Origin of the sequence: Pricia mediterranea (assembly GCF_032248455.1) — a bacterium.
Lineage (GTDB): Bacteria > Bacteroidota > Bacteroidia > Flavobacteriales > Flavobacteriaceae > Pricia > Pricia mediterranea.
This window is the reverse complement of the sequence record NZ_JAVTTP010000001.1, coordinates 1,708,527-1,939,212: the sequence shown is the minus strand read 5'-3', so window position 1 is coordinate 1,939,212 and position 230,686 is coordinate 1,708,527. Positions and strand designations below refer to the sequence as shown.

Genomic DNA, 230,686 nt, shown 5'->3' with positions numbered 1-230,686 from the left:
GCTTATTACAACAGTTCCCAAGCGTACGAGGTGCAACAGGAAACCCTGCAATCGCTGCGGAACGGGGAACTGAAACTGTTCTATGTGGCTCCCGAAAGCCTCCATCAGTTCGATGCCGTTTTTCAGGATATCCGAATCAGCCTGTTCGCTGTGGATGAGGCGCACTGTATTTCGTCGTGGGGACACGATTTTCGCCCGGCCTATACCCAATTAGGAAACCTGAAATCCCGTTTCCCCGATGTCCCGATGATGGCGCTTACCGCCACGGCGGACAAGACTACCCAAGATGATATCGTGGACCAGTTGAGTATTCCCAATGCCAACCGGCATTTGGCCTCTTTCGATCGGCCGAACTTGTTCTTAGAGGTGCGCCCCGCCCAAGACCGTATTAAAAAAATTGTCGACTTTTTAACCGAACGCCCCGATGAAAGTGGTATCATCTACTGCCTAAGCCGTAAGAACACTGAAAAAATCGCCGAACGGCTGCGGAACTCCGGCTTTCTGGCCAAAGCTTATCATGCCGGTCTGTCCTCGGAAGAGCGGTCCGCCGTGCAGGAGGATTTTATTACTGACCGGGTACCGATTATCGTGGCGACCATCGCATTCGGAATGGGTATCGACAAGAGCAATGTTCGCTTTGTGATCCATCACAACCTTCCGAAAAATGTGGAGGGCTACTATCAGGAAATCGGCCGGAGCGGGCGGGACGGCTTGCCTGCGCACGCCCTCTTGTTCTATAGCTATGGAGATATCATGCAACTGCGCCGCTTTATCGCCGAAAACGACAATGCCGAGGTCGAGTACGCTAAACTCCAACGGATGCAGCAATACGCCGAGGCCCTTAGCTGTCGACGAATCGCCCTACTGAATTATTTTGGCGAGCCGGTTTATGAGGATTGCGGAAACTGCGATATCTGCAAACGTCCGCCCCGCTATTTTGACGGGACCGTATTGACCCAGAAAATCTGTTCCGCTGTTACCCGTCTCCTAGAAAATGAGCCTATGAACATGGTGGTCGATGTACTGCGCGGTGCCCGGAACGCCCAGGTCTTTGATAAGGGGTATCAGAATATAAAGACCTATGGCGCTATAAGTGATGTGTCGTGGCTCGATTTGCAGCAATATGTCATTCAATTGCTCAATCAGGGAATTCTGGAAATCAATTTTCGGGAAGGTTCCCGAATTGCGCTTACCCCGTCGGCGAAACAAGTGCTTTTCGAGAGCAAAAAAATCCGTTTGGCCGTTTTGGAAAAGGAAAAATCCAAGTCTAAAAAAGAGCTTACGGCCAAAACAAAGCCGTCGGGGCTCTTCGAAAAGCTCCGGCTGCTGCGACAGCGACTCGCTACGGAAGCGAACGTGCCCGCCTATGTAGTCTTTAGCGATGCCAGTCTAAGGGATATGGAAGAAAAGATGCCCTACGATGAGGCCAGTTTTCTAGAAGTATCAGGAGTAGGGCAGGCCAAGCTCGAAAAATATGCCGATGTCTTCCTCAAGGAAATCAACCGTCATTAAAGGCGCTTGGGATCCAAAGACTTACCGGCTCATGGCCTATCGCACAAGCTTTTGGAAGAAGGGCATTCTGTCAAAGAAATAGCCAGAAAAAGAGGCATTGCGGAATCCACCGTGCACAGCCATTTTCTAAGGCTAGCCGAAGAGGGAAAGTCCATCGACCTGCGGCAATTTGTTTCTCAAAAGGAAATTGAAGGCCTGAACAAAGCGAAATTCGAGCTAGGAAACCCCGAGGGATTAAGACCTTATTTTGATTTTTTTGATGAAAAACTGTCCTATGAAAAAATCAAGATGGGGTTGTTTCTATTAAACAAACGATGTGTTCCTCGACGTTCCAATCGGGCTTAGGGCAAGGAAGCTTTCAAAAAGAAACCTCAAACCTTCATCTTTTGTCGAATACGCTTACCGGTTTCCGCCCCAACTTTGACATTCGGAGCTTCTGAATTTCTTTGGTCATACAAAATTCGATTTTTGGCGATACACGAAGTTTGGACCGAAATCGGTCCTTAATCTCCTGCATCAGTTGATGCGATTCGGAGGTAGCTGCGATTTTGATCCGGATTTCGTCCGTCCCGATGTCGTTGCGATAAATTTCGATGATATAATTATTTACCTCCGCGAAGTCGTTGAGCAAATTGTCCATTGCGGGAGGATACAACGTGGTGCCTTTGTACTTGACCATTTGCTTTTTACGTCCCACTACCGGTCCCAGGCGCGGCGTGTTTCTTCCGCAATCACAGGGCGAGTCATGCGCGACTACCATATCACCGGTCCTAAACCGTAACAGGGGCATGGCCTCGACGCCCAGGGTGGTGACGACTAGTTCGCCTTCGGTGCCTGCGGGAACGGGGTTTCCTTTCTCATCAAGAATTTCCGTGATGATCAGTTCAGGATGTTGATGACCGCCCTGCTGTTCCGAACATTCAGTAAACGCGGTGCTCATTTCGGTAGAGGCGTAGGTGGAATACAGTTCGATGTTCCAGGCGGATCTGATTTTTTCCGCCAGTACGTTGAGCGAGAAATCTTGATTACGGAGCGATTCCCCGATGCAAATGGCTCCCTTTATTCCCGAGGCATTAACATTGATATCATGCTGTTGGGCATATTCTATCAATTTTAGAAGAAACGAGGGTACAACGATCAAGTAGCTGGGCTTGAACTTTTGAATCGTGTCCCATTGCAGTTCCGGGATGCCGGCGCCTACCCGGATGATACCGGCCCCTAGCTTCCGGGCGCCAAGAAAATAGGCAAGCCCCGCCATAAAACGTCGGTCGATGGTGGTGGTCAGCTGTAGGATGTCGTCTTCCGTTACCCCCGCACACGCAAATGAGATGGCCTCGTTATAGGCCAACCTGTCGAGGTCGGCATCCGTCAACCCAATAGTTACAGGCTCCCCGAGTGTTCCGGAAGTGGTCACAAAATCGACGATTTTATTTTTGGGCACACATAAAAAATCGTCGTTGAATGTTTGTAGATCTTCCTTGGAGGTGGTGGGAATTCGGGATAGGCCTTCTAGTGTTTGTACGTCAGAGATGGTAATCCCGTGTTTACGGAAGATCCGACGATAATATGACGAGTTGGCGTTTAGATACTCGAAGAGTTCTCTTAGTCTTTTTTCTTGGAACGCCCTGATGCGTTCTGGGGATGCTTTTTCGATTTTTGGAAACATGTTTAAAGCTAAGATTTAATATCAGCCTGTTGCTGGCGCAATTAAGGGTCGAAAGAAAACTATACCGGTCATTTTATCGTCGTCTCAGTTTGCGAATATAGCGTTCCACTTCTTCTCTGTCGGGAACCGTTGTAATTTCTTTGCTCTCCGCCTCTATAAAAGCTCTTAGAGCCAATCGGTCGTATCCTTTTATATAGTTATATTTTCCCACTAAATAGTGGGCTTCCCAAAATTCGGGGTTGAGTAGAATGAATTCCTCTAACCTCTTTTGTTCCACATATCCGTCCGAAGAAATTGCCTGCATAATCTTGGTTCGAAGTTTTCGGTAGCGTTGGTAGTGCCGATAGGCCAAGGTACGTAAAAAAGGGTCTTCCGCAATATTCGCTTTCGGATCGGATACCGACTTTGGTGTCTGGATTGTCTCGTTCTCCTTCGGCTTTTCCGCTGTCGTTTTATTAAATTTAGTCCGGTTCGCATTCAGGTTGGTCGATATCACGATGCGATCAATCGCAACTTCCCTAAAAACCTCGTTCAAGTCGAAAGCTGTGAATTCACCCAGCTGATACGGATTGCTCGATATCCACACCTTTAATTCCTCAGGCTTAAAAACGATTCCGTGATGTGCTAAAAGTTGATTCAGGGCCTTTTCGTTGCCGTAGCCGATAGGCCGGTCGGCGAATCCTTTTTTATCCCTAAGGATATCTACCGCGATTTGTGGTGTCACCTTGGATTTTTCCTCCAACAGTTCTTCCATACGCTCGTAACGGTATTGCGAATGGCTTTCCAAGATGTGTCTTCGGTTCTTTTTATCGTTGGCATAGGCCGCACTTTGAAAGTGATTGGAACAGACCATCTGGTCGGAGTTTTCAACTTCGTACACCCCAAAATTGTTCGGAGAGATCTCGATGATCGCGGCCCGCTGGTCCTTGGCACTACCCACGAAGATGGATTCCGAGACAAAAACTTCCTTTTTTTTGGCAATGGCGATGGCCTCTTCGATGGTGGAAGCATATTGTAAAATTTCGCGGGTGACGAGTGAAATGGGAGTTTTGGCGACCAACGGGAAGTCCGATTTCCCGGCATTGATGGTCACTGTCAAGCCTTGATCGTTCATGCCTGACAGTACCCCGATAAAGCCACCCCAGGTTACGGACATAAATTTGTGCCCCACATCGGGATTGATAAAGGCGATAATCTTGTTTTTCGCAAATTCATCTCCCACATAAAAATCGAAATTACGGCCGATGATCATTTTACCATCTTCAGTTTTGTCGTCCCAGGCCGCAAAGCTCGAACAGCCAACAAGGGCCAGATCTTGAAGGGCGTGCCCGATATCATGCGCCCCGTGAAAGTACATGACCCGTTGATAAGGCTCCGCGATATAATTGAATTCATCCGAGGCATATTGGGCCAATCCGTAAATCTCGGCTTTGTATTGAGGCTCAATGTTAAGGTACATTTTACGGTTGAACCAGGCCAGAAACTTTTGGAGCAATTTCTGTTTTCTTTTGGAAGGAACGAGCGAATCGATTTTATCGACAAAAATTTCTTCCTGCCGGTTAAAGAGTTCGCGCGTAAGACTGCCTGTTTTGAGGCCGAGCTCGAGGGGGTCGCCACTCACATAGAGCTCCCATTGGCCCTGCCGGTTCTTGGTCAAAAAATTATCCTCCAAAATAAAAGTGGAGTCGTTCACTTTTGTCCGCTCTGGAATTTCGGATTCGTATTGGCTCAGGTCGGGGGTGTCGTGCAGTGATTTTTTGACGCCGCAGGAAGTTAGTAGTAGTGCCAGGGTTACCAGCAGGGGTATTATAGAAGATGTTTTCCTAATAAGCATTCTTTACTTTAGATTGCGCTCCGTCTTTTTGATCGCTAGCCGATTCTTATAGTCCAACCATTTTTGGCCCCAGTATTTTCGGGTAAAGTTATCGAAGTTTCGCATGACAACCACATTGTACAGCATATTCGCAAAACGTGCCGGATGTCTCGGCAGGGCTCGAAGGGTCATCGAAAAGCCGCCGTTGAGGTAGCGTATACTATGCCAATAGCCGCTAGGCATAAATAGTGCGTCACCGTGTTTCATCTCGGCCCGGATGCCTCGGGCGTACTGTAGGGCGGGATATTTCCTGAAATCGGGGTTGTCCATGTCGATATCCTCAAGGTTATGTATCGAAAACGGTACCCGATATAGATATTTGGTCTGTTCGGGGGAGAAAAGGGTCACGGTCTTATCGCCGTCAAAATGGAAGTGCATACTGTCGGGCAAATCGATATCGTAGTGCATAAAGACCTTTGATTCGCCACCCCCGAAAAATAGGGCGGGTAGTTTTTTAAAGAATTTCAGCCCGATATCAGGGTATTCGAAATCGTCTAAAAGCTCGGGCATTTTCTTTAGGATTTCATAGAAGAATATCCGAAGATCTGTCGGTCGGGTCTTTAAGATTTCGATGTAGTCGTAGAGCTTCATCTCTTTCTTGGGGGCGTAAACGCTTTCCTTGTCCTTGGCGGGCTCGTTGTCGTAAAGCGGCACGATCTGATCTCCCGCCCGTTGTTGGATGTAATCGAGTTTCCACTTTTCATAAGCGGGCCAGCTTTTGGTCAGGCCGGTAATCAGTACGGGCTTTTGCGGTCTGTAATAGTATTTTATAAAATCTTCCTTGGTTATGTTAGTTACCCGCTCGACCGGGGTGGTCTTGAATTTTCCCATTTTTATTCAAATTCACGTTTTTCCATCTTGGAACCCTGTATTCTTATTATCGGCTGTTCACATACCCACTCTCCCGCTTCCCGCCACAATTTTATCCAACAAATATTGAGTTCCCAAAATCTCCGAGCAGGTGACGACTCCGCTTATGGTCACGCCTAGGATACCGTGCATATTCAGGCTTTGTCCCGTAAAATATAGGTTGTCGATTTTCGTGCGGGGCGAAATAAACGATTTCAAGGGATTCTCTACGTCTTTAACGTAGCCGTACATCGAGCCCCGATGACAACCGATATAGTCGCGATAGGACAGGGGGGTCGAAGTGTGGACAGATTGGATGCACTGTCGGATATTCGGGAATTTTTTCTCAAGCTCGTTCAAAAAAACCTCTGTTTTCTTCTTTTTGAATTCTGCGTAGGTCTCGCCGCGGTCGTTTTTGTCCGCTACCGTATTAAAAGTGTTCGCCCATGGTACTACTTCCTCAAAACGCATATAGGCGATGGCGGTCAGCTGTTCGCCCCATTCGCCTTGTTTTTTGCGCACGCCCATGGACACCATATAGTTCAGGGGCCAGTTCTCTTGGGTATAATCGTGTCCGTTCCAAACAGCATCTAGGTCTTTGGAATGATAATAATTATGGTTTAAGTAGGGAAAGGATTTTGGTTTTAGCACAATATGGACGCTGAAGGCCGAAATTGTACTTTTCATTTCCTCGATACGCTGGGTAAACGATTTTCGGAACGGGGCGCCTTCCGTTAAACGTAGGGTAGTCTTTGGATCGATGTTGGATATGAACAGCTTTCCCTTAAAGGTCTTTCCCTTTTTCGTCGTCACCGATACTGCTTTTTTATCCTGCACGGCAATGTGGTTTACTTCTTGGTGCTTAAAGGCGTCACCACCGTTTTCCTTTAATCGGCGAATGAGCAATTTTGTAATCTGGCTTCCCCCATCGGCACAGCGGTAACTGCTTTCGATAAAGGAGTTGACGGAAAGGGCATGCACGTAAAAAGGAGTCTTGTCGGGTTCGCCGGCATACAATAGATTCGAGCCGGCCAATACGGCACTTAGGCGTTCGTTGTCCGTGAGGGAATCGATATATACTTTGGCGCCAAGCGCAAAAAGGTCGGAATCTTGGTGGTAGGGCTTCCCGGCCTCGAGGTTGTAGAGCGGAAACTTTTGACAGACTTCACGTAATTTGTCACAATACTTATGTATCGCTGTCGCCTCTTGGGGGAACTCCTTGATCAGGCGCTTTGCAAAATTCCCAAATCCTTGGGCATGCGGGTATTCGGTATCGTCATCGTCAAATGTGATACGGTCAAAACCGTCTTCATCGAGTTTTTTTAAGTGCAATCCGTCGAGAATGTCGAGATACTTAAAATAGCGATGGAGGTTCTGACCTTCGGAAAGTCCACCCAAATAATGCACTCCAGTATCGAAAATGGTCTTCTCGCGCACGAAGGTCTGTAGATTGCCGCCGTATTGGTTGTTTTTTTCCAGTACGCAGACCGATTTGCCCTCCCGTGCCATGATATTGGCCGCGACCAGGCCGCCCATGCCGCTGCCAATGATTACTATGTCGTAGCTCTCTTTCAATATATTTGGTGAATATCAAGATAAATTCCGTGCTTCCCAACCACTCCTTCTACTGCTCTTTTGTAATAAAGATGTGGTTTTTCAAAACCGTGAATCTGTCGTTCTTGTGTTCAACTTCAAAGCCAAGCTTAGCCGCATCTTCGACTAAAACCATCGCCTTTTTCAAAAAAATCAAGGTACCAATTTCTTGCCACTTTTCCATATCGATAGCGGACAACCCGTAATGTGCCGAGTCAATTATCAGAACCTGCGCCGACCGTTCCATAACCTCGTCAACCGTATCCGCTACTGTAATCTTACTGTAGTTATGGGTCAGATAATTGTTTCTTAAAATGGCCCTGGCCTCTTGGTCCTCCAAGAAAGTGATAATTTTCCGGTCGTTGGAATCCAAGGCCAGCAGCAGGTCCAATTGGCCGAAATCCTTTGAGATATGTGCTACCGTAGCGGCGTGGCCCACGCTATCCAAAATCTCTTTATAGGTAGAGGCATTATCCTTCACGTCTCTTCGGACTGCCTTGTACAGGGCATCCCCCTTGTGCCGGAAATTCTCCAAAATCATCGCATACCAATATTCCGGTCCTTCGATTTGGTTCCGAAGCCGTCTGAATTCCGACCTGAAATAACGACCGATTTCTTTGGCGCGTTTGGAATAGGCAATGGAAAATCGGGGGTCGTCGGGAATTATCCTGGGAAGGAATTCAAGTGTTATGCTGCCATCCCGAATTATAAAACTGTCTTTTGGCGCTACTTCGGAAGTGCCGTGGATCAAAACGGGCAGTATGTCCAGATCTAGCTGTTCCGCAAGATAGAAAGCCCCTTTGTGAAAGCGGCCGATCTTGTTGGTTGTCGAGCGGGTACCTTCGGGAAACGCGATGATAGAGAAACCTTGGGCCAACTTTTCTTTCAGGTACGCCTCTCCATCTTCGATGCCTCCTGAAACAGGATAGGCGCCGTGCAATCGGGCCGCGGGACCGACCACCTTGGAATAGTACACGTGGTCTTTGACCAGATAGATGCATTTTGGATGCAGCATGCCCATGGCCAGGATATCCAGGAAAGAAGTATGGTTGGCGATAAGCATGGCCGGTTTTTCAAAGGTCTCATCGTGTTCGTTGCTAATTTTTTTGGATATGAAGGGATTGGTGTACAGCACTGATTTCATGAACTTCGATGTCAGCCAATGTAAGTTCAATTGTTCCCGCCTGCTGGCCTTCGGATTCACTGTTAGGATAATCCAAGAATACGCCGACAGCAGCAATCCTCCCAAATCAAAATAGGCGAAGGACAAGAGGGAATGGATCAGAATCCGCGGTCGAATAGGTCTTTTTCGATTATCCCCCAGAAACAGACGGAACAACAGCGGCTGTAGGGTAAAGGCGACAAATAGGGCACATCCGATACCAATAAGCGATACCACGGAGACGGAATAAAGTACAGGGTGCTTGGCAAAGATCAGTACTCCCACTGCTGCGATGGTCGTAATGACCGAAAGTATGATCGAGGTCTTGTAAGTAGCAAGCGTCTTAATGCCCGTGCGGTATTCGGCCAGCAGACCGTTCGTCATAAAAATACTGTAATCGACGCCCAACCCGAAGATAAAACTACAGATGATAATGTTGAAGATGTTGAACTCGATGTGAAAGACCCCCATGATACCGACGGTCAAAAACCAGGTCAGGAAAATGGGAATACCAGTAATTAGGGTCAGGGTCAGGCTTCGGTAAAAGAGGAGCAAGATCAAGACTACCGCGATCAACGAATAGCCCAGCAACCGGTTGAAGTCGTTTTTTAAGTTGCCCAAAAGGCTTTCGTTAATATGTTGACGCTCGATCAGCAGCGTTTGCGGTATAGCCTCAAAGCGTTTTCGAATATCGGATACGTCGGCATCGTCCACCTTGATCATAGACGTGATAGTGGTCCCGTTTTCATCATTGACTACATAGTCGTCCACCGAAAAGGACTGGATTTCCCCGATTTCCGAGAGAGCTATGGGATCGAAATCCGTTTCTAAAAGCGAATAGAACCGGGAGAAAGTACTGGGTTTAAAGCCCAGTTCAGACCCGCTAACAATCAGGTTTTGTTTGACGGAATCGACCTTGGCGGAATCCCAAAACCGCTGCCATGCGTCGATTTTTTGGCGCTGCGCCCGGTCAGATTTGACCAAGCCGCCTATGGACCCGAAACTTACGATTTTGCCACTCTCCTTCAGTTGCTCCAGTTGACCATAGAGGCTGTCGTTGCGCTGTAGCACTTGCTGGTAATCTTGGCCGTAGGTAGAGAGGTACAGGGATTTCGAACCGATATCCGTCAGTTTCTCCAAGCGCTTTCGGGCATCCAAAAGCGCTTGGGTCTCATAGTTGAGTTTGGTGATATCTTGATCGAATACAACTTTGCCGTAGGTGAAAATTCCGGTGATAAAGAGAACGGTCAATGCGGCGATGGTCCATTTGCTTTTATGCCATTCAAAAGCTGCCCATCGGTCCAGTATTGTCTTTTTAGCGGCCGGTAACTTTTTGCCCTTATACACTTGGGGGATGAATAGCAGTGCAAAAACTGAGGCGCCCAGCACACTGATGGCCGCGAATATCCCCAGATCCTGCAGGGCCTGGGAATCCAGGAACAACAGACAAAGAAATGCGCAGGCCGTGGTCAGGCTGCTCATTAATACCGCCGGGGCTACGTCATCGTACAGTTTCCCGACATTTCGGAGGCTGTGCTCCCCAGTCCCGTTGCTATCCTTTTTCTGTTGGGATTTGGCCCCTGGGCTGCGCTCGGGATACCCTTTTTGTTTTGGGTTTGGCCTCTCGACTGGTAAGCCTAAAGATTCATTCCCGCCTGATGAGGTACGTTCGCCCGACCGAGTAAGGGCTGGATGGCTGTCGGGCCCTGCATTCCGGATATGCGTCAAGATATGTAGCCCATAATCCAACGTAATCCCCAATAATATTGCGCCTATGCCCAATGACAGGGCCGAGATCTCGTCGCGGATAAGGCTTAAAAAAGTGACGGCCAACAGTCCGCCGAAGAGCGTAGGGGCAAAGAGTATCAGCGGTAAGATCAGTTTGCGATAGAACAAAATGAGCAAAACGATAAGCAGGCTCAGCGCAATACCCACAGTGAACTTTATGTCTTGTTCGATCTGTTTGGCGTTCGAGACCGCACTAAGCGCCGCCCCGAAATACTCGCTAGTTGCTTTTGTACCGTATTTGGCGTTGAGGGCATCCTGAACGGCATACAAGGCTTCGGAAAAGGGTAGGTTTTTGTTCGTTTCACCGGAACTGAACTTCGGAGTGATAAAAAGTAGGATATTCTCTTCCTCCTCATTGAGCAGAAACCCGTCCCTAAGCTTAAAACCTTCTTCGAATCCCAACCGCCGCAACTTCTTTAGGGCAATAAAGGAAAGTCCCAACGGGTCCCTGACGATATTCTTTTTGGCAACGATACCGGTCGGCGATATCAGGGTGCGGTAGTTCTCGGCCGTAATTTTCGCAATACTGTCCTGGGATAGTTTTAGCTGGATGGCCTTATAATCGGAATCCTCCAGAAAAAGCGGAAGGTGTTCATAGACCAGATCGAGAGTTTTGGGCACATCGTCTTGTGCGACGCGACCTTGAATGTTCTTGATGAACCTACCCTGTCGGGACCTCAAACTGTCCAGAAACTCGGTGGCATACCGGGTCAGGTCTTCTACGCTGCCGGCTTCCCCCTTTCGGATGTTGACCACGATCTTATCGGTAAAGGCGATGGATCTCAGTACCTGCTGTACCCGTTGCGTCTCCTCGGTGGCGGGGATCAGGGAAGAAATATCATCGTCGAATTTGATATGACGGACGATTGTCAACAGTCCGCCTATGGTTACCAACAGGCCCACAAGGGCCAACCATCGTCGTTTGCCGATGATGCGGTAGGCACGAAAAAATAACTTATCCATTTTCGACAGCTATTTTCCGTTTGGCCATCTGGTTCAGGGCCAGATAGCCGACCAATCCCGATAGTATGGAAACGACGGTCGCCAGTACAAAACTTCCTAAAATGTATGTTTTTAACCCCTTTAGGGCCAATAGGTTGTCCGCAATATGATCCAAAGCGAAAAAATGCCTCTCTCCCAGGATCCAAGCTCCCGTTTGCACGCTGGCGTAGAGGATAAATGGGATGAACGGGGGAAGGCTGATGTTCGAAAAGGCAAAGGCGATCGGTTTATTTAATTTTAGCAAGAACGCCATTCCGAGTACCAAGAGCGTGTGTAGTCCCCAAAACGGACTCAGGCCGATGAAGAGACCCAATGCAATGGATAAGGCCTTCTTTCTGGGGGAGTCATTGCTGCCTAAGACATCCTCGGACAAGAATTTCTTCACTCCCTTTTGCTTGACCTTCCGGAAGAAATCCCTAGGCTTGATGTAAAACACCGCCATCATAACGAACATTGTGTTCAGTGCGCTAATACGCGCAAAATCAGGACCTTTTCTAAAATGGGATACGCGTTCCGTGGCGTCGTAGGAGATTCTTACGGGAACGTTCTTTACTAAGGTGCCGTTCCACGCGGCTTTTACGATGACCTCGATTTCAAATTCGAATTTCGGGGTGTACAGATTCAGTTTTTCGGTTTCCCTGAGGGGATAAAGCCGATAACCACATTGGGTATCGGTCAACCAGGTACCGGTTTCGAACCAGAACCAGAAATTCGAGAATCTGTTACCAAAACTACTGGACCCGGGCACGTCGTGCTGCTTCATATTGCGTGACCCTATGTAGAGCACGTTATCGGTTTCTTCCTGTTGTAGGGCTTCCAAAAAAACGGGAATATCCTCCGGAAAATGCTGTCCGTCAGAATCGATGCTGATGGCGAAGTCGTAACCCAGTTCGAGAGCCTCTCGAAACCCGACCTGCAACGCATGGCCTTTCCCCTTGTTTTTCGGAAAACTTACTTGATGTATTTGTGGGTAATCCCTAAGGATTTCCGCAGTGCCATCCGTAGCACCGTCATTGACTACGATGATGTTTCGGGTTTGCCGTAGCACCCCGTCCAACACCCTGCCCAAGGTGCGGGCATTGTTGTAGGTGGGCACCAGCACGCAGCATTTAAGCCGTTGCATGGTGTTTTGTACGTATGGGACAAGGGTCGGCACAGGACGTTTTTTACACGGCAAAGATAATGAACTCGTCTTGAGTTGTTCTTCTAGGTCCGATTTTCATAGTTAGCGGCCGGAAGGTAGCTTTGCCAGCCTATTTCGTTCCCGCTTCTAGATCATTCGTTTTTCGGCCTCGGTAAAGGCTTCGGACTGGGAGACATATCTCTTGACAAAGGCCTTCGCGCCTTTATCGGTCATTGAGGCACAATTTTCGAGAATAAACTGTTTGTCTGCCTCTATCTCTTTGTGGTATCCCGTAATTTTGGGCACATTTTCCTGTACGCTGAGACGGATGCACCGGATTTCTACGTTGTCAGGCTCGGTTTCTATGGCATGTTCCAAAAGCTCCCGACCCTCCTTAAATAAAGTTTTTTTGTCTTTGATGCCCTGCGCGTAATCCGCCATCATGGTGGTGACCGCTCCCCTGTAGGCTACCAAGACCGTGTTGTCGTCTTTTCCTACGCCCGTTAAAGCCTGATACAGCGCTTTGGTCGCTTCCTCGTTTTGTGAGGCTTCGCGATACTCCTCCCTGACGGTGGCGAGGTCGATGGTGTCTAAGGGGCGGTAAATGAATGCATTACCGGTTGGGTCCATTTTCGCCGACGTCGGTTCCATAGGGCCGATAAAGCCTGTCGCCCATCCTATAAAAAATAGTACCAAGGATAGTTTCATTGCGGTATTTTTATCTTGGTCATGGTTTTGGCCTAAGCTTTAGAAGAAATTTCTTAATCCTTGCCCTTATGAATCTCCATTGGCCGAAACCGTGCGTTCGATTTTAGTGCCAAGGTATCGTCGAAAGACACGCTATTTTTTACTTTTATGTTTCCTTCCTCCTGTGAGATGTGCAGGCTTACCTGTATCGTGTCGTTTTTTTCGGGATTGATAATGGCCATAAATTTTACGTTGGACACAACAGATAAAAAGAGCTCTTTTTTCAGGGCCTTTTCCGTCAATTCCTTGACCAGTTGAATGGTACAGACGCCTGGCATAATGGGATTTCCGGGGAAATGGCCCTTGAATACTTCGTGGTCCTTGTTCAGTTTCACCGAAGCAGATACCGATTCCCCGTTCGCGGTAAAGCTTTGAATGCTATATAAATTTTGTATCAACATACTATCTTCAATAAATCCCGATTAAGGTGATGGCCAATGGAAACCCGGAGTGTAAAATCTCGATTTTGCCGGCCCGATGTACTTCCGTTTCCGAAAACAGGAAAACTACTTTTTCCTTAGCGTTTTTTACCCGTACAATTTTGTCCAATTGCCCTTCCGAACGGTAAAAATAGTGTTTTTTGGATAGGATATCGGTGGCATACACCCTATTGTCATTATCGATGAATGTTTGCAACACGGGCGGCTGTTCGACAATGAGGGCCGCGAAATCCTTTTTTAGGATGCTGATCAGTATTTTGCGGTCCATTTCCTTTACAATTCGGTTTACCCTAAACCCACCGTTTTGGAAGCTGAAATCGAACAACGTGTTCCCCATTTCGGTCGTAAAAACGATGCGGTGATGGTTTATACCCAGTTTTTTCAGGATGAGCAGTCCCCCAAAGGTTTTGTCGAAGGCTTCGACCTTGGCCTTGTAAACATAATCTTTGGCCCTATCCGAAAAATAAGGATTCAGAACTTTTATTGCGATGTTCTCCACCGCTTCGAAGCCGTTTTTCTTGGGGTAAGAGGCACAGGCGATACAGGCAAAGGCGATAAGACTACTGATCAAAATCCGCATCCGATAGGGGTTGATTGGTCTTTCGATTGCTAAAGACGATCCGGGTATAATCGTCGGATGGTTCGATCATTTTCACCTCGGTCACTTCGCCCGACGGATTAAATGTCATATGAAATGCCTTGATAAACTCCGAAAATTGGGCATCCTTTGGTATGAGATGCACCAGACTATGGCCTTCTTTTTTAAAATAGGAGATATCGAATTGTTGCTCGTCGAACAGATTGCCGCGAATGCTTGCCGTTATCAGTTGACTTAGCTGTTCGAAAATCTTGTTTCCACCGATGTCCAGATCGCTTTTGTTGCCGGCGTCGTTGATATACAGTCTTTGGTCTTTGAAGATGATGGCGTAGGAAAAAGGGGTTACATATTCCCATTTGACCCTATCCGGTGCCTTGAAAGCCAATCGACCCTTCGATTCGATGTCCTCGGAGAGAAAATCGAGGTGCTTGTATTGGATGAAATCGCTGGTAATTGTCGTTGTGGTATCGGCCTGTTTTTTTACCGTCGTCCGTAGGGCCTTCGCCTCGGCAGCGGACATTGGGGTCTGGGCAAAAACTGTAGTGGAGAACAAAAGAAACAAAAGAAAGAGCGCGCCGCTCCAAAACATCTCGGGAGCGGGCACACCGCTAGAGATGGTCTTGGTTACCGGATGGTTCGAATCACTTGCGGTCGGCGGATACATACACTTCTGAATTGCTAGTCCCGACTTGGATGTGGCGGACAAGGTTGCGGGGAACTGATAAAGTATCTTAACTTTCAAGTTGCTCATAGGCCTCAATTTCCAGAAGTCTATTCGCGGGAACGGACTCTAGGTTTTTCTTCCGCAAAAATACCAATAACCGTTCCAAAACAGCGAGGGTCTTTTCACTGGTGTCATGCAAAAGGATGATATCGCCCTTAGCGACCCGCCGCGTGATTCGAAGATATATTCTATCCTCGGACCGGGGGGTAGTATCCAATGAGCGTACGCTCCATCCGACGGATAGCAGTCCCAAGCTTTTTATCGCTTTTTCGATCTGGGGATTCGTAACCCCAAAGGCCGGACGGTAGAGGTTCATTTTGAGTCCCGTTAATTGTTCAACAACGGATTTTGTAGCCAATAATTCGGACTTTACCTTCTTGGAGGTAAAAAATCCGAAGGTGCGGGAATGGGAATAGGTATGGTTTCCTATCGAATGTCCTTCTTCAAGAATTTGCTTTAAAATTTCCGGATGCCTTTCGATTTGCTTTCCGATACAGAAAAAAGTGGCTGTGGCGCCATGCTTCTTCAATAGTTTCAGGACTCTTGGCGTAAATTCCGGGTTAGGGCCGTCGTCAAAAGTAAGGGACACCCAATTCTCGCCCGTATCCGGGTTGTGGTGCAAGGATTTTAAATGGTAGTCCCATCCCACGAAAAAAGAACCCATGGCGGTTATGATCAACCAAGCGAGAACAAGTAACGCGAAAGCCCACCACGGGATTGGCACAAAAAAGGCCATAACGGCCAAGCTCGAGGTTAAAATCAGTGCCATAGGATTGATTACCCTGCGCCTCAACATTTTCGAAGTAAGGTAAAGCTGTGGTTTTCGCCACGGTATTGATTGTAGATCAGTATGGTCTCGGGAGATTTTGCATCCCCCATATTCAGGCGGACCGCTTGGGGGATGGATTGTCTTTTCAGGATTTTGTTGGCGAGCCAAAAACCGAATCCCGAGACGGTATCGTACTCACCTGATAAATGTTTGAAGTAGGTCTGGGCAGTATTTTCGAACAAGCCTTCTCTGAGTGCATCGTAGTAACCGTCGAATTCCACATCCCCGTTATAGCCGAGAACGATTACATCTATGGCATCCGGATCCATCCCGTTTTCGGATAAAAATGACGCTGTTTTTTCTGCCACCTGGTCTTCCGCCAAAGTATTGTACGTCTTGACCGCCACCAGTTCGGCATTACAAGAGTCCCGTTTTTCATTGGAAAGCGTAAAAAAATGGGCACCCTCGGAAAAGACGGCACCTTCTGTACCCGATTCTAAAAGAGACATGGTTTCTACCGGCTCTTGCTTGATGTGTCCGATCAACCGATGGGTGTCCACATGATGATCGACCAGTTCATCGACCCCGCCGACCAGAATATGCGATGCCTCCCCGATATCCAATTGCATTTTTGCATCCAACAATGCCGATTCGAAAGAGATGGCGGAATGTACGTAGGTGAAATTATGGCCTTTACAGCCTATGCCCAAAGCAATCTGGCCGGCCACGGTATTGTGGGAGGACTGGATAAAGCGCGTAGGGGTCAGAAACTGCTCGTCGTTGTTGATGATATCGCTGACGAATTTTTCCGAATCGCCGATGCAGCCCAGACCGGTGCCCACGATGATGGCATCGATTTCGTCTTCTTTCATGGCAGCTTCGGTCATTGCCGTTTTGGCGGCCACCGTGCTCATCTTGATGCCCTCCGCCATCCTTCGTGCCGCCGCAGGAGGTATATATTCCTTGTAATTGGGTGCGATGACGTTCAGCACAGTCTCGTTATGTCGAACGATTTCCTCCAGAAATAGCGCACTATCAAAGGTCTTCTGAGCGGAAACAGATCCTGTGCTGTTGATGTAAACGGGCATTACTTTGGTTTATTAATTTATAGATTTAGGAGTTTTGCCTGTGCAATTGTGGGGTTTTTAGCTTGTGCATCTACCAGAACCTTTTGTTTGAAAACTTGCATAAAGTGGACGTGTACCGGTGGGCCGGAATCCCACACCCGAATAGTTGTTTTTGCTGAGAAAATAAGCCTCGTCGGTATCAGCTACCGTAGTTAAAATAGTCAGCTCGAAATACGTTTTATTTTCTTTGTTGATCTTCATGTCTTCCTGTCACACTTCCTTAGAAAATATCAAGGTCGAACAATTGCCCCCGAATCCAAAGGAATTCGAAAGTACGTGCTGTAATGGTCTTCTGGTGACCTCGGTAACGGGGGAGAGGTCAAATTCTTTCATCGGGGTTTTATAGTTGAGGTTCGGAAAAATGGTGTTGTGTTGCAGCGCCAATATGGAATAGACCGCTTCTACCCCTCCGGCCGCGGCCAAGGTGTGCCCGGTAAAGGCTTTGGTAGAGCTGAAATCGGGAACTTTTTTGAACTTGCTGCCATTGCCTGGCCCTTTTCCGAGACCTCGCAGTTTGTCATGAAGGTGCTTGTCCCCTTTGTCGCGGCCAGCGTTGCCCCGACCGTCAGTACCGCCCTCGCCAGCATTGCCGTTAGCGTTTCCTTTCTCGCCAAAAACCCGTATCAGCGCCCGTCCCTCCGACAGATCATTGTTGGGGGTTGCCGTGCCGTGTGCGTTGACGTAGTCGATATCGGAGGCCCGAAGTCCCCCTGTTTTCAGGGCTTTTTCCATAGCAAGTACCGCGCCGTCGCCGTGTTCGGAAGAGGCCGTTTGATGGTAGGCATCGTTGGCATTGCCATAGCCAGTCACATAGCCGAGTACCGATGCATCCCTTTTTTTGACAAGCGCTTCGGACTCCAACACCAGGTAGGCCGCGGCCTCTCCCAAGTTCAGGCCTTTCCGTTCTTCGTCAAAAGGGGCACTATAGGTATCGGACAAGATCAGGAGGGTCTTAAAGCCGTTAATGGTGAATTTTGAAAGGCAGTCGGTACCGCCTACAATGGCCCGATCGAGTTGGCCGGAGCGTATCATCCGCGCCCCTAACATGATGGCATTGGCCGCCGAGGAGCAGGCGGTGCTGATCGTGGTCACAAAGCTCTCTTCGAGACCCAAATGCGCCGCTATTTTTTTTGTGGAATCGCCCGCGTGCAGGCCGGTAATATGCTGCCTTACTTCGGGCCGGTTAAAATAATCGTAGAAATACTGCTCCGATTTGTCCATTCCCCCAACGGTTGTACCAGAGATCAGCCCGGTACGCAAATCGTTGATATCCGTGATTCCTGCATGGGAGACGGCCTCTGCTGCTGCAGTGCATCCTATTAACACGGTGCGGGAAACCTCATTTTCAGCAAAGCCCAGTCGCTTTTCCAATTCGGGATTGGTATCGGCAATTTCCCCGACCATAATCTCATCCTTATGGATAGTCTCGATCTGTGATATCCTAGTAATCCCCTTATTGCCCGCAACAAGTGACGCATAGTTTTCCGCCACATTGTTTCCAATGGCGGAAATGATACCCATGCCCGTTATTGCAACTCCGTTTATCATTATTGGATTCAGGAAATTATTTTGGCTGTTTAATGAATTTTATCCAGTTTATCACTAGCGGATAGGTTACCGCAAAATGGCGGTTCGTTCGATTCGTCGGGACTAGCATTTTGTCTCCGCTCGGCATGGGCGCCCGCACTCCGATCAGCCGGACAGCCTCGTCTAAAGTCGCTGTTCGGGCACCTAGTCCAAACCCTATCGGCTACGGTGTTCCTTGATATAGCCGGCCATGGTATTCACGGATTCAAATATGGCCTTACCCTGCTTGGGGTCCGCCAATTTGATGCCGTAGTCCTTATCGAGCATCACGATCAGTTCCAGCGCGTCAATAGAATCCAGTCCCAATCCATCGCCAAATAGTGGATCGGAATCCTCGATTTCTTCGATGGCAACATCCTCCAGGTTTAGTTGTTCTATAATTTTCTCCTTCAATTCTTGTTTTAGGTCGCTCATGGGGTTGCGTATAATTTGATTAATTGTTGTTCGGTGTGCAAACGTTCTCCGGTCGGCGATACCAGATATAGAAAAGCTTCGTAGCTATCTCCATCGACATCGACCCATCCACACAGTATTTGGTCCGCCTTTCCTGTTTGCAAAAGACTTTCGGAATAATCCTTCATAAACCCCGGATTAAACGCGTCAAAGATAAAAAAACTATTCTCGGAACGCAGTTTATGCCGGATGCTAATTTCTCCGATACAGATATTGGGCAAAGTATAGACAAAAACGGCTGGACTAGGATAAAAATTGTCCGTATCGAAAATGGATTCCTGATATTTCCGATCTGTATCCAAACTCGAGGCCCGATTGGATAATATGATGGCTGTGTTTTGATTTTTACGGGATGAATTTTCTAGGGAGGGGTCGACGTGCACAGGATTGTTTTGGAACGGGTTTCCATGGGATGAATTTTCTTGAGATTGGCCCCTCGCCGAAGGAGTGCGGTCGAGCAAAAGCACTTCTGCCGCCAAAAAGGCCAGTTTGCTCAGCCGGTCCATCTTAAAGAATTTTGGATAATCGGTCTTGAAATTCCTATAGGCCAGTTTCATAAAAGGAACGAGGTCGTCCGCAGCCTCCTCGAAAAGCACGTTTCCATTTAGGGATATCCGATTGGCTTTAATATGGCAATAGCTTGATATGTAGTGCTTGCTTTCCAAAATAAATCCGAAACAGTTTTTAGGGTAATCAAAGAGAGTGTAGGGACCATTTCAGGGCCGTCCGTCTCGATTCGAGTACGTTTTCCTTCGCTGTACTTTTCACCATAGTCCCATATATCATGCCTTTCTGCAAACGAACATGGTATGGAATTCCCCCACCGGGAGGTCTTCCTCGAGGGTCAAACCCGCCTGTTCGACAAGCTCGCTGAATTCTGTGGCCTTGTACATCTTACTGTTCCCGTTGGCCAAGGCCGTGAAATATAGGGACGTGGCTTCGAGCGTAAAACGGGCGTTATCGAATTTTTGCCGATCGGTAAAGGTCTCGATGATGATGAGCTCCGTAGCGTCATCCATCGATATCACACAGGTTTTTAGGATTTTTAGGATTTCATCTTTTGAAAAACAATCCAAAAACTGGCTCATCCAAATCGTGTCGGCCCCGTTGGGAATTTCGGGATTGTCGGACAACCAGTCGATTTCCTGTCCGGATATCCGGTCCTCGAACCCGTTTTCCCTACCGTTCGCAAGGGCTTTTTTTAATTGTCCGGGCAGATCGAAAATCGTTATGTTCACTTCAGGGTCGTATTTACAGCAAAGCACGGCGAACTTGCCGGTATTGCCGCCGATGTCGAACAGCTTTTTCGGTTTATGCCGAAACACTAGCGGAAGGGCCTCTCCGAAAATCTCGTCCGAATAAAAATGGTCGAACTCGAACCATGATTTTTGGATGTGGGGCGACAGTTGCGAAAGACCCTCATAGATTGTCGGCCATGGCCCCAGTTCTTTCAGGCCACTGGGCTTGCCCGTTTTTATGGCATCGTGCAGGTGGAAGAGGCCCTGGTAGCAGACATCTTGCGTAAAGTTCAGATTGGCCTCCGTCATCTGGTTGTAGTTCAAAAAATAGCCAGTCTTGGTCAGCTCGTACCCTCCATCCACATTTTTCTCTACGATGTCGGAGCTTTCGGCGATTTCGAGCAGCACGCTCAGTCCGTATTCGCTGATGGAAAGGGCTTGGGACAGGTCTTCTATCGTTGCGCCCGTTTCGGAGCCGTTCTCAAACAGATAATCCAACACGCCCAGTTTGCGCAACGAAATCACCGCCTGGAACACAAAGGGGGCAAAAGCGATCTTTTGCGCCTCTTCCAAGGCTTCGATAGCTTTTCTCTTTTTTTTGGACATGCTGCTTGTCAATTGGTTTTGGGGTGCAAATTTAGGGATTGCGGACGGATTAGAAAACCAAAAAAAAAGGATGGCGGCAACAAACAAGTTGAGTGCGATTGTATAGCAAGTTGTTATTTCGTGCCTTTCCGCTATCTAAGGCAAGCCTCATGAAACGAGCTTTCAGAAATTTTAAAATTTACTTCGCAAAAGGCGATGTTTAAAATTTTTAATGCGAGAGCGTAGCGGTTACATACGTTCTCAATTTTTCAATTAACTTACTTCTAGATAATTAAAAAGATTTGAACGTATGAAATTACTAAAAGTACAAACGGCATTTCGTTTCGACGAAGAACTTCTTGAATTGGTAAAGGAAAAAGCAAAGGCCCAGCGCAGGAGCTTGAACAACTATATCGAAGGTTTGCTGCATAAGGATGTTGGCAGCATTCCCAACGAGGAAACCAAAAAGGCGATCGAGGAGGCTAGAAGTAGTAAGAATTTGGAGCGGATAAACGATTTGGATACTTGGGTGGCCAATTTATAGACCTGTGTACTATTTGGATTCTACCACCAAGTTCAAAAAAGACCTTAAAAAAATAAAGAGGAACCAAAAGGATTTCGGACTTGCAGTAGATGTTTTGAAGATTTTGGAAGAAAAAGGCGTTCAAGCAATCTCTGCAAAACGCAGACCACATGAGTATAAAGATAATTGGGAATGCCACATTAAACCCGACCTATTTATCATTTGGTTTCAGATCGAATCGCCCAAAATCATCAGATTAATCAGGATCGGTTCGCATTCCGATTTGTTCAAATAAAAATCAGGGTTTTCTGAAAACCGCCGCGGTATTGCTTCCCCCGAAGCCCGAGGCCGTCTTAAGAAAGGTATCCAATTTTTTTGGGGTCGTTTTTTCGATGACGTTTATCGGTCGGGAAACACCCAGGGTCTGAAAGCCCTTCGATGCGAAAAGCGTATTTCGGTGCAACGAATGCATGCCTATAATCGTCTCGATCAATCCCGATGCGCCCAAGGTATGCCCAAAATAGCCCTTGAGGCTGTTCAGAGGGGTGTTGGCCAATCCGGCTCGGTCAAAGGCGATGGCCTCCATCTCGTCGTTGTACATCGTAGCCGTGCCATGGGCGGAAATGTAGTCGATTTCCTTTGGGGATAAGCCAGTCTCCGTTAGGGTCGAGCTTATACTGCGAAACAGCCCCTCCCCGGTACGCGACGGCCCTGAAATATGGTTGGCGTCGTTACAGGATGCTCCCCCCAAAATTTCGACAGCTTCGGCGACCAGTCGATTTTTATCCTTTGTGACCAAAACGCTGGCGGCCGCCTCTCCGATATTGATACCGGAGCGGGACGCGCAATAGGGTCGGCAGGGTGCATCGCTCAGGGCCTGAAAGGAATTAAACCCCGAAATAATGAATTTTGTGACCAAGTCGCCGGCTACAACAAAAACATGGTCGAATTTTCCCTGATCGATCAAACGTTGGGCGGTAACTAGTGCCAATACCCCTGAAACACAAGCATTCGATACGATAATGGGTTCTGTTACAAAGCCGAAGTAGTGCTGTAGTGTCTGGCCTAAGACACTTAAATATGCACGCTTTTCGGGAAACGGACTCTCGCTTTCCAAGACATCGATATTGCCTTTGGTAGTAGAAAGTATCAGTCCCACTCGATCGGTCAATTCGATTTCCGGTGCCTTTAGTACCTTGTCGAGCGATACCATCAGCATCTTTTCCAAACGGGTGTGCGATGATTCGGCCTCCAATTTGCCGAAAGCGTCGTCTAGGTCCTCCTTGGGAATCATGGAAGCGTAGAACGGACGGGGCAGGATTTTCGGTTCGTCTACCAAATGCAATCCCGAAACTTCCGCGCTGATCTGATCTATCACGAAAGGGCTATCGAAACCTAGCGACGAGATGATATTGTTATGTGAAAGATAAACCTTACCCATCCAAAAGTCCCATTTTTATTTTCCATTCCCTGAAAAAAGGGGGCATTATCAGCGAAAGCTCGCCCTGTAACTCCACAAAGACCTGAACGGTTTTTCCGGTGCAGACCACAGCACCATCGGGATTCAGGATCTCGTACTTGAATACCATCTTGGCAGCGGGCGAGTCGATATAAGTCGTCTTTATCGTGGCGACGTCTCCGTATCGAAGGGGCAGTTTATGCTTGCATTTTGACGATACGATCGGGGTGGAGAAATTGTTCGCTTTTTGGTCGAGGTACGAGATACCGTGATGGCGGCCAAAAGCTTCCCGGCCATCCTCAAAAAACTGGATGTAGTTGCCGTGCCAGACGATGCCTAAAGGGTCGCACTCCGCAAAGCGTACCCTAATTTCGCTGGTATGGCTGATTTCTTCGTTCATACTGTAAAAATAATGTTTTGATGAGGTTTCTGTGGATTACAATGAGGTTAAAAATTTACACCGCGTTCTCCCGCTCATTGTAAAAGATAGCAACGCCCGTAGTCAACACAAAAAATAATAACAATAACCCGATTTCGGGAAGCAGTTCCAAAATCCCCACATTTCTTAAGAAAACATCGTAAAAGGCGTTGAGACCCCAGTTCATCGGTGAAATTTTGGAGAGTACCTGCATAAAGTCCGGCATAGCGAACACCGGCACCCAAACCCCGCCCAATGCGGCCAGAATGACCACAAATGTAGCTCCGAATGGGGCGGACTGTTCCTGTGTTTTCGCGATGGAACCCAATAGCAGCCCCAAACCTACCGCGGCCAATCCGGCAAAAAAAGCGACCAAAAAAAGTAGGGGAAGCTTGCGGGAAATTTCGAGTTTTGGAAGGTCTATCAGAGGAAACAGATAGATGCCGACCAACAGCATTAAGGCGAATTGTACAAGGGCCACCCCAAGAAACACTATGGTCTTTCCGCCGAGAAAGGTTGCATAGGATACCGGATGGGTGCGCAACCTGACGAAAGTACCTTGATTTTTTTCCTTGACCATGTTGATCGACAGGGGCAAGATGATAAAGAAAATGGCAAAGAGCGACCAAGCCGGAATATTGTGCTGGGTGGCATTTGGGATGATTTCTTTTCCTCCTCGGGATGGGGTTATTTCCTTAAAAACCAAAAAAGGTTCGGTATCAAAGATGGCTTCCGACGGATCATCGGTCAGTTCTTCTTGAAAAGCCTGATAGATGGTCCGGGTCTCGATTTTTGATACCATTTGATCGATACCGTTTTTGACCGAATTACGGAACGAAAATGGGGTCGCCGGGTCAAAATAGAGTCTGATTTCCTTGGGCTCCAATTTGGATTTCACCGACGGAATGCGATCTTCCGAGCCTCCAAACCTTTCGATAATACCGGCCACGTTATCGGCGACCTTAAGGTTTAGGTCACGCGACAGGTTCTCGGGAACGGCAATCCCCAACTGATACTTTCCCGTTCGAACCAGCTCCCGAACCGAGCTTTCGGTCGGTTGAAGCTCCACTTTGAAAAGTGATGAACTTCTAAGGTTGTCCTGAATTGTTTTTGAAACGGCGCCCCCGTCGTTATCCACCAGCAAAATGGGAATTTTTGCCTCCTTTAGGGTTTTGAAGGTGTCGTTCTGAACCAGGGTGATTGTGATGACCAGTAACAAGGGCATCAAAAAAAGGATGGCCAATCCCCCAAAGTCCCGTACCAACAATAGAAATTCCTTATATGTCGAGGCCCACAGTTTATGCATGGTCGCGCAGAGCTTTACCCGTCCGAGCCAAAAATACATCCTCTAGGTTCTTGGCGTCTTGATGTTGTGTTATTAGGGCTTTCGGGGTTCCTTTACAGACAATAGTTCCCAAATCGATAATGGCGACCCGGGTACAGAAGGCTTCCGCTTCGTTCAGGTGGTGCGAGGTATAGAGAATGGTGGTTCCCGCGGCGTTCAGTTGTGCCAAATAGTCCATGATGACGTTCTTCGATTGCACATCGACCCCGACCGTAGGCTCATCGAGGAACAGTACTTTGGGACGATGCATGATGCTGGCGATAAGATTGATACGACGTTTCATGCCGCCCGAAAAGTTGACGATTTTTTTATCGGCGAAACTTGATAGTCCCAATATCTCGATATGCTCCAGGATCTTCTTTTTTAACCGGTCACCCTTTAACCCGTACATGCTTCCAAAGTACCATAGGTTCTCATAGGCGGTCAGCGAGGGATACAGGGCATATTCTTGAGGAACGATACCGATTAGTTGTTTCAGTCGGTTTTTGTGTTCCCGGTAGTTGAGGTCGTCGATGCTGAAGGAGCCCGAAGTCGGCCTGAGCAAGGAACTCAACATGGAGATCAGGGTCGTTTTGCCTGCACCGTTTGGCCCTAACAAACCGAAAATGGCACCCGCTTTAATGGTGAGGTCCAGCTTATATACCGAATAGGCCTCGGCACCCTTATATTTCTTGGAAAGTTCGTTGACTTGAATCATGATGGTCTTCTTTCATCTTAGATCAAACCGCTTTTTTCAATTTTTTGAAAAAAACCTTTTCCCGCTCTGCGATAGCTTCCATTTGGTCGGCAATCTCATTGTATCCGTCGGTCAGGGCACTGCGGTTTTTGTAGATTCGCGAGGCATCCAAGGCGAAATCACGCCATAAATCCCCGATTTCGGTCATTTCTTTGGAGAATTTTCTGAGTTGTTCGTTTTGCAGTACCTCCGCGGCCTCTTGCAAAAACGCCGCGTAGATATAACGGAAGCCGCCGCCACCGGTGCCAATCTCTTCTTGCATACGAACAATTTGGCCCAGATAGTGGTTGGTCTTTTTTGGGCCGATTTTTTTGGGCCACTTCCGGATGTTCCGCGCTACCCATCGTATCGCCTTGACCCCGACAATCGGCACAGGGGCGGTCATGTCACGGCAGGTCTGTTTGATGCCCTTGACGATGGCCCGTTCCAGGTGTAGTTCTTCGGGAAAGACGGTGGGATAGTAAATATGGCCCTTGGGAGCGAAGGCTCCCTTGGCAAATCGGACTTTCTCAAGTTCTTTTTCGGTCAAAGAGGTCACGTCTTCCATGACAGGATCGCTAATCAGGTACCGGTCATCTTGTTTTCCATAGACCACCATGTTATGGGCATTAAAATGAAAGCGATACTCGTCGGGAAAATAAATCAGGTGGTACACTCCGACCTGTAAGCCTACCGGGTTATTTTTTCTCAGGTTTTGGTCCAGTCGGGACTTTGCCTTTTTGGGACTCTTGAATTTCTCTCGCTTTATCTTTATGCCGACGCGTTTGGCAAAACGGTTGAACACTAGCCCGGGCAGTACCCGGTAGGTAAAAACAGGGGCATGGTTCACTTTGATAAAAGGGAGATAGCTGAATAGCAGGCCCGAACCAATGCCGAAGACCATGGGTTCGCTGACCTCAAAGCCATTGTGCCGCATGAGGTTCGAGACTACACCGTTTTCGCAGTGGGCGGATTGTTTGTGGGAGAAGTCGATTTTTAGGGTTTCACTCATCGATACGTTTTAATTGTTCAATCGAAATTTCAAACACATCGGCATATTTTTGGAGGGTTTTCGACTTTAGCTTCTTGAATACCACGGGCTTAAGATGTCGTTTGACCCGCCATTGCCATAATCCCACGTAGCTGGCCAAAATAGGGATATCCATTTTGTGCAGTTCCATGTAATATTCGATCGGACTCGATTCGTTTCTCAAAAAGCGTGCTTTGGCCGCTTCTGTGCGCTCTTCGATTTCCCTGATGGCGTTGTCGAGGGCGATGGACTTCGGTTCCCATCCGGTGCTTAGCTCCGTGGTATATTCCCCGTTCTCGCCCACCGCGTACACCATGTCCTTTATGTTGGCCTTTTCAAGATTGCTTTTGTCCTGTGGTACTTCCTTCTTTTTCATTCTACCTCGTGGATCAGAAAATTGAAACTACAATCTACGATTAAATCGTCGTTTCTAAAAGTGGAGCAGCTTATGGTACAAATGCTCATGCTGCCCGTGTCGTATCGCGAGACTAAGCGAGCCTTTGTCACCAACAGCTCGTTGATCTTTGGCAGTTCGTGTATCTCCGCTTTTTTGATGGCGCTGATGTAACCTACAACCGAATTTCCAGCACCTTCCAGATCTTCATCGTCAAAATAACTTTGGCCGACGATGGCCGTACTGGCCTGGGCGGCATTTTCTATAAGACCGGTTTCCGACAGAAGGCCGCTAGAAGTCAAAAAGATGCAATCTCCCCGGATTTCAAAATGCGTGACCACCGAATCTTCGTCGAGATAGGGGGTTACAGTAGCCATCAACATCGGTTCGCGATGCGGGAGAAAGTTCTTGATATTGATGTCATAACGAGCCTGTTTCATTATTTAGTCTAAGGTTGAAATCCTGTAGTTCTATTGCAGCTACTTTAGTTGGCAGAAACATTTTAGTCTCATGTATTACTTGAAGGGTTATTGCGTTATTGGGTTTTCCGACATACCAACTAAATAACCCAATAACCATTTGCAATTCCATTGCTGTCAGAACCTATAAATTTCCAATCCATAATGGTTTAGTTTACCCATCCCCAGGGTCGACATTGAGGCACTATTTTATTGGTGGGACCCAAATTTAAAAAGCTGAAGACGCATTGAAATATAATGGTCGATCGAACTCTGATATTTCATGGGATTTTCGGTCAGCACCTCGATTCTTGGTTCTTTTGCGCCTTATACATACTGGTTTCCGATTTAGTTCTCCGTTCCCGACATGGGCTTCGCTTCACGGTGCCAAAGCCGTTTTCAACTCGCTTGAAGCCATCAACGCCCCCTCACACTCCACCTTGGCCCTAACTAAGCTGACCCCCATAATATCGTGTAGTATTTCTACCCGTGTTACCAAGGTTTCCGATACCATGGGGAGTTGAAAGATTTCCGCTTTCTTGATAGCACCGATGTAGCCCGTGGGGGCCGGCTGTCGTAACAGGTGAAATTTATAACCGGTATGCAATGCAATGGTCTGGGCCATGTTTTCAATTAAGCCCGGGGCGGAAAAGCGGCTTTTGGAGACCAGGATATGATCGGCCGTTACGGTAAAATGGGATACCACGTGGTGTTCCCCATACTCGGCCAAGGTATCGACCATGACAAAAGGACGTTTTTGAGGAATCAGGCTTTCCAGTAGGTCTCCGGAGGCGATATGATGATTCGTTCCCGCCATTAGCAAACGCTAAGATAGGCGTACATATACGAGAAACGAGCACTTTCGGGAACTTGGAAGAGGATTTTGTCCCCTTTCTTGAGCCCTCCGGACGCTATCAGCTCCTCCAACATCACATAGATTGATGCGGCTCCGATATTGCCGACGTGTTCGAGGTTCATAAACCATTTTTCCCAAGGCATCTCCACACCCTGTGCTTTCATTTCGTTATATAGACCTTGTTTGAAATAGTAAGAGGAGATATGGGGCAGATAATAATCAACATTATCGGGACCAATATTGTGTTTCTCGTAGACCTGTTTTAGACTATCGACCCCTTTTTTTAAAATGTTGGCGCCTAATAGACGGGTATCCTGTTTCATGGCGAACAGCGATTTTTTGCCCCACTGCTCCGCAGGTATTTCACTCCAGGGCGTCAGGTGACCGTCATCCTCCTTTTCTGCTCCGGCGTACATACAGGTTTCCATTTCATGGGCATACGAATACCCGTCGATCCATTCGATTTTTATGGGATGCTGCCCATTGGGTTCGCCTTCCAATAGCACGGCCCCGGCCCCGTCGGAGAGCATCCAACGTAAAAATTCCTTGTTGAATGCCAAAATCGGATTGTCATCCAGCTCTTTAAGGTGGGCGACCTCGTTAGCAAAAACATCCGCTTTCATCCAAGTAGACGTACGTTCACTGCCGGCGCAAGCGGCATTTTTGGTCTGACCCGCCTTCACGGAGAGGTACCCGTATTTGAGGGCGTTCATTCCTGAGCAACAGGCCCCGGAGGGAGAGTTGATCTCCATGTTCCGATTTTGTAAAAAACCGTGTACCATACTGGCGTGGGAAGGCAATATCTGATCGGGACTCGAGGTGCCGCAAGACAATAATTCCATGTCCTTCACCGTAAAATCACTGTCACAAAGTGCCTTGATGGCCGTAGCGGTCAGTTGGGCGTTGTTATGGGTTACGTTGCCATTTTCGTCAAGCGCGTAGTACCGGGTTTTTATCTTGTTGTTGCGCAGTACGAGACGCCTGGCTTTGGAAGCCTTGCCGTCGATTACGCCCAACCTTTGCTCCATTTGTTCATTATCGACCGGGGCGTTGGGCAAAAATTTCGCGATCCGGGTTATGTAAACGTCCTTCATCATGTACGCTTTAGAGCTACGGAAGAGTAATACTTTCTTTCCCTGTTCCGTTTTCGGGTCATGGGAAAATAAGTGAGCAAAAATACCACAAAAACTATTGGGGCTATGACCCAGATGGCAAATAACAAATAATATTTGAACAAACCAATCCATTTCAGGCGTTTGGGGTCTCCCGGACCGCCTTTCTTAATAATCAGGTTTGCCCACTTCGAAAACAGCACGTTGCCTCTTTCGTCGGTACGTACCAAGAAAGGATTTACCCGGAGGGCATCGCGCTGTAGCAAGTCGTGCTGCAAGTTCGAAAAATCGTCCGCGAGTAGGGCATCCTTAATCGGATGGCCAAATTTCACGGCATCGCCGATATCGGCATCCGACACCCCGGACTTTGGGAATATCCCGAGATAGCTATCCTTTTTTCCTGCTAGCATCCAACGTTGGATGGTGATCACACTGACATGGTTGATGTGCCGATCGACCATGGCAATGTGACCGACCAGCCGGGCATCGACCGAGGCCAGCAACCGCTTGACTTTTTCTTGAGCCTGGATCCACATGTTCCGACAGGCCACCACGGATACCACGGGGGTGTCTTTCAAAAGTTTACTCGCAAAATCCGATTTCAAAAAGGAATTTATAGGGATGGACGGGGTCAAATACCACACCTGATAGCCTAGGATTACCAAATCATATTTTTTACTGAGGATTTCCGCCCCGGGAGGATGGAAGTCGGCAGGTATCTGCAGAAAGCTCTCAGGAAACACGTCGTAAAATCGCTGCGGGTCCCAAGGGAAATCATACCGGGGGTCGGGAACGATTTCGTAATGGGAAACATTGACCGTATCGCCGCTAAGCGTACTGCTTATATTCTCCATAATCTTAGTCAACTGCCCGGTTTGGGAGTAGTGTATGATCAGTACCTCTTTCATAAAAAACTCAACCTGTTTTTTATTAATAAAATTGTTAGCCGTACAGTATCCGATGTGGCCAGCAAGCTATCTCGCATCCTGTACGACGGACTTTCAATGCACCGCAGCTTTTGCTGTGCTCGAAAGGTAAGCCGCTATTCTTTCCTGTCTTTCCAAAAGTCATAATAGTTGAACCATTGCAGGGGATATTCCTTTAGGATACCCTCCATACTTTCGCTATATTCCTGTAACAAGCCCTGTGCGTCCCGGGCCTTGAATTCGGCCGATTGGGCATAGAGTTCGTAGTGCCGTTTCGAGGCTTTCATAAAATATACGAACAGTACCGGTAGGTTCAACCGTGAGGCCAGTTGATAGGGACCCATCGGGAAATGCGCTTCTTTGCCCAAAAAATTCTCTGTCAACGTCTTCGAACCTGGCATATACCTATCTCCAGTGAATACCACCAATCCGCCTTCGTCGATAGCTTTATGGATTTCGAAGATATGCGACATGTCGTCTTTGACCACAATAAACTCCAAATGTGACTTTGCGGAAATACGCTCCATATACTCCTTTATATCTTGGTGCTCGGCGTGGGTAGTCACCATACTGATATTGGAAATATGGTAGCGATCTTCCAAGAAATAATGGGAAATCTCGAAGTTGCCTACATGGCCACTGATCAAGATGCCCCCTTTATTTTCTTTGAGCAGGTTGTCGATGTGCTCGATACCATTGTGGGCGTAGGTGAACTTTTCTCTAAGTCCAATTGAAATAGCGACCTTATCGGTCAGGGTCTGGCCGAAAGTATAATAGCTTTTATATATGTTTATAATGCTTTTAGCCCTTGAAAACCCATGTCTTTTACGGAAATAAGCATAGGTGTCGCGGTTGCTCTTCGGAGAAAACAGCGTGTAATATACGATGACCACTCGTAGAAGGGCATATGCCGCGGTTATGCCGAAATTTCGGAGAAAGAAAATATAGATTTGGTACCCCAAAAGAGTACCTCTAGATTTTCCTTCCCACTCCGTAGCCATGTTCCGGGTTTTGTAATGCGCTGCGGTCTCGATTAGCCCAACTTTCTTTCGATGAGGTCGTAGAAATTCTGAAGCGTGTGAATATTTACGAAATCCTCTCCCGTTAACTTTACCCCAAAATTGCTCTCTACCGCGACCACAAGGTCGACAAAATCGAGACTATCAAGATCAAGGGCGTCCTTAAGGTTGGCCTCAGGTACTAATGCTTCCTCTTCCACTTCGAAATCGTCGATGAGGAATGCATCAACCTTTTCAATAATATTTTCCTTGGTCATCACCATTTTCAGCTAACATTTTTTGACGATTAGAGCGGAATTCGTTCCGCCAAAGCCAAAAGAATTTGACAAAAATACGTCAATTTTTTTATCTAAAGTTTTCCTAACAAGGTTAAGTTTTGCGGAGTCTTCGTCCGGATTTTCCAGATTGATGTTCGGGGCGATAAAATCGTGCCGCATCATCAACAGGGAATAAATGACTTCACTCGCCCCGGCCATCCAGCATTCGTGGCCCGTCATTGATTTTGTCGAGCTAACGTACGGATGGTTTTGCCCAAAAACAGCGTCTATCGCCTTGGCTTCGTTCGTATCACCGACCGGAGTCGATGTGGCGTGGGCGTTGACATAATCTATGGACGAGACGGATAGGTTGGCATCGGCCAGTGCCTTTTTCATGGCTTTGGTCGGGCCTTCAACGTTGGGCGTAGAAATATGGTCCCCATTCGATGAAAATCCGTAGCCCAGAATCTCTCCCAAAATGGGTGCACCCCGCTTTAAGGCCGATTCATAGCTTTCTATGATAAGGGTAGCCCCCCCGCCACTGGGTACCAATCCGTTACGATCTCTGTCAAACGGGCGGGACGCCTTTTCGGGATGTTCCGTATTCGTCGCAAAAACCCCCAGTCCATCGAAACTGCCCATTGCAAGGGGATTGATTTCCTGTGCTCCCCCCGCGATAATGCATTCTTGCAGTCCGCTTTTGATTAAATGATAGGCCAGCCCGACGGAATGCGAACCGCTGGCGCAGGCCGCACTGACGGTCAGATTGATGCCCCGAAGTTTGAAAATTGTAGAAAGGTTCATCGTTACTGTGGAGTTCATGGCCTTAAAAATCGCCCCCGAACCCACTAAGGTGGTATCACCCTTTTCGCGCATGGTATCGACCGACTCGACCGTCGAACGGGCCGTGCTATCGTTACCGTATAGAATGCCTACTTCGTGGTCGTTCAAAAAATCCTGGTCGATCCGTGCATTTTCCAGGGCTTCGATAGTGGCCATATAGGCGTACTGAGCCTCTTCGCCCATGCTGATACGCTGCCTGCGGGATAATAAGGGTTTGAGGTTCGGGCTTTCGACCATGCCCGTAATCGGGGATCGAAATCCGAAGGCATCGCGTTCGGGATCATGGACGATTCCCGACCGGCCTTCGTAGAGCGATGTCTTAACATCCTCTAAATTCTTACCGATACAGGAATAAATGCCCGTGCCTGTGATTACTACTCTCCTCATTCTTCTCTTTAGCTAGTCGTTTGTAAATAAATATACTAAAGTTTGGGACTCTAACGAAGTTTTGGTTTTAAAATTGCCCAGCGTGGCGATATCTTGTCCCCAACGCACTTCAAGAGTGATAAAATGGATTTGAAGGTTGTCGCCTACCTGATGCTGACCCCAACCCTGATGCGGTCAGTAGTGCCTGACTGGGGACGCAGTGTGCGGCCATAGTCTTGGGTCGTCCAGGAACACATTGCCGGTTGAACGGTTTGGGTATAGCCTGAAATTAAGAATAGATCCCTCCGTTGATATTGATAACGTCTCCTGTAATGTAGCCCGATTTTTCCGAAGCTAAAAAAGATACCAAATGGGCCACTTCTTGCGCGGTTCCGAAGCGATTGGCAGGAATCATTTTTTTTAGCTCCTTTTCATCCAGATTTTGCGTCATGTCCGTTGCGATGAAGCCCGGGGCCACGGCGTTCACCGTGACGTTTCTTTTGGCCACTTCCTGTGCCAAGGCTTTGGTCGCTCCGATTACCGCACCTTTTGCCGCGGAATAGTTAGTCTGGCCGGGCGTGCCCTTCAAGCCTGAAACGGACACCATATTGACGATTCTCCCGTATTTGTTGACCAGAAGTTTTTGGATCAGATGGTTGGTTACATTGAAAAAACCGTGGAGGCTGGTATCGATGACCTTCGACCAATCTTCTGCCTTCATCCACATAAACATGCCATCTTGAGTGATACCTGCGTTATTAACGATTACTTCGATGATGGCGCCGGCATTGGTCTCTTGCCAGCTGTCCAAAGCGGATTTTACGTTGGCGGCATCGGTCACGTTAAAAGGCAAAAGCTCTCCTTGGCCGCCGGCATCATGCACAGCCTTCAGGGTTTCCTTGGCGGCCGTTTCGTTGCTGTAATAATTGATAAGGATGCGATACTCGGAGTCCTTCGCTAGTTGGATGCAGATGGCCCTTCCGATGCCCCTGGACCCGCCGGTCACCAATGCATACTTCTGTTTGCCCTTCTCTTTCATGTCCATAAATAATAATATGACTATTCGACCGATTCGAAGGGTTCCGCATTCTCGAACCACTTATCCCCCAGCAGCTTGCCGTTTTTGTCAAAATAGCCCCATCCTTTTTTGGACTTTACCCGGGCAAGACCGTTAATAAAACCCTTTTCGTTATTTCCCGCTAAAAAGGCGAAACCGGCCGTGATATCGTAATCCGTGGGAATGACCAGTTTTCCCGAGGTGTCGATAAAACCCCAGTCCCTGTCCTTGACGGGTGCCATTCCGTCGGAAAACACTTCCGCATCCCGATATTGAGGCTCGATGACCATTTTTCCGCTTTCATCGATATAGCCCCATTTTTTGCCATCGGCAACGGGAGCGAGTCCGTCGGAAAAGGCCCTGGCCTTATCGAATTGCGGCTCGATCACCCATTTTCCGCTGCTATCGACATATCCGATTTTTTTATCCCTTTCGGCGTAGGTCATCTGGGAGTCCCCGTGAAAAATCCAAACGTCGGTGGCGCCTTCGATGGGGTTAAAGCTTCCGTTGTGGATGATTCCGTAAACCCCGTTCTTTTTTCCATAGACACCGTTCGGCGACCAGGTGTTGCCGATATCCTCATATTCCGCAGGGATCACTTCTTTCCCCGAGGTATCGATCATGCCCCACAGGTCATCCCCCTTTTCGACTTTGGCATGTCCGTTTTTAATATCCTTTATAGTCCTATAAGTAGGTTCAAGCACGATTTTACCGTCCGTACCTAAAAGTCCCACTTTATCGCCCTGCCGCCAGAAGGCGACTCCATCCTCAAAATCGTATAATTTTTCTTCCGTAGCGGGAATGTAGAGCACTTGGTTGTTCTTGTCGATATATTGCCATTGGTCGTCCTTCAAGACCAAAGCGTATCCCGAATTGAAATATTTGACCTTGTCATACTGGGGTTCAATGGCCCATTCGCCGGAAGCATTGAGAAAGCCCCATTTTTTATCCTGTTCGGCTGCGGCCAGACCATCGCTAAAGGATTTGGCATCATCGAATCGGGGCTCGATAACGTAGTTGGCGGACTTGTCGATATACCCGAATTTTTTATTTTCCCGTACCAAGGCGAGGTCTTGGGCAAAAGTATTAAAAGCGGTCAAGCATACGGTTAGGAGTAAAGTGAACGTGGTTTTCATAAGTAATATTTTTTGAATTCGTTAAAGGGGAACGTACTACAACAATATAGGATACAAGATACAAAAACAGGATCAAAATATCGAAAAGAGACTATATTTAAAGCCGCGAACCTTATTTCTCTTTCGTCTCTTCTTTGCCCTCTTTTCTATTTGTTTCGGTGGTTAGTGATATAATCCTTCACCTGGTTAACATAAGGGTACATGATTTCGTCGTTTTTGAACGGGGGAACAATTGTTCGAACGGCGTCGTACATATTTCTGGTCTTGGTCGATACCTTATCTTTCACGTCTAGATATTCGATGGCCTGCACTACGGTAATCATCTCGATCGCGATGACCTCAAAAGCGTTTTCGATGACCTTTTTGGTTAGCAGGGCGGCGTTGGTGCCCATGCTCACGATATCTTGGTTGTCGTTGTTATTCGGGATGCTGTGCACGTACATCGGGTTACTCAGCGCCTGGTTTTCAGCAGCTGTCGAGGTAGCCGTGAATTGTACCCCCTGCATCCCCAGATTAAGGCCTAGCGTCCCCAAGTTCACAAAAGGGGGGAGAATACCGTTGAGATGGGGGTTGAGAAGGTAGTTCAACTGCCTTTCGGCCAGCATGCTCATTTTGGTGACCACAATTTTCAGCTTATCCATTTCAAGGGAAACATAGTCCCCATGAAAATTGCCGCCGTGATAGACGTTCTTCTTTTCCACATCCACGATGGGGTTGTCGTTGGCGGAATTGACTTCGCCGATCAAGATGCGCTCCACCTCGTTCAGGGTATCCAAAACGGGACCTAGAATTTGGGGGACGCAACGAAGGGAATAGTATTCCTGGACCTTTTCAGTAAAAACAGATACGTCGCTGTTGGTGTCTTTGTACAGGTGATGCTCCCGTTTCCGGGTGAGGGAACTGTCTTTTAGATGACTGCGCATCGAACGGGCGATTTCCCGTTGTCCGGTATGCTTTTTCGTCCGGTTCAGGTCATCCGAGAGGTGGTCGTCGTAAGCTTTGACAATTTCGTTAATGGCCGAGGAGCACGAAATCATCCATTCTAACAGCCTCCGGGTATAAATGGTGTTCACCATCCCGATACCCGTCATGACGGAAGTACCATTGATGAGTCCCAGTCCTTCGCGTAATTTTACCTTGATAGGCTCGATGCCCTCGGCCTCGAAGACGCCCTGGGTCGGTCTGCGTTCCCCTTTGTAGAATACTTCGCCTTCCCCGATCAATACCAGCGCCAAATGCGCCAATTGCACCAAGTCCCCACTAGCGCCTACTCCGCCATGTTCGTAGATAAGGGGAGTAATGTTCTTGTTGATCAGCTCGACCATGGTATCGATGACCGAGAAATGTACGCCCGAATTACCAAGGCTCAGGGTGTTCAAGCGGGCCAACATGGCCGCCTTTACGTATTTTGGGGGAATCGGATTGCCCGTGCCGGATGCATGACTACGGATAAGGTTGTATTGCAGCTGAACAATTTCGGAATCGTTGATCTTGTACTGCGTCATCGGCCCAAAGCCCGTGTTTACGCCATAGATGATTTTGTTCCTCGAAAATTCCTTTAAAAATTCGAAGCTTTTCCGGACCGTATCGGTTGCTTTTGGGTCTATGGTAACGGGTCGATTATCAAAAATGGCATCGTAAAAATCCTGAATACCTAATTTTCCCTTGATCTTTGGCATTTGCGGTTGGTTGAATCTGGGTAGCGCGGTCGGCTCCCGTGTAAGTTTCCGTTAATCTGGCGGCAAAAATAGCAATTTCAATATGCAAACTTATAACAATTACTCCACGAATGTCGTATTTTTACCTTGTATTTCAACAAGATACCCTTAGGTTTCAGGGAAAGATACAAGATGATGGAAAACGAGCAAGTAGATGTACTGATTATCGGCGCAGGGCCTTCGGGAGCGGTTTCCGCGGCTTATCTCCACAATCAGGGCTTTCAGATCAAGGTCGTGGAAAAAAGCAAATTTCCGAGGTTTGTTATCGGAGAAAGCCTTTTGCCCCGCTGTATGGAGCATTTTGAGGAAGTCGGGCTATTGGATGCCTTAAAGCAACAAAATTTCGAGGTAAAGGGAGGGGCCCGATTTATGAGGGGCGAGAAAATGTGCAATTTCGATTTCAGCAATAAATATACGGATGGATGGGATTGGACTTGGCAGGTGCCGCGGGCGGATTTTGATAAAACCTTGACGGATACCTTGGAAGGATGGGGCGTAGCTATCGCTTTTGAACAGGAAGTCGTCGCGGTGGAATTCGACGGAAGCGAATCGATCACCACTATTAAGGATGCCGAGGGCGGACTTTCGACCGTTTCTGCCAAGTTCATCGTAGATTCCAGCGGGCATGGACGGGTGCTCCCCCGATTGTTGAATCTCGATATGCCTTCCAAAATTACCAAAAACTCCTCAATTTTCACTCATGTCAAGGATGAAAAACGTCCGGAAGGGCGGGAGGGTACCATCATCACATTCGATATCGTTAGTCGGGAGACCTGGCTTTGGGTCATTCCTTTTTCCAACGGTTATACTAGTATCGGCTTCGTTGGCCCTACCGATTATCTCGAATCTTTCGAGGGCAGTACCACCGAAAAGCTTCAGGAAATGATGAAGCTATCGGATTACTATTTCGATCGTTTTGAGGGAATCGGCTACGAATTTGAACCCCGAATGCTCAAGAACATCGCCAAATCGGTCAAAAAACTTTATGGAGACGGCTTCGTACTGACCGGAAACAGTGCGGAATTTTTGGATCCCGTGTTTTCGTCCGGGGTAACTTTTGCCACCGAATCCTCTTTGACGGCCGCCAAATTGATCACCCGACAATTGAATGGTGAAACCGTCGACTGGGAGGTCGATTACACCGAACACATGAAAGCGGGGGTAGCGGTCTTCTCCACCTACGTGAAGGAATGGTACACGGGAAATCTACAGACCATTTTTTTTGACAGCAACGAAAACCCCGACATCAAGGCGCAGATTTGCTCAGTACTAGCGGGATATGTCTGGGACCGGACGAACCCATTCGTGAAGAACCATCATCGTCTGGTCAAGACCGTTGCCCGAGTGGCGGAATTGGAGAAAGGGCATTAAGGCATTAATTATGAGTAGCCTTGCAGCCGGTTTACTCTATGAAAAAAATAACAGCCGAGGTAGGAATCTGCTGAAGTACCAAGGCGTTTTAGGGCTTGCTGCGTCACTACTGCAATTTTATCGTTCGTGAATCGCTATTACGTGTTTCTAGAATGCTCTATCTCCCATGGTTTTTTGCTGGATTTTCGTTCTTGAACTGCCATAATTTGTAAGAATTGGTTCGACTGTCATATTCTCCCCACATCAAACCTGATTTATATTTGAATATGGTTTCATTATAAGGTTTTTTTCTTCTGGATGCTTTAAAATCTGATATTCTGTCAAATAGCGTAGGACGTAGGCTATCCTGGATGTGCTCAAAATCTTTATTGAATAATCCTGTCGTATAGATAGACTTATTTCCTTCAAAATAAGAGTAACTGTAAAATGTATTGTTAAAACTATTTGATGGAGAGAAACCGGATGAGGAAATCGGTCCCATAGCGGCCATTGGGGCCATGTTCCCAATTTCTTTGTTACCGCCAACTGAAATTTCGTAACCGTAAATTGTCGGATATAGGGAGATTCCGACCTTAGCTCGGTTAATTTTCCGGATGAACTTTTTTGTTTCGTCCAGTTCTCGATATCTATTGAAAATCGAACCATTGAGCACCATGGGCGAATTATTAAACTCAATTTCCTCATCCTTAAGAACAGAGTACTTTTGAATTACTACTTTGGAACGAGTATCCGTAATTTTGAATTCGAAGCCATATTTGTTTGACGCCAAAGTCAGTAGATAGGTATCGAATAAAAATGAATTTGTTTTATTCTGTTTCTTGGGCACGTTTCTAAGTGGTTTATCGAAGGTATCGGACAACGCTGAAATAGCTGATAAATTTCCTTTAGAGCCAGAGAAATAAAATCTAATCGTCTACAGCCGCAAACACCATCTGCCGGAACTTCCATCCCGTTTCATCGGAAACATCGCCTTGGGTCTGCTTCATCAAAATGCCGATAACCTGTTCTTTCGGGTCCGCAAAATATTGGGTATTAAAATAACCGCCCCAATCAAAGGTGCCGGTACTTCCGATACCCCCGGCATCCTGTCCTTCGCCAGTGACCACGCCGAAGGCCAGTCCGTAGTGCTTGAGTCCACCTCCCCACAGTCCCTTTGTCTGGTCGCTCATAATGCTTTGTACGGTGGTTCGGCTCAAGATGCGTTTTCCGTTAAGTTCGCCGTTGTTGAGGTACATTTGCAAAAAGGTCGCATAGTCTTCCGCTGTACTTGAAAGTCCCGCTCCGCCCGAGAAAAAGCGTTTGGCCCCTTTGATTGGGTAATCGGTGTCGTAAAAGGTTTTGGGATATTTCTCCCATTCTCCGGTCTCGAACCGCTGCACTGACACCAGTCGCTTGTGTTTTCCCTCGGGAAGATAGAACCAAGTGTCGTCCATACCCAAGGGTTCGAACAGGCGGGTTCTTAGAAATTCGTCGAAAGGAAGACCGGAAACCACCTCCACGAAATAGCCCAGCACATCCAAGCCTTCGCTGTAAACATAGGCGTCGCCTGGATTGTGGTGCAAGGGAAGCTTCGCCAGTTTTTTGACGCTTTCGGCGATAGCAATGTCCTCGGTCGTGAACAGATCAGTAACCCCGGCCTTGGCATAGATTTTCTGGAAACGCTGATCCCCGTCGATAACGCCATACCCTAATCCGGAAGTATGGGTAAGCAGATCTCGAATGCTTATTTGGTCCTTTGCGGGTTTCACGGTGTAGGTGGTATCGGCTTCATTGAACGTGTCGAGGATCTGTGCTTCCCCGAAATCGGGAATGTACTTTGAAATGGGGTCGTCCAATCGAAATTTCCCTTCTTCCCAGAGCATCATCACGGCGGTGGAGGTTATGGCCTTGGTCTGTGAAGCGATCCGAAAGATGGCATCCTTTTCCATTTCCTTGTTCTCTTGATTGTCAGCCATACCATAAGCCTTATGAAAGACGATTTTCCCGTTCCGTGCAATCAGGGCCACCGCGCCCGGCACCTGGTCTTCCGCTATCGCATTCTGGAGCATGACATCTATTCTATCGAGTCGTTCGGGTGACATGCCTACGCTCTCCGGCGATGCTTTCGAAAGTGGCGCCGCGGTTTGGCGGGGTTTTGTTTGGCCGGCAAGGTTTAGGGTCAAAAGGGACAGAAAGAGGATGATGGCGGTTTTTTTCATGACAAGAAATTCATGTTCGGGGACAGTAGTTGTAGGGCTTTCTTGATTTTGGATGGATGCAATTATCAAGTACCATGGAAAAACCCCGATTCTTTGAAATTAGCGTGAGACGAACCATTTTATTAGCCCATCTCAAGCCAAAGTTTATTGATCGGCGTTATTCGAATATACCGTTTTTACTTTTCCTTTGGTATCGATACACCGAATTTGCTCTATATTTTCGCTGATTCGTATGCTTCGGCTGCTTTGGGAAAGATAACCGGAACCGTAATAGAACTCCTTTTTATAGATTTCGCCGTCTTTCAGTTCGATTTCGGCAAATTGAGTGTCTGACTCCACAGTAATCCACCGGTCCGGTTCAGATGTCAATTCGGTCGTAAATAACTTCAAGTTCGCGTCATTGTTGGCGGACAAAACCTTATAGCCTCCGTTTGCACCTTTCAACAAGGCCAGACCGCTGGCATCCATCTGATTGACAAAGCCACTGGTCTCCCATGGCATATTCAAGAACGTGCCGTCGCCTTTCCCTTTTGCAAATGCGCCCAAAAAGGCATCATAACGGCCTGTAGCGGCTTCGGTCGCGTATGAATTTCCGGTAAGGAGAAGATCGAGGTTTCCATCCAGGTCGAAATCCGAGACGGTGCTGCCCTGGATTGGGGCTACCTGCAATCCTATGGGTAAATCGCGAAGCGCAAAGCTTCCGTTCCCTAGATTTTCTAAATAGCTGTTGGCGAAATTATGACTTTTGACCACATAGGTGGCTTCCAGTTCTTCAGGCAGAAAAGCCCTTTCAAATGAGGTCTCCGAGTACGACTCATAGGTTTTAAATCGGCTTCCCATGGCCCTTATCTGTCCGATAACCTCGTCCCTTGAATGTGCCAAGTGGTTCTCTCCGTCGATATAATAGCATAGTACGGGATCGATTTGTCCGTTCTTGTCATAATCTGAGGCATAGATACACAGGGGTTCTTCTGCCGAGGCGCGGTATTTGGAATTAAGTCCCAAATTTCCCAAAATATAGTCCATGTCGCCATCCCGATCGAAATCGCCGCCGTTGATGCTGTTCCACCAGCCTTCGGTCTTATTTAGTCCCGGAATGTCATCCTGAAATACCAGTTTTCCATTCTCATTGTGGTAAATGGTAATCGGCATGAATTCGCCCATGACAATCAAGTCGGTCCACCCGTCGTTGTCGTAGTCCGTCCAGAGGGCGGAGGTGACCATGGTCAGGTTTTCCCAGCCGGGTATAGAACTTCCGATGTCGGAAAACCGGGGTCGGTCCACATTCGGATCGGAAACATTTTCCAACAAGTAACTAGTGGCAGGAAGGGGGTAGGCGCCGGGCTGCACACGGCCACCCACAAATAGATCAAGATCGCCATCCTTATCAAAATCATTGGCCGTAACGCAAGATCCGCTGGCAGTGGTTTCAGGAAGCGCATCGGACAGGGCAAATCGACCGGAACCGTCGTTGAGGTACAGGCGGTCTTGATATACTTTAGGGTCGTTCGGTGCGACAACGCCCCCGCTGACCACGTAAAGGTCGTTATCTCCATCTCCATCGGCATCGAAAAAAAGGGAGCCCATATCCTCGTACTCCGGGTCGACGACCCATTTTTGGGACTCAAATTCCCCATCCGGCCTTTGCAAAAAAAGCTGTCCCGATTGACCTGCCGCACCGCCGATGAAGAAATCATCCCGTCCGTCTGCATTGACATCGGCCACCGCTATGCCCGGTCCGTTTCGGGAGTGCAAGTGGGGAAGGATGGGCTGTACCCTAAAGTCGACAAAGTCGTCTTCACGATGTCGGAAATCAGGATCCAGACTGTCCTTTAGCTCCTTGAAAAGGGTATTTTTAGGCTGATTGTTGTAGGGGAAATCGAGCAATGTACTCTCCAATTGGCGGAGGGTCAAAAGTTGGTCGGCGAAAACCCCGGTCAAAGTTTGATAACTACCGTCGGGCCATGTGACTTCAAGAGTATCGACCTTCTGATGCTGTCCCAGCCCGAAATGGATGATCGGGTCAACGCTCGATTCGTAGCCCCGGCTCAGATAATGCTGGTAGTATTGTGCGGTGTCCGCCGCGCTTAGTTTAAGCTTGGCACCGATCCCGTTGCGGTTTTGGGGTTTCCCGACCAGCTTTAAGCGTAAAAAATGATGGTCCTTGAGCCTTTCTTCCATGTTTTGATAGACAAAGGCGGGCTGGTTCACATTGTTGACGAGCAGATCGAGATCGCCGTCGTTGTCAAGGTCGGCATAGGCGGCCCCGTTCGAACAACTGGGCGTATCCAGGCCCCAACTTTCCGAAACCTTTTCGAAGGCCATACCGCCGGTATTCCGGTACGCGTAATTGGGCAGGTCTGCCTTGGGCAGTTCCGTGATCGAGGCGAGTTTTTGCCGGGTCTTGGCCTCGATATCGCCCAAGGGGTTGTTATAGATTTCCTGGTAATTGATATAGTCCAGGTTACCGAGGTCCCTCAGGAAGCCGTTCGTAACGTACAGGTCTTTACGGCCATCGTTGTCGTAGTCCGCGAACAACGCGCTCCAGCTCCAATCGGTGCTGCTTACGCCAGCCAGAAATCCGATTTCACTGAAACGGCCGCCACCTTGATTGATCTGCAGGGTATTTCGGCTGTACTGAGGGTCATATCCCGCGTCGAGCATCAGCTGAAAGCGGTCGTAGCCCGTGGGGGAGATGATTAGCTTTTGCCTCTTGTTGTCTTCCGGCCGCATATCGAGTACCATGATGTCGGGCTTCCCGTCGTTATTGATATCGGCCACGTCATTACCCATTCCTGCGTAGGAGGTGTGCTGCAGCTGTTCAGAAATTTTATCCACGAAAGTACCGTCCTTTTGGTTGATGTACAAGATGTCGTTTCCAATAAAATCATTGGAAATATAAAGGTCGGGCCAATCGTCCCCGTTAATATCGGATACGCCTACTCCAAGACCATAGCCTTCCACAAGAATTCCGGCATCCAAGGTAACGTCCGTAAATTTTCCGTTACCGTCGTTGCGGTACAGACGGTCGTTCGTAATCGAGGAGCCATCGAGCACTTTCGGGCGGCTTACGTTCACCTCGTACTCGTAGGCGGCCTGGTTGACCAAAAGATACATGTCAAGATCATTGTCTTTGTCATAATCGAAAAAAGCGGCGTGCATGCTTTGACGGGTGTCGGCAAGTCCATAGGCTTTCGCTTTTTCGGTAAAGGTATTGTCGCCGTTGTTGATATAGAGCAGGTTCGCGCGTTCCGGCTCCTTGGCACTGCCGGATACACATACATAGATATCGAGATAACCGTCCTGATCGATGTCTACCATAGTCGCTCCCGTGCCCCAACGATCATTTAACAGTCCAGCATTGTCGGTAATGTCCTCGAACTCCATATTTCCCTTGTTGCGGTACAGCCTTCCGGAGACGCTATTGCCACTGAAATACACATCGGTAAGTCCGTCATTGTCAATGTCCCCCACCGCGACGCCGGCACCTGTGTAAATGTTCATGTAATCTAGAACGTTGATACTGTCGTTCTCTTCGATGGTATTCTCAAAGGCTATACCTGTTCTTGAGGCATCGAGCCGTTGAAAGCGTTCAGATGCGTTGTGGCCGCAGCCCCCGATCAGGGCCATAGAAAACAAAAGCACGATATGTACAGTCCAACGTTTCATTGTGCTGATCTTATTTCAATTTGCTTTCCTCTTATGTCCATAACTTTTACGGATACCGCATCCGGAGGAATCGATAGGGTACGGGTCGATTGCGATAGGTAGCTCGTACCGTACGGGAACTCCGTTTTTTGCCGTCTTCCGTTCTTAAATTCTATTAAAACGGACACTTCGTTGGGTTTCATTCGATACCATTCGTTTTTTAGGGAACGGGAAAAGGTCTTCAGTTGTCCATCGTTGATACCGATGATCGTCAGTTCCTTTTCGGGGGTCACAAGGCGCACCAATCCCTTTGCATCCCCTAAGACCGAGAATCCGCTTAGCAATACGTCAACGGACTCAAAACCTCCTTTGCCGTTGCCCGCTAGCAGCCATCCGATCGAGGCATCATAGCGCCCTGAAAAGACTTCACCGCTGTAAAAATTGCCGACGGCCAGTATATCGAGGTTATTGTCACCATTGTAATCGCCGACCAGAGAACCGTACATTGGGGCTATCTGTGCGCTTCTGGGCAGTTCGGAAAGTTCGAACTGGCCGTCGCCCAAATTTTCAAGGTACGAATTGGCGAAGGTTTCGCTCTTGAAGACTTGTGCACTGGCGATTTCATCTTTGGTAAACGATTCTTCGAAGGTAGCGTTCGCGTAGTCGGAGTAGGTACGGAAGCGCCCTTTCATTGCGCTGACCTGGTCGATTAGGTCGTTGCGGGAATGGGCTATATAGTTTTTGCCGTCAATATAGCGGCACATAACCGGATCAATCTTTCCATTTTTATCGAAATCGCTGGCATAGATACAGAGAGGTTCCTCAGGGGTGGCCATATATCGGCTGTTAAGACCGAGGTTTCCTAGAATATAATCGGTGTCACCATCGTTATCAAAATCGCCGGAGTTGATGCTGTTCCACCAGCCGTGTGTGTTTTTGAGTCCCGTGCTGTCCGTTATCTCGGACAGTTTTCCACGGTCGTTGCGAAAAAATCGAATGGCCATAAATTCGCCTACGACAATAAGGTCCTGCCATGAATCATCGTTAAAATCGGTCCAAAGCGCCGCGGTGACCATTCCAAGTTCTGTAAAGGTAGCCCCTATGGGCTGATTGTCCCTTTCAAAATATATTTGGTCTTTGGTACTAAAATTTTTTAGGAGAATGCTTTTCGGGGTTAGGGGGTATTCCCCGGGCCGTACTCGACCGCCTACGAACAAATCGAGATCTCCATCCTTGTCGTAATCGGATGCCGTGACCACCGAACCGCTTTCATAAAGTTCCGGTAGTGCGGGCACCTTTTCGAATTTTCCGTATCCATCGTTCCGGTACATCCTGTCTTGGTAGGAAATGTCATCGACGGATTTTGACGTTCCGCCGCTGACCACGTAGAGGTCTTGGTCGCCGTCATTGTCCGCATCGAAGAATAGTGCGGCCATATCCTCGTGGTTGCGGTCGGTCAGCGAGTCGGCCCTAAAAGTTCCGTCTTCTTTTTGAATCATCAGGGCAGTTGACTGGTTCAACGCCCCGCCGGCAAGAAGGTCTTCGAGGCCATCGCCGTTGACATCGGCTACCGCAAGCCCGGGACCGTTACGGGAATGCATGTGTGGGAGTAAAGGTTGGATTCTATAGTCCGCAAAGTCATTTTCGGTATGTTTGAAATCCAGGCCGATACTATCCGTTTTTGCCAATAGAGTACGTTTTTGCGAGGGATTGTCAGGAATTTCGGACTTTTGGGCTTCCGAGTATTTCAGTTCCACTTCTTGGTTTACCGATAATGATTCGAGGCGCTGCACTTTTCCGTCCGGCCAAATGACTTTCGCACTATCGATTTCGGAATTTGGACCAAGACCAAAGTGTAAGACCTGTTCCATAGTGGAAAGGTAACCACGGTAAGGCGTAAAATACTTTTTTTGGAGCTGCCCTTGGTAATATAGCGCCACCTGGCTGCCCAGACCATGAAGATTGGGGGCCTTGCCCTTAAATCGGAATCGGAGATAAGCGTTTGTTAAATCGGTGGTCGTTCTGTTTTCGTAGAGGCCCGCTGGGTCGTCGACATTGTTGATGACCAGATCTAAATCACCGTCGTTGTCAAAATCGGCATAGGCTGCCCCGTTGGAGTAGGTGGGTTTTGAGAAGCCTGCTTCGTCGCTAATATCCTTAAAGCTAAGGCTGCCCTCGTTTTTATACAGAAAATTGGGCAGTTTGATGCCTGGTAGACCATTTAGTTTCTGCAGTCTTTTTTCACGGTTTGCCTCTTCGGTGCCCATGTTGAGTTCTTGGTCGCTGTAATTTATAAAGTCAAGGTTGGTGATATCTTGACGATACCCGTTGGTGACGAAAAGGTCGTTCAGGCCGTCGTTGTCGAAGTCCGCAGACAGGGGAGCCCAGCTCCATTCCGTGGCCGAAATTCCGGCCATCTGGCCGATTTCGCTGAACGACCCGTTGCCGTTATTCAATTGCAGGGTATTGCGGATATACTGGGGCTGGTATCCGTGCGAAATCGCGTTCTCAAACCGGTCATAGGTGTTGCCGGGCATGGTCAGTTTATGGCGTTTGTTGTCGGGGGGCAGCATATCGAGAACTACCACATCCATAAGCCCATCATTGTTGATGTCGGCGATATCGTTGCCCATTCCGTTCAAGGTCAGGTGCCTCATGTAATCGCCGATCTTGTTTTTAAAAGTACCGTCCCCTTGGTTGATATAAAGGATGTCGTCGGTCAGGAAATCGTTGGAGACATAGACGTCCGGCCATCCGTCGGTATTCAGGTCACAGACCTGCACGCCGAGACCGAAACCTTCGGTAAGGATGCCCGCCGATCGGGATACGTCCTCAAAGGAGCCATTGCCATTGTTGCGATACAGTCGGTCTGCGGATGGGGCGTTTCCGGTCAGGTCCCTCGGTCGTGAGGTGTTGCGGTCAAAATCGACCAGGGCATTGTTCAAGAGGTACATGTCGACGTCGCCGTCGCCATCGTAATCGAAAAAAGCGGCTTGTATCGAATAGTTTTCATCGGCCAACCCCCATTTCCCCGCTTCCTCGGAAAAGGAGAGTTTACCGTCCACAACACCTTGGTTGACGAACAGCAGATTAGCGCGGTCGTTGTCCGACGTATCGCGCGGACCGCCACGGCTGACATAGATATCGGGATAGCCATTTTGGTCGATATCCACGATAGCGACGCCATTGGACCAACCGCTGGCACCCACATGGGCCGAATCCGTAATATCCTCAAAGGTAAATCCTATCTTGCCGGTGGTACTGTCGCCCAGATTCCGATACAGGCGATTTTCAACCATGTTGCCCGTAAAGTAGACATCCTGCCAACCGTCAAGATCAAAGTCGGCCAGCGCTACTCCCGCCCCGTTGTACATGTATTCAAAATCGAGGATGGAAAGACTGTCGGCTAGATCGAGGGCGTTGACAAACCCGATGCCCGATTCATCGGGATAATGGACTTTGAACAGGGTGTCGGAACTATCCCTACAGGTAGCCGTCACCATGAGTAGGCAACAATAAAGAAACGGGTAATATCGTTTGATCGCCGGTGGATATAACATGGGTCAGTAAATTTACGAACTATCCCATAAAGAGAGAATCCAATCTAAAAAATGGATTGGATTCCCGGTAGCTCTTAAAAGACGGATTTAGACACAATTCCCGAGGTCTAATACCCTGGATTTTGTTTCAGAAGACCGTCGGAACGATCGATTTCCGTTAACGGAAACGGAAACACATTGTAATTCTCGCTCCACGCCGAACCGAAGATATCCGGGCCAATACCCCAGCGGGTAATGTCGAACCATCGGTGGGGCTCAAGGGCAAGTTCGATCCGTTTTTCTTGCCGCATGGCTTCGGTAAGGTCTCTATCCGGCGTCAGAATGGGAAGTCCCGCCCGGACTCGTATGTCATCGATTTGCTGTTTGGCAATAGCTTGGTCGCCTCCGCCTTCAATAAGTGCTTCGGCATATAACAGTTTGAGTTCGGCGAAACGGAACCAACGCTCGTTGTTGAAATCGGCTGCTTCATTGGGGGATCGGTTCGCGCCGACCGCGTTATACTCCCCCAGATATTTCTTTCCGCTGAGACCGTTGGAGGACCATTCAGGGTTATAGGGCAACTCTTGGGTCATCTGGTTCGACCAGACATAGTACATATCGCCATCTTCATAATAGGTCTCCTCCGCCCTAACATCCCCTGGTTCATAGGCATCCACTAAATCTTGAGACGGAATGAACCAGCCACGTTTACCCCCCGGCGCTCCGTTCGCGGCACCCCAATGATAGCTTCGGGTAGAGCCTTGTGAAGCCTTGAAGTTTTCGGAATGGGTGTCGTCGAAAACCCAAATATTATCGTCGGAAAATGGCCCACCAAACTGAATCTCGAAAATAGACTCCATATTGTTTTCCGTATCATAGTTGAAATTGTCGGCATAATTTGGCATCAACATATAGGGGCCATTCTCTACTACGTCGGCTAGCGCGGTTATGGCCGCCGGCCAATCCTCCTTCCACACGTTCACCTTTCCGATATACGATTTGGCGGCCCATGCCGTGGCCCTTCCACGGTCGGCACTGCCCCAGTCTTCGGGCAGACCTGCAGCAGCTGTCGCAAAATCGTCCAGTATCGACGCATAGAGCTCATCTTGTGAGGCATTGGGCAATGCAAGATTATTCAGGTCGGTGTTTATTTCCAGGGCCAAGGGCGGGGTTCCAAAGAGTTTTAAGGCCTGAAAATGGAACCAGGCCCTTAAAAACTTGGCCTCTGCCTCCAAAATTGTCTTATCCGCCTCGGTCAACTCGTTTTCGCTGTCCAGATTTGTCAAAACCAGATTGGCACGGTAGATACCCTCGTAAATTTGCGAATAGACCGCTCCATACGGAACATCGCTCGATCGAATTTGCAGTAAATCGATATCTTGGGAAACTCCGTCGGCAAGCTCTGTATCGGCCGCCGCGTCATCGGTTATTACCACAGAAATTTTCCAGAATTCCCCATTTTCGCCCAATGTTTCGGCACTGATTCCCCAGAAATCCTGAATGGAGGAATAGGAAGCGAACAGGGCACCATCAAAATCGCCTCTGGTCTTATAGAAAGAGTCTGTGGTCACCCTATCCAACGGCAATAGATTTAATTCTTTTTCCCCGCAAGAAAATAGGAATAGAATGCTTGCAAGAATCATATATTTTTTCATAATGCTATATTTTATTTTGAAGATGCTACTGGTATTATTTTAGTTAAATGTTACGGACCACCCCAACTGAATGATTCTTGGAAGGGGAGAAGCGCCGGCATCCTGACCGCTGGCCAAGGTAAAGTCTCCTTTTTGGAAACTTTGGGTACGGCCTACCTCCGGGTCGAAGCCTGAATATTTAGTAAAAGTGGCCAAATTCTGGGCACCGACGTAAAAACGCATCCGGGATACAAAACCGTCGGTCCAACTTTTCAATTTTTCCGGGGATAGACTATACCCTATCTGTATGTTCTGAATACGAAGGTAACCGGCATCCTCGATCCAGCGATCGGAAAATCGATTGTTACCGTTGGGGTCTGTTCTGGTCAAACGTGGATTTGAACTCGAATTGGTCGTTCCCTCTCCGGTCCATCGGTCAAATACCTGCGTGCTGAAGTTGTTGTTGCCAGTAAGGCTTTCTAAGCTGGTACGCGCTTGGTTATAGACTTGTTGATCCCCGACTCCGCGGAGGTTGATCGAGAAATCGAAACCGTTGTATTCACCTTGAAAGTTAAACCCATAGAAAAAACCGGGGAAAGGACTGCCCAGATACGTTCTGTCGTTGGCATCCACGACCCCATTGCCATCTACATCTACAAATCGAATATCCCCGGGTTCCGGTGTTCCGTTTACATCCGGTACGGCAGCGGCGATTTCGGTTTGGTTCTGATACAGCCCATCGGTTTTGTACCCGTAAAAGTGACCAAGGCTTTCCCCTACTACCGTTCTGTGGGTGTCGGGTCCGCCTAGACCGGTTACGATTTGGGAAATCTGGCCCAGATCGGTAACCTCGTTCTTGACTGTGGTGATGTTGGCCCCAAGACTATATTTGAAATCTCCTATCTCGTCAGCATAGTTTACAGAAAATTCAATTCCCGAGTTTTCGATTTCCCCGATATTGGCATCCACGGGCAAGAAGAACCCCGAAACATAAGGTACCGGAAGTCCTATCAAAACGTCTTCGGTGGTCTTGTGATAATAATCAGCCGTCATGTTGAGTTTTCCGCCCATAAAGGCACCGTCGATACCGATGTCCCATTGGGTACTGGTCTCCCACTTTAGGTCTTTATTGGCAAAATTCGTAGGTGCCGGGGCCATGACGGTTTCTTGACTGTCTCCAATAACGTATCTTATATTGCTTTCCAAAGCAAGAAGATAGGCAAAATTTACCCCTGTAAACTGGTTGCCCGATTGGCCCCAACCTACACGAAGCTTCAAGTCATCGACAAATCCTTCTTTGGGAAAAAAATCTTCCTGTGAAATTCGCCATCCTGCCGAAACGGAGGGGAATATATCATCACGATTGCCTTCGGCAAAGCGGGATGTAGCATCTCGGCGCATGTTAACTGTGGCCAAATATTTACCTTGAAAGTTATAGCTCAAACGGCCCAACCATCCCTGCAAGACCCAGTTGTCGGCTTCGTTCGTGCCAGAAACCGTTGAGCCTGTGCCCGCAAAGTTAAGGTTGAAAAGGTCACGCCCTTGCAACCTTACCTTGTCGAAGCGAAATTCGGTCTGTTCAAATCCAAAAATAGCGGAAAGGTTGTGATCGCTGCCGAAAGTCTTGTCATAGGATAAGGTGACAGACGGGGTCATGGTCAATTCGATCGGCCGCGAAGAAACCAACAGGGATTGTCTTGGGCTGTTTCCCGAGAAGTCTGTAGGCAATTGCAGAAAGTCTCCGGAACCTACGTTATAATCGAGTCCGAAGGAAGACCTTAGCTTTAGACCTTCGAGAATTTTCAGTTCCGCATAAAAATTACCTAAAACTTTCCGATTCTGAATAGTAGTTCTATTGACCCTTAAATCGTTTCTATATACATAATTATTGCCCCTGCCATCACCTCTGGTATCCGGGTTCTCCAAATTATAGCCGAAAGGACCATCGCCGTAAATCTTGTAATAGGGCGCGTTCAAGGCGGAATTAAAGCCTGAGAAAAAAGCGCCCTCACTTTGTACCAAACGATCGGTCTGGCTAATGAGCAAAGATTCTCCGAAACGCAATCTGTCCCCGACTTTGATATCTGAATTCGCCTTGAACGAATATCGGGTAAAACCTTGGGCGAGTTCTATGCCTTCCTGATCCAAATACCCACCGGAAATAAGATAGTTGGCATTTTCACTGCCGCCGCTTACCGTAACATTATGGTTCTGCACGAACCCGGTGCGAAAAACTGCGTCTTGCCAATCAATAAAAGGTTGGCCCCGGAATTCGGTGACGTCCCTACCTAGCTGTCCTTGGATATCGATATAGTCTTCAACGTTAAGTACATCTATTCTATCCCTTACCTGACTAAAAGAGGTATAACCGTCATAATCCACTTTCGCAGCTCCGGCCTTTCCCCTTTTTGTGGTTACGATAATTACTCCATTCGCCGCCCTGGCCCCATAAATTGCAGCAGAGGCAGCATCCTTTAAAACGTCTATCGATTCGATATCGCTCGGGTTGATGCCTGCCAAGGGATTGGAATCGGTAGTGGAGGAAGTATTTACGGTAATGTTACTGGTCTGTACTATCGGCACCCCATCGATGACCCATAGCGGGTCGTTAACTCCAGGCGTGCCGATACCTCGGATACGGACGTTTATGGGTGCGCCCGGGTCGCCACTTCTATTGGTAATGTTGACACCGGACAAGGTACCCGCGAGCACTTGATCCGGACTGGTAATCGGTTTGGATACAATTTCTTCGGCACCCAAAGAACCGACCGCTCCGGTAAGGTCTGCCTTTCGTTGTGTACCGTAACCGACCACTACCACTTCGCTAAGCGCTTCTGCATCTTCCGACATGGTAATATCGATGACCGTTCTGCCGTCGATCGGCACCTCCTGGGTCGCATAGCCGACGTACGAGAACACTAGGGTCGTGGCATCGTCTGGCGCGTCTATGGCGTAATTTCCGTCAAAATCGGAAGTGGTGCCTATGGTGGTGCCCTTGACCACCACACTGGTACCTGGTAGAGGTCCTTGCGTATCCGATATGGTTCCAGTGATGTCCTGGGCTTGCAGGGAAATCCCAAAAAATAGGGTCAGCATTAGGTGGAGACCTGTAATCTTGGATATAATTCTATACGCGAAACTATGTTTCATGATCCGATAGTTTAATTGGTTAAATAGCAAATGGAGTTCATTCTGGGGTATTAGAATATTCTGCCGCTCACCTAGAACGACGATTATGCAGACATAGGCAAATACCCAAAAATTTAGTTAAAAATAAGCAATCGCTTAACATCTGGACAAGTGTTTTTGGAGTTTTTTGATAATAGTTGTTAATGGGATGAGTCTACACTACCTTCAAATCAATGTGAAATCCAAGACCAACTTCAATTTTCGGACACTTTTCCCAACAAACTCTCCTGAAATAGATTAAAAATTCGGGTGTATTCGTCCGTCCAGCTGCTGGGTTCGACGAAGCCGTGCCGCTCGACCGGATACACGGCCATTTCCCAGTTGTGTTTGCCCAGCTCTATCAAACGCTGTGAAAGACGGACCATATCCTGAAAGTGTACGTTGTCATCGATCATTCCATGTAAGATCAACAGGTCGCCCTCCAAACCGTCGGCAAAATAGATGGGCGAACTTTTTCGATAGGCGACGCTATCGGAGACGGGAGTGTTCAATATTCTCGCCGTATAGCCGTGGTTGTAGGCCGCCCAATCGCCCACCGATCGAATCGCCGCTCCGGCCGAGAAGGTTTCGGGGGCGTTGAACATGCCCATTAGCGTAATAAATCCGCCGTACGAACCGCCGTAAATTCCGATTTTGTCCTTATCGATGCCGTGTTCGCTTACGAGGAATTCGGCCCCGTCGACTTGATCGGAGAGGTCTTTGCCTCCCATGTGACGATAGATCCCGGTACGCCAGTCGCGTCCGTAGCCCGCACTGCCGCGGTAATCGATATCCAATACGGTATATCCGTTGTCGACCAACAGGTTGTGGAACATATACTCCCTAAAGTAAGAGCTCCACCATCGGTGCGCGTTTTGCAGATAGCCGGCACCATGTACGAAAATCACCGCGGCCTTGTTCTTTACATCCGCATCCGGACGGTACATTCTCGCATGTACCTCGGCACCGTCATTGGCCTTGAAGGTGATGATTTCGGGGTCTCTCCAGTCGTATTTTTCGAATGCGCCCGAGGTCGATTCCGTAATTTGTTTGGCAGTGCCCGCCTTCTTGGAAAAAACGGGATTTTTCTTTACAAAGAGCTCGGTAGGCCTGTTGGAATACGAGAACAAAATGGCCATGTTCTTCTCATCAGGGGAAAGGGTCACCTCGTTCTTTCCGGTCTTATCGGTAAGCGGAGTCAATTTTCCGCCGTTAATTGGCATGCTGTAGAACTGACGGTCGCCGGGATGGTTTTGGTTTGCGGTAAAATACCAACGCTTTTTGTCATTGGAAATACGGGGGTCATAGATTTCGAAGTCCCCCGACGTTAGCGCCTTGGTTTTTTTGGTGTCCAAGTTCAGGGTGTACAGATGTGAATATCCCGTCTTTTCGGATTGGAACCAGATGTGCTTGTTGTCGGGCATCCAGCCCAAATCGCTTCCGCCCCAACTACTGATTCCGGGGCCGCCGATCCAGGCCTCGTCGCGCTGGTGGTCCAGATTGGTAACGCTGGCGTCCTTTAGATTGAGCAAAACGATCCATCGGTCCTTATAATCGTTCGAAACGATTTCTACGATGGCGTTCTTGCCGTCGTCGCTCCAAACAGGTGGGGATATACGGCCTATTCGATCTTCGTTTTCATAGGGTTTGTCAGGGTAGTCCTTGGTGTATTCCGGCACATAATCAAGGCCTGTCAAATTACTGAGGTCCACGGAATCTATCGTCCGGTCGGCGATATCATAGATGAACATTTGGTAGGTGTCGGGTTCGTTGCCCACCTTCGACCGGGTATCTTCATCTTCGGTATAGCCCGATTCGGTGACATAATGCGGCATGATGGTGCCCTTGTCCTCCGGCTTTTCTACGCTAAGATAGGTGACGTAATGTCCATCGGGACTTATTCGTTGGTTCTCGATTGATTTCCCGTACTTATAAATCGCAAGAGGCCGCTTCAACTCGTTGCGTTTCGATAGGGTATCGTGCCGATCTGACTTTTCCTTGCGTTCGCGCAGCACATCGAATAAAGCCAACTGGTCTTGGTAAAGCCATTCGTCTTTATCGCTTTTCTTTTCGGGTTCGTCCTTTTTGTCCGTGAAATGCGTCATTTGCGTAGTCGTTCCCGAGGTGATTTCCCAAACGTATATATCATCATCTTTTAAGTAGGCGACCTGGGTCTCGTTTCCCGTGAAATGCGGAATCCCTTCGCGCGCAGTGGTTCGGGTAATCGGGGTGATGGCGTTCGTGGCGGCATCCTTTATAAAAATATCGCCGTTTTTGGAATAGATCTTTCGGGTTCTTTCGACATTGAACGTACCTCTCGGCGCTGGCAGGTCGTATTCCGTATCGAAGTCCACTTTCGCTATTTTTTCGGAGGAAAGCGAGTAGGCGTACAAGGAGTCGCTGTACACGGCATCGGGATTCCAATCGAAATAAATGGTGTTTCCATCGGATGACCAGTGTATGTTCGAGGGAAGATGGCCGACAAAATCATTACCCTGCATGATTTGTTCTATGGTCAGCGGAGAGCTATTGCCCTCTTGTGCCGTAAGGATGCTACATCCAAATAAAAAAAAGACAAAATAGAGCAAAGGCATTTTCATAGAGGAACTAATTAGTGGTTAACAGCTAAAAGTAAGGAAAAACAGTGAAAATTTAGATCTGGTCAAGAGATGGACGTTTAATTTAAAACCGCAAGGCTAGCCCAATGGTCCCCGCCCCGATGTTCAGGTCCCAACTCGTTTTTTTATCCTTGAGGTGGGCCTGTCGCTCAGCTTCGTCATTGTATTTATTGTCATATTTACGGTCAAGGAAACGGTCGATCGATTCCACCGTGGCAACGCTTATAACGATAGAGACTACGAAATCGCTAAGCCAGTGCTGGCCGTCCCAAAGGCGGGATATTCCGGGAATAGCCCCTGCGGTGTAGATGCCCGCTTTTACCCACGGACTCTTGAACTGTTTGCCTACCGCATAGGCGGCGGTAAAAGCCGTAACCGCGTGTCCGGACGGAAACGAATGAAACCGCCGGTTCGAATTAAAGGGGTCGAAAGTGTCCTTTCCCAAGTTAGATTCAGGTCTTGCTCGCCCTACCACAGTTTTGAGCACTTGCTGCAAAAGTCCCGTAGAAGCGGTGGAAGATACTAACAATACCCCTGTACGTCTCAATTTTTCATTTTCAGTGAATAGACCGATCGAATATACCCCGGCAGCGGCTATCATTTGGTATTGCGGACTGCCGTAAAATTCCCCATAATCGCGTAACCAAGTCGGTACGCTCTCCCGATTGGCCCTGATAAACCTTGAGGTTTCATAATCGGCGGTATAGACCAGTGCGGTACCGGCGACGAATCCGCCGAATTGCATCCATTGCTTGCCCTGCCAATGAAAGGGCCTTGTATAGGAATGGCCCATGCCCTTGAAAATGTTTGCAAAGTCATATTTGAACGCGTTCCACTTGGTCTCCGGAGGGTCATTCGAAAGGCTGTCCTGTGCCAGTGTAAATGCCGAACAAAGCAATAAGAAGAGAATAGATAGGGATTTTAGCATGATACGAATATAATTGCTCCATCAAATTTACAGAACAAAAAACTCCAAAATTTGGTTGGTTTGTCCTTATTCCTTTTTCCTTTCGTTTTTATAGTCAAATCGAACATCATCCGTTTTGTGCTACAGGAATTTTGACAGCGTCTTAAAAGTAGAGGTCTTTTGCGATTCGAAAAGTGTTCGCATGGGCCTCGATGATGGTTTTTATTTCAGGGGAATAGCCTCCGCCCATACTGCATTGCACCGGTATTTTCAGCTTGTGGCAGGTTTCTAGCACAAATTGGTCCCGCTGTCGGCAGCCTTCGACGGTCATGGCGAGCGTACCCAGTTTGTCGGAGGAAATGACATCGACTCCGCAGAGGTAAAATATAAAATCAGGCTTTTCCGTGTCGATCATTCTGGGGAGGGTGTCTTTAAGGATAGATAGATATTCGGCGTCGCCGGTATCTTTATCCAATGGGACATCCAAGTCGGACTGCTCTTTTTTAAAGGGATAGTTATTGCCTCCGTGCATCGAAAAGGTAAACACGGAAGGGTCGTTCTGAAAGATTTCCGCCGTGCCGTTGCCCTGGTGTACATCGAGATCCACGATGAGAACTTTTTTTACTGCGTTTTTAGATTGCAGATAACGTGCGGCGATGGCCTGGTCGTTCAGCATGCAGAACGCCTCGCCCCGGTCGGTGTAGGCGTGGTGTGTACCTCCGGCGACGTTCATGGCGATACCGTGTTCAAGGGCAAATTCACTGGCTTTCATGGTGCCGTCGGCAATGATCCGTTCGCGCCGGACCAGGTCTTGGGTCAACGGAAAACCTATTTTTCGGGCTTCTTTAGGGGGAATCTTGAGGTTCAGCAGGTCGTAGAAGTATTCCGGATCGTGCACCGCGAGGATATGTTTGTCATTGGGAATTTCAGGTTCGAAGAAATTCTCGGGGGTACAGGTGCCTTCCAGTAACAACTGCTGGGGCAAGAGCTCGTACTTCAGCATTGGAAAGCGATGGCCTTCGGGCAACGAATGTTTATAAATAGGGTGGAAGGCAATTTTGAACATGTTTCTTTTTCGTTACTAGCACTGGAGTCCCTTCGATACAAGGTTGTTGTGACCCGTCACCCGACGCCCGTTCAAGTTCGGAATCAGGATATATTGAAAGCAAGGCATTAAATATCATTTCTTTTCTAAGGCCAACTGAATCCTTTTTCTCGGAATATCTACCGATAAAACCTTTACCATAATCTGCTGGTGCAAGTGTACGTGTTCATTGACATCCTTCACAAAGGAATCCGAAAGGTTGGAAACATGAACGAGTCCGCTTTCCTTGATGCCGATATCCACAAAACAACCGAAATTGGTGATATTGTTGACGATACCGGGCAGCGTTTGGCCCTCTCGAAGGTCGGAGATACTTCGAATGTTCTGGTCGAAAGTGAAGACCTTGGCGGTTGCCCGCCGGTCGAGTCCGGGTTTCTCGAGTTCCTCGATGATATCACGAAGGGTAGGAAGGCCGACCTTTTCTGTGCGGTAGTGCTCCAGATCGATTTGTCGCAGCTGTTTTTTATTTCCGATGAGTTCGGGAACGGGTATGCCTGCATCCTCCGCCATTCGCTGTACGATATCATAGCTTTCGGGATGTACCGCCGAATCGTCCAAGGGATTTTTTCCCTCTTTGACACGAAGAAATCCTGCTGCCTGTTCAAAGGCCTTTCCGCCCAGTCTCGGAACGTCTTTAATGCCGCCCCTATCCGCAAAAGCGCCATTTTCTGTTCTATGCGCCACTACGTTCTCCGCTAATTTGGGACCGATACCCGACACATAGCTCAGCAACGGAACACTAGCGGTGTTGACATTGACCCCGACGGAGTTGACGCAGCTCTCGACCACAGTGTCCAGCGAGGTCTGCAACTTGCCCTGGTCCACATCGTGCTGATACTGTCCCACCCCGATGGATTTAGCATCGATTTTCACCAATTCCGCCAAGGGGTCCGCCAGGCGGCGCCCGATGGATACGGCGCCTCGCACCGTGACGTCGTAATTGGGGAATTCTTCCCGGGCAATCTTGGAGGCGGAATAGATCGACGCACCCGCCTCACTCACGACGTAGACCTCGACCGGATTTTTAAAGTGCACCCGCTTTATCAAACGTTCGGTTTCCCTGGATGCGGTGCCGTTGCCGATGGCGATGGCCTCGATCTTGTAGGCATCGCAAAGCGAACTGATTTTTTTGATGGCCTCCGTACTTTTGTTTTGGGGCGCATGCGGATAAATGGTCTCGTTATGCTCCAACTCACCTTGGGCACTTATGCATACCACCTTGCAACCGGTTCGGAAGCCCGGATCGATGGCTAGAATGCGCTTTTCGCCCAAGGGGGCTCCTAATAGCAGTTGCTCCAGGTTTTTGGAGAATACCTTGATGGCCTCGTCATCTGCCTTTTCTTTGGCCGATTTCAATATTTCGTTGGATAGGGAAGGATAGAGCAACCGCTTGTAGGCGTCTTCCAACGCTAGGCGTACGTGCGGCGTACACGAATTGTTCGACTTGATAGTACGATCCGCTATTTTGGATAGGATATAGTCGTCATCGATTTCGATCTTAACTCGGAGAAAACCCTCATTTTCCGCTCGGAGTATGGCCAATAATCGATGGGACGGACAGTGTTTTAAGGCCTCGCTCCAATCGAAATAATCCCGATACTTTTGTGCTTTTTCCTCTTTTGTTTTCGATGAAACGGCTTTGGTCGTCAACATGGCCGAACGTTCCAGCTGTTTTCGAATCTGGTTCCGGATCGAGATACGCTCGTTCATCCATTCCGAGATGATATGTCGCGCCCCCTCCAAGGCTTCCTCCACGCTTTCGACCTGCGTGTTCACATATTGGGATGCCGCCTTGTCGATGTCGGTATGGTTCTGGGCCATGATGATTTTGGCCAAAGGTTCCAATCCTTTTTTCCGGGCAGTTTCCGCCTTGGTCTTGCGCTTTTTCTTAAAGGGAAGGTAAAGGTCCTCAAGGCTGTTGGCATCTTTCGAAGCTTCGATTTTTTGGCGTAACTGGTCCGTTAAGGCGCCTTGTTCCTCGATGGCCTTCAGTACGGTCGCTTTCCGTTTTTCGAGGGTTTCGAATTCGGACTTCAACCTGACGATGGTCCCGATTTGTACCTCGTCGAGATTGCCTGTTTGCTCCTTTCTATAACGCGAGATAAAGGGCACGGTACAATCCTGATCGAGGAGTTCGACCGTGCTTTTAATACTTTTTTCGGGGAGTTGGGTGTTTTTTGCGAGGTAGGATAGGAGATTCATAAAATTCAATTTATAGTTTCCCCATTTTCGACCCCATCTTCATCCGGATTCATAAAAACCAGTTTTCCGTTCGCGTTTTCCGTCATCAATATCATGCCTTCGCTTTCAGCGCCGCGCAATTTTCGTGGGGCCAGGTTCACCAAGACGGTCACCTGATTGCCGATAATTTCCTCGGCAGTAAAACTTTTTGCGATGCCTGAAACGATGGTACGGGTATCGAGGCCCGTATCCACCTTCAAGATCATGAGCTTGTCGGTCTTGGGCATGCGTTCGGCCTCGAGAATGGTGCCTACGCGTATGTCGAGTTTGGTGAAATCTTCGAAGCTGATGGTTTCTTTTTGTGGCATTAGGTTTTTATTTTCTTCGGAGTAATCTGCGTGGTCTTCGGATGCGATTTGATTCGATTTTTTGGTCGCCTTCAGCTTGTCGAGCTGTGCTTCGATTTCTTCGTCCTCGATTTTTCGGAAGAGCAGCTCGGCTTTATTGATCTGGTGGCCTGCGGGGAGCAGGGGATTGCTTTGGGCGACGAGTTGCCATGAGGTCTCGACTGCGCTCGACCTGACATTCTCGACGGAGCCAGTGCCTTGCGGGGCCGAGGTCTCGACTGCGCTCGACCTGACAAGCTTGTCATCGCCCGTTTCAAGCGGGGTCGAGGTGCCGGATTTGAGGTTCAACATAGATCTTAATTTCGCGGAGGTAAAGGGCAGGAACGGTTCGCTTAAAACGGCCAACCCCGTTGCGATCTGTAAGGCTACGAACATGATGGTCTTTACGCGCCCTTCATCTTCCTTCACTACCTTCCAAGGCTCCTCGTCGGCCAAATATTTATTGCCAAGTCGGGCCAGGTTCATCAATTCTTGGCTCGCCTCCCGAAAGCGGTAGCGTTCGAGGGAGCTGGAAATGGTTTCGGGAAACTTTCGAAGGGCCTCCAAAGTTTGGGTATCGATCTCCGAAAAATCCGAAGGTTCCGGCACCATGCCGTCGTAATATTTATGTGTCAACACGACCACCCGGTTAATGAAATTCCCGAAGATGGCGACCAGTTCATTGTTGTTGTGGGCCTGAAAATCCTTCCAGGTGAAATCGTTGTCCTTGGTTTCGGGGGCGTTGGCGGTGAGGGTGTAGCGAAGCACATCCTGCATGTCGGGGAATTCTTCTAGATACTCGTGCAGCCAGACCGCCCAATTTTTGGAGGTGGAGAGTTTATGGCCTTCTAGGTTCAAAAATTCGTTGGCGGGTACGTTGTCCGCCAAGATAAAATCTCCATGGGCTTTTAAGATCGACGGGAAAATGACACAGTGGAAGACAATATTGTCCTTTCCGATAAAATGGACCAGCTTCGTGTTTTCATCCTTCCAATACGGTTCCCAGTCCCGGCCTTCTCGTTCGGCCCATTCCTTGGTACTAGAAATATATCCGATAGGGGCGTCGAACCAGACATAGAGCACTTTTCCCTCGGCGCCTTCGACGGGTACGGGAATGCCCCAGTCGAGGTCCCGGGTCACGGCGCGTGGCTCGAGTCCGCCGTCGATCCAACTTTTGCATTGGCCGTACACGTTGGGTTTCCAGTCGTGTTTATGGTCTTCGAGAATGTATTTCCTTAAAAAATCTTCATACCGATCCAGGGGGAGGAACCAATGTCGGGTCTCCTTGGTGGTCGGTACGCTTCCGGTGAGCGTTGATTTCGGGTCGATAAGGTCGTTGGCGTTCAACGAAGAACCGCAATTTTCGCACTGGTCCCCATAAGCTTCACCGTACCCGCATTTGGGGCAGGTGCCCGTCACAAAGCGGTCGGCCAAAAATTGCTGGGCCTGTCCGTCGTAGAGTTGGGCCGTGGTCTCCTCTATAAAATCATCCTGTCCGTATAATTTTTTGAAAAAATCGGAAGCCGTCTTGTGGTGTACCTCGGCGGAGGTACGGGAATAGTTGTCGAAGGTAATCCCGAAATCCTCAAAAGAATCTTTGATGAGGTTATGATATTTGTCTATGATTTGTTGGGGGGTAACGCCTTCTGTCTTTGCCTTCATCGAGATGGCGACCCCGTGCTCGTCGCTGCCGCCCACAAAGAGCACGTCCTTGCCGGTCAGTCTAAGGTAGCGGGCATAAATATCGGCGGGTACATAAACGCCGGCCAAATGCCCGATATGAATGGGTCCGTTGGTGTAGGGTAATGCCGCGGTAATCGTGTAGCGGGAAGGTATTTTCGTATTCTCGGCCATCAAATTCGATTTTGGCCGTAAAATTACGGTTTTTTACGGGTCAAGCCATCATTACCGACTTGCTCATACTGTGATTTTGTACCCGAACCCGATAGAAATATTTTCCCGTTGCCAGATGACCGGGCATGCTTTCCCTAATGTTAATTTCGTTGGGGCCTTCACTCATAATGGCGTTTTTGACCCGGCCCACGCTTTGTCCCAAAATATTGAACAGTTCGATATCGACGTGGGCGGTAACCGGCATCTCCAAATAAATATGGGGGGTCTGCGCAGTAGGGTAGAATGGCTTGTGCACGATGTCGTTCATCTGGTCGGCATTCGGTATCACGGGTTCCGCGGCTTCGGCATTGGTCTGATCCGGAAAAGTGGGGGCTTCATCACTGTAAGCGATATCCGGAAATGCGGTGCCGCTGCAATTGAACCCTAAATCTACCGGAGCGTAGGGGTGGTCGAGCAAATGCTGTTCTACCAGTGGGATGGGCACGCAGAGCCATTCCGCCAGCACGGTGGCGTAGAGATCCCTAAAATCCATCGTATATTCGAGGTTGCCCCGCCCGTCAGGGTTGTTCAAGATAGGATGCTCCCCCACAAAGGCACTGCCTTCCAAGCCTTTTCCGAAGAAGAGGGTAGGGGCCGCCTTCCCGTGGTCGGTACCGTTAGATCCGTTTTCGAAGATACGTCGGCCGAACTCCGAAAAGGTCATGCTCAAGACGTTTCCATCTTGCTCGGTATAGCCCAGGTCTTCATAAAAATTGTCGATGGCGATGGACAGGTTGCTCATCAGCCGCTCGTGGATCAAGGGCTGGTTGCCGTGGGTGTCAAAGCCGCTCATCGAGATCATATAAACTTTTGTGCCGAGATTGCCTTTGATTAACCGGGCCAATAGGGCCAATTGACGGGCAAAGTTATTATTCTGATACTCGACCTGGTTCTGGCCACGCGCCCAAGCTTCGTGGATGACCCCCGAATATTCGTAGGTGGTATTGGCAACCCCCCTTAAAAATTTCAACTGGTCACCGTACATGCAATCGCCGAACAGGCTTTCTTCCAGACCGTAAACCACGCCCGATTCCGCGATTTCCTCGAGTTGTTCGACGTTCGAGGTCACGAAAGCGTAATTCGTTTCCTCGCCCTGAAAGACAAGGCTCCCGAACTGACCGATCTGTATGGCCGCCGGGGATGCAGGTGGGTTGATCAGGTAATCCGGATAAGACTGCTCGAAATGCCTGCCCATCCATCCCGTGTTTAGGCCGCTGAACCCCGTCGAGGTCAAATCGGTATTGGCGAACACATCCGACCCGGTAAAATGCGACATGCTTTGACCTTCGTACCCGACCCCGTGCACTGCCTTGAACTGACCTTCGGCCCATCGGGGCTCCAGCGCTTTCATATAGGAAGGTACCCCAAATTCATCGGTTAGCTTCAACACCTTGCTTTCCGGGATATAGATATTGGGACGCGCATTGGCATAATCGTCGTACTGTTCTATGGGGATGACCGTGCTCAGACCGTCGTTGCCACCGGACAGCCGAATCAATATGAGGATGTTATCCGTTTCGGAATCGGCAATGGCCGAGGTCAAGGGAGATGGGGCGGATGCAGTTAAAAAGTTACTGCCGAGCATCATCGAACCGGAGCCTGCAATGCCCAAGGCCTGCAAGAAGGATCGTCGGTTCCAGGTTTTGTGTTCCAGGTCGTGGTCTGCGTGTTCAAGGCCTTTATAGGGGCTGGTATCGTGGGTATCGCACATAATCGGAGATTATTTGAGTTGAAATTCGGGTTGTCTAGCGAGGTATTGCATCAGGTTGAATACTTGGGTCGGGGCTTCCATGGCAATGGCCAGCGTCCAAGTAGGGGTGCTTCCCCCTTCAAAGTATTGAGGTGGAATGTCGCCCCTGAAAATGGCGAACGCCTTTTCGTATTCCGGTTCGTTGAGCAATCCCTTTGGGAGTATAAAATCGATAATCCGTCGGGCTATCAGATCGGGATTGTTACTGGTGAGTCCGTCGTTCCCGGTGATCGATAGTCCCAAAGCACGGAACTGTTCGTCGTCGGCATCATAAAAATCCTGTAAAATGGTTTCTATGGTCAGCCACCTGCCGATCATAAAATTCGTATTGATCCATTGGCGGTTCCGCTGCCATCCCGCGACATCGAAAGGGTCGAACAGTCGCTGGCTCAGAAGTCCGGCATAATTGACCAAGCTGGCTACCATCGTATCGTCGTACCCAAAATCGCTTTCCTTTAGAAAATTGAAATAAAAGTCAAAGGGACTCTTGATGATTGCCCCAATGGCGTCGTCATCGAAAAAATGTTGGCTTTTAAACAGCTCTGATAGCACGGGGGCAATTTCAAAATCGTTCGCCAAAAAGGTCCTCTCCATTCCCGATATGATGGCCTGGGCGTTGCCGGCGTCGTCATTGGAATCGGGATGCACGAAGAATTCGTAGAGTTTTCCGCAGATAAAGCCCGCTATTTCGTCGGGGCGTTGTTCAAAGAGAATATCGATTACATCGTCATAGCCCCAGTTGCCGGTCTGGCCTAATATGGCCTTCACGCCATCGTCGTGCCTGTCCGCCCGAAACGTCACCGGTTCCCATCCCAGTTCTCCGCGCTCCACATACCCGGTCAGGGCCCTAGCGGTCTCGATAACATCCTGTTCGGTGTAGCCGTTTCCTTCCCCCAAGGTAAAAAGTTCATAAAGTTCCCTTCCGTAATTTTCGTTGGGATTGTTGCGGTTATTGTACACGCCATCCAAATAATACAGCATGGCATCGGTCAGACCGATTTCACTGACAAAGGTCTTGAAATTGCCCAGAGCGTTACGTTGCAGACAATTAATATAATGATAGAGGTAGGGGTTGCACTCGTAGATATCGATTTCCGTCACGAAATGGTTGCTCCAAAAGAAGCTCATCCGGTCGTACAGGTTGTTGTTCAAAAGACCCTTGGCGTAGACCAGGCTGAACTCGCTGATTTGCTCCCGAACTAGCGCCCGGCGTAGCTCATCGTCCTCGGGATAATCGCTACGGTTCCAATCGGCCCAGACCGGTGGCGGGATGGGGGATTGGTTAAGAGCCTCATTTATAAGGAAATCGACCAAGGTGCCGGCATTTTGACCGACTGCCTGATCAAGGGTCTGTGTTGAGGCACTGAACCCCAATCTTCGATAGAGGTGCGCGGCTTTGTCTCGATCAAGGGGGGTGCTATACGGGGTCAAGGGGGCCGTATTGCAATTCATGAAATACTCCATAGTTCAAGTAGGCTTGGGCCCTGCCCGTGTTTGGGAAACGGAAAAAGGGTTCAATGTTTAACGCATAATGATAGGGCATAGTATGCTACATCGACTATTTTCGACGTATGGCCGATGAATTTTTGCGGTTTCCTGGATTTGCTGTAATTGTGGATTTTATATCGTTCTCGGATGGAACGGGCGAAACCCTAAGTCAGATCTATGGGAAAACACAATGAGTTTGGGAAGGAAGGAGAGGAAATCGCTGTCAAACATTTGGTCGAAAAAGGTTACAGCATCCGCCATACCAACTATCGGTACCGCCGCGCTGAAATCGACATTATCGCCCAAAAAGAGGATGTTCTAGCCATAGTGGAGGTGCGCGCCAGGAGCGATGACCGGATCATTCCGATTGCGGCCACGATTACCCACAAGAAAATCAAACTCCTAGTTTGGGCGGCAGATCAGTATGTCACCTCTCGGAAACTACAAGATGTCGAGGTTCGGTTTGATGTGATTACAATTTTACGGAACAGTCGGGTTTTTCGGATCGAGCATCTAGAAAGTGCTTTCTATCATTTTTAGGGATTAGTTGTTTTATTTATAACAAATTGTTATTTTCGCAAAATAACATTGCGTTTCATGAGAACTATATCTTCTATAGTCGAGCAGTACATTAAAAAAAAGCCGTTCTTACAAAGCGCCCTGGCTCAGGGGATCATCAATTTGACCTCGCTGTCTCGCATCATCAATCCTGAAATTGAGAATGAATTGGGCAAAAAAGTCCGTAATGGGGCCATCGTTATGGCGTTGAAACGATTGTCGGACGATCTGGAGTTCCGTGCGACCCATAAGATCATCAAGGTATTAAAAAATATTGGCGAGATTACGGTGCGCTCATCGTTGACGGATTTCACCTTTCTCGTTTCCGAATCTGTTTTGGAAAACCAAGCCAAGCTTTTGGAAGAGGTAAACCGGAACAAAGAGGTCTTCTATACCTCGTCGCGGGGCGTGAACGAATTGAATATCGTGGTAAGCAATAGTCTTGATACCACGGTAGAAACGCTATTTGAAAAGGAGCGGTGCACCCAAAAAGCGGAAAACCTTTCTTCCATTACCGTAAAACTACCCTCGGAAAATGTCTCCGTACCGGGCATCTACTATTTTATTTTCCAGCGATTGGCCTGGGAAGGCATTGTACTCTACGAAGTGATTTCGACCACCAACGAATTTACCATATTGGTCGATGACGATCAAGTTGATGTGGCGTTCAAGACCATTAAGGATTTGAAGACCTTGTGACAAATTACACCTCTGGATTGTCTCGACGGAAAGTTGCAGCTCTTTTGCAATTTATGTCCCTTCATTTAAAAAAGTCAGAAGTTCTTTATCCGATTTGGGTTTCGCGATAATCCGTTTGTCGCTATCCAACACAAAAAAGGTCGGGGTCCGGCGGATTTCGTATAACTCGGCATAGCGATTATCCCAGTGGTCAAGGCCGAGCACGTGTACGAAACCCGGCAATTTGGCGGATTCCTTCTCCCAGCTTTTCTTTCCGTCTTCAAGGCCTATCGCTAGCACTTTTACGTCGGGGAATTTCTTCAGTTCTTCGTGCAGCGGAGGTAACTGGTGCAGACAATGCGAGCAGGTACTGCTCCAGAAAATAAGTACATAACATTCGGCCCCATCCATTTCGCTCAACCTTTTAGTGACATTATCGTCCTTCCATATAATGTCGGGGGGAATGGAGCCAATCTGCAGACGGTGTTGGATCTCCAATTGGTCGATTGTCTTTTGATTGCCAGTAACTTGGGCCAAGGGCCTCATGTAGGTGTCCAGAATGTAATCGGCCGTTACATTAAAACGGCCCGCCATCGCTGTATTGTGCAAGGAATGAAATATATGAAAGCGATATGATTCTTCCGTATCCTTGAGTTCGGAGGCGACCTTATCGACGTTCTGGCATAAGAGGTTCTCGGTCTCCTCTTGGGACCTGTTTTCATTCAAGATGGCGGTAAAGATGTAATTGGTCAGTTTGTCTTTCAAGAAAGCGGAACCCTGTAAGATGGGATCGGTCAGATCGAGATGTCGAAAATACTGATCCTTTTTGTGCTGCCAGTATATCTGACCGGTCTCGTATTCCGAGGGGATGTAGGGACGGTTGGCCGCTATAAAATTATGGGCCAACAAGCCTGCGGATTCCTTTTCATAGCCTTCTTGGACCGTTCTCAACCGCTCGCTCAAGCGTTCAAACGCATCTTTGTCGGTCTTTCCCGCTTGATAAAAGTCGATAAAAGCTTGTTTTGCGGCGTTGATTTGCCTGAAATAGGCATTGAAAATCCGGTTTTCCTTTGATGCCGTAAATGAAACGCCCTTTTCCGCATCGAATTTCAACTGAATATCCTCTTTCCCGCTGTAAATGACGTCAAAATAGAATTCCTCTTGCGGCACGGCATAGACCAACCGATAGGTGCCCGGGGCCGAATGAGCAGGAAGGGAAAGACTAAACTTGCCGTCTTTGATGGCCGTATCGGCAGTGTAGGCCTGCTCGCCCGCTTTGAGGAGGTATACAATAAGCCATCTGTAATTTTTGGCCGGCGTAAAGGTGCCGGAGATGCTATATTGGGCGGTCAGGGAAAATGTACAGAACAAGACGAACGCAAAAAGGGATCGTTTCATGACATTGCGGTTTTCTATGTAGTGCACGAATTCGTTCTTTTACCGGAAAGGTAGGGATTCTAGGGCTTAAACAGCTGGTGAAGAGCAAGCATCTCGAGAGACCGTCCCCTTTGAAAACAGAAGCTCCGCATTGGCGATGGCTTCTTTTAATCCTTGATCATGTCCTCCTCCTGCATTCGAAACGGTGCCGGCTGGCAGCAGTCTTGTGTACCGCCTACTTCAACGGTCGAGGAGCCGTACAGGGTAATATCCGATTTGACGAAATCATCGGCATCGGCCTTGTATATGTTGTCCACATATTTTTGCGGATTGCGATCGATATAGGGGAACCAAGTGCTATGGACTTGTACCATGATACGATGGCCCTTTTTGAATGTGTGCAGAATATCCTGTAAACGGAAGTCCACCTCGGTCGGCTCTCCCGGCGTAAACGGCTCCGGTTTTTCGAAGCTGTTGCGGAACCTTCCCCGGAACACCTCGGCACGGACCAGCTGTTGGTAATTTCCCATCACGATATTATCGGGATTATGCTCGTAGTTCACATGGTCGGGCGGATACACATCGATGAGCTTAACGATAAAGTCGGCATCGGAGGTGCTAAGGGCCACCTTAAGTTTGGCCATGATTTCGCCTGCCAAGGTTTTATCGGCTTCCAGGGGTTCCGTTTCAAAGGTCAGCACATCGGGCCTACGGGAGGCGTGACGCTGGTCGTCTGACATATATTTTCTTGGGGTGAACGTCAAACCCTCGGTCTGGGAGGTATAGGGAACGGGTTTTTGCGGGTCGCTGGTATATTCGAATTCGGCGCTCTCGTCTATTGGTCCTTCAAGGCTCAGCCGGCCGTTTTTGCCGAAGCCCAAGCTGACCGGCGCTATATTTTCGGGTGGCCATTGCTCGAACTTTTTCCATTCCTTGCTTCCGGTATCGAACATATAGGCCTCGGGCAGGGGGTCGATGTTTCGATCTTTTAGGTTATGGGCAAAAAAGGGCTCTTCGATATCCCTCAAAAAAAATGTCGAAATACTGTCTCCGTAATAAATGTGGTTGTGCACCGTCTTTCCTTTTTCCCTGGCCCATCCGCCGTGGTCCCAAGGTCCCATAACGATCATGTTGTCGGCTTCGGGGCTCGTCCCCTCGACGGTCTTGTAAATGTTGAGCGGACCGTACAGATCTTCGGCATCGAACCATCCGCCTACGGTCATTACGGCATGATCGATGTCCTTTAAATGGGGCAGGATGTTCCGTTTCTGCCAGAATTCATCGTAGTTGGGGTGTTCGACTATCTGTTTCCAGAAAAAATTATCGTTGTGGAAATTTTCGGTAATGTTCTTGAGCGGGCCCATCCGAAGGAAGAAATCATAGGCATCGGGAGCGGGATTTTCATATAACCGCATCAGCTTATCGGTGTACCAAGGCTCCCGGGTCAGACTGTCTTTTTGATAGCCGAATACCGGGAGGGCGGCCGTATAGCTTTGCAGATAGGCGCCCTGATGGTGAAAATCGTCGAAGAAAAAATCCGCAATCGGTGCCTGGGGCGAGGAGGCCTTGAGGGCCGGATGCGCATCGATCATCCCCGCCGCCGTATAATGACCGGGATACGAAATACCGTACATGCCGACCTTGCCGTTGTTCCCTTTAATGTTTTTTAGCATCCATTCTATGGTATCGTAGGTATCTGAACTTTCATCGATATCCTCGTTATTCTTCAGATTGTTCCCCGGGATGTTGGGCCGCATGTTGTCAAAGGTTCCTTCGGACATGTACCTTCCCCTAACATCTTGAAAGACCAAGATGTACCCGTCTTCCACTAGATATTCCGACGGATAACCTGCATATTGATAATCGGTGTAATTGGATGCATTGTAGCAGGTGCGGTTCATCAAAAAGGGATACTTTTTTGAGGTGTCCTTGGGCGTATAGACTACGGTAAACAGCTCGGCTCCATCGCGCATGGGAATGCGGTATTCCTTTAAGTCGTAGTTGCGCTCAAGTAAGAGGGTATCGACCTCTTGGGCAGGAAGGCACAGACTGATAAGCAGAAAAAATAGGAGGGTAGGGATCCGGAATTGCATAATGATAATTATTGATAGGACGAATATAGTTAAACTCTTTGTATCGATCGATACCGGAAATGGCTTTGGACGGTTCCTGAATTTTAAATGGGCCGATACTCAAAACTGGCTTTGACAATGCCGTGGTCGGCGGTGCCGGTCTTCTTGTGGTCGTCGCGGTTGAGGTGGTCGTTGGCGATTTCCATGCCTTTGTAGGCCCAGATCCCTTAGGCTTCGGTACTCTTCCAGGGCGGCCACGGTGTAGAGTCCCGTATCGGTACCCCCCCCCTTGTTCAGTCCGCTAACGAGATAACGGGGCTGCCCCGTCATGATATTGAGGGTGTTGCTCAATTGTGCGTCGTTGAGATCGCCGATTACCACTAGCGGCCGATCGGTGCCTTTCAGTTCTTCAAGAAGTCCCTTTTCGACCGCCGCGGCGCATACGATCATGTCGCCGTCATGATCGGGCGGGGTCAATAGTTCATAAGCATTCCTCATTATCCCAATAAATCGGTTTGCCGGGCAGGTTGAGGTTGTAGAGGTTGAAGGAAGCGAAACTGAGCTTTGTTCTAGGTGCCATGGCATCTCATTTAAAATCGGAATCTGAGACCCCTTCGTTCACCTTGACTTCGGTCACTTTGAAATCGAAGCTTTGCGGGCCTACAGTCTGGGCCAAGGTAAAAGGGAATTTGATTCCTGAAACCTCTTGGTAATTTCCATAATTAATGGTGCTGGTCATGGGTTGTCCGCCCATCTCGGCGATGGTCGTTTCTTGGACCTTGAGTCCGCTTTCCGCATCGTAGAAGGCGGATTTATCATCGGATAGCTTGAGCTCGTAGGCTTTTTGGCCTTCGATGGTCTCCATACCTTCAAGCGTGATAGTGTCATCCTTCAAATAATCGAGCTCGGGGAAAGGCACGGCCTCTGCCTTGATCTGTACGATTTCATCCTCGCCCAAGTCCTTTCGTTGGCCCTGCATCATCATATAGCCGGTCGAGCCGTCGAAGACCTGTTTGCTCATGGAATTTCCGCCCACCTTAATATCCTGCATATACTTTCCACCGGTCGTTTTCTTTATTTCAAGGTCGAGTTGCATGCCCTGCATTTCGGCTTCGGCCAGCATCGCGTAAGCCTCGACTTGTTCCAGTTTTTCTTTGCCCCCGATGGCTTCGATATATTTCTTTAATACTTCGGTTGCCCCAACGCCTTCGGGCACTGTCGCTGTGCCGACTTGGGGCTTTTCGCTGGGGTCTGCATTTTTATCGAAGTATTTGACGGGGACCTTCTTCCCGTTGTAGCTTATATTTTCAAGATTGGGCAATACCTCGCTGGCCTTGCCGGTAACTACGACCCGGATGTGCTCGGGCTTAATATACTTTTGTGCCGCTTCCTGTACTTCTTCGACCGTGACGGCATTGAGACGTTCGAGATAGGTCTTATAAAAATCCTCCGGCAGATTTTCGGTTTCGATGTTCAGGGCGTACCTGGCTATGGTTTGTGGATTCTCAAGGGCCATGACGAAGCGTCCGGAATACTTGGCCTTGGTGTTTTCAAGCTCCTCTTGGCTGACGGGTTCTTTGCGGATGTTCTCGATTTCCTTCAACAGCTCGACCACAGAACTATCCGTCACGGCATTGCGAACGCTGGCGACCGCCCTGAAGCGGGCCGGGGCGTATTTATCGTCGCCCAAGCGGGAGTACGATCCGTAGGTGTAGCCCTTGTCTTCCCGCAGGTTGAGGAAAAGCCTCCCCTCGCCCCCGCCACCCAATATTTCATTGGCCAGCAGTGCCGGGAGATAGTCCGGATCCTTCATTTTAAGCTCGACCAGGTTTTCTGCCGTGATCTCGGACTGCACCGCGTTCGGTACATTGACGAAGTTGATCTGGGAGTACAGGGCGTCCGAGGGACTCGAAAACTGTAAAAAGGGAGGGGTTCCTTTGGTCCACGGTGTAAAATGTTCCTCGACTAGCTCTTTTACTTTCTCAAACTTCACATCGCCAACAACAACCAGATAGGCGTTTGCAGGCAAGAACTGGTTGTCGTAAAACCTTTTCACATCTTCAAGGGTCACCTTGTTGACCGAAGTTTCGGTTGGAAATTCGCCGTAGGGATGTTTTTTGGTATACGCCAAGGCAGAGCTGACGTTCCTGGCAATCGCCTTTACGTCTTTCTCCTCGGTTTTTAGTCCGGTCAGCATTTTTTGCTTTTCCTTCTCGAACTCCTCTTGGGTAAACTCCGGATGGATGGCGGCATCGGCCATCAGTTCCAAAATCCTTGGAAAATATTTGGATAGGGCGCTGGCCGATGCCCCTTGTGATCCAAAACTGATTCGGGCACCCAGAAAATCGACCTCTTCGTTGAAATCATCTTTTGAAATGTTTTTAGAGCCTTTGCCGAGCAGACTGCCTGTCAAGGACGCAACCCCCACTTTCTCGCCTTCCGGCACCGGGGCATTGTCAATGCGCAATTGAATGGATACCCGGGGGAGTTTGTGGTTTTCGACCACTAGCACTTTCAATCCGTTTTTCATCTCAAAGGTTTGGGGATCTTCGAGGTTGATTTCCGGTGCCGGTCCGGATTCAGGCATCTGACTGCGGTCGATCTGCGCGTGGGCGCCGATGGCCAGAAAAGCGACGATCAAGGTGGTATATATTTTCTTCATATTTGAGTTTATGAGGTTATGGGTTTATTCTTTCTAACGTCTAACGTTTGTCATTGTTCCTCTCCCTCGCCGGGCAAATAATCGATGACCGCCCTTTGGTTCGGCTTGAGGTATTTGTTGGCGACCTCTTGCATTTCTTCCCGTGTGATTGAGCGGTAGATCTCGATTTCCTTGTTGATCAGTTCGGTGTCCCCGTACAGCATGTAGTAAGTCGCCAAGGAGCCGGCGATACCTTCCACGCTACTGTTGGCGTTGACGAAGCGGGACTCGAATTTGTTCTGTAATTTTTGGTAGTCTCTTTCCGAGATCAAGCTGTCGCGCACCTTGGCGATTTCCTCCTCGATTTCGGCGTTGAGGGTGTCCAACCTGGTTTCTCCCACGGGCAGCGTAAATACGAGATACATGCCGTAATCTTCCTGGGCAATGTTATAGGCTCCGACCTGTAAGGCCTGCTTTTGCTCATCGACCAGTTTTTTGTAGAGTTTTGAGCTTTTGCCATCGCTCAAATAGGCCGATATCATGTCGAGTACATAGGCGTCGCGCTCCTTGAAGCCGGGAGTTCGGTAGGCGATGATACTGGCAGGAATCTGAATGTTGGAATCGTAGGCTTTGGCGTTGATCTGGGCAGTTATGGGGTCTTCCTTGGGATAGTTTCGAACGACATCCGCTCCTTTCGGGATGGGTCCGAAATAGTCTTTAATCATCGCTTTGGTCTTAGGGATGTCGATATCTCCGGCGACGACAAGTACTGCGTTGTTCGGCACGTAATATTTTTGGCTATACGCCTTGACGTCTTCGAGGGTCGCCGCATCGAGATCTTTCATATACCCGATGTTGGGGTCTTTGTAGGGATGTTTCTTGAACAGGTTTTCGGCCACGGTAAACAACAGCTGTCCGTAAGGGGAGTTATCGTAGCGCATACGTTTTTCTTCCTTCACGACCTCGTTTTGGGTGTCGATTCCGACCTGGTCGATGATAGGATGCATCATCCGCTCCGACTCCATCCAGAGGCCCAGTTCAAGTTCGTTCGAAGGAAATACCTCGTAATAGTACGTGCGGTCCTGAGAGGTATTGGCATTGTTCTTACCTCCATGGGAGGATACGATCTTGAACCACTCACCGCGGTCGATGTTCTTGGTGCCCTCAAAAAGCAGGTGTTCAAAAAAATGGGCGAAGCCCGTACGGCCCTCGGTTCGGTCTTTGCCTCCTACATGATACATGACCGAGGTGGTCACCACCGGAGCGGTTTCGTCTTGATGGAGAATCACGTGCAGGCCGTTGTCGAGGTCGTACTCTTCATAGTCCACTTCTTGTGCCTGGGTGGCGGTTGCCATCAATAGTAGGCACAATCCCAATAGTTTATAGTTCATCTGTCTGTTTTTATGTGTTTTATCGTACTTCAAAATTTTCAGGTTCCGCTGAACGGCCCACTGGACATCGAAAATGATTCACGGGCATTACATAATGGTGTAGGCCTTCACCTTACAAGAACTTGAAGGGCAGTCCCTTCTCGGATAAATGCTTCACGAATATACTTTTTTTCAAGAAACCTCGGTTCCAAAAGTGGTTTGGACACTAATTTAATGTAATATTTTCTTAATTTTGATTAACTTTTTTAACTTACCGGACAAACAAGACAGCTATGAAAGAATTTGCCCTTCCCATCCGTTTCGGAATCGCTACCAGCGGAAGTCTGATCGCCTACTTTTTAATTTTGGCCCTTTTCGATATGCATACCAATGTATTTTTCAGCCTTTTCAACGGGGTGATCACCGGCTTTGGCATCTATGAGGCCATTAAATATTTCCGTTCGCAGGAGGGGGAGCGTTTTAATTACGGCAAAGGTTTTACGGCAGGACTGTTAACCGGGGGTATCGCAACAATAATTTTCACCCTGTTCTTCACCTTGTACTGCACCGAGCTGAATCCCGATTTCCTACAGCAGTTGATGACGACGTGGTTCCAGAGTTTTCAGGATTTCGAGGCCATAGTCTTTTTTACCGTTGCTATAATGGGCTTTGCCACCACCTTAGTGCTTACCCTATCCTTCATGCAACTGTTCAAATCGAGTCAAAACACGAAGAAAAAATCCGCTTAAATTTAGAGACACTGCTTGTGCAATACTGAATTAGCTGTATATTTGCATCCTCCTAATAAAAATCCGCCCATTTCAAATGTCGGGCAGGTTCGCTTTAGGACTAATATTTATTAAGTTAATATACACACTATGTATGCAATCGTAGAGATGGCAGGGCAGCAATTTAAAGTTGCGAAAGACCAAAAAGTGTATGTGCACCGTTTACAGACCGAGGAAGGCAAAAAGGTAACTTTTGGCAATGTACTCCTTTTGGACGACGGATCGGACATCACCATTGGCGCCCCGGCCATAGACGGAGCTTCCGTTGAGGCGAAGGTCGTCAGACACCTTCGTGGTGACAAGGTAATTGTCTTTAAAAAGAAAAGGCGAAAAGGATACCGTAAGAAAAACGGACACCGTCAATCGTTGACCGAAATCATCGTCGAAAGTATCGTTACCAAGGGCGGCAAGAAAAGTGAGGACAAAAAATCGGCTTCCACTAAGGCAGCGGAAAATACCTCCGCTTCCGACAACAAGGTAAAAGATGCGATACAGGAGCCAAAAGGAAAGTCGGCGTCTGTAGAACAGTCGGTAGCTTCGAAACCGGAAACCGAAAAAACAGCGTCCAAAAAGGAGGATGTTAAAAAGGAGGCCAAGGAGGTTAAAGACGCCGCGAAAAAAGCGTCGGACAAAAAAGACGATCTAAAGAAAATCGAAGGGATAGGTCCTAAGACCGCCGAGGCTTTGCAGGATGCGGATATGGGTACTTTCGCCAAGCTAGCAAAGGCCGATCCCGAAAAGATCAAGGAGATCCTGGCCGAGGCAAGTTCCAATCTGGCCCATCTCGATCCCGGCACTTGGCCGAAGCAGGCCCAGTTGGCCGCTGATGGCAAATGGGACGAATTGGAAAAGTGGCAAGACGAACTCGACGGCGGGAAAAAGTAAGCTGTTACAGTAGACAGTTGCAATTGGCGTAGGCGGTTGTAGTAGGCAGTTGCCGTGAATGTTGGCACCGATAGGTCAATCATCTGTCCATTTGCATATAAGGTGGACTTGCCCCGATTTTTTTCGGCGATACGGTTCAAGTCCGTACGGCAATCTATAATCAAGAATCAATAATTTTATAGCCATGGCACATAAAAAAGGAGTAGGTAGTTCAAAGAACGGAAGAGAGTCGGAATCGAAGCGCTTGGGCGTTAAGATTTTTGGCGGCCAGGCCGTTGTTGCCGGAAACATTATCGTGAGGCAGCGCGGCACCAAGCACAATCCCGGTGAGAATGTTTACGCCGGTAAAGATCACACCTTGCACGCCCGCGTTGACGGTACCGTAAAATTCGAAAAGAAAGGCGGCGGAAAGTCGTGGGTACATATCGAGCCCTTCGAGGCTTAGGATATTTTCGCCTTAAGACTTAAAAAAACCCTTTCCAATGCAGGAAAGGGTTTTTTTATGGCCGTCGGCCCGACAAGGTGAACGACTAACCTAGTACCTATAATACTCCGGCTTGAACGGTCCCTTTACTTCCACACCGATATACTCCGCCTGGTCGGGCTTGAGCTCGGTCAGTTCGGCGTCGAGGCGCGACAAATGTAGTTCCGCTACTTTTTCGTCAAGGTGCTTGGGCAGCATATAAACCTCATTATCGTATTTATCGCTGTGCTTCCACAATTCGATCTGGGCCAGGGTCTGGTTCGTAAACGAATTGCTCATCACGAAACTGGGATGACCGGTAGCGCATCCCAAATTGACCAAACGGCCTTCTGCGAGTACGATGATATCCTTGCCATCCAGGGTATACTTGTCCACTTGTGGCTTGATTTCTTCCTTGGTGTCGCCGTGGTTGTCGTTCAGCCAGGCCATATCGATCTCGTTGTCGAAGTGGCCGATATTACATACAATGGCCTTGTCTTTCATGGCCTTAAAATGTTCCGGACGGATGATATCCTTGTTTCCGGTGGTGGTAATCACGATATCGGCCTTTCCGACCACGGTTTCCAGTTTTTTGACCTCGAATCCGTCCATACAGGCCTGCAGGGCGCAGATGGGATCGATTTCCGTGACGGTTATGATGGCCCCTGCTCCCCTGAAGGATGCTGCGGTACCCTTTCCGACGTCGCCATAGCCGCAAACGACCACTTTTTTCCCGGCGAGCATGGTATCCGTGGCCCGGCGGATGGCATCCACGGCACTTTCACGGCATCCGTACTTGTTGTCGAATTTCGACTTGGTAACGGAATCGTTTACATTGATGGCGGGCATCGGCAGGGTGCCTTTTTTCATCCGTTCGTACAACCGGTGAACCCCGGTGGTGGTTTCCTCGGACAGGCCTTTGATGTCTTTCGCCATTTCAGGATACTGGTCCAGCACCATATTGGTCAGATCGCCGCCATCGTCCAAGATCATGTTCAGGGGCTTGCGCTCCTCGCCAAAGAAGAGGGTCTGCTCGATGCACCAGTTGAATTCCTCCTCGGTCATACCCTTCCAAGCGTAAACGGGAATACCTGCTGCGGCAATGGCAGCGGCGGCATGGTCTTGGGTCGAAAAGATGTTGCAGGAGCTCCAGGTCACCTCTGCGCCTAGGGCGACCAAGGTCTCGATAAGCACGGCGGTCTGGATGGTCATGTGAAGGCATCCTGCGATCCGGGCGCCCTTGAGGGGCTGCTCGTCGCCATACTCTTCCCGCAGCGACATCAGGCCGGGCATTTCAGCCTCGGCGAGCTCGATTTCCTTTCTTCCCCATTGGGCCAGTTCGATATCCCTGACTTTATAAGGTATATAATCAACTGTTTTAGTATCCATCTTCTTTTTATTTTTTACTTTCGTTATTTGTGTTCCGTTACTCCCCATTGAGGCGGGTAGCGCACTGCGGATGATTTTGACCGATAGTTTTTGGGACGAATCCCAATCGCGTCAAAGTTAATAAAATTGGAAACAACGCTATGCCCCTTTACAATACATTAACGGTAAGTCCGTCGATTACCATATACCTCTGGCAGGTAACGGAATCGGAGTCCGAATTATGGCAAGGAATCACCTTGACGCCCCACTGCCAGAGTCGCATTGAGGGTATGAAATCAGGGTTGCACCGTCGCGCCTTTCTGAGCATCCGTCATTTGATGGCCGAGGCCGGTTACGTCGATACCGACCTATATTACGACGAGGTCGGAAAGCCGCACCTGAACGACGGCAATAAGATTTCGATTACCCATTCCAACCATTTCACGGGAATCATCGTCAGTTCGGACAAGGAAGTGGGCATTGACATCGAGAAACAGCGGGATAAAATACTGCGTATCGCCCACAAGTTTACCCCAATCGAAGAATACAGCACCATCGCCAATACCGATGCGCTGATCCGAAAACTGACCATCGTTTGGGGTGCCAAGGAGTCCCTTTATAAAATTTATGCCGAACCGGGACTCAGTTTTTTGCACCATATCAATGTAAAGGACTTTTCTTTTGAGGACGACCGCACCACGGCGGGCATTCTTTATAAAGGAGATCAATCGTTTTACGAGATCGAGTTTATGGAGTTCGAGGGATTTACCTGTGTCTATGCAGTGGCTGGCGAGAGCTTAAGCTGAAACATCGAAAATACTGCCAATGGATAAGATTTGGATAATAGCGATTTTACTATTTCTTATGATCACCTTTATTGTCTGGAAACTTAGTGTGAGCCGTTTTAAAAGGGAATTTAGCGATAAAAGAAGGAAACTAACGGGCCAGCGCACTTTTTATTGGGAAGGGGTAATCGGTATCAGTATAGGATTAACATTTTTAATGCTGTTGCTTTTGAGATGGACCAATCTCTTGACCTTTTAGAATTCAACACTTAATTTAGGTTAATCAGGAATTAGAAAATTAAAAACCTTATGGAAATATCCGTAGAATTGACCTTCTCCCCCTTGCAAGATGACTTTGAGGAGCACATCATCCGTTTCATACAAAAACTGCGTGCATCGGGAGTGACGATTTTAGAAAATCCGCTTAGTACGCAAATTTACGGCGATTACGATGCCGTGATGGAGATACTCAATCAGGAAATAAAAACGGCCTTTGAGTTGATGGACAGGGGGCTGCTCTACCTTAAAATCGTAAAATCGGACCGAAGCGATTACAAACCGGACTTTTGAAGTAGGAGGGAGCAAGTAGCATATGGACGGTATTTTTGATTGGGTTTTTTCACAGTACGAGGGCATCTCGGCCCATTTGGTGGTGCTTGAAATCATAGCGGTGGTGTTCGGATTCTTAAGCGTTTGGTATTCAAAACGGGAGAACATCCTGGTTTTTCCGACGGGGATAGTCAGTACAGCCATCTTTGTGTACATCCTACTGGTATTCGGCCTCTTGGGCGATATGTTGATCAATGCCTATTACTTCTCCATGAGCATCTACGGCTGGTACGTTTGGACGCGCAAGGTCGATGAGACCCATTTTATTCCCATAACGAAAACGACATCCAAAGAAAACCGACAATCCCTGATTCTATTTATCGCTACCGTAATTTTTGTCTGTGCGGTATATCTTATCTTCGACAAGTTCAACAATTGGACGGCCTATGTCGATACCCTGACTACGGCCATCTTTTTCGTGGGCATGTGGCTGATGGCCAAAAAGAAATTGGAAAATTGGGTATACTGGATTATCGGTGATGTGATATCCATACCCTTATATTGGTATAAAGGACTTATATTTACTTCGTTGCAGTATGTTTTATTTACTATTATTGCCATCTACGGATATCTTGCATGGAAGAAAAGCTTAAACAAAAGTCCTCAGACATTATTAAAGTAGTCCTTTTCGGCCCTGAATCCACCGGGAAAACCACCTTATCGGAGCAACTGGCCCGACATTACAATACGGTGTGGGTGCCGGAATACGCCAGGGAGTACCTGCAACAAAAGTGGAACGACGAGCGCAAGACTTGTGAACCTAAGGATCTCTTGCCCATCGCCGAGGGGCAAATGCAATTGGAGAACGAACTGACAGGGAAGGCTAGCGATGTTCTAATTTGTGATACCGATCTGCTCGAGACCAAGGTGTATTCCGAGGCCTATTATGTAGGTCATTGCGACCCCGTATTGGAAAAGCATGCGCTCCAGAACACCTATGACCTTTATCTGTTGACCTATATCGATGTGCCTTGGGTAGGTGATGACCTGAGGGACAAGCCCCAAGAACGCGAAAAAATGTTTGCGTATTTCAAGGAAACCTTGGAAAAATATGATCGGAATTTTGTTATATTAAGAGGCGATAAAAAAGCCCGGTTGCGCAAGGCCGTTTTCGAAATCGATAAGCTGCTGGTCAAGGCTTGACGGAGACAAGGCCGATTGGCTATCACTCTTTCTGCTAAGAAAGCTGATGCGGAAACTGGACATGTCTTGCTGAACATTACGGTCTGCACCAACGGACATGGAACATAGATTCTTTTGCGTACGCTATTGAACTTGACACTTGAACCTGAATTTGAAAACTATGACATTGACAAAAAATGATCTTGAACTCTTATCGGAAAAAGGAATATCCGAAAGCAAGGTGAACGAGCAGATAGAGACCTTTAAGGAAGGCATTCCCTTTGTACAACTAGAAAAGGCCGTCACGGTCGGGGACGGAATACTGCAATTCGATGCCGAACAAGAAAAACAACTTATCGAGCGGTTCGACGAGACCCAAGAAGGGATGACATTGCTAAAGTTCGTTCCGGCTTCGGGTGCAGCTTCGCGTATGTTTAGGGCGCTGTTCAACTTTCTGGATGCTTACGACCCGTCCGAGGAAAGTTTGAACGACTACTTTGAACGGACCGGAGATACCGATATGAAAACCTTTAGCGAAGGCCTTACGGATTTTCCCTTTTACAGGATCGTGCAAAGTCGCATCTCGGGGAATGCATCCTCAAAAGACGAAGAGGTGTATCTTTTTGTTAAGGAAATGATGTCGGAGGATGCCCTGAACTACGGATTCTATCCAAAAGGACTCCTGCCTTTCCACAATTATGGCGACCATACCGCTACCCCTTTTGAAGAACATTTGAAAGAAGCTGCGGTCTATGCCAAAAACGACGATACCGCAAAATTGCACTTCACTATTTCCGAACAGCACGGCAAAATGTTCAACCAAGAATTTTCGAATATCAAAGAAAGGGTCTCCGCTGCGGTCAAAGCCTCTTTCGATGTGAGCTATTCCTACCAAAAACCGTCGACCGATACCATTGCCGTAGACATGAAGAACGAGCCTTTTCGCAACGAAGACGGTAGCGTACTATTCCGGCCCGGCGGCCACGGGGCCTTGATCGAGAATCTCAACGAACAGAATGCCGACATCGTTTTCATCAAAAATATAGACAATGTGACCGTGCCCAGGTTCGCCAATACGGTGGTCGATAATAAAAAGGTGTTGGCAGGGGTGCTATTAAAGGTTCAGAAAAAGGCTTTTGAATATGCCGAACTGTTGAATAAGGGGGATTTGAATTCAAATCAATTGGAAGAGATTAAAAGTTTCGTGCAGGATGAACTGAATGCACGATTTTCCGAGAAGTTGACCAGTTACAGTATCGAGCAACAAATCGATGTCCTAAGGGATAAGGTCAACCGCCCCATCCGCATTTGTGGGATGGTAAAGAACGAGGGCGAACCAGGCGGAGGTCCTTTCTGGATAAATGATCGAAAGGGGAACATCTCGTTGCAGATTATCGAATCGGCGCAAATCGATATGGATGACCCGGAGCAGGCCAATATTTTAAAGAATGCGACCCACTTCAATCCCGTGGATCTGGTATGCGGAATCAAAAATTACAGGGGTGAAAAGTACGATTTGATGAAATTCGTCGATGCGAAACAAGGTTTCATTACCGGAAAGACCAAGGAAGGTAGAGATTTAAAGGCCTTGGAGCTTCCCGGACTCTGGAACGGGGCTATGGCGTATTGGAACACCATCTTCGTCGAGGTGCCCTTGCAGACTTTTAGCCCCGTTAAAACTGTAAACGATTTGCTGAAGCCGGCCCACCAAGTGCAGTAGCCGCAGTATTTTACAGCAAACATGCTGTCATAGTCAAGAAAAGTGTGTAAATCTTACACACTTTTCTTGATTGTTACCCAGTGGTATACATGTTCAAGTTATCCTCTATTGGTCTTAAAGCAATAACAATCAGATAGTTGTATGCATATTGCAGCGCCAATGCACAGTTGGCACTGTTTTCTCTTTATATATTACGATTATCAAGCAAACGATATTCAAAACAAATAAAAATCGAATTTAACTTAAACACACGCAAAATGAAAAATTTAATGATTGTTGCAGCCCTTGCTCTAGGAACAATGACTGCAGTTGCACAAGAGACCAATTTGGAAGAAGCTGGAGACGCTGTTGAAGAAACAACTTCTAACGCTACCGAAGCTGTAGAAGAATCGGCCACTGAAACATACGATGCCGCTGAAGAAACTGCCACAGAAGCTACTGAAGCAGTGGAAGAGTCGGCCGATGATGCTACCGAGGCTGTTGAAGAATCAGCTGAGGAAGTATCCGAAGAAGTTGCTGCCCAGGATGGTTTCAACGAGATTGCTACTGAAGAAGTTCCCGAAGCAATTACTACCGCTTTAGAAGAGGCTCACCCAGGTGCTACTATCGATAAGGCTTCTATGAACGACCAAGATCAGTACAAATTGGAAGTTACTAAAGAAGATGGTGAATCAGCTGAACTGTACGCTGATGCCGATGGTAACTGGATCGAAATGTAATTCGAAAATGTACTGTCCTGTCAAGTATAATCACTTGAGAGTAAAAAGTCCCGACTGCCTAAGGCAATCGGGACTTTTTTAGTTTATCCGTGCATGACAAATTACCAGACAAAGCAAGTCCGTGATGGGAGACTGTAGTTATCTACCATTAGCTCAAGGCGAGGAAATTATTGTGAGGTAGAATCTCAAGGAAGCCGGCGGTAAAGTTCCCTCCCGGCAGCTTTATCCCTCATCGTGCCGTATATATTTTACACGGTCTAGTTGTACAAGTATACAAAATTACCCAACGCAGGATTTCAGAGATTCGATTAAATAGCTAAAAAACAAATACTTACATATTTTTTCGATTTTGGTATCATTATTTCAATACTTTTTTCAGTAAACAAATTAAAACTAGAACCATGAAAAATTTAATGATTGCCGCAGTATTGTCACTTGGAACAATGACTGCTTTCGCCCAAGAAGAGAATGTTGCCGAAGAGGCTGCAACTGCCGTTGAAGAAACTGCAACTGACGCTACTGAAGCCGCTGAAGAAACAGCTACCGAAGCCGTAGCCACGCAAGATGACTTTTCTGAGGTCGCCGCCGAAGAATTACCCGAGTCGGTAACCGCCGCAGTTTCAAAAAACTATCCTACGGCTTCCATTGATAAAGCGTATGTAAACGAAGCGAACCAGTATAAATTGGAAGTGTCTTTGGAAGACGGCACCGCTGGAACTTTGTACGCTGACGAAAATGGTAACTGGATTGAAATGTAAACAAGTTTAGTTTATTGTTTTGTATCAAGTTGGTTTGGTCAGAAAGGGGTCACAGTTGTGTGGCCCCTTTCTCTTTTTTCTTTAGTGGAGTCGGGCAGGCAAACGCTTTCGAAATCCCACGACTGGCGCATGACTGACGACAAAATGGAATGGCTGAGGAATAAAGGGTCTTTTTAAGACAAATTTAGGCGAGATACGGCTTTCTTGTGGTATTTTTACGTAGCTATGTCAATGCACCCACAGAGATTTTGAGTGTCAAAAGAAAGGGGTCCTAGTATCGATACAAGAACGCAATATGCCAAACCTTTTAATCATTGAAGACGATGCAGCATTCTGCCAGATGCTTCAGAAGTTTTTGAGTAAACGCGGCTACGAGGTGGAGACCAGCTTTACGGCCGACGATGCCAAGGAAAAATTCGGCAAGAATGATTACGACCTTATTCTAACCGATTTACGACTGCCCGATTATGACGGTTTGCAGCTATTGGGTGACATCAAGAAAGTAAACCCGAAGACGCAAGTAATTTTGATGACGGGTTATGCCGAGGTAGGCTCCGCCGTCAACGCCATGAAGAAGGGGGCATTTGACTATATTTCAAAACCCTTCACACCCGATGAGATCGTGATGATTCTTGATAATGCGCTAAAGGCCCAAGTGCCGAGGGATTCGGATTTACGGGTAACGCATATCGGGCCGACTGCAAAAAAAGAAGAGGAGGGTGCCCAGGTCAAGCCCTTACAGGATGCCACGACAAATGGCCCAAAAGAAGAAATCGCACCCCATGCTAGGGTGGTAAAGGGTAGCAGTGAGGCATCCGAAAAACTATTGGAATACATCGATTTGGTAGCACCGACCGACATGTCCGTTTTGATTACGGGAGAGAGTGGTACCGGAAAAGAGGTTACCGCCAAGGCCATTCACGATGGCAGTAAACGAAAGGCCTTCAATTTCGTAGCGGTGGACTGTGGGGCCATTCCTAAAGAATTGGCGACAAGCGAATTTTTCGGCCATATCAAAGGTAGCTTTACTGGCGCCGTAGAAGATAAAATAGGTAATTTCGAGGCGGCCCATAAGGGCACCCTGTTTTTGGACGAGGTTGGAAACCTATCCTACGAAAATCAGATTCAACTGCTTCGCGCGTTGCAAGAACGCAAAATCAAGCGCGTGGGCAGTACCAAGGAAATCGAGGTAGATGTGCGGATTATCACTGCGACCAACGAAGATTTGACCGAGGCCGTAGAAGAAGGTACTTTCCGGGAAGATCTATACCATCGGTTGAACGAATTTTCGATTCAGATTCCTTCTTTGGAAGAACGTTTTGAAGATTTGAGACTTTTCACCGAGAACTTTTTAAAAAAGGCGAATACCGCGCTCGATAAAAATGTGGAAGGTTTTTCCGATGAGGTGTGGGAGGCCTTTCAGCAGTATCGTTGGCCTGGCAACCTGCGAGAACTCCAAAACGTGATCAAAAGAGCGGTACTCTTAACGCCGAGCAACGAGGTGCAGGTTGCTGCCCTGCCCAAGGAAGTGCTACAGCCCCAAGAAAAGGCAACGGTTTCCGAAGGTTTCTCAAAAGCGGAATTTGAAAAGGACAGAATCATCAAGGCCCTGAAAAAAACGAACTTCAATAAATCTAAAGCGGCAAAATTACTTCAGGTGACCCGCAAGACCTTATACAATAAAATCCACCATTATAATCTTGATCTTTAAGTACCTAGTCCTAGGTAGACTTGGCAGCACGTTCATTTTCAAGCACCAAGGCTCATCTCGGGCTTGCCTATATTCACAATTCGTCTCCCTTGTTCCCGTAAATTTTCCTCGTAAACCCGAGTTGGTTGGCAAGTTACCGCTCCGTCGGATTTGATCAATACCATCTTACTTCGAGCCAACGGTCATGCGCTCTTCAAGTTCGGCGACAAGTACCTTCACATTTTTTTTAAGTACTTCAAGTAAACGTGATAGGGTTTTGGAGTCCATCTGCTCCGCTGTGGCATGCTCCATCTTTTCCAAGATCGAAACGGACTCCTGCACCTTCAATTGCCTGAACATCGGCAGCATTCTGTGAGCGACGTGATTGACCTGGTCGTAGTCCTTGGCGGTAACGGTATCCTCCAATAGTTGCATATTGGTTCGGGTGTCGCTCAAAAAAGTTTGCAACACTTCGAAAATAGCGTCTTCGTTTTTGCCCAGAAAGGAATGTATGATGTCGAGGCTGTACAATGTTGGGGCTGCCTGCGATTTTTCTATGGGTATCTTTTTTTTAGGTGCTTTATGGGCAGTCTTGATACCCAAGAGTTTAAGGGTCGCTATCAATTCACCCTTTGAGAAAGGTTTTTGCAGCACCCTGGTGAATCCTATGTTGGTGTAAGCTTCTGGATTCAGGTCGCGACGGCCGGTCATGGCGATAATAGGCTGATCCGTATAGTGGGCGTATTCGCCCGACCGAAGCCGCTTTAGCACCTCGAAACCGGTTACTTGCGGCATTTGAATGTCCGTGAGAACGATATCGTATGCCAAATGCGAATCTTCATCAATAGAAAGAAAATTGGTGAAGGTATGGGCGGTAATCTCCATGCTTTCTGCCAGTTCACGCAACATGTGCAGTAGGGCGGTGTCGTCGTCGATGATGAGCATGCGCAGTTTGGGTGCCATATAGGGCATTTCTTTATCCGCTTCCTGTACCGCGTCGGTAATCTTTAGCGGTAGTTGAAATGTGAAGGTGCTTCCCCCGCCCACCTTGCTTTTTAGGCCTAGGGAGCCATTAAGTAGCTCGGCCAGTTTTTTTGAAATGGTGAGTCCTAGCCCATAACCTCCGAATTTTTTTTCAGTATCGGTATCCGCCTGGGTAAACTCATTGAAAATCAGATGCTGTTTTTTCTTGGGGATACCGATTCCGGTATCCGAAACTTGAATCTTTGCCTGAAGTCTTTCCCCTTTTGTGGTATTGGCCGTGGCGGTAATCTTAATATGGCCTTCTTCTGTAAACTTGAACGCGTTTCCGACGAGGTTGGTCAATACCTGCCGGATCCTGAAGGGATCGCCTAAGACCGTTTTTTCAAATTCGGGGGCGATATCGAGTATCAACTTCAGTTTTTTGTCGGCGTAAATGGCCTGAAGGTTTTCAGCGGTTTCCTGGATGAGATGGGAGGCTATAAATGGAACTTCCTCGATATTGAGCTTTCCGGCTTCCAACTTGGAGAAATCCAACAAATCGTTAACCAGGTTTTCGATGTACTCTGAGGCGGATTTTAAACTATAAACGTATCCGGCCTGTTTTTTCGATAGATCCGTGCTCTCCAAAAGTTCCGAATAACCACTAATGGTATTCAAGGGGGTACGCAAGTCGTGGCTTACGGTAGAGATGAGCTGTTCCCTACTTTTTAAAAGCGAATCCGAAAATTTTTTTTCATTTTCCAGCTTGACGCGATAGGTCTGCACTTTCCAAAAGTCGCGGTTTATTAAAAACGAAAATATCCCGACGACGATGAATCCGATTACGGCGGCTATTCCCGCAATGCGGGTCGCTCTTTTAAGTGCGGTCTGTTTTTTGAGATTGTTTTGGTAAGTACTGGCCATGACCTCTTGCTCAAAAGCCGAAATGATATTTTGTAGCTGTTGTGAAAGCACCCGGTCGTTGCGGTTTACCTCCCGTTCTTGTAAGGCCAAAGAGCGCTGGGATCGGGAATCCTGAAGCTTGGCCCTAAGCAACATGGTCTTCGCATCCTTTAGGATGGAGTCGACATACACTGCATTTATCGAGCCATCGGCATCGGCAGGTACATTTTCACTGATAAGGGCAGCATAGTCGCGTAGCGACTTTTGAAGGGTGGGCGAGAGCTTTTTATAGTCGGGCCAGAGGTTTTCTGCAGAAAATTTTCCGAAAGATTCGTCTATCTTGTCGAATTCCTTTAAAGCCTTATCCAAGGCATTGATAGACGCATACCGTTTTTGCAGCTGTTTCAGCTTATTGTTATTCGCGACCTTCTGATCCAAAAGTCGCTGTAGGCTATCCAAAAGACTTTTTTGTTCATCGCCCTGCATCAATCGTTTCAGGGTATCGATTTCAAGTTTAACAGAATCGATTCGATTGGCGTAAGCATCAAAATCGGTACTATTGTCGCTTTGCAAGGCCAGCTTTGAAAGACTCTCGGCCTCATATAGGTTGCTGGCCAAGGTGCCCGTCCGCAATAGCTTTACGTCATTTTGGTCTGCCGTTTCGGTAGAGACGTAGGTTTTTATTTCCGTATAGACAAAATAGCTGACGGCGATTGCCAAAAGACCCAGAATCAAATAGCTCGCCACAATCTTAAAGGTGAACTTGTTCTTGGACTTTATCGACTCTTTTTCCATATGACATTTCATATATATCCTGTTAAAAGTACGGATATTAAGGAGATAGCGTATACTAAGGAACCGTTAATTGTGTTGACGGTGAACCGGGTGGGTGCCGATAAAAGGATGATAGGCGCCAAGCAGGTACTTATCGTTTTTCGCTTGCGCGGAACGAAGGTAAACAAGTTAATTTCCCTATCATTTCGCAAATGCAACCCTCAGAGGAAGGTGCATCGATTGAGAACTCCCGTCGGTAGGTGAAAGAATTTTTAGATTGGGATTTTATTATTCGATTCGGCAACCGTATCTTTGCCGTATCTCAAAAGGGGTGCCTAGCCAAATTTGGGTTGTGGATGCAGAATCGAAGTTCTCTAAACCATAATTCCAAACCCATAATTTGGTAACGCTGAGATTATACCCAATGAACCTGGGCGGGTAATGCCGCCAAGGGATGGCATGTACTGCATGCTGCTTGGAAATTCTATGTCCGATATCGGACGAAAAATCAATGTAAATTTAGAATAATAGCCCCTTTTTATTCGTAAAAAAAACTTTTACGGATGAAACAGCTTTGTTCAATTTTCAATCTATCCACTGCCACTTTCTCGGGCAGTTTACTGCGGACGATGGGCAAAAACCATCGCATTAAAACCAATTTTCTAACATTGACCTCGTTGGGATTGACCCTGGGTATGGCTGCACAGGAACAGGAAACCGACTCCCTGGAGGGCACAAAAGTGGTGCTCGACGAGGTCTTCGTACAGGCGGTCCGAGTCAATAAAAAAACACCGGTTACTTTTTCCAATCTCAAGAAAGAGGATATTGCACCTCGGAATCTTGGTCAGGATATTCCCGTGTTGCTGAACTATTTACCAGGTGTCGTGACCACGACCGATGCCGGAGCAGGGGTAGGCTATACGGGGATACGAGTGCGCGGCAGCGATGCTACCCGGGTAAACGTGACCATCAACGGGGTTCCGTATAATGACTCCGAATCGCAGGGCACATTTTGGGTGAACATGCCTGATTTTGCCTCTTCCACCGAAAGTCTGCAGCTCCAGCGGGGCGTCGGCACCTCGACCAATGGAGCCGGTGCTTTCGGTGCCAGCCTCAACCTGTTGACCGATGCGGTATCGCAAGAGGCATACGGACAGATTTCTTCATCCCTCGGCAGCTTTAACACGCTTCGGAACAATATAAAGTTCAGTACGGGCCTGTTGAACGACCACGTTGAAATTTCGGGTAGGTTGTCCCGTATTTCTTCGGATGGTTATGTCGATCGGGCCAGTTCCGACTTGGAATCCTATTTTTTGCAGGCCGCTTATTCGGATGAAAATACGTTGATAAAAGCCCTTATTTTCGGGGGAAAGGAGATTACCTACCAAGCTTGGAACGGAATCGATGCACAAACCCTGCAGGAAGACCGTACCTACAACTCCGCTGGGAAATATACCGATGAAGAAGGAAATATCCGATTCTACGATAACGAAATCGACAATTACAAGCAAGACCATGCCCAATTGCTATGGAACGAGCAACTTTCCAACGCGTGGAGCACCAACATCGCTTTTCATTTTACCCACGGTCGGGGCTACTTCGAGCAGTATAAGGAAGATAGGGACTTTACAGCATACGGACTCGAACCGTTGGTGTTCGGCGACTCCGTAGTCAACTCCACCGATTTGATACGTCGCAAGTGGCTCGACAATGATTTCTACGGAACGGTCTTTTCCGCCAATTATTCCAAAAACAATGTGGATTTGATTCTTGGCGGGGGCGCAAACCGATACGAGGGCGCACATTTTGGGGAGATTATCTGGGCACGATTTGCTTCGGATGCCGAGATACGGGACCGCTATTACGATGACGATTCTAAAAAGACGGATTTCAACTTGTACGCCAAAGTGGATTATGGACTGACCGAGAAATTAAGCCTGTACGCGGATTTACAATACAGAACGATAGGATACAAGACCCAAGGAGAGGAAACCGGTGAGGTCGACGACCAATTCGATTTCTTTAACCCCAAAGCGGGAGTGGTCTATGATTTGAATCCGAACAACAACTTTTATTTCAGTTATGCCATGGCCCATCGCGAACCCAATCGAGACGATTATAAAAATGGAAGCCCGAAATCCGAAAAACTGAACGATCTTGAATTAGGATGGCGGTATGTCTCCCCAGATTTTCAATTGAACGTCAATACCTACTATATGGGCTACAAAGATCAGTTGGTGTTAACGGGAGACATCGATGATACCGGCGATTACATTCGTGCCAATGTTGATAAAAGTTATCGGGCAGGCCTTGAAATGGATGCCAACCTGCGTCTCTGGAATAAGCTCACCATACGGCCCAACATAGCGTTCAGCACGAACAAAATCGAGGATTTTGTCCTGACCCGTGACGGAACCGTTCAGAACCTCGGGGATACCCATATCGCATTTTCGCCTGGTATCGTTGCCGGAAATGCAATTTCCTACTCCCCTTCTGAGCGTCTCGCTATTTCCCTTTTGTCGAAATATGTCGGGGAGCAATATTTGAGCAATACCGATACGGAGGCCTCAAAACTGGAGGATTATTTTGTCAATGATCTCAATCTGACCTATGAGATCATCCCTGGTAAACTGGTAAAATCCATCGAATTTTCCGCCTTGATCAATAATGTCTTCGACGTGGAATATGTATCGAACGGATACACCTATTTAGATACTTTTTCGAACCCGGGCAATTCCATGGAAGTGCAAGGGTATTACCCCCAAGCCGGAATCAATCTTTTAGTGGGGGCAACGCTGCGGTTTTGAGTGTTGACCAGTAGAAGGGATGGGGGCTACCGACTACCATTTCGTTATATTTGGACAAACATGGGATAAATGAATATAAAAAAAGAAAGCATCCGCTGGGGCATTATCGGATGTGGTGATGTTACGGAAGTGAAGAGCGGGCCCCCGTACCGGAAAACGGAAGGGTTCGAACTCGTGGCCGTCATGCGCCGCAATGTCGATAAGGCAGCGGACTATGCCAGGCGCCATGGGATATCCAGATATTATTCCGATGCCGATAAGCTGATCAATGACCCCAACGTCGATGCCGTGTACATCGCTACCCCGCCCGACAGCCACAAAGATTATGCCTTGCAGGTCGCCGCAGTAGGAAAACCCTGCTGTATCGAAAAACCTATGGCCCCCAGTTACGCTGAAAGTCTGGAAATACAGATGGCTTTCGAAGAACGGAACCTTCCGCTCTTCGTAGCCTATTACCGGCGCTCGCTACCCCGGTTCCTCAAGCTTAAGGAGTGGCTTGATTCCGACAAAATTGGGCAGGTACGGCACATCCGGTGGTTTTTGGGCAAACCGCCCAACCAAATCGATAGGAGTGGCGAATACAACTGGCGGACCGATGCCGAGGTCGCTCCCGGAGGCTATTTCGATGATCTGGCCAGCCACGGCCTCGATCTTTTCGCCTTTTACTTCGGTAATTTCGAAGAAGTGTACGGAATCGCCAAAAACCGATTGGGACTTTATTCCGCTAAGGATACGGTAACCGCGATTTGGTCGCATACTACGGGCGTTACGGGCGATGCGGCCTGGAATTTCGGCTGTGACGAACGCTTGGATAAGGTCGAGATTTTTGGCAGCAAGGGCAAGATATGCTTTTCGGTTTTTGATGGGGACGAGATCATCCTCAAAGATGGTAAAGGCACCAAAACTATGTTTATCGAACACCCCGAGCATGTGCAGCAGTACCATGTAGAGGCCCTCCGGGACGACTTGCTGGGGAATGCCGCCCACCCATCCACTGGGAAGTCCGCCTTGCACACCAGCTGGGCAATGGACAAGATTTTGGGGAATCTCTAGGGGGCATGGCAGCTTTGTCTTCCAATTTTAATTTGTTCCCAAAGTTATCCCTAAAATCCTGTTTTGGATGCCGATCCGTTTATACGAATACTCCGCCTGTCTTTTTGGTTCCAACATTATTTCTGTAAAAAAAATAATGCTGGTCAATTAGACCAAATGACGAAAGTCCTTTTTCCATCGACGGGACACTCCAATGGTCAAAGGGGCCAGGGTTAACTCCAATTTGCAGGGTAGAAACTTCCTTTTGGCACATCGTTCCGCGAGCGGTTTATCCCAGGTAAGAACACTCCATCCTTCAATTTGATACGACCACCACATTCCCATTTATTGTCGCCCGATATTCGAGCATATCGTAGTAGCGGTTGCCATCGTCGGGCCGGTTGATCAGCTGACCGGTAAAGAGGTTGTATTCATAACCCTCGCAAGAACAGTTTGCGTTCACGCCATCGAGTACTAGGGTCGAACACTCATTGGGCACATGGTTGGGGCAGCTGGCCTCGAAAGCGCGGTATTGCCCGATGCCCGACTGGATTACAAAAAAACCTTTGGTACCCACACCGGCATTGTCCACCAAAACTGCCCTGCCGATAGTTTTCAGCGGATTGTATAAGGGCAGGTTCAGGTTCATGTCGTAGCGAAACCCTATTTCCTGTAAAAACGGGTTTCGGTTACCGCGGTCATTGTCGCAGGAAAATAAGGTTGCCAACAAAATAAAAGATAGAATACGCAGCATAGTTTGTCGATGAAAGGCAAAAGTGTGCAAAAATTATGTATCTTTGCGTTAAATCCTCTCTAAAAAAGCCGGCTTTACTACGGCCTACATAGAGGATTTTTCTTTATGCATTGAACTGATCTTAGTTTACTTAAGGGAACTCTTGAAATATGTCATTCGATTTTCTTCAATCGACATAGTTCAAGTGATTTCCTACATCTGTTCGTCACATATTTAATGAAAGTATCATGAGCAAGGTATCTTATTACACAGAAGAGGGAATAAAAAAATTGAGGGATGACTTAAAGCATCTGAAGGATGTAGAGCGCCCTAAAGCTTCACGAGCCATCGGGGAGGCCCGCGATAAGGGCGATTTGTCGGAGAATGCGGAATATGATGCCGCAAAGGAAGCCCAAGGGCTGCTGGAGCTGAAGATTTCGAAAATGGAGGAAACCCTTTCAAACGCCCGAGTTATTGATGAATCGCAACTCGATACCTCAAAAGTTTTGGTGCTATCTACCGTAAAACTAAAGAACCATAACAACGGGGCCGAAATGAAATACACCCTTGTGGCTGAAAGCGAAGCGGATCTGAAATCGGGCAAGATATCGGTAAGCTCTCCCATCGGAAAGGGCCTTCTGGGCAAAAAAGTGGGGGATACTGCGGAAATCAACGTGCCGAACGGGACTTTAAAATTCGATATTCTAGAAATCACAAGATAATAATGTTTGCACCTGGCATACGTTAAACCTCGAACTTCAACCTTGAACCTTTATTATGGCAAGCATTTTTACTAAAATCATAAATGGCAAAATTCCCTGCTATAAAATTGCGGAAAACGACGAGTTTTTTGCCTTTCTGGACATCGATCCCAATACCAAGGGCCACACCCTCTGCATCCCAAAAAAGGAAGTGGACAAGATTCTTGATCTTGACGAAACGACCTATATGGGGCTTATGGCCTTTTCAAGAAAAGTGGGCCAGGCCATCGAGGCGGCCATCGATTGCAAGAGGGTAGGCATAAGCGTTATCGGACTTGAAGTGCCGCACGTACACGTGCATTTGATTCCCCTCAACGGAATGGGCGACGCCAGCTTTCAAAACAAGGTATCGATGAGCGAACAGGAATTCAAGGCCACAGCAGAGCAAATCCGGGCTAAACTTTCCATTTAGGCCGGTAGTTGTTTTGATGTCCTAAACCCTTAAACTCGTTTCTTCGGCCTTTGCTTTTCACCTAAGCTCCGTAAACCGGTGTTCAAATGAACGTGTATGCAATACTATATCCGTGGTCTAAACATAAAAACCTACAGATCAGAAAATAGCATCCCGTTTGATAAAGATATAGACGCCCGCCCCCACCACAACGATAAGCACCAACATTATAATCCAAAATAGACTCGTAAATCGCAGGGAAGCTTTTTCCGGCATCACCATTTTTTGGTAATACTCAAATGTACGCTCGATATCGTCTGTCCATTTGACGGGATATATGGTCGAGCCACAGGTATTGCATACCAGCTGATGGGTCACCTCGCCGGTTGTTCTGTGGGATAACCTCCCATACCGGTGCTTTTGAAAAAACGAAAGCGTCAGGTCTTGATTGAAACATTCCGGACAATTGTTCGTCATGTTCGCCTGTTTTATCGTAACCAGTTTTTCGTCTGCCATAACTATCTACTAAAATAAGGTAAAATTCAGTACTACTTTAAGGTATGGGTTACAAGTCAAGCTCAATCTAAATTCTTCGACCTGCACCCCAATAGCGATATCTGCATCACGGTACCTTTTTCGCTCGACGAAAGTACTTTGATTTTACCCCTGTGGTACTCTTCAATAATTCTCTTTACCAAAGACAGTCCCAATCCCCAACCTCGCTTCTTGGAAGTGACACCAGGTTCGAATATAGCCTGAAAATCACGTTTCGGAATGCCCTGGCCGGTATCGGCAACCTGTATAAGTACGTTCTTACCATTGGAAAGGATTTCGACCGTAATATCTCCTTTGCCCTTCATGGCGTCGATTCCGTTTTTCACCAGGTTTTCAATGGTCCAATGATATAATGCCCGGTTCAGTAAAACCGGCCTACTTTCTATCTGTGAGCGGAACGAAAAATTGATCAATTTCGAACTGCGGGCATTTAAATAGTCGTAGGCATCCCTGGTTTCCTTAACCACATCGTGCTCATCGAGCTTGGGCAGGGATCCGATTTTCGAGAAACGCTCCGTAATCGTTTGCAACCGGTCGATGTCCTTTTCAATTTCTTTCGTAATCTCCGGATTGATATTTTCCATTTTCAACAGCTCGTTCCAACCAAGCAACGATGAGAGGGGCGTACCGATCTGATGCGCGGTTTCCTTGGCCATTCCGGCCCAAAGCCTGTTCTGTTCCGAGGCCTTGTTCGTCTTAAAGAAAAAGAAGATAACCGCGCCGAACAAGAAAATGATGAGCAAAAGCGCTATGGGATAGTATTTTAGTTTATTGAGCACTTCCGAATTGCCGTAATAAAGGGTGGCTAGGTGCTCGCCCTGCTGCTCGATGGCTATCGGAACATTCTCCTTGCTGTATTTTTTAATCAGTTTTTGTATCTCGCTGGAACCCAGTTCCTCTTCGGAATCCATATTATTGGTTTTGGTCGAGCCATCTTTGTTGACCAGGATCATCGGGGTCGATCGATTGTTTTGAAAGACCTTGAGATGCAGGTTGCCGAGATCCGAATCTTCCGAAGACTGCTGGAATTCCGATTGCGCGGTCGCCCAGATTTCCATCTTGAGGCGTTCCTCTTCCTTGAATTTCTTAAAAAAACTATTCGTATTCCAAAGAATAAGACTAACGATAACGAAAGACGCTATCAACAAAATAATATTGGAGGATTTATTTTTAGGATTAAAATTCATCCCGTAGACGTATCTTTTGCGGCCTAGGCCATCAAGGGTTTATGCCCGGCAAAGATAACGTAAATTGGCCTAAAGTAAATTGATTTAGATGGGGTCGTCCGCAGCGATGAGGCTTTATCGACCTTTGGACCTTGGGCTCGCCACCTGTTTATTTTTTGTGATAACTTGAGGCTATTTTATTAGGTTGATCGAGGCAATACGCCTAATTTTAAAACTTCAAATTTTAGTTAACATATAATTCATAGTCATGGAAGTAGAAGGAAAAATAAAGAAGATCGACGAGACCAAGGAATACGGGAACAACGGTTTTAGAAAGCGGGAAGTTATCCTGACCACCGAAGAGCAATACCCCCAGCATCTGGCGATAGAGTTTGTGCAGGACAAGACCGACCTGTTGAACAACTACAATGTCGGCCAAAACGTAAAAATCAGCATTAACCTACGGGGCCGGGAGTGGACCAACCCCCAGGGCGAGGTTAAATATTTCAATTCCATCCAGGGTTGGCGTATCGAAAATCTTCAGGCCGCTCAGGGTGACAATGCCGCACCGCCGGTCCCGCCCGCGGAGGCCTTTACGCCCGCTGATAATTTAAATGAGGAAGATCACGACGATCTGCCGTTTTAAGTTAGCGCACGATGTACGATGAGACCTTTAAAGGCTCTCCAAACTAAAAGGTCCGCCCGATTTTAAAAATCCGGCGGGCCTTTTTTTACGCCTACTATCCGTGATTCATTAAATTTAAGGGAATTAGATTATGAGCCATAACCACGAATATCGCCCCTTGTTTTTTCTTACCGATCGTCTTCAATTTCCGTCTGTAGAAAACGCCAATTCCGAAGGTCTGCTTGCCGTAGGGGGCGACCTATCTCCCGAACGGCTAATGTTGGCCTACAAGAACGGTATCTTCCCGTGGTTCGATAGCGAATCCCCGATCATGTGGTGGAGCCCCGATCCGCGAATGGTCTTGTTTCCGCATCAGATAAAAATCTCGAAAAGTATGTGGAAGGTATTAAAAAATGGACGGTTTCGATTGACCCGGAATACTTGTTTTGAAGCCGTTATCGAACGATGCTCCCGTATCAAAAGAACGGGCCAGAAGGGTACTTGGATTACCCCCGGGATGAGGGAAGCTTACATCGAGCTCCATCGAAAAGGCCATGCCAAATCGTATGAAGTATGGGAGGGAAACCGTCTAGTGGGAGGATTGTACGGCATCGACCTCGGCCACGTCTTTTGCGGCGAAAGCATGTTCAGTGAGGTCAGCAATGCCTCAAAATTCGCATTTATAAAACTTGCCCAAGAACTGGAATCCCAAAATTACGCCTTGATCGACTGTCAGGTATATACCCGGCATCTGGCAAGTTTAGGCGCCGAGGAAATTTCAAGGAAAGAGTTTGTAGCGCTTTTAAGGAAGCAGCGATAGATGGCGCTGAACGGAAATCGGACCGTAAGACTTAGGGCGTAGGACAAATTGTTTTGCGCTAACTGTCCGTTCTGTTGAAAGAAGTCAACATTTCTAACATTTGCAGCCTATCGTTCAAGGACTTAGTCGGTAAGCGGTTGCATGATGGACAAGTATTAGCAGCTTTAAACCGTCGACATATGATCTCTTTAAACCTCGTCATATCGAAAACAGTCGATTTCGTGGTCGTTAACCATTCCCGTGGCCTGCATATGGGCGTAGATGACGGTGCTTCCGACAAATTTGAATCCTTTTTTCTTGAGGTCTTTACTCAGCGCATCGGAAATTTGCGTGGTGGCGGGGGCATCCTTATAGTTCACCACCCTGTTCTTAATGGGCTGTCCCTCCACAAACCCCCAAATATAATCGCTAAAACTGCCGAATTCTTTTTGTACGCTAAGAAAAGCTTGAGCATTGGTAACCGTGGCGCGTACCTTTAACTTGTTTCTTACAATTCCTGCATCCTGTAAGAGCGAAGCGATTTTGGTTTCATCGTAGGATGCAATTTTTTTATAGTCAAAATTGTCAAAAGCCTTTCTGAAGTTTTCCCGTTTCCGAAGGATGGTAATCCAGCTCAATCCCGCTTGAAAGGTTTCCAGTACCAAAAATTCGAAAAGGGTGGCATCGTCCCGTACGGGGACGCCCCATTCCTCGTCATGATACTTCTCGTAGAGCGCATCGCCCAGACACCAAAAACATCTTTGTTTTTTCATACGCGTTACCTAGGATGACTACGGGTGTTGGCCCAATCTGGCTATTGTTATCCCGTATGTCTATTGTAACCAAAGTTACTTATAGATTCACTGAATTCCTTTATTTTTGATCTTTTGAATCTAAAAAAAATACACTGCAATGCAGACCACGGAAAAAACTACCGAATCGCTCATCGAGGAGGCCCTATCGAAGGCCCTGTCGTATGCCGATTATCGTAAATTGGTAGCGCAATTGACAGCTGAGGGCGGATCGACCGGCCCCGAACAGACCGACGACTTGGCCAATTACACCCTTATGAACGATAGACGGATGAGGCGCTTTGATAAGACCGTCAAGGTAGATGCCGATATCCGTGCGGAGATAGCGTCCGTTTCCAGACAAATAACGCTATTGGTTTTGACCGAAAGCTGGTGTGGCGATGCCGCGCCGAGTTTGCCCGTAATGAACAAGGTAGCGGACCTCAACGATAATATATCCTTTAAAGTTTTGCTACGGGACGAGAACACCGGATTGATGAACCGATTTCTGACCAACGGGGCTATGTCGATTCCGAAGTTGATTTTCTTGGATGCCGGAGCGACCCGACCGGAGGACAAGTATATTCCCTTTGCTGTTTGGGGTCCGCGACCTCTACCGGCCGCTCAACTGGTGTTGGACCATAAGGAGCGACACGGTGAAATTTTACCCGAACTCAAAGAGGAACTCCAGCAGTGGTACAATAAGGATAAAGGGCAGACGATACTTCGGGAAATAACGGCATTACTGCCCAAACCATAAAGCCAGGATTTGTCGATTCGGACAAACTTGGTCGAGATGCGGGCCAATACCCGCTATTTTCCTTGGAAAATATAGGTGATCGTACCCTTTTGCGAGGCTCGGGCGTGCGAACTGAATCGCGCCTTGTAGGCATAGGCTATGGCATTTTCTACCAAACAGCCATTAGAGGTGTTCGAACTATTTGAGTTGTAATCGGCGTCGATAACGGTTCCGCTGCCATTTACCTCAATGTTTACTACGATTTTTCCCCCTTCGATACAGGTGTATATCGGGGGCGGTAACCGATAACCGGTACGATCGATCAACGAAAAGGAGACCGAGGTCCGGCGTTTGGCGAGGTTGTTGGTGTACTCCTGCTTTTTGGCGTCTTTCTCACCTAGACGTCGCTCGACTTGCTGACGTTTCCTTTTGAATTCCCGAATACGTTCGGAATAGTCGGCATCCGTAAAGTCGGACGGGTCGTCGTTCTCTTCCTCAGCGGCTTCGCGTTCTTCCATGAGTTCTTCGAGGGTCTTAAAATCCTCCGGATTTCCCTGACTGGCGTCCATGGCTTCGTTGTATGCCATATGACTTTCAACGGGATCTTTCTCTTGCGCTTCCTCCAGCTCTTCCTTTTGCTTTTCGAGTTCCTCGACATCATCCTGTAAGAGCATCTCCACAACATATTCGTCCATCTTTTCCTTTTTGCCCAAATGAATGTTGTACAGGGATAGGATTATGATGGACATCGAAAAAAAGGTAATCAAAAAGGACAGCTGCTTCCGGTTAAGGTTCATGACCATATAACCGAAATCGATCAGATATGTTTTAATTAATCGTTGAACTGAACGCAAAAGACATCGTTTTAGGGGTGTAAACCCAATTTAATAATAAAAAATGACATGGTTTCGCCCATTTTTTTTAAGGTCACTTTTCGTGGCTTCCCAAAGAACTACCTCGTAGGAACCCCTCGTGTTGATCTGGCTTCGATGGGCCGGACGAACCGTTTTTAAAGCGGGTGATAGATTAATCGCTGAGCAAATTATCTGTAAATGCGATGGGCCCGATGGCATTATCTACGGAGTAATCGCCGATCTTGCTTCTTCGCAGCTCCGATAAATGGCCGCCGTTGTCCAATAAATGTCCCAAATCGTGTGCCAGACTACGAATATAGGTGCCTTTGCTGCAAACTATTCTAAAATGGACGTCCGGCAGTGCTACCTTTACGATATCGAACTCCGTTACGGTCACCGTTCGTTTTTGTATCTGGACTTCCTTGCCTTCGCGGGCGTACTCGTAGAGGCGTTTTCCATCCTTTTTCAATGCCGAAAAAACAGGCGGCCGTTGTTCGATGGTTCCGGTCAATCGGGTCGCCGTCCCGCGAATCATTTCCGGGGTAATATGATCAATGGGATAGGTCTTGTCGATTTCCGTTTCCAGATCATAGGATGGGGTAGTGGCGCCCAAGGTGATCGTTCCGGTATATTCTTTCTGTAAGCCTTGTAGCTCGACGATTCTTTTGGTGAACTTGCCCGTACAGATGATAAGCAATCCCGTTGCCAAGGGGTCCAAGGTGCCGGCATGTCCGATCTTGATTTTTTTAAGTTGGAATTTCTTGCGAATGGCCCATTTGAGCTTGTTGACCGCCTGAAACGACGACCAACCAGCAGGTTTATCGATCAGTAAGATTTGGCCATTAAGGAAGTCTTCTGCGGAGAAATCAGTCAAAACACGGATTTTTTTATGCAATTACTTTATGAGCCGGATGCTATCCCCAAACCCCGTATCCTATAGCGATCAAGCCTACAATGAGGCAGTAGACGGCAAAATAAGTAAGCTTGCTGTTTCTGACCAGGCTTATCATCCAGGTACAGGCTACTAATCCGGCCAGAAACGCGGCGATAAAGCCTGCCGCCATGGCGAGATTATTATCATTGTGTAAGGTGAGCTGTCCGCCCATAATGTCCTTGGCGATTTTTCCGAAAATCAGGGGTACCACCATCAGGAACGAGAAGCGGGCCGCTTTGGACTTATCAACGCCCAACAACACAGACGTCGATATGGTCGCCCCACTGCGCGAAATGCCCGGGAGCATGGCGATCGCCTGTGAAATGCCGATTAAAAAGGCACTGCCGAAGGTCACTTTCTTGGTGGTGTTCTTGGCCCTATCGGCAAAATAGAGCAGAATGGCCGTGATGATAAGCATACGGCCTATAAAAGCGACATCGCCACCGAAAAAGCTTTCCAGTTTTTCCTCGAAAAAAAGGCCGATTAAGACGGCGGGCAGCATGGAGACGATGATTTTGGCGGAGAATTGGCTTTCCTCGTTCCATTTGAACTGAAAAAGTCCCCGTAGAATTTCCCAAACATCTTTTCTAAACACGACTATGGTGCTCAAGGCGGTGGCAAAATGGAGCACCACCGTAAAGAGCAGGCTTTGCTCGCCAACAGATTCGTCCCCCAAAATGGCTTTTCCCAATTCGAGATGTCCACTGGAGGAAACGGGCAAAAATTCGGTCAGTCCCTGAATGATACCAAGGATAATGGCGTCAAGGGTATCCAAATTCAATCTTTGTTATGCGGGTTCAACAATATGGCGTACACCTCGATGCCCAGCCCGATCAGTACAAGGGTAGGGGCCAGCCGAATCCTGCGGAAATTGTAGATTTCTTCGTTGAAAACATTAGGATCATCGGTGCCGCCGCCACCCATAAGGATAAATCCCAAAGCGATAAAGGCGATGCCGATGAACATAAAGGTGTAGTTCTTCTTCTGGAAAATAAATTCCTTCTTCGGCTGTTGGTCTGTTTTTTTGGAAGGATTTCTCTTGGCCATGCGGCAAAAATAGTTAAAAGATAAAAGCTAGGAACAATAGTAGATGAAAGTTGGCTAAGATTTATCTTTTAAGAGCCAAGTCTCTTATCTGGACCGTTGGCTTGTGATTGCGAACTTTGATTGATAAACAGTTAGTTTATGGGTTTATCGGCTTATAATAAAGTGGTTGATGGATGTGCTGTTTGGTGATAGAACCTGGCTCTGTTGCCGGATTTCTGGGTGCGGGATTAATATTTGGACCCTAGGTCAGGAGGCGGGAGTCAGGGTCGAAAAGTGATTCTTGTTCCTCCCGGAAAACTTGGAACCTGTGATTTGGTTTTTGATTCCGATTTCCTGTAGTCCCCTCCGTATTGCTTAGGAATTTGGGTCCTAGAGTATGGGATTTGGGCTTTGGAATTTGGTTTTTATTCAATAATAAAGCTCGTCCGTTCTCAGGTTTAAAAAGCGCTGTGTGGCAAAGTAGGTGCAGACCAGGGAAATCAAAATCCCCAATAAGAACACACTGCTGAACACCACGGCCAGCATTTCGAGATCTTCGAAAAGCATAAGCTCGGGGAAGGTTTCGTCCATATAAAACAGGGTAGCTCCCAATGCGAGCATGGCCATAATGGCGCCGAGCATCCCCAGTTTGACGTTCGTCCAGATAAACGGAAGCCGAATAAAGGTTTTGGTCGCCCCCACCATCTGCATGGTTTTGATTATAAATCGTTTGGAGTAGATGGATAGCCGTATCGAGCTATTGATCAGCAGAAAGGCGATAAAGGTAAAGATGCCGCTGGCGACCAAAATCCAAAAACTGATCCGTTTTACGTTTTCGCTCAACAGGCCTACTAGGGGCTTGTCATAGCTGACCTCTTCGACGTAGGATTTTTCGCTGAGGTCGGCCGCAATCAGTTCAATTTCCTCAGGGGTCACGTAGTTCGCATGAAGTTGTAGGTCGATGGAATTCTTTAAGGGATTGTAGCCTAGAAAATCCTGAAAATCCTCCCCGATTTCCGCACTGTGCTTTTCGGCGGCCTCTTCCTTTGAGACATAGGTGGCCGACTTCGTATGTTCTGCCATCGCCAGGGTCTTCCGCAGTTGGTCCGTTTCCGAATCCTTGGCCTCGTCCTTGAGGAAAATGGATACCGTTATCTGCTCCTTAAAATGGTCGGCCATCTTTTTGGTATTGATGACCAGCAGACCCAAGACCCCCAACAAAAAAAGCACCAGTCCGATACTCAGCACTACGGAAAAGTACGAGGATATCAGCTTCTGTTTTTGGTACTGTTCGAAGGATCTGCCCATTCAAGTATCACGTCACATTAAAACCTACCCTGCGCTTCATTCATCTTTCGCGGCACGGCCCAGGCTACACTATACCTCGCAAATTTAGGAAAGTAAATCGAATAAACTTATTTTTGCCGAACATCATTAGGATACAAGAAATACAGCGGTACATGCACTACGACTTTAGGAAAATAGAAGAAAAATGGCAGCAGTTTTGGGCCGATAATAAGACTTTCAAGGCCGAAAATCCTGAAGGTTCCGAGCTCGAAAAGGAGAAATTCTACGTGTTGGACATGTTCCCTTATCCCTCGGGAGCGGGACTGCACGTCGGCCATCCGTTGGGATATATCGCCAGTGACATCTACGCACGCTACAAGCGGCACAAGGGCTTTAACGTATTGCATCCTATGGGATACGATTCCTTCGGATTGCCCGCCGAACAATACGCCATCCAAACCGGACAGCATCCCCGTAATACGACGGAAATTAATATTGAGGGGTGCTTGGATGCCGATGGGAATATTCTTGAAAAATATGTCAATGAGGATGGAAGTATTAAGAACGGGGCCCTGATCGATAAGCAAGAACCGACCTCGATAGACGATGCGGATTATCGGGACAATATTATCAAGGGATACCGCCGACAGTTGGATCAATTGGGATTTTCGTTTGATTGGAACCGCGAGATCCGGACCTCGAACCCGAATTATTATAAATGGACGCAGTGGATATTTATTCAACTGTTCGATTCGTGGTACAACACGGATGCGGACCGGGCGGAACCCATCGAGGCCTTGATTGCCATTTTCGAAAAGAGCGGGAATAGCGGTGTAAGCGCCGTTTGCGATGACGATACGCCCCGGTTCTCCGCAGGGGATTGGAGAGCTTTTTCTTCCAGACAGCAACAAGAACTGCTTTTAAAATACCGGCTGACGTACCTTGCCGACGCAGATGTTAATTGGTGTCCCGCCCTGGGCACGGTACTTGCTAACGACGAGATCGTCAACGGGGTATCGGAACGCGGGGGGCATCCGGTGGTACGCAAAAAAATGACCCAGTGGATGATGCGCATCACCGCCTACGCCCAACGCCTGCTAGACGGACTGGACAAGATCGATTGGCCGCAGCCCCTTAAGGATGCGCAGCGCAATTGGATCGGAAGATCGGAAGGGGCCTCCGTGAAGTTTAGGGTCATCTCGCAGTCCACCGAGGCGGCTGCTAAGGACAATTCATCCCAGACGGATGCTTTGCCCGAATCAACTGATGGCGCATCCCAGCCTGCGGATGATTCTTCCTGGTATATCGATGTTTTTACCACCCGTCCCGATACCATTTTCGGCGCCTCTTTTATGACCTTGGCTCCTGAACATGAGTTGGTGTCCAAAATCACGACGCCCGAACAAAAGGCGGAGGTCGAGGCCTATGTCGAAGCCACTGCCAAGCGTTCCGAACGCGACCGTATGGCCGATGTCAAAACGATTACGGGTGCGTTTACCGGGGCCTATGCCGAGCATCCGTTTACCAAGGAGCCGATTCCTATCTGGATCGGGGACTACGTGCTGGCCGGCTACGGTACCGGGGCCGTGATGTCAGTGCCCTGCGGCGATCAGCGGGATTACGATTTTGCGAAGCACTTCGGCATCGACATCCCCAATATTTTTGAGGGCATCGATATTTCGGAGGAAGCCTTTGCGGACAAAGAGGGAACGGTCATCGCCAATTCGGATTTTTTAAACGGACTGCCCTATGAAAAAGCGGTGCAAAAGGCGATTGCGGAGTTGGAGCGGATCGGGCAGGGAACCGGTAAGATCAATTACCGGCTGCGCGATGCCGTTTTCAGCCGGCAGCGCTATTGGGGCGAGCCCTTCCCCGTGTACTACGTGGACGGCATGCCGCAGATGATCGATGCGAAATACCTGCCGTTGCGATTGCCGGAAGTCGATAAGTACCTTCCGACGGAAACCGGCGAGCCTCCCTTGGGCAATGCCAACGAATGGGCCTGGGACACAGGGCAGTCGGCAGTGGTCAGCAATCAGTTGATCGATCAAGAGACCGTCTTTCCCCTGGAATTGAACACCATGCCCGGATGGGCCGGCAGCTCCCAGTACTTCAACCGCTACATGGATCCGCGCAACGACGAAGAAATCTTTTCCCAAGAGGCCATCGAGTATTGGCAGGATGTGGACCTGTACATCGGCGGGAGCGAACATGCTACAGGACATTTGCTGTACAGCCGCTTTTGGCAGAAGTTTATGTTCGACAAGGGCTTGGTACCCGTGGATGAGTATGCCAAAAAGTTGATCAATCAGGGGATGATTACGGGTACTAGTGCATATAGCTTTAAAATCGCTGGATATTCTTCATTGGAAAACTCATTCCATACTATTGATTTGGATTTTCCTATATTCATTAGTGAAGGTTATTTAATCAATTCATTAAGAGCAGAAAGTAAGGATTTACAAAAAGCTGAGAACTTCCGAAACATTAAACCATCCAATGAAATATTAAAAATTATAGAAAGATTTTCTCAAAATAACACTGAAATTATTGAAGAGCTAATTCTAGCGCCGGCACGAATCGATGTTAAAATGGTGACGACTTCCGATGAACTGAACTTGAAGGATTATAGGAATAGCAATTCTGAAAACGAAAATGCCATATTTATTTTAGAAAATGGCAAAATCTGCCATAACATACCTTTAAACTGGAATAGTCAGCAAAAAATCGAGCAAGAAGGAGTTTTTATAGTTCACCGCGAAGTCGAAAAAATGTCCAAATCCAAATACAACGTCGTCAATCCCGATGACATCTGTGAGGAGTACGGGGCGGACAGCCTTCGCCTGTACGAAATGTTCCTGGGGCCATTGGAACAGTCCAAACCCTGGAACACGGCGGGCATTACCGGTGTACACGGCTTCCTAAAAAAAATGTGGAAACTGTACCATTCCGGTCCCAATGGGGATTTCAAGGTCGATGGTGCCTCCGCATCCGCAGAAAGCCTAAAAATCCTCCACAAAACCATCAAAAAAGTCGAGGAAGACATCGAGGATTTCAGTTTCAACACCACGGTCTCCACTTTTATGATCTGCGTCAACGAACTGACCTCCCAAAAGTGTACCAGCCGAGAAATTTTGGAACCCTTGGCCGTCTTGGTGTCCCCCTACGCCCCGCATATCGCCGAGGAACTGTGGGAGAAATTGGGGCATTCGGAATCTATCTCCACTGCTGCCTTCCCGAAATTCGAGGAAAGGCACTTGGTGGAGCGCAGTAAGGAATATCCGATATCCTTTAACGGCAAGACCCGGTTTACGATGGAGCTTCCCTTGGAGATGGACAAGCAGCAGATCGAAGAGGCGGTCATGGCCCACGAAAAGACCCAGCAGCAACTGGACGGGCGAACCCCTAAAAAAGTAATCGTGGTACCCGGAAGAATCGTCAATATTGTCGGGTGAAGTTCGTGATAGCTGCGTTTGCCATGAATTTTAACGAGATGGGCAGCTCCTTATGGGTTACAGATCTGCAAATGCCATTTTGTCCGAAGTCCCGATCGGCGAGGTTTTTGCTAAAGTACTGCCAAGAGGTTCCGTGGTATTCGGAAACCTGCTTATATTTAGCGTGAAAAACAGACAAACAAACAACAAAAAATAGAAAGTTATGATGGGATATTATGTGCTGATCGGTGCCATCGCCCTGGTCAGTTGGCTGGTAAGCCGAAAATTAAAAAGTAAGTTCAAGCACTATTCGAACGTACACCTACAAAACGGGATGAGCGGTGCCGAAATCGCAGAAAAGATGTTGTCGGACAATGGCATTAGAGACGTGAAGGTGGTCTCTACCGCCGGAATGTTGACCGACCACTACAACCCTAAATCCAAAACGGTAAACTTGAGCGAGGGCGTCTATAACCAGCGCAACGCCGCTGCGGCCGCCGTCGCCGCACACGAATGCGGACACGCGGTACAGCACGCACAGGCCTATGAATGGCTCACCTTGCGTTCCAAATTGGTGCCCGTGGTCAGTGTGACCTCGAGCATGTCGATGTGGGTGGTTTTCGGGGGACTCATGCTGGGTGCTGCCGCCGGAGTCGGCTTCGGCTACTGGGTAGCGGTCGCGGGCCTGATCATGATGGGCCTAGCCACATTGTTCAGTTTTATTACGCTGCCGGTCGAGTACGACGCCAGTAACAGGGCATTGGCTTGGTTAAAAAATCAGAACGTGGTTACCCCGCAAGAATACGAGGGGTCCGAAGACGCCCTAAAATGGGCCGCCCGCACCTATCTGGTCGCGGCAATCGGATCGCTGGCCACCTTGGTCTATTGGGGTTTACAGGTCTTTGGGGGTAGGGATTAAGAATCCTACGAACCGAACCAGATGTAAAACAATCCGACCTGCAAGGAGCACTAAAGATAGAGCCCATTTTGCAGGTCGGATTATTTTTTGGAATACCCTTTAGCGTTGAACGAGATGGTGGGCCGCGGGAGTTACGCCCGGTTTAAAATGATCGCGTATAAGCCTTACTATTACCGTCGTCTCCCGACTTGTTCTGGGTTACGGATGAAACCTTAGCTGGTGGTATCGTTGTCCACGGCGAGCACCTCTTGGGCATTTTCTATACTGGAATTGATCTGCTCCCGAAGAGCCTTTACTTTTTCCTCTTCCTCATCGAGCCATTCCTGTTTTTCTGGAGAGAGTTCTTTGCCTTTCATGATTTCGTCCGGAGAAAATCGGTCTCCAAAGTTTTGCATCCAATCCATCATGGCCTGGTTGGCCTCCTGCAGGTCGATGCGGGCCTCCCTATATTCTTTTCCGAGATCGGTACTGTCGTTTTCCCTTTCTTTCAGTTTTCCGACTAATTGTCCCAATTGGCCCATTTTCGGCATCACCTCATCGTGAACGGCTATGACTTCCTTCATTTGGGTGGCTTCTTTTTCCTCTTTACACGATGTGACAATAGCAGCAAAGGCTAGGGTAAGCAGTAGAATATGTTTTTTCATGGTTCTCTTTTGGTGCAAATATAGGCTAATCTATTCACGGTAGCCGGTCATGGATGCAGCGAGAATAGACAAGTTCTTCCCCATAGACTGTCCTTGTCCATAAACCGATTAAGCAACCTATTCAGTCAATTGCAGCACCTTCTCCCAGACCTCCGTACTTACCGGGATGCTTTCTTCCTGATTTTTCTTTCGGGTCTGTAAGGTACGCTCGCCCGGGTAATAGGTCCGTCCGCCCGTTTGCATGGGTTCGACATCATGGGTATAATCGATAATCTCCTGGAGCAGTTTTTCCTGTAGCCCCCTATCGCCGAACAGTTCCGGATATACACATAGGAATACTTGCGACACCCCTGCCTCGTAGTCGTTCTGTCCGATTTTATAAGTGGAATTCCCGGCGGACAGCAAGGTGGCTAGCATATCCAGGACCATCGAGAGGGCCGAGCCTTTCCAGTAACCGATCGGGAGGCCGCGTTCGTTGCCAAGAATTTCCTCGGGGTCTTTTGATAGTTCATCCTGATCGTCCCAACCCCCGGGATAGGGCAATTTTTCGCCTTTGAGCCGGTAATCGTTGATGGTGCCGAAAGCAAACTGCGAAATGGCCATGTCCAAAACAATATGGCCCTCCTTTCGGGGGATGCCCACGATAAAGGGATTGTTCCCCAAACGGCTATGCTTCCCGCCCCAAGGCGGCATGTTGGGTTGGGTGTTGGTAAAGAGAATGGAAATGCACCCCTGGTCCGCCGCCCGCCAGCTATAAGTGCCGCCCCGCATCCAGTGGTTGTTATTGCGCAGGGCAACCAGCCCCATGCCATGCTCCTTCGCCAATTCCAGCGCGCGGTCGGTGCATTGGATGGCATTGATGATGCCGGGTCCCGAACGGCCGTCCCAACGCTCGATATTCCCGAAGGATGCTATGCTCTCCGCTTCGGCATCCACCTTGATAATTCCCTTTTCCACATAATCGATGAATAGGGGTACCCGGTTAATGCCGTGGGAGTTCACCCCATCCAAGGTGGATTCGGAATAGATTCTGGCCAGTAGTTGGGCTTTATCCTCCGAAAAGGAATGTTTCTTGAAGAGGCGATAGAGCGTCTCCTGCATTTTATCAAATGGAATTTTTGTGGATTTCGGACTCATAAGACAATGAAGGTTTAATTTCGATTCGTAGGATCAAGTTAGCCATTTTTAGGCTTTATCCTAGTAATAAGATAGCTACTGATAATAATCAAAGCGCCCCCGAGGACGGTATTTAGGGTCAATTCTTCCTCCAAAATTATATAGCCCAACACCATGGCGCTGACCACTTCAAGGTACATCAATGACGAAGCGGTCGAGGCTTCCAAATGCTTCAGACCGTAGAAAAAGAGCTTAAAGACGATGATACCGATCAGAAATCCGTAAAAAATCCCTACGCCGAGTTGGTCCAACGTCGCATCGGGGACAAAAAAGAGAAACGGGATAAAGAAAAACGCGCCTACCAAGTTCTGAAAGACAATGGTCTGTTCTTTGCTATAATTGTGCGATTCGGACTTGAACATCAGCACGGTCAGGGCATATGTAATGGCAGAAAGTACGGCGGCCACCATGCCGATAACATCCGCATTTTCGAAACTGAAGTTTTTGTCGGAATAGGTGATGACCAGCCCGGCAAACGCAATCAGCAACACGCCCGCCTGTCTTGCTTTGAGCGGCCTGCTATGATGTAAGGTCTCGAGGACGAATACGAAAATGGGCCAGGAGTAGAACAGCACCACCGCATTGCCGATCGAGGTAAAGATAAAGGCCACGAGGTAGAGGTAGATACGGACTACGTTGATGGCCGAGGCCAGCAGCATCTTTTTGTAGTTGCCGGTGAATAGCGGATGTTTTTTACTGAACAGGACCGGAGCTAAAAATACGACCGGTACCATAGTCCTAAAAAAGGCGATGGCCCCGGTATTGAGGGTGGTCATATACTTTATTAGGATGCCGTTGCTCCCGGCAATCAGGGCGCAAAGGACTACGGCATAAACGGCTTTTCCCATTTGGGCATTTCGGACAAAACTACTGCTTTAATTTACTAAAAAGCCATTCGTTTCTCATTTCTCGCTGCTCGGGGAAGGTCCAATGTTGGGTCTCTTGAAAAAGGTGGAGTTCTTTTTCGGCATCGATTACATTATAGGCCGAAAATGTGGAGGCCGGTGGACAGACATTGTCGTTATAACCCCAGCTGTACCAGCCTTCCGCTTTTACCGAAGGGGCAAAATTGACTACATCATAATATTTTGAGACCTCTATTTTCACGGGTTTGTTGGTAAAGTCGTCCACGAAGATCTGGGGCCATCCACCGGCCCTCCCGTGTAAAAATCCGGTCATGTCGGAAAGCGCCGGATAAAAAGCCGCCAAATAATCGATGCGGTCGTCAAGGCTGGCCGTGATAATGGAGAGTGCCCCGCCCTGGCTTCCACCGGTGACCGCGATATCCTCCCCGTTGAAGTTATCCAGGCCGTGGAGAAAATCCACCGCCCGAACGCAGCCCAAATAGACCCGCCGGTAATACATATGATCTTTGTCATCGAGGTTGGCGATCTGATAGTCCTTCAAGGCCCCCGCCCGCAGGTCGTTGTACACCCCTTGGTCGAGGTTGACGGGAATACCGTGAATGCCGATGGTCAGCGTAACAAATCCCTTGGCCGCCTCATCGACCTCGCCGTAATACGGCCGTATGCCCGCCCCCGGCACGTGCAGGATGGCAGGGTACTTGCCCGCTTTCTTGGGGACGGATAAAATCCCATAAATTTTACCCTCGACATTGTCCATCTGCACGTGGTACACATCGACCTTGTCGGTACAGCGTTCGGGCAGCAGGGTCAGCACCGGATTTACGGGTACTTCGGCGAGCTCTTCCTTCCCTTTGTCCCAAAAAGCCTCGAAATCGGAGGGTAGCGTAGTCGTCGGTTCAATCGCGTCAGGGGCAAAACCTACGGTAGCGTAGGATGAATATTCCTTTCCATCGACCGTGACGGTGACCGTGCAGCGTAAAAAACCGGGCTCCTTAAATTTCGGTGCCTTGACCTTGGTCTTGCCGCCGAGGGATAAGGTACCCTCGTCCCAGACCTTGACCTGCCGATATCCGGGATCGGTCTCGATTTTATAGTCGATTTTGACCCCCTCGATCGGCACGTTGTTGCGCAGTACGTTGATCGAGAATTCCGCCCGCTCGCCCACGTCATACGTCCAATCCACCTCATCGGGACTCACAATGACCTCGACCAGCTGTTTACTGGGTTGGGCGTGGAGATAGAGGGTTAAAAGTAAGGCTGATAGGAGGGAGAAGTAGGGTTTGGTTTTCATTTTTTGGATGGGTTTAAAGGATGTTATGTCGTACGGGAAAACGTTTCTGATTTCAAATCGTTTCGAAAGTTAGGAAATATTGACGGCATTTTTGAGTTTTAGGATGATTCGGATGTGGATTGCAGGTTTCCCTATTAAAAATGGGTAAAAAACTGTATTTTGGTAGACTTGGCTTAGTTCATAATACAAATTGGTATTCCATGCGATTTGCATCATATAACGAACAGCACTTATAAAAATGATTATTCTAAAAAAAATGACTTCATGAGTATTCCTAAAAATATATCTGAAAAACATATTACAAGGGCGGTGGAGGAAATTAATGTTCTAGGTATTCCTAAATCAAGGCTGTCCAGGAATTATCTTCTCGATTTAAAAGGGAAACATCTACCACCTAAGTATGTAGTAAGCAAGGCCAATGAAATTGCAAATAATGCAGAATTAGACTTTGAAAAATTCAATGCCAAGGAAGCGGTTAGTTTTTTGCGAAAATTGGGGTTTGCCGTGGAAAAATATGCAAATGAGGAAAATCTAAAACAGAGATTCTTGGAATATTTAGGTCAGTTTCATAAAAATAACTCAACTTCAAAAGAGTACGTAAAAATGCTTCCGAAAATTGAAACATGGTTCAAACAAAACGGGATAGTGTCCGCTAATTACAAATTTTGGAAGAATATCGAACAAACTCCGATTATCGAAGATAAGTTGAAATCAGATTACAGGGAGAAATGGAAACTTTTAAACAAGGAAGAAAAGAACTGGTACGGAAGTCCTTGGAATAAGTGGGTCGGATTTTACAACGAGATGTTACAAGAAGATAACATTTTAGTACGGTCGGAAGTTACAAATTTTAATAAGCGTGAATTCTCTAAATCACTAGCTAATTCTGGATTGATGTATGATGAGCTGACTATCACCCGCTTTACAGCTTCACTCTTTACGAAACCCTTCGTAATCCTTACGGGCCTCTCCGGTTCGGGTAAAACGAAACTGGCTCAAGCGTTCGCGCAATGGATATGCCAAGACGATACCCAATATCGCATAGTGCCGGTAGGTGCCGATTGGACCAATCGCGAACCTTTGTTGGGCTACCCTAATGCACTGGAGTCGGAGGAATACGTCAAACCCGATAGTGATGTACTTGATTTGATTATCAGAGCCAATGAAAATAGAGAACTACCCTATTTTTTGATTCTGGATGAAATGAACTTGAGCCATGTGGAGCGCTACTTTGCTGATTTTTTAAGCGTGATGGAATCTAAGGAAAGCATTCCGCTTTACACAGATGGGTCTATCAAAAACGGAGCTCCTCCGAATTTAAATCTTCCCTCGAACCTTTTTATAATAGGCACGGTAAACATTGATGAGACGACCAATATGTTCAGTCCTAAGGTTCTTGATAGGGCCAATACTATCGAGTTTCGGGTAGTAGCCGAAGAGATGAGAAACTTTCTAAATTCAAAGACGACCGTAAATCTGGAGGTTCTTAATACCAAAGGGGCGGGCATGGCCAAGAGTTTTCTTAAGTTGGCCGAGAATAAGGAATTTGAAGGGACCGATAGCGAAATCATTAAAGATACATTAATGCGCTTTTTTGGGCAACTCAAAAAAAGCGGTGCTGAATTCGGCTATCGTAGCGCTACTGAAATTATCAGGTTGATCAATCAGCTCGCGGTGGTTGATGATGAGCTAAAAATCAATGAAAAACTTGATATTGCCATCATGCAGAAACTGCTTCCCAAATTGCACGGCTCCCGAAGAAAGCTTTGTCCTGTTCTGGAAACGTTGGGATCTTTCTGTCTGGAGTCGGATATAAATATCGTAAAAGATGTGTTTGGCAAGGATGATTTCGACTTCAATGGCCCCAATGTGCGTTACAGTCTAGCCCTTGAAAAAATAACGAGAATGCACAAGGGAGCTATTGACAACGGATTTACGAGTTTTGCAGAAGCCTAAACATGAAAACGACAGATTTTATTGCAATCGATCTGAGCACCGTTCGTCAAAGTTTAGTTCTTGAAATCGACGCTAAAGAACCAAGTACTCTTTTCGACGCAGAAGAGAGCGCGGTAGAAAACAATGAGGCGAGGTACCAGTTGATCGAAGGTCATTTTTACGACTACACCTTTAGCAATGAGAATTATATTTTCGGAGAGGTCGAAGGTCAAATCGTACATCCCCATACGCGAAGAAACCATATAGGCGTTCTCTCTCCCAATATATATGTCGGCACATTATCCCTTCCAGTAATCCTGAAAGAAACGGGGAAGATCGTTGATAATGTGGAGTTGGAAGTACAGTCCATAAAATCGGGATATCGAGATGACTATAGGGACATGCTTGAGCTAATCACCGAAAAATGTACAGATTTGTTGCTACAGGCCAACTCTCCAGTATCGCATCATTTTGAAATCGATTACGCCAAAGATAACCAGACCCGCTACCAAAAATTTGCCTTCGTAAAATCGATTATCGGGTCAAGCGAGTTTGCGGAAGCCGTGCATCGAATTGTGACGGCCCCGGTAACCAAGTGGGCCGAAATGACGGAGCGCAAAGACGTTCGCAGCGTCAGAAGATTGTCAAATTCAAATGTTAAAGAATTAATTGCGGGAAGCAACAGATTAAGTTTGCCCAAGTCTCACTTTCTGAAGAGCTATGGTTTGGATTCACTTCCAGAACGTATTGCCTCAATTCGAAAAACAGATTCCGTTGACACTGTCGAAAACCGCTTTATAAAACATGCACTTGAAACCTTCCTGAAGTTCTGTACGGATATCAATCGGGCTGCCGTTAAAGATAGCAAGTTGGATAGAGAATCCCGTTTACTGATCGGGGAACTTGAATCACAATTACATCATAGTATTTTTAGCGAAATTTCCAATCCCGATACGTTAAGGCTTAATAGTCCAGTTTTACAGAGAAAAGAAGGTTATCGCGAGGTTCTGCGTGTTTGGTTGATGTTTGATCTCGCGGCAAAACTGATTTGGACGGGCGGTGAAGATATTTATAGCGGGGGTAAAAAGGACGTGGCAACACTTTATGAATATTGGCTCTTCTTTACGTTGCTCGATTTACTTCAGTCTGTTTTTGACATTGATCCCGTCGATATTTCCGAATTGATCAAAGAAACGCCCGATGGCCTGAACCTTCAAATAAAACAAGGTAAGGATACCGCGCTTTGGGGTGTTTATGATTCGGGCTCAAGAAAATTAAATGTCCGTTTCAATTACAACCGTTCCTTTTCGGGAAAAAAATACTATCCCGATCCAGGTAGCTGGACTACAACATTACGTCCTGATTATACGCTATCTTTTTGGCCATTGGGCATTAGTGAACCTGAAGCGGAAAAACAAGAATTGATTGTGCACATCCATTTCGACGCTAAATATAAGATTGCAAATCTTAAGGATTTTGTCGAGAAAAATTTGGAGAATCGGCCTGTCGAAGAGAAGGATGAAAATCGGAAAGGGATTTATAAAAACGCGGATCTGTTGAAAATGCATGCTTATAAAGATGCTATAAGACGAACTGGCGGTGCGTACGTGTTGTATCCTGGTAATCGGCCCCTTACAAGAAAAGGATTTCATGAAATTATTCCAGGCTTGGGAGCTTTTCCTGTGCGGCCTTCGAAAATGAACAACGGCACCAGTGAACTGAAAGCATTTATTTTTGAAATTATAGAGCACTTCATCAACCGGACCTCACAGCGTGAAAAGCTGGCGTTTAGGACCTTTGATATCTATAAAGATCCACCTGAAGATGGAAATGAATTAAACGAACCCTTACCTGAAACCTATGGGCTAAATAGAAGCCTGATTCCTGATGAAACCCATGTTTTAGTTGGTTTTTATAAATCTGAGGATCACTATAAATGGATAGAAAAGAATAATATATATAATTTTAGGATGGGGACAGGATTGGGCTCGCTTCCGTTGGATACAGAAACGGTAAGCGCTAAATACCTTCTTCTTCACAAAAGAAAGGAAAAGAATTCCGGTAGTTTTTGGAAAATACTAAGTAGGGGCCCAAAAGTTTATTCTAAAAATGATCTATTAAAAAAGGGGTATCCGTCTCCTGAACAAGATAATTATTTAGTGATAAATATTGTACGCGTCTCCGAGCCCGAATTCGAAGGTGTTAGCTGGGATTTTAAGAAATTGAAAAATTATCGAACCGGTAATCTTTCCGCAGTTCCTTTTACGGCCAGCCTTTCAGAATTAATGCGATGCAAAATTACTTAAGCTGTAAACACCAGAGTAGCTATTTCCACGAAAAAATCCTTGTTATGCTGTTGATTTTAAAAACGATAATTTACCTCAATTGTGAGAATTGACAACCAATTCATGAGTCAACCTCAACAACCTTCCTATCAAAAGGCTCCAAAACCTCCAACGCCCTTTCAACACCGGTAACCCCCTCAAAAACCAACATCAACCGCAACCCCTTCCGGGTTTCTTTCTCCTTTATCTTGCAATGCTGCGGGTGTGACTGCACGAACTGTAGCACTTTGGTGAAAGTGTCGGTCTGGTAAAAGGGCGATTGTTGGTCGGCAATGAAGTAGCCGATCATCTTGCCTTTTTTCATCAGGATCTTTTCGAGTCCGATGCTATTGGCGATCCACTTGATGCGGACGGAGTTCAACAGATCTTCGGCCTGAGGGGGGAGTTCGCCGAAACGGTCGACGAGCTGGGTCTCGAATTGTTCCAGGCCTTCTTCGTTTTTGACCTGGTTAAGCTCGGTGTAGAGCATGAGACGCTCGGTGATATTATTGATATAATCGTCGGGAAAGAGGAGCTCGAAGTCGGAATCAATCTGGGTTTCCTTGACAAATACTTTTTCTTTGTGGCCCTCGACCTCATCATAAAGCTCCTTGAATTCGTTTTCCTTGAGCTCATCGATGGCCTCGGAGAGGATTTTTTGGTAGGTCTCGAAGCCGATTTCGTTGATAAAGCCGCTCTGTTCGCCTCCCAGCAGGTCGCCGGCACCGCGGATTTCCAGATCTTTCATGGCGATGTTGAAGCCGCTGCCGAGTTCGGTAAACTGTTCGAGGGCCTCTATACGCTTGCGGGCGTCGGGGGTCATGGCCTCATAGGGGGGCGTGATAAAATAGCAAAAAGCCTTTTTATTGCTACGGCCCACCCGGCCCCGCATCTGGTGCAGGTCGCTGAGGCCGAAGTTATTGGCGTTGTTGATAAAGATGGTGTTGGCGTTGGTGACATCGAGTCCGCTTTCGACAATGGTGGTCGAAACCAGCACGTCAAATTCCCCGTTCATAAAACTGAGCATCAAGTTTTCCAGTTTTTTGCCCTCCATCTGGCCGTGGCCGATTCCGACCTTGGCGTCGGGAACGAGACGTTGGATCATGCCGGCGACTTCCGTAATGTTCTCGATGCGGTTATGGATAAAGAATACCTGTCCCCCGCGCTGGATCTCGTAACTGATGGCATCGCGGACCGTTTCTTCGGAAAAGCCGATGACCCGGCTCTCGATAGGATATCGATTTGGCGGCGGGGTGTTGATGACGGACAGATCCCGTGCCGCCATCAGGCTGAACTGTAGGGTACGGGGAATGGGCGTGGCGGTCAACGTCAGTACATCCACGTTTTCCTTGATGGATTTAAGCTTGTCTTTCACCGAGACGCCGAATTTCTGTTCTTCGTCCACGATCAATAGGCCGAGGTCCTTGAATTTGACTTTTTTATTGACCAATTGGTGGGTGCCGATGATGATATCGACCTTGCCGGACGCCAGATTTTCCAAGGTAATGCGCCGCTCTTTGGCGGTTCGGAACCGGTTGAGGTAATCGACGGTCACCGGCATGTCCGAAAGGCGTTCGGAGAAGGTCCGGTGGTGTTGGAAGGCCAGGATTGTGGTCGGTACTAGCACGGCGACCTGTTTACCGTTGTCGATGGCCTTAAAGGCGGCACGGATGGCGACCTCTGTCTTTCCGAAGCCTACGTCACCACAGATTAGCCGGTCCATCGGGCGTTCACTTTCCATATCCCGCTTGACATCCTCTGTGGCCTTGCCCTGGTCGGGAGTGTCCTCATAGATAAAAGAGGCCTCGAGCTCGTTTTGCAAGTAGGTATCGGGGCCGTATTGGAAGCCTTTGTCCAACCGCCGTTTCGCATAGACCTTGATTAGGTCAAAAGCGATTTTCTTGACCCGCGTCTTGGTCTTTTGTTTTAGCTTTTTCCAAGCGGCGGAGCCGAGCTTGAAGATTTTGGGTACGGCACCGTCCTTCCCGTTGTACTTTGATATTTTGTGCAGGGAGTGGATGCTGACGTAGAGAATGTCGCGTTCGCCGTACATGAGTTTGATGGCCTCTTGTTTTCTACCCTCCACGTCGATTTTTTGGAGTCCCCCGAACTTGCCGATACCGTGGTCGATATGGGTAACGTAATCGCCGATTTCGAGTTTATTCAGTTCCTTGAGGGAAATAGCCTGCTTTTTTGCGTAGCCATTTTTCAGGTGAAATCGATGGTAGCGTTCGAAGATCTGGTGATCGGTATAGCAGACGATTTTAAGCTCGTCGTCGATAAAACCTTGATAGAGCGGCAAGACCACGGTTTGATAATGCACTTGCTGGTGGGCGTCATCGAAAATTGCCCGAAAACGTTTGGCTTGGGTCTCGCTGGCACAAAAGATGTAGTTGGTGTAGCCTTGGGCTTTGTGATCGTTGAGGTTTTCGATCAGCAGGTCGAACTTTTTGTTGAAGGAGGGCTGGGGCTTGGTGTTAAATATTATCTCGACTGCGCCTGTGGCGAGGGGAACCGAGGTGCTCGATACGGGCGTCCCGACCGTATTTGCCACGGCAGGGGATGGTTGGAAGTTTTCTTTTTCCGCTCCGGGTGTAGGTGCGGCCGCTGTGGTCATGACCTGAAAGGCATCCAACTGCTTCCGAAAGTTTTCGGAATCCGTAAAAAGCTCCTCAGGTTCGGCGTGTTTGATATTTTTGGATAATTTTCCAAAAGCAGTGACGGCCTTTTCGTAGAAATCATCCAAACGGTCATTGATATACTCCAGATTTTTAGTAAAGATCACAGTTTCGGCAGATATGTACCGTAAGAAATCTTCCCGCTTTTCCTGTATGAGCTTGTCCGCCACATTGGGGATAATGGTAATTTTTTTGACCTTGTCCGTAGACAGTTGTGTCTCCACGTCAAAGGTGCGAATGCTTTCCACCTCATCCCCGAAAAACTCGATACGGTAGGGCTCGTCGTTCGAAAAGGAAAAAACATCGACGATTCCTCCACGGACGGAAAACTCCCCGGGCTCGGTCACAAAATCTACCCGTTTAAACTTGTATTCAAAAAGCACTTCGTTGAGAAAATCCAAGGAGAGGGAATCATCCAACTTGATCTTCAGGGTGTTCTTATCCAATTCCTTTCGGGTGGTGACCTTTTCAAAAAGTGCATCGGGGTAGGTAACGACCACCGCTGGTTTCTTGCGGGAATTTATTCGGTTCAATACCTCGGCACGCAATAGCACATTGGCATTGTTGGTTTCCTCGATCTGGTATGGCCGACGATAGCTCCCCGGATAGAACAGCACATCTTTTTCACCGATCAGCTGCTCGAGGTCGTTCAAATAGTAAGCGGCTTCTTCCTTGTCATTGAAGATTAACAGGAATGGCCTGTCCGATTGTTGAAAAGCATTCGAAAGTACGAAAGAGAGCGAAGAACCTACCAGGCCTTTTAGAATATGTTGCCCGTCGGGAGTATCCCTATCCGGCCGGCCAACCTTCACTACTCCATCTTTAGAGCCGTTATTTTTGGCAATAGCCTGCCGCAGTTTCCGGGACTTGGGAGACTGTGCGTACAATTGGGCAATCGAAGTATGGGTCAAGCGTATTTTTTTGAAAGTGCAAAGATAATAAGTCCTTTTCAATGCATAGCATCCATTTTTATTGAATTTGCATTAAAGGATATTCCGAAAAAAGACCCATCTTGTCATCGGGTTACTAAACGATCAGCAACCAATTGATTAAAAAGATTTGAAATATGGAAGAGGATAAAAAGATAGGTGAAAAATTTGACGTGTTTGTCATCGGAAGCGGCATCGCGGGACAGACGGCCGCAAAGGTGTGTGTCGAGGCAGGAATGAAGGTGGCCGTTGCCGACCGGAGAGAATTTGGCGGCACCTGTGCAAATCGGGGCTGTGATCCGAAAAAGGTGTTGCTGGGTCCCACCGAAGTCTGGGACACTGCCAAACAATTGCAGGGAAAGGGACTTAAGAAACCGCCCAAGATCAATTGGGAAAAACTGCAAAAATTCAAAAGAAAATTCACTAGCGCGGTTCCCATTGAAACCGAGAAAAATCTTGAAAAACTGGGGATGACGCTCTACCACCAATCGCCGAAGTTCTTAGATGATAACACCCTATCGGTGGAAGGTAAGCGGGTACATGCCAAAAAAATTATCTTAGCTACAGGATACGAGCCTCACCAATTGCCGTTTGACGGTGCCGATCATTTAATGGAAAGCGACGATTTTCTGAAAATGAAAAAAATGCCCAAAAGTATTCTTTTTGTCGGGGCGGGCTATGTTGGAATGGAATTCGCCCACATGGCCGCCCGAGCGGGCTCGAAAGTTACGGTGATCGACACTGCCGACCGTCCTTTAGGTCCCTTTGACGAAGATCTGGTGCAAGAGCTCACGGAGTATTCAAAGAGGTTGGGTATCGAGTTTATTTTCAAGGCGGATGTCAAGTCCATCAAAAATGGCAAAAAGAACTTTAAGGTCCACTATGAAAAAGACGGACAGACAAAGAAAGTCAAGGCCAGCAAGGTGTTAAATACCGCGGGAAGGGTTCCCGCGATTTCAGGGCTCGACCTGGAGAAGGGCGGAGTAGATTATGACAAAACGGGTATCGTGGTCAACACATACCTCCAGAGCAAGAGCAATCCGAACGTTTATGCCTGTGGTGACGTGAGCGACCAAGACCTGCCGTTGACCCCGTTGTCGGGCAGGCAAGGCAATGTGGTTGGCGAGAATATTGTCAATGGCAACAAAAAGAAACTGGATACCCCCGTCATTCCTTCGGTGGTATTTACCTTACCGAACATGGCCAGCGTAGGGTATTCGGAAGAGGAAGCCAAGGCGCGGTACAAAAACGTTCTTGTGCAAGAGGGTTCGGTGCCGGATTGGTTCAACGCCAAACGGGTGAATGCTCCCGTTTATGCCTATAAAATTCTGTTGAACGAACGCACAGAGGAAATCGTAGGTGCCCATATCGTCGCTCCCGAAGCGGCGGAGACCATCAACCTGTTCACAATGGCGATCAATAACAGGCTGACCGCGGCTGATATCAAAAAGATGGTATTCACCTATCCGAGTTGGGGGAATGACATTAAATCGATGCTCTAGCGAATGAACACCGACCTTTAGATCTTCTTTGGAATTACCTAAGTACATTCAAAATCCGACCTGTCCGAATGGATATAACCACCGTTGCGGTATTTTTCTCGGCACTTTCTTTCTTTTTTTTCGGCATCGCTTGTTTTGTTGATGGCGGTATGAAATCCGAATATATCCGCTATGGTCTTTCGAGACAGCGCCCCCTTGTAGGAATACTGCAGCTTATGGGCGGGGTCGGACTGATCGCTGGCCATTGGTTTCTTCCTACCCTGGGGTTGGTTTCCGCCATTGGTCTTAGCTTGCTGATGGTATTGGGATTCGGGGTCCGCTTAAAGATCCGTGATGGTTTTTGGCAGTCTTTTCCCTCCATGGCCTATGCCATTTTGAATTTGTACCTGGCGTTGCGATTTTACAACGAAATAATATGCTAGTTGGCAAAAATCAAGTAGATACAGATGGCTAGAAACAGCAGCGCGGGAATAGATTTTTTGATAGGGTCCTTTATCTTGACATGCATCATGACCGACCCCATCAAGAGTACGCCAAGTACGGTTGCGGATGGTTTCAATAGTATGGGAAACCAAATCGCCAGAATCAGGCCGATTGCCGCAAGTACTTTTAGGGCGCCTACTAGGTAGCAACTCCAGGAAGGGAGACCGTAAACCGCAAATTCCTCCATGATATTCGACGCGTTACCGCCGCGCCATTGGGTCGGTTTGTTGTACTGTATCAACCAAACGTTTAAAATGCTGATTGCTACAATCAGCTGTAGCACAATATTGACATAATCCATATTCTTTTTCTTTTTTTGAGAAATCTACGAAAATTTACGGTAATTATTGAAAATAAGAAGCGATTGATTTGGATGGTCTGCATGTATCCTAACCGAATTCACTGAAAACGTTGTAATAATTTAAAAGCCGGATTCGTCTTTCGGTTTTGATAGCCATGGATGGCGACGATGACGAATAAAACAATACTACAGGCCAAAGCCACGTAAGCAATGACATCAATGGCATTCCGGTGTCTCACAAAAATGGCTATTAAGGCCCAGATGCCCACGGCCGCGAACTCCCGCATATTGCGTTTCCAGACCATAACCGCATTGAGTAGGGTAGCGACGATGACCATAATGATAGTCCATTCTTGATCGCCCAGCCCGAAACCGTCCCAGCCGATTTTGGTCAGATAGGCGGATATATTGGCGATGGTGGCCACGGCAATCCACCCGCTGTAGAGGCAGATGGGCCACCAGACGAAGGCGAGGATCTCGATGGGGGCGTCCCAACGTTCCATATTGGTGTTCAAAATAATCTTGATCAAGGAAAAGAGGATGCCGAGCATGATCAACACCGATACTCCGGTATAGTCATACAAGAATGCAAAGACCCAGGCCGCGTTTAGAACATTGGCAGCCGCAAACCAATAGCCGGTCTGTTCGATAAACGGACTTTCCTTTTTACTGGAAAAGGCGCGTCTGACCTGAAAAATGCCGTACGCCAAAAGTCCCAAAAAAATGAGTCCCCATATCGCGAAGGCATAGCCCGCCGGGGTGAAGAGGTTATCGTACTTCTGACTGATTTCGCCGATGGTGGTATCGTTTAGACGCAAGGCTTGGGAGACGTAGTTGACGGCGATGACCAACACGACGGATAACAGATTGATGGCGGACAGGGTTTTGTTCATGGGTTTGGATTAAGTTGATCTTCAATATTGGAATTTAAATATTTGAAAGATTGGAATTTAAATATTTGAAAGCGGATACGTAAACATCATCCACAATAAAACGGACTATCTCGAAACCCGTTTCCTCCGTTTTGATTCCTTCGTCGCTACTTTGAAAACAGCATCGTCCGCAATGGCATAAATCTCATCGTTATCTGTGGGATGCATGACATAGGTACCCGTAAATGCCCCGAATGCAGGCAATATTATCTGTTTTTCAGATTTAAAGAAGCAGGACAAACGAAGGGTTTGTCGTCCCGGACCTTGTAAGCGTACCGCGGGATGGATATGCCCCGAGAGGTTGAAAAACCCTTCCCGCTCCTCGGGATAGTGGGTCAACAAAAAACCGTCTAGCTGTATCTCGGAAGCTACACGGATACCCAGTCCCTCATACTTCAGGGGCGATAGAATATCGTGGTTTCCGGCCACGAGCACTATATCGGAAATCACGGTGGAGGTCCAATTTTCGAAAAGTTCCCATTCCTTGTTCAAGGACGAATGGAACAGGTCACCCAAAAAGACCAGGATTTCCGGTTGGAAGAAATCAATGGCCCCGTCCATCAGGTCAAAATTTCGTTGGATAGCATTTTGTGGTACTGCCGCCCCGTGTTTCCGAAAATGCGAGACCTTGCCCAAATGTACGTCGCTGATCAAGACGATGGATTTCTCTTCCCAAAATACTGCGCCGGAGGAGTGTAGGACGAAAGTTTGCTCTTCTATATCTAAGGATTGGATTTGCATCCTAGCAAAGATAAGGACTTTGAAGGTGGGGTCGGTCAAACATTCTGATGCTTGGTCGTCGGGGTATCTTATTTCCGCATCAAAATCGCCGCCATTCGCTGGATTCGGTCCTGCAGTTTTTCGCTGGACAGTTTTTCCCGGAGCCGGTCGGTAATGATCGGAAAGGAAAAAGGGGTAGGTTTTTTACAAGCTTTCCAGACGATTTCCTGCGAGGCGATGCGCTCGAGTGCCAGTTGTAGCCGACCTTCCTCAAGCTGGTGCTCGAAAGTCTCGCGGAAAGCCTGTTGGTAAAGCAGGTTGTCAGGCTCGTAATCCCTAAAGACATCGAACAGCAATTGTGAATTGCTCTGCAGGTGTTTCATCTTGATGCCTTTTTTTGGGTACCCGGTAAAGACCATCCCGCTGATGACGGCAATGTCCCGGAACTTCCTGCGGGCCATTTCGGTTGCGTTGAGGCTTTTTTGCAGGTCCTCGTGCATAAAATCGGTTGTGAAAAGGTCGTTGTCGAGTACCTGTTGCATATCGAGCTCCCTGTCGGATAGTAGCTCGAAACCGTAGTCGTTAAAAGCCAGGGAGAATGTGATCGGCGAGAGCAGGCTGATACGGTAGCTCAACAGGCTGCCCATCGCTTCGTGTACGAACCTTCCCTCGAACGGATAGACCATATGGTGGTACCCGTCCCGGGTCTTAAAGGTTTCGATCAGCAGTTCGCCGGGAGAGGGTACGATGCTTTCAAGCCGCTGTCTTTTAAAAAGATGCGATAGCGAACGTATCTCGGGGGACTGTTTTCGCTTGTCCAGCCTGGCGGTGTACAGCTCGTCACGCAACAAATGGGACATCTGGGCGGAAAGCGAAAGACGGCCACCCATCCAACTGGGTACTTTGCTGGTCTTTTTGGAGGATTTTTTGACATGTACCTGCATTTCCTTGATTCGGATGAACTCCAGATTACGGCCGGCGAAGGTGAACACGTCGCCACGGTTTAATTTGGACACAAAGAATTCTTCGATACTGCCGATATAGCCCCCCTTTTGGTACTTGACGGCCAAATTGGCATCACCTACGATCGTACCGATCTGAAAACGGTGCCGCATGGCGGTTCCCCGGTTGTTGACCTTGAATTTCCCATCATCCTCGACCTCTACTTTTTTGTATTCGTCGTAGGTCTGCAGGCTTTGGCTCCCCATCACCAAAAAATTGAGCAGCCATTGCCATTGGTCTTCCGAAATGGCCTGATAGCAAAAAGTCTGTTTAATTTCAGGGAAGATTTCTTCGGGATAAAACCCATCGGAAACCGCCAGGGTGGTCAGGTATTGTAGCAGTACATCAAAGCTGTTTAGGTAGGGAATACGGTCCTCGACCGCGTTCAGTTTGACCGCTTGTTGCAGGGCCGATGCCTCGATCAGTTCGATGGCATGGGTCGGCAAAAAATAGATAATGCTCTCCTTGCCCGGCCGGTGTCCGCTGCGCCCGGCCCTTTGCAGAAACCGGGCCACCCCCTTGGGACCTCCGATCTGTACCACGGTCTCTACGGGGGCGAAATCGACGCCGAGGTCCAGGCTAGAGGTACAGACCACCGCTTTCAGACTTTCGTTTCGGATAGCCTGCTCGACCCAAGTGCGGGTCTCTTTGTTAATACTGCCGTGGTGCATGGCGATCTCCCCGGCGTACTCCGGGTGTTTGACCAGTATTTTTTGAAACCAGATTTCGCATTGGCTGCGGGTGTTGGTAAAGAGTAGGGTAGTCTTACTGTTATTGATGATCGGAACGACGTATTCCAGCAAATGCAATCCAAGGTGGCCGCGCCAAGGGAAGGTTTCCATCTTTTCGGGAATGATACTCCTGACCGTGATTTTCTTGCTGAGGTTCGCCTTGATCATTACGGAGTTTTCAAGGGCCGCGGTAGCGGGACCCAGCAACACTTCCCGGGCCTGTTCCAGATTCCCGATGGTCGCCGAAATTCCCCAGATACGCAGGTCTTTGCAAACGGATTTTAAGCGGGACAGGGCCAGCTCCATTTGTACCCCGCGTTTGGTGCCCAACAGTTCGTGCCACTCATCGACTACGATGGCGGAGCAGTCCTTGAAAACTTTGTCGTAGCCCTTTGATGCTAAGAGCAGCTGCAGGCTTTCGGGCGTAGTGATCAATAGGTCGGGCATCTGTTTTTTCATCCGGGCCCGCTCTTTGGAGGAGGTGTCCCCCGTGCGGATGCCCACGGTCATCTGGGTTCCCAGGTCTTCGGTGACCCGCTCGGCCGATTGCCGAATTTCCTGTGAAAGTGCGCGTAGGGGGGTAATCCAGATGGCTTTGAGTCCCTTTTTGTGTTCTGTTCGGTAATCGGGATTGCTTTTGATGTAGTTCAAAACGATAGGAAACCAAAGCGCATAGGTCTTACCGCTCCCTGTCGGGGCGTTCAACAGACCGTGCTTTCCCTGTAGGAAGGCCTTCCAGGTCTGTTTCTGGAACGGGAAGGGTTTCCAGTCCTGTTGCTCAAACCAATTCCGTGCTATATCGTAAAGTTGTTCTCTTGTCATAATTGCGAGCAAAGCCTGTTTCAGCAGGCGTAGCGAAGCAATCTGCTGAACCTGCTTCTGCTGTTTATTGACCAAGAAGCGCGACCCACTTGTGCCGCAAACCTAGGTTGGTGCCACTCTGCGCATTCCGTTACTTTGAAAGCGGGCCGAGGTTCAACAGATTCCTTCGGCTTATCCGCCTTCGGAGGTAAGGCTCGGAATCAGTCGTTTTAAATCCGACAGCGTGTTGGCCTCCTCGATTTTTTTATCCTTCCGCCAGCGAAGTATTCTCGGAAAACGGGTCGCGACGCCACTTTTGTGCCTTGTCGACGGGGCTATGCCCTCAAAGGCGATTTCGAATACGTGATGCGGCGTGACACTGCGGACCGGGCCAAATCGTTCGAGGGTGTTCCTTTTTATCCAATTGTCCACTTTTCGAAACTCGGCGTCGGTAAGGCCGGAGTAGGCCTTGGCAAAAGTGACCAGCTCGCGCTCGCCGTCTTCCTTTTCGTCCCAAAGTGCAAAAGTATAGTCGGTGAACAGGTTGCTGCGCCTTCCGTGCCCGCGCATGGCGTAGGTGAGCACAGCGTCTATGGTCAGGGGGTCGACCTTCCACTTCCACCAGTCTCCTTTTTTGCGTCCGACAAGATAGGGGGAATCCTGGCGCTTGAGCATCAGGCCTTCACTTCGGACTTCCCGTGAACGTTCCCGCTCTTTAGCGGCTTCTTCCCATGAATTGAAATGGATGGTTTCGGAAAGGTGAAGTGGTATCTCGACTGCGCTGGATACAGGCATCTCGGCTGGCTGATCGTTGTTTTTGGTGCCTTTTGCCTGTTTAGGTGCGGTCTTGCTGGCGATGCTCTTGATGGTCTCACCATCTGTCTCGGAACCGACGGACTGCCGAATTCCCGAAGCAACCTTTTCGCTTGCCGGCCCTCGACCGCGCCTGTGCCGAACGGATTCGAGGTGCTCGGGGGGGCGTACTGACCTAAATAGAGTCTCTAACAATCTTCTTCGGTCAATAAAAGGGGTGTTCCTAATATCCTTACCTTCCCATTCCAACAGGTCGTACGCCTTTAAGATGACCGGTACTTTTTTCAAAAGGTTTTTAGAGACCGTCTTCCGTCCTATCCGTTTCTGGAGGTCGTTGAAAGTGCCGATCTGTTCCTTTGGGAAGGGCAATATTTCACCGTCGATGACCGTGCCGTTGGGAATTACGCCGACGAACTTTCCGAATTCCGGATATTTGTCCGTCACCAGCTCTTCCCCGCGGCTCCAGACAAAGATTTCGTCGTTTCTGAGGATGACCTGCGAACGGATACCGTCCCATTTATGTTCGGCGGACCAGTCGTTGACATCCCCTAGGTCACTCACGTCGCCCTCGATGGCATAGGCCAGATAAAAGGGATAGGGCTTGGAGAGGTAGTCGCTTTCGTTTTCCTCCAAGATCAGCTCTTGGAAGGATATTTTATTGGGATTCCAATTCCCCATCAGCTTATAGGCCAGGATATCCTCATCAATATCGGTCGCCTTTGCCAGAGCGCGGGTCATCAGTTTTTGGCTGACCCCGATTCGGAAACTACCGGTGATCAACTTGCAGAAAACAAAGCGCTCGTAGTAGTCCAGCACTTTCCAATTCTCGTAGAGATAGGCTTTTTTCTCCTCGTCGGGCTTTTTTTTGAGCGCAATCATTTCCTTGAGGAACCGGGAGAGGGATTTTTCGGTGGAGGTCTGGGTCGAGGGCACCACCAGGGCAATCGTTTCTGCCAGGTCGCCCACGATATGGTAGCTTTCCTCGAACAGCCAAAGTGGGATGTTGGCCAGTTCGGAGGCCCATTCCCGCAGCAAGGTCGTGTTCACCGGCCGTGGCGGCCGCCGATGCGATAAAATGGCAATGGTCCACACCTTGTCCGTGTCGCCCGCCACCTTAAAGTAGTCGGCGAGCGCCTGCACCTTGATCGTGGTCTTGTTAGTGCTGTCGAGCGTTTTGATAAGTCGTGCAAACTTTTTCATATCATCCAAAATTGCGGGCAATCCCGCTCCAGCGGGAGCCGCGAAGCCATCTGTCGAACCCGCACCTGGTCTCCAATCGAATCTAAGCGGGCCCCCTCGGTCCCAAAACGACGCAGCCCCTCGGCTAAGGGATAGGCCCGGCAAACTGTCAAACCATCGGCTTCCGCATTTAAATCAAATCCATGCGTACCCCGATTTCCTTCGTTGAGTCGTGACCAACCGTCTAATTTGTACCGATTGTTTCCGACTTGGCATCCGCCGTTTCCCCGTCCTCTTCCCCGTACTGTGTTTCTTCTGTACGCGCATCATACCCTTGTTCCCGAAGGTACCTTGAAAAAATATCGGAATAACCGTGGGTGCAAATGATCTTCTCCGCGCCGGTACCTTTGATACTTTCCAAGAGACCGTTCCAATCGCAGTGGTCGCTCAAGACAAAGCCCTTGTCGATGGCACGGCGGCGGCGGGCACCCCTAAAGGTCATCCACCCGCTGGCGGAAGCGGTGACGTAGGGCACCATTTTCCGGATCCAGGGACTGCCGTGGGCACTGGGAGGAGCAAGGACGATATTGCCCAACAGGTCCTCTTTTTTGGTTTCTTTCGTGATGAGCGTGGTCTCGGGGAAGTCCACCAAAGGTCGGAGTACCTCCGTCATGTTTTCAATGGCCCCATGGGTGTAGATCTTCCCGATATCGGTATCTAGGTACTTCAATAGTCGCTGGGCCTTGCCTAAGGAATATCCGAAGAGCACTGAGGTCTTTTTTTCCGCTCGGTTTTGGGCCCACCATGCGTTGATATCCTTAAAAACCTCTTGTTGAGGTATCCATTTAAAGGCAGGCAGTCCGAAGGTACATTCGGTGATGAACGTATCGCACTTCACGGGTTCATAGGGAGTTGAAATGCCATCGTCCTCCGTTTTATAATCCCCCGTAAACACCCAGACCTCGCCCTGGTGCTCCACCCTGATTTGGGAAGAGGCGACGATATGCCCGGCCGGATGCAGGCTGAATTTGACGTTGTTGATGGTGAAGGTCTCTCCCCAATTTTTTCCCGTTACGTTGATTTCGCCCAGACGGTGGGAGATGATTGGCACATTGTCGTGATGAGTAATGTATTTGCTATGGCCCCACCGGCTGTGGTCGGCGTGACCGTGGGAGATGATGGCCTTGTCCACGGGCTTCCATGGGTCGAGATATACATCGGCAGCGTGGCAATAGATGCCCTTGTCGGTGAACGCGAGCAGCGGTTTTTTCATAGCTGTGGAAAAATACGAATTTGTCGGGAAACAAAGTTGTGGCGAACCTAAAATATAAACGCTAAAAAAATTATATTTGTTTCTAATGAAAATATGACAACAAAATTATGGGGATCGTAGATTTATATACCAGCGGCGAACACCGGAGAAATCTAGCGCATTTCGCCGCACTGGCGACCTTGGCTTCGGTCGATGGGGAGCTCAGCGCGGAGGAAAAGAGACTGTTGGACAGTTTTGCGGATAAACTGGACATCACCCGCTCGGAATATGAGCAGGTGATGCGCAAGGAGAACAAATATCCGATCGATTCCCCGAACTCCTCCGAGAAACGATTGGAACGGCTTTACGATCTTTTTCGGATTATTTTTTCGGACCATACCATCGATGATCTCGAAATGGACCTGCTCAAACGCTACGCCATCGGACTGGGTTTTTCAGGTGACAATGCCGATCAGATCATCGATCGCTCCGTAGAGATTTTTACGGGGCGGATCGATTTTGAGGATTATCTATACCTGTTGAAACGCTGAGCTTATAAAAATTGAGGTGAATCGGGGGTAGCGATTTTGGTTCTTATTCCACTTTTACCGGAGGTTCTGTCAAAACTGGCGCGCCGCCCCTACGTTCAGAGGCTAGCGCAGCCGGTCGGAAAGTACTTAGCGACCGGATAGTTGATGCCCTTTTATTCGTATCGGTCCAAAAATTCCTTTAATTTCTCCACCATTTTCCGGCTACCGGAAAAGAAGGGTATCCTTTGGTGCAGTTCCGTCGGTACTACATCCAGAATTCGGCTTCCGCCTGAGATGGCGAGTCCGTTGGCCTGCTCCGCGATAAAGGCCATGGGATTGCATTCGTAGAGCAGGCGAAGTTTTCCCTCTTCGGTAATACTGCTCTTAGGGTACATATAGATACCCCCTTTGATCATGTTCCGATGGAAATCGGAGACCAGCGAACCGATGTACCTCGAGGTGTAGGGGCGGTCTTCTTCCTCTTTTTGACAATATTTGATATAATCTTTTACGCCTTGGTGAAAATGGATATAGTTACCCTCGTTTACCGTATAGATGTTGCCGGTTTCAGGAAACTGCATTTCGGGATGCGATAGATAAAACGTACCAATGGCAGGGTTGAGCGTAAAGCCATTGACGCCGTGGCCGGTGGTATAGACCAACATGGTCGAGGTGCCATAGACAATATAGCCGGCCGCTACCTGATTTTTCCCCGGCTGAAGAAAATCTTTTAGGGTGACGGGCGTGCCTACGGGGGTAATCCGTCGATATACGGAGAAAATAGTGCCGACGGATACGTTGACATCGATATTCGAGGATCCGTCGAGAGGGTCGATTAAAACGATGTATTTGTTTTGGTTGCGTTCGTCATTGCTGTTTATACTGATAAAGTCTTCTGCCTCTTCGGAGGCGATACCGCATACTATTTCGCGATTGATAAGGGCTTGAATGAACTTTTCATTGGCGAATACATCCAACTTTTTCTGTTCCTCGCCCTGAATGTTGGTTTCGCCGATCTCGCCGATAATATCGACCAATCCCGCTTTGTTGACCTCATGGTTTACGACCTTTGCAGCCAGGCGAATGGCATTGATCAGTTTGGAAAGCTCCCCGGTGGAGTAGGGAAAGGCACTCTGGTTTTCGATGATAAATTCGCCGAGGGTAAAATTCTTCTTTTGGGACATATTTAAAGTTTTAAGGCAATGGCACCAGGTTAGGGAAATCGCCAATTGTTCGCCCGCACACAAATATCGGCTATTTTGTGAAACTGTGGAATCTTCGTAATTTAGCCGTAATTTAAATTTATAACTTTGTGTTTTATTTATAACAATTATGGAATTTACTATACGCGCTGCAAAGGAAGGGGATATGCCCCAAGTTTTAAATCTAATCCAAGAATTGGCCATTTATGAAAAGGAAGGCGATTCGGTCGAAATAACCGCGGACGACTTGATCAAGGACGGTTTCGGCGAAAATAAACGCTTTCACTGCTTCGTTGGGGAAACGGACGGTAAGGTCGTCGGGATGGCCATGGTGTATACCCGATACTCTACCTGGAAAGGTACGACCTTACATTTAGAGGACTTTGTGGTCACCGAACCCATGCGGGGCAGTGGATTGGGCAGCGCGCTAATGGCGGAGACGGTCAAGTATGGAAGGGATATGGGGGCAAAGCGTATCAGCTGGGAGGTTCTGGATTGGAACGAACCTGCCATACGCTTTTATGAAGGCATTGGCGCCGATGTCATGCGCCATTGGCACGTCGTACAACTTGATGAAGAGAGTATCGCAAAATTCCTGAAGAACAAAGGATAGGAGCTGTTTACAAGAAACCTGAAATCACATTTCCATCCGTGGTCCGTCGTCGGTTTTGCCGCCGCGGCCCGTTTTGACCGGAAAGAACCCCTGAGAATCCGGAAGAAGCATCAGGAATCATGTGAATTCCGTTGTTTGTTAACAAAATCCAATGAATTTTGGTGTATTGAGGCCGAAAGGCAGGAATTTCAAAAAAGAAAATTATTCAATGAGGATTTTTAAGTTCGGCGGGGCCTCGGTCAAAGATGCCGATGGAGTGAGAAACGTAGTGGAGGTGCTTCGGGAAACGGGCTATGACAATACGCTGCTGGTGGTGTCGGCCATGGGTAAATCTACCAACGCCATGGAGGCCGTCGTAAACACATATTTTGAGGATAAGACAAAGCTATCTGCCGTACTGCTGGAAGTCATGGACTATCACAATGCCATCTTATCGGGGCTTTTCGGGAATCAAAACCATCCTATCTTTGAGAAAGTAAAGGCGCTCTATACCGAGGTGCAGGGCTTTTTGGCCTGGAACAAATCTCCCAAATACAATTTCGTCTATGATCAGGTCGTCGGCTACGGCGAATTGGTGTCCACTACGATCGTCAGTGCCTATCTGAATGAAGTAGGTATCACTAACCACTGGCTCGACGTTCGCGATTTTATTAAGACCGACGATCGTTACCGCGACGTTTCGGTGGACTGGGAAATGACCCAAGAGCGGGTATCACATGGTGTCGACACCAAGAAGTTGAACATCACCCAAGGTTTTCTGGGGAGCGATGAAAATAATTTTACGACTACCTTGGGCCGGGAGGGTTCTGACTACACCGCCGCCATCCTTGCCTATTGCCTAAATGCCGATTCCGTGACTATCTGGAAGGATGTACCGGGAGTGCTGAACGCCGACCCTAGATATTTCAATGAAACCTTACTGCTCAACAAAATATCGTATCGCGAGGCTATCGAACTTGCTTTCTATGGGGCTTCGGTCATACATCCGAAGACCCTGCAACCCCTACAGCAAAAAGAAATTCCGCTGCACGTAAAATCCTTTTTAGCTCCGAAAGGGGCCGGTACGACCGTAGGCAAATGCATGGGGATAGAACCCAAGGTACCCTGTTTTATCCTAAAGCAAAATCAGGTATTGATGAAGCTGTCCTCCCTTGATTTTTCGTTTATCGTCGAAGATAGTATCAGTGCCCTTTTTAAATTGTTCCACGAGCATAAGATGAAGGTCGACCTCATTCAAAGCTCTGCCATTAGCTTTTCCGTTTGCGTTGATAACCGTTTCGGTCGGTTAAATGAACTTCTGCAGCATTTGCAACACCGGTTTAAAGTGGCATGTCAAGAAAATGTGTCGCTGTACACCATTCGTCATTTTGATGAAAAGGCCATCGCATCCCTACAGAACGGACACGAGGTGCTGCTTGAACAGCGTGGAAAAAACACCTTGCAACTCGTCGTAAAATGATGTCATTTCTTTTCTGAATCGTTGAATTGGGAGGCTTATTTACCGATTTTCCTATATATTTACCAATTGATTCCCTTCCATTTTTGAACTCCCGTTTTGAAATGGCATCACAAATTAATCGATAATTAGGTATGGGTCTAGTGACCGCAAAGGAGGTGACCAAGGTCACAAATCTTGACAAGTTGGGCGTTTTGGGCACCTTTCTTGCGTGGTCGGTGTTACGGGTAACCAAAATCTCCAAAATAGGCAAATGGTACGAGAAGGTGCGTCACCTTGAAATCATGGACTTTCTCGACGCCGCCCTAGATCACTACGACATCGATTACGACATTCCCGTTGAAGATCTGAAACGACTTCCGAAAGACGGTCCGTATATCACGATAAGCAACCATCCGTTGGGAGGTATGGACGGCATCATCCTACTTAAAATTATGCTTCGTCGCCGACCTGATTTCAAAATCATGGCGAACTTTCTTCTGCAGCGTTTTGAGCCATTGACCTCCCATATCTTCCCCGTAAATCCGTTCGAAGACCGCAAAGAGGCCAAAAGCAGCCTGGCGGGCTTTAAGAATGGCATGAAACATTTACGGGAAGGTCATCCCCTGGGAATTTTTCCTGCAGGGGAAGTCTCGACCCATAAAGATGGAAAATTAGTGATCGATAAGCCGTGGGATGAAGCGGCCATAAAACTTATTCGAAAGGCCGAAGTGCCAGTAGTGCCGATCTATTTTCACGCAAGGAACAGCAAACTGTTCTATCGTCTGGCGCGGATAAGCGACATCCTCAGAACCGCCAAACTTCCGTCGGAGGTCTATTCCCAGCGCTATAGACCTATAAAAGTACGTATCGGACAGCCCATTTCGGTCGCTATGCAAAACGAGCATTGCGGTTTGCAGGAGTACACGGAACTATTGCGCCGGAAAACCTACATCCTCGCCAATGCGTACGAAAAGGAACGTCTGATAGCACAATTGCCCACCACCATAAAATTACCTAAGCATCCCCGGAAAATAGCCAAGGCGGTTCGCAAGGAACTGATAGAAGCAGAGGTCGGCAAACTGGTCGAGAAAGATCGGCGCATGGTACAGAGCAAGAATTATGAGGTCTTCTTGGCTCCCGCCAAGGAAATACCCTTTGCGCTACAGGAAATCGGAAGGCAGCGTGAAATCACCTTCAGGGAAATCGGCGAGGGCACCAACAACTCGAGCGATATCGACAAATTCGATGCGTATTATCATCACATGTTTCTGTGGGATAACGAGGCCAAGGTCATCGCAGGGGCCTACCGTATGGGCCTAGGATCGGAGATATTCAAAAAATATGGGATAGATGGCTTTTATTTGCAAGATCTCTTCCGCTTTGAGCCCGAACTTTTCGACATGATGCAGCAATCTATCGAGATGGGAAGGGCCTATATCATGAAAGCGTACCAACAGAAGCCGATGCCGCTATTTCTACTGTGGAAGGGTATCGTACATACTACCCTCCGGCATCCCGAACATAAGTATTTGATCGGCGGGGTAAGCATCAGCAACCAGTTTTCGAACTTCTCCAAGTCGTTGATGATCGAATTTATGAAAAGCAATTACTGGGATCCCTATGTAGCACAGTACGTCCGACCGAAAAAGGAGTTCAAGGTAAAGCTGAAGGATGCGGACAAGGAATTTGTCTTTGATGAGACCCAGGCGGACCTAAATAAGTTCGACCGGATGATCGATGAGGTGGAGCCGGGCAACCTACGCTTACCGGTATTGATAAAAAAATATATCAAGCAAAATGCCAAAGTAGTCGCTTTTAACGTGGACCCCCTCTTTAACAATGCAGTCGACGGCCTGATGTACATCAAGATTTCCGACTTGCCCGAAAGTACGGTAAAACCGGTGATGGAGGAGTTTCAGGCCGAGCTGGAACGGAAGTTTATGGAAGCACGCGAGAACGGCGAGAATCCTTCACAGGACAAGGGTTGATTTTCCGTTGAAGCCAACTTGATGCCAGAGCGATGAGGCGGTTAAATATTAAGAGCCTAACGCCTGCATCGATATAAAAAAATGCCTGCCGAAAATAACCAAATCGAACATTATATCAGAACCAAGGCTTTTTTCCCACCTGGTACGTAGTATAAAACTCATCATCGGTTTTGGTCAGGTAGATGATACCTTCGATCAGCCCGACTAAGCCTGTCGCCATAACGATAAAGGCCCCCACTCCGATGCACATGGTGGCATATCCGATTATTGTGGCGACGAGTAGAATAATACCTTCTTTTTGATATCCCAAAATAAATTTGTGGATACCTAACGAACCAAGAATAATGGCCAAAATTCCGGCCAATATCTTCTTGTTTTCTTTAGCACCGCCTGCAAATGCCTCTCTAGCCCCTTCACTGAACTCATTGGCCGTTTTCTTGGCACCTTCGCTAAATTCGTTGGCCGTCTTTTTGGTGTCATCGGCAAAATTTTTGGTCGAATCTTTGTCTTTTTTACCAAATTCGCTTGACTTCTTGTTATCCTTGTCGAAACTACCTTTTGAATCTTCACCGAATTTTTTACTATCGTCTGTCATTATTGTAAATTTTGTTGGTTATAGTAGTTTTAAATGTACTGATTATTTTGGTTCTACCCTTAATTTTGTGGATAGTTTCAGGATTCCGCCGGCAATCGGAAGGTATCACCGACCGAAAAAGGACAAAAAGAGCAAGGAAGAAAGACGAATACATTTTCGGGAACATCCGAAAAGGCGAACCTATGACTAAAAATACCCATGTGTGCTTTATTTTCTTTGTTCCTTCTTCCTTTCGTCTTTTGGTCAGATCAAACAGCAACGGTTCTCACAGAAATAATGGTAAATCCATTATTTTTTATAATCGAAGAAAAAGCGTGTCGCTTGGCCCTCCTTAGTTTTTCTTGATGTTTTTCTCGTAGATCGACACCCAATTCGCTACGGTCATTTTGGCCGCCAGTTCCCCGATCAGTGTGTAAGGAATGCTTTCCATATTTTTAAACCGGATACAGCTCTTGCCCATGTCCAATTTGCTTTGACAATGCTTTGGATATTCGGTCATGAACCACTCGTAAAGTCCGGGGTCCGCGTAAACACCCGAGTGGTAGACGGACACATGGTTCTTCTGCGAGGCCAGGTTCATGAACGGAAGCGGCAGTTTCGGGTCGCAATGGTATCCATCTGGATAAACGGAGTGTGGTACCACATAGCCGAGCATGCCATAGCTCATTTGTTCCTCAAAACCCTCGGGAAGGTTATTTAGGATGGTTTTCCTCAGTTTTGAAACGACCTTTTGCCGGTCTTCGGGCAGTTGCCCAATGTATTCTTCCGGCGTTTCCGCTTTGTATTTCATGGTCAAACGTGTTGATCGATCAGCACCGGGTTACCGTCAGGATCCAAAAAGGCGATACTTGCGGGACCGGTGGTGCTTTCATCGGCCTCGGTGGTGAGTTGGATTCCCTCTTCCCTGAGTTGTTTTTGCAATTGCCTTACATCGGTAAACGAATCGATGGGGTTGGCATCGGCGTCCCAGCCGGGATTAAAGGTCAAAATATTCTTTTCGAACATTCCCTGAAACAGGCCGATGGTCGCATTGCCATTTTTCATGATAAGCCAATGCTGTTCCTGTTCGCCGCCGAACACCGAAAAGCCTAGGGTCTGGTAAAATTGTTTGGAAGCTTCGAGATCTTTGACGCTTAAGCTAATTGAAAATGTACCTAATTGCATAGTTTCCTATTTTTTGTGGATATTCCGTGAACTTACTGGGGGGAGCTATGGTAATTTAGGAGGGACTGGACTAAGTTAGTAAAATTCTTCCTTAATTTTATCTACGACCGTTTGAGCGAGCTTCTCAAGACTCTCGACCGTCCAACCTGCGATGTGCGGAGAAAGTAATACGTTTTCTGCTTCAACAAGATATTGAAAGGCTTCAGGTAGCTTTCCGTCGGCAAACATATTTTCAAAGGACGATTTTTCATATTCCAGCACATCCAAGCCGGCGCCGAGAATTTTGCCTGATTTTAGGGCACTAACCAAATCTTCGGTGATCACACACTTTCCCCGGGCCGTATTCACAAGCCAAAAGGGCTTTCGGAACGACTCGATAAACGATGCGTTTATCATCCCGATAGTGAGTTCGGTTTGCGGAACGTGAAGGCTCAATACATCGGTACGATGTTGTAGTTCCATTATCCCGACCTGACGGGCGTTTTCGTCACCCACGCCTCCTTTAATATCATAACAGATAATCTCGTCAACGTCAAAACCCTTGAGTTTTTTAGCGAAGGCCTTGCCCATATTCCCGTAGCCGATGATGCCGACCGTCTTTCCTTGGAGTTCGACCCCTCGATTGCCCTCACGGTCCCATTTTCCGGAACGGACTTCCCGATCGGCCTTGTTGAGGTTGTTGAAAAGCGATAGCAGCATGCCTAGGGTGTGTTCGCCCACCGCATTGCGGTTGCCTTCTGGTGCTGCGGCCAAGAAAATACCATTGGCCTCGGCATGCCTGACGTCAATATTTTCAAGCCCCGCTCCCAACCGTCCGATAAATTTCAGTTTGTTCGCCTTGTCCAAGAATTCGCTGTCGATGCTGAAACGGCTTCGAATGATCAGTCCTTCGTATTCATGGATTTTTTCTTCGATTTCTTGTTTCGACGAGGTATAATCCTCATCGTTCCGGAAGCCGAGTTCGGTAAACCGCTCGATGAGAAGCGGGTGGTTTTTGTCAACGTGAAGTACTCTCATAAACTAAATTTTCGGGTAGCGTGTTTGCGTAAGCTGATGGTCCACATCGCCGGTATGTGCCGTACTCAGTTTTTCGAACAGTAAAAGGTGGACTTCCTCACCATTTTTGGTCGTTGGGCAATGTTCGACGCCTTTGGGTACGACAATAATCTCGCCCTCGCGGACTGTTTCCGTACGAACACGGAACTGCATGTACAAAGTACCCTTCAAGACCTGAAAAAGCTCGTCTTCGTTCTTGTGGTCATGCCAAACGAACGCCCCTTGAACCTTGGCCAAAAGTACTTGCATATCATCAACTACGGCTATCTGGTGCGGATGCCAATGTTCGCGAAAAGTGGCGTGTTTTTCGTTAAGATTGATGGACTTCATAATGCGGAGAAAGTTCTTTTGGAAGTAAGATACGAATTTTACAACACCATCAAATTACAACCGCGGATATCAGAATGGTCGAAGCGGCCTAAAATTTCAAAACTTCCGTTCGGATGAAGCTTGCCAAGATCTTGTGTGGCTATGAAGGCACAGGAGTCCAAATTGGCCAGGTCTATCACATTAATGCCTCCTGTTTTTCCAGGGGGCGGATAGTGCATAGGGTCTTCGGTGTCGCGAATCATAACCTGCATCCAGGGCGGGGTAAAAAAGCGGCCGTCCCCCGGGGAGTAAGCTTGGGACAATAATTCGGTCATCCCGTATTCAGAATGGATTTCGTCGACCCCGAAACCGGATTTTAAATGTTGGTGCAGTTCTTCGCGGATCAGTTCCTTTCTACGGCCTTTCATGCCGCCGGTTTCCATAACGATGGTGTTTTGCAATTTCAGGGGGTGCCTTTCCACTAGATCTAACAAGGCGAACGATACCCCGATCAATAGCGTTTTGGTACCGGCTGCCTCGAGTTGCGTAAGCTGGTCATTTAATCCTTCTAAATCATCCAGGTAGAAGCCGCTTTTTTCGTGTCCGCTCTGCTTAATGAAATCATCGACCATATAAATCAGCGAAGAGCCCTGACGTTCGAGATAGGAGGGGAGAAGGGCCAACACGCAGTACCTATCGATACCCCCGTAAAAATAGGAGAAGCCTTCGCGAAAGCTCTTTTCGTACATCTGGATATCGCTGACCAAATGCTTGCTGATCCGGCTTCCGGTCGTGCCGCTGCTGGTGAAAACGGTCTCGTACTTTTTCCCTATGGATATGATGTTCTTTGATTTAAAAAATCCGATAGGTAAAAAGGGGATGTGGTTCAATTCCCGTACATCCTCCGGCTTTGTATTTAAATGCTTACAGAATTCTTGGTACACGAGGTTTTCGGAATACTGCATTCTAAATACGTTGAGGGCCATGGCCTCGAACTCTCTCGCCGTACGGATGTCAAAAATAGTACCGGTACCCATATCCTTTTCAAATTAGATGTATATCCGTCTGGTTTTGTAAAAAGGGACGTAAGATGATAAGACGGAGGAGGTATGACTCCTATTTTGTTAGGACAATGGGTGTCTATCCGGGAAATAAATTCAAATTTCCGTCCTATTCCCGACCGCCTTACATCAAGTTTGCTTCCATATCATCTTCGGATAAAAGCATTTAGATTGTGGCAAAAATAGCGATATCCCAAGGTTGACGAAACAGACGGAGGTCGGTCCGCTACGTTAAATAATTTAACATTTTAGTCCGGCTATTGTAAATTCTTATTAAATGGGACCTTAAAATCCATTATCCTTTTGGCTAGGGGCGGCATTGCTAGTACATTGCGCGGATGGCGTACCGTTTAACACGCTAAACTTTAATGAGGCCAGTATGGCTTCGACAAAAATTAACGTAGTATGAGTCAAGTAAAGAAAGATGACACCGTAAAAGTGCATTACACTGGAAAACTGGATGACGGACAGGTATTCGATAGCTCCGTTGAACGCGGAGAACCCATTAAATTTACGATGGGCCAAGGTCAACTGATTCCCGGTTTTGAGCAAGGTATCATCGACATGAAGGTCAACGAAAAGAAAACGATTAATATCCCTAAAGAAGAGGCTTATGGTGAGGTTCGCACAGATTTAGTGCAGGAAGTGCCGAAAAGTCAATTGCCAGCGGATATTGAGCCAAAAGTCGGGATGGGACTGACCTCCCAGACCCAAAACGGGCAAGAGATCAATCTGACGGTCAAAGATGTGAAAGAGGATACCATTGTAGTGGATGGCAACCACCCTCTAGCGGGGAAGGACCTTACATTCGACCTGGAAGTGGTCGAGATAATGTAGTGGGTCTTTAGTAGTGCCCAGTACTAAAAATGGAAAGCCGTCTCTAAATTTATAGAGGCGGTTTTTTTGTTCCTTCTTCCTTTCGTCTATTGGTCAAATTAAATAACCACTGTTCCCACAGAAATAATGGTAGAACTTTTCGTTCTACAGAATGGCTCGTTAGTTTGCTTGACGGCGTGCGGTCAGGGAGCGTGGTCTTTGGGCAAGCGCTATTTTACGATCAATTTTCTGGTGGCCACCCTTTTGTTTTGGTAGACCCGCAGCACGTACACCCCGGCGTCTAGCTCGGAGACAAGCAGTGCGTCGCCCGTGATACTGGTTTTGAGTACCTGCGTACCCAAGACATCGTAAATTGAGATTTGTTTCGGGGAATAGTCCTTGGTGCTGACAAATACCCTGCCATCCGTCACGGGATTCGGGTAGAGTTTCAACCCATCGATCTCGCCTTGGGCAGGGGCCTCTTGCCCATATGCCACGGAGATACAAAACAAAGTAATGACGAGGTAGAGGTGCTTCATACACTAATTCCTTCAAAAAACGTACCGCGAAGATAATAATTTTGATTGTAGTACGTTGCGACGGACGTATAAATGGCCAAAGAACGGGGTTAAAAGGTAATAAAATGTGAATCGATGGGCAAAAGGCGAACGTTTTCTACCGACTACCTAGGCTTTTTGACTGTCAAAACTGATAGCTATACCCCAGCGAAACGGCCTGCCCTGGGTTTCTAAGGGAATAGATGCGGTCTTCGGCTCCAAAAGAGCTATAGACGCTTTCTATTTTATCGTTGAGAATGTTCTCGAATTTGAGCGTAAGCTTACTGTTTTTATTCTCGCCGAATTCTTTGCTGAAATTTAGTCTCAGGTTGTGAAAGGGCAATGTGAACACATCCGGGATATCACCGTTACCAACAATTTCCAAGGTTTCGCCCTGAACGTTGTAAAATAGTCCGCCTTGCCAACCCGTCTGGTCATTGTCGTAATCGATGCCGAAATTGACAAGCAGTGGCGATTGGCCTTGCAACTTTCGATTGTTCGGCAAAGTCTCGCCTTCGCGAAGGTTGTCGCGGCGGGCATCCTTTTCGTCTTGGCTGAACGTCTGTTGCGATTCGATAATCGAAACATTTGCATTGACGCTGATGTTGTCCCATCCGGGGATGAAGTTGAGATTTCTTCTTACTTCGAGTTCGCCTCCGAACACTGTTGCATCCCCTAGGTTCAAGGGTATAAACTGTCCCCTGGCTTCGCGGATGAACGTTAGTTCAATGGGATCTGTAAAGGTTTTTGCAAAAGCGCTTAGGGCAAAGAAATCGGTGCCTTCGCCGTAAGACTCGAAACGTAGGTCGTAGTTATTGATGTACGTGGGCTGTAGGTCAACGTTTCCAATAAAGAACGTACTTGATATGGGGTCGAAGATTTGTGCAATGGAAGCTTCTTTAAACGATGGCCGGGCCGTAGTTCTCGAGTAAGACCCCCTAATCTTTCTATTCGCGTCTTCATCGAGATCATAAATGAGGCTCGCGGATGGAAAGAAGTCGGTCTTGTCCAACAGTTTTTCATTATCGAAACGTTCTCCGCTCTGCCGCTCACCGGTATAGGTCAAATCGAATTTCTCGATTCGGAGGCCTAAAATTGCATTGAAATTATCGGTAAACTTAAACTGGTCGGAGAGGTAGCCGGCCGCCACCGTAATTTCCGAGTCGAAGGAATCCGAAATATTGGAATCCCTTCTCAAAAAAGTTCCCTCTCTGGTATCTAAGCGGTAGATGTTTTCGGGGGCTAAGATCTTATCCGGATCTCCATTGAAATTTAGGCTGAAATTGGTGCCCCTATTATTAATCGCCAAAGCAAACTGGTCAACCGTAAAATCACGTTGTTTATGGGTATAGGCCCCGCCTACCTTGAATTTTGCATCCCTTCCGAACAGCTGATGGTTCTTGATGATGTCCAGTTTCCCTGCGAGGTTCGTTTCCTCCAACTTCCTCCAGATGCGAATGGGCTCCCCGGATTCACTTGGGGTGATACTGTGGTTTCCCGTTTCGGGATTGAACTGAAAAGGAGCGATTCGAAAGTCCTTATCATAAATTCGCGATAGGGTCGGCGATAATTTCCAATTTACCTTGAAAGAGGCATCCTCGTTTGCGTGTTCTCCGTTGAGAAGTACATTGGTAATCGATCGTTGGGTGTAGGTCAAGATATCCTTATCGATACTATTGGAATTGACGCTAAAGTTCCGCTGTCGAATATCGGAAGCTGTTGATTCCCCATTCTGAATATGCAGACCGTTCAATCGATATTTTGATTTTCCTGTTTTGAGCGATATACCGGCCAAAGCGTTCATAAGTACATTGTTCGTGCCCAGATCACCTGTTTGGGTGCGGTCGGCGACGAGCTCCAGTACCGATCGGTCACGATCTTGCTTTCTAAAAATTTGTCCATCGATATAATCCTTATAATATTCCGTGGTGTTCTTGTAGGACAGGGATGCCAGATACCCCATTTTTTTTGTGCCATCCTCGTTAATGCTATATTGGTTTCCGGCGGTCAGACCAAAATTGAAGTCCATACCACTTTGCTGCGGTCGGGCCGCCATCGTTCGATCGAAGCGCTGGGTCAGACGCCGAGAGGTTTCCCCGTCAGCCGTAGGTGAAGGTACATCGGTGCTTTGCTGAACCGGTAGGTCGCGCGTACCATCGTCAAAGCCGATAAAATCGCTGCCACCCCCTTCATAATCGAGATAATCCTGATTAAAATGCATACTGGAATTGTAGCCGATACCTACCGAAAAACTATATTCCGGCCTGGTCGGAAGGTCTTTGGTTACGATATCGACGACCCCACCGGTAAAATCTGCCGGTAAATCGGCGGTAGCGGATTTGATTACAATGATATTGTCCAAGACGTTGGTCGGAAAGATATCCAATTGAAGGGTATTCCTATCGGGATCCAGTCCGGGAACTTCCATTCCGTTGAGAATCGATTTTGTATACCGATCACTGAGTCCCCTGACGTAAACGAACTTGCCGCCCTGTACCGATACGCCCGGAACACTTTTTACGGCACTTGCGATATCGCTGGAACCTGATTTCTTGATGCTTTGAATGGATAGTCCGTCCATTAAAGCCACGGAGCGTCTTTGAAGGTTAAGTACGGATGCCTCGGTATTTTTGGACACGGTCGTAGTCACCACTACCTCGTCAAGTTCGTTGGATGCGGGATTGAGCGTGACATCAACGGTCTGTTCTCCGTCTTCGATTACTTCTACGCCTGTAATCTCTTTGGTTTCGTACCCAAGATAGGAGAATACCATGGTATAGGTGCCGGGTTCGATTTCCAAGTGGTATTTGCCGTCGAAATCGGAGGTTGTGCCGTTGGAAGTACCTTTGACATATACATTTGCAAAAGGGAGTACATCGTTGAACTCACCGTCGTTCAGGGTCCCTGAAATGATCCCTTGCCCTGCAAAGGAATGCTGTAAGGTCAGGACCGTTATAAGGAAAATCAAATTTCTAAGTTTCATTCGTTTATATTTTTTAACTACTTGATAATGAGATAATCAAATAATTGAGAACGTCTGTAACCGCTACGCTCTCGCATTAAAAATTTTAAACATTGCCTTTGTGAAGTAATTTTTAAAATTTGTTAATGCTCGTTTCATATGGTTTTTGAAGGATATCGTATTCGTATTAGAAAAAGGCCCGCTTCACAAGGTGGGAAACGGGCAATTTACTTTAGTGGCCCAAAGCGTTCATTGAATAGGCATTAGAGCCCCAATCCGGCTTTGGTGTTGGAGTAGGTCCACGAAAATTCCGAGGCCGTGGCACCAACGGTCTGGGCGCCCGCTTCGACGGTGGCCGTCCAATCGGCGGCAGCTTCGGTAAACGTAGGATCGGATAGGATCGGTTTTTCCTTCACATCGTTCTCGTTGTCATCATCATTGCAATTCTCGATACATCCAACGCTTTCGATAAAGATCTCGTTCCCAAAGCCTACAACTTCCCAAGCTTCGAAAATCAAGGCATTGTCCGCATCGGGATTATCGAGGCCGGCCAACCAGTTTTGGGCAACCTGGTTGTTATCCAGTTCCACGTCTTTTCCTTCCGGAAATCCAATGACATAGATATTTGAGGTAATCCCCGTAGCTCCGCTTCGGTAGTCCGCCAATTCGCCGCCCTCTGCATTGTCGGCATTTCCGACCAAAGTAGCATTGGTCAATGTAAATGACCCGGCTAGCGAACCTTCGGGCCCATCAATTTCAAAAGCGTGATCCGAAGTGCCTCCAAGAACGACATATACATTGTCAATGGTACCGGAATAGGCTTGATCAATATCGATGGCGTCGTCTTCTTGTGCCCAAACGAAAAGGCTGCTTGCATCTACGGTTCCTCCAAAAAACTCGATTCCGTCATCTTTGTTCCCGACAACTTCTATGTGGTCGACGGTGGTGCCGTTACCAACACCACCCATGGTAAGTCCATTGATTTCGTTGCCTTCGCTAAGAGCGATTCCCCCATGACGGATGGAAACATATTGTAAGGTTCCCGAATTGTCGGTGGGATCCTTGCCACCGTAAGAACCTAGGTCTTCGTTATCGGTATCCGTTGGCAGCCCTTCGATCAATGCCGATTCGGCATCGCCGTCAAGAGAGACCGGTGCGTTACCTAGTATTATGAGTCCGCCCCATTTTCCGGTATCGTTTTGGTCGAGGTTTGTACCCGCCGTTTGACCGATTTCGATATTATCCTCGACCGAAGTCAGAATAATGGGCTCTTCGGCAGTGCCGGCTGCATTGATCATTGCTCCCTTGCTGACGATAAGTACGGAAGCGTTCGCACCCGAACCGCTAGCACCTTTGATAATAGTGCCCGGGGCAATGGTCAGCGTGGCTCCCGATTCAACGAAAATGCGGCCTTCCAAGGTGTAGATGGTATCGGCCGTCCAATCCGTATCCGTGGTAATGTTGTCGCTTACGGTTATAGCTCCCGAGGGTTCTGGATTCGGGTCGGAATCAGGATCGGCATCCGTACAGGGTTCGCAATCCGGTCCTCCACAATCTATCCCGGTTTCACTTCCGTTCCGCTGACCATCGCTGCAAGTTGCTTCGGGTATCACCGGCCCATTGTCGTCATCGCTGCATGCGGTAAACGATATGGCAACCAAAGCCATCATAGCAAATACAATTTTTCCCATCATTTTAAATTTAAAATCCATAATTCTAGTTTGATTATTAAACACTGCAAATAAAGCGGATGGAGGTAAAGGTCAGGTTACCCTCACATTAAACCTACTTTGCAATACCGTTACCTAGGCGTTACTACATTAAATCTACGTTAAGCGGTTTCGGGATACCGGTATAATCTTTATCTTCGACGGTAGTTGGGAGTCCTAGGGAGGTCCGCCCCAAATCATAGGCACTTGATAACAAGAGCTTTTTTTGATGCTAAAAACCAACCGAAATACTTAGCGGTCAATTAATTTTCATAAACAAAAGGGATGAAAAAAAAAGACATCAAAATACTTTTGGTAGACGACGAGCCCGATATCCTTGAAATCGTCGGTTATAACCTTACTTCGGAAGGTTACCAAGTCTATACCGCAAAAAATGGGGTCGAGGGGGTGGCCCTTGCTAAAAAGAAGCGGCCCCATTTAATCATCCTCGATGTCATGATGCCGGAGATGGACGGGATGGAGGCCTGCGAGAAAATCCGGGCTATCGAAGGGATGGAACACGCTATCATTGCCTTCTTGACCGCACGCGGGGAAGATTACTCGCAAGTGGCGGGCCTCGAAGCGGGGGCCGACGATTATATCACCAAACCGATTCGCCCCAAGGTCTTGGTCAGTAAGGTCAAGGCCTTGCTCAGAAGGCTTAAAGAGGATGATGGCCCACAGGACGACATCGTTAAGGTGGGCAATATCGAGATCAACAGGGAAGAATATAAAGTGGTCAACGATGGGGTCGAACTTGTTCTCCCGAGAAAGGAATTTGAGCTTTTGGCCCTTTTGACCTCGAAGCCCAACAAAGTATTCAAAAGAGAGACCATCTTAGATCGGGTATGGGGCAGCGAGGTAGTCGTCGGTGGCCGCACCATTGACGTTCATATTCGCAAGCTGCGCGAAAAAATCGGGGAACAGCATTTTAAGACTGTCAAGGGGGTGGGGTACAAATTCGTGCTGTGAGACCGCACTAGGGACCATCCAAGATTTTATAAAGCCATTCTGTAAAGGATATTCTTCTGCAATCCAACTTCCTTCAGGGTATTTACGCTAATTTTGGAGAGCGTTCGATGGCTTGACAGTTCTGCCGTCCATCCAAACGAAAACGTCTCGGTTGCCTTTCCGATTTAATCGTTCATGCGGGCGCTAGACATGATGTTTTTGATTCAAATGGATCGATTAGCCGTTTTTTCCGACAAGCATAAAAAAATTCTGATGAGGAGACCAATACTTTTTTACCATGGCCAGTAGGTTGAAAAGGTCATATCGGTTTGCGCTGCGGTCTTCCCTTCTGATTTCGGTGGGGTTCGCCTTGATATTGGGAATTCTTCTTTTCATTTTCAATACATTCGATGCCATCCTTTTAACCTTGTCCACCATACTACTTTTCGCTACGTCGTTTTACATCCTCCAAATCCGAATAGAAAAGTTCATTTACCGAAAAATGAAGCAGATCTATGACGATGTGGCCCTTTTGGAATCTTCTACCCCGACCTCGGACCCGATCACTACCGATATGCGGACACTCACCGAGGAAATCGGGAAGTTTGCCAAGGACAAGAAAATCGAGATCGATACCCTAAAGGTGCGCGAGGAATACCGGAGGGATTTTTTGGGAAACGTTTCGCATGAGCTTAAAACCCCGCTCTTTACCGTTCAGGGATACATCGAGACCTTGTTGGACGGTGCCTTGAACGACAAGAACGTCCGCAAGAAATACCTGCAGCGGGCCAATAAAGGGGTCGACCGGCTCATGTATATCGTAAAGGACCTTGATCTGATCACCAAGTTGGAAGTCGGCGAACTCAATCTGTTCAGGGAGAACTTTGACATTGTCGAGCTTATTGAAGGCGTTTTCGACCTGTTGGAAATGAAAGCGGACAAGAAGAACATCGTGCTCACTTTCGATATGGAGTACCCCCGACCGATCTACGTCTATGCGGACAAGGACAAAATACAGCGCGTTATATCGAACCTGCTGGTCAACTCCGTAAAATACGGCCGGCGTGACGGTACCACCGAGGTCAGTGTCGAAAACCTGATAAAAAATAAAGTAATTATAAGGGTTACCGACAACGGCGAGGGCATCCCGAAACGCCAGATGCACCGTATTTTTGAACGTTTCTACCGGGTAGATCAGAGCGGAAGCCGTAAGGAAGGAGGCTCCGGATTGGGACTGGCCATCGTTAAACACATTATCGAGGCCCACGAGGAAAAAATTTATGTCGAGAGCGAGATCGAGGTCGGGTCCGAGTTTTCGTTTACCTTGGAAAAGAGTAAGGTAGGCGCCGAACATTAGTTGTTTCTTCCCATAAGATTTCATTAGTTTTGTCGGTTGGGGCAGAATAAGGCCAGCCGCAATACCTCGAAATCCACAGCGCGTTGTGCAGGGTATCGAGCACAGCGAAAGTCCGTTTTCAAGGAGTTTTCGGAATTATTTTCTCCGTCGGTTCCAAGACAAAAAACTTTAATTGAAAGTAGTGGGAAGCAAAAACAAGCTCAAAAGGTTCAAGGAAAACGAACAGTTCAAAAACGTCATTCAGCCTGATCGCGAAACGGTCGCGGCAGGATTTTCCCTGAAAGGAAACTGGGCGTCCCATTTCGGGAACGATAAGCCTATCGTACTGGAGCTCGGTTGCGGAAAAGGGGAATATACCGTGGGCCTTGCGCGGCAATCCCCCGATAAAAATTTTATTGGAATCGACATCAAAGGTGCCCGACTGTGGCGCGGGGCGAAGACCGCTTTGGAAGAATCTTTGGAAAATGTAGCTTTCTTGCGTACCCAGATCGAACTGATCGACGCGCTTTTTGCGGAGAATGAAGTATCGGAAATATGGATTACTTTTCCCGATCCCCAGATCAAGTACAAACGCACCAAGCACCGGATGACGAATCGGGACTTTTTGGATAAATACAGGAAAATTTTGATCCCGGAGGGTTCGGTGCACCTAAAAACGGATAGTGAATTCATGCACGGGTACACCTTGGGGCTGCTACATGGTCTAGGCCTCGAAGTAGTTTATGCCAACCACGACGTGTATAAGAACGAGGGGAGTCCGAATGAGGTCATCGGCATCCAAACGTTCTACGAAAAACAGTATCTTGAGCAGGGGAAGGCGATTACGTATCTTCAGTTCAAGATTTAAAAATGATTCTCGATCTTGACACTTGACACTTACGTTTGCGCTTGAATTTGAAAATAATGCAGCATCTATTCATTCTTTTCTTCGCCACGTTCTCGGCAGCCTTTATGGCTACCGTGCCCCCAGGCCTTTTAAATATGAACGCCGCCAAGGTTAGCGTCGAGAAAGGGAAGACCAATGGAATTATTTTCAGCGTCGGGGTATCTACCATAATCATGTTGCAGGCCACAATCGCGGTCTATATCTCCAAATTCCTTGATAGAAACCCCGAAGTGGTCGCTGTGCTTTTAAAGATTGCGGTGGCGGTCTTCGCCTTTTTCGCGCTGTACTTTTTTTGGGCCGCCAGGAGAAACAAAGTGCCGAACCCGGAACTGGTCCAGGTCAGTAAAAAGAACAGTTTTTTTAAGGGGATGGGTTTGGCGGCGGTCAATTTGTTGACCATTCCCTATTACAGCGGCCTGAACATCATGTGGAACGCCTCCGGCTGGATACAGTTCAAGGTATGGGATACCTTGACTTTTATTTTGGCGGCTGGCTTGGGCACATTCTCCGTGCTGTATATGTACACCGTATATTTCAATCGGTTGGAAGGCAAGACCGACCGTTTTTCCAAAAATTCAAATTATATTTTAAGCGGACTGATGCTGGGGCTGTTGGTGATTACCCTATTTCGGATATTTAGTCGTTAGTGGGTAGTCGTTAGACTTTAGTCGATAGTCGTTGGACGTTAGCTATTGGTTTGCGGTTGTTTGCAAAATGTCAAAATGCGATTGGTAGTGTGAACGTGGTCGTTCTATAATACTTGTCGCAGGTCATCAGATGTAGAATGGGGGAAGAAATGAAAAAGTAATAGTGCGAATGGGTTCTAACTGTGAGGGAGAATGTGGTGAGGCGTATTGCGGATAAAGGGATGAAAGAATGATGGTGACACTGCATGACCAAGGGCGGAATAAGGGTAGCAGGTGGTCTGGGAGTGACTTTTAATTCTGGAATCAATGAAATTTTAATGAGTGTCCGGTCGAGCGCAGTCGAGACCTCCTTGAGATAGGATGCCTTTGTAATTGAGCTTGAACCTGACACCTGACACCTGACACCTGACACCTGACACCTGAACTTGACCATGAAACCCGAAAACAAAAACTTCTTCCAGAAGGTTTACGAAGTGGCCCGGCAGATACCGGAAGGCCGAGTAACTTCCTACGGGGCTATTGCCAAATATCTCGGGGTCGCCCGTAGCGCCCGAATGGTGGGTTGGGCGATGAACGGCGCTCATAGTATGCCGGAGATACCCGCTCATCGGGTAGTGAACAAAATCGGGCTCTTAACGGGAAAGCACCATTTTGACGGCACGAACCTGATGCAGCAACTTTTGGAGAATGAGGGTATCAAGGTCGTTGACAACCAGATTGTAGATTTTGAAAAACATTTTTGGGATCCTTTCAAAGAACTCCATGATCATTGACATCCATAGATTTTTCACCTTTTCAGAATGGCGTTCCGAATTTGGACGGTCCCTAGCGCGAAGCGGCCCGGTCGTTACACAGGCCATGCTGACCGGAAAATTGACATTGCTATGCTTAAACTGATTGCCCCGCTACCTTCGGTTCGATCGGGAAATGATGCGGTAGGACTGAGAACTAATTTGGTAATCCCACACGCGTCTGAATTCCACTAATATTTCCTATTCAAAAGTCAAAGTAAAGACCGTATTCTTCTTTGAAGCGACTTGGATGCTTCCTCCGTGCAATCGCATAATCTGTTTTGATAGACTGAGCCCAATTCCGGTACCCGTGTTTTTGGTAGTGAAAAAGGGTACGAAAATTTCGTCTTGTTGTTCCGGGGGAATCCCGGGGCCGTTGTCCCAAACCTTGATCACTTTTTTTCCAGCATCGCCGATGCCTGCCAAAAACTTGATTTGACCGTGGGTACCTTTTGGCGGGGCCTTCGATTGCCGGACCGCCTCGCGTTGACTATGTAAGGCTTGCTGCGCGTTTTTCCCAAGGTTTAGCAGTACTTGCGTGATCTGTTTTACGTCGATAAAAAGCTCGAGATCCTCGGGGTCGATAATAATTTGGATATCGATGGGGCTTTTGTCCATGTCCTCCACTACCCTGGCTTCACCTAGCAAGAGCTTGACCTTTTCGAACAGGTCCCGAGCGGAAACCAGAGATTTGTCCGGCTCCGGTACATTGAGAAAGCTGCGGTACGACTGAACGAAATCCATCAAATCGTTGCCTTGTTCCTTGATAACTTCAAGACCTTTCACTGTGCTCTTTACGTGATGCTCGGCGAATTCTTCCGGGGTCAACGTGCGCCCATCCGTTTTAAAATATTTTAAGACGGATTCCGAAATCGAGGTAATCGGGGTAATGGTGTTCATGATTTCATGGGTCAGCACCCGGATGAGCTTGAACCATGAGTCCGTCTCCTTTTCGTCCAATTCTTTATGAATGTCCTGTACCACGACCAATAACAAGGTCTGGCCTTCCGCTGTTATTGAAGTGGACTTCAAGGTAAGCTGGGTTTTCTCACGTTCGTTGGTCAGTTGAAAAGTCTTGCTTTCAAATGGCTTCAGGTCGGTGAAAATGGCATAAAGTTTCTCATCTACCTGCCTCAATTGCTTTATATGGTTTAAGGGATGGTGGTTCAGCAGTTTCTCCACGGTCGGATTGGCGTACAGGATGTGTCCCTTTTCGTTGATGGTCAGGATGCCGATATCGGCCTGCTTCAATATTTCTTGGTAATACTGTTCCTGCGCCTGCTTTTTTAGGTGGACATCCTGAATCATCGCATTTAGCATGTTCAAGCTGTGGTTGAGTTCCTCGAGGGACTTCACGCTCAATTTTTCCGGAAACCGCAGGGTGAAATCCTCATTTTTTATGGCATCGAAGAAATAGGCGATCTTGCGGTTGGTCTGGTTGACGTAGCGGATGAGAAAAACGGTCTGCAGCACCAGGAGGCCGAACACTAGGCCGGATAGTACGTACTGCTCGTCAAAAAAGAGGAAGCCCGAACCCAACGCCGCTGCCGATATCAAGACGATGCGGAAAATCAGTTGCCAGTATATATGTCTGCTTACCATTTTTTGTGTTAAGTACTTAGTATTTAGTACTCTATGTTCTTGTCTAACTTTTTTAAATAAGATTTTTGGCTCGTCGTGCCCAGATCAATCCTTACAAAAGGTTCAACGGTTTGCCGCGCTTCGCAAGCCTTTTGGCGAGCGAACTCGCAAATATTCGTCGATTTGACCCTTGCTAGTGCTTGCTCTTCTTCAGTTTATTGTATAGCGTCTGCCGCGAAATTCCTAACTGTTCGGCGGCGGCGGTGTAATTCCCGTCATTTTGATCCAGGGCGTTGTTGATCATTAACAGTTCCATTTCTTCGAGGGTCTTGGGACCTGATTCTTCGGATGCTCCACCGGGCAGTCCGTCTTGGCGGGATGTTTCCCGCCCGGATGCCATGGGAAAGTCCTCCGATTTTAGCACATTGCCTTCCGAGAGGATGATGGCCCGTTCCAACGTGTGCAAGAGTTCCCGAATGTTTCCCGGCCATGGGTACGCCAAAAGTTTCTCTTGGGCGGTTTGGTTGATTCGCAATCCCGGTTTGCCATATTTGGCGGTAAACTTTTTGAGGTAAAAATCGGCCAGTATCAAAATGTCGTCTTCCCGTTCCCGAAGCGGTGGCACCTCGATACGGATGGTGTTGATACGATAGAGCAGGTCTTCCCGGAAAAGCCCGTCGGATACCATGTTATCCAAGTTCTCGTTGGTGGCGCAGATCAACCGAATATCGACCGAAATGGGTTTGTTCGAGCCCACGCGGACAATCGTTTTGTTCTGTATGGCGGACAGCAGCTTGGCCTGGGCCTGAAGGGACAGGTTCCCGATTTCGTCAAGGAAGAGGGTGCCGCCGTTCGCCGCCTCGAACTTTCCCGCCCGGTCTTCCTTGGCGTCGGTAAAGGCCCCTTTTAGGTGTCCGAATAGCTCACTTTCGAACAGGTTTTCGGAAATGGAACCCATATCCACTGCAATAAAGACCTCGTCGCTTCGGGGCGAAAGTCGGTGCAATTCTCGGGCGATCAGCTCCTTGCCAGTACCGTTCTCGCCCGTGACCAGTACGTTGACCTCGGTTTTGGCAACCTTGGCCGTCAGCTTTAGCACCGCCTGAAGCGCCTTCGAATTCCCGACAATGGGATTATTGTTCTGATTGATGACCTGCTTCAGGCTGCTTTCCTTTTCTCGGAGCTGGGAGACTTCCTTTTGGGATTTCCGGAGTGAGTAGGCGGATTTTACCGTGGCCAGCAGTTTGTCGTTGTTCCAGGGTTTCAGCACAAAATCCGCCGCCCCTTCCTTCAGCGCTTTCACGGCGAGATCCACCGCCCCATAGGCGGTCATCATTATCACCGAGATATGCGGTGCCTTCTTACGGATTTCCCGCAGCCAAAAAAGTCCCTCATTGCCTGTATTGACCCCGGCCGAAAAATTCATATCCAACAAAACGATATCATAGGTATCCAGATCAGGAAACGAAGAAATTTGGTTCGGGTTTGAGATGGTCCGAATTGTTTTGTACTCGAATTGTAATAGAATCTCCAAAGCGCTAAGCACGCTTTTGTTGTCATCTACTACAAGGATCTTGGCATTTTGCATCCTCAAAACTACGACTTCCCATCCGTTTTGATTCCTAAACCGTAAAAAAGTTTGACAATAGTTGTACATTTATTTTACGTTTCCGTTCCGTTCTATCCAAATTGATAATTATAAAGCGTTGATAGGCAGCAATGTGTAATCTTGGCACACGGATCGCATATTCTTTGGCATACCAAAAGTATATGAACCGAAATTCTACAATAGCATTTATCATCTTGATCCTGTTAGGAACGCAATTACAGGCTCAGTCCACCTGGACGCTGGATGAGTGCATAGCCTACGCGCTAGAGAACAACCTGCAGATGAATAACTTTGAGTACGCTGCACAATCCGATAGGGAAACGTATCGGCAATCCGTTCGCAACCTTTTGCCGTCCGTTAACGGACAGACGCAGTATACCATCAATTTCGGGCGGAGCACCGACCCGTTTACCAACGATGTGGTGACCACCGATTTTTTTTCGAACAATTATACCTTGGAAACGGCGGTGGACCTGTTTCGGGGCTTTCAGAAAATCAATACGATCAAGGCTACGAAGTTTCTGTACCGAGCCACCAAAGAAGAGCGGTTGCAAGAGCAGTACCTGTTGGCATTTCGGGTCATGCAGGCATTCTATGACATTCAGTTTTATAAGGGGCTGGTCGGAATATCCGAAGAGCAGCTGCAGGTCTCACAGTCCAATTACGACCTAGTGGAAAAACAGATCGAACTGGGGCTTAAGGCCGGGGCGGACCTGTACGAGGCCGAATCGTTGTTGTTGACCGACAAGCTGAACCTGACCCAAAGCAAAAACCAATTGGCGGCCGCCGAGTTGGCGCTGATCCAGGAGATGAACCTTGAGGGTGCGGAAAACATCGAAATACAGGAGGGAATTGCCCAAAAAGATAGCGAGGGGACATTTCCGGAAATAGGCTCCGATTCCGTCTTTAATGCCGCAAAGGCCTTTATGCCCATCATAAAAGCGAGGCAGTTACGGGCCGATGCCGCCGGAAAACAGGTGGCCGCCGCAAAAGGTGAGCTCCTGCCCTCACTAACGCTTTTTAGCGGTGTCGGCACCGGTTATTTTGAAACCACCCGCGATACCCTGGGCAACACCATCCCTTTTCGCGACCAGTTCAGGGACAACACGTTCAAGTACATAGGACTATCCCTGAACGTGCCGATTTTTAACGGTTGGTCGGGACATTCCAAGGTAAAGCAACGAAAAATAGAGCGGTTAAGGGCGCTGAACAATCTGGAAATTCAGGAACAGGAGCTATTGCGGACCGTACAGACCCTGGTGCAGGATTATAATTCGCTACAAGTGGAATATGAACAGAGCAACCAAAAGGTGAAGGCACAGCAGTTGGCCTTTACTATTGCCCAGAAACGCTATGAAAGGGGGTTGATCAATGCTTTGGAACTGTTTCAGGCCAAGAACCTGTTCGCCAGTGCCCAGAACGAAAATCTGCAGGTACGGCTGAAATCCGAGATAAATAAAACTACCTTGGATTTTTATCGCGGGCTGCCGGTGTTCGATATACAGTAGGGGCCAAAAAATATACTTTGTACTAAATACTAAGTACTCAATACTAAAAAAAATGGACATACAATTAGAAAAGAAAAAAGGACTCCGCCCAAAACACTACGGCTATATCGCTTTGGGCCTACTGCTGCTTGTAGCGGGTTACCAGCTCATATTCGCGAGTTCGGTCTCCACCTTCCGTACGGAAAGGGACAAGCTGACCATAGCAGAGGTGACCGATGGAAAATTTGACGATTTTATTACCATCAACGGCAACGTGGCCCCGATCGCCACCATTTATATGGATGCCTATGAGGGCGGCCGCGTCACCGACAAGCTGATCGAAGAAGGAGCTATGGTCGAGAAGGGCGATATCATCCTGAAATTGGAGAATATGAACCTATACGAGCAAATATTGCAAAGTGAGAGTAATCTGGCCCTGAAACAGAACGACCTGCGCTCGACCAAGCTCAACTTCGACTCCCGGTTGGTGGAGGGCAGGAAATCTTTGGCGACGGCCAGTACGGAGCTGCAACGCTTAAAGCGGAATTTTGAACAGAACCAGGCCCTGTACGACGAAGAATTGATTTCGAAGGAAGAATACCTCAAATCAAAGGAAGATTACGAGCTTTCGAAAAAGCAATACGATATCGTAAAGGTTCAGACCGAAAATGATGAGGAGTTGGCGGAAACGTCGCTGACCGGATTGGATGCCGACCTTGCTCGGATGCAAAAAACTTTGGGCATGGTCTATCAGCGTCTCGATCACCTGAACGTCCGGGCCCCGGCGGACGGTCAATTGGGATTTTTGGATGCCGAGATCGGACAGAGCATCCAACAGGGCGAGCGTATCGGGCAGATCAACGTACTGACCGATTATAAGATCGAAGCGACCATCGACGAGCATTATATCGACCGCGTGGTACGGGACCTGACCGCTGTTTTGGACCGTAATGGGGAGGAATATCCGCTACGGCTGCGCAAGGTATATCCCGAAGTACGCAACGGGAAGTTTAAGGTCGATTTGGTCTTTACGGATGAAAAACCTTCCACGATCCGCACCGGGCAGAGCTATAACATCAAATTACGGTTAGGCGAATCGAGCGACGCCTTGTTACTTCCCAAGGGCAGCTTTTTTCAAAGCACCGGGGGGCAGTGGATTTTCGTTGTCGGTCCCGATGGGGATGAGGCCTTACGTCGTAACATCCGCATAGGAAAACAGAACTCCCGCTATTACGAGGTGTTGGAAGGCTTGCAGGACGGGGAAAAAGTGATTACGAGCAATTACGACAGTTTTGGGGAGGCGGAGAAGATTGTTTTGAAATAAAAACATCGTAGAATGTCACATCGAGCGCAGTCGAGATGTCCTTAATATAAACAGTTAAAACCCAATCAAAATGATGATACAGATCGAAAATTTAAAAAAAAGCTTCCGAACGGAGGAAGTCGAGACCTTGGCCCTCCATAAGGTAAACCTTAAGGTAGAAGACGGCGAGTTCGTCGGAATTATGGGCCCTTCGGGCTGTGGTAAGTCCACTTTGCTCAACATCATCGGTATGTTGGACAACCCTACCGAGGGCAGTTACCAATTCGCCGGTCATGAGGTGGCGGGACTCAAGGAAAGCCAGCGCACCCAACTCCGGAAAGGGAATCTCGGTTTTGTCTTTCAGAGCTTTAACCTGATCGATGAGCTGACCGTTTTCGAAAACGTAGAGCTGCCGCTCATCTATTTGAAAGAAAGCAAAAGCAGCCGCCGGGAAAAAGTAATGAAGGTGTTGGAGCGGATGAAAATCGCCCACCGCGCCAAGCATTTCCCGCACCAATTGTCCGGCGGGCAACAGCAACGTGTCGCCATAGCGAGGGCCGTGGTCACGAACCCCAAACTGATTCTGGCGGATGAGCCCACCGGTAACCTCGACTCCAAAAACGGACTCGAAGTCATGAACCTGCTCACCGAGCTCAATCAAGAAGGCACCACCATCGTCATGGTAACCCACAGTGACCACGATTCGCATTTCGCGCACCGGGTCGTGAATCTGTTCGACGGGCAGATCGTTACGGAGAGCCATAATCGGGCGTTGGAGGCACGGGTGTGAGAGTTGCGGGCAGGGGGAGTTTATTCATCAATCAAGAAACAAAACGGTCAGGTATCGATAGGCCGATTCATCACCGGCCGTGTAAAAACGATATAACCTGAAATGGGAAAACCTGACTGGTCCGACAAATGCAGGGAATAATTAATGTTTATAATAACAGAGATCAATGTTCAAAAACTATCTAAAAATCGCCTGGCGCAACCTAAAGCGCAACAAAGGCTACTCCACCATCAATATTGGGGGATTGGCCCTGGGCATGGCGGTGGTCATTATGATCGGACTATGGGTCGAGGACGAGCTGACGCACAACAGCTATTTCAAGAACAAGGACAAAATCGCACAGGTATTCCAATCCCAGACCTTCAACGGACAGGTGGGCACCGGTCCCGCCATTCCCCGACCCTTGGAAAAGGCCCTGCGAGACGGATATGCCGATAACTTTGAACATCTTATGATGGCGTCGTGGACCAATGACATGTACCTAAAGTTCGGAGAGACGAGCATTTCGAGGCCGGGAAACTACATGCAGCACATGGCCCCTGAACTCTTGAACCTGAATGTCATCAAGGGCGATCGGGACGGCCTGAGGGAAGTCAATTCCATTATGCTTTCCGCCTCTACCGCCGATGCCCTTTTTGGCAAGGAAGACCCGATCGGCAAAACCGTCAGGGTCGCCAACCAATATGACCTTATGGTCACCAGTGTCTATACGGATATTCCGTTTAACAATACCTTTCATGACACCGAATATATTATTCCCTGGGAACAGTATGTCGCATCCCGGGAATGGATCCAAAATGCGGAGGACAATTGGGGCAACAACTCCTTTCAAATGTTCGTACAGATTGCGGACAATACTACGATCGACCGGGTGACGGCCACCATCAGAAACGTCAAAAAGGAGTTGAACGAGGATACCGCCGAATTCGACCCACAGCTTTTTCTGCTCCCGATGGAAGACTGGCATTTAAGGAGCAATTTTGTGAACGGAAAACAGACTGGCGGACGTATCAAATACGTATGGCTGTTCGGGATAATCGGAGCTTTCGTTCTTTTGCTGGCCTGTATCAACTTCATGAACCTGAGTACGGCACGGTCGGAACGACGGGCCAAGGAGGTGGGTATCCGAAAGACCATCGGCTCCGGCAAAGGACAATTGATCTATCAGTTCATGGGCGAATCCTTCTTGGTGGTGCTTTTGGCCTATGCCCTTGCCCTGGCCATCGTGCTGCTCTTCTTGAACGGTTTCAACGAACTGGCTCGAAAGGAGATTGTATTTCCCTATGAAAACTGGATCTTTTGGGCCATATCCATAGTATTGATCGTATGCACGTCATTGTTGGCAGGCAGTTATCCCGCCCTGTACCTCTCGTCCTTCCGGCCGGCCGACGTCTTAAAGGGCACCTTTCAAGCGGGCAGTTATTCCGGCTTACCGCGAAAAATACTGGTAGTGCTCCAGTTTACCGTTTCCGTGGCCTTTATCATCGGTACCGTCATAGTGATGCAACAGATTAACCATGCCAAGAACAGGCCGGTGGGATATGATAAGGAAGGGCTGGTACAGATACCGACCTTCAGTAAGGACTTCAGCGGAAAGACCGATCTGATGCGGGAGCAGTTCCTCAAATCCGGGGCAGTCGTCGAGATGTCGACCTCGAGCAGCCCCACCACCCAGATTTGGTCGAACCGAAGCGGCTACACCTGGGAAGGAAAGCCCGAGGGATTTCAGGAAGACCTGGCATGGACGGAGGTATCCCCGGAGTATGCCAAATCGCTGAACCTTAAGATTATAGAGGGAAGGGACTTCTCCCGGGAGTTCGCCTCCGATTCACTGGCCGTACTCATCAACGAAACTGCAAAGACGTATCTGGGGGTTACCGATCCCGTCGGGATGCTGTTGCGCGACGATGATGAGGAAGACCCCGGTCCGCCCCTGAAAATTATCGGGGTCGTGGAGGACATGGTCGCACAATCTCCTTACGAACCCGTTAAGCAAGCCATGTACGTTTACGACCGGAACGACAATTTCAGCTATTATAACCTTAGGCTGAATCCTGCCCGGAGTGCCAGCGAGAACCTCGCTGTGGTCGAGCAGGTCTTTAAGGAGCATTTTCCCGCCATCCCCTTCGACTACCAGTTCGTCGATGAGGAATACGGGGAAAAATTCGCATCGGAAGAGCGAATAGGAAGCTTGGCCGCAATATTTACCGCCTTGGCCATTTTTATCAGTTGTTTAGGCCTTTTCGGACTGACCTCTTTCGTGGCCGAACGCCGCACCAAAGAGATCGGTGTTCGGAAGGTATTGGGGGCCTCGGTACTTAACATCTGGAACATGCTCTCCAAAGACTTTTTGAAATTGGTCATCATCTCATGCTTCATCGCCATACCTGTCGCCTATTACGTCATGAACGGGTGGCTTCAGGAATACCCGTACCGGGTCATCCTCAAATGGTGGATTTTCGCCTTGGCCGTATTCGGCGCCATTGCGATTACCTTGTTGACAGTCAGTTTTCAGGCTCTCAAGGCTGCACGGCAGAATCCCGTAAATAGTTTACGGACGGAGTGACTTATTATTGTCATTAATCAGAACAGCGAGTACTATGTACAAAAACTATTTAAAAATCGCTTGGAGAAGCCTTTGGAAAAACAAAGGCTACAGTGCCCTCAATATTTTCGGATTGGCCATCGGCATTACCTGTGCCAGTCTTATTCTGCTTTGGGTGGAGGACGAACTGAGTTTTGATAGTAGTTTTCCGAAACCGGATCAGGTATATTATGTTCCCACCAACCAACTCTATGAAGGGGAATGGCGTACTTTTTATCAGGCTACTCCAGGCCCGTTGGCAAAAGTAATGAAGGATGAGATACCCGGAATAGTAGGGAGTGCGCGCACGATGGCGGAAGACCTTCTTTTTGAGGTAGGAAACAATTCCATCAATAGATATGGACGGTTCGCAGATTCCGATTTTCTGGATATGTTCGGGCTTACCATGGTGGAAGGCCGTCTCGAGTACGCCTTCAACAAACCTAACGGCATTATCATTTCCGAGGAAACCGCCAACAGTCTTTATGGGGAAGGCACATCGGTTCTTGACAAAATAGTTCGAGTGAACAACGAGAACAACTTTATCATTACCGGCGTTTTTGAAAACTTACCGACCAATGTCAGCTATAGTTTCGATTGGGTGGCCCCGTTCGAAATACTTGTAGCTGATAGGCCATGGATGACCGAATACGGAAATAACTTTTCGGATACGTTCGTCGAACTATCCCCGGAAGCTGATTTTGAGGCCGTCGATGCCAAAGTACGCGAAATTCTTCCCGCCAAGACCGGGGATGATGAGACCATCGCCTTCCTTCATCCGATGAAGGATTGGTATTTGCGTTCCAATTTTGAAGGCGGGAAGCAGGTGGGTGGTCAGATTGTTTATGTGCGGTTGTTTGCTTTGATCGCCATTATCATCCTCTTGATTGCCTGTATCAATTTTATGAACCTGTCCACGGCAAGGAGCGAAAAAAGGGCCAACGAAGTGGGCGTTCGCAAAGTCTTGGGCTCCGGTAAAGGGACCTTGATTTCCCAATTTATGGCTGAAGCGTTAATAACGGCAACTTTTGCGGCTGCGGTAAGCATCCTCTTTTTATTGATTCTGATCCCTCAATTCAACCTCCTTATCGAAAAACAGTTGGAACTTCGACTTTTCGAGATTACCCATTTACTCTGCCTTCTGGGGATAACCCTGATTTGTGGCGTTTTGGCAGGATGGTATCCCGCGTTCTATCTATCCTCATTTAAGCCTATAGCAGTGCTCAAAGGAGTGCGCAGTACGGAGGGTAGTGCATCAAGAATTCGTAAGGGATTGGTAATTACCCAGTTTACGGTCTCCATTGTATTTATCATCAGCACAATTATCGTTTACCAACAGGTGAATCACGTGAAGAATCGTGATTTGGGATTTGAGAAAGAAAATTTGATTAGGCTTCCCGTAAACGGGGACGTCATAAAAAATTTCGATCCCATTCAACAGGATATGATCGCATCCGGAAGGATCGAAAATATTGGATTGGTCAATTCCCAAGTCCTTTCTGGAGGAAACAACGGTTCAGGTTTCCAGTGGCCTGGTGGGACGGACACCGAAGATGTTCTGATTTCTTTTAGGGAAATCAGCTCCGGCTTTTTTGAAACTGCCGGCATGAAAATTATCGAAGGTAGGGGCTTTGGCGACGATATCGACAACGCCAATAATAATATTCTGATCACCGAGACCTTTGCCAAATTGATGGGCGAGGGAAGTGCTTTAGGTAAAACCGTAAGGCGTGATGATGACGCGTTTACCGTAATAGGCGTAGTTAAAGACTATCTGTACGGGGATATGTACGGAACGAGCGACCCTGTCATGTTTTTCAACTATCATGACGATGCACGATTTCTTTATGTGAGAACCAAGCCCGATATGGCTTTGTCAGAAACCCTTGCGACGATGGAAAGTGTAATGAAGAAACACAACCCCGCTTTTCCATTCGAATACCAATTCGTTGACCAGGCTTTCGATGCCAGGTTTAAAAGTGAAAAGCTTGTCGGAAGTCTTTCGAAAATATTCGCCTTGATTGCCATCATCATTTCCTGTTTGGGACTATTCGGACTCGCTGCATACACCGCAGAACAGCGTAAAAAGGAAATTGGCGTACGAAAGGTATTGGGGTCGAGCGTCTCTGGAATCGTTCGATTGTTATCCAAGGATTTTTTGCGCTTGGTCATCATCGCACTTCTGATTGCAACGCCGATAGCATGGTGGTTTATGCAAAACTGGCTGGAAAGTTTCGCCTATCGCATCGAAATTGACTGGTGGGTATTTGCCCTTGCCGGTATCGCTGCTATCTGCATTGCACTATTGACGGTAAGCTTCCAGGCGGTAAAGGCCGCAGTGGCGAACCCGGTGAAGAGTTTGCGAACCGAATAAAAAAACAAGAAGAAAGACCCCGAAGGTTTTCAAAATCTTTGGGGTCTCATTGAGGGCTCACAAAAACAAGAACCATGTTCAAAAACCACCTTAAAATCGCCTGGAGAAGCATCAAAAAAGAGAAGCTGTTCACTTTTATAAAAATCGGGGGCTTCGCCGTAGGAATAGCCGCTTGTTTGCTGATTGCGCTGTTCATAAAGGATGAATTGAGCTACGATGAACACTACGCCAATTCCGAACGTCTTTACAGGGTTGTACTGGAGGCCGAAATACATGGGGAGATGAAAAAAAGTACCCATTTCCCTTTGCCTTTTGCCGAAACCTTGGAAGCGGATTTCCCGGAAATCGAGAAGGCGGGTAAAATATTCGGTTCCGCACTTTCCTCGGGCGGCAAAAGGGTCTTTCGGCCGAGCGGCGAATCCCAAAACGTTTTTGAAGAAGGATTTTTATATGGCGACCAAAGTGTATTTGAATTATTGGAAATTCCGCTGGTACAAGGCAATACCGAAGATGCACTGACCGGACCGGGAAACATGGTCATTTCAGAATCTAAGGCGGCAAAATATTTCCCCAACGGAGATGCCTTGGGAAAAACCTTGATTTTGGACGATAATACCTCCAGGCCCTATACCGTATCAGGGGTAATGCCCGATTTTCCGACCAATGCCCACCTTGACTTTGATTTTTTGCTGCCCATCGAGGATACCAATATGAGCTGGACCTCACAGAACTATTTTACCTATGTACTGTTGGATGAAAAAAGCAATGTGAAAGAGCTTCAGAACAAAATGCATTCGATTATAGAGAACTATGTGATTCCCGCCCAGATCCAACGCGGTAGGGATGCCTCTTTTATTGAGGTCCTTAAAAGGATAGAATACCGATTGCAGCCCATAAGCGATATTCATCTAAAATCGGATGTTGCTATGGCCGATGGATTGCAACATGGAGACCTCCGTTTTGTCTGGCTTTTTGCGGCTATCGCGGGGTCCATTTTACTTTTGGCCTGTATCAATTTTGTTAATTTGTCCACCGCTAAATCAGCGAACCGGGCGAAAGAGGTCGGGCTCCGTAAGACAGTCGGTGCCTTTAAGAGCAATCTTGTCGCCCAGTTTCTTACGGAGTCGGTTGTGTTCAGCCTTATTTCCTTCGTATTAGGAGTATTGACAGCATGGCTGCTGCTTCCCTTCTTTAATTCCATGGCCGAAAAATCCATCACGATACCTTTTACGGCGCTGTGGTTTCTGCCCATCATCTTGCTTTCCGCTTTGGTCATCGGAATCATAGCCGGTCTCTACCCGGCATTCTACCTCTCCGCCTTTCGCCCGGTCAATGTTTTAAAGGGACGGCTAAGCACAGGGGGAAAAAGTGGAAAGTTGCGAAGTGGACTGGTCGTTTTTCAGTTCACAACATCCGTCGTTCTAATTATCGGAACGCTTATAATTTATAAGCAGATGGACTTTATCCTTAAAAAGGAACTGGGATACGAGAAAGAACTGGTCGTGATTTTGGAAGGTGCGAATGTTTTGGGAAACAAGGCGGATAACTTTAAAGATCAGCTCTTACAGTTGTCCCAAGTAACCAAAGTCTCACGAAGCGATTATTTACCGGTGGAAGGTTCCAAACGAAATCAGACCACTTTTAAAAGTTTGGACGAAGCGGCGGAAAGCGGAGGGGTCTTGAGCCAAACTTGGCGCGTAGATTACGATTACATCAAAACCTTAGGAATCCAAGTCGTAGAAGGTCGCGATTTCTCAAGGGAATTTGCTTCCGATTCGGTCAATTCCATCATCATCAATCAAAAAATGGCTTCGGACCTCGGACTTGATAACCCTATTGGAAAACAACTTGATAATAATTTCCAACAATGGACCGTCGTTGGGGTTGTTGAAGATTTTCATTTCAAATCCTTGAAAGAAAATATTACGGCATTGGCCTTTACCCTTGGAAACGATATAGGTACGGTCGCCGTAAAAATCCGTTCCGAAGACATTAATGAGTCCCTGGCCTCCATAGGCGCCGTTTGGGACCGCAACGTACCCATTCAAGCCCTGAGCTATACTTTTTTGAATCAAAAATTCGCCCAAATGCACGAAGATGTGCAACGTATTGGCAAAATTTTCAACAGCTTTGCCCTGTTCGCCATCTTCGTGGCCTGTTTGGGCCTTTTCGCACTTTCCGCTTTTATGGTGGAGCAGCGTAAAAAGGAAATCAGCATCCGAATCGTTCTGGGCGCGCCCTTCAAGAGCATATACAAATTACTGACCCTGGACTTTATGAAGTTGATCTTGGTTTCCATAGTCATCGCCGTCCCCATAGGCTGGTATATGATGAACCGTTGGCTAGAGGATTTTGCCTACCGGATCAATATCGGTTGGGAAACCTTCTTGGCCGCAGGGGCAATCGCCTTGGTCATCGCCCTATTGACAATAAGCTATCAATCCATCAGTGCGGCCATGACACAGCCGTTGAAGAGTTTACGGACGGAATGAAATAGAATTACCATCAACTTGCCCATCCCAAGAGAAGGGCTAAAAAACGAGTAGCCATGTTCAAAAACTATCTAAAAATTGCTTGGAGAAGCCTCAAAAGACAACCTTTTTTTGCGTTCCTGAATACTTTTGGGCTAGCCATCGGAATGGCCGGGGGGTTGCTCATAGCGTTATACATCTACGACGAAGTGAATTACGATACCATGTTCAAGGATGCCGAGCGTATCTTTAGAATAAATGTGGATTCGAAATTCGGAGGTGCGGAGGGGAAATCCGCAGAAGTGTCGGCACCCATGGCCGCCGCCATGGAGAACGATTTTTCACAAGTCGAACAGACCGTAAGATTCAGGAATCTTGGCAGTATGCTGCTTAGAAAGACCGATACGAGGGCAAACGTAAAGCAGGAGGGGGCAACCTTCGTCGATTCCACCTTCTTTGACATGTTCGGTCTGGACCTCTTGGTGGGCGATGTAGAAACCGCCCTAAAAGAGCCCAATACCTTAATAATGACCAGGACGGCGGCCTTAAAGCATTTTGGATTGAAAAACGCCCTGGGGCAACAAATGGTATTGAACAACAGCGATACTTATACGGTGACCGGGGTAATCGATGATATGCCCAAGCGGTCGTTTCTCAGGGACCACAGCATTTTTATGGCAATGGCAGGGAACGAGGACGCACAAAATCAGGAATGGACCAGCCATAACTACTTTACCTTTATCAAACTGATACCCGGTGCCGATATTGCCGACTTTCAGGAACCCTTGCAGTCTATGCTCGGGACATACATCATGCCGTACGTGCAGACCTTTTTGCCCGGTGTCACCGAAGAGCAACTGGCCGCCTCCGGAAATTATCTGAATTTTAGTACGATAGCCTTGCCCGATATACACCTGTATTCCGACAAGGACTATGAACTCAGTGCCAATAGCAGCATTCAGAATGTCTATATTCTTTCGTTCATCGGTTTGTTCCTGATCGTATTGGCGAGCGTGAATTTCATGAACCTTTCCACGGCGCAATCCCTGAAAAGAGCAAAGGAAGTGGGTATCCGTAAGACGCTGGGGTCCGGCAAACCGGCCTTGATACGACAATTTTTGACCGAATCGGGTTTGATTTCCTTTATCTCGCTGTTGTTCGCCTTGGTCATTGCGGCAGTCGCCACCCCATACTTCAACGTGCTTTCCGGCAAGTCGGTCGCTATACCCTTTTCAGACCCCTTTTTCTGGCTGATCTTGTTATCCGCAACTGTTGTACTGGCGCTTTTCGCCGGAAGCTACCCGGCTTTTTTTATGTCCCGATTTATGCCTGTCAGCGTACTCAAGGGAGGGGGTAAGAATAGCGTGGGAGGCGGAACTATCCGAAATCTGCTGGTGGTCTTCCAGTTTGCCATTTCGGTGTTTTTAATCATAAGTACCTTGGTGGTCTTTCAACAATTGCAGTTCATTCAAAGTAAGGACGTGGGTTTCACCAAAGATCAGGTCCTGATTATTGACGATGTATATACTTTGGGCGAAAAAGCTAGTGCGTTTAAGGAAGAAGTGGCACAGCTTGGCCAAGTGGAGAGCGCATCTTTGAGCAGCTTTTTGCCAACTCCGTCCGCCCGCAGCAACACCTCATTTTTTAAGGAGGGAGGCGCAACGGCCGAAAATTCCATTAACATGCAGATTTGGAGGGTCGATGAGGATTATGTGCCGACCTTGGATATGGAGCTTGTGGCAGGCCGGAATTTTGACCGACAGTTTGGTACCGACTCCACGGCCATGTTGATCAACGAGTCGGCGGCTTCCATTTTGGGCGTGCAGCCTGAAGAAGCCTTGGGTATGCGGATAATCCGCAATTTTGAGGACGGTACTTCCAACTACTTTAAGATTATCGGAGTACTTGAAAATTTCAATTATGAATCGCTGCGGGAGGATATCGGCGCTTTAAGCATGACTTTGGACAATTCAACGGGTTCCATGGCCGTACGACTGAAGGCCGGGAATTTTTCCAATGCCATAGCGGGTATCGAAGGGATATGGGATAACATCGCCCCGGGACAGCCTTTCGGGTACCGATTTATGGAAGATTCCTTCAACAGCACCTATCGGGCCGAGCAGCAATTGGGACGCATCTTCGTCACCTTTACCATCCTGTCCATCTTGATCGCGTCTCTGGGACTTTTCGGCCTGGCCGCCTTCAATGCCCAAAAACGCACCAAAGAAATTGGCATCAGAAAGGTTTTGGGGGCCAGTGTAGGTCAAATTACCTATCGGTTGACTACCGACTTTCTTAAGATGGTAGGGGTGGCCATACTCATTTCCCTTCCCATCGGCTGGTTCGTCATGAACAAATGGCTGGAAGATTTTTCGTATCGAATAGAGATCAGTTGGTGGATGCTAGCCCTGGCCGGTCTTCTGGCCATAGGGATAGCCGTGCTGACCGTAAGCTACCAAAGTATAAAAGCCGCCATTGTGAACCCCGTAAAAAGTTTACGGACGGAGTAAGGGCAGTAGATTGTTACCTCAAACGCCAGTCGAGGGGGTGACAGTCCCTGTCCGGACAGAGGAATGAATTTTTTCGGCTGGCTCCGGAGCGCACACAAAAAGTATAGGACATGTTCAAAAACCATCTAAAAATAGCCATTCGAAATGCCATCCGGCACAAGGGCAATAGCATCATCAATATTTTAGGTCTTGCCATAGGCTTGACTTGTGTCATCCTTATAGCACTGTTTGTCAAGGATGAATTGAGCTATGACCGTTTTTTTAAGGATGCCGATCAGATTTATAGGGTCAATATCAACGGCAAGATGGGCGATGGGGAGTTCTATGCAGGCTATACGCCGCCTCCCGCAGGAAAGACCCTCGTCGATAACTTTCCGGAAATAGAAAGTTATACGAGGATGTATCGTCCGGGGGTCGATGTTCTTGAATATAGGAACGGTAGTGAAAAGCGGGTGTTCAACGAAAACGAGGTATATGCCGTGGATTCGAATTTTCTGAATGTCCTCAGTTATCCCCTTAAAAAAGGAGATCCGGAGACCTGTCTTGAGGAACCCAACAGCGTGGTCATTACGGAGAACATCGCCAATAAATATTTCGGGGATGTCGATCCCATGGACAAGACCCTTTTTTACGGATCCGATAGAAAACCCTTGAAAGTGACAGGGGTGCTGCAGGACATGGCGGACCTACCGGCATCCGTAAAGTTCGACATCTTGGTGCCGGTCGCAAATTTTGAACAGGTAGTCTACTTCGATTGGAGCTGGGTTTGGCTGAATATGGCGACCTATGTAAAACTGGCCGATAAGGCCGCCGCCGACCCCGATGTCATAACCCACTTGGAAGCCCAATTTCCTGCCATGTTGAGGGCCCACGCGGCAGGTGCTTTTGAGCGTATCGGACAGCCCTACGATGAGTTTCTCGAGAACGGTAATAAATGGGACCTGCACTTGCAGGCCCTGACCGATATCCATCTGCGTTCGGGGGAGATAGCCTCCGCAATTACCGAACAGAACGACATCAAAAACCTGTACATATTCGGGATTATCGCCTTATTCATCATCGTACTGGCCTGTGTCAATTTTATCAATCTGGCCACGGCGCAATCCGCCAAAAGAAGCAAGGAAATCGGAATCCGGAAGGTCCTCGGTTCTTTTAGGGCACAATTGATCAGACAATTCTTGACCGAAGCCTTCTTTTACACTATCGCATCCACGGTATTAGCGGTCATTCTGGTATGGGCCGTACTTCCCCTTTTTAACCAGCTATCGGGCAAAAACCTGCCTTTCCGATCCATTTTTGAGGGAGGCATTTGGCTGTTCATTCTCTGTCTGGCCATCGGGGCCGCGCTGCTGGCAGGCCTTTATCCCGCTTTTTACCTTACCTCCTTTAAACCTGCCAATATCCTCAAGGGACAAAACGCAACCTCCGACGGCAAGGGAGGATTCATCCGTAACGGACTGGTAGTGTTCCAGTTTACTATAGCCATCATCATGATCATAGCGACCTCCATCGTGTACTTGCAATTGAGATACGCGCAGCAAAGGGATTTGGGATATGACCAGGAAAATCTGGTCGTACTGCGGAACACCGAGAAATTGGGGGATAGCGAGGAATCCTTCCGGCAAGAGCTGCAATCCCTATCCGAGATCAAGAGTGCCACCATTTCATCGGGCATGTTGACCAAGGGTTCTTTTGGGGATTTCTATGTGCCCGAAACCCTTGAACCTGATGGAAATATTGCCAAAGACATCACCCTGCAATCCTATTTGGTGGATGATCAGTTCATTCCCACCCTGAATTTGGAATTGTTGGAAGGAAGAGGATTCGATAACCGGTTCAACGATTCGCTGTCCGTAGTGATCAATGAGGCCGCCGCCAAACAAATAGGATGGGAAAGCCCCATCGGAAGCATGATCCGTTACCCCGGCGGTGACATGGAGTCGTATAAGGTTATCGGGGTTTTAAAGGATTTTAATTTAGAATCCCTTCAAAGCCACATCGAACCCTTCGCCCTATTTTCAAATTCCTCGAAAAGCTATGACACCGGAGTTTCCTATATCACCCTAAAACTGAAAGCGGGAAATACGAAGGAGATTTTAAAGACCGTAGAGCATAGCTGGAGGAATTACCAACCCAACGTTCCCTTCGAATATTCCTTTTTGGACGACGACCTCGATGCCGCCTATATCTCAGATAAACGCCAGGCCAGACTGTTCGGGGTGTTTACTTTCCTTACGATTTTCATTGCCTGTATGGGCCTACTCGGACTGATCGCGTTCACGGCACAGCAGAAAACCAAGGAAATCGGCATTCGAAAAGTTCTGGGCGCCAGCGTATCCGAGATTGTCCGGTTGTTGGCCCTGGATTTCGTTAAGGTAGTGCTTCTTGCCCTGCTGATCGCCGCTCCCATCGCCGGATATTTTATGAACCGTTGGCTACAGGATTTCGCTTACCGGATAGACATTCCGTGGTGGATCTTCGGGTTGTCCGGGGTAGTAGCTATGACCATCGCCTTGTTGACCATGGGGGTTCAGGCCGTCAAGGCGGCGAATGCCAATCCCGTGAAAAGCTTGCGTACCGAATAAAAAGAATAAAGGAAGACCCCAAAGGTTTTCAAAACCTTTGGGGTCTCACAAAAACCAGAACCATGAAAGATAAAACAAACATCAAAATCATTCCCCCCATCCTCTTCGCCTTTTTGGCCATCCAAACCGGGTTTGCCCAACTTAAGACCGTTGATGTCGACTATTTCGACAAGGTCATCGTGAGTCCACATGTGCGGGTCGTCTTCCAACAGGGCGATTCGGAAAGCGTAGCCATTGAAAGTAGTACGGAACCCGAGGATAAGATCAATATTGAGGTCAACGGCAAGACGCTACGCATCTATCTCGATGGGGCCAAGGATGTGACCAGAAGCGAGAAGGTCAAAGAAAACGGGTACAAACAACGGAAATCCATTTATAACGGAACTGTCGTAAAGGCGACCGTAACTTATAAGAATCTGGAAGAACTCTCCCTGCGCGGGGAGGAGAAAATTGTCTGTAAAAGTTCTTTGGAAGGGTACAAATTCAACTTGACTATTTATGGGGCATCGCAGGTATATCTCGATAAAGTGGATTTGGAATATTTGAAAACTATCATCTACGGCGAAAGTTATCTCGAGCTTAAAGAGGGCGAACTGGGCCGTCATAAAATCACGGCCTACGGTGAGACCAAAGTCAACACCTTGGGCGTGGAGAGCAAATCGGTTAAGATTACCGCCTATGGAGAAGGAAGTTATCGCGTAAACGCTGCCGACGACCTCAAGATTACGGCCTATGGCGAAACGACGGTTGTCTATGAGGGCAACCCCAAGGTCAAAAAGGGGATTATAATCGGGGACGCGACAATCCATAAAATACAGTAAATGAGTTCAATACACTAAACAGGTCTACTGTCCGCAGAAAGTTTATTCATCGACCGAAATCAAGTCGAAAAACGAAAATCATGTTCAATAACCACTTAAAAATCGCTTGGCGAAACGGTATTAAGAACAGGGGACATTCTCTCTCAACATCGCGGGACTTGCCCTTGGCATCGTGAACTCGAGGGGGATTACACCAATACGATCTAGAATACAAGGTTTCGACTATCGGATCGAGATGCAATGATGGCTGTTTGCCCTGGTCGGAATCATTACTATGTTAAGCGCCTTCGCCACCATCAGCTGGAAGAGTTGTAGGGCCGCGACGATGAATCCCGTGAAGGCTTTGGAGGATGAGTAGGCTCTTTTTGGTTCCGCCAAATGCAAAATCAGTTCATAATCGGGATGTCCGGTAGATCGTCCTTCGTTTTCGAGTAGGTAATCGTTTTGGTTTCTTCGAGGTATTTCAAGGTCAGGTTATCGGAAGTCAGTTCGGCAATTCGGTACACGGGCCTTTGATTGATGTAAAGTGTATCTTTTTCTACACTGTATTTCGATCGAAATCCGAAAACTATCTTGTATTCGATGAGATTGTCTTTCCCATCAAAAACCAGATAGAAGTAATCTTCGCCCCGGTCTTCTGGTTGAGTGTCTATTTCTTCCCCGTCAACGGTCATGCTAAAGCCGATTTTTTCCTCGGCGGGCTGGGAATAGACCCAGGTTCCTTTCAGGTCGGCCTCTTCGGTCGTTTCCAGCTTTTTAACCGTATCTTGACAAGACGATGCGGATATCAGTAGCAGGTTCAAGAGTAACATTAGGGGTAAGTTCTTCATTTTGATACTGGTTTTAGTGTTGTTGAAATTGATTTGTTTTCTTTTTTGGCAGTCTAAATCCGGCCGCTTTAATGGCGGGGGTATCGGTAACGGGTCGGCTTAATAGAATTTCGCTCCATGAAGGATTTTCGGCAGAATAATTGACAATAAAAAAACGGTTTTTGTATGCAGGATATTTTTCACTTTCAATGTAGATGCTTCCGTCATATTTACTGTCATTGTCACGGTAAAAGTATTTGAGCGAGGGTCCAGTTTTTGTACCTCGCAAATAACCGTTCACTTGGGCAATGGTTTGATGACTGTTTCTTTCTATATCCCATTTTCGATATTCGTAAAAAGTATAAAACAGTACTAATACCGTAATCACTACACCGATACCGACGTATTGATTTCTAGTGATTGTCATCTATTCAGCTTTCCTACGGGAGGGTTCTACCGTGGTCTGGATTATAAATTGTCCACCAAAGTTGGTGGCTTTTCCGCTTTTTCCGGAAAATTTTTCTAAAGGTATTTCCATCGAGTTACCAAAAGCCTTGCTTCCCTTAAATGTAACACATCCGACGATATTCTGGGAAAATTCTTCTATCGAAGTTGATCTATATCCATTTTCACAAGTGGAATCAGATGTCGATCTCAAGAAAACGTCTCCGCCATGACCAAAAATGGAACTGCTAGCGACGTCAAATATATCAATATTAGAAGCATCCCAGTTGTTATTGGCAATTCCACCTGACAGATATTTACTGCCAAGTTCCAAACCACCGTTGAATGCCATCTGCCTTCCCATATTCACGGTGAACGCCCCCCCCAAAGAAGAGGTCATCGCCGAAAAGATACTGCTTTTGCTTGCCATGACCATCAGCGGCACGGCCTCGGCCGCGGCTATGATGGCGGCGGGTAGTGCTATCGTGACGGTTATGATTTTCTTTTCGTCTATCGCATCATAGGCTTTCCAGATTTTTGCATCCTCTTTTGCGCTGACGGTGATCTTCATCATGTCGGCGAACTGCTTTGCCGAGCTGGAAATGATCTCACCGATCTGTTTGCACGTGATGTCGAACTCCTGTACGCGCCGTCGTCCGTAGGTCGAGCCAAAGTTGTTCAGGGACAAGATAGGCAAATGCGCGTGATCCACGATGAAATACCGGTTTTGTAAGAGGTTGTTCCGAATCGCTTCAATTTGAAGGGTCACCTCGCCATCCTTAAAAAAATACCAATCGTAGGTCTTGGCCCGCGTGCGGTCAAGCTCGTTTTTCAGATAGCGCTGTAACGTGTTCACGGCGACCTTTTTGATTTTGTTCTTATCGGCCAATGTAGGGCTTCCCCGTTTTGACAGGCGCAGGTTCGCGAGTGATCTTTGGAGGTTCCGTTTCAGCTTTTGCCGTCCGATGATGAGGGTCTGTGCATCTATGTCCATCCCCATCAGTCTCCCCAAGAATTGTCGAACTTCATGTCGCCGATATGCAGGCTCTTGGCGGAGATAACGATATGGTTCTGCAACGGCGAATCGTCCAGGGCATCGAATTCCGTTTCCAGACTAACACAATAGGCCTTTTTAAAAATGACCTCTTGCAGCCTCGACATGGCATCACGCTTATAATAGACCAAGCTACCATCCTTGGTCTGGTCGGGCGAGGTCATCCAATGGAGCAGGTCGTATGAGCCGTCTGCCTCGATGGTGGCCATAATCCGCCCGCCCTGAGGCTTTCCCGCAGGTTTGCCGGTGGCGTCCATCGGCTGGTCGAAGTTGTAGGTGCATCCAAGGATATTGTATTCCCTCCCATCGACGATTAGTTTTGCTAGAAATGACATGACAATTTAACGAAATATTCTACCGTTTCGTATGTTCGATAGAAGCTTTTGACCGTAAAAAGAAGGTGTTAACGGATAGCAGCGGGATTTTAGGATGTACGGTAGGTCGCGCACCGGATAGACGAGATGTAATGGCCAACCTTAAGCCTTGCGGAGGGTCTTCATGCCGGTACCGTTTATTTTGTTGTCAATATTTTGTGCAGTATTCGTCCAAATATTTAACACATCAAAAAGGATGCTTATCAAGAATAGTTTTTAATGCGCTAATAACCAGTAATCTAACTATTTGGCACGGAAATAGATTTCTTACTTAGGTTTTCCACTGCCTGCAATGCATAGGACCACATGTTAAAAACCATCCTAAAAACTGCCTTCCGAAACATTTGGAAGCACAAGGTTTTTTCCCTGATCAATATGGTTGGTCTTTCTATCGGGCTAAGTGCCGTCCTGGTCATCGGGCGATGGGCCATTACGATTGGACATTCGACAAATTTCACCCCGACGAGGAGCGGATCTATGGAGTGGTAACCGATACAATATTGCTGGAACCGTTCCAGTAATTCAATGACATAACAATCCAGAAATTAAACAACTTAAACCATGCTACTACAACTGAACAATATTTTCAAATGGGTCCAGTCCGGAGGCCAACGCGTTTTCTTATTAAAGGACATCAACCTCGACGTCAAAGAGGGGGAGTTCATCTCCGTCATGGGCCCGTCCGGTTCGGGGAAGTCTACCTTGCTTAATGTCATCGGAATGCTCGACGATTTTGACGAGGGGGAATACAGCTTTTTAGATGAACCAGTGCACCAGCTCAAGGAAAAACACCGCGCCAACCTTTACAAGCAGTATATCGGTTTTGTTTTCCAGGCCTATCACCTCATCGACGAGCTGACGGTCTATGAAAACCTCGAAATGCCCCTGCTCTATAAAAAGCATAAAGGTACGGAACGCAAGGCCTTGGTAGCGGATATGCTAGATCGTTTTGGAATCGTCGGTAAAAAAGACCTGTTCCCGACCCAGCTTAGTGGCGGACAGCAACAACTGGTCGGCGTCGCCCGAGCCCTGATCAGTAAACCGAAACTGATTTTGGCCGATGAGCCTACGGGCAACCTCAACTCGAAACAGAGTACCGAGATCATGGACCTGTTCAAGGAACTGAACGACGAGGGCGTGACCATCATTCAAGCCACACATAATGAGAATAACGCGGTCTACGCAAAACGCACTATCAACCTTTTGGATGGGAGGAAGGTTTAGAATCTTTTGATGCTTATCCATACGTACTACAATTAATTCCTATCCTTTTCACCATCTCAGCCCTATACCGTATCTTTGCTATTTAGAAAGAGTTTACATAAAAGCGGCAAAGTCAACGTATAATGAAGTTAGATAAAAAGGAAGTTTTAAAGGCATTGGAACACATTACCGTTCCTGGGGAAGGCCAAAATATGGTCGAAAGTGGGTCGGTCAAGAACATACAGGTTTTTGGGGATGAGGTAGAAATCGATATCACCATCTCCAACCCCAGTCTGCAGGCGCGCAAGAAGACCGAGGTCGAAATTCTAAAAACGATCCACCGCAAAGTTTACGAAAAGGCCAAAATCAAGGTCAATATCAAGGTAGATGCGCCGGCCGGTAAGCCTAAAACCAACGAAATCAAGGGTAAACCGATACCCGGAATCCAAAATATCATCGCGGTGGCCTCTGGTAAAGGTGGGGTGGGCAAGTCCACCGTAACGGCCAACTTAGCGGTTACCTTATCGAAAATGGGCTTTAAAGTGGGCCTGTTGGATGCAGATATCTATGGTCCCTCGATGCCGACCATGTTCGACGTAGTCCAAGAAAAGCCGTTGGCCGTGAATGTCAATGGGAAGTCTAAGATGAAACCGGTCGAGAGCCATGGTATCAAACTGCTGTCCATTGGATTCTTCACGCAACCGAGCCAGGCGGTTATTTGGCGGGGCCCCATGGCTTCGAAGGCGCTTAACCAAATGATTTTCGATGCCCACTGGGGCGAACTCGATTTTATGCTCGTGGACCTACCTCCCGGTACGGGCGATATCCATCTAAGTATTATGCAGTCCCTTCCCGTGACCGGGGCCTTGGTGGTCAGTACCCCGCAAGAGGTCGCTTTGGCGGATGCACGCAAGGGGGTCGCTATGTTTCAGCAAGAGTCCATCAACGTACCCGTTTTGGGTATTGTCGAGAATATGGCGTATTTTACACCTGAGGAGCTTCCGGACAATAAATACTATATTTTTGGAAGGGAAGGTGCCAAACATTTGGCAGAGGACCTGAAAGTGCCGTTTTTGGGGGAAATTCCGTTGGTACAGAGCATCCGCGAGGCGGGTGATGTAGGAAGGCCGGCTGCACTGCAGACCGCTACCCCCATTGAGGAAGCCTTCGAGGCATTGACCAGGAATACGGTTCAGGAACTGGTAAACCGAAATGAAAACCTTCCTCCCACGGAAGCGATTAAGATAACAACAATGGCGGGCTGTTCCGCCGTTAAAGGAAAGAGCTCATGACATCGGAAGAACTTAGAACGAACGTAGAAAAGGCCTTGGAGGAAATCCGCCCCTTTTTGCAGAGTGACGGGGGTGACATCTCCTTGGTGTCCATTGATGACGGCAACTCCGTAAAGGTGAGGTTAGAAGGAAACTGCATCGGCTGCACCGTAAATCAGATGACTTTGAAGAGCGGTGTGGAAATGACCGTGAAGAAGTACGCCCCCCAAATCGAAGAGGTAGTCAACGTCGGGCAACCCGTTTCTTGAAAATACCAGAGCGTACCTGTTGCGAGGATAGGTTTGTAGGGAAGTCATAATCGAATCAGCTTCCTTTTTAAAGGAAACGATTAGATAGATTTGGTGATAAATGTCATGTTTTTTGTAGTTGGGACGGGAGAGATTTGCAACTAGGCTACAGTCAAGCCAGCAACCGGACACGAATCACGGATACAGCTCAAGTTTGGATTTGTTTATCCTTATGAACTAAGAAAGGATTTTAATGATTAAAACGGATATTTTGATAATCGGTGCGGGCCCTACAGGGCTTTTTGCCGTTTTTGAAGCGGGATTGTTACAACTAAAGTGCCATTTAATCGATGCATTGCCCCAGGCAGGCGGACAGTGTTCCGAAATTTATCCCAAAAAACCGATTTACGATATTCCCGGATTCCCGGAAATCCTTGCAGGCGAATTGGTGGATAATCTCATGGAACAGATCAAGCCCTTCGAACCGGGATTTACCTTGGGCGAACGCGCCGAAAATATCGAGACCCAAGAGGATGGTTCCTTTATTGTGACCACAAACAAGGGTACAAAACACCACGCTCCCATCGTTGCCATCGCCGGTGGGTTAGGCAGCTTCGAGCCACGAAAGCCGTTGTTGGACAATCTTAGGAAATATGAGGACCACGGGATTGCCTATATGATCAAAGACCCCGAGATTTATCGCGATAAAAAGGTAGTGATTGCGGGCGGGGGCGATTCGGCCTTGGATTGGAGCATCTTTCTGGCCGATGTCGCTTCCGAAGTGACCTTGGTGCACCGAAGAAAGGAATTTCGCGGGGCACTCGATTCGGTGGAAAAAGTCCAGTCCCTTAAAAACCTGGGTAAAATTCGATTGATTACTCCCGGGGAGGTCACGGTCTTGGAAGGGGAGGAAAAATTGGAAGCGGTAAATGTTCGCAGAAAAACTACCGCGGTAGAAGATGTACGAATAGCGGTCGACCATTTTATTCCTTTGTTCGGACTATCGCCCAAGCTGGGTCCGATTGCGGACTGGGGGCTCGAAATCGAAAAGAACGCGATCAAGGTTGACACCTTCGATTACCAGACCAACGTACCCGGAATTTATGCCATTGGCGACGTTAACACCTATCCCGGGAAGCTGAAACTGATTCTCTGCGGTTTCCACGAGGCGACCCTGATGTGTCAAAGTGCCTATCAGCGTATTTTCCCTGATAAACGTTATGTGATGAAGTACACCACGGTAGGGGGAATAAAAGGTTTCGACGGAAGTAAGAAGGAGGCGCCGAAGGCAGTGGTAAAGGCGATCGACTAAAATTTAAAAGTAAAACTATGAGTTAGTGAACTCACTATCTCACCTTTTCACAAACCTATTAGTTCATAATTCCCTTGGATATAAACCTAAAGATTACCGACCGCGAAGGCGTAACTCACGAAGTGGACGCCCCCACCGACATGAACATGAACCTGATGGAAGTTGTACGAGCCTATGAACTCGCTCCGGAAGGCACCATTGGTGTCTGTGGGGGAATGGCCATGTGCGCCTCCTGTCAATGCTATGTGAAATCAGATCATAAACTTCCCGAAAAATCCGATGACGAAGAGGCCATGCTGGCAGAAGCTTTTTATGTAGAGGACAACAGTAGGTTGGGATGCCAGATTCATATGACCGAAGACCTCGAAGGCCTAGAGGTCGAACTGGCCCCTGAGAGTTAAAAACCGTGAAAACTTTACCCATCTCTTCCATGTTTACACAGTTTTACACAATCCGCGAAAATACAAAATAATTATAAGACACTTAAAACCAGGTTGTTGTATAATTTTTATTTGTTTGGAATACTATTTTCAATGTATAAAGCGAATCTAAATTAGTAACAAATTTAAAACTAGAACACCATGAAAAAGTTATTTATTACAGCCGTATTTGCATTGGGAAGTTTGACTGCATTTGCTCAAGAAGAGCAAGCTACCGAGGCACAAGATGCCGCTACTGAAGTGCAAGATCAAGCTAATGAAGCCCAAGACGCTGCACAAGATGCCGCTGCTACCGCACAAGACGGATTCAACGAGATTGCCGTTGAAGAATTGCCTGAGGCAGTTACTTCAATGATCGAGACTAACTATCCTGGCGCTTCCGTTAACGGTGCCGCCAAGAACGAAGAAGGTCACTATAAAGTGGAAGTTTCCTTGGAAGATGGAACCTCCGGAGCTCTTATCGTTGACGAAGAAGGTAACGCAGTTGAGCAGTAAGAAGAGAAAGTGATTTAGGAGTTCTCCTGAATTAAATTTTAAGAAGGAGCCGTGTACGCACGGTTCCTTTTTTTTTGTGAATTGCGGCGCTTTGCTCGCAATTCCATGTTCCTTAGATCCTTGCCTGATAAGTAAATAGGTTGTAATATCTTCCTTCGGTAGCGATCAGTTCATCGTGGGTGCCGCGTTCGGGGATGCGGCCGTTTTCTATGACTAGGATCTGGTCGGCCTTTCGGATGGTGCTCAATCGGTGGGCGATAACAAAGGTCGTGCGCCCCTTGGTCAATTCGGCCAGACTTTTTTGTACCAAAGCCTCGCTTTCGGTGTCCAAATTCGAGGTGGCCTCATCAAGGATTAATATTTTTGGATCGGCCAGCACCGCCCTAGCGATGGCAATTCGCTGGCGCTGTCCCCCTGAAAGCTTGATACCGCGCTCCCCGATCAACGTGTCGAGTCCCTCATCGAAACGGTCGGTAAACTCATCGACATAGGCGGCCTTGACCGCTTGCTGCAATCTTTCTTCGGAAGCATCCGGGCGGGGGAAAAGAATGTTTTCCCGGATGCTGCCCTCGAATAAAAAATCATCCTGTAAAACAACGCCCAGATATTGACGGAAGCTATTGAGGTCCACTTTCGACAAGTCTTTCCCATCAATGGTAACTTTTCCCGAATCGGGTGTCAGAAAACTGGCCGCCAAACCCGCAATGGTCGTTTTTCCAGAACCGGAACTCCCGACCAAGGCCGTGACCGAACCGGATTTGGCCTCGAAACTGATGTCGTGAAGTACTTCCTTGTCCTCTTCATAAGCAAAAGATACCGCGTGAAAGGCCATATCTCCCTGTACGCCGTCGAGCTCAATTGTGCGTTGGGCCTCATCGGCCTCCGGGGTCATGTTCATCAGTTCCTCGGTACGGTCCAATCCCGCCAAAGCTTCGGTCAGCTGGCTGCCAATATTGCTCATTTGCACGATCGGTGCGACCATTAGGCCCAAGAGCACCGTAAACATCAAGAGGTCGCCGATGGTCAGTGTGCCCTCGATAATTTTGTATCCTCCAAAGCCCATAACCCCAGTAGTGGCAATACCGATGAGAAAGGTGGCCGAACTGGTCATAAAGGCAGTAGTGGTCAGGCTTTTTTTGACATTGGTATAGAGCTCGTGAACCCCATCCTCGAAAATACGGTGTTCCTGGGCTTCGGCGTTAAACCCCTTGATGACCCGGATGCCGCCCAAGGTTTCGGTCAGGCGACCGGTGACCTCGGCATTGATTTTCCCGCGTTTGCGAAAAATTGGGCGGATGATCTTAAAGGCTTTTAAAGCGATAACCGCAAAAATGGTCAGGGGAATAAAGGTAAAGGCGGTCATAGCGGGACTTATATTCAGTAATAGGATAAGGGAGACTACGGCCGTTACGGTACCGCCGACCAACTGCACCAAACCCGTGCCGATGAGGTTCCGGACCCCCTGTACATCGGTCATTATGCGGGAGACCAGATTGCCGGACTTGGTATTGTCGAAAAATCGGATGGGCAGCGAGAGCACCTTTTTCTGTACATCGGCCCGCAGTTCCGAAATCATGAACTGGGCCTGAACGCTTAGGATCTTGGTCAGCAAGAACGAGGTGACGGCCTGTACCAATATGGCTATGATGACCCCGGCGACAAGCAGTTTGAGCATTTCGATGTCCTTGTTGGCGATGACCTCGTCAATCAAATATTTTGAGGCGATCGGGGTGACGAAACTCGCGGCTTTGCTGATTACGATGAGGATCAGACCGATAAATACCAATCTGCGCCTGGGCCAGATAATGGTCTTAAAGGCGCTAAGGATACTTACTTTTTGATCGGGCATGGTGCTTTTTTGAAAGAACGTGTAAGTTACTTGAATTAGGACGATACCCAATACGGACGGAACATAAATGATTGTTTGGGAATGGGTAGCTGACATTGGCTACAGGTTGCCGGAGTGGGACACAAATGGAATGATGCCAAGAAGGTCGATTTGATTTCGGGGGCATAAATATTGACAAAAGTTAGTACATTCACGCTATAAAAGCCTGACCCTATGATACACAAGCTGTCCTTTTTGATCAGCGCCACCTTGCTGCTTCCCTTGCTCCTTACTGCGCAATCTACCGCCGAGGTCGCGCGATGGCAGGCCCAGGCGGAGAACGTGGAAATTTTTCGCGATGATTTTGGAATTCCCCATGTCTACGGTAAATCCGACGCCGATGCGGTATTCGGACTCCTCTACGCCCAGTGTGAGGACGATTTTAACCGGGTGGAAAGGAATTACATCTGGGCGACCGGCCGCTTGGCCGAAATGGAGGGCGAAGAAGCTCTTTACAGTGATTTAAGGGCCAAGCTTTTTATGACCGAGGAGGAGGCAAAAGCCAATTACGAGGAGAGTCCCGAATGGTTAAAAAAACTCTGCGATGCCTTTGCCGATGGGGTCAATTACTACCTGTACACCCATCCGGAGGTGCGCCCCAAGCTGTTGACCCATTTCGAACCTTGGATGCCCATGTACTTTAGCGAAGGCTCCATAGGGGGCGATATCGAGCGAATTTCTACCGAAAAAATCAGGACATTTTACGAGAGTGGAGTCAAAATTCCCGAAGCACGGGTAATGCAGTCCGGGAAAATCCAATCTAGGGAAGTCCATCCCACAAAAAATCAGCCTAAGAAGACCAGGATGAATAAAACCCATCCCCAAAAGATCAAAAAGGGGGAAGGCAAAACGGAAGAGCGAATAGAGGAAGGGGAGCCCCAAGGGTCCAACGGTATCGCGATTTCAGGTGAATTGACCCGCTCGGGTGATGCGATGCTGCTGATCAATCCCCACACCTCTTTTTATTTCAGGGGCGAGGTGCATGCAGTTTCCGAACAGGGCTTGAACGCTTACGGGGCGGTTACTTGGGGACAATTTTTTGTTTATCAGGGCTTCAATGAAAAAACAGGATGGATGCATACCAGCACCTATACCGATATTATCGACGAGTTCAAGGAAACGATCGTCAATATCGACGGCAAGTTGCTCTACCAATATGGTGAGGAACTGCGGCCGGTGGAAACCTATGACATCGTGTTGAAGTATAAGGATGGCGACGGACTAAAGGAAAAATCTTTTCCTGCTTACCGCACCCACCATGGTCCGATTACGCATTTGGAAGATGGCCAATGGACGGCCTCCGCTATGATGTGGGCACCGCCCAAGGCGCTCGAACAATCATTTATCCGTACCAAGCAAGATGGTTACCAAGGGTTTCGAAAGATGATGGATATCCGTACCAATTCCAGTAACAATACAGTCTATGCCGATGCCGATGGGAATATCGCCTATTTCCATGGCAATTTTATTCCGAGAAGGGATACTCGTTTTGATTATACCCGACCGGTGGACGGCAGTAATCCGAAAACCGATTGGCAAGGCTTGCATACGGTCGACGAGAACATCCTGATCAAAAATCCCGGCAATGGATGGATACAGAATTGCAATTCCACCCCGTACACCGCTGCGCCGGGATTCGGTCCGAAGCGGAAAGACTATCCTGGCTATATGTCCATCGACAGGGAGAATTTTCGGGGCGTACACGCCATCGAGCTTCTGACGGGCAGAACCGGCTACACGCTCGACAGTTTGATACAACTGGCGCACGACCCATATTTGCCCGCATTCGAGGCCTTAATTCCCGGGTTGATCCAGAATTATTATGGCTTCGATAATAGAAATCCCAAATTGTTGGATCCTATTGAACTACTAAGGGAATGGGATTACAGAACAGGGTCCGCATCGGTCGCCATGACCTTGGCACATTATTACGGGACGGCCATGCTTCGGGATGCCAAATATCCTGAAGGGCTCAGCGCTATGGAGACCATCACCTGGCTGGGCAAAAATTCGGATGATGGGTTGCGGATATTTGAGGAGGTCGTCGACCAACTCACGGCCGATTTCGGTTCCTGGAAGATGTCGTGGGGGGAGGTCAACCGCTACCAGCGTCTCAACGGCGATATCCGCCAGGCCTTCGACGACGACAAGCCCAGCCGGCCCATTGGCTTCGCTTCGGGCCGCTGGGGCGCATTAGCCGCTTATGGAGCGCGATATGACAACAATACTAAAAAAATCTACGGTACCCGGGGCAATAGTTTCGCGGCCGTGGTGGAGTTCGGCGAGCAGGTCAAGGCAAAGAGCATCTTGGCCGGCGGGCAGAGTGGCGACCCCGAATCCCCACATTTTGATGATCAGATCGAACGCTACGCCAAAGCAGATTGGAAGAATGTTCCCTATTACAGAAAAGATGTGCTAAAAAGAGCGGAGGAGCGGTACCGGCCCGGGGAACGATAGGAATAATACGTAAATAGTGCAATGTAAAACTGCAACAATTTTGGAACCTGAGGTCCGAACTATTTGAAGATTCACACAATGTTAGACCCGTCGGACGGACGGTTGCAGGGTCTTAAACTCTAGAAAGGCAAACGCCGGGCTTACAATTCATCCTTCGTTATAATCAAAGTAGCCTTCGACCCGGTTGACAATAACCATTTATTGGAGTAAATAAGTTCACCCTTATCGTCGTAGACATTGATTTGGGCAGTGTTCGGGGGCGAAGATCCGACGTTTAGGGCTTCGAATTCAAAGCGGTTGAAGCCTTCTTCCAAATCGACGTTTATACCTTTAAAAGAACCGGTCAAAAAAGTGTTTGGATCCACTACATTCCCGTTCAGCCATATCCTGACTCGATCTCCGTCAACGAACTCATGGTCGCGGCAGACAATCCCGACAAACTTCCCGCTGCTTTTGACATCGCCAAGGTACATGTCCGAGAAATGTTCCCTAGACCCTTCCTTGGGTTGTCTTGGACCCGCTTTAGGGTCAATCTTCATGCCCGTGCCCGCTTGAACGAGTTCCCGCTCCGGAAGCATCTTAACGGGGGTTCTTTTTCCCATGTCCAATTTGACCTCGGGATTGTTGTCTATAACGGAAGGTATTTTCAACGAGGTGCCCTTATCGGGTTCGGCGGTGTCATCGATTTTATTGGCCACGTCGATTTCCAAGGGTTTTTTTGTAGGAAGGTCCGTCTGGGCACGCACCGCTACAGCCGCAAGTAGGAAAATTAAAACGGGGAACAGATAATTTCTTGGCATTATGAAACGATAAAAAGTCCGCTTTAAAGATAGCAAATACCCTGCCATGCGGACACCTTTACAATATTAAACGATGATTTTCGGGTAATCGTATGTCGTCGAAATAGGGCCGTGGGATGCGGCCCGTTCGAACCGATTTCAGACTTGAATACCATCGAATTCATCGATAATCAGATGCTGATTCGCTGATTTCGAGCCGCGACCTCCCAAGAATCGATAATACGTCCTTCGGAAACTACCTCTAGGTTTGTGTATTTGGCGACAGTGGGACAGATATGTACCGGAACGGCGTAGAAGACATCTCCTACGGCATAGTCCTTCGTGTTTTCGCATTCAAGCACGAAATGTTCCTCGCTCTGGCCTTTTTGAGTGCAATTTTCAGCGTTTAGGAAGTCTACCCTCGGAAATGGCATCTCGGAAGCGAGATGCTTGTGTCCCAAATCCAAGCAGATGGTCTTTTTTGACGGCCTGCTAATGACGCGGGTGAGCAGCACGGCGGCCGGAAGAAATTCCATCTCGGGAAACTGGCCGCCATAGCCGGCATCCCAGAGCAGGGTGGTTCCCGGACTGGCCTCTACCCCGTTGCGCCGGGCGTGAAATGGAAAGGTGGGCGACCCTCCGGCAACGATGCCGGCGACTTGGGTTCCCGTTGATTCCAGTTCTTTTTTGAGATCCGTAACGGTTGCAAAAGATGCATCGCAGACTTCTTTTCGTAGCGTGACCTCCGTATTCCGTATATGCCCGTCGTAGGCATGCAATCCCTTTGCATCAACATTGGGGTCGGCGTCCATCCGGCGGTAGAGGGTGACGGCATTTTCGTCGGGAAGGATACCCGTGCGATTCATCCCACAATTGATATCCATCCAAAGGGAAACAACGACCTTCTGTGATTTCGCCATATCGGACAAGGCATCAAGGATATCGGGCGTATCGACCAGAGCGGAGAATTTTGACTCCGGATATTTGGACATGAGTTCGAAGAACCGTTGAATGTTAGTCCCTACCGGCTGCATCGCCAATAAAATGTCAGGGGCATTGCACATGGCCAGCAATTCGGCCTCTGCGATAGTTGCGCACTTGAACTTTTTGACGCCCTGATCCAGTTGCATCTCAATGATTTCCGCCGTTTTATGGGTTTTGATATGTGGACGAAGCCGTTCGGCGCCCCCGGCCATTTCTATCATAGTGCGGATGTTGTGAAGGATCCAATCCGGGTATACCAGTAAGGCGGGCGTAATCACATCATGGGTATCGTTTAACGCGTACCAGTTTGTTCTTTTCATTGTAAACTTCTGTTTCTGTACGCTCTAATGCAATTCGAACATGGCTTCGATTTCTACCGGAATGCCACCCGGGAGCATCATTCCTACGGCACTGCGCACCCCGACCCCGTGCTCCGAGCCGAAAACTTCTGCCATCAACTCGCTAAAGCCGTTGATTACAAGAGGGTGATTTTCGAAATCAGGGGTGGAATTGACCATGCCCAAGGTTTTGACCAGACGTTTGATGCGGTCGATTTCCCCAAAATGGGTCTGTATGGTCGAGAGCATCGTAAGGCCGACTTGGCGAGCCCCTGCTTTTCCCTTCTCAAGGTCCAGATCATCTCCGACCCTGCCTTTCATCAGGGAGCCATCGGGCAGCATGGGACCTTGGCCGGATACATATAGAAAGTTATTGACCACAAGTACAGGTTTGTAAAGCCCCGCCGGAGGTGGGGCTGGCGGCAAAATCAGGCCTAGTTCTTCGATTTTTTTTGATACGGATGACATAGTATTTACTTTAAAGGATGTATTACAAAAGAACGAAATTTTGGACGATTTCGCGAGTCAAACCTAGTGTTTAGACCCGCCCGGATGCTTGTCCGTTTCTAGCGCCCCGCTCGGTTATGATCGGTATGGTCTGACATCACCCCACAAACTGCTCCAACACCAGTACCCCGATAAGCCCCATGACCCCGACGGTGGTTTCCATGACCGTCCAAGTGCGCAGGGTGTCCTTTATCGAGAGGTTAAAGTATTCTTTATAGAGCCAAAAGCCGCCGTCGTTGACGTGGGATAACATCAAACTGCCAGAGCCGATGGCCAATACCATCAGTTCGGGGCTGACCCCGGTATTGGCGATCAGGGGCAGGGCGATGCCTGCCGCGGTAAGGCCCGCTACCGTGGCCGATCCTACGCAGACCCGAATCACGGTCGCAATAAGCCAGGCCAGGACCAAGGGCGAAATGGTCGAACCCTTGAGCATGTTCCCGATATATTCGCTTACCCCGCTGTCGATAAGCACTTCCTTTAGGGCACCGGCACCGGCGATAATAAGTAGTACCATGGTAATGCCCGATACTGCACTGGCCACGGACTCCATCACGTCCTTCATTTCTCTACCGCGGGCGAGTCCCAGTGTATAGATTGCGACCAACACGGAAATCAGCATGGCCATGACCGGGTCGCCCAATACATCGGTAATTTTCCGGACGATATTTTCTTCGGGAAGCACCAAGGCTACAAGCGATGCCAGACCGATTAACACGACCGGCAACAAAGCGGTAAAGATGCTGATCGGCGTACCCGGCATCTCCTCATCCGTAAGCACTTTCGGATTCATAAACTCCTTTAAAGGGGTAGCGTTTACGTTTTTGATGGTGCGGGAAAAAAGGGGGCCGGCAACGATAATGGCGGGAATGGCGATGACTATCCCGTACAACAGGGTCTTGCCAATATTGGCGTCGAACATAATCGCGATACCAGTGGGGGCGGGGTGGGGGGGCAGGTAGCCGTGGGTAACCGAGAGCGAGGCCAACATCGGAAGTCCGACGTAGATCAGGTTAAGCCCCGTAGCGGCCGCTACGGTAAATACCAGGGGCACCAAAATTACGAACCCGACCGTGTAGAACATGGGGATCCCCACGATAAAACCGGTCAGCACCACGGCCCACTGAATGTTCTTTTTCCCGAATTTATCCACCAGTTGTGTGGTGATACGCTGGGCGGCACCGCTATCGGCCACCAGTTTGCCCAACATGGCCCCCAAGCCCAAGATTAATATCAGATAGCCCAGGGTGTTGCCTATACCGTTTTGGATGGATTGGATGGCGGTCAGGAAATCCATCCCTTCCGCGACGCCCACCAAAAGGGATACGATGATAAAAGAGATAAATGCATTGAGCTTAAAATGGGCGATCAGGATAAAAAGCAGGATGATTCCTGCAATGACTATGGCGAGCGGCATGGGCTGGTTTTAGTTCCCCGAAGATACTAAAAATCGCAAGAAACGATATCCCGACTTTCAAAATCGGTCTTGACTGCGCTCGACCAGATATTCCGATTAATCGATCAGTGGGGCATATCGTTATTAGATGATGGGCCAAGCCAAGATAAAGAAATCCTGAAGCTTACAACCTTTTCGAAAGAATGATTCAAGCGGTCTGCCCGAACTTTAGGGGCCGATGTTCGGACAGCTTGCCCGACGGGGGCAGTTTATTCTTCCAATACCGTCACTTCCTCCGTCTCGATTCTGGATAGTTCCTTCAGCTTTCCGGCCTCATAGAGTGCGGGCAATTCTTTCAAGGGCGTGCCGACCGGGGCTTCGTAGTTCACGTAATCCTGAAACCGTATGCCTCCGACCGTTTGCGGGTCGTAAGCGCTTCGGAACCGCACCCCGCCATCATTGGTCTCATAATCGTAGGCCATATAGTCGATTATTTTCGTCTGTGGATGGACCCAATACATAAAATGATCTTCATGGTCAACCCCCCCGTCTTTCTGATCAAAGGATATGGCCAATATCTGATAGTCCTTCCCCTTGATCGTTGTGAGTCCCTCGTAGGATGCATTGACCGCCGGGTCTTTCAATTTGTGGGGCAAGGTGGCGAAATACACTACGGAATTCAGGGCCTCGGTATATTTTGCGACATCCTTGGGGGATAGCTGTACGGTATCTCCGTCAACCATGCGGGTCAATGTCCCATTTTGAAGGATGTCCTTGATTGTTTTTCCCTCTTTGTGACCGGTCACGGTATAGGTGAAGCCGGAGTTGGTGTTGTGAAAGGTGTACTTCTTGTCCCTGAACCGAAATCCGTAATGGGCCGTATCGTAGCGTTTGCCACCGTGTGCCGCAATGGTTGCTGCAACCAGGCTATCCGCTTTGTCCATAGGGGCAGTTTCCAAGGGTGTATTCTTTGGATTGGCGATGCTTTCTATTTCTTGGGAGGACGAAGTCTCCTTGTTTTTTTCGCTGCCACAGGAGGCGATACCAATTGAAGCGACCAGGCACAGGACGGAGATGTAATACTTCATTATTCTTTGAAAATTAAAAGCGCCCATGTAGTATATTTTATTGAAATGAAGGGACAAAACGCGGCACATACCTTGTGCGCAAGCAGTGCAAAATCTATTTAGTCCTAAGTCCTAAACCCCAAATCCCAAACCCTTAGCCACTATGTTAACTACCTCGTTAACTAAATTCTAGTAGTGCCTGCAAAATTAAGCAAGCGTTCTTTAATTTTGTAACGGATTGGCTCAACTTTAGGCATTGTTTTTGATTTTTATCGCAGTGGGTTGAATTCCCCAGGGTGGGCTGAGCCCGAAAAAAGGGACTGGAGTGCGTCTCTGGGCTTGGAAATCCTTTACTCTTGAAATGTACGCTTTTTGATGAAGTTGGATTCTTTTTTTCAAATTTGCAAAATGTGCATCCCGATGCTGCTCATGGGCATGCCATCGCTATTTTTTCCACAAGATACCTTACAGACCGTGGTGGCCAAAGAAGGCGATGGCATCCTGTCACTTTTGCGAAAGCAGGGAGTGGATCCCTACGCCCACTACGATGATTTTATTGCCATGAACGTGGATAATCTTCGCGATAGCATCCACCTATATGCCGGCCGGGAATATCGCATTCCTGCTGCGGATGCACATGTGGCAGTTGTCGATTCCATCCAAAGAAAGGCATCCGAGGTAAAAGATATCAAGACCCGAGAGATTCCTATTTTAGGCGAGAAGCATTCCACGGTGCTTATGAAAAGCGATAGGCTCGCCGGTACGGTCTATTATCTGGTGTCGGGTCACGGCGGTCCCGATCCCGGTGCCATGGCCGAATATGCGGGCAAGACCATCAGCGAAGACGAGTACGCCTATGACATTACCCTGCGTTTGACCCGGGAGCTCATCTCCCACGGGGCCATGGTTTACGTGATCATCCGGGACGAAAATGACGGTATTCGCGATGAGCGTATCTTAAAAATGGACCATGACGAGGTGGCCTATCTGAACAAGCCCATCCCTTTGAACCAGGTAAAGCGCCTGAAACAGCGGGTCGATATCGTGAACGGGCTCTACAATAGACATCGCGGCCAATATCAACGTCTGATCGTCACCCATATCGACAGCCGTAGCGTCGGCCAGAATATCGATGTTTTTTTCTACCATCACGAAAAGAGCAAAAACGGGAAAAGATTGGCGGAGAGCATCCACAACACCTTCCGAAAGAATTACAAGAAGTACCAGCCCAACCGGGTCTATTCGGGTACTTTTCAAGACCGGACCTCCTTGTATCTGGTCAAAAAGACCCATCCTGCGATGACCTTTATCGAGGTGGGGAATATCCGCAACAAAAAGGACCAACGACGTATTCTAGTGCATCAAAATCGGCAGGCCCTCGCGAAATGGATCGCCGAAGGGATTTTGTTGGATTATGAAGGAAGATGACTGGAGACGCTATGGATTGCACAGCTTCGAATTCACGCTCAATTTACGCTATAATGTTGCGTTTGTAATAGTCATAAAGTGCTTTCGGCCCCGCACCGAGAAAATGTTTAAGGTGGATGACCCCGAAGTGGTATTGCAGCTTGATCGTACCATTTTGTTCGTACTTCCGTGTGGAGGTCACGACCTGCCCCGGCAGTATTTTGAACTTGGAATTTTGGTACAGGCGACCGATAAACTCAACGTCTTCGTAAACAACATAATCTTCGTTAAATCCTCTGGTCTTGTCAAAAAGTTGCCCGGTGATGTAGAGCGATTGGTCGCCTCCCCGGCAGAGGGGATGGTTGAACCTGGAAAACCACGCAAAAAATGACAAAAATCGGTTCGGCGTGTCGAACTGCAGTCGGAAACATCCGACCTTGTCGCCGTTGCCGACGGCTTCGACAATAAGCCGATCGAAACCCTTGGGCGGCATGGTGTCGGCATGCAAAAAATAGAGGATTTCGCCCCTTGCCCTCCCCGCTCCGAAGTTCATTTGCCTGGCCCTTCCTCTTCCCGAGGAATACACCTTCGCACCGAAATCCGAAGCCATTGCCACCGTACCGTCGGTACTGCCCCCGTCTATGACCAAGATTTCCAAAATGTTTTCCGGTGAACCGTTATCCCGTACATGCGCGAGTAGCGGTACGATACGGCGGGCCTCGTTCAAAGTTGGGATAATGATGCTAATTTTCGGAGGCTGTCCTGTCATTTTATTCTTGGGTGAAGGTCCGGTGATGGTCGGGACTTGAAATTGGGACTCGGCAGTATCCATTCGTTGTGCCAAAAATAATCCCATTTCGCCACGGCCAGATCGACTTTAGGATCGATAAAGGCGCGCATAGGGCGACCGTTGATGCTGACCTTCGAGTTGACGGCATAAACGGAGATATCGGTACCTTGGGCCGCATACTCCTTTTTCAGGTACTGGGCGAACTGCCAGATAAAATCGGGGTAGGCGGCAATGCGGCGTTTTTGTTTCTTGCTTAGATAGTCGTCCAGATTCACGATTTTGGAGTTTTCGCTACTTTTTTCCACGACCTTGAACTGGAGCGTGCCGCTGCGGCTGCGGAGCATCATCCGCCAACTGAGCCGGTGACCTTCCTCCGTCCACAGCACCTCGTCTTCAATGAAATGTTGCCGTAGGGGGAGTGCCAGTTGCACCAGAAAATAGAGTCCCCCTAGCGTGTAGAGCAAAGTACTATAGGCGGGTACCTCCATCTTGTTCGGCAGATACGGTTTTTTACGTTTAAAAAAGATTTTACGGATGCTCTCCGGCTTGAAAAAGAAAACCGTGAAGGCGAGGGACAGGTACGGGAAAATACCGATCTGAAAGACGATGGAATTGAACAGGTGGAAAAAGATGGATACAAAAAAGGCGAACTTGCGCGTCGGTTTATAAAGTAGCGCCGGTACGATGAGCAGATCGAAAAGAATGCCGACGATCCCGATAATCTTATGGATCCATGGTTGTTGTAGCAGCTCGCCGATCACGTAATAGTGCTCCTTGCCGAGCATCAATATCCTAATGATTCCGAAGTCGAGCCAATCTCCGTAAACCTTGGCGATCGCAGCGTAGACGTAGACGATCAGCAGCTGAAAGATAATGGCCCATTTGACCCAAGCGTACATGGCATCGGATTTAAGGGCAGGATGGCGCCGCAGATCTAGGGAACGGCTCCGGTGGGCCGGGAAAAAGCACATCCATCCCGAGATGAGCACCAGCAGGTAGTAGTGGTTGTTGTACGATGTCTTTTGCATCAAGTAAACCCCCGTCCACAGCAGGGTGAACGAGATGATACTGAACCGGTATCTGTAGCCCAGCGCAATCATGACGCCTAGCGTACCCATGATGAAAAAATAGATGTACATGCCGACGCCGGGCAAGGGCTGCAACCAGTCAAAACCGATAAAATTAAAGGTAAACCGGGGCTCGACCAGGGTTCTTTTGATCCAGCCTGTCAGCATGGCGCCGTAGCACTCGAGCGCGACCAGTATCCCGAAAAATATTCGGAAGATGATCAGGGGCGAGTTATCGATTTTCGTGAAGAGAAAACGATTTACCATTTGAGAGACTGTTTTGAAATATGTCAATTAGTTTTTTATGCTTCTTTTTGCGCCGTTGGTCGTTAAAATTTTATACCGTAGCTAGGGCTATGCCAGAAAATTTTGCCTAAAATGGCATCAAAAATAACCTATAAAAATTCTAATCACACAATTCAAAGCAGTCCCTTACTTCGAAATTAGGGCCAGGGCACTTTCTTTATCTTTTTGAAGATGGCTTTTTAGGACTTCCAAGGAATCGAACTTCTGCTCGTCCCGGATGCGATATAAAATGTCCACTTGAATATTCTTTCCGTACAGGTCTTGCTCGAAATCGAAATAGTTGACCTCGATGCTGAAGCCCTTTCCTTGTATGGTCGGATTGTTGCCGATGTTCATCATGCCGTGCACAGTTTGCCCGAAAAGTTCGCTCTGCACTACATAGACCCCATTTTTGGGCACTAATTTATAGGTTTCGGAAATGTTCAGGTTGGCGGTCGGATATCCGATCTGACGACCCAAACCTTTGCCTTTTTCCACAATTCCGGTGAGCATATAAGGATATCCCAAATAGGAATTTGCCGTGGGGATGTCGCCTTCTTCCAAAGCTTTTCGGATTTTGGTCGAACTGACCGATACCTCGTCGATCTCTTGAGCCGTAATTTCCTCTACCTCAAAGCCCAAGGTTCCGCCGAAGACTTTTAGGTCTGTAATATCCGCGGTGCGGTTTCTGCCAAAACGATGGTCGTAGCCAATGATGACTTTTTTGGCTTTCAGGTCGTTCACGAGAATATCGCGAACGAACTTGGTCGCGGAAAGCCGTGAAAATTCTTTCGAGAACGGATGGATGATGAGCTGGTCCAGCCCCATATCCGCCAATATTCCCGTCTTTTCATCGATGGTGTTGAGCAGTTTGATATCCATATCTTTTTGCAGCACCATCCGGGGATGTGGGAAGAAGGTAAGTACCGTGGATTTTAAGTCCAATGTAGCCGCATTTCTGATCAGCCGTTCCAGTATTTTACGGTGCCCGATATGCACCCCGTCAAATGTGCCTATGGTGATGGCCGTGGGATGTCGTTTGTCGTAATTGGAGATGCTTTGGACTGTAACCACCTACTAAAAGTAATAAAAAGACTTATATTTGGGAATGCATTAAATGCTTCGAATGCTCGCAAAATTACGGTTACTTTTCTCAATTACCATAGTATTTCTTTCCTTTTACGCATCCGCACAGGGGCAATACTGGGAACGAAAAACCGCACGGAACGACGTATCGAAAAAGATTACAGAACGCTTCGAGGTTAAGAAATCGGATGTGTTTTCCTTCCGGGAAGCTGCTTTCAGATTATCGTTGACATCCACTTCGCGCAATGGAAAATCCGCCAAAATTATCCATTTTCCCGATGGCGAAGGTGAATTTACTGCGTTCAGGGTGGTGGAATCCCCTGTGCTTTCTCCGGCATTGTCCCAAAAATACCCTGGAATAAAATCCTATGTGGGCCAAGGTGTCGATAACCCGAACGTTAGGGTCCGTTTTAGTATGTCCCCCAAAAACATTCAGGCCATGATCGTACATAGCGATGGCCGCGATACTCGTTTTGTACAAAAGGTCTCCGGGGATACGTACGTTATGTATTCAAGGAGTTCCGAAAACCAGGTGGATAGTGATTTTATCTGCCACACCCAAGATAAGCTTCTTGCCAGAGGAAACAATCTGACCGCCAAACCGGTGGATGGGCAGGTGCTGCGCAGATATCGGCTGGCCATAGCGGCCTCGGCCGAGTACACCGAATTTCACGGGGGTACCGTAGCTGACGCGCTGGCGGCCATTAACGCTACAATAACCAGGGTGAACGAGGTCTTCGAGACCGATTTGGCGGTGACCTTACAGCTTGTCGGAGAAACCGATGCGACTATTTATACCGATGCCGAGACCGACCCTTTCCGGGGTTCGCTCAGCGCTTTGGGCAACGAGGGCCAAAGTGCGATGACGGATCAGATCGGCCCGGCGAATTACGATATCGGTCACGTATTCCACCAAGGTGCGAACGGGGGCAATGCCGGTTTTATCGGGGCCATCTGCGTCGATAACCAAAAGGGCCAGGCCTATTCTTCGAGCCAAAGCCCCCAAGGCGATATTTTCGATTTGGATTTTGTGGCCCACGAGATGGGACACCAGCTGGGGGCGAACCACAGCTGGTCGTACGAATGGGAAGGTACGCCCGTACAGGTAGAGCCGGGTAGTGGCTCTACGATTATGGGGTATGCCGGCATCACCGACCAGGATGATGTGGTGCCGAACGGGGACGATTATTTCCATTATGTGAGTATCGACCAGATTATCGAAAATTTAAAAACGAAGGATTGCGGGCAGGTCGTTCCGCTTTCCAATAATCCTCCCGTGGTCAATGCGCTTGCGGATCATGTGATTCCGAAATCCACCGCGTTTGTTTTGACGGGCAGCGCCACAGATTCGGATGCCGGGGACGTTCTCACCTATACTTGGGAACAGATCGATAACGGAATCGTCAAGGAGGCGACCTTCGGACCGACCAATCCGAACGGGGCCAATTTTAGATCCAGACCCCCTATGACCGAACCGACGCGCTATTTTCCGTTGCTTTCGCGAATCGTCCAAGGCCAACTGACGGAAACAAATCCGACTTTGGATACCGAATGGGAAACCGTTTCCGAGGTAGAGCGGGAGCTGAATTTCGCCTTTACCGTGCGGGACAATGCCCCCGGCGGGGGACAAGTGGTTTCCGAACTGGTCAAGGTGTCGGTGACCAACGAGGCAGGACCTTTCTCGGTCACTTCGCAGGCGGTGGGCGAAATCTATACGGCCGGGGAAGCCCATGAGATTCTGTGGAACGTGGCGAACACCGATGCGGCCCCGGTCAATGCGGAGTCCGTCGATATTTTCCTGTCCACTGACGGGGGGGAGTCCTTCCCGATTACACTGGCCGAAGCCGTGCCGAACGATGGGGCGGAAGAAATAGTCTTTCCGGGCCAACCCACCGAAGCGGCACGGATCATGGTCAAGGCCGCCGATAATATTTTTCTCGCGGTCAATGCTTCCAATTTTACCATCCAGGCTTCCGAGATTGTGCTGAACCTTGCCGATTTGGACTATGAGGTGTGTCAATCCCAAGATCTGAACATTCCCTTTGTGTATGAAACCTACCTCGGTTTTTCGGAGGAGGTGAGCTTTGGCATGGCCGGGTTGCCTGCAGGCCTGCAGGTCTCTTTTTCCCCTTCGACCGCTACGGCAGGCGATATTCCGGTGAACATCTTGTTGGAAAACACGGGGAGCGTTCCCGAGGGAAACTATGAGGTGCTGTTGACCGCGACCTCGGCAAGCGCCACTAAACAGATCGGAATCCGGCTGGCGGTATTCGATACCGATTTTCCCGCTGTGGTACTGCAATCCCCCGCCGATGGAGCAACGGATGTCTCGAAGTGGGCAAGCTTGGAATGGGAAGGCGGTCCGGCCTATTCCTCCTATGACATCCAAATTGCTACCGATGCCGCCTTTACCGATATCGTGGAGACGGAGACCATAGCTTCGAACAGTTATACCGCGAAAAATCTGGAGAACGAAAGCACTTATTTTTGGAGGATAAAGCCCTCGAACGCCTGTGGAGAAGGAGTTTTCAGCGCGCAGTTTGGCTTTACAACCCTTCCTGTGAACTGTGATGCCAAATCCGCTTACGGACCCCCCACTCCGATAGCATCGAATAGGGAATTGACAATAACCTCCACCATCGCTTTTTTTGAGGATTTACGCTTGGCGGACATCAATGTCAACCTCAATCTCGACCATGACTATCTGGAGGATCTACGGATTACCTTGACCTCGCCCTTGAATACCACGGTGAGCTTGGTTGCTAATTCCTGTGGGGACCTAAGAAATATCAACGCGACCTTTGACGACGATGCGGCCGCTTTTGAATGTGGTGCCGTTGCCGATACCGGAATTTCCGGTACCGTAAAACCCTCCGGGTCGTTGGATTCCTTTGAGGGGGAGTCCATTTTGGGGGAATGGGTGTTGGAAATACAAGATATTTCGAGGGGCGATGGCGGAACCTTGAACAATTTTTCGTTGGATGTCTGCGTCGAGGACGATTTCCGTCCCGATGCCGACCGCGACGGGGTGTTCGACGACGGGGACGACCTATGTCCTGGTACACCTGAAGGTGTGGAAGTGGATACGTCAGGATGTCCCATCTACAGATTTCCCAGCGATAACTTTTTGGTTTCCGTCGAAAGCCTGTCTTGCCGCGGGAACGACGACGGTGAAATCAGGGTGGAAGCGGTTTTGCTCGACACTATCGATTATGGAATAAGCATTACAGGGGACGGGACGGCGATAACCGATACCTTTACCGATAGGTTTACGGCCTCGAACCTGCCCGTCGGCACCTATACCGTATGTATCGATGGGTCCGATGTCGAAATCGAATATGAGGGGTATTGTTTTGAGGTGGTGGTCACCCAGCCCGAACCCTTGGCCGTAACCGCGAGCTTGGCCCAAAGCGGCAAGCAGGTCGTACTTGCATTGGCTGGTGCCGATGTCTATACGATTATATTGAATGGAAGAGCGCTGCGTACCGAAAAATCCGAAATCACCCTGGATCTCGCCACCGGAAAGAATGGACTTAAGGTGTCTACGGACATGGTTTGTCAAGGGGTTTACCAAAATCAGTTTGTTGTATCCAACGGCCCGACCGCATTTCCAAATCCGTTCCGCACGGATACCCATCTGTTTTTAGGGGCTGTCGAAGAGCGCGTGACCATTGCAATTTTCACCGTGGATGGGCAATGGGTCCGGGAAGAAGTGTATACACCGAGTGGAAATCAGGTGAATCTCGATTTTATGGGACTGCCGCAGGGCGTTTATGTCGTCAAGTTCGAAGGCGATAACGTCAAAGGAACGATCAAAGTGATTAAACGATGAGAACATTTTTTTTTGTTTTACTGGGGGTGCTGCTCTTGTCGGGATGCAAAAAGAACCCCCCGAACCCGCCCCAGAAGGCCCTGCTGGTCGAACCGGCAAGAAATTCGGAATGTATACCGGTACAAAAGACGGACGATGGAAATAATCTCGTCCGCTTTCGTTGGCTGCCCGGCAATCACAGCGAGAGCTACGAAATAGTGGTCACGAACTTGATTTCCGGTCTCGTGGTCGATAGGGAGCAGCGAACCATCGACCTCACCTTGCCCTTGGAAGAGGGAATGCCTTATTCCTGGTTCGTTATTTCAAAGAACAGTCAAACCAACGAAACTGCGACCAGCCCGATCTGGCATTTTTATAATCCAGGTAAGCAAACCGAACATGTTCCGTTCCCCGCCGAGATTATCGCCCCAGAACCCGGGGCCACGGTATTCAAGGATATCGATAATGAAGTCAACTTGCAATGGACGGCCACCGATCTTGACGATGATATCGAAGGGTATAGCATCTACTTCTCCACCGAAAATCCGCCGGAGGCGTTGATTGCATTACTAGATACCGATGATACCTCTCAAAAAGTTAGCGTAGTCTCCGATGTTGTTTACTACTGGAGGATCGTCACCGTCGATGCGTTAGGCAACACCTCCGATACGGGGGTCTTGGACTTTAAGGTTTTTTAGTTGGTAGTCTTTAGTCGTTAAACGATAGACGTTAGTTTTTAGACGTTTTGTGACAGAGGATAGTGGTTGCCGTGGTAACGCATTTTGGGATTTGGAATTTTAGCCTTTTTAAGTACCATTGAACTCGTTCATGGTAATCTTAGGGCCGGCGAGGACAAAGGATTTTATAAGGGCATTTGCTTTTTCAAAACGTTCGGGCAGGGCTTTTCTCTCCTCCTTGTTCCATTCGCCCAAGACATAATCTACCTGTCTTCCCTGCCCGAAATCGGCGCCGACTCCAAACCGGAAGCGGTTGTATTTCGTAGTTCCCAAAACGTTCTGGATATCTTTGAGTCCGTTGTGTCCGCCATCACTGCCTTTGGATTTCAAACGTATCGTTCCAAAGGGGAGGTTGATATCGTCAGTAATGATCAGCACATTTTCCAAAGGAATTTTTTCCTGTTCCATCCAATAGTGCACTGCCTTGCCGCTGAGGTTCATAAAGGTCGAGGGTTTTAGGCATAAAAGGCTTCTGCCCTTCACCTTGAATGACCCCACATCGCCCAATCTTGCGGTTTCGAACGAAAGTTCTTCTTTCGACGCGAGGGCATCTAAAATTTTGAATCCCACATTATGGCGCGTCTCGGCATATTTTTCGCCTATATTTCCTAATCCTACAATTAAAAATTTTTTCATGGTATCTGGTTCATCCAACAGGGGGGTATCGGTTTTAAAAAGGGATTTCAAAAATTGGAGCATCGGTTTTCTCTTGCTTAGGTTATCTCTATTAACTTCATCCGTCGAGACCGGATATGCTGAAAAATAAGCTTCCCTAAAAATACAAAAGCATTCCGAATACCGATAGTCATGGGTATTCGGAATGCTCCGTTATGATAATCCAAAGAAAAACTATTCTTTGCTATCGTCGCCTCCTTCGGACGCCTCGCCTCCTTCGGCTGCGCCTTCTTCTCCTTCAACACCTTCTTCTCCTTCAACGCCTTCCAGCTCTTCGTCATCTTCGGTATCGACGACAATGGCCGCACGCATTTCTTTCACTTGTACCACAACCGTGGTCTCGGGATGCAGTATCTCGAAATCGTCATTCAACAAGGTCTCTACGGTGATGTTGTCACCGATCAATAACTTGGAAATATCAATATCGAAGAAATCGGGCAATTTGTCGGGATAGGCCCGAATTGCCAGCTTTCTCTTTCTGAAAAGTAGGCGTCCACCATTGCGGACCCCGGGGGCATTGCCTTGCAGACGTACGGGGATATTCATCGTCACTTCCCTATCGTCGAAGAGCTCATAGAAATCGATGTGCAGAATGTTGTCGGTTACCGGATGGAACTGAATATCCTGCATAATCGCCCTTACAATACCTACATCACCACCGAAGTCAACGCTTACGGTATGTGCGGCGGGAGTGTACACCAAATCATTGAATGCTATTTCATCCGCTGAAAAGTGTATCGGCTTATCCCCTCCGTATATAACGCAAGGAACCTTTCCAGCATTACGTAGGGCCTTCGTTGCCTTTTTGCCCACGCTTTCTCTTTCTGATCCTTTAACTTTAATTGACTTCATTTTTGATAATTATGGATTACTGATTATTAATTTTGGATTGAATTGTTTTTTGATTACCGGTTACATTTATTTTCTACTGCTACTACTGCTACTACTGCCACCGCCCACTGACCCAGCGTTTACATCAAGAACTTCGATGAAATCGAGGTGTTGTGGTGAACGCGGTGCATGACATCGGCGAACAGTTCGGCACAGCTCAATACTTTTACTTTATCACTGTCTTTTCTAGTTGGAATAGAATCGGTAACGATTAATTCCAACAATTGTGAATCTTCTATTTTCTGGTACGCGTCGCCGGATAGGAGTCCGTGTGTCGTTATCGCCCTTACGCTCAGCGCACCGCGTTCTACCATCAGGTCGGCCGCTCTGGTCAAGGTTCCGGCCGTATCGACCATATCGTCGACCAAGACCACATTTTTGTCCTGTACATCGCCGATGAGTTCCATATAAGAAATTACATTGGCCTTGGCGCGCTGCTTGTAGCAGACGACCACCTCGCATTCCAAGGCTTTGGAATACGCATACGCCCTTTTGGACCCTCCCATATCCGGCGAGGCAATGGTCAGGTTTTTAAGGTTCATTTTTCTCAGGTACGGAAGAAAAAGGGTCGATGCAAATAGGTGGTCCACCGGTTTTTCAAAGAACCCCTGAATTTGGTCGGCGTGCAGGTCCATTGTAATGATACGTGTCGCCCCGGCCGCTTCCAGCATTTTTGCGATCAGTTTGGCCGCGATCGGGACGCGTGGCTTGTCTTTACGGTCTTGCCGCGCCCACCCGAAGTAGGGCATCACGGCGGTTATATGTCGTGCCGACGCCCGCTTGGCCGCATCGAGCATGAGCAGCATTTCCATCAAGTTCTCGGAACTCGGGTTGGTCGAACCGATAATAAAGATCCGGGCGCCGCGTACCGACTCTTCGAAAGACGGCTGAAACTCCCCGTCACTGTACCTTGAAAAATGAATCTTGCCAAGATCGGTGCCATAGGCTAGCGCTATTTTTTTAGCCAGTGCGGTACTTTGGGTACAGGCGAAGATCTTAGGCTCGGGAACTTGATAGGGCATGGTTAAATGATTGTACTCCTGTTTGTTGCGTTAATCACGATGCTAAGCTCTGCCTAGCTTTTTCAAAGCGAGGTGCAAATTTAGACATTTATTCGGGTCGGGGAAGGATAAATCTTGATATTTTTGGCGCGGCAATCGAAATATTTTATAGTTTTGCAGTCCATTTCAACCCAGCGATCGATTCGATGAGTGAAGCTAGGTTTTCCTCCGATGGAGAAGCGGTCCAGAAATGGTTTGATTGCATTTTGCCTTGGTGGCGGAACTGGTAGACGCGCTGGATTCAAAATCCAGTGTCTTCGGACGTGTGGGTTCGATTCCCACCCAAGGTACAGCAGGGGATAAGCCGACTTTAACGAGTCGGCTTTTTCTTTTCAGGTACAACATAGGTACAACAAACGACAATCTCCCAATAAAATTTCCCATTCAGTAGATGCTTTAAACCATTCGGCTAATAATTTAGGAGCTATGGTTACCTTCCGGGATATGGACTTGAATCGATTACGGTTTTTAATTCCAAGCTATGCAAGCAGTCGGTTAGCAAGAAGAAGCTTCGTAGGCCTTGTCCTTTTTGAGTTCCGCAGTTAAGGCTATGCATTTAAAAAAAGCCCACTTTAGGAAACATAATCCGAAGTTTTCGGTTCCAAACAAAAGCTCTAGGCGAGTTTATAGCATTTGCGGTTTATGAAACTGCTATTGGGCATTAAACACCAATCACTTCAAATAGCCCTCTACAAACTCCTCTTTAAACGCCCGTCCAATCGGTACGAATGTATCTTTATCAAAGAAGATGCTGTTGCCCGAAACCTTTAGAATCCTTCGGGTATTCACGATGTAGGATTTATGCACTTGCGTAAATTGACCGGAGGGCAGGGTCTGCGACCAATACTTTAGGGAATGTGAGGTTAGGTGCTTTTTTTCGGGAGTAAAAATTTCGGTATAGTCCGCTTCCGATCGGATAAATAGGATGTCCTCGATAGAGATCCTAAGATGCTCATAACCGGATTTGATAAAGAGGATTTCCGGTGTGGAATTGTTTTCGGGCACAATTTTTTCCTTATGCAGTGCGACCCTGGCGGCCGGTACCTTCGAGACCGCCTTTACAAACCGCTCGAACGAAAAGGGTTTTAGCAGATAGTCCACTACCTGATATTCATAGCTTTCCAGGGCATATTCCGAAAAGGCCGTGGTCAAGATCACATGGGGTTTGTTCGGCAATGCTTTCAGGAAAGCGATACCGGAAATCTTGGGCAGATGGATATCGAGGAAAATCAGGTCGATGGGTTCGGACTTTAGAAAATCCATCGCCTTTAGGGCATCTGCGAAGGTGGCCTTGAGTTCCAAGCTCTCCACATCGCCGATGAACTTTTGCAGTACGCGCTGTGCCGGAGGCTGGTCTTCGATGATGATGCAACGGATCATACGGTTCCCTTTTTTAGTTCGATGTTCAGTCGTACCGAATATAACGAATCGGTTTCCTGTATCGAAAGTGTGTGTGCGTTGGGATAGATCCATTGCAGGCGTTTTTTCACGTTCTGCAACCCGATACCATGGGAAAGGTCATCCGTATTGGTTTGCGGCTGGAAGGAATTGACACATGCAAACTCCAACATGCCATTTTCGGTTACATGGATTTGAATCTCTATCGAAATATCCTCCGATTGGCTGGCCGTACTGTGCTTAAAGGCGTTTTCGACAAAAACGTTCAATATCAAAGGCGCGATCTGGTATCCCGATGGGATATTATCGGCATTGAATTCCACTTTTCCCCGATCCTCGATCTGCAGTTCGCTCAGCTGGGTAAAGTTCTTAAGGTGCTCGATTTCCTTGGCCAACGGCACAAAATCCTCCCTGCAGTCATACAGCATATAGCGCAATACGGAAGAAAGTTCCAAAATAATGGAAGGCGTTTTGGGGGAATTATCGATGGCGTAGGAATACAGATTGTTCAGGTTGTTGAAGAGAAAATGCGGATTGATCTGCGATTTCAGGTATTGCAGCTCGCTTTCCTTGACCATGGCGCTTAAAGTATCCACTTCATGCTGTTTTTTCATGGCATCCCAGGCAAATTTAAATCCACAGAGAATCGTAATTAGGGGCATGACCTCCAATAGTGTGAAAAACAGACCGGGGAAACCTTGGCCACGGCTATCGGCGAAATAGATTTTTTCCAAAACGAATTCCTCGATCGAAATAACGAAAGCAATGACCAGCACCAATGAAATAAAAAACAACAGATACTTTTTCCGGTAAAAAAACCGGGGCAATAACACGTAGTTGATAATAAAGGCCCCGAAGGCATAATTGATAAAATAAGCGACCTGAAATGGCTGTATTTCATGGTTGTGCTTATCGAACGAAAAGAAAAGGAACAGCACCACATGCAGCAGTACCTGAAAGAATACTTCCGCCGAAACGCTTTTGCTCCATGTGAATTTATTGGCCATCCCCCAAAATTACGGTTTTATGGTCTGGAGGGATAACGTTAATCCCCCATCAACGGATTTTGGGGTGTGAACGACAATTCTAAGGCGAAATGTCGTTCGCTGCGTTGTTTTTGTCGTTCACGGAAAATTGCTTCCCGTTCTATATTGGATAGTGCATCTTTGGACCACGATATCATAACGGACAACACCATGCATTTGAAAAGAATATATCCCGTATTCATGTTATTTTTCCTATTTAACGGCATTATTATTTTTGCCCAAAACGGTTCCGTGACCATCACGGGGAAGATTATCGAAAGCGGGGGAAGCCCCATCGAATTCGCCACGGTGCTCGTTGGCGATCCGGCCACCCAAGAACCGATTACGGGCACCACCACACTGGAGGATGGCTCGTTTACCCTGGAAACGGATGCTTCCGATTTTTACATCGAGGTAAGTTTTATCGGATTTGCGCCCCGGACCATTGAAGACCCTGCTGCCGTCAACGGTATCATCGATTTGGGAACGGTAAGCCTTTCCGAAGATTCACAACAATTGGACGAGGTAGTGGTCGAGGGTCAGGTTTCCCAGACCCAGTTCAAGCTCGACAAACGGATCTTCAACGTAGGGACCGACCTCAGCAGTACGGGTGCCAGTGCCCTGGAAGTGTTGAACAACGTACCTTCCGTCAACGTAAACATCGAGGGAACGGTCAGCCTGCGGGGCAGCCAGGGCGTACAGATGCTCATCAACGGGAAACCCTCGGCCATTGCCAGTGAACAGGGCAACGCCCTAGGTACCTTGACCGCCGATATGATCGAGCGTATCGAGGTGATCACCAACCCGTCCGCGAAATACGATGCGGAGGGCACTTCGGGCATCATCAACATCGTACTGAAAAAGGAGGAAAAAAAGGGCCTTAACGGTTCCGTGACCCTGAATACGGGAATCCCGAACAACCATAGCCTCGGGCTGAGCCTGAACAAGCGTACGGAAAAGTTCAACCTGTTCAGCCAGTTGGGCGTGGGGCGCAGGACCTTCCCCAGTGACAACGAGACCGAAAACCGGAACCTTGGCGACGGCACTTACATCACGAGCATCGGCGAAAGCGACAAGAACGAGACCTTCGTGAACGTCATTTTGGGCACCGATTACCACATCGACGACTACAACGTGCTGACCCTTTCCGGCCATTTTGCCTACGAATGGGAAAAGGAAAACTCCGATGCGGTTTTCAGTATTTTCGACGCCGGGAATGCCCTGACGGATGCCTTCCGCCGTAGGGAACTGACCACGGCCACCAATCCCAAATACGCCTATGAGCTGCAGTACAAAAAGGATTTCGAGGGCAACGAGGACCGGTCCCTCCTGATCAGTGCCACGGGAAACCTGTTCGCCAAGGACCAGTCCTCGGACTTCGAGAACACGGTGATCTTGGGCGATGGCGACGATATGCTGCAACGGGCGCGCACCGATTTCGGTCAGGCCGATTATACCTTCAAGGCCGACTACACCCATCCGTGGGCGGAAAAGTACACCGTTGAAACGGGGGCCCAATATCAGATCAACGATGTGGAGAACGACTTTGCCATCAGCGATTTCGACGGCTCGGACTTTATCGAGAACGCCGATCTGACCAATGTTTTCGAGTGGGTGCAAAAGGTCTTGGGCGTTTACGGTACCGCCGCCTATGAGGGCGACAAATGGGGCGTAAAACTGGGGCTCCGGTTCGAGGATACCGATGTGGGCACCGTTTTGCAGAATACCAATGAACGCAACGACCAAAAGTACGGCAACTTCTTTCCGAGCGGCCACACTTCCTATAAGATCAATGACGACCTTTCGTTACAGGCCGGGTATTCCAAACGTATATTCCGTCCTCGCCTGTGGGACCTGAACCCTTTCTTCAACATCAGGAACAATTTCAACATCCGCACCGGAAATCCCGATCTGCAGCCGGAATTTACCGATAGCTACGAGGTGACCGGCATCTATAAACTGGGCGATCTTTCCATGAACCTGGGCGTGTTCTACCGCCATACCGAAGAGGTGGTGGAACGTGTCGTCGCCTTCGAGGACAATGTGAGCATTTCACGGCCCGAGAACATAGGTACCAGCAACACCACCGGTATCGAGTTCAACGCGAAATATCTGCCGACCAACTGGCTTTCGTTTACCAACGATTTCAATTTCAGCAGTTTTGTGCGCGAAGGTTCCTTTGAGGGCACTTCCTTCGATTTTAAGGGCGAGCAATGGTCCACCCGATTGACCGGCAAGGTCAAGCTGCCCGCAGACATCGATGTGGAGCTGATCGGAAATTATCGGTCCGGCTTCCGCACCTTCCAGCAGGAAATCTCCGAAAACCTGTTCATGGATTTCGGCGCGAAAAAGAAAATATTAAAAGGGAAGGCGGTACTGAACCTGAGCATCCGGGACGTATTCGCGTCCCGCATCCGGGAGAGCATCACCGACCGGCCCAATTTCTATCTGCGGGATTTCAGCCGGCAGGGCCGATTCGTAACCTTCGGTATCAGCTTCGGATTCGGCAAGGGCGAGGCGATGGAGTTTTCGGGACAGAAACAATTCTGACCATCCCTGTTAACTGAAATTTTTCAATAAATACTAACAATTAAACAGAGCAACATTATGAAAAAGGCAATTTTTATGGTATCGATTTTAGCCTGCGCCACCTTGACGGCACAGTCCGTTTGGAAGGCCGACAACGCCCATTCCAAGGTAGGTTTCGCCATTACGCATCTAATGATTTCCGAAGTGGAAGGACATTTCGGGGAATTCGACATTCAGGCTACCGCGGATGAATCCTTTGGCGACCCCGATTTTACGGTGGACATAAAAACGGCCAGTATCGACACGGACAACCAAAAAAGGGACGACCATCTGCGCAGTGCCGATTTTTTTGATGCCGAGGCACATCCTTCCCTAACTTTTAATACGACCTCCTTTGAGAAAACCGGGGAAAAGACTTTTAAATTGACTGGCGACCTGACCCTGCACGGCGTTACCAAGCCCGTTACCTTAGAAGGAAAGCTGAACGGAATCATTACCGATGAGCGCAGCAAAAAACTAAAGGCGGGATTGAAATTAACGGGAACAGTGGACCGCTTGGCCTTCGGGGTAGGAGGTGATACGCCCACGCTAGGGGACGAGGTCGATATGACCATTAATCTGGAAATGGCACAGCAATAAGATGAAACGCAAGGAATTTCTGACCAAGGGAATGGTCGGTCTGGGAGGGGTCGTCGCCCTGACGGCCCTGGCCAATTCGGGCAAAACTGAAATGACGGAGGAGTCCGTTTCCGAGGATTGTACCGTGTCGCCCCGTGAGACCAAAGGCCCCTTTCCGAACAAGACCCCTGCGGACTACGTTCGCGAAAATATCATCGGCGACCGCAAGGGAGTTGCCCTGTTGGTTACCCTGACCATTTTGAACAAGAATTCCAATTGTGAACCCTTGCCTAATGCCTTGGTCGATATCTGGCATTGCGATAATCAGGGAAATTATTCCGAATACGGCGGTTTTGGAACGCAGCGCGACGACCTGGCCCAAGAACATTTTCTACGGGGCAGGCAGACCACGGATTCTAACGGCAAGGTATCTTTCATCAGTATCTTTCCAGGTTATTATCGGGGGCGTGCACCGCACATCCATTTGGAAATTCTAAGTGGTAGCGAAAAATCGCTATTGGTCACGCAGATCGCAATTCCGGAGGATGTTTGCGACACCGTTTATGCTACCCAAAATTATCAGGGACCCGGTTATATCCCTAATTCGAGGGACGGGGTCTTTGGCAGTAGCCTAAAGCAAAATATGGCCGATGCCGTTTCCGGAAATGCTTCGGAAGGCTATGTGCTTGAAAAAGCTATCGTGGTAAACTCATAGATCTAAAACGGGCAAAGTTGAATAATGGGAAGAACACCGACTACCTGAAAAGCAAATTGCAGGACAATCGCACCTTGGAAACCAATTTGGAAGACGAAGTCTTGCGAAGGTCACTACAGCGGCGAGGTTTTAAAGCGGATAAAACCGAGGGCAACGCGACCTATTTTGATGGGGGCACCTATAATAAGACCACTGGCGAGGCATCCTACACCGAGAAGAAACTGCCCATAGTTTTGGAAAAAATGAACAAGCTGCATAAGATGCCTTCAGGCAACACTTTGTTCTGGCTGGGTATATTCTTCGGCATCGCGCCCTTGTTCTTTTCCGATTCGGCCTTTTTTATGTTCCGGTCGAGGGCCGGTCTATAAAAAGGGGCTTTATTTCGCGGAGGGCTGGGCTTTTGCTTACGGTGATCCTTTTGATGGTCTAATGCCAATGAAAATGGACTAAACCTTTGTATTTGGAACTGTCCAAAGAATAGGGTTGAGTTCATTTTTTTATTTTCAACTTCTTCGCTCTTTTTAGAGACATTTTAAAAAAGTAGGTTCTACCACGAATGTTGTGGGAATTGAATCATAGATTATACTGGCTTGGGACTTTTGGACGTAGGACATAAGACAAAGAACAATATCCTCGATGCATACTGTTAAAAGTATACGCCTGTTTGTCAGGGTTTTACAGGTATAAGTCTTACGTCTTAAGTCGTTTAGTCTTATGTCAGGTTTTAGGATTCTCATTTCTTATCCACAGAAATAACGGTATAACCAAAAAGTATACAAATATCTTGAAAACCATGGTGGAGGTTTAAGAGGTGTAAAAGTTCAATACCGTAAAAGGTCGGTTGAACGATACTTCAAGAAAATCATTTTTTCGGTCAGATTGTGTGAAGTCTATTTTGCTTAAGTTTACGTAAAGAATACAACTGCCAATGTTCAAAACGAGGTACACGCCGCTTTTTTTGATTGCGATTCTCCTATTTCTAGCCTCTTGTAGTACAGGCAAAGAAGGGGATACCATCCATATCGGCTTTTCTCAAGCCATGTCCGATGACGATTGGCGGAGGTCGATGAACGATGCCATGGAGTTGCAGGCATCGCTCAACCCGAATATCGATTTGACCATAAGGGATGCCAATTACGAGGTACAAAGGCAAATTGAACAGATTGAGGCATTTATAGCCGATAGCCTTGATATTCTAATTGTGTCTCCTATACAATCGAAACCCATTACTCCGGTTGTAGAGCGGGCACTTGATGCTGGAATTCCGGTAATCGTAGTGGATAGAAAAACGGAAAATGAAAAGTACACGGCATATTTGGGGGCAGATAATATTGAAGTGGGTAGAAACGCCGCTAAGAAAATAATTTCCTCCAATGCCAAAGATTCCATTCGTATCGTCGAGATAAGAGGCATGGCGGGTTCTTCGCCGGCGGAGGAACGTAGTCTGGGATTTGCACAAATCATCAACAGTTACAAAAATGCCGTAATTGTTCAACAGATTCAGGGCGATTGGGAAAAGGAGTCCATTCAGGGTCAATTTAGGGAACTGCTTCAAAAGAATAGCAAAATTGAATATGTTTTCGCACACAACGACCGTATGATAAGGGGCGCTTGGGAAGTGGCCCGAGACCTTGGGCTAGAAAGCACTATACATTTTATTGGCGTAGATGGACTCAATAGCCCGGATGGTGGCATCCGGATGGTCGAGGACGGTATGTTGAAAGCAACGGTCTTATACCCAACCGGAGGCGAAGAGGCCATAAAATTGGCCCTTAAAATCCTGAACGGGGAGAGTGTGCCCAAAAACAACATCTTGACGACCACTATTATCGACGAAGTGAACGCCGAGATCATGAAGAACCAATTCGATAAGATCAATGAGCAACAGGAAGAAATTGAAAATCAATTGGTTGCCATCAAGCAGCAGGAAGAACTCTACTATTCCCAAAATAATTTATTAAAAATAACTATGGCGTTGCTGGCAATCATTCTTAGTCTTGCGTTATACAGCGTTTATTCCATTTTTGCCATTCGGAAGAAAAATAGACAATTAGAGCTTACGAACAGGAAGATTACCGTACAACGAAATCAAATTGAGAAAATCGCTAAAGAGGTCGAGGAGATCAATGAAGCTAAACTGAATTTCTTTACATGGCTATCACACGAGTTCAAGACTCCGATTACGTTGATATTGAGTTCTATCGAATCAATAAACGATGTCGCCAAGGAAAAAGGTTTGAGACTTATGAACGAAGTGGAATTGATCTACAACAATTCGAACCGTTTGTTACGGCTCATCAATCAACTATTGGATTTTAGAAAAGTCGAAGATCGCAAATTTACCCTACGGGCATCAAAAACAAATATCTTCACCTTTTCCAAAAATATCTTCAAGGAATTTGAGCGAGAGGCGAAAAAAAGGAACATTACGTTCAAACTAAGTATAAATAATGAAGATATGGAATTGTTCATCGATAGAAACCTGATGGACAAGGTGTATTTCAATCTACTCTCCAATGCGTTCAAGTTTACCCCGGAAAATGGGAAAATCGAGATAGACATTCGAGACCATGTCAATGAAGATACAGTTGCTATCCATTTTAGGGACTCCGGCATCGGTATTCCGGAAAAGGAATTGGACGGTGTTTTTCAGGCCTTTTTTAGGGGTTCGAACAATAGAAAAAACAGTTCGGGCATCGGGCTGCATGTAAGCAAGGAATTTATTGAAATACACGCGGGCACTATTGAAGTCAGATCTTTTCATGGAACGGAGTTTATTATCACCCTGCAAAAAGGTCGGGCGCATTTTGATGAGAGCCAGATCATTGCCGATCAAGATTTGGTGGATACCAACATAATCGATTTCTCTTCGGAACATTTGGTCGACGAAAATTATCTGGTACAGGTACCTGAGAGGGACCAAGAAAACTATTCGGTTCTAATCATAGAAGATAATCGGGATCTGCTACGGTTTCTAAAGAGCAAATTGAAATCGGAGTATGACATCCATCTCTCGGACGGTACGGACGCCATTGAAAAGGCTTTTGAAATAGTCCCGGATATTGTTTTATGTGATATCAGCCTTCCGAATAAGAATGGGTTCGAAATCTGTGAAATCTTGAAAGGAGATTTGCGCACATCCCATATACCCACCATAATACTTACCGCCATGGGCGATAAGGAATCGTATTTAAAAGGTCTTGAATCAGGGGCCGACCTGTATCTCACGAAGCCTTTTAGCTATTCCATTTTGGTACAGTCCATTAAATCGCTATTGTATAATAGGGAGAAACTCCGGTTCTATTATACCAGTAATATTCATAAAATTGAAGATTCCGATGCTTTCGGTAACCTGGAACAACGGTTCTTAAGTGAAGTGAACAGATTGATCAAGGATAATCTGGACAATCCAAACTTTTCGGTAGAAAACTTGGCGGAACACCTGAATATTTCAAGGGTCCAATTGTATCGAAAGGTAAAAGCTTTGATGGGTATTAGCATTAGCGATTATATCGGTAACATCCGTTTGGAAAAAGCAAAATCCATGTTGGAAAATACCTCGTTGACTGTAGCCGAAATTGCTTACGCCACAGGATTTTCCTCACCCAACTATTTCTCTACCGCTTTTAAAAATAAGTATGGCATGCCTCCCGGATCATTTCGAAAATCAGTTTAAGTCATTTCTTGTCCGGTCCCATTTTATTTCTACCAATTGCACGTATCAAATTCAAACAAAAGGTAACACCAGTATACTTGTACGTTTTTGACGTATGTTAATTTTTTCTTGTAATCGTTTGATTTACAGAACAATATATGTCTTTCCCGATTTCTTAACGAAAACATAAGAAATTGGAATATCATCAAAGTACCAAGCCTTATTTTACGAATACTTTAGCACCAACGCTAGAGAGTTACGATTATGAAAAAAATATGGGTTTGGTCTATTGCCGCTGCATTGGCAGGTTTTCTATTCGGATTTGATACCGTAGTCATCTCCGGTGCGGATAAAAAACTCCAAACCCTTTGGGACTCATCCGATGTATTTCATGGGGCCATCGTTATAGGAATGGCCTTATGGGGTACCGTGGTCGGGGCGCTACTCGGGGGCATACCCACCAATAAGCTCGGCCGAAAGAAAACTTTGATTTGGATCGGGGTGCTCTATACGATTTCTGCCCTGGGCTCCGCATTGTCCAATGACCCCATAACCTTTGCCATCTTTCGGTTTCTTGGAGGCCTTGGCGTTGGGGCATCTACCATTGCGGCACCCGCCTACATATCAGAGATCGCTCCGGCAAAGGATAGGGGCAAATTGGTCGGTCTATACCAGTTTAACATTGTTTTCGGTATTCTCATCGCTTTTTTCTCCAACTATCTCTTGAACAATATAGGCGAAAACTCCTGGCGGTGGATGCTCGGTGTCGAGGCGATTCCGGCAAGTATCTATACGGTGTTCGCCTTGACGATACCGAAAAGTCCAAGATGGTTGTTGTCCAAGTTAAAAGTAGATGAGGCTCGGAATGTATTGGGGGTTATTAATCCCGGTCAAGATGTAGAGCAACTAATGTTGGAGATCAATACCGAAAATAAAACTACCGTAACCGGTGAAAACATTTTCATGAAAAAATATAGATTCATTTTAATCCTGGCCTTTTGTATCGCTTTTTTTAACCAATTGTCCGGGATCAACGCTTTTCTATATTATGCTCCCAGAATTTTGGAGGAAGCAGGCCTTGGTGCCAGTACCGCCCTACTAAGCAGTATAGGTATAGGGGTAACCAATATGCTCTTTACCCTTTTGGGGATATTTCTAATAGACCGAATGGGCAGAAAGCAGCTCATGTACATCGGGTCTGTGGGCTATATCATATCCCTTTCATTGGTAGCCTGTGCTTTCTTCTTTAATTGGGAAGGGATGTCGGTTGCTATTTTCCTATTCCTGTTTATCGCTGCCCATGCCGTAGGTCAGGGTACGGTAATATGGGTATTTATCTCCGAAATATTCCCGAATCATTTAAGAGGATACGGTCAGAGTTTTGGCAGTTCGGTTCACTGGATTTTGGCCGCCGTGGTCCCTTCTTTGATCCCTATACTTTTTGCCACTATCGGCCCGGGCATCGTATTTACATTTTTTGCCTTCATGATGTTGCTTCAATTGTTGTTTGTTGCTTTTGTAATGCCCGAAACAAAGGGAATTTCATTGGAAGAGTTAAGTAAAACGTTAATTAAGGGAAAAAACCGTGATGAAAAGGTTATTCCCGCTAAGGGAACAAAAGGATAACTAAAACTAAAATTTAAAAATAAAAAAGATGAAAAGCACAACTGGCAAACTATTCATGATCTCGGCATTGATGTTAACGGTCTTTGCCTGTAAGGACAAAGCGGATATGAAGAATGAGATTGTTGCGGACAACGAGAGGATTAGCGCAAATTCAGAGGAGGCACTGTACCGCCCCAATTTCCATTTTTCCCCAAAAAAGGGATGGATGAACGATCCCAACGGTATGTTCTTTTACAACGAATATTATCATCTGTATTTCCAACATTATCCTGACAGCAGTAAATGGGGACCCATGCACTGGGGCCATGCCACCAGTACCGATATGGTGACCTGGAAGGAACAGCCGATAGCTTTATATCCCGATGAATTGGGATACATCTTTTCGGGCAGTGCCGTGGTGGACCATGAGAATACCTCCGGTTTTGGGAAAGAGGGGAAAATTCCTATTGTGGCTCTATTTACCTACCACGATCCCAAAAAGGAAAAAGGAGGGGGTACCGATGTGGAGACCCAAGGGATAGCCTATTCTTTGGATGAAGGATTAACATGGACAAAGTACGAGGGCAACCCAGTTATCAAAAATCCCGGCGAAAGGGATTTTAGGGATCCCAAGGTGTCATGGAACGACCTTCGCAAAGAATGGGTCATGGTATTGGCCGCAGGTCAAAAAATCATGTTTTATACCTCCCAAAACCTTAAGGACTGGAAACTTCTTTCCGATTTCGGGGAAGGTGTCGGCAACCACAATGGGGTATGGGAATGCCCCGACCTGTTCCCACTAAAGGTCAAGGATTCCGATGAAGAAAAATGGGTCCTTTTGGTGAGTATCAATCCCGGGGGGCCGAACGGGGGCAGTGCCACCCAATATTTCGTTGGCGATTTTAATGGGGAAAAATTTACGTTGGACCCCGATTTTAAGAACGCCATGGTCAATGAACACGATTTTTGGGTGGATTTCGGGAAGGATAACTATGCAGGGGTAACCTGGTCGAACGTAGCCACTGCCGATGGCGGAAAACTTTTTATAGGATGGATGTCCAACTGGCAATATGCCAACGAAGTGCCAACGGAAACTTGGAGAAGTGCCACCACCGTGGCCAGGGAAATGGAATTGATAAAGAGCGGTGATGAGTATCGCCTAATTTCCATACCGGTGGAAGAACTTTCCGGTTATCGAAGCTCCAAGTACAAAAAGGAAAACATTTCCGTAAAGGATGAAGTAAAGTTGATTGGTTCGGAAACTGCCGATCTATCACGTACTGAAATCAATTTTTCCATTTCAGATCTAGCGGATAACATATACACTTTGAGGCTTTCCAATAATGAGGGGGACGAACTGTCCTTTGGGTACGACCATCGTGATAAGAGCTTTTATATAGATCGGTCAAAATCAGGAAAAACAGGGTTTTCCGAAAATTTTGCCAATAACATTTCCACAGCCCCTAGAACGTCCGATGCAGTAAATCTATCGGGAAAAATACTATTGGATAAAACTTCCATCGAACTTTTCTATGATGATGGTGAAACGGTAATGACCGAAATATTCTTTCCCAACGCACCTTTTGAAACCCTGTCCATTGCGTCTGAAAACGGTGAATTCCTATTGGACTATATAGAAGTACACGAATTGAACTTTAACTAAACTCAACTATTATGAAATCAATAATTTTATTTTTTCTATTGATATCTGCCCCGATGGGCCTATGGGCCCAGGGACAGATAACCGGTACGGTCACATCCGCCGGCGATGGTATGCCCTTGCCCGGTGCTTCCGTTATCATAAAGGGAACGACCGTCGGGACAACGACCGATTTTGACGGCAATTATATCCTCGAGGATGCCGCTGCGGATGCAACCTTGGTATTTAGCTATATTGGCTTTTCAAGTGTCGAAATACCCGTCGATGGGCAATCGAGGATCGATGTGGCCATGCAGGAAGATGCACAGCAACTCGATGAGGTCGTTTTGACGGGCTATTCTTCCGAACGAAAGATAGATCTTACCGGCGCGGTTACCGTGGTGGAAACGGCACCCATCGAAGGCCAAAGCCTTAGCTCGGGTAACGCAATGCAGGCCTTACAAGGACGCGTTCCAGGTCTCTTCGTCGAAAAATCGGGAGATCCCACAGGGCTGAACAGTAGAATCCTAATTCGGGGTATCACCACGTTGGGCAATAACGACCCGCTTTATGTAATAGATGGGGTACCGACAAAACGCCAAGAGGTCTTTGCAAGCCTGAACCCGGAGATAATAGAATCCATACAGGTATTAAAAGATGCATCTGCCTCTTCCATATACGGATCAAGGGCCGCAAACGGCGTAATCGTGGTCTCCACGAAGAGTGGGGCGAAGGGCGAACGTCTGACGGTCAGCATCAATTCCAACCTGTCCGTACAATCCGAAAGAAAACAACGGTATGATATGTTGAATTCGCTTCAGAGAGGTGAGGCGCTTTGGCGTGCTTCCGTTAATGATGGAGCGGATCCCACGGGTGGTTATGGTGAAATCTATGATTTTGACTGGAACGGTGATTTTGCCAACCCTGTTCTTAATAGTGTTTCCGTACAGCCCTTTGTAGGTGGAAATCCCGATGTGCCCGCCGGGGACACTGATTGGCAGGACGAGGTCTATGAAACGGGCTATGTATTCAACAACGAGGTCACGGTTTCCGCGAGTTCGGAAAAATCATCGCTCCTGGTCAATCTGGGATACCTGAAGAATACCGGCATGCTCAAATATACGGGCTATGACCGCTATACCGCAAAGATTAACGGAACCACCAACCTGTTCAACGACAAACTGAAGTTTGGGGTCAACACCCAGTTTTCCACATCCAATGAAACCTTGGTGGCCAGTGATGTCGGCGGAGCTCCTACTACCGGCCTTGCGATAACTTTGGCACCGACCATTCCGGTATTTGATAGTAACGGTGACTTTGCCGGGCCTTTGGGAGCTGGGTATTCCGACCGTAATAACCCATTGCTGATGCAGTATTTGAACCGGTGGGACAACGCCACCAAGAACAATTTCTTTGGGAACGTCTTTGCCGAACTTCAGATAGTGGACAACTTGACCTTTCGGTCAAGTCTGGGAATCGACTTTAGCGATTTTAAGAGCAAGGATATCGAGCCCAGGGTGAACAACGGTTTTATAACCCGAAGTAACAACAGGCTTATATTCGACACCAACAAGTTAACGACACTGACGTTTTCAAACACCCTGAACTACAATTTGGTCCTGGGAGATCATCGCTTCGGGGCTTTATTGGGGGTCGAATCGATACGCGAGGATTTTGATACCATTTTGGCTCAAGCGGACGATTTTGCCGTGGAACAGGAATCCTATTTTGTACTCTCTGCGGCCACGGGCGCACGGACGACAAATGGAATCTCGACACAGTACAGCCTTCAGTCCCAATTCGGGAAACTGAATTACTCCTATGCCGATAAATACCTGGCTTCGTTCACGGTACGTAGGGACGGTTCCTCAAGGTTCGGTGCGAACAACCGATACGGTATTTTTCCGGCCGCTACTTTGGGTTGGAGGGTCAGCCAGGAAGAATTTTTAAGGGACAATGAGATCCTTTCCGAGCTAAAACTTCGGGCTGGTTATGGCGAAGTGGGGAATCAGGAGATAGGCAACGTTGCCCGATTCGGTCTCTATGAATCGAGGTATGGCACCACCCAGGCCCAATTGACGGGAGGTTTTTTTGAGATATACTATAATGTGGGCACGGCCTATGACATTAATGGCAACAATACGGGAACACTGCCCTCGGGATTTGTATCCACGCAGGCACCGAATCCCGATCTAAAATGGGAAACCACAAAGGAATGGAACTATGGTGTGGATTTCGGCTTTTTTAATAATGCGATCAGCGGATCTTTTGATTATTTTACAAGGGAGACAACGGATATATTGACTACCCCACCGATTGCATCCGTTATTGGTGAAGGCCAACAGCGCGTTTTGAACGGTGCCGCAACATCAACAAAAGGTTGGGAACTGGCCGTGGGATATTCCAATGCCTGGGACAACGGACTATCATTTGGGATATCTACAAATTTTGGTGCCTTTAAGGATGAGATTACTTTCTTACCGGAAGAAGTTAGGGCAGCATTCCCCGGAACGGCCCAGAATTCAATTTTGGGGCAATCTCAATCCGCTGTTTTCGGGTACCGTACCGATGGGCTTTTCCAAAGTCAGGCCGAAGTCGAAGCGCACCCCACTGGGGGGGTACAGACCGGGAATGCGAGACCGGGCGGGATTAAGATAGTCGATATTAACAGTGATGGCGTAATCGATAGCGATGATCGGGATTTTATAGGAAATACACTACCGGACCTGGAGTATGGTGTGCGTTTGGACCTTGGCTATAAAAACTTTGATTTTTCGGCATTCGGGTCCGGTGTGGCAGGAAGGATCGGGGTCGATTCCTATATATTCTGGAACAATTTTGTACAGGGAAGGGACAATGCAGGTCTGGGTGTTCTCAATGCTTGGACCCCCCAGAATACCGGTTCGAATATCCCATCGCTTTCATTGGTCAATAATTTCACCGATAATTCCGATTATTTGTTTCGGAAGAACTCCTATTTCAAGATTCGGAATTTGCAAGTGGGCTATTCATTGCCAACGGATATCATAGGGAAATTGGGTGGTATGACCGGATTGCGAATCTACCTTCAGGGCGAGAACCTGTTTTGGTTCACCCCGGACGGGTATATAGGTTCCGATCCGGAACGGATAGACGTGAACAGGATACCGGTACCGACGGTATATTCTATAGGACTTAACCTAAACTTTTAATAAATAAACTGACATCATGAAATATAATGGAATATTAGCATTGGGAATTTGGGCGGGACTGCTTTTTGCTTCCTGTTCGGATGAATACTTGGAATATGAACCGGAAGGAGTGCTGTCCAGCGAAAATGTGGCGACGGCCGAAAATGCGGAATCTTTGGTCATTGCCGCTTATGCGGGCATTGCCAATGATGAGATGATAGGGCCTATGACCCACCAGTGGGTGTATGGCAGTGTACGTTCCGATGACGCCTATAAGGGCGGCGGTGGTCGAGGCGACGTTGGCGAAATCGACAGATATGAACAATACAATCTCACCATCCCGGATCAAGGAGATGCGATGGCACCACGCACTTGGACCAATTTTTACAGGGCGATTTCAAGGGCCAATTTCGCATTATCGGTAATAAATGGGATACCTGATGCGGACTATCCCGAAAAGACCTTAAGGCAGGCTGAACTTCGTTTTTTGAGGGCCCATTCCCATTTTATGCTCAAATTGATTTTCAAGAAGATTCCCTATATCACGGAAGAATTGACCCAGGAAGAGATAGCGCAAGTTTCCAATGATGTCGATAACGATGCTCTTTGGAACACCATTGCCGAGGATTTTCTTTTCGCCTACAATAACCTGCCGCAATCACAGGAACAGGTGAGTCGGGCGGATAGAAACGCTGCCGCTGCCTATTTGGCGAAACTTCGCCTATATCAGGCATACGAACAAAATGAACAACATCAGGTGACCGCTATCGACCCTGCGCGTCTGCAAGAAGTCATTGATTTTGCCGATGAGGTCACAGGAAGCTTGCAACCCGATTACGGGAACAACTTTTTGGACGGATTCGATAATGGCCCCGAATCGATTTGGGCGGCACAATTCTCGATCAACGATGGTACGAACGTAGGCCGGGTAAGTTTCGTGACAGGATTAAATTCCCCACACGGCACCGGATTGTACGGTTGCTGCGGTTTCCATCTGGCAAGCCAGAATATGGTAAATGCGTTTAGGACCGATGCCAGCGGGCTTCCCTTATTGGATACTTTTAATGATGCCGATATCTTTACAAACGTGGACGCAAATGGTGCGGCCCCTCCCGATGCCGGGCTTACCGTGGATCCCAGGTTGGACCATACCGTTGGGATACCTGGCCGTCCCTTTAAATATCGGAATACGGTCAACGAAGCCGGTGATATGGTGTATAACTTTAGTTGGGCCAGAGATCCTGGAGTATATGGCTATTTTGGAAACATGAAAGAGCAACAGGCACCTGATTGTTCCTGTTATGTAAAAGAGGGTCCGTTCGTCGGCACTTCGGTAAATGTTCGGTTCATACGTTATGCCGACGTCCTTTTGTGGAAGGCCGAAGCACTGATTCAATTGGACCGATGGGACGAGGCTTTGCCCATTATTAACCAGGTTCGCAATCGCGCTGCCGCAAGTACACAGCGCCCTATTGAGGCGGGTGCTACCGATATCTACAATATCGCAACCTATGACTCCTTCCCCTCAAAGGATTTTGCCTGGAAAGCCCTTATGTTCGAAAGAAGGTTGGAGTTTGCCATGGAAGGCCATCGTTGGTACGATTTGGTACGTTGGGGCATCGCGGCCGAAACGTTGAATGCCTATCTGACCGAGGAAAAAACAAAAAGGGATTTCTTGGTCAATGCCCAATTTACTGCCGGCAGGGACGAATACTACCCCATACCGCAGCGTGAAATCGACTTTACAGGTGGATTATATATCCAAAACCCCGGATATTAGACATCTTGTTTTGAAAGTAATTCAGTAATCTGAGTTAGTTGGTTAGATTTTAAAAGCACGGCGGTTGTTTCCCGTGCTTTTTTAGTGATAAAAAATGAAAAATATGGAAGGTGCAATGAAAAAACCTAAACGTCAAATGCGGGCCGTCTGTTTCGGAGAAGTTCTTTTCGATAATTTCCCGTCCTACTCTAAAATCGGGGGTGCGCTGCTCAACGTCTGCGTAAGATTGAAATCGCTTGGCATGGACGTTTCAATGATAAGTGGCGTGGGTGCGGATTCCAATGGTAAGGATATTATCCGATATCTTATAAAGGAGGGCGTGGATACCAGCGGTATATTGGTGCAGAAGGAGTATCCAACAGGAAAAGTAAATGTAATTCTTAACGATAAAGGTGTGGCATCCTACGATATTTCGTATCCTGTAGCTTGGGATAAAATTCCCGTGCTCAACACATATGAAGACTTAGTTAGGAATAGCGATGTTTTGGTATTCGGAAGCCTGGCCTCTCGCGATGCTGTAAGTAGATCCACATTGAAATCCATACTAAAATTTGCCCCATATAAAGTCTTTGATGTAAATCTTAGGGTTCCACATTATACTTATGAACGTCTCATTGATCTGATGGAGGAATCGAATTTTATTAAGTTCAATGATGAGGAGCTTTTTGAGATTGCCGATTATTTAGGCTCCCCGTATAATTCAATGGAACAAACCATTGCGTTTATAGCCAAGGAAACCGGCACGGAAACCATTTGCGTGACCAAAGGAGCTTACGGAGCTATTTTATACAACAAGGGTGATTTTTACCACAATAGCGGTTATCGAATTAAAGTCTTGGACACAGTGGGTTCCGGGGATTCTTTCTTGGCCTCTGTGATTTATAAACTTTTCAACGAAGACGGTCCCCAAGAGGCAATTAACTTTGGTTGTGCAGTTGGTGCTTTAGTGGCGGGTAGTGAAGGGGCGAATCCCATTTTGACCAAACAAGGGATTGCCAAGTTTATGAACCCTTAAACAATCAAGTCAGGTTCCGTTAATGGGCCGTTTTAAGAATCACCTGTAGTCGCCCTTTTTAATTCACCTTTTCAAAGATCATAGGCATGGTCTGGCCGTCAATGGCACTCATATCGACCAATTTTAAAGATTTTACCATTTTTAGGGTTCTCGTTTTGTAGTGTTTAAAATGTGGGGTTTTCAAGTGGTCCTCGTATGCCTTTTTGTCCGCGTAAATTTCCAATATCCTGATTTCGGTCGGATTTTCCTTTTGGTACATTGGATAAATGGAAATCACACCGGGTTCCAATGCCACCGAAGCTTTTGATTCTTCCGTTAGTATCGATAAATACTCGTCCAGATATTCAGGCACTATTTCGATTTCCGATATTCTGATCATCATCTTTTCCGAATCGAAAGTCCTGTTGGAATCTTCCTGTCGTTCACACGAATTGAGCGCAACCATGAAAATTAAAATCCAGTACAATCTTGGTATCGCCATTTCTAGTTCTTTATTTTTTTAAGGGTAAACGGTTCCCCAGGTGCAAGAACAACGATCCGCTCAGGGTTGACAACCACATCGTACAGGTCTTTGGGGTCGGCATTGAACGGCGGGAAATCCGGTGCATCGACCGAACCCCAATGATTCAACAGCAAAACAGTGTTCGGATAGGCGTTCGCGAGTTTGACCGCACCCTCGAAGGTAAAATGCCATTCGCTATCGGACCAGTCAAAAAGAATGGCATCGGGAACGGGCATTGTAAGGTGTTCGGGCATCAGACGGGAATCGCCCGTTGCCCAAACGGTTCCATCGGGTGTATCTATCCAAAATCCACAGAAATCCTCGTCCTTGAACTTGCGAGGGCTTGTTCTTGGGTATGCGTTCTGCCATGCGTGGTCCGCTGGGGTGAGCGTAACTGCTGCCGGACCCACCTTGAACACATCGCCAATGTCATGGCCGATACCGGGCAAGCCCTCATTTTTTAAAAGCGAGCCGACAAACTGCGTACTGTGAAATGTCTCGGTGACTTCGGCTAAATCGTTAGTGGTCGGTACACTATAATGGTCGTTGTCCGCATGGGTGACCAAAACCGCATCCAAGCTGGGTACCTCCTCGGTCTTGATTGGGTACTCTATCATTACGGGCATATCAAAGTCCTTTAAAAGCGGGTCGATCATCATGGTCGTACCACGACTGTTGATGAAAAAGCCGCCCATTCCGAGCCATCTCAAAACGGTTTTACCGGATTTTTCAAAGGCTTCCTTGCCGAAAGGCTGGGTTTTCGGCGCTTTGGCCTGGTATTTCTTTTCGTCCCCAGTGGTTTGTGCCGTCGCGTTATTAGTCAGTATTAAGAAAGCTACCGAAAATAAAGCCAGAAAATGCGTTCTATTTTTCATGTCATGTGAATTATGTTAGTAAGCCCCCTTTGACCAACATCACTTTGTAAAAATCACGCCGCTTATTACAGGCTTGGCATTCTTTCCGGCAAAGGGCTCCAATTTGAATATATTGAAATGCCCGATTTCCTTTCTTAGGTTATCGGGAATAAAATCGAACTTGCGATTATAGAAGCCTTCTAGGCTTTCCACCGTTTTCATGTTTAAAAGTTACAAAAATCAAGGAAACCATCACGGCTTTCTGTTTACCTTTCGTCTTTTGGGCCCTCCAAAACTATAATTCAAGGAAATGTTCCATACAAAATCGTCCTCTGGCACTATCTGCGTGTCGATGGCCTTGTTCAGAATCGATGAAATGGAAAGTGGAAAGTCCTTTTTGGCCAATGTAATAAAAACCTACAACGTAATACCCCGTTTTGTCGTCAAGACGTAAGTAATAGGCCTGAGAAAAGTGATCGGTAGGGTAATAGCGAGCAAAAGAAATTTTCGAAAGTCTAGAACCATGAAGTCCATCTTTGCAATTGTTTGATTTCTACAAGCACAAAAGTAATTTTGAACAGTATGGGCCGGTAATATATTTCAAACCGATAGTTACAAAATTCAAACAAAAGGTGAATACGGTTTTGATTACCCGGTTAAACTTTGTTTGGCCGCAAAAAAACCTTCATCGCAAAGATTTTGGGGTTCACCGCCAACTTTTTCCGGTTCATCGCAACTTGTCATATCGCCTTGTCCCGCGCCGTATGTTTGTCCTGTAAATCATTAATAACGCGTCCGTTACAAACGGACATAAAACAGGATATCATGAAAAAGTTTTTAAAAGGTACCGCAGTATCGGCCTTGTTGCTCGCCACAACCGCAGTAATGGCCACCGAGCCGAAAATCGATCTCAAAACCGGCAACGATGCAAAGAGCCTTGTTCTCGAAATGGATGACGCATCGGGAACATCGGAGATACGGTTGACCGACTCGAACGGTAAAACCGTCCATTACGAAAATCTGTCGAAAAGTACCTATTCCAAAAAGTTCAACATGGAGGAGCTGGCAAACGGAACGTATTACTTCACCGTGGAACATTTTCCGAAAAAGGTGGTCTATGCCATAGCATTGACAAGCAGGGAAATTAAGATCGACAGCAAAATGGAAAGTTCACAGACCCCGGTTTTAACGGTATCGGACAATAGGATCTATCTCAACCTGTTGAACAATGATCTGAACACCGTAAGGGCCAAGGTTTTCAACGGCAACAACCAACAATTGCAGCATCTGGTCTTCAAGAACGATTTTACCGTAGGTAAAGTCTTCAATTTCGAAAATGCGCTAGTGGACGATTATAGGGTCGTTGTAGAAGACGGTAAAAATGTGTACCGTCAAACCATCTCCGTGAAATAGAAAAGGGCACTATATCCATTTTTAGTGGAAAACGGTCTTTAATCGATGTTGAAGGCCGTTTTTCCATTGGCCGGCATTCATCATTTAATGATAACCGTAGGTAGCTTACCCAGGTTTTAATTATATTGGCAATCGGGAAGGACCATCATTAGTGAAATGAGCCCTGAAGATCCGGTGGCCCCGGCCGACTTGGGGATCGGCGAATTGCACCCGCCTGCCGGACGGGCAGGTCCGACCAATTAAAACAGTAAAGAGATAGATGGAACTTCAGTTTATATCCTTTAAAAGATTTCAGGCAGTGGTCATTCATCTGTTGGTCTGGGGTTTCGTATTCTCGCTGCCTTACATCTTTTCCCTACAATGGCAAGAGGGCAGGATGCCCACGGAATTTGCCCGTAAGATACTCGTCCTGAATATCGTCATGAACCTTATTTGGGCAGGGACCTTTTACCTGAATACGCAAGTTCTTGTTCCCCGTATATTGTATCGCAAAAATATTTTGATATACCTAGCGGTGAATTCGGGGCTGTTGGCCGCCATACTCCTGATCAATCGTTTGGTCTTTGAAGCGTTATTGTTCAGAGCTCCCTACTCAATCAACAAGGCCCTCGTGCACAACGCACTGCCCTTTCTGTTCTTTGTATTGATCGCCATTGCCTTTCGAACGGTGAGCGACCGTTTGGTCCTGGAACGAAAGGCGAAGGAAAGGGAAAGCGAAACCCTTAAAACGGAGCTGGCATTTTTACGTTCCCAGATCAGTCCGCATTTTCTGTTCAACGTACTCAACAACATCGTGGCCCTGGTGCGCCTAAAAAGTGAGGAACTGGAACCGACCATTTTAAAACTGTCATCCCTGATGCAGTATATGCTATACGAAACGGACGAGGATAAGGTGCTTTTAAAAAGCGAGGTGGATTATCTGGGCAATTACATCGACCTGCAAAAGCTCCGGTTCGGAAAGCGGTTGAACCTCAACTTCGATGTGGACATGAAAGAGGACTGGCATACCATCGAGCCCATGCTCCTGATCCCCTTTGTGGAAAATGCCTTCAAACACGGTACGGGAATGATAGCGGATCCGGTCATCGACATTTCGCTCAAGGCGGACAACGGGGAGCTTCTGTTTTCCGTAAAGAATAAATACATCGAGAAGGACGAGGCCAAGGACAAGGTTTCCGGAATCGGATTGTCAAATGTTCGGCGAAGGCTCGAACTGCTCTATGGGAAGGGACATGATCTTAAGATCGACAAAACCGCGGATTGGTATATCGTTACCTTACAATTAACCTTCGAAGCCCCATGAACTGTATCGCCATAGATGACGAACCCTTGGCCCTTGGGCTCTTGACCGATAATATCGGAAAGGTGCCCTTTTTGAATCTAGTGGGGGCCTGCGAGAACGCTTTTGAGGCGATGCAGACCATGAGGGAACATTCCGTGGATCTGGTCTTTATCGATATCCAGATGCCCGGCCTTACGGGACTCCAGTTTATCGCCAGCCTGGAGGTCAGGCCCCTTGTGATCTTCATTACCGCCTATAAACAGTACGCCGTGGAAAGCTATGACTTGGATGTGGTGGACTACCTCGTAAAACCCGTTTCCATGGAACGCTTTGTCAAGGCCTGCAACCGGGCCAAGAAATTGTTCGAGCTGAAGTCGGCTAAAACCTCGCCCGCCGAAAATGCTCCGGATCATTTCTTCGTCAATGCCGATTACAGTCAGGTAAAAATAAAGTTCGACGATATCATCTGGATGAAAGGCTATGGCGATTATATAAAGTTCCATTTGAAGGATGCCCAACACCCGCTGGTGGTACGTACCAGTTTTAAGGAGCTTGAATCGGAACTGCCCAAGAACCGATTTCTCAGGATCCACCGATCCTATGCCGTGGCCCTATCGGAAATCACCGCCGTTCGCAAGAACAGCGTTTTTCTGGGGGACAAGGAGTTGTCGATAGGGGAGACCTATCGTGAAAGTGTTGCAGGAATCGTTCGCAAGGGTAAGTAATTGGCGATATTTTTTGGTCCGAGATTGAATTTATCCTACTGCTGCGCCAGATAGCTGTCGACCGCGCCGGCGGGAAAACAATCGGTGAACAAAGGGGGTTTGCCTACGATCGCTGCCAGATCGGTAAAGGCGTTAGTATCAAAATAGCCACGGGTAAAGCCGTCCTCCAAAGTTTTTATTTTTTCGATACACTGGTCATATCCAATTTTTCCAACCACGACCCGACCTCTTCTTTAGCTTCATCGTATCGCTTCCCCTTTATCGCCAAAAAGATTCCGTCCCTTTCACTGCCGCCCTTTATGGAAAATCCGTCGAGAACATCGCTATCCGGACAAAGTTCCTTGACCGTTCTAAAACTGCTGCCAATGCCATAGCCCCCGTTCGTATTAAAAGGAACGACAATTTTGCCGCTCAAGTCATGAGCAGACAAAAAACTTTTCATTGGCGGGGGCAGTTGCATGCCCCAGGTCGGGAAGCCCAGGAAAATGGTATCGTATTTATCCATAGCTACTTGGGTCTTCAGGGGAGGCAAAAATCCGGTCTCGTTTTCTTCGGCCACCTGCTCTACAATAGCGTCATAATCTTTGGGATAGGGGTTTTCCAGTTCCAACGCTACCAAATCGCCACCTACCTCCTTGTGTATGATTTCGGCGATAGCCTTGGTGTTGTTGGTGCGGGAGAGATAGACGATGAGAATGCCTTCCGAAGCTGCACCCTGCTTTTGGGCGCAACCTGTTTGTAGACCCAAAAATATCAGTATGATTAAGGAAAGTTTTTTCATCGTTCTCTTCCAGAAATACTTACGGATTATCGGACGGCAACGCAAACGCCATGACCGAGCCCGAAGGATTTTCTTCCGTGCCTCCCACAGAAAGTGCGATATATTGTTTTCCATCCACGGAATACGAACAAACATTCGCGTTATTGGCAGCGGGCAATTCCGTTTCCCAAACCAGCTGCCCTGATTTTTTGTCGATCGCCCAAAGCTTTTTATCGGCCGCACCACTTATGAATACCAAGCCACCTGCCGTTACCATAGGTCCCGAGCGCGCCAATAACCCTGTGTCGGGCCCGCCTTCTTCTTGTAATTTTTCGTCATTGCCCAAGGGTATTTGCCAATCGTATTCCCCTGTATTAAGATTTAATGCGTTCAAGGTATTCCACGGTGCTTTTAGGGCCGGATTGCCGCTTGGGTCGCTCCATGTTCGGTACGGCGTTATGTTCATAAACCGCTTAGGCTTTTCTTCCCCTTCCGTTATTTGCGGGGCATCTATCGTGGCATCTTTCATCTCAAATAGAAATGCTATGATCCCGCTTTCTTCCTGCTCTGTAATCACTCCTTTATAACCGGGCATTTTACCGCCACCTTGCTGGATTTTTAAAAGGGTTTTATTTTCGGACAATCGATTTTTTAAATCGACCAAGGAAGGTACATCTTCCATCGCTCCCTTCTTATCCGCACCATGGCAGGCCACGCAGTGTTTTTCATAGGTCACCCGTCCCAATTCGAACCGTGTATTGTTCTGGGCCTTGAAATGTTCGTCGGCATCCACGATGGTCTGAATTTCAGGAAGATTGTTTCCACGGATATACAGATAATCGGTATCGGGATCATAAGCGGATCCTCCCCAATTGGCACCCCCTCTGGTGGCCGGCAAGGATATCGTCCCTTTTAAATCGGGAGGTGTGAACAAGCCTTCATAACGTACCGAACGGAATGTCTTTAAAATGGAATCGTGGTCGGCCTCGGAATAATGGTTCAGGTCATCTTCGGTCATAAACTGTTCTACAAAAGGCTTTGGTTTTACGGGGAAAGGCTGCGTCTCATAAGCTACTTCGCCCGGAAGATTCGAAGCCGGAACTTTGCGTTCTTCCACGGGATATAGGGATTCGCCCGTTTCGCGGTCCAATACAAAAACAAAACCTTGTTTGGTAGTTTGGGTCACCGCTTCAATTTCCTTTCCGTCCTTTTGGATGGTTACTAAGGTAGGGGGCGCAGGCAGATCATAATCCCAAATATCATGGTGTACGGTCTGGAAATGCCATTTATAAGTGCCTGTGGCGGCATCCAAGGCTAGAACACAATTTCCGTATAGGTTGGCCCCTATTCGATCCGCTCCATAAAAATCGTAGGATGGGGAACCCAATGCCAAAAAGACTACTCCTTTTTCCGTATCAATGGCCATCCCTGCCCAACAGTTGACCCCTCCGGCATATTTATAAGCGTCCGGAGGCCATGTTTCATAGCCCGGTTCGCCGGGATGCGGAATCGTGTGGAACGTCCACGCCAATTCCCCGGTCTTTACGTTATAGGCACGGACATAGCCCGGGGGCGCTCCATAAAAATCCGGCAATCGTGAACCAATTATAATGAGATCTTTGAAAATGCTGCCAGGGGTGGTCAAGGTTACAGAAATTTCCTCGGGGTCATCCCTCACGCCCACGTTGAGGTTCACCTTTCCGCTTTCACCGAAAGAGGGAATCAGTTCGCCGGTTTCCGCATCGATGGCCATCAAATAATTGCCGGCGGAATACAGAATGCGTTTATCTTCTCCATCCTCCCAATAGGTCACGCCCCTACTGGCGGCACTGGGCTCGCCTTCTTCCAAGGCCTTGAATTTCCAGATCTGCTCGCCTGTTGCTGCATTGACGGCATACACCGATTGTTTGGCAGAATTGGCGTACAACACTCCATCGATTATAATAGGATTACTTTGACTGGATACCGGATCCTCGCCTTGGGCAACATCATCGGTCTGGAACGTCCAGACATTTTGTAATTGGGTTACGTTGGAGCTATTGATTTGATCCAATGGGGAATAGCTTGATGCTTTCGCATCGGCTTTGTAGGATGTCCATGTGTTCTTGGTTTCTTCATGGTCACTTTTACAATTGGACAAAATAAGGATGGATACTATGCCGATAAGAACATATTGGCTGTAGGATAAATTTTTCGGTATTTTTTTCATTTCCTGAGTTTCTTCGCTACGCTATCGTAGTATTCTTTGGAAAGCGTTTCCGTCCAAGTGGTAGGTTCTTCCCCGCCATATAATGCCAAATAGGTAACATCGCTATCCTTGGTGGACGAGTGCCAGTGCTCCGTGTCCTTTTCACATTTGATCACATCTCCTTTTTTAAGGATAACAGGTTCCTTCCCCCTTTCCTGATAATATCCCTCGCCGTCAACGTAGATCAAGACCTGGGATGACGAATGTTTGTGCCAGTCCAAAGTGGAATTTGCCTTGAAGGTGGCCTTTGTGATGTTGAAGTCCGTTTCATCATCGGCCTCCAGTATGCCGTTCAGCCAGGCCTCCCCGATATAATGGGTATTCGGTGCCTTGGCCCCCTTTTCTTGATAGGATGAGACCTCGTACTCGTTGTGTTGGGCTAAAACGCATACGGGAATAATACATAGTACTGTTGTGATTAGATTTTTCATGTTTTTATAGTTTTTAGTTCAACTCTTTTTCTGCAAGCCATTCGTACATCAAATCGGCTATTTTTTGGTTGTTCAGGTCCGACATCGGAAAATGGGTATTACCTTTTATCCCTTTTTCCGGCAGCACCACCAGAGTAACATCACCACCGGCATCGTTTACGGCCTTGGTCCACTTACGGGCCATCAAAAGGGCCGCGCGCCATTGCTCCTGGCCGGGATTTTCCACTTCGGTCTCCGGGATGTAATCGCCATAATAGATCACGATGGGAATTTTGGTCAGCTTTTCAAATTCCTCCATCGCCACACCACGGGCCTGTAATGTTCCTCCTACGTACGATATGGGTTCCGGCACATTGCCCTCTGGAAAAACAAAATTGCTACCGGGCTCGTACGACACAATGGCCTTGATGTTGTCATTTTCCAAGGCCGTAAGCCACCCTTGCCCGCCGCTGTGGGAATGGGTGACCAAGATGCCATCGCCTATCCTGTCAAAGAGGGCCGAAACCGCATCGATGTTAAGATCGATATCCAAAGGCCCTGTATCAGGGGTGCTCCGGCGGAAGAACTGATCGAGCGCTTCCGGATCTTTTGAAAACTGTATGTCCGGATAAAATTCGGTTCCCTCGCCCATCCTGAAAATACCGAACCAAAGCTGGTCTTCCGTTCTGGCCTGCAAGGTTCCGGGTTCCAAACCTTGACCTGCCAGGCCGCGTCTGGGCTGGTCCACCAAATAGACCGGAAACCGTTTTCTCAAGAAAATGCCCTGAAAGCCTTCCCGATCGTCAGGGGTACTTTGCCAGGTACGCATCGACTGTCCGTAGCCGTGCCAGAATACAAGGGGTAGGTCCCTGGCATCGACCGGAATCTGATAGAATACCGATGCGTGGTCACCGTGCAGGGTCTGTCCTTCCGTACTTTGATCTGTGGGATTGAACGCGCCGTGGGCGATAGGGTCAAAAGAGCCGGGACTCTCTTTTACGCTTCCCCCAACGGCGAACGCACCCTGTTGCTTAATTGCAATGATATTGTTATCGGTAGTATTGTCGATAGTCTTGGTCTGCCCGGTATTGTTTTCCTTGCATCCAAATACTTGTAATGACATTGCTATAATGAATATGATTTTTTTCATCTGTTTATTTTTATTTCTTTTTTATCGGTCAGATGTAATTATTCACATCTTAGTCTATTGTTTTTAACGGAGTTCATGAATCTTCGATTTCGCCAATAACCATCTCGGTTGGTATCAAAAATTGTTATGGCTCATTTCATAAATCCTTTATGTTTTTGATTACAAGGCTATGTAAGGATTCTTACAGCATTCATATCCGAGAGTTTGATTTATCGGATAGCACAATGATAGATTATTTTCCGCCACTATTTTGCATACTCCTCTTCGGTAACGGCTTCCAGCCATTGCGTAGGGCCGTTTTCCCGGCTGGAAATGGCGACTTGGATAAACTCCTTATCGGCACTTGCACCGTGCCAATGCGGAGTATTTGCAGGGCATTTGACCACATCGCCTTTATAGAGGATTTTTTTCGCACTTCCCTTTTCCTGGTAATAGCCTTCGCCATCCAAAGCCATTATAATCTGTCCGTTCGGATGCGAATGCCAATTGGACCTTGCCCCGGGATCGAACGTTACCGTTCCCACGGAATTTCGGTTCACACTATCGGCCCTCACTTGCATATGCACCCAAACATCGCCAATGAAATTGTTGTTCGTGACCTTTTCCCCTTTCGGGAAAATCAATTCTTGCCGTTTAGTTGAATCTACTTGTTCAGTTGAATCGGTGGCTTGACTTTTTTCCTCTATTTGTTTACAGGAAAAAATAAGCGTTCCGATCAATATAATCGCTAAAATATTATTGCTGTTCATAAGGTTTAGGTTTTTTCAAGTGATATTATTCTTTTGATTGCAGTAATTTGTTCAAGACATCTCTGGCCGATTCGATTTTCGCCTCGTCTACATTTTTTCCGACCACATCGACCAATTCCTTTAATTGTGCCGGTGTGATGCCCTGTATCAAACAGATGTTCATGTGCGAACGCAGCATGGGTTCCACATCGCCGATCGTTGCCAGAACGGAAACCGTGACCAGTTCCCTTTGCCGATAGTCCAAAATGTCCCGATCGAAAATGTCCGCAAACAGATGCTCCTTTAAAAAGACTTCGATGATTGGGGCAATCTGGGCGTAATCGGCCGGTGGACCGTCCAATTTTGCCTGTACCAATGCTTCCAGATTAGCTTTGCCCCGGTCATATTTTGTACGTTTATCTTCAATTGGGGAAGCTTCCGCACCCAAAGTATCCTCTATTCCTTTTGCCTTGCGTTCGTCCAGCACTTTGATAAATGTCCGTAATCCCCGTAAGCTCCGTGGAAATCCGCAGTAGGCATATAGGTGAACCATAACCTCCTTGATCTCGTTCACGGTCAGTCCGGCATCCAGACCTTCCGCCAGAGCCGTTTCTAGATTTTCCAGATCGCCCTTTGCGGTCAGCGATGCAATGGTGATGATCGATAGCTGTCTTGCATTGAGTGCATTATCAAGATGGTCTTGTTTTTGCCCGTTTATATTTATTGTCATTAAGAACAAAAGGCCTGTCGTTATTTTACTGAATTTATGCGCCATTCTAATTGTTTTATATCCATTTTTTGAAGCCAAGCTTATTTCCCACATACCGTTCTACTGCCAATGTCGGATTTTCTTTCGTAAGCGGTTTTATAGAAAGCGATTGCGTTTCGCTTGTTTTCTTCTAAATTCATAGGTCAGCTAATAAAGTAACGAGGCTGAATTTTCAGCTTTCCCATTATAAAGACGTTATATAGGATACGAGTTGGTTCACCTCTTCTTCCTTGAGCCGACCTTCGTAGCCGGGCATGACGGGCATATACCCTTCCACGATTTTTGCGTTCGGCCATAGGATGGACTCGCGAAGGTAGACTTCATCCGCCGCTGCCGTCTTTCCTTCCTGTAAGGTCACTTCGCTTCCGTAAAGGTTGTACAGTGGTGGGCCGGTAGAGGTCGGGGCATCTGGATCAACGCTGTGGCACGTGGCGCATTCCATTTTGTTAAAGAGCGTTGCGCCGGGTGATGACGAGGCGGCCAATGTGCCGGCAGGGGCTACGCCCGTTGTGTCCGGTTGCGCCGACCCCATGGTGTTCTGCACCGGTGCCGATTTTCCGGTGTAAACCACGCGCCAGATGCGTCCCTTTTTATAATCGGAGATATAGAGTGCGCCGTCCGGGGACACGGCCAGGCCCATCGGACGATATTTCGCCGCACCACGGTCGGGGATGGGCGCTACCCCGGCAAAACCATCGGTAAAAGTCTCATAGTCGCCATAGGGCCGTCCCTCCTTGAAGGGCACAAAGACGACCTTATAGCCTTGCTGCGGCAACGGGGCGCGGTTCCAGGAGCCCATGAAGGCGATGAAGGCACCGCCACGATACCTTTTTGGAAACTGCTCGCCCGTATAGAAGAGCAGGTCATTGGGGGCCCAGTGGCCGGGAAAGGCAATGACGGGACCTTCAAACTGTCCGGCATACCTACTTTCGGAAATCGGTATTTTTCCGTCCCCGCCATATTCCGGAGAAAGCATAAGTGTATCCTTTAATTGATCGTAGTATCCGTAGGGCCAGGCAAACCGGTCTCCTTCATCCACTTTATACATTGATTCGGCTGGGAGTTCCGCGCTCTCCTCCATAGTATAGTAATCCGGCCACAAGGTGTGCAGTTGGTCTCGCCCGTGCTGCATCACGTAGAGCGCATCGGTGGTAGTGTTCCAGTCTAGGCCGACGACGTTGCGCAGGCCGGTGGCATAGCGTGCATCCGCACTGAAGGTCTGCCCCGTTCGGTTCGCATCGAAGCGCCAGATACCCCCATGCTCCTCCAACAAGGGGCAAGGTTCGATCCCCGGAGATCCGGGCGTACGTTCCTCCGTCTGGCATGCATTCGACGGAGCGCCCACGGCTACGTAGAGGTTGCCGCTGTTGTCAAAGGTAAAGGACTTGGATGCGTGCGACCGCTGTTCGGGAAAACCACCGACAACGATTTCCGGTTCGCCCTCGGGAACGAGCCGACCGCCTTCGGGCATGGGCCAGCGATAGACGGCCGTGGTGTTCGAGGCCCAGAGATAGCCGTTGTGAATGGCCATGCCCGTCTCCCACAGAATGCCTTCTTTTGTCTCGTTCATGTCGCCAAAGTATTTGATGACGTCGGCCCGGAAGTCGCCCGTGGTATCGCGCAGGGCGACGATGCCGCCCTCTTTGCTGCGCGTCTTCATATAAATGTCGCCATTGGCCGCCACGACAAGATGACGCGCGCTGTGGTCGTCGCGAAGGCCAAGGCTGTCGATCACAAGGCTGGCGCAAAACCCGTCGGGCAAGGTAATGCCGCCGTTTTCCGGATCGCATACTACCTTTGCATCTGACCGATTTGGTACATCCGTGGTTTTCGACTCGCCACATCCTGCTATTAGCAGTATAGCAAAAAGAGGCAGAACAGGAAACAGTTGGATGCCGCCGAGTTTTTTACCAAATAGTTCGAGGCAACTTTTATGGATTTTCATGGTAGTATGTTTTTTAGGTTCGTTGAGAAAAGCGTCCGATTAAAGGCGTCGATCAGTCGAGCGGTATAAATGCGAGGCTGTTGTTCGCGTTCATAGGGATCACAAGTTGGTTTGTTTTGGCATCGTAGCACATGGATGCCGCACTCGGAACGTTTTCTGCGATCAACTCGGCGGATTCGCCGGGATGGATACGGGAAACCCCGCCATGCCTTACGCTGCATACGTACTTCGTCCCGTCCGGCATGACCACCAGGCCGTCACTGCCCGGCTGGGCGGCAGATTCCGTCTTCAATAATTTTCCTTCTTCCGAGAATGTCAGCACATCGACGTTCCCAAAATTGGCGACCACAATATTTCCTTCGGGATCAAAGGCGATGCCATTGGGCGCGTTGAGCGGCTTGCCTTGTACTAGCACAGTTGCTTTCCCTGTGGGAGTAACCTTCCAGACCTTCCATGTATCAGGATTTGGATTTTCTCCAAAGAAATCACCGGTCTCCGTGGCGTAAATCGTGCCATCTTCCTTCACTTCAATATCATTGATCCAGCCTGCACCTTCGATCTTAACCTCACCGACCGGTTTTCCGGACTGCATACTGAACTTGCGGATAACGGCAACGCTTGGGTCATCTTGGCCCGTGCCGCCATCACGATCGGCCACATACAGCATGCCGTTTATGATGTCGCTACCAAACGGCTCATTTAATATGAGGGGAGGGGTAAGTTCTTTGCGATCATCAGGGCGCTGAACGCCGATCCATCTCAGGGAATTTACCGACCCATCGGGGTTGATGAGGGAAACCCAGGCATCGTTGGTCTGCATATTTGGTGGAAGTCCACGGTTGGGAACCACAATAAGCCCGGTCGCGGCATCATAAGAACAGCTTTCCGCTGATTGGATACCGCCATAAACCTTTACATTGGATGTAATTGGCTCAAAATCTCCATCTGAAGTGGTAAGGCCGAGCGGTTTCCCGACAGGATATGGTTCCTGGTTCTGTGTTTCCTGTGCAAGTATGGGTTCTACCGAGAGGCTTGCCATCATTATAATGGACAAAACGCACGTGATTAGGCCCTTAGAAGGCTTTTTCTTTTTCATATGTAGATATTATTGTTTTTTAATGGTCATATGTAATTCGCATATCTTCATTCGTGTTTGCGACCGGTTATCGGTCATGCTCATTTCATGACTTTATTATTTAATGTTATTTTCACAATACCGATTTTAAATTTATGGCATTAGGGGCTTGAAGAAGCTGGTCGAGTATATTGTTCGATCGTGGCTTCTTTTCCTGTGGATTGCTCCACAGCATAGATAGATAAAATACACTCATAAAAAGAATAGGGACGAAATATTTCATGGCACTATCTGTTGATCATTTTCTGGTTCGCTTCGGAATACCGTTCCCCAACCAGGTCGATTTTTGAAGTAGCCTCCGTGATTTGTTGCAATTCCTCATCCGTAAATGTGATATTGGCCGCTCCAAGATTTTTTTCCAAGCGAGAAATCTTCGTAGTTCCGGGAATAGGAATAATCCATGGTTTTTGGTTGAGGATCCAGGCCAGGGCCACTTGTGCAGGGGTGGCATCCTTTTCCTTGGCAAAAGCCGTAACGAGATCGACCAATGTAAAATTTTGTTTCAGGTTCTCTTCTGAAAAACGGGGCACGGTACTTCTGAAATCATTATCCGAAAAGCTTGTATTTCTGTCTATTTTGCCGGTTAAAAATCCTTTTGCCAAGGGACTAAAAGGTACAAAACCGATGCCCAGTTCTTCCAGTACGGTAATAATTTCTTCTTCAGGTTCCCTCCAAAACAATGAATACTCACTTTGCAGCGCCGTAACCGGTTGAACGGCATGTGCCCTTTTGATCACATCTACCCCGGCTTCCGACAGACCAAAATGCTTCACTTTTCCTTCCGCAATTAATTCTTTTACAGTAACGGCGACCTCTTCAATGGGTACATTCGGGTCTACACGGTGTTGGTACAAGAGGTCAATGGCGTCTACTTGTAAACGTTTCAAGGAAGCGTCCACCATATTTCGAATCCCGGTAGGGCTACTATCCAGTCCTATCACTTTTCCATCTTGATACCCAAATCCGAATTTGGTCGCTATTTTT

190 protein-coding genes and 1 tRNA gene (2 of these 191 only partly in view) are annotated in these 230,686 nt (G+C 47.9%); 75 read left to right on the top strand and 116 right to left on the bottom strand.

Features of this window, described 5'->3' with window-relative positions; genetic code table 11:
• A protein-coding gene (gene recQ / locus RQM65_RS08045; protein ID WP_314014016.1) for a DNA helicase RecQ crosses the window boundary here: on the top strand, window positions 1-1,512 show its 3' portion. 267 nt of this gene lie to the left of the window's left edge; 1,512 of the gene's 1,779 nt are visible here — the last part of the coding sequence; its start codon lies off the left edge, out of view; the stop codon is at window positions 1,510-1,512.
• A 6-nt stretch (window positions 1,513-1,518) separates the two neighbouring features.
• A complete protein-coding gene (locus tag RQM65_RS08040) occupies window positions 1,519-1,857 on the top strand; it encodes a helix-turn-helix domain-containing protein (protein ID WP_314014015.1) in 339 nt (112 codons plus the stop codon).
• A 34-nt stretch (window positions 1,858-1,891) separates the two neighbouring features.
• Here the strand turns inward: RQM65_RS08040 and flxY are convergent, their stop codons facing one another.
• From flxY to RQM65_RS07960, 16 genes are all read right to left on the bottom strand, one after another.
• On the bottom strand, window positions 1,892-3,178 hold the full coding sequence (gene flxY / locus RQM65_RS08035; RefSeq protein WP_314014014.1) for a flexirubin biosynthesis putative acyl-CoA ligase FlxY: 1,287 nt from the start codon (window positions 3,176-3,178) through the stop codon (window positions 1,892-1,894).
• A gap of 73 nt (window positions 3,179-3,251) precedes the next feature.
• Window positions 3,252-5,012, bottom strand: coding sequence for a C45 family autoproteolytic acyltransferase/hydrolase (locus RQM65_RS08030; RefSeq protein WP_314014012.1), 1,761 nt, complete (start codon window positions 5,010-5,012; stop codon window positions 3,252-3,254).
• 3 nt (window positions 5,013-5,015) lie between these two features.
• Window positions 5,016-5,882 carry a cupin-like domain-containing protein gene (locus tag RQM65_RS08025; protein WP_314014010.1) on the bottom strand — a complete coding sequence of 289 codons (867 nt, stop codon included), beginning with the start codon at window positions 5,880-5,882 and terminating at the stop codon, window positions 5,016-5,018.
• Window positions 5,883-5,939: 57 nt separating this feature from the next.
• Window positions 5,940-7,475 carry a phytoene desaturase family protein gene (locus RQM65_RS08020; protein WP_314014008.1) on the bottom strand — a complete coding sequence of 512 codons (1,536 nt, stop codon included), beginning with the start codon at window positions 7,473-7,475 and terminating at the stop codon, window positions 5,940-5,942.
• A gap of 49 nt (window positions 7,476-7,524) precedes the next feature.
• Window positions 7,525-11,406, bottom strand: a complete 3,882-nt coding sequence (locus RQM65_RS08015; RefSeq protein ID WP_314014007.1) for an MMPL family transporter — start codon at window positions 11,404-11,406, stop codon at window positions 7,525-7,527.
• Window positions 11,399-12,568: a DUF2062 domain-containing protein gene (locus RQM65_RS08010; protein WP_314014005.1), complete on the bottom strand. Its 1,170-nt coding sequence runs from the start codon at window positions 12,566-12,568 to the stop codon at window positions 11,399-11,401. The genes RQM65_RS08015 and RQM65_RS08010 overlap by 8 nt, the downstream gene beginning before the upstream one ends.
• Before the next feature lie 147 nt (window positions 12,569-12,715).
• Window positions 12,716-13,276, bottom strand: coding sequence for a hypothetical protein (locus tag RQM65_RS08005; RefSeq protein ID WP_314014003.1), 561 nt, complete (start codon window positions 13,274-13,276; stop codon window positions 12,716-12,718).
• A gap of 53 nt (window positions 13,277-13,329) precedes the next feature.
• The gene (locus RQM65_RS08000) at window positions 13,330-13,716 is read right to left on the bottom strand and encodes an ApeI family dehydratase (protein ID WP_314014002.1); all 387 of its coding nucleotides are present in this window, start codon (window positions 13,714-13,716) and stop codon (window positions 13,330-13,332) included.
• Window positions 13,717-13,723: 7 nt separating this feature from the next.
• Window positions 13,724-14,335 carry a flexirubin biosynthesis protein LolB2 gene (gene lolB2 / locus RQM65_RS07995; protein ID WP_314014000.1) on the bottom strand — a complete coding sequence of 204 codons (612 nt, stop codon included), beginning with the start codon at window positions 14,333-14,335 and terminating at the stop codon, window positions 13,724-13,726.
• Window positions 14,316-15,104 (bottom strand): flexirubin biosynthesis/transport protein LolA2, encoded by a 789-nt coding sequence (gene lolA2 / locus RQM65_RS07990; protein WP_314013998.1) that lies wholly within the window; start codon window positions 15,102-15,104, stop codon window positions 14,316-14,318. Before lolA2 ends, lolB2 begins: the two co-directional genes overlap by 20 nt.
• On the bottom strand, window positions 15,085-15,846 hold the full coding sequence (locus RQM65_RS07985) for a polysaccharide deacetylase family protein (RefSeq protein WP_314013997.1): 762 nt from the start codon (window positions 15,844-15,846) through the stop codon (window positions 15,085-15,087). Before RQM65_RS07985 ends, lolA2 begins: the two co-directional genes overlap by 20 nt.
• A 20-nt stretch (window positions 15,847-15,866) precedes the next feature.
• Window positions 15,867-16,934, bottom strand: a complete 1,068-nt coding sequence (locus RQM65_RS07980; RefSeq protein WP_314013996.1) for a beta-ketoacyl synthase N-terminal-like domain-containing protein — start codon at window positions 16,932-16,934, stop codon at window positions 15,867-15,869.
• A gap of 249 nt (window positions 16,935-17,183) precedes the next feature.
• Window positions 17,184-18,521 carry a beta-ketoacyl-[acyl-carrier-protein] synthase family protein gene (locus RQM65_RS07975; RefSeq protein ID WP_314013994.1) on the bottom strand — a complete coding sequence of 446 codons (1,338 nt, stop codon included), beginning with the start codon at window positions 18,519-18,521 and terminating at the stop codon, window positions 17,184-17,186.
• Between the two features lie 195 nt (window positions 18,522-18,716).
• Complete coding sequence (locus tag RQM65_RS07970; protein ID WP_314013992.1) at window positions 18,717-18,974, bottom strand: phosphopantetheine-binding protein; 258 nt, start codon at window positions 18,972-18,974, stop codon at window positions 18,717-18,719.
• Entirely contained in the window at window positions 18,971-19,678 is a 708-nt protein-coding gene (locus RQM65_RS07965) for a 3-oxoacyl-ACP synthase (RefSeq protein ID WP_432279841.1), read from the bottom strand. The genes RQM65_RS07970 and RQM65_RS07965 overlap by 4 nt, the downstream gene beginning before the upstream one ends.
• Before the next feature lie 117 nt (window positions 19,679-19,795).
• Window positions 19,796-20,857, bottom strand: coding sequence for a methyltransferase (locus tag RQM65_RS07960; RefSeq protein ID WP_314013991.1), 1,062 nt, complete (start codon window positions 20,855-20,857; stop codon window positions 19,796-19,798).
• Window positions 20,858-21,146: 289 nt separating this feature from the next.
• On the opposite strand from RQM65_RS07960, the gene RQM65_RS07955 reads away from it, so the two are divergent.
• Together RQM65_RS07955 and RQM65_RS07950 are read left to right on the top strand one after the other, a co-directional pair.
• Entirely contained in the window at window positions 21,147-21,380 is a 234-nt protein-coding gene (locus RQM65_RS07955) for a hypothetical protein (RefSeq protein WP_314013990.1), read from the top strand.
• A 4-nt stretch (window positions 21,381-21,384) separates the two neighbouring features.
• Window positions 21,385-21,654, top strand: coding sequence for a type II toxin-antitoxin system mRNA interferase toxin, RelE/StbE family (locus tag RQM65_RS07950; RefSeq protein ID WP_314013988.1), 270 nt, complete (start codon window positions 21,385-21,387; stop codon window positions 21,652-21,654).
• A 3-nt stretch (window positions 21,655-21,657) separates the two neighbouring features.
• Here RQM65_RS07950 and RQM65_RS07945 read toward each other — a convergent pair whose 3' ends face one another.
• The 16 genes from RQM65_RS07945 to flxA all read right to left on the bottom strand — a co-directional run bounded on the left by RQM65_RS07945 (window position 21,658) and on the right by flxA (window position 36,429).
• Complete coding sequence (locus tag RQM65_RS07945) at window positions 21,658-22,800, bottom strand: beta-ketoacyl synthase N-terminal-like domain-containing protein (protein ID WP_314013986.1); 1,143 nt, start codon at window positions 22,798-22,800, stop codon at window positions 21,658-21,660.
• Complete coding sequence (locus RQM65_RS07940; RefSeq protein ID WP_314013984.1) at window positions 22,793-23,218, bottom strand: acyl-CoA thioesterase; 426 nt, start codon at window positions 23,216-23,218, stop codon at window positions 22,793-22,795. The genes RQM65_RS07945 and RQM65_RS07940 overlap by 8 nt, the downstream gene beginning before the upstream one ends.
• 55 nt (window positions 23,219-23,273) lie before the next feature.
• Window positions 23,274-24,542, bottom strand: coding sequence for an ABC transporter permease (locus RQM65_RS07935; protein ID WP_314013982.1), 1,269 nt, complete (start codon window positions 24,540-24,542; stop codon window positions 23,274-23,276).
• Window positions 24,535-25,278, bottom strand: coding sequence for an ABC transporter ATP-binding protein (locus RQM65_RS07930; RefSeq protein WP_314013980.1), 744 nt, complete (start codon window positions 25,276-25,278; stop codon window positions 24,535-24,537). The genes RQM65_RS07935 and RQM65_RS07930 overlap by 8 nt, the downstream gene beginning before the upstream one ends.
• 22 nt (window positions 25,279-25,300) lie before the next feature.
• Window positions 25,301-26,308 (bottom strand): BtrH-related acyltransferase DarH, encoded by a 1,008-nt coding sequence (darH, locus tag RQM65_RS07925; protein ID WP_314013979.1) that lies wholly within the window; start codon window positions 26,306-26,308, stop codon window positions 25,301-25,303.
• Complete coding sequence (gene DarG, locus RQM65_RS07920) at window positions 26,301-26,702, bottom strand: flexirubin biosynthesis protein DarG (RefSeq protein ID WP_314013978.1); 402 nt, start codon at window positions 26,700-26,702, stop codon at window positions 26,301-26,303. The genes darH and DarG overlap by 8 nt, the downstream gene beginning before the upstream one ends.
• Window positions 26,699-27,160 (bottom strand): hotdog family protein, encoded by a 462-nt coding sequence (locus RQM65_RS07915; protein ID WP_314013976.1) that lies wholly within the window; start codon window positions 27,158-27,160, stop codon window positions 26,699-26,701. Before RQM65_RS07915 ends, DarG begins: the two co-directional genes overlap by 4 nt.
• Before the next feature lie 397 nt (window positions 27,161-27,557).
• A complete protein-coding gene (locus RQM65_RS07910; protein WP_314013974.1) occupies window positions 27,558-27,995 on the bottom strand; it encodes a hotdog family protein in 438 nt (145 codons plus the stop codon).
• The gene (gene darB, locus RQM65_RS07905; protein WP_314013973.1) at window positions 27,995-29,128 is read right to left on the bottom strand and encodes a dialkylresorcinol biosynthesis protein DarB; all 1,134 of its coding nucleotides are present in this window, start codon (window positions 29,126-29,128) and stop codon (window positions 27,995-27,997) included. The genes RQM65_RS07910 and darB overlap by 1 nt, the downstream gene beginning before the upstream one ends.
• Window positions 29,128-30,054, bottom strand: coding sequence for an NADPH-dependent FMN reductase family protein (locus RQM65_RS07900; RefSeq protein WP_314013971.1), 927 nt, complete (start codon window positions 30,052-30,054; stop codon window positions 29,128-29,130). The genes darB and RQM65_RS07900 overlap by 1 nt, the downstream gene beginning before the upstream one ends.
• Window positions 30,055-30,188: 134 nt before the next feature.
• The gene (locus RQM65_RS07895; RefSeq protein ID WP_314013969.1) at window positions 30,189-31,073 is read right to left on the bottom strand and encodes a lysophospholipid acyltransferase family protein; all 885 of its coding nucleotides are present in this window, start codon (window positions 31,071-31,073) and stop codon (window positions 30,189-30,191) included.
• A 32-nt stretch (window positions 31,074-31,105) separates the two neighbouring features.
• Window positions 31,106-31,348 (bottom strand): phosphopantetheine-binding protein, encoded by a 243-nt coding sequence (locus RQM65_RS07890; protein ID WP_314016811.1) that lies wholly within the window; start codon window positions 31,346-31,348, stop codon window positions 31,106-31,108.
• Window positions 31,349-31,360: 12 nt separating this feature from the next.
• Window positions 31,361-32,578, bottom strand: coding sequence for a beta-ketoacyl-[acyl-carrier-protein] synthase family protein (locus RQM65_RS07885; RefSeq protein ID WP_314013967.1), 1,218 nt, complete (start codon window positions 32,576-32,578; stop codon window positions 31,361-31,363).
• 268 nt (window positions 32,579-32,846) lie between these two features.
• Window positions 32,847-33,602 carry a flexirubin biosynthesis SDR family reductase FlxB gene (gene flxB / locus RQM65_RS07880; protein ID WP_432279840.1) on the bottom strand — a complete coding sequence of 252 codons (756 nt, stop codon included), beginning with the start codon at window positions 33,600-33,602 and terminating at the stop codon, window positions 32,847-32,849.
• A gap of 14 nt (window positions 33,603-33,616) precedes the next feature.
• The gene (locus RQM65_RS07875) at window positions 33,617-34,750 is read right to left on the bottom strand and encodes a WG repeat-containing protein (RefSeq protein WP_314013966.1); all 1,134 of its coding nucleotides are present in this window, start codon (window positions 34,748-34,750) and stop codon (window positions 33,617-33,619) included.
• A gap of 146 nt (window positions 34,751-34,896) precedes the next feature.
• Window positions 34,897-36,429: a flexirubin biosynthesis tyrosine ammonia-lyase FlxA gene (flxA, locus tag RQM65_RS07870; RefSeq protein ID WP_314013964.1), complete on the bottom strand. Its 1,533-nt coding sequence runs from the start codon at window positions 36,427-36,429 to the stop codon at window positions 34,897-34,899.
• A gap of 174 nt (window positions 36,430-36,603) precedes the next feature.
• On the opposite strand from flxA, the gene RQM65_RS07865 reads away from it, so the two are divergent.
• Window positions 36,604-37,839, top strand: coding sequence for an NAD(P)/FAD-dependent oxidoreductase (locus tag RQM65_RS07865; RefSeq protein WP_314016808.1), 1,236 nt, complete (start codon window positions 36,604-36,606; stop codon window positions 37,837-37,839).
• A 157-nt stretch (window positions 37,840-37,996) separates the two neighbouring features.
• On the opposite strand, the gene RQM65_RS07860 is transcribed toward RQM65_RS07865, so the two are convergent.
• The 13 genes from RQM65_RS07860 to RQM65_RS07800 form a co-directional block, all read right to left on the bottom strand.
• Window positions 37,997-38,665, bottom strand: coding sequence for a hypothetical protein (locus tag RQM65_RS07860; RefSeq protein ID WP_314013963.1), 669 nt, complete (start codon window positions 38,663-38,665; stop codon window positions 37,997-37,999).
• Between the two features lie 79 nt (window positions 38,666-38,744).
• Window positions 38,745-40,037: a serine hydrolase domain-containing protein gene (locus tag RQM65_RS07855; protein ID WP_314013962.1), complete on the bottom strand. Its 1,293-nt coding sequence runs from the start codon at window positions 40,035-40,037 to the stop codon at window positions 38,745-38,747.
• Between the two features lie 144 nt (window positions 40,038-40,181).
• The gene (locus tag RQM65_RS07850; protein WP_314013960.1) at window positions 40,182-43,706 is read right to left on the bottom strand and encodes a VCBS repeat-containing protein; all 3,525 of its coding nucleotides are present in this window, start codon (window positions 43,704-43,706) and stop codon (window positions 40,182-40,184) included.
• Window positions 43,703-47,245 carry a VCBS repeat-containing protein gene (locus RQM65_RS07845; RefSeq protein ID WP_314013959.1) on the bottom strand — a complete coding sequence of 1,181 codons (3,543 nt, stop codon included), beginning with the start codon at window positions 47,243-47,245 and terminating at the stop codon, window positions 43,703-43,705. The genes RQM65_RS07850 and RQM65_RS07845 overlap by 4 nt, the downstream gene beginning before the upstream one ends.
• Before the next feature lie 107 nt (window positions 47,246-47,352).
• Window positions 47,353-48,879, bottom strand: a complete 1,527-nt coding sequence (locus tag RQM65_RS07840; RefSeq protein ID WP_314013957.1) for a RagB/SusD family nutrient uptake outer membrane protein — start codon at window positions 48,877-48,879, stop codon at window positions 47,353-47,355.
• Window positions 48,880-48,918: 39 nt separating this feature from the next.
• Complete coding sequence (locus RQM65_RS07835; RefSeq protein ID WP_314013955.1) at window positions 48,919-52,008, bottom strand: SusC/RagA family TonB-linked outer membrane protein; 3,090 nt, start codon at window positions 52,006-52,008, stop codon at window positions 48,919-48,921.
• 233 nt (window positions 52,009-52,241) lie between these two features.
• On the bottom strand, window positions 52,242-54,626 hold the full coding sequence (locus tag RQM65_RS07830) for a S9 family peptidase (RefSeq protein WP_314013953.1): 2,385 nt from the start codon (window positions 54,624-54,626) through the stop codon (window positions 52,242-52,244).
• Between the two features lie 82 nt (window positions 54,627-54,708).
• Window positions 54,709-55,572 (bottom strand): phosphatase PAP2 family protein, encoded by an 864-nt coding sequence (locus RQM65_RS07825; protein ID WP_314013952.1) that lies wholly within the window; start codon window positions 55,570-55,572, stop codon window positions 54,709-54,711.
• Window positions 55,573-55,714: 142 nt separating this feature from the next.
• Complete coding sequence (locus tag RQM65_RS07820) at window positions 55,715-56,617, bottom strand: histone deacetylase family protein (RefSeq protein WP_314013950.1); 903 nt, start codon at window positions 56,615-56,617, stop codon at window positions 55,715-55,717.
• 114 nt (window positions 56,618-56,731) lie between these two features.
• Window positions 56,732-58,858 carry a Tex family protein gene (locus tag RQM65_RS07815; RefSeq protein ID WP_314013948.1) on the bottom strand — a complete coding sequence of 709 codons (2,127 nt, stop codon included), beginning with the start codon at window positions 58,856-58,858 and terminating at the stop codon, window positions 56,732-56,734.
• Between the two features lie 5 nt (window positions 58,859-58,863).
• Window positions 58,864-61,077 carry a methionine--tRNA ligase gene (gene metG, locus RQM65_RS07810; protein WP_314013946.1) on the bottom strand — a complete coding sequence of 738 codons (2,214 nt, stop codon included), beginning with the start codon at window positions 61,075-61,077 and terminating at the stop codon, window positions 58,864-58,866.
• A 40-nt stretch (window positions 61,078-61,117) separates the two neighbouring features.
• Window positions 61,118-62,827 (bottom strand): DUF1501 domain-containing protein, encoded by a 1,710-nt coding sequence (locus RQM65_RS07805; protein WP_314013944.1) that lies wholly within the window; start codon window positions 62,825-62,827, stop codon window positions 61,118-61,120.
• Window positions 62,828-62,836: 9 nt separating this feature from the next.
• On the bottom strand, window positions 62,837-64,330 hold the full coding sequence (locus RQM65_RS07800) for a DUF1800 domain-containing protein (RefSeq protein WP_314013942.1): 1,494 nt from the start codon (window positions 64,328-64,330) through the stop codon (window positions 62,837-62,839).
• Window positions 64,331-64,531: 201 nt separating this feature from the next.
• On the opposite strand from RQM65_RS07800, the gene RQM65_RS07795 reads away from it, so the two are divergent.
• Both RQM65_RS07795 and RQM65_RS07790 read left to right on the top strand, forming a co-directional pair.
• A complete protein-coding gene (locus RQM65_RS07795) occupies window positions 64,532-64,894 on the top strand; it encodes a YraN family protein (protein ID WP_314013940.1) in 363 nt (120 codons plus the stop codon).
• 57 nt (window positions 64,895-64,951) lie between these two features.
• Window positions 64,952-65,611: an aspartate kinase gene (locus RQM65_RS07790; RefSeq protein ID WP_314013939.1), complete on the top strand. Its 660-nt coding sequence runs from the start codon at window positions 64,952-64,954 to the stop codon at window positions 65,609-65,611.
• A gap of 51 nt (window positions 65,612-65,662) precedes the next feature.
• On the opposite strand, the gene RQM65_RS07785 is transcribed toward RQM65_RS07790, so the two are convergent.
• From RQM65_RS07785 to RQM65_RS07765, 5 genes are all read right to left on the bottom strand, one after another.
• Window positions 65,663-66,988: a thioredoxin-like domain-containing protein gene (locus RQM65_RS07785; protein WP_314013938.1), complete on the bottom strand. Its 1,326-nt coding sequence runs from the start codon at window positions 66,986-66,988 to the stop codon at window positions 65,663-65,665.
• Window positions 66,989-67,134: 146 nt separating this feature from the next.
• Window positions 67,135-69,060, bottom strand: a complete 1,926-nt coding sequence (locus RQM65_RS07780; RefSeq protein ID WP_314013937.1) for a CocE/NonD family hydrolase — start codon at window positions 69,058-69,060, stop codon at window positions 67,135-67,137.
• A gap of 99 nt (window positions 69,061-69,159) precedes the next feature.
• Entirely contained in the window at window positions 69,160-69,537 is a 378-nt protein-coding gene (locus RQM65_RS07775; protein ID WP_314013935.1) for a hypothetical protein, read from the bottom strand.
• 88 nt (window positions 69,538-69,625) lie between these two features.
• Window positions 69,626-71,701 (bottom strand): M16 family metallopeptidase, encoded by a 2,076-nt coding sequence (locus tag RQM65_RS07770; protein WP_314013933.1) that lies wholly within the window; start codon window positions 71,699-71,701, stop codon window positions 69,626-69,628.
• Window positions 71,702-71,751: 50 nt separating this feature from the next.
• Window positions 71,752-73,071, bottom strand: a complete 1,320-nt coding sequence (locus RQM65_RS07765; RefSeq protein ID WP_314013932.1) for a M16 family metallopeptidase — start codon at window positions 73,069-73,071, stop codon at window positions 71,752-71,754.
• 272 nt (window positions 73,072-73,343) lie between these two features.
• On the opposite strand from RQM65_RS07765, the gene RQM65_RS07760 reads away from it, so the two are divergent.
• The 3 genes from RQM65_RS07760 to rpmA all read left to right on the top strand — a co-directional run bounded on the left by RQM65_RS07760 (window position 73,344) and on the right by rpmA (window position 75,168).
• On the top strand, window positions 73,344-73,799 hold the full coding sequence (locus RQM65_RS07760; RefSeq protein WP_314013931.1) for a DUF4199 domain-containing protein: 456 nt from the start codon (window positions 73,344-73,346) through the stop codon (window positions 73,797-73,799).
• 129 nt (window positions 73,800-73,928) lie between these two features.
• Complete coding sequence (gene rplU, locus RQM65_RS07755; RefSeq protein WP_314013930.1) at window positions 73,929-74,723, top strand: 50S ribosomal protein L21; 795 nt, start codon at window positions 73,929-73,931, stop codon at window positions 74,721-74,723.
• Window positions 74,724-74,907: 184 nt separating this feature from the next.
• Complete coding sequence (gene rpmA, locus RQM65_RS07750) at window positions 74,908-75,168, top strand: 50S ribosomal protein L27 (protein WP_314013929.1); 261 nt, start codon at window positions 74,908-74,910, stop codon at window positions 75,166-75,168.
• 90 nt (window positions 75,169-75,258) lie between these two features.
• Here the strand turns inward: rpmA and ahcY are convergent, their stop codons facing one another.
• Window positions 75,259-76,575, bottom strand: coding sequence for an adenosylhomocysteinase (gene ahcY / locus RQM65_RS07745; protein ID WP_314013927.1), 1,317 nt, complete (start codon window positions 76,573-76,575; stop codon window positions 75,259-75,261).
• 140 nt (window positions 76,576-76,715) lie between these two features.
• Here ahcY and RQM65_RS07740 point away from each other — a divergent pair, with 140 nt between their 5' ends.
• From RQM65_RS07740 to RQM65_RS07705, 8 genes are all read left to right on the top strand, one after another.
• The gene (locus RQM65_RS07740) at window positions 76,716-77,360 is read left to right on the top strand and encodes a 4'-phosphopantetheinyl transferase family protein (protein WP_314013925.1); all 645 of its coding nucleotides are present in this window, start codon (window positions 76,716-76,718) and stop codon (window positions 77,358-77,360) included.
• A 288-nt stretch (window positions 77,361-77,648) separates the two neighbouring features.
• The gene (locus RQM65_RS07735) at window positions 77,649-77,909 is read left to right on the top strand and encodes a thiamine-binding protein (RefSeq protein ID WP_314013923.1); all 261 of its coding nucleotides are present in this window, start codon (window positions 77,649-77,651) and stop codon (window positions 77,907-77,909) included.
• A 22-nt stretch (window positions 77,910-77,931) separates the two neighbouring features.
• Window positions 77,932-78,570, top strand: coding sequence for a nicotinamide riboside transporter PnuC (gene pnuC / locus RQM65_RS07730; protein ID WP_314013921.1), 639 nt, complete (start codon window positions 77,932-77,934; stop codon window positions 78,568-78,570).
• Window positions 78,525-79,091 carry an ATP-binding protein gene (locus RQM65_RS07725; RefSeq protein WP_314013920.1) on the top strand — a complete coding sequence of 189 codons (567 nt, stop codon included), beginning with the start codon at window positions 78,525-78,527 and terminating at the stop codon, window positions 79,089-79,091. The genes pnuC and RQM65_RS07725 overlap by 46 nt, the downstream gene beginning before the upstream one ends.
• A 160-nt stretch (window positions 79,092-79,251) precedes the next feature.
• Window positions 79,252-80,790: a DUF4301 family protein gene (locus RQM65_RS07720; RefSeq protein ID WP_314013918.1), complete on the top strand. Its 1,539-nt coding sequence runs from the start codon at window positions 79,252-79,254 to the stop codon at window positions 80,788-80,790.
• Window positions 80,791-81,047: 257 nt separating this feature from the next.
• Window positions 81,048-81,509, top strand: a complete 462-nt coding sequence (locus tag RQM65_RS07715; RefSeq protein ID WP_314013916.1) for a hypothetical protein — start codon at window positions 81,048-81,050, stop codon at window positions 81,507-81,509.
• A gap of 401 nt (window positions 81,510-81,910) precedes the next feature.
• Window positions 81,911-82,267 carry a hypothetical protein gene (locus RQM65_RS07710; protein WP_314013914.1) on the top strand — a complete coding sequence of 119 codons (357 nt, stop codon included), beginning with the start codon at window positions 81,911-81,913 and terminating at the stop codon, window positions 82,265-82,267.
• 295 nt (window positions 82,268-82,562) lie between these two features.
• Entirely contained in the window at window positions 82,563-83,978 is a 1,416-nt protein-coding gene (locus RQM65_RS07705; protein WP_314013912.1) for a sigma-54-dependent transcriptional regulator, read from the top strand.
• Between the two features lie 165 nt (window positions 83,979-84,143).
• Here the strand turns inward: RQM65_RS07705 and RQM65_RS07700 are convergent, their stop codons facing one another.
• Window positions 84,144-86,630: a hybrid sensor histidine kinase/response regulator gene (locus tag RQM65_RS07700; RefSeq protein WP_314013910.1), complete on the bottom strand. Its 2,487-nt coding sequence runs from the start codon at window positions 86,628-86,630 to the stop codon at window positions 84,144-84,146.
• A gap of 530 nt (window positions 86,631-87,160) precedes the next feature.
• Between RQM65_RS07700 and RQM65_RS07695 the strand changes: the two genes are divergently transcribed.
• Entirely contained in the window at window positions 87,161-89,404 is a 2,244-nt protein-coding gene (locus tag RQM65_RS07695) for a TonB-dependent receptor (RefSeq protein WP_432279839.1), read from the top strand.
• Window positions 89,405-89,473: 69 nt separating this feature from the next.
• Complete coding sequence (locus tag RQM65_RS07690; protein ID WP_314013909.1) at window positions 89,474-90,457, top strand: Gfo/Idh/MocA family protein; 984 nt, start codon at window positions 89,474-89,476, stop codon at window positions 90,455-90,457.
• A gap of 295 nt (window positions 90,458-90,752) precedes the next feature.
• On the opposite strand, the gene RQM65_RS07685 is transcribed toward RQM65_RS07690, so the two are convergent.
• Entirely contained in the window at window positions 90,753-91,190 is a 438-nt protein-coding gene (locus RQM65_RS07685; protein ID WP_314013907.1) for a Rieske (2Fe-2S) protein, read from the bottom strand.
• Window positions 91,191-91,417: 227 nt separating this feature from the next.
• Between RQM65_RS07685 and greA the strand changes: the two genes are divergently transcribed.
• Together greA and RQM65_RS07675 are read left to right on the top strand one after the other, a co-directional pair.
• Window positions 91,418-91,891, top strand: coding sequence for a transcription elongation factor GreA (gene greA / locus RQM65_RS07680; protein WP_314013905.1), 474 nt, complete (start codon window positions 91,418-91,420; stop codon window positions 91,889-91,891).
• Window positions 91,892-91,946: 55 nt separating this feature from the next.
• Window positions 91,947-92,342 (top strand): HIT family protein, encoded by a 396-nt coding sequence (locus RQM65_RS07675; RefSeq protein WP_314013903.1) that lies wholly within the window; start codon window positions 91,947-91,949, stop codon window positions 92,340-92,342.
• A gap of 138 nt (window positions 92,343-92,480) precedes the next feature.
• Here RQM65_RS07675 and RQM65_RS07670 read toward each other — a convergent pair whose 3' ends face one another.
• Together RQM65_RS07670 and RQM65_RS07665 are read right to left on the bottom strand one after the other, a co-directional pair.
• Window positions 92,481-92,837 carry a hypothetical protein gene (locus tag RQM65_RS07670; protein WP_314013901.1) on the bottom strand — a complete coding sequence of 119 codons (357 nt, stop codon included), beginning with the start codon at window positions 92,835-92,837 and terminating at the stop codon, window positions 92,481-92,483.
• 62 nt (window positions 92,838-92,899) lie between these two features.
• Window positions 92,900-94,063, bottom strand: a complete 1,164-nt coding sequence (locus tag RQM65_RS07665) for a sensor histidine kinase (protein WP_314013900.1) — start codon at window positions 94,061-94,063, stop codon at window positions 92,900-92,902.
• A gap of 247 nt (window positions 94,064-94,310) precedes the next feature.
• Between RQM65_RS07665 and RQM65_RS07660 the strand changes: the two genes are divergently transcribed.
• Both RQM65_RS07660 and aat read left to right on the top strand, forming a co-directional pair.
• Window positions 94,311-94,688 carry a DUF3127 domain-containing protein gene (locus RQM65_RS07660; protein WP_314013899.1) on the top strand — a complete coding sequence of 126 codons (378 nt, stop codon included), beginning with the start codon at window positions 94,311-94,313 and terminating at the stop codon, window positions 94,686-94,688.
• Window positions 94,689-94,818: 130 nt separating this feature from the next.
• A complete protein-coding gene (gene aat / locus RQM65_RS07655; RefSeq protein ID WP_314013897.1) occupies window positions 94,819-95,487 on the top strand; it encodes a leucyl/phenylalanyl-tRNA--protein transferase in 669 nt (222 codons plus the stop codon).
• Window positions 95,488-95,675: 188 nt separating this feature from the next.
• On the opposite strand, the gene RQM65_RS07650 is transcribed toward aat, so the two are convergent.
• Window positions 95,676-96,239 carry a DNA-3-methyladenine glycosylase I gene (locus tag RQM65_RS07650; protein ID WP_314013896.1) on the bottom strand — a complete coding sequence of 188 codons (564 nt, stop codon included), beginning with the start codon at window positions 96,237-96,239 and terminating at the stop codon, window positions 95,676-95,678.
• Between the two features lie 139 nt (window positions 96,240-96,378).
• On the opposite strand from RQM65_RS07650, the gene RQM65_RS07645 reads away from it, so the two are divergent.
• Complete coding sequence (locus RQM65_RS07645) at window positions 96,379-97,017, top strand: thioredoxin family protein (RefSeq protein ID WP_314013895.1); 639 nt, start codon at window positions 96,379-96,381, stop codon at window positions 97,015-97,017.
• Between the two features lie 53 nt (window positions 97,018-97,070).
• Here the strand turns inward: RQM65_RS07645 and RQM65_RS07640 are convergent, their stop codons facing one another.
• From RQM65_RS07640 to RQM65_RS07620, 5 genes are all read right to left on the bottom strand, one after another.
• On the bottom strand, window positions 97,071-97,850 hold the full coding sequence (locus RQM65_RS07640; RefSeq protein ID WP_314013894.1) for a hypothetical protein: 780 nt from the start codon (window positions 97,848-97,850) through the stop codon (window positions 97,071-97,073).
• Window positions 97,851-98,022: 172 nt separating this feature from the next.
• Window positions 98,023-98,724 carry a tRNA pseudouridine(55) synthase TruB gene (truB, locus tag RQM65_RS07635; RefSeq protein ID WP_314013893.1) on the bottom strand — a complete coding sequence of 234 codons (702 nt, stop codon included), beginning with the start codon at window positions 98,722-98,724 and terminating at the stop codon, window positions 98,023-98,025.
• 40 nt (window positions 98,725-98,764) lie between these two features.
• On the bottom strand, window positions 98,765-99,559 hold the full coding sequence (locus tag RQM65_RS07630; protein WP_314013891.1) for an undecaprenyl-diphosphate phosphatase: 795 nt from the start codon (window positions 99,557-99,559) through the stop codon (window positions 98,765-98,767).
• A gap of 2 nt (window positions 99,560-99,561) precedes the next feature.
• Window positions 99,562-99,831 carry a DUF3098 domain-containing protein gene (locus RQM65_RS07625; RefSeq protein WP_314013889.1) on the bottom strand — a complete coding sequence of 90 codons (270 nt, stop codon included), beginning with the start codon at window positions 99,829-99,831 and terminating at the stop codon, window positions 99,562-99,564.
• Window positions 99,832-100,239: 408 nt separating this feature from the next.
• A complete protein-coding gene (locus RQM65_RS07620; RefSeq protein ID WP_314013887.1) occupies window positions 100,240-101,118 on the bottom strand; it encodes a cell division protein FtsX in 879 nt (292 codons plus the stop codon).
• A 152-nt stretch (window positions 101,119-101,270) separates the two neighbouring features.
• On the opposite strand from RQM65_RS07620, the gene RQM65_RS07615 reads away from it, so the two are divergent.
• Both RQM65_RS07615 and RQM65_RS07610 read left to right on the top strand, forming a co-directional pair.
• Entirely contained in the window at window positions 101,271-104,552 is a 3,282-nt protein-coding gene (locus RQM65_RS07615; RefSeq protein WP_314016806.1) for a leucine--tRNA ligase, read from the top strand.
• Window positions 104,553-104,754: 202 nt separating this feature from the next.
• Entirely contained in the window at window positions 104,755-105,450 is a 696-nt protein-coding gene (locus tag RQM65_RS07610; RefSeq protein WP_314013885.1) for a zinc metallopeptidase, read from the top strand.
• A 212-nt stretch (window positions 105,451-105,662) separates the two neighbouring features.
• On the opposite strand, the gene RQM65_RS07605 is transcribed toward RQM65_RS07610, so the two are convergent.
• The 4 genes from RQM65_RS07605 to RQM65_RS07590 form a co-directional block, all read right to left on the bottom strand.
• The gene (locus RQM65_RS07605; protein WP_314013884.1) at window positions 105,663-106,094 is read right to left on the bottom strand and encodes a hypothetical protein; all 432 of its coding nucleotides are present in this window, start codon (window positions 106,092-106,094) and stop codon (window positions 105,663-105,665) included.
• A 117-nt stretch (window positions 106,095-106,211) separates the two neighbouring features.
• Window positions 106,212-107,231 (bottom strand): 3-dehydro-L-gulonate 2-dehydrogenase, encoded by a 1,020-nt coding sequence (gene yiaK, locus RQM65_RS07600; RefSeq protein WP_314013882.1) that lies wholly within the window; start codon window positions 107,229-107,231, stop codon window positions 106,212-106,214.
• A gap of 38 nt (window positions 107,232-107,269) precedes the next feature.
• Window positions 107,270-108,118 (bottom strand): DMT family transporter, encoded by an 849-nt coding sequence (locus tag RQM65_RS07595; RefSeq protein ID WP_314013881.1) that lies wholly within the window; start codon window positions 108,116-108,118, stop codon window positions 107,270-107,272.
• A gap of 19 nt (window positions 108,119-108,137) precedes the next feature.
• Window positions 108,138-109,427 carry an acetylxylan esterase gene (locus RQM65_RS07590; protein WP_314013879.1) on the bottom strand — a complete coding sequence of 430 codons (1,290 nt, stop codon included), beginning with the start codon at window positions 109,425-109,427 and terminating at the stop codon, window positions 108,138-108,140.
• Between the two features lie 264 nt (window positions 109,428-109,691).
• On the opposite strand from RQM65_RS07590, the gene RQM65_RS07585 reads away from it, so the two are divergent.
• Entirely contained in the window at window positions 109,692-111,383 is a 1,692-nt protein-coding gene (locus RQM65_RS07585) for an McrB family protein (RefSeq protein ID WP_314013878.1), read from the top strand.
• Window positions 111,384-111,385: 2 nt separating this feature from the next.
• Window positions 111,386-113,668, top strand: a complete 2,283-nt coding sequence (locus RQM65_RS07580) for a DUF2357 domain-containing protein (RefSeq protein ID WP_314013876.1) — start codon at window positions 111,386-111,388, stop codon at window positions 113,666-113,668.
• 100 nt (window positions 113,669-113,768) lie between these two features.
• On the opposite strand, the gene mfd is transcribed toward RQM65_RS07580, so the two are convergent.
• Window positions 113,769-117,176, bottom strand: a complete 3,408-nt coding sequence (mfd, locus tag RQM65_RS07575) for a transcription-repair coupling factor (RefSeq protein WP_432279862.1) — start codon at window positions 117,174-117,176, stop codon at window positions 113,769-113,771.
• A 254-nt stretch (window positions 117,177-117,430) separates the two neighbouring features.
• Between mfd and RQM65_RS07570 the strand changes: the two genes are divergently transcribed.
• Both RQM65_RS07570 and RQM65_RS07565 read left to right on the top strand, forming a co-directional pair.
• On the top strand, window positions 117,431-118,795 hold the full coding sequence (locus RQM65_RS07570; RefSeq protein ID WP_314013872.1) for a dihydrolipoyl dehydrogenase family protein: 1,365 nt from the start codon (window positions 117,431-117,433) through the stop codon (window positions 118,793-118,795).
• 68 nt (window positions 118,796-118,863) lie between these two features.
• Window positions 118,864-119,217, top strand: coding sequence for a DoxX family protein (locus RQM65_RS07565; RefSeq protein ID WP_314013870.1), 354 nt, complete (start codon window positions 118,864-118,866; stop codon window positions 119,215-119,217).
• Here RQM65_RS07565 and RQM65_RS07560 read toward each other — a convergent pair.
• The 6 genes from RQM65_RS07560 to RQM65_RS07535 form a co-directional block, all read right to left on the bottom strand.
• Window positions 119,214-119,579: a DoxX family protein gene (locus tag RQM65_RS07560; protein ID WP_314013869.1), complete on the bottom strand. Its 366-nt coding sequence runs from the start codon at window positions 119,577-119,579 to the stop codon at window positions 119,214-119,216. The two genes, RQM65_RS07565 and RQM65_RS07560, sit on opposite strands and share 4 nt — an antisense overlap.
• A 98-nt stretch (window positions 119,580-119,677) precedes the next feature.
• Window positions 119,678-120,472 (bottom strand): TspO-related membrane protein, encoded by a 795-nt coding sequence (locus RQM65_RS07555; RefSeq protein ID WP_314013868.1) that lies wholly within the window; start codon window positions 120,470-120,472, stop codon window positions 119,678-119,680.
• A 105-nt stretch (window positions 120,473-120,577) separates the two neighbouring features.
• Window positions 120,578-121,252, bottom strand: coding sequence for a ligase-associated DNA damage response endonuclease PdeM (pdeM, locus tag RQM65_RS07550; protein WP_314013867.1), 675 nt, complete (start codon window positions 121,250-121,252; stop codon window positions 120,578-120,580).
• A 68-nt stretch (window positions 121,253-121,320) separates the two neighbouring features.
• Window positions 121,321-123,786: a ligase-associated DNA damage response DEXH box helicase gene (locus RQM65_RS07545; RefSeq protein WP_314013866.1), complete on the bottom strand. Its 2,466-nt coding sequence runs from the start codon at window positions 123,784-123,786 to the stop codon at window positions 121,321-121,323.
• Between the two features lie 171 nt (window positions 123,787-123,957).
• Complete coding sequence (locus tag RQM65_RS07540) at window positions 123,958-125,778, bottom strand: ATP-dependent DNA ligase (protein WP_314013864.1); 1,821 nt, start codon at window positions 125,776-125,778, stop codon at window positions 123,958-123,960.
• A gap of 223 nt (window positions 125,779-126,001) precedes the next feature.
• A complete protein-coding gene (locus RQM65_RS07535) occupies window positions 126,002-127,030 on the bottom strand; it encodes a ligase-associated DNA damage response exonuclease (RefSeq protein WP_314013863.1) in 1,029 nt (342 codons plus the stop codon).
• A gap of 107 nt (window positions 127,031-127,137) precedes the next feature.
• Here RQM65_RS07535 and RQM65_RS07530 point away from each other — a divergent pair, with 107 nt between their 5' ends.
• Window positions 127,138-127,560 carry a tellurite resistance TerB family protein gene (locus RQM65_RS07530; RefSeq protein ID WP_314013862.1) on the top strand — a complete coding sequence of 141 codons (423 nt, stop codon included), beginning with the start codon at window positions 127,138-127,140 and terminating at the stop codon, window positions 127,558-127,560.
• 152 nt (window positions 127,561-127,712) lie between these two features.
• On the opposite strand, the gene fbp is transcribed toward RQM65_RS07530, so the two are convergent.
• Window positions 127,713-128,723: a class 1 fructose-bisphosphatase gene (fbp, locus tag RQM65_RS07525; RefSeq protein ID WP_314013861.1), complete on the bottom strand. Its 1,011-nt coding sequence runs from the start codon at window positions 128,721-128,723 to the stop codon at window positions 127,713-127,715.
• A 148-nt stretch (window positions 128,724-128,871) separates the two neighbouring features.
• Here fbp and RQM65_RS07520 point away from each other — a divergent pair, with 148 nt between their 5' ends.
• The 3 genes from RQM65_RS07520 to RQM65_RS07510 all read left to right on the top strand — a co-directional run bounded on the left by RQM65_RS07520 (window position 128,872) and on the right by RQM65_RS07510 (window position 132,780).
• Window positions 128,872-129,354: a GNAT family N-acetyltransferase gene (locus tag RQM65_RS07520; protein WP_314013860.1), complete on the top strand. Its 483-nt coding sequence runs from the start codon at window positions 128,872-128,874 to the stop codon at window positions 129,352-129,354.
• A gap of 208 nt (window positions 129,355-129,562) precedes the next feature.
• The gene (locus tag RQM65_RS07515) at window positions 129,563-130,813 is read left to right on the top strand and encodes an aspartate kinase (RefSeq protein ID WP_314013859.1); all 1,251 of its coding nucleotides are present in this window, start codon (window positions 129,563-129,565) and stop codon (window positions 130,811-130,813) included.
• Window positions 130,814-130,944: 131 nt separating this feature from the next.
• Window positions 130,945-132,780 carry a GNAT family N-acyltransferase gene (locus tag RQM65_RS07510; protein WP_314013858.1) on the top strand — a complete coding sequence of 612 codons (1,836 nt, stop codon included), beginning with the start codon at window positions 130,945-130,947 and terminating at the stop codon, window positions 132,778-132,780.
• 115 nt (window positions 132,781-132,895) lie between these two features.
• On the opposite strand, the gene RQM65_RS07505 is transcribed toward RQM65_RS07510, so the two are convergent.
• The 6 genes from RQM65_RS07505 to RQM65_RS07480 form a co-directional block, all read right to left on the bottom strand.
• Window positions 132,896-133,375: an NINE protein gene (locus tag RQM65_RS07505; RefSeq protein ID WP_314013856.1), complete on the bottom strand. Its 480-nt coding sequence runs from the start codon at window positions 133,373-133,375 to the stop codon at window positions 132,896-132,898.
• 331 nt (window positions 133,376-133,706) lie between these two features.
• Window positions 133,707-134,165 (bottom strand): DUF1801 domain-containing protein, encoded by a 459-nt coding sequence (locus RQM65_RS07500; RefSeq protein ID WP_314013854.1) that lies wholly within the window; start codon window positions 134,163-134,165, stop codon window positions 133,707-133,709.
• A gap of 2 nt (window positions 134,166-134,167) precedes the next feature.
• Window positions 134,168-134,539 carry a VOC family protein gene (locus RQM65_RS07495; RefSeq protein WP_314013852.1) on the bottom strand — a complete coding sequence of 124 codons (372 nt, stop codon included), beginning with the start codon at window positions 134,537-134,539 and terminating at the stop codon, window positions 134,168-134,170.
• 75 nt (window positions 134,540-134,614) lie between these two features.
• Window positions 134,615-135,556: a 2-hydroxyacid dehydrogenase gene (locus RQM65_RS07490; RefSeq protein WP_314013850.1), complete on the bottom strand. Its 942-nt coding sequence runs from the start codon at window positions 135,554-135,556 to the stop codon at window positions 134,615-134,617.
• Window positions 135,557-135,559: 3 nt separating this feature from the next.
• Complete coding sequence (locus RQM65_RS07485) at window positions 135,560-135,925, bottom strand: cupin domain-containing protein (protein ID WP_314013849.1); 366 nt, start codon at window positions 135,923-135,925, stop codon at window positions 135,560-135,562.
• A 38-nt stretch (window positions 135,926-135,963) separates the two neighbouring features.
• Window positions 135,964-136,941: a long-chain-fatty-acid--protein ligase gene (locus RQM65_RS07480; protein WP_314013848.1), complete on the bottom strand. Its 978-nt coding sequence runs from the start codon at window positions 136,939-136,941 to the stop codon at window positions 135,964-135,966.
• Between the two features lie 429 nt (window positions 136,942-137,370).
• Between RQM65_RS07480 and RQM65_RS07475 the strand changes: the two genes are divergently transcribed.
• Window positions 137,371-137,802 carry an FKBP-type peptidyl-prolyl cis-trans isomerase gene (locus tag RQM65_RS07475; protein WP_314013847.1) on the top strand — a complete coding sequence of 144 codons (432 nt, stop codon included), beginning with the start codon at window positions 137,371-137,373 and terminating at the stop codon, window positions 137,800-137,802.
• A 209-nt stretch (window positions 137,803-138,011) separates the two neighbouring features.
• On the opposite strand, the gene RQM65_RS07470 is transcribed toward RQM65_RS07475, so the two are convergent.
• The 3 genes from RQM65_RS07470 to RQM65_RS07460 all read right to left on the bottom strand — a co-directional run bounded on the left by RQM65_RS07470 (window position 138,012) and on the right by RQM65_RS07460 (window position 143,012).
• Window positions 138,012-138,320: a T9SS type A sorting domain-containing protein gene (locus tag RQM65_RS07470; protein WP_314013845.1), complete on the bottom strand. Its 309-nt coding sequence runs from the start codon at window positions 138,318-138,320 to the stop codon at window positions 138,012-138,014.
• Window positions 138,321-138,483: 163 nt separating this feature from the next.
• On the bottom strand, window positions 138,484-141,321 hold the full coding sequence (locus tag RQM65_RS07465; RefSeq protein ID WP_314013844.1) for a TonB-dependent receptor: 2,838 nt from the start codon (window positions 141,319-141,321) through the stop codon (window positions 138,484-138,486).
• 242 nt (window positions 141,322-141,563) lie between these two features.
• The gene (locus tag RQM65_RS07460; protein WP_314013842.1) at window positions 141,564-143,012 is read right to left on the bottom strand and encodes a hypothetical protein; all 1,449 of its coding nucleotides are present in this window, start codon (window positions 143,010-143,012) and stop codon (window positions 141,564-141,566) included.
• A 282-nt stretch (window positions 143,013-143,294) separates the two neighbouring features.
• Between RQM65_RS07460 and RQM65_RS07455 the strand changes: the two genes are divergently transcribed.
• On the top strand, window positions 143,295-143,981 hold the full coding sequence (locus tag RQM65_RS07455) for a response regulator transcription factor (RefSeq protein WP_314013841.1): 687 nt from the start codon (window positions 143,295-143,297) through the stop codon (window positions 143,979-143,981).
• A gap of 216 nt (window positions 143,982-144,197) precedes the next feature.
• Here RQM65_RS07455 and RQM65_RS07450 read toward each other — a convergent pair whose 3' ends face one another.
• Window positions 144,198-144,356, bottom strand: a complete 159-nt coding sequence (locus RQM65_RS07450; protein WP_314013839.1) for a hypothetical protein — start codon at window positions 144,354-144,356, stop codon at window positions 144,198-144,200.
• Here RQM65_RS07450 and RQM65_RS07445 point away from each other — a divergent pair.
• The 4 genes from RQM65_RS07445 to RQM65_RS07430 all read left to right on the top strand — a co-directional run bounded on the left by RQM65_RS07445 (window position 144,331) and on the right by RQM65_RS07430 (window position 147,623).
• Entirely contained in the window at window positions 144,331-145,317 is a 987-nt protein-coding gene (locus RQM65_RS07445; RefSeq protein ID WP_432279861.1) for a sensor histidine kinase, read from the top strand. The genes RQM65_RS07450 and RQM65_RS07445 overlap by 26 nt on opposite strands.
• A gap of 181 nt (window positions 145,318-145,498) precedes the next feature.
• Complete coding sequence (gene trmB, locus RQM65_RS07440) at window positions 145,499-146,164, top strand: tRNA (guanosine(46)-N7)-methyltransferase TrmB (RefSeq protein WP_314016804.1); 666 nt, start codon at window positions 145,499-145,501, stop codon at window positions 146,162-146,164.
• A 56-nt stretch (window positions 146,165-146,220) separates the two neighbouring features.
• The gene (locus tag RQM65_RS07435) at window positions 146,221-146,850 is read left to right on the top strand and encodes a LysE family translocator (RefSeq protein WP_314013836.1); all 630 of its coding nucleotides are present in this window, start codon (window positions 146,221-146,223) and stop codon (window positions 146,848-146,850) included.
• 431 nt (window positions 146,851-147,281) lie between these two features.
• Window positions 147,282-147,623 carry an MGMT family protein gene (locus RQM65_RS07430; protein WP_314013834.1) on the top strand — a complete coding sequence of 114 codons (342 nt, stop codon included), beginning with the start codon at window positions 147,282-147,284 and terminating at the stop codon, window positions 147,621-147,623.
• 219 nt (window positions 147,624-147,842) lie between these two features.
• Here RQM65_RS07430 and RQM65_RS07425 read toward each other — a convergent pair whose 3' ends face one another.
• On the bottom strand, window positions 147,843-149,243 hold the full coding sequence (locus RQM65_RS07425) for a sensor histidine kinase (protein WP_314013832.1): 1,401 nt from the start codon (window positions 149,241-149,243) through the stop codon (window positions 147,843-147,845).
• Window positions 149,244-149,415: 172 nt separating this feature from the next.
• Entirely contained in the window at window positions 149,416-150,810 is a 1,395-nt protein-coding gene (locus tag RQM65_RS07420; RefSeq protein WP_432279860.1) for a sigma-54-dependent transcriptional regulator, read from the bottom strand.
• A 182-nt stretch (window positions 150,811-150,992) separates the two neighbouring features.
• On the opposite strand from RQM65_RS07420, the gene RQM65_RS07415 reads away from it, so the two are divergent.
• From RQM65_RS07415 to RQM65_RS07375, 9 genes are all read left to right on the top strand, one after another.
• Window positions 150,993-152,339 (top strand): TolC family protein, encoded by a 1,347-nt coding sequence (locus tag RQM65_RS07415; RefSeq protein ID WP_314013829.1) that lies wholly within the window; start codon window positions 150,993-150,995, stop codon window positions 152,337-152,339.
• A 52-nt stretch (window positions 152,340-152,391) separates the two neighbouring features.
• Window positions 152,392-153,642, top strand: a complete 1,251-nt coding sequence (locus tag RQM65_RS07410; protein ID WP_314013828.1) for an efflux RND transporter periplasmic adaptor subunit — start codon at window positions 152,392-152,394, stop codon at window positions 153,640-153,642.
• Window positions 153,643-153,715: 73 nt separating this feature from the next.
• On the top strand, window positions 153,716-154,411 hold the full coding sequence (locus RQM65_RS07405; RefSeq protein WP_314016803.1) for an ABC transporter ATP-binding protein: 696 nt from the start codon (window positions 153,716-153,718) through the stop codon (window positions 154,409-154,411).
• 166 nt (window positions 154,412-154,577) lie between these two features.
• Window positions 154,578-156,977: an ABC transporter permease gene (locus RQM65_RS07400; RefSeq protein ID WP_314013827.1), complete on the top strand. Its 2,400-nt coding sequence runs from the start codon at window positions 154,578-154,580 to the stop codon at window positions 156,975-156,977.
• A 34-nt stretch (window positions 156,978-157,011) separates the two neighbouring features.
• Window positions 157,012-159,369 carry an ABC transporter permease gene (locus RQM65_RS07395; protein ID WP_314013825.1) on the top strand — a complete coding sequence of 786 codons (2,358 nt, stop codon included), beginning with the start codon at window positions 157,012-157,014 and terminating at the stop codon, window positions 159,367-159,369.
• A gap of 74 nt (window positions 159,370-159,443) precedes the next feature.
• Window positions 159,444-161,861, top strand: coding sequence for an ABC transporter permease (locus RQM65_RS07390; RefSeq protein WP_314013823.1), 2,418 nt, complete (start codon window positions 159,444-159,446; stop codon window positions 161,859-161,861).
• Window positions 161,862-161,917: 56 nt separating this feature from the next.
• A complete protein-coding gene (locus RQM65_RS07385) occupies window positions 161,918-164,350 on the top strand; it encodes an ABC transporter permease (protein ID WP_314013821.1) in 2,433 nt (810 codons plus the stop codon).
• Window positions 164,351-164,460: 110 nt separating this feature from the next.
• Window positions 164,461-166,935 carry an ABC transporter permease gene (locus RQM65_RS07380; RefSeq protein ID WP_314013820.1) on the top strand — a complete coding sequence of 825 codons (2,475 nt, stop codon included), beginning with the start codon at window positions 164,461-164,463 and terminating at the stop codon, window positions 166,933-166,935.
• 62 nt (window positions 166,936-166,997) lie between these two features.
• Window positions 166,998-167,756 (top strand): head GIN domain-containing protein, encoded by a 759-nt coding sequence (locus RQM65_RS07375; protein WP_314013819.1) that lies wholly within the window; start codon window positions 166,998-167,000, stop codon window positions 167,754-167,756.
• A gap of 386 nt (window positions 167,757-168,142) precedes the next feature.
• Here the strand turns inward: RQM65_RS07375 and RQM65_RS07370 are convergent, their stop codons facing one another.
• From RQM65_RS07370 to tssD, 4 genes are read right to left on the bottom strand one after another with little or no spacing between them, the layout of a single operon-like run.
• Window positions 168,143-168,586, bottom strand: coding sequence for a hypothetical protein (locus RQM65_RS07370; protein WP_314013818.1), 444 nt, complete (start codon window positions 168,584-168,586; stop codon window positions 168,143-168,145).
• Between the two features lie 13 nt (window positions 168,587-168,599).
• Window positions 168,600-168,992, bottom strand: a complete 393-nt coding sequence (locus RQM65_RS07365) for a hypothetical protein (protein ID WP_314013816.1) — start codon at window positions 168,990-168,992, stop codon at window positions 168,600-168,602.
• Window positions 168,993-170,003: a hypothetical protein gene (locus RQM65_RS07360; RefSeq protein WP_314013814.1), complete on the bottom strand. Its 1,011-nt coding sequence runs from the start codon at window positions 170,001-170,003 to the stop codon at window positions 168,993-168,995. It abuts the gene before it with no gap.
• 5 nt (window positions 170,004-170,008) lie between these two features.
• On the bottom strand, window positions 170,009-170,398 hold the full coding sequence (tssD, locus tag RQM65_RS07355) for a type VI secretion system tube protein TssD (protein ID WP_314013813.1): 390 nt from the start codon (window positions 170,396-170,398) through the stop codon (window positions 170,009-170,011).
• Between the two features lie 600 nt (window positions 170,399-170,998).
• On the opposite strand from tssD, the gene RQM65_RS07350 reads away from it, so the two are divergent.
• The 6 genes from RQM65_RS07350 to RQM65_RS07325 all read left to right on the top strand — a co-directional run bounded on the left by RQM65_RS07350 (window position 170,999) and on the right by RQM65_RS07325 (window position 175,406).
• A complete protein-coding gene (locus RQM65_RS07350) occupies window positions 170,999-171,661 on the top strand; it encodes an ABC transporter ATP-binding protein (RefSeq protein WP_314013811.1) in 663 nt (220 codons plus the stop codon).
• Window positions 171,662-171,783: 122 nt separating this feature from the next.
• Complete coding sequence (locus tag RQM65_RS07345; RefSeq protein ID WP_314013810.1) at window positions 171,784-172,932, top strand: Mrp/NBP35 family ATP-binding protein; 1,149 nt, start codon at window positions 171,784-171,786, stop codon at window positions 172,930-172,932.
• Window positions 172,929-173,180 (top strand): NifU family protein, encoded by a 252-nt coding sequence (locus tag RQM65_RS07340; protein ID WP_314013808.1) that lies wholly within the window; start codon window positions 172,929-172,931, stop codon window positions 173,178-173,180. The genes RQM65_RS07345 and RQM65_RS07340 overlap by 4 nt, the downstream gene beginning before the upstream one ends.
• Window positions 173,181-173,412: 232 nt before the next feature.
• Window positions 173,413-174,471, top strand: a complete 1,059-nt coding sequence (locus tag RQM65_RS07335; RefSeq protein WP_314013806.1) for an NAD(P)/FAD-dependent oxidoreductase — start codon at window positions 173,413-173,415, stop codon at window positions 174,469-174,471.
• A gap of 68 nt (window positions 174,472-174,539) precedes the next feature.
• On the top strand, window positions 174,540-174,872 hold the full coding sequence (locus tag RQM65_RS07330) for a 2Fe-2S iron-sulfur cluster-binding protein (protein ID WP_314016801.1): 333 nt from the start codon (window positions 174,540-174,542) through the stop codon (window positions 174,870-174,872).
• A gap of 180 nt (window positions 174,873-175,052) precedes the next feature.
• The gene (locus RQM65_RS07325; protein WP_314013804.1) at window positions 175,053-175,406 is read left to right on the top strand and encodes a hypothetical protein; all 354 of its coding nucleotides are present in this window, start codon (window positions 175,053-175,055) and stop codon (window positions 175,404-175,406) included.
• Window positions 175,407-175,518: 112 nt separating this feature from the next.
• On the opposite strand, the gene RQM65_RS07320 is transcribed toward RQM65_RS07325, so the two are convergent.
• A complete protein-coding gene (locus tag RQM65_RS07320; RefSeq protein WP_314013803.1) occupies window positions 175,519-177,255 on the bottom strand; it encodes an ABC transporter ATP-binding protein in 1,737 nt (578 codons plus the stop codon).
• Window positions 177,256-177,468: 213 nt separating this feature from the next.
• Here RQM65_RS07320 and RQM65_RS07315 point away from each other — a divergent pair, with 213 nt between their 5' ends.
• Window positions 177,469-179,751 (top strand): penicillin acylase family protein, encoded by a 2,283-nt coding sequence (locus tag RQM65_RS07315; RefSeq protein ID WP_314013802.1) that lies wholly within the window; start codon window positions 177,469-177,471, stop codon window positions 179,749-179,751.
• A 140-nt stretch (window positions 179,752-179,891) separates the two neighbouring features.
• On the opposite strand, the gene RQM65_RS07310 is transcribed toward RQM65_RS07315, so the two are convergent.
• The 5 genes from RQM65_RS07310 to RQM65_RS07290 all read right to left on the bottom strand — a co-directional run bounded on the left by RQM65_RS07310 (window position 179,892) and on the right by RQM65_RS07290 (window position 184,843).
• Window positions 179,892-180,551: a hypothetical protein gene (locus RQM65_RS07310; protein ID WP_314013801.1), complete on the bottom strand. Its 660-nt coding sequence runs from the start codon at window positions 180,549-180,551 to the stop codon at window positions 179,892-179,894.
• 170 nt (window positions 180,552-180,721) lie between these two features.
• Window positions 180,722-181,834: a D-TA family PLP-dependent enzyme gene (locus tag RQM65_RS07305; RefSeq protein ID WP_314013799.1), complete on the bottom strand. Its 1,113-nt coding sequence runs from the start codon at window positions 181,832-181,834 to the stop codon at window positions 180,722-180,724.
• Between the two features lie 24 nt (window positions 181,835-181,858).
• The gene (locus RQM65_RS07300; protein WP_314013798.1) at window positions 181,859-182,320 is read right to left on the bottom strand and encodes a RidA family protein; all 462 of its coding nucleotides are present in this window, start codon (window positions 182,318-182,320) and stop codon (window positions 181,859-181,861) included.
• Between the two features lie 136 nt (window positions 182,321-182,456).
• Window positions 182,457-183,776 (bottom strand): gluconate:H+ symporter, encoded by a 1,320-nt coding sequence (locus RQM65_RS07295; RefSeq protein ID WP_314013797.1) that lies wholly within the window; start codon window positions 183,774-183,776, stop codon window positions 182,457-182,459.
• A 248-nt stretch (window positions 183,777-184,024) separates the two neighbouring features.
• Window positions 184,025-184,843 carry a DUF6503 family protein gene (locus RQM65_RS07290; RefSeq protein WP_314013796.1) on the bottom strand — a complete coding sequence of 273 codons (819 nt, stop codon included), beginning with the start codon at window positions 184,841-184,843 and terminating at the stop codon, window positions 184,025-184,027.
• Between the two features lie 387 nt (window positions 184,844-185,230).
• On the opposite strand from RQM65_RS07290, the gene RQM65_RS07285 reads away from it, so the two are divergent.
• Window positions 185,231-186,250 carry an N-acetylmuramoyl-L-alanine amidase family protein gene (locus tag RQM65_RS07285; protein WP_314013795.1) on the top strand — a complete coding sequence of 340 codons (1,020 nt, stop codon included), beginning with the start codon at window positions 185,231-185,233 and terminating at the stop codon, window positions 186,248-186,250.
• Window positions 186,251-186,293: 43 nt separating this feature from the next.
• On the opposite strand, the gene RQM65_RS07280 is transcribed toward RQM65_RS07285, so the two are convergent.
• From RQM65_RS07280 to RQM65_RS07270, 3 genes are all read right to left on the bottom strand, one after another.
• Window positions 186,294-186,998 carry a TIGR04283 family arsenosugar biosynthesis glycosyltransferase gene (locus RQM65_RS07280; protein ID WP_314013794.1) on the bottom strand — a complete coding sequence of 235 codons (705 nt, stop codon included), beginning with the start codon at window positions 186,996-186,998 and terminating at the stop codon, window positions 186,294-186,296.
• Entirely contained in the window at window positions 186,995-188,353 is a 1,359-nt protein-coding gene (locus RQM65_RS07275; protein WP_314013792.1) for an HTTM domain-containing protein, read from the bottom strand. Before RQM65_RS07275 ends, RQM65_RS07280 begins: the two co-directional genes overlap by 4 nt.
• Window positions 188,354-188,518: 165 nt before the next feature.
• Window positions 188,519-189,445, bottom strand: coding sequence for a bifunctional riboflavin kinase/FAD synthetase (locus RQM65_RS07270; RefSeq protein ID WP_314013791.1), 927 nt, complete (start codon window positions 189,443-189,445; stop codon window positions 188,519-188,521).
• Between the two features lie 52 nt (window positions 189,446-189,497).
• On the opposite strand from RQM65_RS07270, the gene RQM65_RS07265 reads away from it, so the two are divergent.
• A complete protein-coding gene (locus RQM65_RS07265) occupies window positions 189,498-193,289 on the top strand; it encodes a reprolysin-like metallopeptidase (RefSeq protein ID WP_314013789.1) in 3,792 nt (1,263 codons plus the stop codon).
• Window positions 193,286-193,966, top strand: coding sequence for a hypothetical protein (locus tag RQM65_RS07260; protein ID WP_314013787.1), 681 nt, complete (start codon window positions 193,286-193,288; stop codon window positions 193,964-193,966). The genes RQM65_RS07265 and RQM65_RS07260 overlap by 4 nt, the downstream gene beginning before the upstream one ends.
• Before the next feature lie 108 nt (window positions 193,967-194,074).
• On the opposite strand, the gene pth is transcribed toward RQM65_RS07260, so the two are convergent.
• The 3 genes from pth to RQM65_RS07245 all read right to left on the bottom strand — a co-directional run bounded on the left by pth (window position 194,075) and on the right by RQM65_RS07245 (window position 196,593).
• The gene (gene pth / locus RQM65_RS07255; protein ID WP_314013785.1) at window positions 194,075-194,704 is read right to left on the bottom strand and encodes an aminoacyl-tRNA hydrolase; all 630 of its coding nucleotides are present in this window, start codon (window positions 194,702-194,704) and stop codon (window positions 194,075-194,077) included.
• A 150-nt stretch (window positions 194,705-194,854) separates the two neighbouring features.
• Window positions 194,855-195,532, bottom strand: coding sequence for a 50S ribosomal protein L25/general stress protein Ctc (locus RQM65_RS07250; RefSeq protein WP_314013784.1), 678 nt, complete (start codon window positions 195,530-195,532; stop codon window positions 194,855-194,857).
• Window positions 195,533-195,651: 119 nt separating this feature from the next.
• Entirely contained in the window at window positions 195,652-196,593 is a 942-nt protein-coding gene (locus RQM65_RS07245) for a ribose-phosphate pyrophosphokinase (RefSeq protein ID WP_314013783.1), read from the bottom strand.
• A gap of 247 nt (window positions 196,594-196,840) precedes the next feature.
• On the opposite strand from RQM65_RS07245, the gene RQM65_RS07240 reads away from it, so the two are divergent.
• Window positions 196,841-196,922: transfer RNA gene (locus tag RQM65_RS07240), tRNA-Leu, on the top strand.
• A gap of 382 nt (window positions 196,923-197,304) precedes the next feature.
• On the opposite strand, the gene RQM65_RS07235 is transcribed toward RQM65_RS07240, so the two are convergent.
• Window positions 197,305-198,012: a LytR/AlgR family response regulator transcription factor gene (locus tag RQM65_RS07235; RefSeq protein ID WP_314013782.1), complete on the bottom strand. Its 708-nt coding sequence runs from the start codon at window positions 198,010-198,012 to the stop codon at window positions 197,305-197,307.
• Window positions 198,009-199,037 carry a sensor histidine kinase gene (locus RQM65_RS07230; protein WP_314013781.1) on the bottom strand — a complete coding sequence of 343 codons (1,029 nt, stop codon included), beginning with the start codon at window positions 199,035-199,037 and terminating at the stop codon, window positions 198,009-198,011. Before RQM65_RS07230 ends, RQM65_RS07235 begins: the two co-directional genes overlap by 4 nt.
• Window positions 199,038-199,256: 219 nt before the next feature.
• Between RQM65_RS07230 and RQM65_RS07225 the strand changes: the two genes are divergently transcribed.
• The 10 genes from RQM65_RS07225 to RQM65_RS07180 all read left to right on the top strand — a co-directional run bounded on the left by RQM65_RS07225 (window position 199,257) and on the right by RQM65_RS07180 (window position 215,781).
• Window positions 199,257-201,605, top strand: coding sequence for a TonB-dependent receptor domain-containing protein (locus RQM65_RS07225; protein WP_314013779.1), 2,349 nt, complete (start codon window positions 199,257-199,259; stop codon window positions 201,603-201,605).
• A gap of 57 nt (window positions 201,606-201,662) precedes the next feature.
• On the top strand, window positions 201,663-202,223 hold the full coding sequence (locus tag RQM65_RS07220; protein ID WP_314013778.1) for a YceI family protein: 561 nt from the start codon (window positions 201,663-201,665) through the stop codon (window positions 202,221-202,223).
• A gap of 1 nt (window position 202,224) precedes the next feature.
• Entirely contained in the window at window positions 202,225-202,917 is a 693-nt protein-coding gene (locus RQM65_RS07215; protein ID WP_314013776.1) for a dioxygenase family protein, read from the top strand.
• 17 nt (window positions 202,918-202,934) lie between these two features.
• Window positions 202,935-203,285, top strand: a complete 351-nt coding sequence (locus RQM65_RS07210; RefSeq protein WP_314013774.1) for a hypothetical protein — start codon at window positions 202,935-202,937, stop codon at window positions 203,283-203,285.
• Between the two features lie 560 nt (window positions 203,286-203,845).
• The gene (locus RQM65_RS07205) at window positions 203,846-206,593 is read left to right on the top strand and encodes a substrate-binding domain-containing protein (protein ID WP_314013772.1); all 2,748 of its coding nucleotides are present in this window, start codon (window positions 203,846-203,848) and stop codon (window positions 206,591-206,593) included.
• Between the two features lie 243 nt (window positions 206,594-206,836).
• Window positions 206,837-208,198, top strand: coding sequence for a sugar porter family MFS transporter (locus RQM65_RS07200; protein WP_314013770.1), 1,362 nt, complete (start codon window positions 206,837-206,839; stop codon window positions 208,196-208,198).
• 28 nt (window positions 208,199-208,226) lie between these two features.
• Window positions 208,227-209,840 carry a glycoside hydrolase family 32 protein gene (locus RQM65_RS07195; protein WP_314013769.1) on the top strand — a complete coding sequence of 538 codons (1,614 nt, stop codon included), beginning with the start codon at window positions 208,227-208,229 and terminating at the stop codon, window positions 209,838-209,840.
• Between the two features lie 11 nt (window positions 209,841-209,851).
• Window positions 209,852-213,007 carry a SusC/RagA family TonB-linked outer membrane protein gene (locus tag RQM65_RS07190; protein ID WP_314013767.1) on the top strand — a complete coding sequence of 1,052 codons (3,156 nt, stop codon included), beginning with the start codon at window positions 209,852-209,854 and terminating at the stop codon, window positions 213,005-213,007.
• A 16-nt stretch (window positions 213,008-213,023) separates the two neighbouring features.
• Window positions 213,024-214,766: a RagB/SusD family nutrient uptake outer membrane protein gene (locus RQM65_RS07185; RefSeq protein ID WP_314013766.1), complete on the top strand. Its 1,743-nt coding sequence runs from the start codon at window positions 213,024-213,026 to the stop codon at window positions 214,764-214,766.
• Window positions 214,767-214,860: 94 nt separating this feature from the next.
• Entirely contained in the window at window positions 214,861-215,781 is a 921-nt protein-coding gene (locus tag RQM65_RS07180; RefSeq protein WP_314013764.1) for a carbohydrate kinase family protein, read from the top strand.
• Between the two features lie 58 nt (window positions 215,782-215,839).
• On the opposite strand, the gene RQM65_RS07175 is transcribed toward RQM65_RS07180, so the two are convergent.
• The 3 genes from RQM65_RS07175 to RQM65_RS07165 are packed head-to-tail and all read right to left on the bottom strand — an operon-like array spanning window position 215,840 to window position 217,359.
• Window positions 215,840-216,262, bottom strand: coding sequence for a putative quinol monooxygenase (locus tag RQM65_RS07175; protein WP_314013763.1), 423 nt, complete (start codon window positions 216,260-216,262; stop codon window positions 215,840-215,842).
• Between the two features lie 2 nt (window positions 216,263-216,264).
• On the bottom strand, window positions 216,265-217,158 hold the full coding sequence (locus RQM65_RS07170; RefSeq protein ID WP_314013761.1) for an MBL fold metallo-hydrolase: 894 nt from the start codon (window positions 217,156-217,158) through the stop codon (window positions 216,265-216,267).
• Between the two features lie 39 nt (window positions 217,159-217,197).
• Window positions 217,198-217,359 (bottom strand): hypothetical protein, encoded by a 162-nt coding sequence (locus RQM65_RS07165; protein ID WP_314013759.1) that lies wholly within the window; start codon window positions 217,357-217,359, stop codon window positions 217,198-217,200.
• Window positions 217,360-217,447: 88 nt separating this feature from the next.
• Between RQM65_RS07165 and RQM65_RS07160 the strand changes: the two genes are divergently transcribed.
• The 4 genes from RQM65_RS07160 to RQM65_RS07145 all read left to right on the top strand — a co-directional run bounded on the left by RQM65_RS07160 (window position 217,448) and on the right by RQM65_RS07145 (window position 220,557).
• Entirely contained in the window at window positions 217,448-217,591 is a 144-nt protein-coding gene (locus RQM65_RS07160) for a hypothetical protein (protein WP_314013757.1), read from the top strand.
• 371 nt (window positions 217,592-217,962) lie between these two features.
• Window positions 217,963-218,550 carry a T9SS type A sorting domain-containing protein gene (locus RQM65_RS07155; RefSeq protein WP_314013755.1) on the top strand — a complete coding sequence of 196 codons (588 nt, stop codon included), beginning with the start codon at window positions 217,963-217,965 and terminating at the stop codon, window positions 218,548-218,550.
• Between the two features lie 259 nt (window positions 218,551-218,809).
• Window positions 218,810-219,853 (top strand): sensor histidine kinase, encoded by a 1,044-nt coding sequence (locus RQM65_RS07150; protein WP_314013754.1) that lies wholly within the window; start codon window positions 218,810-218,812, stop codon window positions 219,851-219,853.
• On the top strand, window positions 219,850-220,557 hold the full coding sequence (locus RQM65_RS07145; RefSeq protein ID WP_314013752.1) for a LytR/AlgR family response regulator transcription factor: 708 nt from the start codon (window positions 219,850-219,852) through the stop codon (window positions 220,555-220,557). The genes RQM65_RS07150 and RQM65_RS07145 overlap by 4 nt, the downstream gene beginning before the upstream one ends.
• A 35-nt stretch (window positions 220,558-220,592) precedes the next feature.
• On the opposite strand, the gene RQM65_RS07140 is transcribed toward RQM65_RS07145, so the two are convergent.
• The 10 genes from RQM65_RS07140 to RQM65_RS07095 form a co-directional block, all read right to left on the bottom strand.
• The gene (locus tag RQM65_RS07140; RefSeq protein WP_314013751.1) at window positions 220,593-220,727 is read right to left on the bottom strand and encodes a hypothetical protein; all 135 of its coding nucleotides are present in this window, start codon (window positions 220,725-220,727) and stop codon (window positions 220,593-220,595) included.
• Between the two features lie 5 nt (window positions 220,728-220,732).
• On the bottom strand, window positions 220,733-221,305 hold the full coding sequence (locus tag RQM65_RS07135) for a flavodoxin (protein ID WP_314013748.1): 573 nt from the start codon (window positions 221,303-221,305) through the stop codon (window positions 220,733-220,735).
• 52 nt (window positions 221,306-221,357) lie between these two features.
• Window positions 221,358-223,526 (bottom strand): outer membrane protein assembly factor BamB family protein, encoded by a 2,169-nt coding sequence (locus RQM65_RS07130; protein ID WP_314013746.1) that lies wholly within the window; start codon window positions 223,524-223,526, stop codon window positions 221,358-221,360.
• A complete protein-coding gene (locus tag RQM65_RS07125) occupies window positions 223,523-223,996 on the bottom strand; it encodes a cupin domain-containing protein (RefSeq protein WP_314013744.1) in 474 nt (157 codons plus the stop codon). The genes RQM65_RS07130 and RQM65_RS07125 overlap by 4 nt, the downstream gene beginning before the upstream one ends.
• A 13-nt stretch (window positions 223,997-224,009) precedes the next feature.
• Window positions 224,010-225,125 carry an alpha/beta hydrolase gene (locus RQM65_RS07120; RefSeq protein ID WP_314013742.1) on the bottom strand — a complete coding sequence of 372 codons (1,116 nt, stop codon included), beginning with the start codon at window positions 225,123-225,125 and terminating at the stop codon, window positions 224,010-224,012.
• A gap of 245 nt (window positions 225,126-225,370) precedes the next feature.
• On the bottom strand, window positions 225,371-225,874 hold the full coding sequence (locus tag RQM65_RS07115) for a cupin domain-containing protein (RefSeq protein WP_314013741.1): 504 nt from the start codon (window positions 225,872-225,874) through the stop codon (window positions 225,371-225,373).
• Between the two features lie 25 nt (window positions 225,875-225,899).
• Window positions 225,900-226,628: a carboxymuconolactone decarboxylase family protein gene (locus tag RQM65_RS07110; RefSeq protein WP_314013739.1), complete on the bottom strand. Its 729-nt coding sequence runs from the start codon at window positions 226,626-226,628 to the stop codon at window positions 225,900-225,902.
• 178 nt (window positions 226,629-226,806) lie between these two features.
• On the bottom strand, window positions 226,807-228,567 hold the full coding sequence (locus RQM65_RS07105) for a PQQ-dependent sugar dehydrogenase (protein WP_314013738.1): 1,761 nt from the start codon (window positions 228,565-228,567) through the stop codon (window positions 226,807-226,809).
• Between the two features lie 52 nt (window positions 228,568-228,619).
• Window positions 228,620-229,663: an SMP-30/gluconolactonase/LRE family protein gene (locus tag RQM65_RS07100; protein ID WP_314013736.1), complete on the bottom strand. Its 1,044-nt coding sequence runs from the start codon at window positions 229,661-229,663 to the stop codon at window positions 228,620-228,622.
• 266 nt (window positions 229,664-229,929) lie between these two features.
• Window positions 229,930-230,686, bottom strand: the 3' portion of a protein-coding gene (locus RQM65_RS07095) for an aldo/keto reductase (protein ID WP_314013735.1). Its footprint extends 227 nt past the window's final position; only the last 757 of its 984 coding nucleotides appear in the window; its start codon lies beyond the right edge, outside the window; it ends in the stop codon at window positions 229,930-229,932.

Bases quoted from the DNA above. Each gene is read 5' to 3' on its own strand.
- flxY (WP_314014014.1), bottom strand. From the start codon at position 3,178: ATGTTTCCAAAAATCGAAAAAGCATCCCCAGAACGCATCAGGGCGTTC.
- RQM65_RS08030 (WP_314014012.1), bottom strand. From the start codon at position 5,012: ATGCTTATTAGGAAAACATCTTCTATAATACCCCTGCTGGTAACCCTG.
- RQM65_RS08025 (WP_314014010.1), bottom strand. From the start codon at position 5,882: ATGGGAAAATTCAAGACCACCCCGGTCGAGCGGGTAACTAACATAACC.
- RQM65_RS08015 (WP_314014007.1), bottom strand. From the start codon at position 11,406: ATGGATAAGTTATTTTTTCGTGCCTACCGCATCATCGGCAAACGACGA.
- RQM65_RS08010 (WP_314014005.1), bottom strand. From the start codon at position 12,568: ATGCAACGGCTTAAATGCTGCGTGCTGGTGCCCACCTACAACAATGCC.
- RQM65_RS08005 (WP_314014003.1), bottom strand. From the start codon at position 13,276: ATGAAACTATCCTTGGTACTATTTTTTATAGGATGGGCGACAGGCTTT.
- RQM65_RS08000 (WP_314014002.1), bottom strand. From the start codon at position 13,716: ATGTTGATACAAAATTTATATAGCATTCAAAGCTTTACCGCGAACGGG.
- lolB2 (WP_314014000.1), bottom strand. From the start codon at position 14,335: ATGCGGATTTTGATCAGTAGTCTTATCGCCTTTGCCTGTATCGCCTGT.
- lolA2 (WP_314013998.1), bottom strand. From the start codon at position 15,104: ATGAGCAACTTGAAAGTTAAGATACTTTATCAGTTCCCCGCAACCTTG.
- RQM65_RS07985 (WP_314013997.1), bottom strand. From the start codon at position 15,846: ATGGCACTGATTTTAACCTCGAGCTTGGCCGTTATGGCCTTTTTTGTG.
- RQM65_RS07980 (WP_314013996.1), bottom strand. From the start codon at position 16,934: ATGCCCGTTTACATCAACAGCACAGGATCTGTTTCCGCTCAGAAGACC.
- RQM65_RS07975 (WP_314013994.1), bottom strand. From the start codon at position 18,521: ATGATAAACGGAGTTGCAATAACGGGCATGGGTATCATTTCCGCCATT.
- RQM65_RS07970 (WP_314013992.1), bottom strand. From the start codon at position 18,974: ATGAGCGACCTAAAACAAGAATTGAAGGAGAAAATTATAGAACAACTA.
- RQM65_RS07960 (WP_314013991.1), bottom strand. From the start codon at position 20,857: ATGTCCAAAAAAAAGAGAAAAGCTATCGAAGCCTTGGAAGAGGCGCAA.
- RQM65_RS07955 (WP_314013990.1), top strand. From the start codon at position 21,147: ATGAAATTACTAAAAGTACAAACGGCATTTCGTTTCGACGAAGAACTT.
- RQM65_RS07945 (WP_314013986.1), bottom strand. From the start codon at position 22,800: ATGGGTAAGGTTTATCTTTCACATAACAATATCATCTCGTCGCTAGGT.
- RQM65_RS07940 (WP_314013984.1), bottom strand. From the start codon at position 23,218: ATGAACGAAGAAATCAGCCATACCAGCGAAATTAGGGTACGCTTTGCG.
- RQM65_RS07935 (WP_314013982.1), bottom strand. From the start codon at position 24,542: ATGCATAAACTGTGGGCCTCGACATATAAGGAATTTCTATTGTTGGTA.
- RQM65_RS07930 (WP_314013980.1), bottom strand. From the start codon at position 25,278: ATGATTCAAGTCAACGAACTTTCCAAGAAATATAAGGGTGCCGAGGCC.
- darH (WP_314013979.1), bottom strand. From the start codon at position 26,308: ATGAGTGAAACCCTAAAAATCGACTTCTCCCACAAACAATCCGCCCAC.
- DarG (WP_314013978.1), bottom strand. From the start codon at position 26,702: ATGAAAAAGAAGGAAGTACCACAGGACAAAAGCAATCTTGAAAAGGCC.
- RQM65_RS07915 (WP_314013976.1), bottom strand. From the start codon at position 27,160: ATGAAACAGGCTCGTTATGACATCAATATCAAGAACTTTCTCCCGCAT.
- RQM65_RS07910 (WP_314013974.1), bottom strand. From the start codon at position 27,995: ATGGCGGGAACGAATCATCATATCGCCTCCGGAGACCTACTGGAAAGC.
- darB (WP_314013973.1), bottom strand. From the start codon at position 29,128: ATGAAGGACGTTTACATAACCCGGATCGCGAAATTTTTGCCCAACGCC.
- RQM65_RS07900 (WP_314013971.1), bottom strand. From the start codon at position 30,054: ATGAAAGAGGTACTGATCATACACTACTCCCAAACCGGGCAGTTGACT.
- RQM65_RS07895 (WP_314013969.1), bottom strand. From the start codon at position 31,073: ATGGCTACGGAGTGGGAAGGAAAATCTAGAGGTACTCTTTTGGGGTAC.
- RQM65_RS07890 (WP_314016811.1), bottom strand. From the start codon at position 31,348: ATGACCAAGGAAAATATTATTGAAAAGGTTGATGCATTCCTCATCGAC.
- RQM65_RS07885 (WP_314013967.1), bottom strand. From the start codon at position 32,578: ATGAGGAGAGTAGTAATCACAGGCACGGGCATTTATTCCTGTATCGGT.
- flxB (WP_432279840.1), bottom strand. From the start codon at position 33,602: ATGGACATGAAAGAGAAGGGCAAACAGAAGTATGCATTGGTGACCGGC.
- RQM65_RS07875 (WP_314013966.1), bottom strand. From the start codon at position 34,750: ATGAAAACCACGTTCACTTTACTCCTAACCGTATGCTTGACCGCTTTT.
- flxA (WP_314013964.1), bottom strand. From the start codon at position 36,429: ATGCCAAAGATCAAGGGAAAATTAGGTATTCAGGATTTTTACGATGCC.
- RQM65_RS07865 (WP_314016808.1), top strand. From the start codon at position 36,604: ATGGAAAACGAGCAAGTAGATGTACTGATTATCGGCGCAGGGCCTTCG.
- RQM65_RS07855 (WP_314013962.1), bottom strand. From the start codon at position 40,037: ATGAAAAAAACCGCCATCATCCTCTTTCTGTCCCTTTTGACCCTAAAC.
- RQM65_RS07850 (WP_314013960.1), bottom strand. From the start codon at position 43,706: ATGAAACGTTGGACTGTACATATCGTGCTTTTGTTTTCTATGGCCCTG.
- RQM65_RS07845 (WP_314013959.1), bottom strand. From the start codon at position 47,245: ATGTTATATCCACCGGCGATCAAACGATATTACCCGTTTCTTTATTGT.
- RQM65_RS07840 (WP_314013957.1), bottom strand. From the start codon at position 48,879: ATGAAAAAATATATGATTCTTGCAAGCATTCTATTCCTATTTTCTTGC.
- RQM65_RS07835 (WP_314013955.1), bottom strand. From the start codon at position 52,008: ATGAAACATAGTTTCGCGTATAGAATTATATCCAAGATTACAGGTCTC.
- RQM65_RS07830 (WP_314013953.1), bottom strand. From the start codon at position 54,626: ATGAAAATGCCTTTGCTCTATTTTGTCTTTTTTTTATTTGGATGTAGC.
- RQM65_RS07825 (WP_314013952.1), bottom strand. From the start codon at position 55,572: ATGCTAAAATCCCTATCTATTCTCTTCTTATTGCTTTGTTCGGCATTT.
- RQM65_RS07820 (WP_314013950.1), bottom strand. From the start codon at position 56,617: ATGTTCAAAATTGCCTTCCACCCTATTTATAAACATTCGTTGCCCGAA.
- RQM65_RS07815 (WP_314013948.1), bottom strand. From the start codon at position 58,858: ATGAATCTCCTATCCTACCTCGCAAAAAACACCCAACTCCCCGAAAAA.
- metG (WP_314013946.1), bottom strand. From the start codon at position 61,077: ATGGCCGAGAATACGAAAATACCTTCCCGCTACACGATTACCGCGGCA.
- RQM65_RS07805 (WP_314013944.1), bottom strand. From the start codon at position 62,827: ATGTGCGATACCCACGATACCAGCCCCTATAAAGGCCTTGAACACGCA.
- RQM65_RS07800 (WP_314013942.1), bottom strand. From the start codon at position 64,330: ATGGAGTATTTCATGAATTGCAATACGGCCCCCTTGACCCCGTATAGC.
- RQM65_RS07795 (WP_314013940.1), top strand. From the start codon at position 64,532: ATGGGAAAACACAATGAGTTTGGGAAGGAAGGAGAGGAAATCGCTGTC.
- RQM65_RS07790 (WP_314013939.1), top strand. From the start codon at position 64,952: ATGAGAACTATATCTTCTATAGTCGAGCAGTACATTAAAAAAAAGCCG.
- RQM65_RS07785 (WP_314013938.1), bottom strand. From the start codon at position 66,988: ATGAAACGATCCCTTTTTGCGTTCGTCTTGTTCTGTACATTTTCCCTG.
- RQM65_RS07780 (WP_314013937.1), bottom strand. From the start codon at position 69,060: ATGCAATTCCGGATCCCTACCCTCCTATTTTTTCTGCTTATCAGTCTG.
- RQM65_RS07775 (WP_314013935.1), bottom strand. From the start codon at position 69,537: ATGAGGAATGCTTATGAACTATTGACCCCGCCCGATCATGACGGCGAC.
- RQM65_RS07770 (WP_314013933.1), bottom strand. From the start codon at position 71,701: ATGAAGAAAATATATACCACCTTGATCGTCGCTTTTCTGGCCATCGGC.
- RQM65_RS07765 (WP_314013932.1), bottom strand. From the start codon at position 73,071: ATGAACTATAAACTATTGGGATTGTGCCTACTATTGATGGCAACCGCC.
- RQM65_RS07760 (WP_314013931.1), top strand. From the start codon at position 73,344: ATGAAAGAATTTGCCCTTCCCATCCGTTTCGGAATCGCTACCAGCGGA.
- rplU (WP_314013930.1), top strand. From the start codon at position 73,929: ATGTATGCAATCGTAGAGATGGCAGGGCAGCAATTTAAAGTTGCGAAA.
- rpmA (WP_314013929.1), top strand. From the start codon at position 74,908: ATGGCACATAAAAAAGGAGTAGGTAGTTCAAAGAACGGAAGAGAGTCG.
- ahcY (WP_314013927.1), bottom strand. From the start codon at position 76,575: ATGGATACTAAAACAGTTGATTATATACCTTATAAAGTCAGGGATATC.
- RQM65_RS07740 (WP_314013925.1), top strand. From the start codon at position 76,716: ATGCCCCTTTACAATACATTAACGGTAAGTCCGTCGATTACCATATAC.
- RQM65_RS07735 (WP_314013923.1), top strand. From the start codon at position 77,649: ATGGAAATATCCGTAGAATTGACCTTCTCCCCCTTGCAAGATGACTTT.
- pnuC (WP_314013921.1), top strand. From the start codon at position 77,932: ATGGACGGTATTTTTGATTGGGTTTTTTCACAGTACGAGGGCATCTCG.
- RQM65_RS07725 (WP_314013920.1), top strand. From the start codon at position 78,525: ATGGAAGAAAAGCTTAAACAAAAGTCCTCAGACATTATTAAAGTAGTC.
- RQM65_RS07720 (WP_314013918.1), top strand. From the start codon at position 79,252: ATGACATTGACAAAAAATGATCTTGAACTCTTATCGGAAAAAGGAATA.
- RQM65_RS07715 (WP_314013916.1), top strand. From the start codon at position 81,048: ATGAAAAATTTAATGATTGTTGCAGCCCTTGCTCTAGGAACAATGACT.
- RQM65_RS07710 (WP_314013914.1), top strand. From the start codon at position 81,911: ATGAAAAATTTAATGATTGCCGCAGTATTGTCACTTGGAACAATGACT.
- RQM65_RS07705 (WP_314013912.1), top strand. From the start codon at position 82,563: ATGCCAAACCTTTTAATCATTGAAGACGATGCAGCATTCTGCCAGATG.
- RQM65_RS07700 (WP_314013910.1), bottom strand. From the start codon at position 86,630: ATGAAATGTCATATGGAAAAAGAGTCGATAAAGTCCAAGAACAAGTTC.
- RQM65_RS07695 (WP_432279839.1), top strand. From the start codon at position 87,161: ATGAAACAGCTTTGTTCAATTTTCAATCTATCCACTGCCACTTTCTCG.
- RQM65_RS07690 (WP_314013909.1), top strand. From the start codon at position 89,474: ATGAATATAAAAAAAGAAAGCATCCGCTGGGGCATTATCGGATGTGGT.
- RQM65_RS07685 (WP_314013907.1), bottom strand. From the start codon at position 91,190: ATGCTGCGTATTCTATCTTTTATTTTGTTGGCAACCTTATTTTCCTGC.
- greA (WP_314013905.1), top strand. From the start codon at position 91,418: ATGAGCAAGGTATCTTATTACACAGAAGAGGGAATAAAAAAATTGAGG.
- RQM65_RS07675 (WP_314013903.1), top strand. From the start codon at position 91,947: ATGGCAAGCATTTTTACTAAAATCATAAATGGCAAAATTCCCTGCTAT.
- RQM65_RS07670 (WP_314013901.1), bottom strand. From the start codon at position 92,837: ATGGCAGACGAAAAACTGGTTACGATAAAACAGGCGAACATGACGAAC.
- RQM65_RS07665 (WP_314013900.1), bottom strand. From the start codon at position 94,063: ATGAATTTTAATCCTAAAAATAAATCCTCCAATATTATTTTGTTGATA.
- RQM65_RS07660 (WP_314013899.1), top strand. From the start codon at position 94,311: ATGGAAGTAGAAGGAAAAATAAAGAAGATCGACGAGACCAAGGAATAC.
- aat (WP_314013897.1), top strand. From the start codon at position 94,819: ATGAGCCATAACCACGAATATCGCCCCTTGTTTTTTCTTACCGATCGT.
- RQM65_RS07650 (WP_314013896.1), bottom strand. From the start codon at position 96,239: ATGAAAAAACAAAGATGTTTTTGGTGTCTGGGCGATGCGCTCTACGAG.
- RQM65_RS07645 (WP_314013895.1), top strand. From the start codon at position 96,379: ATGCAGACCACGGAAAAAACTACCGAATCGCTCATCGAGGAGGCCCTA.
- RQM65_RS07625 (WP_314013889.1), bottom strand. From the start codon at position 99,831: ATGGCCAAGAGAAATCCTTCCAAAAAAACAGACCAACAGCCGAAGAAG.
- RQM65_RS07620 (WP_314013887.1), bottom strand. From the start codon at position 101,118: ATGGGCAGATCCTTCGAACAGTACCAAAAACAGAAGCTGATATCCTCG.
- RQM65_RS07615 (WP_314016806.1), top strand. From the start codon at position 101,271: ATGCACTACGACTTTAGGAAAATAGAAGAAAAATGGCAGCAGTTTTGG.
- RQM65_RS07610 (WP_314013885.1), top strand. From the start codon at position 104,755: ATGATGGGATATTATGTGCTGATCGGTGCCATCGCCCTGGTCAGTTGG.
- RQM65_RS07605 (WP_314013884.1), bottom strand. From the start codon at position 106,094: ATGAAAAAACATATTCTACTGCTTACCCTAGCCTTTGCTGCTATTGTC.
- yiaK (WP_314013882.1), bottom strand. From the start codon at position 107,231: ATGAGTCCGAAATCCACAAAAATTCCATTTGATAAAATGCAGGAGACG.
- RQM65_RS07595 (WP_314013881.1), bottom strand. From the start codon at position 108,118: ATGGGAAAAGCCGTTTATGCCGTAGTCCTTTGCGCCCTGATTGCCGGG.
- RQM65_RS07590 (WP_314013879.1), bottom strand. From the start codon at position 109,427: ATGAAAACCAAACCCTACTTCTCCCTCCTATCAGCCTTACTTTTAACC.
- RQM65_RS07585 (WP_314013878.1), top strand. From the start codon at position 109,692: ATGAGTATTCCTAAAAATATATCTGAAAAACATATTACAAGGGCGGTG.
- RQM65_RS07580 (WP_314013876.1), top strand. From the start codon at position 111,386: ATGAAAACGACAGATTTTATTGCAATCGATCTGAGCACCGTTCGTCAA.
- RQM65_RS07570 (WP_314013872.1), top strand. From the start codon at position 117,431: ATGGAAGAGGATAAAAAGATAGGTGAAAAATTTGACGTGTTTGTCATC.
- RQM65_RS07565 (WP_314013870.1), top strand. From the start codon at position 118,864: ATGGATATAACCACCGTTGCGGTATTTTTCTCGGCACTTTCTTTCTTT.
- RQM65_RS07560 (WP_314013869.1), bottom strand. From the start codon at position 119,579: ATGGATTATGTCAATATTGTGCTACAGCTGATTGTAGCAATCAGCATT.
- RQM65_RS07555 (WP_314013868.1), bottom strand. From the start codon at position 120,472: ATGAACAAAACCCTGTCCGCCATCAATCTGTTATCCGTCGTGTTGGTC.
- pdeM (WP_314013867.1), bottom strand. From the start codon at position 121,252: ATGCAAATCCAATCCTTAGATATAGAAGAGCAAACTTTCGTCCTACAC.
- RQM65_RS07545 (WP_314013866.1), bottom strand. From the start codon at position 123,786: ATGACAAGAGAACAACTTTACGATATAGCACGGAATTGGTTTGAGCAA.
- RQM65_RS07540 (WP_314013864.1), bottom strand. From the start codon at position 125,778: ATGAAAAAGTTTGCACGACTTATCAAAACGCTCGACAGCACTAACAAG.
- RQM65_RS07535 (WP_314013863.1), bottom strand. From the start codon at position 127,030: ATGAAAAAACCGCTGCTCGCGTTCACCGACAAGGGCATCTATTGCCAC.
- RQM65_RS07530 (WP_314013862.1), top strand. From the start codon at position 127,138: ATGGGGATCGTAGATTTATATACCAGCGGCGAACACCGGAGAAATCTA.
- fbp (WP_314013861.1), bottom strand. From the start codon at position 128,723: ATGTCCCAAAAGAAGAATTTTACCCTCGGCGAATTTATCATCGAAAAC.
- RQM65_RS07520 (WP_314013860.1), top strand. From the start codon at position 128,872: ATGGAATTTACTATACGCGCTGCAAAGGAAGGGGATATGCCCCAAGTT.
- RQM65_RS07515 (WP_314013859.1), top strand. From the start codon at position 129,563: ATGAGGATTTTTAAGTTCGGCGGGGCCTCGGTCAAAGATGCCGATGGA.
- RQM65_RS07510 (WP_314013858.1), top strand. From the start codon at position 130,945: ATGGGTCTAGTGACCGCAAAGGAGGTGACCAAGGTCACAAATCTTGAC.
- RQM65_RS07505 (WP_314013856.1), bottom strand. From the start codon at position 133,375: ATGACAGACGATAGTAAAAAATTCGGTGAAGATTCAAAAGGTAGTTTC.
- RQM65_RS07500 (WP_314013854.1), bottom strand. From the start codon at position 134,165: ATGAAATACAAAGCGGAAACGCCGGAAGAATACATTGGGCAACTGCCC.
- RQM65_RS07495 (WP_314013852.1), bottom strand. From the start codon at position 134,539: ATGCAATTAGGTACATTTTCAATTAGCTTAAGCGTCAAAGATCTCGAA.
- RQM65_RS07490 (WP_314013850.1), bottom strand. From the start codon at position 135,556: ATGAGAGTACTTCACGTTGACAAAAACCACCCGCTTCTCATCGAGCGG.
- RQM65_RS07485 (WP_314013849.1), bottom strand. From the start codon at position 135,925: ATGAAGTCCATCAATCTTAACGAAAAACACGCCACTTTTCGCGAACAT.
- RQM65_RS07480 (WP_314013848.1), bottom strand. From the start codon at position 136,941: ATGGGTACCGGTACTATTTTTGACATCCGTACGGCGAGAGAGTTCGAG.
- RQM65_RS07475 (WP_314013847.1), top strand. From the start codon at position 137,371: ATGAGTCAAGTAAAGAAAGATGACACCGTAAAAGTGCATTACACTGGA.
- RQM65_RS07470 (WP_314013845.1), bottom strand. From the start codon at position 138,320: ATGAAGCACCTCTACCTCGTCATTACTTTGTTTTGTATCTCCGTGGCA.
- RQM65_RS07465 (WP_314013844.1), bottom strand. From the start codon at position 141,321: ATGAAACTTAGAAATTTGATTTTCCTTATAACGGTCCTGACCTTACAG.
- RQM65_RS07460 (WP_314013842.1), bottom strand. From the start codon at position 143,012: ATGGATTTTAAATTTAAAATGATGGGAAAAATTGTATTTGCTATGATG.
- RQM65_RS07455 (WP_314013841.1), top strand. From the start codon at position 143,295: ATGAAAAAAAAAGACATCAAAATACTTTTGGTAGACGACGAGCCCGAT.
- RQM65_RS07450 (WP_314013839.1), bottom strand. From the start codon at position 144,356: ATGAAAAGAAGAATTCCCAATATCAAGGCGAACCCCACCGAAATCAGA.
- RQM65_RS07435 (WP_314013836.1), top strand. From the start codon at position 146,221: ATGCAGCATCTATTCATTCTTTTCTTCGCCACGTTCTCGGCAGCCTTT.
- RQM65_RS07430 (WP_314013834.1), top strand. From the start codon at position 147,282: ATGAAACCCGAAAACAAAAACTTCTTCCAGAAGGTTTACGAAGTGGCC.
- RQM65_RS07425 (WP_314013832.1), bottom strand. From the start codon at position 149,243: ATGGTAAGCAGACATATATACTGGCAACTGATTTTCCGCATCGTCTTG.
- RQM65_RS07420 (WP_432279860.1), bottom strand. From the start codon at position 150,810: ATGCAAAATGCCAAGATCCTTGTAGTAGATGACAACAAAAGCGTGCTT.
- RQM65_RS07415 (WP_314013829.1), top strand. From the start codon at position 150,993: ATGAACCGAAATTCTACAATAGCATTTATCATCTTGATCCTGTTAGGA.
- RQM65_RS07410 (WP_314013828.1), top strand. From the start codon at position 152,392: ATGGACATACAATTAGAAAAGAAAAAAGGACTCCGCCCAAAACACTAC.
- RQM65_RS07405 (WP_314016803.1), top strand. From the start codon at position 153,716: ATGATACAGATCGAAAATTTAAAAAAAAGCTTCCGAACGGAGGAAGTC.
- RQM65_RS07400 (WP_314013827.1), top strand. From the start codon at position 154,578: ATGTTCAAAAACTATCTAAAAATCGCCTGGCGCAACCTAAAGCGCAAC.
- RQM65_RS07395 (WP_314013825.1), top strand. From the start codon at position 157,012: ATGTACAAAAACTATTTAAAAATCGCTTGGAGAAGCCTTTGGAAAAAC.
- RQM65_RS07390 (WP_314013823.1), top strand. From the start codon at position 159,444: ATGTTCAAAAACCACCTTAAAATCGCCTGGAGAAGCATCAAAAAAGAG.
- RQM65_RS07385 (WP_314013821.1), top strand. From the start codon at position 161,918: ATGTTCAAAAACTATCTAAAAATTGCTTGGAGAAGCCTCAAAAGACAA.
- RQM65_RS07380 (WP_314013820.1), top strand. From the start codon at position 164,461: ATGTTCAAAAACCATCTAAAAATAGCCATTCGAAATGCCATCCGGCAC.
- RQM65_RS07375 (WP_314013819.1), top strand. From the start codon at position 166,998: ATGAAAGATAAAACAAACATCAAAATCATTCCCCCCATCCTCTTCGCC.
- RQM65_RS07370 (WP_314013818.1), bottom strand. From the start codon at position 168,586: ATGAAGAACTTACCCCTAATGTTACTCTTGAACCTGCTACTGATATCC.
- RQM65_RS07365 (WP_314013816.1), bottom strand. From the start codon at position 168,992: ATGACAATCACTAGAAATCAATACGTCGGTATCGGTGTAGTGATTACG.
- RQM65_RS07360 (WP_314013814.1), bottom strand. From the start codon at position 170,003: ATGGACATAGATGCACAGACCCTCATCATCGGACGGCAAAAGCTGAAA.
- tssD (WP_314013813.1), bottom strand. From the start codon at position 170,398: ATGTCATTTCTAGCAAAACTAATCGTCGATGGGAGGGAATACAATATC.
- RQM65_RS07350 (WP_314013811.1), top strand. From the start codon at position 170,999: ATGCTACTACAACTGAACAATATTTTCAAATGGGTCCAGTCCGGAGGC.
- RQM65_RS07345 (WP_314013810.1), top strand. From the start codon at position 171,784: ATGAAGTTAGATAAAAAGGAAGTTTTAAAGGCATTGGAACACATTACC.
- RQM65_RS07340 (WP_314013808.1), top strand. From the start codon at position 172,929: ATGACATCGGAAGAACTTAGAACGAACGTAGAAAAGGCCTTGGAGGAA.
- RQM65_RS07335 (WP_314013806.1), top strand. From the start codon at position 173,413: ATGATTAAAACGGATATTTTGATAATCGGTGCGGGCCCTACAGGGCTT.
- RQM65_RS07325 (WP_314013804.1), top strand. From the start codon at position 175,053: ATGAAAAAGTTATTTATTACAGCCGTATTTGCATTGGGAAGTTTGACT.
- RQM65_RS07320 (WP_314013803.1), bottom strand. From the start codon at position 177,255: ATGCCCGATCAAAAAGTAAGTATCCTTAGCGCCTTTAAGACCATTATC.
- RQM65_RS07315 (WP_314013802.1), top strand. From the start codon at position 177,469: ATGATACACAAGCTGTCCTTTTTGATCAGCGCCACCTTGCTGCTTCCC.
- RQM65_RS07310 (WP_314013801.1), bottom strand. From the start codon at position 180,551: ATGCCAAGAAATTATCTGTTCCCCGTTTTAATTTTCCTACTTGCGGCT.
- RQM65_RS07305 (WP_314013799.1), bottom strand. From the start codon at position 181,834: ATGAAAAGAACAAACTGGTACGCGTTAAACGATACCCATGATGTGATT.
- RQM65_RS07300 (WP_314013798.1), bottom strand. From the start codon at position 182,320: ATGTCATCCGTATCAAAAAAAATCGAAGAACTAGGCCTGATTTTGCCG.
- RQM65_RS07295 (WP_314013797.1), bottom strand. From the start codon at position 183,776: ATGCCGCTCGCCATAGTCATTGCAGGAATCATCCTGCTTTTTATCCTG.
- RQM65_RS07290 (WP_314013796.1), bottom strand. From the start codon at position 184,843: ATGAAGTATTACATCTCCGTCCTGTGCCTGGTCGCTTCAATTGGTATC.
- RQM65_RS07285 (WP_314013795.1), top strand. From the start codon at position 185,231: ATGTGCATCCCGATGCTGCTCATGGGCATGCCATCGCTATTTTTTCCA.
- RQM65_RS07280 (WP_314013794.1), bottom strand. From the start codon at position 186,998: ATGACAGGACAGCCTCCGAAAATTAGCATCATTATCCCAACTTTGAAC.
- RQM65_RS07275 (WP_314013792.1), bottom strand. From the start codon at position 188,353: ATGGTAAATCGTTTTCTCTTCACGAAAATCGATAACTCGCCCCTGATC.
- RQM65_RS07265 (WP_314013789.1), top strand. From the start codon at position 189,498: ATGCTCGCAAAATTACGGTTACTTTTCTCAATTACCATAGTATTTCTT.
- RQM65_RS07260 (WP_314013787.1), top strand. From the start codon at position 193,286: ATGAGAACATTTTTTTTTGTTTTACTGGGGGTGCTGCTCTTGTCGGGA.
- pth (WP_314013785.1), bottom strand. From the start codon at position 194,704: ATGCTCCAATTTTTGAAATCCCTTTTTAAAACCGATACCCCCCTGTTG.
- RQM65_RS07250 (WP_314013784.1), bottom strand. From the start codon at position 195,532: ATGAAGTCAATTAAAGTTAAAGGATCAGAAAGAGAAAGCGTGGGCAAA.
- RQM65_RS07245 (WP_314013783.1), bottom strand. From the start codon at position 196,593: ATGCCCTATCAAGTTCCCGAGCCTAAGATCTTCGCCTGTACCCAAAGT.
- RQM65_RS07235 (WP_314013782.1), bottom strand. From the start codon at position 198,012: ATGATCCGTTGCATCATCATCGAAGACCAGCCTCCGGCACAGCGCGTA.
- RQM65_RS07230 (WP_314013781.1), bottom strand. From the start codon at position 199,037: ATGGCCAATAAATTCACATGGAGCAAAAGCGTTTCGGCGGAAGTATTC.
- RQM65_RS07225 (WP_314013779.1), top strand. From the start codon at position 199,257: ATGTTATTTTTCCTATTTAACGGCATTATTATTTTTGCCCAAAACGGT.
- RQM65_RS07220 (WP_314013778.1), top strand. From the start codon at position 201,663: ATGAAAAAGGCAATTTTTATGGTATCGATTTTAGCCTGCGCCACCTTG.
- RQM65_RS07215 (WP_314013776.1), top strand. From the start codon at position 202,225: ATGAAACGCAAGGAATTTCTGACCAAGGGAATGGTCGGTCTGGGAGGG.
- RQM65_RS07205 (WP_314013772.1), top strand. From the start codon at position 203,846: ATGTTCAAAACGAGGTACACGCCGCTTTTTTTGATTGCGATTCTCCTA.
- RQM65_RS07200 (WP_314013770.1), top strand. From the start codon at position 206,837: ATGAAAAAAATATGGGTTTGGTCTATTGCCGCTGCATTGGCAGGTTTT.
- RQM65_RS07195 (WP_314013769.1), top strand. From the start codon at position 208,227: ATGAAAAGCACAACTGGCAAACTATTCATGATCTCGGCATTGATGTTA.
- RQM65_RS07190 (WP_314013767.1), top strand. From the start codon at position 209,852: ATGAAATCAATAATTTTATTTTTTCTATTGATATCTGCCCCGATGGGC.
- RQM65_RS07185 (WP_314013766.1), top strand. From the start codon at position 213,024: ATGAAATATAATGGAATATTAGCATTGGGAATTTGGGCGGGACTGCTT.
- RQM65_RS07180 (WP_314013764.1), top strand. From the start codon at position 214,861: ATGAAAAATATGGAAGGTGCAATGAAAAAACCTAAACGTCAAATGCGG.
- RQM65_RS07175 (WP_314013763.1), bottom strand. From the start codon at position 216,262: ATGGCGATACCAAGATTGTACTGGATTTTAATTTTCATGGTTGCGCTC.
- RQM65_RS07170 (WP_314013761.1), bottom strand. From the start codon at position 217,158: ATGAAAAATAGAACGCATTTTCTGGCTTTATTTTCGGTAGCTTTCTTA.
- RQM65_RS07165 (WP_314013759.1), bottom strand. From the start codon at position 217,359: ATGAAAACGGTGGAAAGCCTAGAAGGCTTCTATAATCGCAAGTTCGAT.
- RQM65_RS07160 (WP_314013757.1), top strand. From the start codon at position 217,448: ATGTTCCATACAAAATCGTCCTCTGGCACTATCTGCGTGTCGATGGCC.
- RQM65_RS07155 (WP_314013755.1), top strand. From the start codon at position 217,963: ATGAAAAAGTTTTTAAAAGGTACCGCAGTATCGGCCTTGTTGCTCGCC.
- RQM65_RS07150 (WP_314013754.1), top strand. From the start codon at position 218,810: ATGGAACTTCAGTTTATATCCTTTAAAAGATTTCAGGCAGTGGTCATT.
- RQM65_RS07145 (WP_314013752.1), top strand. From the start codon at position 219,850: ATGAACTGTATCGCCATAGATGACGAACCCTTGGCCCTTGGGCTCTTG.
- RQM65_RS07130 (WP_314013746.1), bottom strand. From the start codon at position 223,526: ATGAAAAAAATACCGAAAAATTTATCCTACAGCCAATATGTTCTTATC.
- RQM65_RS07125 (WP_314013744.1), bottom strand. From the start codon at position 223,996: ATGAAAAATCTAATCACAACAGTACTATGTATTATTCCCGTATGCGTT.
- RQM65_RS07120 (WP_314013742.1), bottom strand. From the start codon at position 225,125: ATGAAAAAAATCATATTCATTATAGCAATGTCATTACAAGTATTTGGA.
- RQM65_RS07115 (WP_314013741.1), bottom strand. From the start codon at position 225,874: ATGAACAGCAATAATATTTTAGCGATTATATTGATCGGAACGCTTATT.
- RQM65_RS07110 (WP_314013739.1), bottom strand. From the start codon at position 226,628: ATGGCGCATAAATTCAGTAAAATAACGACAGGCCTTTTGTTCTTAATG.
- RQM65_RS07105 (WP_314013738.1), bottom strand. From the start codon at position 228,567: ATGAAAATCCATAAAAGTTGCCTCGAACTATTTGGTAAAAAACTCGGC.
- RQM65_RS07100 (WP_314013736.1), bottom strand. From the start codon at position 229,663: ATGAAAAAGAAAAAGCCTTCTAAGGGCCTAATCACGTGCGTTTTGTCC.